Source organism: Gordonia sp. 11cp, assembly GCF_057767225.1.
The window spans coordinates 1,836,674-2,067,359 of record NZ_CM173437.1 but is presented as its reverse complement, the minus strand read 5'-3'; the positions used below and the strand labels follow the sequence as shown (position 1 = coordinate 2,067,359).

At 68.0% G+C, this 230,686-nt stretch carries 188 protein-coding genes and 1 pseudogene (2 of these 189 cut by a window edge); 85 read left to right on the top strand and 104 right to left on the bottom strand.

Annotated features, from left to right (window positions below; translation table 11 throughout):
• The 3 genes from AC3B6C_RS09070 to AC3B6C_RS09060 form a co-directional block, all read left to right on the top strand.
• Positions 1 to 748, top strand: the 3' portion of a protein-coding gene (locus tag AC3B6C_RS09070; protein WP_488375756.1) for an ABC transporter permease. 218 nt of this gene lie to the left of the window's left edge; 748 of the gene's 966 nt are visible here — the last part of the coding sequence; its start codon lies off the left edge, out of view; its stop codon occupies positions 746 to 748.
• Complete coding sequence (locus tag AC3B6C_RS09065) at positions 745 to 3,363, top strand: dipeptide ABC transporter ATP-binding protein (protein WP_488375754.1); 2,619 nt, start codon at positions 745 to 747, stop codon at positions 3,361 to 3,363. Before AC3B6C_RS09070 ends, AC3B6C_RS09065 begins: the two co-directional genes overlap by 4 nt.
• Before the next feature lie 148 nt (positions 3,364 to 3,511).
• Entirely contained in the window at positions 3,512 to 4,024 is a 513-nt protein-coding gene (locus tag AC3B6C_RS09060; RefSeq protein ID WP_488375753.1) for a GtrA family protein, read from the top strand.
• Positions 4,025 to 4,093: 69 nt separating this feature from the next.
• Here the strand turns inward: AC3B6C_RS09060 and AC3B6C_RS09055 are convergent, their stop codons facing one another.
• On the bottom strand, positions 4,094 to 4,924 hold the full coding sequence (locus tag AC3B6C_RS09055; protein WP_010843212.1) for an aldo/keto reductase: 831 nt from the start codon (positions 4,922 to 4,924) through the stop codon (positions 4,094 to 4,096).
• Positions 4,925 to 4,985: 61 nt separating this feature from the next.
• Here AC3B6C_RS09055 and AC3B6C_RS09050 point away from each other — a divergent pair, with 61 nt between their 5' ends.
• Positions 4,986 to 6,575 carry a phytoene desaturase family protein gene (locus AC3B6C_RS09050; RefSeq protein ID WP_488375752.1) on the top strand — a complete coding sequence of 530 codons (1,590 nt, stop codon included), beginning with the start codon at positions 4,986 to 4,988 and terminating at the stop codon, positions 6,573 to 6,575.
• A 33-nt stretch (positions 6,576 to 6,608) separates the two neighbouring features.
• Here the strand turns inward: AC3B6C_RS09050 and AC3B6C_RS09045 are convergent, their stop codons facing one another.
• From AC3B6C_RS09045 to AC3B6C_RS09005, 9 genes are all read right to left on the bottom strand, one after another.
• Positions 6,609 to 7,415, bottom strand: a complete 807-nt coding sequence (locus AC3B6C_RS09045) for an ABC transporter ATP-binding protein (RefSeq protein WP_488375750.1) — start codon at positions 7,413 to 7,415, stop codon at positions 6,609 to 6,611.
• Between the two features lie 34 nt (positions 7,416 to 7,449).
• A complete protein-coding gene (locus AC3B6C_RS09040; protein ID WP_488375749.1) occupies positions 7,450 to 8,322 on the bottom strand; it encodes an ABC transporter ATP-binding protein in 873 nt (290 codons plus the stop codon).
• A gap of 77 nt (positions 8,323 to 8,399) precedes the next feature.
• Complete coding sequence (locus AC3B6C_RS09035) at positions 8,400 to 9,281, bottom strand: ABC transporter permease (protein WP_488375748.1); 882 nt, start codon at positions 9,279 to 9,281, stop codon at positions 8,400 to 8,402.
• Between the two features lies 1 nt (position 9,282).
• Positions 9,283 to 10,338 (bottom strand): ABC transporter permease, encoded by a 1,056-nt coding sequence (locus AC3B6C_RS09030; protein ID WP_488375747.1) that lies wholly within the window; start codon positions 10,336 to 10,338, stop codon positions 9,283 to 9,285.
• 22 nt (positions 10,339 to 10,360) lie between these two features.
• Positions 10,361 to 11,398: an LLM class flavin-dependent oxidoreductase gene (locus tag AC3B6C_RS09025; protein ID WP_488375745.1), complete on the bottom strand. Its 1,038-nt coding sequence runs from the start codon at positions 11,396 to 11,398 to the stop codon at positions 10,361 to 10,363.
• A gap of 50 nt (positions 11,399 to 11,448) precedes the next feature.
• The gene (locus tag AC3B6C_RS09020) at positions 11,449 to 12,987 is read right to left on the bottom strand and encodes an ABC transporter substrate-binding protein (RefSeq protein WP_488375744.1); all 1,539 of its coding nucleotides are present in this window, start codon (positions 12,985 to 12,987) and stop codon (positions 11,449 to 11,451) included.
• Between the two features lie 58 nt (positions 12,988 to 13,045).
• Positions 13,046 to 14,431 (bottom strand): LLM class flavin-dependent oxidoreductase, encoded by a 1,386-nt coding sequence (locus tag AC3B6C_RS09015; protein ID WP_488375743.1) that lies wholly within the window; start codon positions 14,429 to 14,431, stop codon positions 13,046 to 13,048.
• A 147-nt stretch (positions 14,432 to 14,578) separates the two neighbouring features.
• Positions 14,579 to 15,943 carry an aminotransferase class I/II-fold pyridoxal phosphate-dependent enzyme gene (locus tag AC3B6C_RS09010; protein ID WP_488375742.1) on the bottom strand — a complete coding sequence of 455 codons (1,365 nt, stop codon included), beginning with the start codon at positions 15,941 to 15,943 and terminating at the stop codon, positions 14,579 to 14,581.
• 49 nt (positions 15,944 to 15,992) lie between these two features.
• A complete protein-coding gene (locus tag AC3B6C_RS09005) occupies positions 15,993 to 16,691 on the bottom strand; it encodes an alpha/beta hydrolase (protein ID WP_014925004.1) in 699 nt (232 codons plus the stop codon).
• A 175-nt stretch (positions 16,692 to 16,866) separates the two neighbouring features.
• On the opposite strand from AC3B6C_RS09005, the gene AC3B6C_RS09000 reads away from it, so the two are divergent.
• Both AC3B6C_RS09000 and AC3B6C_RS08995 read left to right on the top strand, forming a co-directional pair.
• Positions 16,867 to 18,165, top strand: a complete 1,299-nt coding sequence (locus AC3B6C_RS09000; protein ID WP_488375740.1) for an O-acetylhomoserine aminocarboxypropyltransferase/cysteine synthase family protein — start codon at positions 16,867 to 16,869, stop codon at positions 18,163 to 18,165.
• A 1-nt stretch (position 18,166) separates the two neighbouring features.
• Complete coding sequence (locus tag AC3B6C_RS08995; RefSeq protein WP_014925002.1) at positions 18,167 to 19,234, top strand: LLM class flavin-dependent oxidoreductase; 1,068 nt, start codon at positions 18,167 to 18,169, stop codon at positions 19,232 to 19,234.
• 30 nt (positions 19,235 to 19,264) lie between these two features.
• On the opposite strand, the gene AC3B6C_RS08990 is transcribed toward AC3B6C_RS08995, so the two are convergent.
• The 4 genes from AC3B6C_RS08990 to AC3B6C_RS08975 form a co-directional block, all read right to left on the bottom strand.
• On the bottom strand, positions 19,265 to 20,164 hold the full coding sequence (locus AC3B6C_RS08990) for an arginase family protein (RefSeq protein WP_488375739.1): 900 nt from the start codon (positions 20,162 to 20,164) through the stop codon (positions 19,265 to 19,267).
• 175 nt (positions 20,165 to 20,339) lie between these two features.
• A complete protein-coding gene (locus AC3B6C_RS08985; RefSeq protein WP_488376239.1) occupies positions 20,340 to 23,207 on the bottom strand; it encodes an MMPL/RND family transporter in 2,868 nt (955 codons plus the stop codon).
• Between the two features lie 108 nt (positions 23,208 to 23,315).
• Positions 23,316 to 23,759: an MmpS family transport accessory protein gene (locus AC3B6C_RS08980; RefSeq protein WP_488375738.1), complete on the bottom strand. Its 444-nt coding sequence runs from the start codon at positions 23,757 to 23,759 to the stop codon at positions 23,316 to 23,318.
• Positions 23,760 to 23,969: 210 nt separating this feature from the next.
• Positions 23,970 to 24,716, bottom strand: coding sequence for a glucose 1-dehydrogenase (locus AC3B6C_RS08975; RefSeq protein ID WP_010843208.1), 747 nt, complete (start codon positions 24,714 to 24,716; stop codon positions 23,970 to 23,972).
• Between the two features lie 178 nt (positions 24,717 to 24,894).
• Between AC3B6C_RS08975 and AC3B6C_RS08970 the strand changes: the two genes are divergently transcribed.
• Entirely contained in the window at positions 24,895 to 25,500 is a 606-nt protein-coding gene (locus tag AC3B6C_RS08970) for an acyl-CoA-like ligand-binding transcription factor (RefSeq protein WP_014924997.1), read from the top strand.
• 27 nt (positions 25,501 to 25,527) lie between these two features.
• Here AC3B6C_RS08970 and AC3B6C_RS08965 read toward each other — a convergent pair whose 3' ends face one another.
• Positions 25,528 to 25,845 carry a hypothetical protein gene (locus tag AC3B6C_RS08965; protein WP_488375737.1) on the bottom strand — a complete coding sequence of 106 codons (318 nt, stop codon included), beginning with the start codon at positions 25,843 to 25,845 and terminating at the stop codon, positions 25,528 to 25,530.
• Between the two features lie 855 nt (positions 25,846 to 26,700).
• Between AC3B6C_RS08965 and AC3B6C_RS08960 the strand changes: the two genes are divergently transcribed.
• Together AC3B6C_RS08960 and AC3B6C_RS08955 are read left to right on the top strand one after the other, a co-directional pair.
• Positions 26,701 to 27,132, top strand: a complete 432-nt coding sequence (locus AC3B6C_RS08960) for a hypothetical protein (RefSeq protein WP_488375736.1) — start codon at positions 26,701 to 26,703, stop codon at positions 27,130 to 27,132.
• A gap of 78 nt (positions 27,133 to 27,210) precedes the next feature.
• Positions 27,211 to 27,837 (top strand): TetR/AcrR family transcriptional regulator, encoded by a 627-nt coding sequence (locus tag AC3B6C_RS08955; RefSeq protein ID WP_488375735.1) that lies wholly within the window; start codon positions 27,211 to 27,213, stop codon positions 27,835 to 27,837.
• Between the two features lie 26 nt (positions 27,838 to 27,863).
• Here the strand turns inward: AC3B6C_RS08955 and AC3B6C_RS08950 are convergent, their stop codons facing one another.
• On the bottom strand, positions 27,864 to 28,775 hold the full coding sequence (locus AC3B6C_RS08950) for an AurF N-oxygenase family protein (protein ID WP_488375734.1): 912 nt from the start codon (positions 28,773 to 28,775) through the stop codon (positions 27,864 to 27,866).
• Positions 28,776 to 29,324: 549 nt separating this feature from the next.
• Between AC3B6C_RS08950 and AC3B6C_RS08945 the strand changes: the two genes are divergently transcribed.
• The 6 genes from AC3B6C_RS08945 (at position 29,325) to AC3B6C_RS08920 (ending at position 35,198) form a co-directional block, all read left to right on the top strand.
• The gene (locus AC3B6C_RS08945) at positions 29,325 to 29,447 is read left to right on the top strand and encodes a hypothetical protein (RefSeq protein ID WP_269432852.1); all 123 of its coding nucleotides are present in this window, start codon (positions 29,325 to 29,327) and stop codon (positions 29,445 to 29,447) included.
• 136 nt (positions 29,448 to 29,583) lie between these two features.
• Positions 29,584 to 31,008 (top strand): decaprenylphosphoryl-beta-D-ribose oxidase, encoded by a 1,425-nt coding sequence (gene dprE1, locus AC3B6C_RS08940; protein ID WP_488375733.1) that lies wholly within the window; start codon positions 29,584 to 29,586, stop codon positions 31,006 to 31,008.
• A gap of 81 nt (positions 31,009 to 31,089) precedes the next feature.
• Positions 31,090 to 31,851, top strand: a complete 762-nt coding sequence (gene dprE2 / locus AC3B6C_RS08935) for a decaprenylphospho-beta-D-erythro-pentofuranosid-2-ulose 2-reductase (RefSeq protein WP_010843197.1) — start codon at positions 31,090 to 31,092, stop codon at positions 31,849 to 31,851.
• Positions 31,852 to 31,864: 13 nt separating this feature from the next.
• Positions 31,865 to 33,871 (top strand): galactan 5-O-arabinofuranosyltransferase, encoded by a 2,007-nt coding sequence (locus tag AC3B6C_RS08930; protein WP_488375732.1) that lies wholly within the window; start codon positions 31,865 to 31,867, stop codon positions 33,869 to 33,871.
• Positions 33,872 to 33,876: 5 nt separating this feature from the next.
• The gene (locus tag AC3B6C_RS08925; protein WP_488375731.1) at positions 33,877 to 34,668 is read left to right on the top strand and encodes an MBL fold metallo-hydrolase; all 792 of its coding nucleotides are present in this window, start codon (positions 33,877 to 33,879) and stop codon (positions 34,666 to 34,668) included.
• A 74-nt stretch (positions 34,669 to 34,742) separates the two neighbouring features.
• Positions 34,743 to 35,198, top strand: a complete 456-nt coding sequence (locus tag AC3B6C_RS08920) for a TIGR03618 family F420-dependent PPOX class oxidoreductase (RefSeq protein ID WP_044507507.1) — start codon at positions 34,743 to 34,745, stop codon at positions 35,196 to 35,198.
• Positions 35,199 to 35,241: 43 nt separating this feature from the next.
• On the opposite strand, the gene AC3B6C_RS08915 is transcribed toward AC3B6C_RS08920, so the two are convergent.
• Positions 35,242 to 35,922: a nitroreductase gene (locus AC3B6C_RS08915; protein WP_488375730.1), complete on the bottom strand. Its 681-nt coding sequence runs from the start codon at positions 35,920 to 35,922 to the stop codon at positions 35,242 to 35,244.
• A gap of 295 nt (positions 35,923 to 36,217) precedes the next feature.
• Between AC3B6C_RS08915 and AC3B6C_RS08910 the strand changes: the two genes are divergently transcribed.
• A complete protein-coding gene (locus tag AC3B6C_RS08910; RefSeq protein ID WP_488375729.1) occupies positions 36,218 to 38,800 on the top strand; it encodes an alpha/beta fold hydrolase in 2,583 nt (860 codons plus the stop codon).
• A 30-nt stretch (positions 38,801 to 38,830) separates the two neighbouring features.
• Here the strand turns inward: AC3B6C_RS08910 and AC3B6C_RS08905 are convergent, their stop codons facing one another.
• The 3 genes from AC3B6C_RS08905 to aroQ all read right to left on the bottom strand — a co-directional run bounded on the left by AC3B6C_RS08905 (position 38,831) and on the right by aroQ (position 40,425).
• Positions 38,831 to 39,148 (bottom strand): ArsR/SmtB family transcription factor, encoded by a 318-nt coding sequence (locus AC3B6C_RS08905; RefSeq protein WP_488375728.1) that lies wholly within the window; start codon positions 39,146 to 39,148, stop codon positions 38,831 to 38,833.
• Complete coding sequence (locus AC3B6C_RS08900; protein WP_014924986.1) at positions 39,141 to 39,623, bottom strand: SRPBCC domain-containing protein; 483 nt, start codon at positions 39,621 to 39,623, stop codon at positions 39,141 to 39,143. Before AC3B6C_RS08900 ends, AC3B6C_RS08905 begins: the two co-directional genes overlap by 8 nt.
• Positions 39,624 to 39,966: 343 nt before the next feature.
• Positions 39,967 to 40,425, bottom strand: coding sequence for a type II 3-dehydroquinate dehydratase (aroQ, locus tag AC3B6C_RS08895; RefSeq protein WP_010843189.1), 459 nt, complete (start codon positions 40,423 to 40,425; stop codon positions 39,967 to 39,969).
• Positions 40,426 to 40,547: 122 nt separating this feature from the next.
• On the opposite strand from aroQ, the gene AC3B6C_RS08890 reads away from it, so the two are divergent.
• On the top strand, positions 40,548 to 43,976 hold the full coding sequence (locus AC3B6C_RS08890) for an arabinosyltransferase domain-containing protein (RefSeq protein WP_488375727.1): 3,429 nt from the start codon (positions 40,548 to 40,550) through the stop codon (positions 43,974 to 43,976).
• Between the two features lie 63 nt (positions 43,977 to 44,039).
• Here AC3B6C_RS08890 and AC3B6C_RS08885 read toward each other — a convergent pair whose 3' ends face one another.
• Positions 44,040 to 45,695, bottom strand: a complete 1,656-nt coding sequence (locus tag AC3B6C_RS08885; RefSeq protein ID WP_488375726.1) for an HNH endonuclease signature motif containing protein — start codon at positions 45,693 to 45,695, stop codon at positions 44,040 to 44,042.
• A gap of 606 nt (positions 45,696 to 46,301) precedes the next feature.
• Here AC3B6C_RS08885 and AC3B6C_RS08880 point away from each other — a divergent pair.
• The 6 genes and pseudogenes from AC3B6C_RS08880 to AC3B6C_RS08855 all read left to right on the top strand — a co-directional run bounded on the left by AC3B6C_RS08880 (position 46,302) and on the right by AC3B6C_RS08855 (position 62,121).
• Positions 46,302 to 49,667, top strand: a complete 3,366-nt coding sequence (locus AC3B6C_RS08880; RefSeq protein ID WP_488375725.1) for an arabinosyltransferase domain-containing protein — start codon at positions 46,302 to 46,304, stop codon at positions 49,665 to 49,667.
• Entirely contained in the window at positions 49,660 to 52,977 is a 3,318-nt protein-coding gene (locus AC3B6C_RS08875) for an arabinosyltransferase domain-containing protein (protein ID WP_488375724.1), read from the top strand. The genes AC3B6C_RS08880 and AC3B6C_RS08875 overlap by 8 nt, the downstream gene beginning before the upstream one ends.
• Positions 52,978 to 53,141: 164 nt before the next feature.
• On the top strand, positions 53,142 to 53,681 hold the full coding sequence (locus AC3B6C_RS08870) for a Dps family protein (RefSeq protein ID WP_010844834.1): 540 nt from the start codon (positions 53,142 to 53,144) through the stop codon (positions 53,679 to 53,681).
• Positions 53,682 to 54,006: 325 nt separating this feature from the next.
• Positions 54,007 to 55,215, top strand: coding sequence for a DICT sensory domain-containing protein (locus AC3B6C_RS08865; protein WP_014924981.1), 1,209 nt, complete (start codon positions 54,007 to 54,009; stop codon positions 55,213 to 55,215).
• Positions 55,216 to 55,308: 93 nt separating this feature from the next.
• Positions 55,309 to 58,679 (top strand): annotated as a pseudogene (locus AC3B6C_RS08860) (arabinosyltransferase domain-containing protein).
• Positions 58,672 to 62,121 (top strand): arabinosyltransferase domain-containing protein, encoded by a 3,450-nt coding sequence (locus tag AC3B6C_RS08855; RefSeq protein ID WP_488375723.1) that lies wholly within the window; start codon positions 58,672 to 58,674, stop codon positions 62,119 to 62,121. Before AC3B6C_RS08860 ends, AC3B6C_RS08855 begins: the two are co-directional and overlap by 8 nt.
• A 46-nt stretch (positions 62,122 to 62,167) precedes the next feature.
• On the opposite strand, the gene AC3B6C_RS08850 is transcribed toward AC3B6C_RS08855, so the two are convergent.
• Together AC3B6C_RS08850 and AC3B6C_RS08845 are read right to left on the bottom strand one after the other, a co-directional pair.
• Positions 62,168 to 62,911 (bottom strand): SDR family NAD(P)-dependent oxidoreductase, encoded by a 744-nt coding sequence (locus AC3B6C_RS08850; protein ID WP_014924978.1) that lies wholly within the window; start codon positions 62,909 to 62,911, stop codon positions 62,168 to 62,170.
• Between the two features lie 51 nt (positions 62,912 to 62,962).
• Positions 62,963 to 63,856, bottom strand: coding sequence for a helix-turn-helix domain-containing protein (locus tag AC3B6C_RS08845; protein ID WP_488375722.1), 894 nt, complete (start codon positions 63,854 to 63,856; stop codon positions 62,963 to 62,965).
• Positions 63,857 to 64,078: 222 nt separating this feature from the next.
• On the opposite strand from AC3B6C_RS08845, the gene AC3B6C_RS08840 reads away from it, so the two are divergent.
• From AC3B6C_RS08840 to AC3B6C_RS08795, 10 genes are all read left to right on the top strand, one after another.
• Positions 64,079 to 65,638 carry a flavin-containing monooxygenase gene (locus tag AC3B6C_RS08840; RefSeq protein ID WP_488375721.1) on the top strand — a complete coding sequence of 520 codons (1,560 nt, stop codon included), beginning with the start codon at positions 64,079 to 64,081 and terminating at the stop codon, positions 65,636 to 65,638.
• Positions 65,635 to 65,778: a hypothetical protein gene (locus AC3B6C_RS08835; RefSeq protein ID WP_488375720.1), complete on the top strand. Its 144-nt coding sequence runs from the start codon at positions 65,635 to 65,637 to the stop codon at positions 65,776 to 65,778. Before AC3B6C_RS08840 ends, AC3B6C_RS08835 begins: the two co-directional genes overlap by 4 nt.
• Before the next feature lie 50 nt (positions 65,779 to 65,828).
• Positions 65,829 to 67,640: a flavin-containing monooxygenase gene (locus AC3B6C_RS08830; protein ID WP_488375719.1), complete on the top strand. Its 1,812-nt coding sequence runs from the start codon at positions 65,829 to 65,831 to the stop codon at positions 67,638 to 67,640.
• Positions 67,641 to 67,645: 5 nt separating this feature from the next.
• Positions 67,646 to 68,629, top strand: a complete 984-nt coding sequence (locus AC3B6C_RS08825) for a cyclase family protein (protein ID WP_488375718.1) — start codon at positions 67,646 to 67,648, stop codon at positions 68,627 to 68,629.
• Positions 68,626 to 69,369: an SDR family NAD(P)-dependent oxidoreductase gene (locus tag AC3B6C_RS08820; RefSeq protein ID WP_488375717.1), complete on the top strand. Its 744-nt coding sequence runs from the start codon at positions 68,626 to 68,628 to the stop codon at positions 69,367 to 69,369. Before AC3B6C_RS08825 ends, AC3B6C_RS08820 begins: the two co-directional genes overlap by 4 nt.
• Before the next feature lie 44 nt (positions 69,370 to 69,413).
• On the top strand, positions 69,414 to 70,268 hold the full coding sequence (locus AC3B6C_RS08815) for an alpha/beta hydrolase fold domain-containing protein (protein WP_488375716.1): 855 nt from the start codon (positions 69,414 to 69,416) through the stop codon (positions 70,266 to 70,268).
• Positions 70,265 to 71,374, top strand: a complete 1,110-nt coding sequence (locus AC3B6C_RS08810; RefSeq protein WP_488375715.1) for a zinc-binding dehydrogenase — start codon at positions 70,265 to 70,267, stop codon at positions 71,372 to 71,374. Before AC3B6C_RS08815 ends, AC3B6C_RS08810 begins: the two co-directional genes overlap by 4 nt.
• A 51-nt stretch (positions 71,375 to 71,425) precedes the next feature.
• Positions 71,426 to 72,712: an MFS transporter gene (locus AC3B6C_RS08805; RefSeq protein WP_488375714.1), complete on the top strand. Its 1,287-nt coding sequence runs from the start codon at positions 71,426 to 71,428 to the stop codon at positions 72,710 to 72,712.
• A gap of 103 nt (positions 72,713 to 72,815) precedes the next feature.
• Positions 72,816 to 73,643, top strand: coding sequence for a mycofactocin-coupled SDR family oxidoreductase (locus AC3B6C_RS08800; protein WP_488375713.1), 828 nt, complete (start codon positions 72,816 to 72,818; stop codon positions 73,641 to 73,643).
• Positions 73,644 to 73,728: 85 nt separating this feature from the next.
• Positions 73,729 to 75,234: a class I adenylate-forming enzyme family protein gene (locus AC3B6C_RS08795; RefSeq protein ID WP_488375712.1), complete on the top strand. Its 1,506-nt coding sequence runs from the start codon at positions 73,729 to 73,731 to the stop codon at positions 75,232 to 75,234.
• A gap of 16 nt (positions 75,235 to 75,250) precedes the next feature.
• Here AC3B6C_RS08795 and AC3B6C_RS08790 read toward each other — a convergent pair whose 3' ends face one another.
• The 13 genes from AC3B6C_RS08790 to glf form a co-directional block, all read right to left on the bottom strand.
• On the bottom strand, positions 75,251 to 76,801 hold the full coding sequence (locus AC3B6C_RS08790; RefSeq protein WP_010844859.1) for an acyl-CoA carboxylase subunit beta: 1,551 nt from the start codon (positions 76,799 to 76,801) through the stop codon (positions 75,251 to 75,253).
• An 11-nt stretch (positions 76,802 to 76,812) separates the two neighbouring features.
• Complete coding sequence (gene pks13, locus AC3B6C_RS08785) at positions 76,813 to 82,143, bottom strand: polyketide synthase Pks13 (protein ID WP_488375711.1); 5,331 nt, start codon at positions 82,141 to 82,143, stop codon at positions 76,813 to 76,815.
• Between the two features lie 116 nt (positions 82,144 to 82,259).
• Positions 82,260 to 84,161, bottom strand: a complete 1,902-nt coding sequence (gene fadD32 / locus AC3B6C_RS08780; RefSeq protein WP_010844857.1) for a long-chain-fatty-acid--AMP ligase FadD32 — start codon at positions 84,159 to 84,161, stop codon at positions 82,260 to 82,262.
• A gap of 257 nt (positions 84,162 to 84,418) precedes the next feature.
• The gene (locus tag AC3B6C_RS08775) at positions 84,419 to 85,429 is read right to left on the bottom strand and encodes an LLM class F420-dependent oxidoreductase (protein WP_014924966.1); all 1,011 of its coding nucleotides are present in this window, start codon (positions 85,427 to 85,429) and stop codon (positions 84,419 to 84,421) included.
• A 235-nt stretch (positions 85,430 to 85,664) separates the two neighbouring features.
• On the bottom strand, positions 85,665 to 86,678 hold the full coding sequence (locus AC3B6C_RS08770) for a cutinase family protein (RefSeq protein ID WP_010844855.1): 1,014 nt from the start codon (positions 86,676 to 86,678) through the stop codon (positions 85,665 to 85,667).
• 1 nt (position 86,679) lies between these two features.
• On the bottom strand, positions 86,680 to 87,216 hold the full coding sequence (locus AC3B6C_RS08765) for a DUF732 domain-containing protein (RefSeq protein WP_014924965.1): 537 nt from the start codon (positions 87,214 to 87,216) through the stop codon (positions 86,680 to 86,682).
• A 299-nt stretch (positions 87,217 to 87,515) separates the two neighbouring features.
• Entirely contained in the window at positions 87,516 to 89,021 is a 1,506-nt protein-coding gene (locus tag AC3B6C_RS08760) for an alpha/beta hydrolase-fold protein (protein ID WP_488375710.1), read from the bottom strand.
• Between the two features lie 426 nt (positions 89,022 to 89,447).
• On the bottom strand, positions 89,448 to 90,437 hold the full coding sequence (locus tag AC3B6C_RS08755; RefSeq protein ID WP_004021369.1) for an alpha/beta hydrolase: 990 nt from the start codon (positions 90,435 to 90,437) through the stop codon (positions 89,448 to 89,450).
• A 370-nt stretch (positions 90,438 to 90,807) separates the two neighbouring features.
• Positions 90,808 to 92,937: an arabinofuranosyltransferase AftB family protein gene (locus AC3B6C_RS08750; protein WP_488375709.1), complete on the bottom strand. Its 2,130-nt coding sequence runs from the start codon at positions 92,935 to 92,937 to the stop codon at positions 90,808 to 90,810.
• Positions 92,924 to 93,844: a decaprenyl-phosphate phosphoribosyltransferase gene (locus tag AC3B6C_RS08745; protein ID WP_488375708.1), complete on the bottom strand. Its 921-nt coding sequence runs from the start codon at positions 93,842 to 93,844 to the stop codon at positions 92,924 to 92,926. Before AC3B6C_RS08745 ends, AC3B6C_RS08750 begins: the two co-directional genes overlap by 14 nt.
• Positions 93,841 to 94,599 (bottom strand): phosphatase PAP2 family protein, encoded by a 759-nt coding sequence (locus AC3B6C_RS08740; protein ID WP_035718150.1) that lies wholly within the window; start codon positions 94,597 to 94,599, stop codon positions 93,841 to 93,843. The genes AC3B6C_RS08745 and AC3B6C_RS08740 overlap by 4 nt, the downstream gene beginning before the upstream one ends.
• Positions 94,580 to 96,523 carry a glycosyltransferase gene (locus AC3B6C_RS08735; RefSeq protein ID WP_010844446.1) on the bottom strand — a complete coding sequence of 648 codons (1,944 nt, stop codon included), beginning with the start codon at positions 96,521 to 96,523 and terminating at the stop codon, positions 94,580 to 94,582. The genes AC3B6C_RS08740 and AC3B6C_RS08735 overlap by 20 nt, the downstream gene beginning before the upstream one ends.
• Positions 96,524 to 97,732 (bottom strand): UDP-galactopyranose mutase, encoded by a 1,209-nt coding sequence (glf, locus tag AC3B6C_RS08730; RefSeq protein ID WP_010844445.1) that lies wholly within the window; start codon positions 97,730 to 97,732, stop codon positions 96,524 to 96,526.
• Positions 97,733 to 97,867: 135 nt separating this feature from the next.
• On the opposite strand from glf, the gene AC3B6C_RS08725 reads away from it, so the two are divergent.
• The 5 genes from AC3B6C_RS08725 (at position 97,868) to AC3B6C_RS08705 (ending at position 101,886) form a co-directional block, all read left to right on the top strand.
• Entirely contained in the window at positions 97,868 to 98,650 is a 783-nt protein-coding gene (locus AC3B6C_RS08725; protein WP_488375707.1) for a glycosyltransferase family 2 protein, read from the top strand.
• Entirely contained in the window at positions 98,647 to 99,597 is a 951-nt protein-coding gene (locus AC3B6C_RS08720; protein WP_488375706.1) for an acyl-CoA dehydrogenase family protein, read from the top strand. The genes AC3B6C_RS08725 and AC3B6C_RS08720 overlap by 4 nt, the downstream gene beginning before the upstream one ends.
• The gene (locus tag AC3B6C_RS08715; protein ID WP_488375705.1) at positions 99,594 to 100,376 is read left to right on the top strand and encodes a PIG-L deacetylase family protein; all 783 of its coding nucleotides are present in this window, start codon (positions 99,594 to 99,596) and stop codon (positions 100,374 to 100,376) included. Before AC3B6C_RS08720 ends, AC3B6C_RS08715 begins: the two co-directional genes overlap by 4 nt.
• An 81-nt stretch (positions 100,377 to 100,457) precedes the next feature.
• Complete coding sequence (locus tag AC3B6C_RS08710; RefSeq protein WP_488375704.1) at positions 100,458 to 101,093, top strand: class I SAM-dependent DNA methyltransferase; 636 nt, start codon at positions 100,458 to 100,460, stop codon at positions 101,091 to 101,093.
• Positions 101,094 to 101,202: 109 nt separating this feature from the next.
• Positions 101,203 to 101,886 carry a GAF and ANTAR domain-containing protein gene (locus AC3B6C_RS08705; RefSeq protein WP_488375703.1) on the top strand — a complete coding sequence of 228 codons (684 nt, stop codon included), beginning with the start codon at positions 101,203 to 101,205 and terminating at the stop codon, positions 101,884 to 101,886.
• 30 nt (positions 101,887 to 101,916) lie between these two features.
• Here the strand turns inward: AC3B6C_RS08705 and AC3B6C_RS08700 are convergent, their stop codons facing one another.
• Positions 101,917 to 103,500: a SpoIID/LytB domain-containing protein gene (locus AC3B6C_RS08700; RefSeq protein ID WP_488375702.1), complete on the bottom strand. Its 1,584-nt coding sequence runs from the start codon at positions 103,498 to 103,500 to the stop codon at positions 101,917 to 101,919.
• Between the two features lie 505 nt (positions 103,501 to 104,005).
• Here AC3B6C_RS08700 and AC3B6C_RS08695 point away from each other — a divergent pair.
• Positions 104,006 to 105,724 carry a peptidoglycan recognition protein family protein gene (locus AC3B6C_RS08695; protein WP_488375701.1) on the top strand — a complete coding sequence of 573 codons (1,719 nt, stop codon included), beginning with the start codon at positions 104,006 to 104,008 and terminating at the stop codon, positions 105,722 to 105,724.
• Positions 105,725 to 105,731: 7 nt separating this feature from the next.
• On the opposite strand, the gene AC3B6C_RS08690 is transcribed toward AC3B6C_RS08695, so the two are convergent.
• The 3 genes from AC3B6C_RS08690 to AC3B6C_RS08680 all read right to left on the bottom strand — a co-directional run bounded on the left by AC3B6C_RS08690 (position 105,732) and on the right by AC3B6C_RS08680 (position 108,243).
• Positions 105,732 to 106,571 carry an HAD family hydrolase gene (locus AC3B6C_RS08690; RefSeq protein WP_488375700.1) on the bottom strand — a complete coding sequence of 280 codons (840 nt, stop codon included), beginning with the start codon at positions 106,569 to 106,571 and terminating at the stop codon, positions 105,732 to 105,734.
• Complete coding sequence (locus tag AC3B6C_RS08685; protein WP_488375699.1) at positions 106,571 to 107,383, bottom strand: lysophospholipid acyltransferase family protein; 813 nt, start codon at positions 107,381 to 107,383, stop codon at positions 106,571 to 106,573. Before AC3B6C_RS08685 ends, AC3B6C_RS08690 begins: the two co-directional genes overlap by 1 nt.
• Positions 107,384 to 107,472: 89 nt before the next feature.
• Positions 107,473 to 108,243 carry a lysophospholipid acyltransferase family protein gene (locus AC3B6C_RS08680; RefSeq protein WP_488375698.1) on the bottom strand — a complete coding sequence of 257 codons (771 nt, stop codon included), beginning with the start codon at positions 108,241 to 108,243 and terminating at the stop codon, positions 107,473 to 107,475.
• 370 nt (positions 108,244 to 108,613) lie between these two features.
• On the opposite strand from AC3B6C_RS08680, the gene AC3B6C_RS08675 reads away from it, so the two are divergent.
• The 4 genes from AC3B6C_RS08675 to AC3B6C_RS08660 all read left to right on the top strand — a co-directional run bounded on the left by AC3B6C_RS08675 (position 108,614) and on the right by AC3B6C_RS08660 (position 112,833).
• A complete protein-coding gene (locus AC3B6C_RS08675) occupies positions 108,614 to 110,218 on the top strand; it encodes a Rieske 2Fe-2S domain-containing protein (protein ID WP_014924948.1) in 1,605 nt (534 codons plus the stop codon).
• A gap of 23 nt (positions 110,219 to 110,241) precedes the next feature.
• Positions 110,242 to 110,856, top strand: coding sequence for a TetR/AcrR family transcriptional regulator (locus AC3B6C_RS08670; protein ID WP_014924947.1), 615 nt, complete (start codon positions 110,242 to 110,244; stop codon positions 110,854 to 110,856).
• A 92-nt stretch (positions 110,857 to 110,948) separates the two neighbouring features.
• On the top strand, positions 110,949 to 112,376 hold the full coding sequence (locus tag AC3B6C_RS08665) for a lipase family protein (protein ID WP_488375697.1): 1,428 nt from the start codon (positions 110,949 to 110,951) through the stop codon (positions 112,374 to 112,376).
• A gap of 244 nt (positions 112,377 to 112,620) precedes the next feature.
• Positions 112,621 to 112,833, top strand: a complete 213-nt coding sequence (locus tag AC3B6C_RS08660; protein ID WP_014924945.1) for a hypothetical protein — start codon at positions 112,621 to 112,623, stop codon at positions 112,831 to 112,833.
• Positions 112,834 to 112,911: 78 nt separating this feature from the next.
• Here AC3B6C_RS08660 and AC3B6C_RS08655 read toward each other — a convergent pair whose 3' ends face one another.
• The 7 genes from AC3B6C_RS08655 to AC3B6C_RS08625 form a co-directional block, all read right to left on the bottom strand.
• A complete protein-coding gene (locus tag AC3B6C_RS08655) occupies positions 112,912 to 113,418 on the bottom strand; it encodes a GNAT family N-acetyltransferase (protein ID WP_488375696.1) in 507 nt (168 codons plus the stop codon).
• Positions 113,419 to 113,458: 40 nt separating this feature from the next.
• Complete coding sequence (locus tag AC3B6C_RS08650) at positions 113,459 to 114,712, bottom strand: lipase family protein (protein WP_488375695.1); 1,254 nt, start codon at positions 114,710 to 114,712, stop codon at positions 113,459 to 113,461.
• A gap of 76 nt (positions 114,713 to 114,788) precedes the next feature.
• A complete protein-coding gene (locus AC3B6C_RS08645; protein WP_488375694.1) occupies positions 114,789 to 115,676 on the bottom strand; it encodes a hypothetical protein in 888 nt (295 codons plus the stop codon).
• Between the two features lie 97 nt (positions 115,677 to 115,773).
• A complete protein-coding gene (locus AC3B6C_RS08640; RefSeq protein WP_488375693.1) occupies positions 115,774 to 116,160 on the bottom strand; it encodes a VOC family protein in 387 nt (128 codons plus the stop codon).
• Between the two features lie 145 nt (positions 116,161 to 116,305).
• Entirely contained in the window at positions 116,306 to 117,241 is a 936-nt protein-coding gene (locus AC3B6C_RS08635) for an EamA/RhaT family transporter (protein ID WP_488375692.1), read from the bottom strand.
• Positions 117,242 to 117,255: 14 nt separating this feature from the next.
• Complete coding sequence (gene serS / locus AC3B6C_RS08630; protein ID WP_488375691.1) at positions 117,256 to 118,515, bottom strand: serine--tRNA ligase; 1,260 nt, start codon at positions 118,513 to 118,515, stop codon at positions 117,256 to 117,258.
• A gap of 66 nt (positions 118,516 to 118,581) precedes the next feature.
• A complete protein-coding gene (locus AC3B6C_RS08625; RefSeq protein ID WP_488375690.1) occupies positions 118,582 to 118,995 on the bottom strand; it encodes an ankyrin repeat domain-containing protein in 414 nt (137 codons plus the stop codon).
• Between the two features lie 81 nt (positions 118,996 to 119,076).
• On the opposite strand from AC3B6C_RS08625, the gene AC3B6C_RS08620 reads away from it, so the two are divergent.
• Complete coding sequence (locus tag AC3B6C_RS08620) at positions 119,077 to 120,048, top strand: cation diffusion facilitator family transporter (protein ID WP_488375689.1); 972 nt, start codon at positions 119,077 to 119,079, stop codon at positions 120,046 to 120,048.
• Between the two features lie 108 nt (positions 120,049 to 120,156).
• Here the strand turns inward: AC3B6C_RS08620 and AC3B6C_RS08615 are convergent, their stop codons facing one another.
• The 3 genes from AC3B6C_RS08615 to AC3B6C_RS08605 all read right to left on the bottom strand — a co-directional run bounded on the left by AC3B6C_RS08615 (position 120,157) and on the right by AC3B6C_RS08605 (position 124,298).
• A complete protein-coding gene (locus AC3B6C_RS08615; protein WP_488375688.1) occupies positions 120,157 to 121,401 on the bottom strand; it encodes an HNH endonuclease in 1,245 nt (414 codons plus the stop codon).
• 235 nt (positions 121,402 to 121,636) lie between these two features.
• A complete protein-coding gene (locus AC3B6C_RS08610) occupies positions 121,637 to 122,656 on the bottom strand; it encodes a crotonase/enoyl-CoA hydratase family protein (protein WP_010844417.1) in 1,020 nt (339 codons plus the stop codon).
• Positions 122,649 to 124,298 (bottom strand): acyl-CoA dehydrogenase family protein, encoded by a 1,650-nt coding sequence (locus tag AC3B6C_RS08605; protein ID WP_488375687.1) that lies wholly within the window; start codon positions 124,296 to 124,298, stop codon positions 122,649 to 122,651. Before AC3B6C_RS08605 ends, AC3B6C_RS08610 begins: the two co-directional genes overlap by 8 nt.
• A gap of 122 nt (positions 124,299 to 124,420) precedes the next feature.
• On the opposite strand from AC3B6C_RS08605, the gene AC3B6C_RS08600 reads away from it, so the two are divergent.
• The 4 genes from AC3B6C_RS08600 (at position 124,421) to AC3B6C_RS08585 (ending at position 127,402) form a co-directional block, all read left to right on the top strand.
• Complete coding sequence (locus tag AC3B6C_RS08600; protein ID WP_083888923.1) at positions 124,421 to 125,167, top strand: PaaX family transcriptional regulator C-terminal domain-containing protein; 747 nt, start codon at positions 124,421 to 124,423, stop codon at positions 125,165 to 125,167.
• A gap of 109 nt (positions 125,168 to 125,276) precedes the next feature.
• Positions 125,277 to 126,434: a septum formation family protein gene (locus AC3B6C_RS08595; protein ID WP_488375686.1), complete on the top strand. Its 1,158-nt coding sequence runs from the start codon at positions 125,277 to 125,279 to the stop codon at positions 126,432 to 126,434.
• A gap of 4 nt (positions 126,435 to 126,438) precedes the next feature.
• On the top strand, positions 126,439 to 126,789 hold the full coding sequence (locus AC3B6C_RS08590) for a metallopeptidase family protein (protein WP_010844413.1): 351 nt from the start codon (positions 126,439 to 126,441) through the stop codon (positions 126,787 to 126,789).
• A gap of 112 nt (positions 126,790 to 126,901) precedes the next feature.
• Positions 126,902 to 127,402, top strand: a complete 501-nt coding sequence (locus AC3B6C_RS08585) for a hemerythrin domain-containing protein (protein ID WP_010844412.1) — start codon at positions 126,902 to 126,904, stop codon at positions 127,400 to 127,402.
• 34 nt (positions 127,403 to 127,436) lie between these two features.
• Here AC3B6C_RS08585 and AC3B6C_RS08580 read toward each other — a convergent pair whose 3' ends face one another.
• A complete protein-coding gene (locus tag AC3B6C_RS08580; protein WP_488375685.1) occupies positions 127,437 to 127,622 on the bottom strand; it encodes a hypothetical protein in 186 nt (61 codons plus the stop codon).
• A 126-nt stretch (positions 127,623 to 127,748) separates the two neighbouring features.
• Between AC3B6C_RS08580 and AC3B6C_RS08575 the strand changes: the two genes are divergently transcribed.
• The gene (locus AC3B6C_RS08575; protein WP_488375684.1) at positions 127,749 to 128,381 is read left to right on the top strand and encodes a hypothetical protein; all 633 of its coding nucleotides are present in this window, start codon (positions 127,749 to 127,751) and stop codon (positions 128,379 to 128,381) included.
• A 113-nt stretch (positions 128,382 to 128,494) separates the two neighbouring features.
• On the opposite strand, the gene AC3B6C_RS08570 is transcribed toward AC3B6C_RS08575, so the two are convergent.
• From AC3B6C_RS08570 to AC3B6C_RS08545, 6 genes are all read right to left on the bottom strand, one after another.
• Positions 128,495 to 129,169, bottom strand: a complete 675-nt coding sequence (locus AC3B6C_RS08570; protein ID WP_488375683.1) for a HEPN domain-containing protein — start codon at positions 129,167 to 129,169, stop codon at positions 128,495 to 128,497.
• Positions 129,170 to 129,670: 501 nt separating this feature from the next.
• Entirely contained in the window at positions 129,671 to 130,825 is a 1,155-nt protein-coding gene (locus tag AC3B6C_RS08565) for an MFS transporter (protein WP_488375682.1), read from the bottom strand.
• Positions 130,822 to 131,157 (bottom strand): putative quinol monooxygenase, encoded by a 336-nt coding sequence (locus tag AC3B6C_RS08560; RefSeq protein WP_488375681.1) that lies wholly within the window; start codon positions 131,155 to 131,157, stop codon positions 130,822 to 130,824. Before AC3B6C_RS08560 ends, AC3B6C_RS08565 begins: the two co-directional genes overlap by 4 nt.
• Positions 131,154 to 131,609, bottom strand: coding sequence for a cupin domain-containing protein (locus AC3B6C_RS08555; RefSeq protein ID WP_488375680.1), 456 nt, complete (start codon positions 131,607 to 131,609; stop codon positions 131,154 to 131,156). The genes AC3B6C_RS08560 and AC3B6C_RS08555 overlap by 4 nt, the downstream gene beginning before the upstream one ends.
• 32 nt (positions 131,610 to 131,641) lie before the next feature.
• Positions 131,642 to 133,060 carry an NAD-dependent succinate-semialdehyde dehydrogenase gene (locus AC3B6C_RS08550; protein WP_488375679.1) on the bottom strand — a complete coding sequence of 473 codons (1,419 nt, stop codon included), beginning with the start codon at positions 133,058 to 133,060 and terminating at the stop codon, positions 131,642 to 131,644.
• 188 nt (positions 133,061 to 133,248) lie between these two features.
• Positions 133,249 to 134,142, bottom strand: a complete 894-nt coding sequence (locus AC3B6C_RS08545) for a GntR family transcriptional regulator (RefSeq protein ID WP_488375678.1) — start codon at positions 134,140 to 134,142, stop codon at positions 133,249 to 133,251.
• 213 nt (positions 134,143 to 134,355) lie between these two features.
• Between AC3B6C_RS08545 and AC3B6C_RS08540 the strand changes: the two genes are divergently transcribed.
• From AC3B6C_RS08540 to otnC, 6 genes are read left to right on the top strand one after another with little or no spacing between them, the layout of a single operon-like run.
• Complete coding sequence (locus AC3B6C_RS08540) at positions 134,356 to 135,654, top strand: CitMHS family transporter (RefSeq protein ID WP_488375677.1); 1,299 nt, start codon at positions 134,356 to 134,358, stop codon at positions 135,652 to 135,654.
• A 37-nt stretch (positions 135,655 to 135,691) separates the two neighbouring features.
• Positions 135,692 to 136,102 carry a universal stress protein gene (locus tag AC3B6C_RS08535; RefSeq protein ID WP_488375676.1) on the top strand — a complete coding sequence of 137 codons (411 nt, stop codon included), beginning with the start codon at positions 135,692 to 135,694 and terminating at the stop codon, positions 136,100 to 136,102.
• A gap of 54 nt (positions 136,103 to 136,156) precedes the next feature.
• Positions 136,157 to 137,245 (top strand): isocitrate/isopropylmalate dehydrogenase family protein, encoded by a 1,089-nt coding sequence (locus AC3B6C_RS08530; RefSeq protein ID WP_488375675.1) that lies wholly within the window; start codon positions 136,157 to 136,159, stop codon positions 137,243 to 137,245.
• Between the two features lie 22 nt (positions 137,246 to 137,267).
• Positions 137,268 to 137,954, top strand: a complete 687-nt coding sequence (locus AC3B6C_RS08525; protein WP_488375674.1) for a hypothetical protein — start codon at positions 137,268 to 137,270, stop codon at positions 137,952 to 137,954.
• Positions 137,951 to 139,219 (top strand): 3-oxo-tetronate kinase, encoded by a 1,269-nt coding sequence (gene otnK, locus AC3B6C_RS08520; protein WP_488375673.1) that lies wholly within the window; start codon positions 137,951 to 137,953, stop codon positions 139,217 to 139,219. The genes AC3B6C_RS08525 and otnK overlap by 4 nt, the downstream gene beginning before the upstream one ends.
• Positions 139,216 to 139,839 carry a 3-oxo-tetronate 4-phosphate decarboxylase gene (gene otnC, locus AC3B6C_RS08515; RefSeq protein ID WP_488375672.1) on the top strand — a complete coding sequence of 208 codons (624 nt, stop codon included), beginning with the start codon at positions 139,216 to 139,218 and terminating at the stop codon, positions 139,837 to 139,839. Before otnK ends, otnC begins: the two co-directional genes overlap by 4 nt.
• 670 nt (positions 139,840 to 140,509) lie before the next feature.
• Here otnC and AC3B6C_RS08510 read toward each other — a convergent pair.
• On the bottom strand, positions 140,510 to 140,959 hold the full coding sequence (locus tag AC3B6C_RS08510) for an NUDIX domain-containing protein (RefSeq protein ID WP_488375671.1): 450 nt from the start codon (positions 140,957 to 140,959) through the stop codon (positions 140,510 to 140,512).
• A 339-nt stretch (positions 140,960 to 141,298) separates the two neighbouring features.
• Here AC3B6C_RS08510 and AC3B6C_RS08505 point away from each other — a divergent pair, with 339 nt between their 5' ends.
• Entirely contained in the window at positions 141,299 to 141,889 is a 591-nt protein-coding gene (locus AC3B6C_RS08505; RefSeq protein WP_488375670.1) for a hypothetical protein, read from the top strand.
• 217 nt (positions 141,890 to 142,106) lie between these two features.
• On the opposite strand, the gene AC3B6C_RS08500 is transcribed toward AC3B6C_RS08505, so the two are convergent.
• The 5 genes from AC3B6C_RS08500 to pheA form a co-directional block, all read right to left on the bottom strand.
• A complete protein-coding gene (locus AC3B6C_RS08500; RefSeq protein WP_488375669.1) occupies positions 142,107 to 143,132 on the bottom strand; it encodes a methionine synthase in 1,026 nt (341 codons plus the stop codon).
• Positions 143,133 to 143,157: 25 nt separating this feature from the next.
• Positions 143,158 to 144,129 carry a putative oxygenase MesX gene (locus AC3B6C_RS08495; protein ID WP_488375668.1) on the bottom strand — a complete coding sequence of 324 codons (972 nt, stop codon included), beginning with the start codon at positions 144,127 to 144,129 and terminating at the stop codon, positions 143,158 to 143,160.
• A gap of 224 nt (positions 144,130 to 144,353) precedes the next feature.
• Complete coding sequence (locus tag AC3B6C_RS08490) at positions 144,354 to 145,307, bottom strand: LysR family transcriptional regulator (RefSeq protein ID WP_488358500.1); 954 nt, start codon at positions 145,305 to 145,307, stop codon at positions 144,354 to 144,356.
• Positions 145,308 to 145,543: 236 nt separating this feature from the next.
• The gene (locus AC3B6C_RS08485) at positions 145,544 to 146,203 is read right to left on the bottom strand and encodes a histidine phosphatase family protein (protein ID WP_488358499.1); all 660 of its coding nucleotides are present in this window, start codon (positions 146,201 to 146,203) and stop codon (positions 145,544 to 145,546) included.
• A complete protein-coding gene (pheA, locus tag AC3B6C_RS08480) occupies positions 146,203 to 147,171 on the bottom strand; it encodes a prephenate dehydratase (protein ID WP_014924924.1) in 969 nt (322 codons plus the stop codon). The genes AC3B6C_RS08485 and pheA overlap by 1 nt, the downstream gene beginning before the upstream one ends.
• 154 nt (positions 147,172 to 147,325) lie before the next feature.
• Here pheA and AC3B6C_RS08475 point away from each other — a divergent pair, with 154 nt between their 5' ends.
• From AC3B6C_RS08475 to AC3B6C_RS08460, 4 genes are all read left to right on the top strand, one after another.
• A complete protein-coding gene (locus AC3B6C_RS08475) occupies positions 147,326 to 148,078 on the top strand; it encodes a DUF2470 domain-containing protein (RefSeq protein WP_014924923.1) in 753 nt (250 codons plus the stop codon).
• Positions 148,079 to 148,151: 73 nt separating this feature from the next.
• On the top strand, positions 148,152 to 148,949 hold the full coding sequence (locus AC3B6C_RS08470; protein WP_488375667.1) for a CPBP family intramembrane glutamic endopeptidase: 798 nt from the start codon (positions 148,152 to 148,154) through the stop codon (positions 148,947 to 148,949).
• A gap of 118 nt (positions 148,950 to 149,067) precedes the next feature.
• Positions 149,068 to 150,315, top strand: a complete 1,248-nt coding sequence (locus AC3B6C_RS08465; RefSeq protein WP_488375666.1) for an oxygenase MpaB family protein — start codon at positions 149,068 to 149,070, stop codon at positions 150,313 to 150,315.
• 210 nt (positions 150,316 to 150,525) lie between these two features.
• On the top strand, positions 150,526 to 151,134 hold the full coding sequence (locus AC3B6C_RS08460) for a cold-shock protein (RefSeq protein WP_488375665.1): 609 nt from the start codon (positions 150,526 to 150,528) through the stop codon (positions 151,132 to 151,134).
• Here AC3B6C_RS08460 and AC3B6C_RS08455 read toward each other — a convergent pair.
• The gene (locus AC3B6C_RS08455; RefSeq protein WP_488375664.1) at positions 151,127 to 152,551 is read right to left on the bottom strand and encodes an APC family permease; all 1,425 of its coding nucleotides are present in this window, start codon (positions 152,549 to 152,551) and stop codon (positions 151,127 to 151,129) included. The genes AC3B6C_RS08460 and AC3B6C_RS08455 overlap by 8 nt on opposite strands.
• Before the next feature lie 288 nt (positions 152,552 to 152,839).
• Here AC3B6C_RS08455 and AC3B6C_RS08450 point away from each other — a divergent pair, with 288 nt between their 5' ends.
• A complete protein-coding gene (locus AC3B6C_RS08450; RefSeq protein ID WP_488375663.1) occupies positions 152,840 to 154,063 on the top strand; it encodes an LCP family protein in 1,224 nt (407 codons plus the stop codon).
• 95 nt (positions 154,064 to 154,158) lie between these two features.
• Entirely contained in the window at positions 154,159 to 154,695 is a 537-nt protein-coding gene (locus tag AC3B6C_RS08445) for a ferritin (RefSeq protein ID WP_010843972.1), read from the top strand.
• Positions 154,696 to 155,032: 337 nt separating this feature from the next.
• On the opposite strand, the gene AC3B6C_RS08440 is transcribed toward AC3B6C_RS08445, so the two are convergent.
• The 5 genes from AC3B6C_RS08440 to AC3B6C_RS08420 all read right to left on the bottom strand — a co-directional run bounded on the left by AC3B6C_RS08440 (position 155,033) and on the right by AC3B6C_RS08420 (position 159,465).
• Positions 155,033 to 155,956 (bottom strand): DUF5926 family protein, encoded by a 924-nt coding sequence (locus AC3B6C_RS08440; RefSeq protein ID WP_010843973.1) that lies wholly within the window; start codon positions 155,954 to 155,956, stop codon positions 155,033 to 155,035.
• A 55-nt stretch (positions 155,957 to 156,011) separates the two neighbouring features.
• Positions 156,012 to 156,821, bottom strand: a complete 810-nt coding sequence (locus tag AC3B6C_RS08435; RefSeq protein WP_014924915.1) for a glycerophosphodiester phosphodiesterase family protein — start codon at positions 156,819 to 156,821, stop codon at positions 156,012 to 156,014.
• On the bottom strand, positions 156,818 to 157,780 hold the full coding sequence (locus tag AC3B6C_RS08430; protein ID WP_488375662.1) for a DUF4328 domain-containing protein: 963 nt from the start codon (positions 157,778 to 157,780) through the stop codon (positions 156,818 to 156,820). Before AC3B6C_RS08430 ends, AC3B6C_RS08435 begins: the two co-directional genes overlap by 4 nt.
• Before the next feature lie 77 nt (positions 157,781 to 157,857).
• The gene (locus AC3B6C_RS08425; protein ID WP_010843976.1) at positions 157,858 to 158,208 is read right to left on the bottom strand and encodes a rhodanese-like domain-containing protein; all 351 of its coding nucleotides are present in this window, start codon (positions 158,206 to 158,208) and stop codon (positions 157,858 to 157,860) included.
• Between the two features lie 393 nt (positions 158,209 to 158,601).
• The gene (locus AC3B6C_RS08420) at positions 158,602 to 159,465 is read right to left on the bottom strand and encodes a S49 family peptidase (RefSeq protein WP_010843977.1); all 864 of its coding nucleotides are present in this window, start codon (positions 159,463 to 159,465) and stop codon (positions 158,602 to 158,604) included.
• Between the two features lie 96 nt (positions 159,466 to 159,561).
• Here AC3B6C_RS08420 and AC3B6C_RS08415 point away from each other — a divergent pair, with 96 nt between their 5' ends.
• Positions 159,562 to 160,311, top strand: coding sequence for a VOC family protein (locus AC3B6C_RS08415; RefSeq protein ID WP_010843978.1), 750 nt, complete (start codon positions 159,562 to 159,564; stop codon positions 160,309 to 160,311).
• A 55-nt stretch (positions 160,312 to 160,366) separates the two neighbouring features.
• Here the strand turns inward: AC3B6C_RS08415 and AC3B6C_RS08410 are convergent, their stop codons facing one another.
• Entirely contained in the window at positions 160,367 to 161,443 is a 1,077-nt protein-coding gene (locus AC3B6C_RS08410) for a winged helix DNA-binding domain-containing protein (protein WP_010843979.1), read from the bottom strand.
• Between the two features lie 51 nt (positions 161,444 to 161,494).
• Positions 161,495 to 162,205 carry a peptide-methionine (S)-S-oxide reductase MsrA gene (gene msrA / locus AC3B6C_RS08405; protein WP_488375661.1) on the bottom strand — a complete coding sequence of 237 codons (711 nt, stop codon included), beginning with the start codon at positions 162,203 to 162,205 and terminating at the stop codon, positions 161,495 to 161,497.
• A 145-nt stretch (positions 162,206 to 162,350) separates the two neighbouring features.
• On the opposite strand from msrA, the gene AC3B6C_RS08400 reads away from it, so the two are divergent.
• Both AC3B6C_RS08400 and AC3B6C_RS08395 read left to right on the top strand, forming a co-directional pair.
• Positions 162,351 to 162,533: a hypothetical protein gene (locus AC3B6C_RS08400; protein ID WP_055477220.1), complete on the top strand. Its 183-nt coding sequence runs from the start codon at positions 162,351 to 162,353 to the stop codon at positions 162,531 to 162,533.
• 217 nt (positions 162,534 to 162,750) lie between these two features.
• Positions 162,751 to 163,380 carry a superoxide dismutase gene (locus AC3B6C_RS08395; protein WP_010843982.1) on the top strand — a complete coding sequence of 210 codons (630 nt, stop codon included), beginning with the start codon at positions 162,751 to 162,753 and terminating at the stop codon, positions 163,378 to 163,380.
• Positions 163,381 to 163,666: 286 nt separating this feature from the next.
• On the opposite strand, the gene AC3B6C_RS08390 is transcribed toward AC3B6C_RS08395, so the two are convergent.
• Both AC3B6C_RS08390 and AC3B6C_RS08385 read right to left on the bottom strand, forming a co-directional pair.
• Positions 163,667 to 164,419, bottom strand: a complete 753-nt coding sequence (locus AC3B6C_RS08390; RefSeq protein ID WP_488375660.1) for an energy-coupling factor transporter transmembrane component T family protein — start codon at positions 164,417 to 164,419, stop codon at positions 163,667 to 163,669.
• The gene (locus AC3B6C_RS08385) at positions 164,416 to 166,563 is read right to left on the bottom strand and encodes an ABC transporter ATP-binding protein (RefSeq protein ID WP_010843984.1); all 2,148 of its coding nucleotides are present in this window, start codon (positions 166,561 to 166,563) and stop codon (positions 164,416 to 164,418) included. Before AC3B6C_RS08385 ends, AC3B6C_RS08390 begins: the two co-directional genes overlap by 4 nt.
• Positions 166,564 to 166,778: 215 nt before the next feature.
• Here AC3B6C_RS08385 and AC3B6C_RS08380 point away from each other — a divergent pair, with 215 nt between their 5' ends.
• The 3 genes from AC3B6C_RS08380 to AC3B6C_RS08370 all read left to right on the top strand — a co-directional run bounded on the left by AC3B6C_RS08380 (position 166,779) and on the right by AC3B6C_RS08370 (position 169,043).
• Positions 166,779 to 167,300: a hypothetical protein gene (locus AC3B6C_RS08380; protein ID WP_014924907.1), complete on the top strand. Its 522-nt coding sequence runs from the start codon at positions 166,779 to 166,781 to the stop codon at positions 167,298 to 167,300.
• Positions 167,301 to 167,449: 149 nt separating this feature from the next.
• A complete protein-coding gene (locus AC3B6C_RS08375; protein ID WP_488375659.1) occupies positions 167,450 to 168,145 on the top strand; it encodes a TMEM165/GDT1 family protein in 696 nt (231 codons plus the stop codon).
• 136 nt (positions 168,146 to 168,281) lie between these two features.
• Positions 168,282 to 169,043 carry an SDR family NAD(P)-dependent oxidoreductase gene (locus AC3B6C_RS08370; RefSeq protein WP_044507485.1) on the top strand — a complete coding sequence of 254 codons (762 nt, stop codon included), beginning with the start codon at positions 168,282 to 168,284 and terminating at the stop codon, positions 169,041 to 169,043.
• Positions 169,044 to 169,079: 36 nt separating this feature from the next.
• Here AC3B6C_RS08370 and AC3B6C_RS08365 read toward each other — a convergent pair whose 3' ends face one another.
• The 3 genes from AC3B6C_RS08365 to AC3B6C_RS08355 all read right to left on the bottom strand — a co-directional run bounded on the left by AC3B6C_RS08365 (position 169,080) and on the right by AC3B6C_RS08355 (position 171,559).
• A complete protein-coding gene (locus tag AC3B6C_RS08365; protein WP_488376238.1) occupies positions 169,080 to 170,258 on the bottom strand; it encodes an MAB_1171c family putative transporter in 1,179 nt (392 codons plus the stop codon).
• An 87-nt stretch (positions 170,259 to 170,345) separates the two neighbouring features.
• Positions 170,346 to 170,858 carry a hypothetical protein gene (locus tag AC3B6C_RS08360; RefSeq protein WP_035717958.1) on the bottom strand — a complete coding sequence of 171 codons (513 nt, stop codon included), beginning with the start codon at positions 170,856 to 170,858 and terminating at the stop codon, positions 170,346 to 170,348.
• A gap of 125 nt (positions 170,859 to 170,983) precedes the next feature.
• The gene (locus AC3B6C_RS08355; RefSeq protein ID WP_014924902.1) at positions 170,984 to 171,559 is read right to left on the bottom strand and encodes a helix-turn-helix transcriptional regulator; all 576 of its coding nucleotides are present in this window, start codon (positions 171,557 to 171,559) and stop codon (positions 170,984 to 170,986) included.
• A 291-nt stretch (positions 171,560 to 171,850) separates the two neighbouring features.
• Here AC3B6C_RS08355 and AC3B6C_RS08350 point away from each other — a divergent pair, with 291 nt between their 5' ends.
• Positions 171,851 to 172,861 (top strand): hypothetical protein, encoded by a 1,011-nt coding sequence (locus AC3B6C_RS08350; protein WP_488375658.1) that lies wholly within the window; start codon positions 171,851 to 171,853, stop codon positions 172,859 to 172,861.
• 27 nt (positions 172,862 to 172,888) lie between these two features.
• On the opposite strand, the gene AC3B6C_RS08345 is transcribed toward AC3B6C_RS08350, so the two are convergent.
• On the bottom strand, positions 172,889 to 174,589 hold the full coding sequence (locus AC3B6C_RS08345) for a TM0106 family RecB-like putative nuclease (protein WP_488375657.1): 1,701 nt from the start codon (positions 174,587 to 174,589) through the stop codon (positions 172,889 to 172,891).
• Between the two features lie 227 nt (positions 174,590 to 174,816).
• On the opposite strand from AC3B6C_RS08345, the gene AC3B6C_RS08340 reads away from it, so the two are divergent.
• Positions 174,817 to 175,509 carry a DUF6474 family protein gene (locus AC3B6C_RS08340; protein WP_010843993.1) on the top strand — a complete coding sequence of 231 codons (693 nt, stop codon included), beginning with the start codon at positions 174,817 to 174,819 and terminating at the stop codon, positions 175,507 to 175,509.
• A 147-nt stretch (positions 175,510 to 175,656) separates the two neighbouring features.
• Positions 175,657 to 176,355: a hypothetical protein gene (locus tag AC3B6C_RS08335; protein ID WP_488375656.1), complete on the top strand. Its 699-nt coding sequence runs from the start codon at positions 175,657 to 175,659 to the stop codon at positions 176,353 to 176,355.
• On the opposite strand, the gene AC3B6C_RS08330 is transcribed toward AC3B6C_RS08335, so the two are convergent.
• The 8 genes from AC3B6C_RS08330 to lysX all read right to left on the bottom strand — a co-directional run bounded on the left by AC3B6C_RS08330 (position 176,335) and on the right by lysX (position 186,854).
• Positions 176,335 to 177,270 (bottom strand): alpha/beta fold hydrolase, encoded by a 936-nt coding sequence (locus tag AC3B6C_RS08330; RefSeq protein ID WP_488375655.1) that lies wholly within the window; start codon positions 177,268 to 177,270, stop codon positions 176,335 to 176,337. The genes AC3B6C_RS08335 and AC3B6C_RS08330 overlap by 21 nt on opposite strands.
• 35 nt (positions 177,271 to 177,305) lie before the next feature.
• Positions 177,306 to 178,121, bottom strand: a complete 816-nt coding sequence (locus tag AC3B6C_RS08325; protein ID WP_488375654.1) for a cyclase family protein — start codon at positions 178,119 to 178,121, stop codon at positions 177,306 to 177,308.
• A 3-nt stretch (positions 178,122 to 178,124) separates the two neighbouring features.
• Complete coding sequence (locus AC3B6C_RS08320) at positions 178,125 to 179,333, bottom strand: PQQ-dependent sugar dehydrogenase (RefSeq protein WP_488375652.1); 1,209 nt, start codon at positions 179,331 to 179,333, stop codon at positions 178,125 to 178,127.
• Positions 179,334 to 179,427: 94 nt separating this feature from the next.
• Positions 179,428 to 180,981: a succinic semialdehyde dehydrogenase gene (locus AC3B6C_RS08315; RefSeq protein ID WP_488375651.1), complete on the bottom strand. Its 1,554-nt coding sequence runs from the start codon at positions 180,979 to 180,981 to the stop codon at positions 179,428 to 179,430.
• Between the two features lie 89 nt (positions 180,982 to 181,070).
• Positions 181,071 to 181,562, bottom strand: coding sequence for a ribonuclease E activity regulator RraA (gene rraA, locus AC3B6C_RS08310; protein ID WP_488375650.1), 492 nt, complete (start codon positions 181,560 to 181,562; stop codon positions 181,071 to 181,073).
• 34 nt (positions 181,563 to 181,596) lie between these two features.
• Complete coding sequence (locus AC3B6C_RS08305; protein WP_488376237.1) at positions 181,597 to 182,493, bottom strand: alpha/beta fold hydrolase; 897 nt, start codon at positions 182,491 to 182,493, stop codon at positions 181,597 to 181,599.
• Between the two features lie 83 nt (positions 182,494 to 182,576).
• Positions 182,577 to 183,191 (bottom strand): ECF RNA polymerase sigma factor SigK, encoded by a 615-nt coding sequence (gene sigK / locus AC3B6C_RS08300; protein WP_044505619.1) that lies wholly within the window; start codon positions 183,189 to 183,191, stop codon positions 182,577 to 182,579.
• A 249-nt stretch (positions 183,192 to 183,440) separates the two neighbouring features.
• Positions 183,441 to 186,854 carry a bifunctional lysylphosphatidylglycerol synthetase/lysine--tRNA ligase LysX gene (gene lysX, locus AC3B6C_RS08295; RefSeq protein WP_488375649.1) on the bottom strand — a complete coding sequence of 1,138 codons (3,414 nt, stop codon included), beginning with the start codon at positions 186,852 to 186,854 and terminating at the stop codon, positions 183,441 to 183,443.
• A 134-nt stretch (positions 186,855 to 186,988) separates the two neighbouring features.
• On the opposite strand from lysX, the gene AC3B6C_RS08290 reads away from it, so the two are divergent.
• Together AC3B6C_RS08290 and AC3B6C_RS08285 are read left to right on the top strand one after the other, a co-directional pair.
• Positions 186,989 to 187,234 carry an RNA-binding S4 domain-containing protein gene (locus tag AC3B6C_RS08290; protein WP_010844003.1) on the top strand — a complete coding sequence of 82 codons (246 nt, stop codon included), beginning with the start codon at positions 186,989 to 186,991 and terminating at the stop codon, positions 187,232 to 187,234.
• A 662-nt stretch (positions 187,235 to 187,896) separates the two neighbouring features.
• Entirely contained in the window at positions 187,897 to 188,331 is a 435-nt protein-coding gene (locus AC3B6C_RS08285; protein ID WP_488375648.1) for an SRPBCC family protein, read from the top strand.
• Positions 188,332 to 188,351: 20 nt separating this feature from the next.
• Here AC3B6C_RS08285 and AC3B6C_RS08280 read toward each other — a convergent pair whose 3' ends face one another.
• The 4 genes from AC3B6C_RS08280 to gltB all read right to left on the bottom strand — a co-directional run bounded on the left by AC3B6C_RS08280 (position 188,352) and on the right by gltB (position 196,229).
• Complete coding sequence (locus tag AC3B6C_RS08280; protein WP_010844005.1) at positions 188,352 to 189,023, bottom strand: DedA family protein; 672 nt, start codon at positions 189,021 to 189,023, stop codon at positions 188,352 to 188,354.
• A gap of 125 nt (positions 189,024 to 189,148) precedes the next feature.
• A complete protein-coding gene (locus tag AC3B6C_RS08275) occupies positions 189,149 to 190,036 on the bottom strand; it encodes a cutinase family protein (RefSeq protein ID WP_014924888.1) in 888 nt (295 codons plus the stop codon).
• 162 nt (positions 190,037 to 190,198) lie between these two features.
• Complete coding sequence (locus AC3B6C_RS08270) at positions 190,199 to 191,653, bottom strand: glutamate synthase subunit beta (protein ID WP_010844007.1); 1,455 nt, start codon at positions 191,651 to 191,653, stop codon at positions 190,199 to 190,201.
• The gene (gene gltB / locus AC3B6C_RS08265) at positions 191,646 to 196,229 is read right to left on the bottom strand and encodes a glutamate synthase large subunit (protein WP_010844008.1); all 4,584 of its coding nucleotides are present in this window, start codon (positions 196,227 to 196,229) and stop codon (positions 191,646 to 191,648) included. Before gltB ends, AC3B6C_RS08270 begins: the two co-directional genes overlap by 8 nt.
• A 515-nt stretch (positions 196,230 to 196,744) precedes the next feature.
• Here gltB and AC3B6C_RS08260 point away from each other — a divergent pair.
• Entirely contained in the window at positions 196,745 to 197,788 is a 1,044-nt protein-coding gene (locus AC3B6C_RS08260; RefSeq protein WP_488375647.1) for an alpha/beta hydrolase, read from the top strand.
• Between the two features lie 79 nt (positions 197,789 to 197,867).
• Here the strand turns inward: AC3B6C_RS08260 and AC3B6C_RS08255 are convergent, their stop codons facing one another.
• The 3 genes from AC3B6C_RS08255 to AC3B6C_RS08245 form a co-directional block, all read right to left on the bottom strand.
• Positions 197,868 to 199,277 carry a carotenoid oxygenase family protein gene (locus AC3B6C_RS08255; RefSeq protein WP_488375646.1) on the bottom strand — a complete coding sequence of 470 codons (1,410 nt, stop codon included), beginning with the start codon at positions 199,275 to 199,277 and terminating at the stop codon, positions 197,868 to 197,870.
• A gap of 196 nt (positions 199,278 to 199,473) precedes the next feature.
• Complete coding sequence (locus AC3B6C_RS08250; RefSeq protein WP_488375645.1) at positions 199,474 to 201,657, bottom strand: DUF2254 domain-containing protein; 2,184 nt, start codon at positions 201,655 to 201,657, stop codon at positions 199,474 to 199,476.
• Between the two features lie 96 nt (positions 201,658 to 201,753).
• Positions 201,754 to 202,746 (bottom strand): GGDEF domain-containing protein, encoded by a 993-nt coding sequence (locus AC3B6C_RS08245; protein ID WP_010844012.1) that lies wholly within the window; start codon positions 202,744 to 202,746, stop codon positions 201,754 to 201,756.
• 160 nt (positions 202,747 to 202,906) lie between these two features.
• On the opposite strand from AC3B6C_RS08245, the gene AC3B6C_RS08240 reads away from it, so the two are divergent.
• From AC3B6C_RS08240 to AC3B6C_RS08220, 5 genes are all read left to right on the top strand, one after another.
• Entirely contained in the window at positions 202,907 to 203,545 is a 639-nt protein-coding gene (locus AC3B6C_RS08240) for a response regulator (RefSeq protein ID WP_010844013.1), read from the top strand.
• A complete protein-coding gene (locus tag AC3B6C_RS08235; RefSeq protein ID WP_488375644.1) occupies positions 203,529 to 204,860 on the top strand; it encodes a sensor histidine kinase in 1,332 nt (443 codons plus the stop codon). Before AC3B6C_RS08240 ends, AC3B6C_RS08235 begins: the two co-directional genes overlap by 17 nt.
• Before the next feature lie 134 nt (positions 204,861 to 204,994).
• Positions 204,995 to 205,459 (top strand): hypothetical protein, encoded by a 465-nt coding sequence (locus AC3B6C_RS08230; RefSeq protein ID WP_488375624.1) that lies wholly within the window; start codon positions 204,995 to 204,997, stop codon positions 205,457 to 205,459.
• Between the two features lie 160 nt (positions 205,460 to 205,619).
• The gene (gene arr, locus AC3B6C_RS08225) at positions 205,620 to 206,048 is read left to right on the top strand and encodes an NAD(+)--rifampin ADP-ribosyltransferase (protein WP_488376236.1); all 429 of its coding nucleotides are present in this window, start codon (positions 205,620 to 205,622) and stop codon (positions 206,046 to 206,048) included.
• Positions 206,049 to 206,116: 68 nt separating this feature from the next.
• Entirely contained in the window at positions 206,117 to 206,452 is a 336-nt protein-coding gene (locus AC3B6C_RS08220) for an ArsR/SmtB family transcription factor (protein ID WP_055477060.1), read from the top strand.
• A gap of 31 nt (positions 206,453 to 206,483) precedes the next feature.
• Here AC3B6C_RS08220 and AC3B6C_RS08215 read toward each other — a convergent pair whose 3' ends face one another.
• The gene (locus AC3B6C_RS08215; RefSeq protein ID WP_488375643.1) at positions 206,484 to 207,698 is read right to left on the bottom strand and encodes a cytochrome P450; all 1,215 of its coding nucleotides are present in this window, start codon (positions 207,696 to 207,698) and stop codon (positions 206,484 to 206,486) included.
• Positions 207,695 to 209,053, bottom strand: a complete 1,359-nt coding sequence (locus AC3B6C_RS08210; RefSeq protein WP_488375642.1) for an MFS transporter — start codon at positions 209,051 to 209,053, stop codon at positions 207,695 to 207,697. The genes AC3B6C_RS08215 and AC3B6C_RS08210 overlap by 4 nt, the downstream gene beginning before the upstream one ends.
• Before the next feature lie 123 nt (positions 209,054 to 209,176).
• On the opposite strand from AC3B6C_RS08210, the gene AC3B6C_RS08205 reads away from it, so the two are divergent.
• Positions 209,177 to 210,649 (top strand): FAD-dependent monooxygenase, encoded by a 1,473-nt coding sequence (locus tag AC3B6C_RS08205; RefSeq protein ID WP_488375641.1) that lies wholly within the window; start codon positions 209,177 to 209,179, stop codon positions 210,647 to 210,649.
• Positions 210,650 to 210,651: 2 nt separating this feature from the next.
• Here AC3B6C_RS08205 and AC3B6C_RS08200 read toward each other — a convergent pair whose 3' ends face one another.
• From AC3B6C_RS08200 to AC3B6C_RS08170, 7 genes are read right to left on the bottom strand one after another with little or no spacing between them, the layout of a single operon-like run.
• The gene (locus tag AC3B6C_RS08200) at positions 210,652 to 211,341 is read right to left on the bottom strand and encodes an HAD family hydrolase (RefSeq protein ID WP_488375640.1); all 690 of its coding nucleotides are present in this window, start codon (positions 211,339 to 211,341) and stop codon (positions 210,652 to 210,654) included.
• A complete protein-coding gene (locus AC3B6C_RS08195) occupies positions 211,338 to 212,330 on the bottom strand; it encodes an AfsA-related hotdog domain-containing protein (RefSeq protein WP_488375639.1) in 993 nt (330 codons plus the stop codon). The genes AC3B6C_RS08200 and AC3B6C_RS08195 overlap by 4 nt, the downstream gene beginning before the upstream one ends.
• Positions 212,331 to 212,388: 58 nt before the next feature.
• Entirely contained in the window at positions 212,389 to 214,134 is a 1,746-nt protein-coding gene (locus AC3B6C_RS08190; protein WP_488375638.1) for an ABC transporter substrate-binding protein, read from the bottom strand.
• On the bottom strand, positions 214,127 to 215,797 hold the full coding sequence (locus AC3B6C_RS08185; protein ID WP_488375637.1) for an ATP-binding cassette domain-containing protein: 1,671 nt from the start codon (positions 215,795 to 215,797) through the stop codon (positions 214,127 to 214,129). The genes AC3B6C_RS08190 and AC3B6C_RS08185 overlap by 8 nt, the downstream gene beginning before the upstream one ends.
• The gene (locus AC3B6C_RS08180; protein ID WP_488375636.1) at positions 215,794 to 216,648 is read right to left on the bottom strand and encodes an ABC transporter permease; all 855 of its coding nucleotides are present in this window, start codon (positions 216,646 to 216,648) and stop codon (positions 215,794 to 215,796) included. Before AC3B6C_RS08180 ends, AC3B6C_RS08185 begins: the two co-directional genes overlap by 4 nt.
• Complete coding sequence (locus AC3B6C_RS08175) at positions 216,645 to 217,706, bottom strand: ABC transporter permease (protein ID WP_055477068.1); 1,062 nt, start codon at positions 217,704 to 217,706, stop codon at positions 216,645 to 216,647. The genes AC3B6C_RS08180 and AC3B6C_RS08175 overlap by 4 nt, the downstream gene beginning before the upstream one ends.
• Entirely contained in the window at positions 217,703 to 218,605 is a 903-nt protein-coding gene (locus AC3B6C_RS08170; RefSeq protein WP_055477069.1) for a sulfurtransferase, read from the bottom strand. The genes AC3B6C_RS08175 and AC3B6C_RS08170 overlap by 4 nt, the downstream gene beginning before the upstream one ends.
• Positions 218,606 to 218,787: 182 nt before the next feature.
• Here AC3B6C_RS08170 and AC3B6C_RS08165 point away from each other — a divergent pair, with 182 nt between their 5' ends.
• From AC3B6C_RS08165 to AC3B6C_RS08155, 3 genes are read left to right on the top strand one after another with little or no spacing between them, the layout of a single operon-like run.
• The gene (locus tag AC3B6C_RS08165) at positions 218,788 to 219,648 is read left to right on the top strand and encodes a sulfurtransferase (protein ID WP_055477070.1); all 861 of its coding nucleotides are present in this window, start codon (positions 218,788 to 218,790) and stop codon (positions 219,646 to 219,648) included.
• Positions 219,645 to 220,946, top strand: a complete 1,302-nt coding sequence (locus tag AC3B6C_RS08160) for an NtaA/DmoA family FMN-dependent monooxygenase (RefSeq protein WP_488375634.1) — start codon at positions 219,645 to 219,647, stop codon at positions 220,944 to 220,946. The genes AC3B6C_RS08165 and AC3B6C_RS08160 overlap by 4 nt, the downstream gene beginning before the upstream one ends.
• Before the next feature lie 10 nt (positions 220,947 to 220,956).
• Positions 220,957 to 221,970 (top strand): LLM class flavin-dependent oxidoreductase, encoded by a 1,014-nt coding sequence (locus AC3B6C_RS08155; RefSeq protein WP_488375632.1) that lies wholly within the window; start codon positions 220,957 to 220,959, stop codon positions 221,968 to 221,970.
• 33 nt (positions 221,971 to 222,003) lie between these two features.
• Here AC3B6C_RS08155 and AC3B6C_RS08150 read toward each other — a convergent pair whose 3' ends face one another.
• Positions 222,004 to 223,353 carry an aminotransferase class I/II-fold pyridoxal phosphate-dependent enzyme gene (locus AC3B6C_RS08150; RefSeq protein ID WP_488375631.1) on the bottom strand — a complete coding sequence of 450 codons (1,350 nt, stop codon included), beginning with the start codon at positions 223,351 to 223,353 and terminating at the stop codon, positions 222,004 to 222,006.
• A 155-nt stretch (positions 223,354 to 223,508) separates the two neighbouring features.
• On the opposite strand from AC3B6C_RS08150, the gene AC3B6C_RS08145 reads away from it, so the two are divergent.
• Positions 223,509 to 224,414 (top strand): NADP-dependent oxidoreductase, encoded by a 906-nt coding sequence (locus tag AC3B6C_RS08145; protein ID WP_488375630.1) that lies wholly within the window; start codon positions 223,509 to 223,511, stop codon positions 224,412 to 224,414.
• Positions 224,415 to 224,499: 85 nt separating this feature from the next.
• On the opposite strand, the gene AC3B6C_RS08140 is transcribed toward AC3B6C_RS08145, so the two are convergent.
• Together AC3B6C_RS08140 and AC3B6C_RS08135 are read right to left on the bottom strand one after the other, a co-directional pair.
• Positions 224,500 to 227,010: a LuxR C-terminal-related transcriptional regulator gene (locus AC3B6C_RS08140; RefSeq protein ID WP_488375629.1), complete on the bottom strand. Its 2,511-nt coding sequence runs from the start codon at positions 227,008 to 227,010 to the stop codon at positions 224,500 to 224,502.
• A 34-nt stretch (positions 227,011 to 227,044) separates the two neighbouring features.
• Positions 227,045 to 228,796 carry an Hsp70 family protein gene (locus AC3B6C_RS08135; RefSeq protein ID WP_488375628.1) on the bottom strand — a complete coding sequence of 584 codons (1,752 nt, stop codon included), beginning with the start codon at positions 228,794 to 228,796 and terminating at the stop codon, positions 227,045 to 227,047.
• Between the two features lie 350 nt (positions 228,797 to 229,146).
• Here AC3B6C_RS08135 and AC3B6C_RS08130 point away from each other — a divergent pair, with 350 nt between their 5' ends.
• Positions 229,147 to 230,686 carry the start of an IniB N-terminal domain-containing protein gene (locus tag AC3B6C_RS08130; RefSeq protein ID WP_488375627.1) on the top strand. Its footprint extends 1,778 nt past the window's final position, so only the first 1,540 of its 3,318 coding nucleotides appear in the window; its start codon is at positions 229,147 to 229,149; its stop codon lies beyond the right edge, outside the window.

The window sequence follows — 230,686 nt, the reverse complement described above, 5'->3', positions numbered from 1 at the left end:
CGACTACGTCGGAAGCGCCTTCACCGGCGACCTGGGAGTCAGTTTCCGCAACAGCGAGCCGGTGACCACCATGTTGTTCGACCGGCTGCCGGCAACCATCACGCTGGCGTCCGCCGCCATCGCCGTCGCGCTGCTCATCGCACTGCCACTCGGTTTCGTGGCCGCGTTGCGCGAGGGACGGCTCGCCGACAACGTGATTCGGGTCGTGAGCCAGTTCGGCATCTCCGTCCCGGACTTCTGGATGGGCATCCTGCTGATCGGCCTCTTCTCCACCGCGCTCGGCTGGTTGCCGTCGGCCGGATACCAACCCTTCGCCCATGACCCGCTCGGCTGGCTGGAACACCTGGTGCTGCCGGCGATCACGGTCGGGGTGGTCACCGGGGCGATCATGACCCGGTACGTGCGGTCGTCGGTGCTCGACGTGGTGAACGCACCGTTCGTGACAACCGCGAAGTCGAAAGGGTTGAACACCAAGCGGGTTCTGCTCGATCACGTCGGCCGCAACGCGCTCGTGCCGGTGCTGACGATCTCCGGTATCCAGTTCGCGGGTCTACTCGGCGGTGTCATCGTCGTCGAGGTCGTGTTCGCCTGGCCCGGACTGGGTCTGCTGGTCTACGACTCGGTCGCCGCCCGCGACTACCCGGTGCTGCAGGGCGCGATCCTGCTCATCGCGGTGATCTTCCTGGTCGTCAACCTCGTCGTCGACATCCTCTATGCCGTCATCGATCCCAGGATTCGCCTGTCATGACCCTCACCGCACCCGACCCTCCCGAGCCCGGCGCCGGCACCACCGCCGAGCCGAGCGGTGGCGCGTCGACCGATTCGGCGTGGCGATTGCTGCTGCGCAACCGCACGTCGGTGATCGGGTTGATCATCATCGCGGTCGTCCTCGTGTGCGCGGTGTTCGGTCCGCTCATCGCGCCCTACGGCGCCAACGAGATCGACGTCCCGAACGCGCTGCAGGCACCCAGCTGGTCGCACCTCTTCGGCACCGACGACCTGGGTCGCGACGTCTTCTCGCGAGTGGTGCTCGCCGCATCCGTGAGCATGCGCGTCGCCGTCATCGCGGTGGCGATCTCGCTCACCGTGGGCGTGATCATGGGGATGGTCGCCGGATTCGCCGGCGGGGTGCTCGACACCGCGCTGATGCGGATCGTCGACGTGGTGTTCTCGTTCCCGGTGCTGCTGCTCGCGCTCGCGATCGTGGCGATCCTGGGGCCGGGGGTGACCTCGGCCATGATCGCGATCGGCGTCGTGTACATCCCGATCTTCGCGAGGGTGGCGCGTGCCGACACCCTGCGGGTCCGGCAGACCCAGTACGTCCAGGCGTCACGAACCATCGGCGTGCGGACGCCGGCCATCCTGACACGCCATGTGCTCCCGAACATCTCGGGTCCGGTGATCGTCCAGACGTCGATCTCCCTCGCGTTCGCGATCCTGTCGGAGGCGGCACTGTCGTTCCTCGGTCTGGGCGTGCAACCACCGGATCCGTCGTGGGGCCGGATGCTCTTCGACGCACAGGGGTTCATCACCACCGCCTGGTGGATGGGCGTCTTCCCCGGTCTCGCGATCCTGGTGACGGTCTTCGCGTTCAACCTCATCGGCGACGGCGTCCGCGATGTGCTCGACCCGCGCCAGCGCACGCTGCTGCGCAACCGGGGGTACGAGCGCAGGTCGCCCACGGCGACAACACCGTCGGCCGGGAAGCGCGTCGACTCCGACGGCTCGGTACTGCGGGTGGAGGACCTCGTCGTCGGAGTCGGTCCGCGAGAGATCGTGCACGGCATCAGCTTTTCCGTCGCACCGGGCGAGACGCTCGGGATCGTCGGGGAGAGCGGGTCGGGCAAGTCGCTCAGCGTGCTGTCGGCCACCGGACTGTTCGACGCGCCGAGCGCCTACGTCCGCGGATCGGCGGTCCTCGGAGACACCGAGATCGTCGGCGCCACGCCAGCGAAACTTCGGGCTCTGCACGGTTCGCGCGTCGGTTTCGTCTTCCAGGACCCGTCGTCGAGCCTCAATCCCCTGCTCACCGTCGAGCAGCAGCTGACCGAGGGGCCGCGTCGGCATCTCGGGCTCACACGGGGCGAGGCACGCGAACGCGCCCTGACGCTGCTGCGCGATGTGAACCTGCCCGACCCCGAAAGCCGGTTGCGCGCTTACCCCCATCAGTTGTCCGGCGGCCAGCGACAGCGCGTCATGATCGCGATCGCACTGGCCTGCGATCCCGAACTGCTCATCGCCGATGAGGCCACCACCGCACTCGACGTGACCACGCAGGCACAGATCATCGACCTCGTCGCGAAGCTGCAGCGCGAGCGCGGGATGGCGGTCGTGTGGATCAGTCACGATCTCGGCGTGATCGGGCGGATCGCCGACCGTGTGATGGTCCTGCGTTCGGGGCGGATCGTCGAGAGCAGCGACGTCACCACACTCTTCGACGACCCGCAGGACGACTACAGCCGCACGCTGCTGGACTCCCGCCCCCTGTTGAGCAAGGTGTCCGAGCGCCGCGGAGCCCCGGCCCTCGCCAAGCGCATCGACGACGACCCGCTGCTCCGTGTCACCGGGCTCGGCGTCGACTATGTGGTCCGCGGCCCCTCGGGACGCCACGTGGTACACGCCGTCGACGGAGTGGACCTGCAGGTCTCCCGGGGCCGCACGCTCGGCATCGTCGGCGAATCGGGTTCGGGCAAGTCGACGATCGCGGGAGTCATCACCGGACTCATCACCTCCGGCCAGGGCACGACGGTGCGGGGCAGCGTGACGGTCGCTGTCGACGGCCGCGACGTGGAGGCCGTCGGAGTCGGCGGCGGCGACGAAGCCCTGCTCCGACGCCGGGTCGCGATGGTCTTCCAGGACCCGGCCGCCTCACTCGATCCGCGGATGACGGTCGCCGCGTCGATCGCGGAGCCGCTCCGGACGCACGGCCTCGCCGACGGCCGGGACGGAACGCGGAGTCGTGCCGAGGAGTTGCTCGCCGACGTCAGCCTCGACGCGTCGTTCCTCGACCGCTATCCCCACGAGATGTCCGGCGGCCAGCGGCAGCGTGTGAGTATCGCCCGTGCGTTGGCCTCCGACCCCGAGGTGCTGATCCTCGACGAGTCGACGGCGTCGCTCGACGTGTCGGTGCAGGCCAGCGTGCTCGACCTGCTCGCCGAGCTCCAGCGTCAGAAGGGGCTGACCTACCTGTTCATCGCCCACGATCTCGCCGTCGTGGAGCAGATCAGCGACACCGTCGCGGTGATGCAGGACGGGAAGGTCGTCGAAACCGGACCGGCATCGGAGATCCTGCACGACCCGGCGACCGACTACACACGCAAGCTGCTCGCGGCCATCCCGCCGGAGGTCCCGCAACGGGCGTGACCCGTCGACCGTGCGTCCGATCCCGTCGACTGGGCGTCGTTTTTCGTCGACTGGGCGTCGGATTCCGTCGACTGTGCGTCTCGAGCTCGCGTCCGGCTCCCCTCGCGCCCGTCGGCGCTCCGCGAACGTCGTCGGCTAGGGTGTCAGCGTGTCTCGACCCGACCCTGGTGACCACGTCCGCGATGACGACGAACCGAGCCACGACGACTTCGCCACGCGGCATGCGCCGATGCCGATCGAGCTGCCCTTCGACGACGAAGAGGCGTCGACGAACGTCGGCCTGAAGACCCAGCTCGTGCGCTTCGTCATCACCGGCGCGTTCTCCGGGCTCCTGGACTTCGGGCTGACGATCCTCTTGCAGTACGGCCTGGACATGCCGTTCTGGCCGGCCAAGTCCGCGGGTTTCATCCTCGGCACCACCGTCGCGTACCTGCTGAACCGTCGATGGACGTTCAGGGCCGAACCGAGCATGGCGAGGTTCGTGTCGGTCATCGCGCTCTATCTGGTGACCTACTTCGTCAACGTCGGCATCTACACCGCCCTGTCGCATGCGTGGCAGGAGACGCTGCTCTACAGCTTCGCGGCCTACGTCATCGCACAGGGCACCGCGACGGTCATCAACTTCGTCGTCCAGCGGATGGTCATCTTCAAGATTCGCTGACCCGGGAGCGCCCAGTCGACGGAAAACGACGCACGGTCGACGTGGAACGACGCCCGGTCGACGAGCGGGTCAGAACTCCTCGTCGACGTCGGAGTCGCGCGCGGCATGCTCGCCGCGATCGAGGGTGGCGAGTTCGGCCAGGTCGGCGGGGTCGAGAGCGAAATCGAAGAGGTCGGCGTTCTCGACCTGCCGGCCGGTGTGCGAAGACTTCGGGACGACACTGATGCCGTTCTGCACCGACCATCGAAGCGCGATCTGGGTAGGCGACTTGCCGTACTTGCGGGCGATCCGGAGGATGACCGGATCGGCGAGCAGCCCTTCCTTGCGGCCGGTCGGATGCCAGGCCTGGGCGTGAATGCCCTTGTCGGCCATGAACTCCCGAAGCTCGGTTCGCGCCAGGGCGGGTGAGCACTGGATCTGGTTGAGGACCGGCCACCGCCCCGTCTCGTCGAAGAGCATCTGCAGGTGATGTTCCTTGAAGTTCGACACCCCCGGGGTGCGGACATAGCCCTCGTCGGCGAGCGTCAGCAGCGCCTTCCACGAGTCGACGGTGCGTCCGAGGCTCGGGCAGGGCCAGTGGATGAGGTAGACGTCGATGTGCGCGACACCCAGGCGCCGTGCGCTCTCCTTCGCGGCGTTGATCGCCTCGTCGAAGCCCTGATCGCCGCCCCCGAGCTTGGTCTGCACCACGATCTCCTCGCGGGGGACACCGGTGCCGTGCAGGCCCATCCCCACGCTCAGCTCGTTGCTGTACCTGGGCGCGGTGTCGACGAGCCGGTACCCGGACTTGATCGCCGACCCGACGGCAGTGACACCCGGGCGGCCGAGCATGTTGTAGGTGCCGAGCCCCACCAGGGGGATCGAGGTTCCGTTGCTGAGCTCGACCGAGGGGATGTCCACCGAATCAGGATATGTCGACAACCACGTCCTGCGTCGTCTGTCGATCTGGAACCCTGGTCGGATGGGCACCGAAGACTCGTCGTACGACGACATCGTGGTCGGCGCCGGTCACAACGGGCTGACGGCGGCGGCGTACCTCGCCCGGGCCGGACGCCGCGTGCTGGTCGTGGAGAAGGCCGACCACGTCGGCGGCGCCACCGTGTCCGCGACGCCGTTCGCCGGTCTTCCCGCGCGGTTGTCGCGGTATTCGTACCTGGTCTCGCTGATGCCGCGCGAGATCATCGCCGACCTCGACCTCGACATCTCGCTCATCCGCCGGCGCTACTCGTCGTACACCCCGCTGCCGTCCGACCCGGCGCGCGCGATCCTGGTCGACAACCTCGACGACGTCGCGACGGCCGCATCGTTCCGGCAGGTGACCGGCTCCGACATCGGCTTCACCGCATGGCAGTCGTTCTACCGCAGGCTCGGCGTGATCGCCGACCGCGTGTTCCCGACCATGATCCAGCCGCTGCGCACCGCCGCCGAGATGCACGACCTCGTCGTCGGCCCAGACGGGTTCGCCACCGACACCTCGACCGCCGAACTGTGGGAGGCGCTCACCACGCTGCCGCTCGGCACGCTCCTGCGCCAGTACTTCGACGACGACCTGGTCCGCGGGATCGCCGCCACCGACGGACTCATCGGCACCTTCGCCGACCTCGACGATCCGACCCTGCGGCAGAACATCTGCTTCCTGTACCACGTCATCGGCGGCGGATCCGGGGACTGGGACGTCCCGGTCGGCGGGATGGGCGCGGTGTCCGGCGCTCTCTATCAGGCCGCTACCTCGGCAGGCGCCGACATCGTGACGGGAGTCGAGATCACGGGCGTCGATCCCGGAGACGGCACCGTCGAGACGACCGGCGGCACCTTCCGCGGCTCGATGCTCTACGCGGCGTGCGCGCCACAGGTGTTCAACACCTTCCTCGACGGGACGCCGATCCCCTGCGAGCCCGAGGTGCGCGGATCGCAGCTCAAGATCAACCTCCTGCTCGACCGGTTACCACGACTCCGCGACGGGTCGGTCCCGCCGGCGGCGGCGTTCGCCGGGACCTTCCACATCAACCAGACCGCCTCGCAACTGCACGATGCGTGGCGGCAGGCCGATCGCGGTGAGGTGCCCGCTCTCCCACCGTGCGAGATCTACTGCCACACACTCACCGACCCGTCGATCCTCGGTCCGGAGCTCGCGGGCAAACACACGCTCACCCTGTTCGGCCTGCACATGCCGCCCGAGGTGTTCGACGAACCCGGAGCCGTCGAGCACGCCGTCGGCGCAACCTTCGCTTCTCTCAATTCTGTACTCGGCGAACCGATTCAATCTGTCATCGCCCACGATCTGAACGGCCGGCCGTGCATCGAGGCGAAGACGCCGCAGGACCTGGAGGAGGCCGTCGGACTACCCGGCGGGCACATCTTCCACCGGCCGTTGCAGTGGCCGTGGGCCGAGACCGCGTCGGAGGTCGGCCGCTGGGGCGTGGAGACACCCCATCCGCGAGTGCTGTTGTGCGGCGCGGGCGCTCGTCGCGGCGGCGGGGTCAGCGGCATCCCGGGACGCAATGCCGCGGCCGCGGTCCTGGGTGCGGACGCACTCGGATTGCCCCGGTAGGCGACCCCGGCACGAGCTGCTCTTCGATCGGGGTCAGACGGCGCCGTCGTGCTCGGCGACCAGCTGCCGAAGCCGCTCGCGTTCCAGCCGATCGGTGGCCCCGCCACGCAGGGTCGGTGCGGACTTGACGAGGAGTCGGCTGTACGGGTGATCGGGCCGACGGAGCACTTCGTCGGTGGCTCCGTCTTCCACGATCGAACCGCGATAGAGAACGAGGAGACGGTCGGTCACGCCGGCCACCGATCCGAGATCGTGAGAGATGAACAGCAGTGTGGTGCCGCTGTCACGCAGCGAGGCGAGAATCTCGATCACATTGACCCGATTCGCCGAATCGAGAGCGCTGACCGGCTCGTCGAGGATGATCAACCGCGGATCGGTGATGAGCGCACGTGCGACCGCGACCCGTTGTCGCTGGCCGCCGGAGATCTCGGCGGGAAACCGGCCGAGGACATCGGAGTCGAGCGAGACGCTCGCGAGTCTTGCCGCGACCTTGGCCTCGATCTCGTCGCGGCGGTATCGGCCACTGATCTCGAGGGGTTCGGCGAGCGACTGGGCTATCGTCCGCTCCGGATCGAGGCTGCGGAGCGGGTCCTGGAACACGTACTGCACGATGCCTTCTCGGCGGAACGCCCGCCAGCGCGCCCGGTCGAAGGACGTCACCTCGTCTCCGTCGATGTGTATCTCCCCGGCGTCGACGTCGACGAGGCCGAGGACAGCTCGGGCGATGGTGGACTTGCCCGAACCGGTCTCGCCGACCAGACCGAGAGCCTCGCCCGGGGCGATCGTGAAGCTGACGTCGCGGAGCACCTGCTGGCGACGATGTCCGCGACCGTAGCTCACCCCCAGGTCCCTGACGTCGAGAAGCGGTGTCCGGTCAGACGACATGTGCGGCCCCCGTCTGTGCGATCTCCGTCGTGTACTTGCCGATGCCGTAGCGTTCGTGCTCGTCGACGAGCATCCGGGTGTAGTCGTGGCTCGGGCGATGGAGGACATCAGACGTGCGACCACGGTCGACGACGAGGCCGTCACGGAAGACGATCACCTGGCCGGCGACCTGGGACACCACCGCCAGGTCGTGCGATACGACGATGAGCGAGAGGTTGTGTCGTTCCACGAGATCGGCGATGAGGTCGAGGACCTCGGCCTGAACGGTCACATCGAGGGCTGTCGTCGCTTCGTCGGCGATCAGGATGCGAGGCTCGAGCGAGACCGCGATGGCGAGGGCGACCCGTTGCAGCATCCCGCCCGAGAGCTCATGCGGGTACTGACGAGATACCCACTCGGGCTCCCGGATTCGCACCTCGTCGAGCAATTCGAGCGCTCGACGGCCGGCGGCTCTACGTCCGAGTCCACGTTTGACCCGCAGGACTTCCGCGATCTGCTTCCCGATCGAGATGGACGGGTTCAGATACGACCCCGGGTCCTGGAAGACGGCGGTGATCCCGGTGCCGCGCAGACGGTTCCAGTCCGTCACGCTGTGACCGGAGATGTCCTCACCGAACAGTTCGATCGTTCCTCCGGTGATCGACAGGCCGTTCGGCAACAGACCGAGTACCGCTCGTAGGCTGATGGACTTTCCACTGCCGGACTCGCCGACGATGCCGAGAGTCTCACCCCGTCGGAGTTCGAAATCGACTCCGCCCACGAGCACGGAGCCACTCACCTCGTCGGTGATGCGGAGCCCGTCCACACGCAGGATGGTCTCCGGAGTGGTGGAATCGTTTGTCTCGGAACTTGTCTCGGACATCCGGACCGAAGTCGCCTGGGCCGCGGTTGTCTGGGGCAAAGTTGTCTGGGGCAAGGTTGTCTGGGTCGACATCGCGGTCAGGCTCCCTGTGTCGTGGCGGATGGCGCCGTGGTCGCGTCCCGGCGACGCGGACGAGTGAGTAGCTGACGGCCGGAGACGCCTCGGACATCGCGGATGACGTCGGCCAGAACGTTGAACGCCCAGACGACGATGATGATGGGAATCGCCGGGATCAACGGGGCGTAGGGACGGAAGGTGAGGTACCCCAGGTCCGAAGCGAGCATTCCGCCCCAGGTCGGGGCGGGCGGCTGGACACCGATGCCGAGGAAGCTCAGCGCCGCGACGGTGATGAGTCCGATCCCGAGGGTGCTCGCGAACACGACCGCGACCGCCGGGAGAACCTTCTTGGCCACATGTTTCCGCACGATCCAGGACACGTCGGCGCCGGCGATACGGGCTGCTTCGACGTACTGAGAATGTGCCACCGCGAGCGTCGCGGCGCGGGCGACACGGTAGAAGGCGGGCGCGGTGAGCACACCGACGACGATCATCGCCTGCGTGACAGCGTTACCGAGCAATGCGGTCACCGCAACGGCGAAGACGAGGAACGGTAGTGCGACGAGGGTGTCGACGAGGCGGAGCGTCGACCATTCGAACGCCCGGCCCGAGTAGACCGACAACACGCCGGGCACGGCGCCGATCACGAGTCCGATCACCGCGACCTGGACAGCGCTGAGCAGACTCAACGGGGTTCCGGCCAGCAGTCGGCTGAGGGTGTCGCGACCGAGGTAGTCGGTTCCGAACCAATGCTGGGCCGAGGGACCGGCGAGAATGTCCGGCGAGCCCTCCAACGGGTCGTACGGCGCCAGTAGCGGGCCGAAGACGACGAGGAAGAAGGCGATGCCGATGACGATCAGGGCAACGCGGCCGCTGCGGACCGCCCAGATGTCGCGAATCATGTCAGAGACCTCTCGTCGACGCGGGCACCAGTCGGTTCAGGAGGATGTTGACGATCAGGTTGAACCCGACCACCAACACGATCGAGATGACCAGGACGCCTTGGACCGCGGGCACGTCGCCCCGTTGTGCCGCGTCGGCCGCGAACCTGCCGTACCCCGCGATACCGAAGATGGCCTCGGTGACGACCGCGCCACCGAGCAGCGCGGGGAACTTGAGTCCGAGGAGCGCCAGAGTCGGGCCGATACCGTTCCGGAGGGCGTGGACGAAGAAGATGCGTCGGGATCCGAGCCCACGAACCTGTGCGCCGATGATGTAGTTCTGGTCATAGGCGTCGACGAGGCCGACTCGTGTCTGGCGTGCGACCTCGGCCACGGTGTCGACGCTGAGGGCGATCGCGGGCAGGGTGGCGAACCAGAGCCAGGACCCGAAGCCCTCGGACATCGGCGTGTATCCGGCTGCGGGGAACCATCCGAGACCGACGGCGAAGATCGACACGAGAAGGATGCCCACGATGAACGGCGGCATGGTGGAGATCAGGGTGGAGAAGGCGGTGATCGACCGGTCGAGGAGCGAGGTCGGTCGAGAGGCCGCCAATCCGCCGAGCAGCAGCCCCACCACCACTCCGATGACAAGTGCCAAGCCCGCGATGGACAGGCTGATGAGCGCGCGGTCGAAGAGGATCTCCGACACCGGGAACCCGTTGTGCCAGCTGTTGCCGAGATCTCCGCGCAGGACCGAACCGAACCAGTCGAAGTACTGGATCAGGAAGGGACGGTCGAGTCCCCACTCGCGTTCGATCTGGGCGACGAGTTCGGGCGTGGCATTGTCACCCGCCTGGAGATAGGCCGGACTGAGGCCGCTGATCGCCTGCAGCGAGAACGTGATGAAGGTGGCGATGATGAAGACCGGAATGAAGATCCCGATCGAACGCAGGACAGTGGCCCCGATACGTCGTGCGGTCGCCGTTCGCGAACTCCGACGCCGTGGCCGGACACTGCTCGGAGTCGGGGCTACGGGTTCTCGGTTGCGAGGCTCGCTCACCTGTGCGATGACCATGGCTTCTCCTCGGTGACCGGGTTCAGCCGACCGCGACCGGCGCGGCAGCGTGCGCCAGGCCGGCGTCGGAGTACGGCGCCGCCGGCAGCTGGGGATGAATCGCCTCGGCGATCACCGCCAGACTCTCGCGATAGTGGTGATCGGACAGGCCCAGCGGCACGCTGAAGAGGTAGTCGGTCGCCGCGTTCGCCGCCGAGTCCGCGGCGAGTTCGGCGACGATCTCCTCCGGGGTGCCGTGCAGGATGTAGAAGTCGCGCATGAGGTCTGCGGGCGACGAGCCGGGGGTGGCCCACGGCAGTGCCGTCGGGTAGCGCTCGAGGTAGTCGGCGAACAGGCGTCTCGCGTCCTCCTTGCTCTCCGCAGGAAGAACCGAACGGGACACCCCGATCCGGGGTGCGCGGTCGGACGGAAGCTCATTCACATACGCCTCGACGAGGAGCGCCTGCACCTCGCCGGTGGGTCCGCCCTGCGCAAATCGGTGGAGTTGCAGGCCATCTCCGGATCGCCCGATGTCACGCGCGGTGTCCGGCTTCGACGTCGCCTGCCACAGTCGTTGCGGTAGCTGCCCTGCGGGTGGATAGAAGCCGAAAGCCTGCCCCTCCGAGACGTGTTCGAGGTGGAAAGCGTCCCTCAGCCGCGTGAGCGCGTCGTGATACAGACTCTCGCGCTGCGCCTCGTCCAGGTCGTACACGTTGTACGCGGCGGTGGAGAACCCGCCTCCATTGCCCTTACCGACACCGAGTTCGAGCCGATCCCCACTCAGTGTGTTGACGACCGCGGCCGACTCGGCAAGTCGCAGTGGATGATCGAATGCCAACGGGATGACCGCGGTACCGAGGCGCAGCCGCTGTGTGCGCTGCGACAGAGCGCTGAGCAGGACCAGCGAAGAGGGAAGACCGATGTTGGAGAACCGGCCCTCGGCGACCCAGTACGTCTGGTAACCGAGCGATTCCGCTCTCACCGCGTTCGTGAGCAGCACGTCATAACCCGCGGCGGCGTCCGTCTCGGTGAGCGGCACCTCGAACAGGGCTAGTCCGGGGCGAACAGGAAGGAGAGACATGGGATGTCCTTGTCGGTGATGATCGTGCCGAGCGGTGGTGAGGGTCTCGATCAGCTGTTGGCGCCGACGGTGATTCCGCGCCAGTTCAGGAACCCCTCGCGATTGTCGAAGTCCGACGAGAGGTCCGCCGACGCCGCCCAGGTGATGGCTTGTGCGTAGAGCGGGATGGTGGAGCCCTCCAGGAATCCGGCGACCGATGTCTCCCGTGCCTTGTCCGGGTAGTCGGCAGCGTCGATCGGCGTCGCCCGCAACGCGGCCAGGGCGGACTGGAATGCGCCTGGGGAGTACGGGGAACTGAGATTGAGCACCCCGCCGACGTCATAGTGTTCGGTCAGCGTCTGCGCCTGGGAGTTCCGGCCGACGTACCCGTAGGTGGAGAACGCCTGGCTCTTGGCGAAGTACCCCTTCGACCAGTTCGGGTTCTTGTTGATGCTGACACGCACACCGATCGCGGCGAACTGCGACTGGATCAGCTCGAGCTGGGAATCGGGCACGAAAGGAGCGGAATCGAGCGTGATGTCCAGACCGTCTGGGTAACCGGCTGCGGCGAGGAGGCTCCTGGCCTTCGAAGGGTCATACGGGAACGCACCCTCGAGTTCTTCGGCATACAGCGGGTGTCCCTTGGGGAGTAGCTGATGCGCGACCTGACCTTCTCCCACGGTCACCTTGTCGACGAACTCCTGCGAGTTGACGGCGGCTCGGAATGCCTCGACCACGCGCGGGTCATCGAACGGTTCGAGGTTGCGATTGACACTGAGGAACTGCACCGACCAGTTCTTGGAGATGTCCCGGACGACGTTCAGGCCTGCGTCGCGCGCCCGCTGCACCTGGTTCTGGTCGAGGGTCACGAAGTTGTAGACACCGGTCTGGGCCGACGACACCAGACTCGTGGGATCGTTGCCGAATCTGATCTCCATCCGGTCGATCTTGATGTTGTCGGCGTCCCAATAACCCTGGAACTTCTCCAGGATGATGTGTGACTCGGGAACGAGTTCGACGACCTTGAACGGACCGGCGCCCACGGGATTGCGGGTGTTGAGCGCCTCGACGTCCTTCTCGCTCGCCGCCTTGCTCGTGATGAGTCCGGCGCGAATGCTGAACAGATAGGGGATCTGGTAGTCGACGCTCTTCAAGTTGACGGTGAAGTTCAGATCGTCGTCCACCACAACATCTTTGATGTTCCGGTACGACCCGATGAGCGCGCTGTTCTCCTGGTTGATCGCTCGGTCGATGTAGTACTTGAGCGCATCTGCGTTCACCGGACTGCCGTCGTGGAAGGTCAGTCCCGGGCGGAGGGTGAAGGTCACCGCGGTCCCGTCGGCGTTGTACTTCCAGCTCTCGGCCAGCGCCGGTGCGGGATTGCCGTTCTCGTCCTGGGTGAGCAGCGGCTCGTAGATCGGCGTGAGGTTGATGGTCGCACCTGTCGCGCCGGTGACGACCGGGTCCCAGTCCCCCGGCGGCGGGCCGGACTGGCCCCACTTGACGACGTTGCCGGCGGAGGAACCGCTCGGCGACCCGCAGCCCGCGAGCGCCAGTAAGGAGACGGCAACGAGTGCTACGAGTGCCTTGCGGCGGCGGGTGAGCTTCATCGGATGGCTTTCGTTGGGAGAGGTGTTCGTGGAGTGGGATGTTCGGGGAGTTCGCCGTTCAGACGGGCGCGGGAACGGCGGTGTCGATCGGCGTGGGCACCGCGCCGTTCTCGGACCGTGCACGGGTGTAACGGTTCTCGATGAACGGCAGGCCCAGGTTGCCGCGCAGGGTGTCGTGCTCGTACTCGTTCCGGACCACACCCCGCTCCCGGAGGATCGGCAGGACCTCGCCGACGAAGCGACGGAACTGAGCCGGATGACCGATGTGGATGTTGATGCCGTCCAGAGCACGACCGTCGAACCAACGCTGCAGTTCGTTTGTCACGGTCTCGGCGCTACCGGTGAACGGAGACTTCTTGGGCGCGTTCAGCGTCTCCACGGTCTGCCGCAGGGTGAAGCCGTTCGCCGACGCGAGCTCGGTGATCTTCTTCGCCTGTGTGTAGAAGCTTCGTTCGGCGTCGGCGAGGGCTTCTTGCGGGAAGGGAGCGTCGAGGTCGTACCGGCTGAAGTCGTGCCACCCGAAGGGCCGGCCCAGCTCTCGGAGTGAGCGCTGGAAATCGTTGTCTGCCAGCTGAGTCTCGCGCTCTATCTCCCGGGCTTCATCATCGGTGTCACCTACGGTGATGAACGCCCCGGGGAGGACGACAAGCTCCTCCGGCGACCGCCCGTACGCCGCTGCGCGCGACTTGATGTCGGAGTAGAACGCAACGCCCGCTTCGAAATTCGGTGCGTGCGTGAAGATACCTTCGCCGAACCGAGCACCCAGGTCACGTCCCTGATCGGAGTCTCCGGCCTGGAAGATCACCGGCTGTCCCTGGGCGGATCGGGAGATGTTGAGCGGACCCGTCACCGAGAAGTACTCACCGCGATGGTTGAGCGTGTGCTGCTTCGACGGATCGAGGAAACGCTTCGTGGCCCGGTCGCGGACGAACGCGTCGTCCTCGTACGAATCCCAGAGAGCCTGGACGACCTCGAGGTGTTCGGCGGCGCGGCCGTAGCGCGTGGCGTAGTCGTAGTGCTCGTCCAGCCCATAGTTTCCTGCCGTGCCACCGTCACCACTCGTCACCACATTCCAGCCGGCGCGTCCCCGGCTGATCAGGTCGAGTGATGCGAACCGGCGAGCCACGTTGAAGGGCTGATTGTACGAAGTGGTCAGAGTGCCGACGAGCCCGATGTTGTTGGTGGACACCGCGAGAGCGGAGAGAAGAGTCAGGGGCTCGAGCCGGTTCAGGTAGTGCGGTGGGGAATCGGCGGTGATGAACTGGCTGTCGACGATGAACACCAGATCGAACTTCGCCTCTTCGGCGAGGCGCGCGTATTCGATGTACCAATCGATGTCGACGCTCGCGTCGCCCGGGATCTCCGGGTCGAGCCAGGTGTACGGGTGGCCGGGACCGCCGGTCGGAGTGAGGACTGCGCCCAGCTTCAGCTGCCGTCTCGACATGATCGTGCTCCTTCAAATGGCTACGGGCGCGTGCACCCACAAGGTCTGTTTCACAGGATATTCAGAGAACCGACGGACGCCGAGTATTAAATTCCGCTTGCTCCGAACACATTTCGAATGTTGATCAGATGACCGAACAAAACAGTGTCAATCGAAGAACTCCCGCGACGACTCTGTGATGGCCACCGCCACGAGGTCCGCGAGTTGCCGGATACTCTCGGCGTCGTCGGGTAACTGGGTCGCCGAGATGCGCAGCATGTGGCGGTCGCGGACATCGACGAACGACCGGGATCCGGAACCGACCGAGATCCCCTGCCGGGCAAGAGCAACGAGCCCTGCCGTCTCGTCCTCCACAGGCACCCACACCACCAGACTCCGCGGTCCCGCGAAGGCCTCGATGCCCCGCTCGCGCAGCGCGGCCAGCAGTTGTGCACGCCGGGACGCGTATCGCTCGCGCGCTCGGGCGACGGCTCGCTCGGCGTCCTCACTCGCGATCAGATAGGCCAGCGTGTTCTGCAAGATCCTGCTGTTGGACCCTACGCCGTGACTGCGCTTCTTCATCGCGGCGTCGATCAGGTGCCGCGAACCTCCGAGCACCGAGGTTCGGACGTCGATGCCATAAGCCTTGCAGTAGCTCCGAATTCGGACGACCCGGTCCGGGAACACGCCACCGAGAGACGGGAGCGGTTCTGATTCCAGCGGCCCGATCGAATCGTCCTCGATGATCCAGACAGCAGGATGACGCTCCAGGACCCGCGCGAGCTCGCCGGCCCGCTCATCTGTGACGACGTGGTCGACGCCGAACGGGGCACCTGGCTGGAACACGAAGGCGGATGCTCCCGCCCGAAGTGCGGCGTCGAGTTCGTCCGCACGAGGCCCGTGCGCGTCGGTACCGATGCCGATTGCGTTCAGGCCCAGGTCACGGATCGTGTCCAGCACTCCCGGTCCGAGTGGTTCGTCCACGGCGATGGTGGATCCGGCGGGCGCCGCGGCCTCGATCGCGAGTAACAGCGCCTCGGTGCCGCCGCCGGCGGTGGCCCAGGCCTGCGGCTCGAAGGGCCAGGTCGGCGACGCCGCGGCTCGCAGACGTTCGGTCATGATCTCGCGGCCGAATACATTCAGGGTCTCGGCGCCGAGACTCGCGACCAGCGCGTCGGACAAGGACGGCTGCAGTGCCAGGTCCGGGGCATTCTGAGCGAGGTCGACGCCGCGCCACTCGCGAAGTCCCCGCTCGGGAACGCTGTCCTCCGGAGGGAGTACCACGGTGCCACCACGACGCCGGGTCTGAACGATCCCCTGTTCCTGGAGTTTCCCCCACGCCTGCAAGATCGAACCGACGCTGAGGTCACTGACCTTCGCCAACGTACGGACGGTCGGCAGTCTGGACCCCGGGGGGAGTTCGCCCGAGTGAACGAGATCAGCGACCGCATCCGCCAATTCACCACGGCGGTCGGCCACCCGCGCCAACAGCCATGACGGGTCGACGATCTCCGAGTCGGTGACTACCGTCACTCCACTTCTCCCCTCACCGCTGTCCGCGGACTCGGTCCTGACTTCGCGACTACGAGGCGAGGGTCCGGACGGGCTCACGACGGAGCAGGTCCTGGCCTCCGGGTTCGCGCAATCGCTCGAGGAACTGGACGATCTCCGCGGCGACGCTGCGGTGGGTCACGTCGTTGAGGATGTCGTGGCGACCACCGCGGACCAGCGTGAGACGTACGTCGGGCAGCGCGGTCGAGGCCGCGAGCACCGGGTCGACCGGGCTCACCGTGTCGGCGTCGCCGTGCACGAGCAGCACCGGGGACGTCACGCGCGCGAGCGACTCGGGGGTCGCGACGGACGTCGCCTCCTGCAGCGCCCCTCGGTCTATCGCATCGGGTTTCCCCAGTACGCCACGATGGACCGGACACGCGGACCGCGCGTCGAGCTCCGCGTCCCACTCGCTCGGGAGGGCCGGCGGACCGTCGACGAGTAGCCCTGCCAGGACGATCCCGGTGACAGCCGGATACTCGGGCGCGATGTCGAGCGCAGTCACCGCGCCACTGTCTGATCCGACGACGACCAGGGGGCCCGGGATCTGCGAAGACGAGAGCGCGCGGGCCACGGACTCACGGGCATTCTCCACGACCGTGACGCGGTACCCATCGAAAGCGATCCGCCGCGCGAACCGCCCATACACGTCGGCGTGCTCACCACGTCCGGCGATGACCACCACCGAACCTCGTGCGTTGGCGTCGGGTTCCAGCCACTCGGTACTCACGGTGTGTCCCTCGTTCCGGTCGATCTCGGACTGCTGATGACGCAACCCTGACCGATGCGGGGGCGAGCGAACAACAATATGGATCACGCCGAGCAGAACTGGTGTGTTCGTCGAACATTCAGTGTTTTGTTTCGAACAATCCCCACAGCGACGTAGAGAAGGATCGAGCACACTCATGCCCCAGTCCCCAGGGTTCGCGACCCGCCAGGTTCGCTCGGGATACACGCCGGGTACCGCACAGAACACGGTGATCCCGCCGATCTACCAGTCGGTCGCCTACGACTTCGGTGACTTCGCCCAGGCACGCGACATCTTCTCGCTGCGTCGGACGGGAAACCTGTACAGCCGCACCGGCAACCCGACCCAAACGGTCTTCGAACAGCGCATCGCCGATCTCGACGGAGGGGTTGCGGCGCTGGCGACCGCGTCCGGGCAGTCGGCGGTGGCGGTGGCCCTGCTCACGCTCGCCAAGACGGGTGAGCACATCGTCGCCGCGCGTCAGTTGTACGGCGGCACCGTCGATCTCCTCACCGACACCTTCGCGGACTTCGGCATCGAGGTGACCCTCGTCGACCAGGACGACCTCGACGGGTGGCGCGACGCCGCCCGGCCGGAGACCCGAGCCTTCTTCGCCGAGACCATCGGCAACCCGGTGGCTTCGGTGCTGGACGTCGACGCCGTGGCGCGGATCGCCCATGAGGTCGGGGTGCCGTTCGTGGTCGACAACACCATCGCTACTCCATATCTTCTTCGCCCCAAAGAGTTCGGCGCCGACATCGCCGTGTATTCGGCGACCAAGTTCATCGGGGGCCACGGGACCTCACTCGGGGGAGTGGTGGTCGACCTCGGGACTTTCGACTTCGGGGCGGAACCGCAGCGGTGGCCGCAGTTCACCGAACCCTATCCGCGGATCGGTGACCTCGTTCTGTGGGACACGTTCGGACGCGACCGCAGCGCACTCCTCGTCTACGCGAAGACGAAACTCGTCCACGACCTCGGACCCGCCCTCTCGCCGTTCAACTCCTTCCAGCTCCTGCAGGGTGTAGAGACGCTGGACCTCCGCCTCGAGAGGCAGGTGTCGACGGCACTGACCGTCGCGCGGTTCCTCGATTCACACCCCGCGGTCACTCAGGTCCACCACCCGGGCCTTGCCGGCAACCCGTGGCACGCTGCTGCGCAACGTTATCTGCCCCGAGGCGCCGGGTCGGTGTTCTCCTTCGACCTCGTCGGCGACGAGCGCGAAGTGGAGAAGTTCATCAATTCGCTGCAGGTGTTCTCGATCGTCGCGAACATCGGCGACGTCCGCTCGCTGGTGGTGCACCCGGCCACCACCACCCACAGCCACTTCGACGACGAGCGCCTGGCGTCGGCCGGGTTCAGCAGAAGCACGATTCGACTGTCGATAGGGCTGGAGAGTCCCGACAACCTGGTCGACGATCTGCGCTCATCTCTCGACACGATCACGAAGGACTGACATGCATTTCGGTTACTGGACTCCGATCTATGGCGGCTTCCTGCGCAACGTCGGCGACGAGGCCATGCCCGCCACGTGGGACTACGTGAAGCGACTGTCACAGCTCGCGGATCGTCTCGGCTATCACACGACGCTCGTCCCCGAGCTGTATCTCAACGACCGGAAGGGTATTCACGCGCCCAGCCTCGAAGCGTGGTCGTTGTCGTCGGCGATCCTCGCCGTCACCGAGCGCCTTCGGGTGATGACGGCGGTGCGGGCCGGATTCCACCTCCCGGCCGTCACCGCGAAGGAGTCCGCGACCATCACCGACATCGCAGGTGGTGCATCGTCGGATCCGGCACGCTTCGCCCTCAACGTCGTCGCGGCGTGGTGGGAGGAGGAGGCCAAGCAGTATGGTGGCGCTTTCACCCGGCATGACGAGCGTTACCGGCAGGCACAAGAGTTCGTCGACATCCTGCGTGGACTGTGGAATCACACTCCGTTCTCCTATGCGGGTGAACACTTCTCGGTCCACGACTCGATCCTGTCGCCGAAACCCGTCGCCCAGCCGCCGATCTTCGCCGGCGGGGAGAGCGAGGGCGGCCGCGAGTCGATTGCGACGTTCGCGGATTCCTATGTGCTACACGGCGGTACCGTCGACGAGGTCCGCGCCAAGATCGCCGACATGAACGACCGATCGCAGCGAATCCACCAGCGCGACATGGCCGAGTTCGGGATGTCGGCCTATGTGATCGTTCGCGACACCGAGGCGGAGGCACGGGCCGAACTCGACCGCATCACCACCATCGATCCTCGGTCACCGGGATACGCGTCATTCGAAGAGTTCGCGCGCAACTCCGAGCTCGACGTCGAGCTCACCAAGCGCGAGTACTCGGTCGGAACCCGCGGCCTCCGCCCGGAACTGGTGGGCACCCCCGAGGTGGTGGCCGAGAAGATCCGCGCCTACCAGGACGCCGGCCTCACACTCCTGCTGATCCAGTGTTCACCCGCCCACGACGAACTCGAACGCATTGCGCAGCAGGTGTTTCCCCTCGTCCCTGAGGTCAGGACCGAGGTGGTCTCGGTCTGATCGGCTGACGTTCTCGTGCGCCGGGGCTGCCTAGGTGAAGGTCAGTGCCGACACGAGCGCCGCAACGAGCCGGGGTACCGCGGTGTGATCCGCTGACGCGTGCGCGGGGTCCAGCTGCCCGATCGACATCCCCAGACAATCAGGGTCTCGCAGGAGCGTGACCAGGGCCTGTTCGAGGACCGCAATCGTCGGTCCACTGTTCCGTCCGTTCACGTTCTCGGCGATCGGCGCGTCCAGGAAATCGAGCACGTCGACGTCGAGGTGCACCACGAACGGTCCGGGGGCGAGCATGCTTCGCGCGCCGCGGGCCGCGTCTTCAGGGTCGTCGCAGAGCCTCGTCTGATCGACGATCGCAAGTCCCAGCGCAGTGGCCTGTTCGCGTTCCCACTCGGTTGTCTCCCGAGTCACATCCACCCCGAGATAGGCCAGGTCCGACGGGTGCAGTATCGGCGTGCGATTCGTGAGGCCGACCAATTCGGGCGCAGCCCCCTCGAGGGCCAACGCGTGCGCCATACCCATCCAGCTCAGCGAACCCTCCGCTGTCGAGCGTGGCGTATTGAGATCGAGATGCCGGTCCACGTAGACGATGCGGGGGCGCTCCCCGCACAATGCCATCGCGGCGCACATCCCGACCGCAACCGTGCAGCTTCCGCCGAGCACGAGCAGACGCTGCCCGGCTGCGAGCAGGTCGGCCGCAGCTGCGGAGAGCTCGATCAGTGCATCCGTCTCGTCGCTCAGGTTCTGCGCGAACGGACTCTCGCGGTCGGGAAACCACAACCGGGTTGTCAGATCCCCCGCATCGACGACCTCCGCGCCGGTGGCCGCCAACTGCTCGACGAGACCAGCATCTCGCAACGCAGCGGGCGCTCGCTCTACGCCCACACAGTAGGCACCAGCACTGCTCGGCGCGCCCAACACCGTGATCTTCACTGACCCTCCTCGGTCCTGTCGTCAGGCCTGTGCCCACCGCGTGCCCGTCGACGGGGACAGTGAAACCCGTCGCTGCACGCCGAGTCACGCGTCCAACGACGTTTCCGTCACCGGGCCTGTCGACCGATCCCGTGTTCGCTGACGTAGGCCGTCATCTCTGCGAAGGCGCACTTCGTCAGACCCGTTGCGCGACTGGAGGAATCCCTTCCGCGACGCTTTCGTTCCCAATCGAGCGTCGCGGGGCCAGCGACACGAACGGCGTCGGCCACCAGAACCACCGGCCGGACAGCCGCGCGATCGCCGGCATGACCAGGGTTCGGACGATGAGCGTGTCGATGAGGAGTCCGATGGCGACGGTCGTGCCGATCTGCGCGACGTTGTGCGCGTAGCTGGCGAGCATCGCCAGCATCGTGATCCCGAACGTCAGACCTGCTTGCGTGACAACACTTCCCGTTCCGACCATGGCACGTATCAGTCCGGTGCCACCGCCGGCGCCGTACTCTTCTCGAAAGCGGCTGACCAGCAACATGTTGTAGTCGGCACCCACGGCCACCAGGAAGGTGAACGCGATGGGCGCGACCGACCAGTGCAGCGGATTGCCGATGAGTCCCTGCCACAGGAACACCGACACCCCCATCGCGGACAGGTAGGAGAGCCCGACGGTTCCGATCACCGCGAGTGCGGCCACGAGGCTGCGCAGCAGGAACAGGACCACGCAGAACACGAATGCGAAGGCGGCGACGACGATCGCGATGAAGTCCTCGTGGGCGAACGACTCGATGTTGAGGAGCGTGCCGCCCGGTCCGCCGATGCTGACCGTGGCTCCGGCCAGCGACGTGTTCTTGATCGCCGCCAACGAGGTGGGTATCACCTCCGCGCTGACGTCCATCGCGTCGCGGCTGAAGCCCTCGCGCTGCGGGGTGACGATCATCCGTGTCGCCTTGCCGTCGTCGGAGAAGTAGTACGGGATGCCGCTCTGGAAGAGCGGGCTCTCCAATGCCTGGCTGGGCAGGAAGAATCCACCGGCGGCGGGACTGCCCGCCGAGTACGCGTCGCTCACCTCGTCGAGGAAGTCGGTGATCTCGCCGACCTGCGGGAGCAGTGCACCCAGGGTGGTCCGCAGCGGGCCGATGAGTTCACGGAGCTGCGTGACCGTGGCGCGCAGAATGGGGATCTGCCGCGCGGCGGTGGGCAGCGCTGCGCTCAGCGAACGGGTGCCGCCGGCGAGGTCGCGGACGGAATCTCTCAGGGCGGGAACGTCATCGAGGACCGAGAGACCGGTCAGCGCGGTGCGGCAGGCGGCGACATCCTGGCACTGCGGGATCGAGTTCACGATCCCGCGCACCGGGGCGATCCCGGCCGTCAGGTCGTCGACCTTCGCCAGCGTCGACTCGCTCGTCCGCTGCAATTGCGTGGTGGCGTCGGACAACGCCCCCGCACCGGCCGCCCCTTGCCGCAGCGCCGCGTCGACTCCGTCGATGGCGGTGTCGAGATCGTCGATCGTCGCACCGATCGCGTCGAGGTCGGTGATGCGATCCCGCAGAAGCGACGTCATCTGGCCGAACCTGTTGCCGACGTACCCCGCCTGGGAGGTGAGGGTGCCTTGATCGAGGGTCTGGCCGAGCGGGCGGGTGATCCCCTGGACCGCGCTCACACCGTCGATCGAGGCGACGGCATCGGTCAGCTGCGCGAGGGCGATCAGATCCGCCGAATTGCGCATGTCGTGGTCGGATTCGACGATCAGGACGCTCGGCGCCATGATGTTCGGCGGCAGATGCCGATCTGCGGCAGCGAATCCCACGTTCGCGGGCGAATCCGCCGGCTGGGCGCGGCGTTCGTTGTAGCTCGGCGCGTAGATCGAGAGCGGGATGATCATCACCGCGAGAACGGCGAGTGCGGCCGCGAGGACCGGGCCCGGCCAGCGCGCAACGGTGGTGCCGATCCGACGCCACCGTCGCGGTGACGCCGACTCCCGTGGCTCCACGAAACCCAGTCGCGTGGCCACCGCCAGAACCGCGGGTCCCAGGGTCAGCGCCGCTGCGAGCGTGATGAGAATGGCTATGGTGCACGGCAATCCCGACGTGCTGAACATGGCAAGGCGCGTCGCGACCAGGCAGGCCATCGCACCGGCGACCGTCAGCGCCGACGCCACGACGATGTGCTGGACCCCCGCCAGCGCGTCGTAGTACGCGTCTTCACGGTCGCGTCCCTTGCGTCTCGCTTCCTGATACCGGCCGACGAGGAAGATCCCGTAGTTGGTGCCGGCGCCGAGGACGATCACCGCCGACAGCGCCGCGGCGAAGATCGAGACCTTGATGACCTCGTTCTCGGCCAAGAACGAAATGGTGGCGCGGGCCACGGCCAGCGCCAGTCCCACCCCGAGCAGCGGGACCAAGGCGGTGACGACGGATCGGTAGACCAGCAGCAACACGGCGCCGACCAGCAACGCGCACACCGAGACCAGCAGGATGATGGAGTCGTTGATCGCGACCATCTCGTCGTTGACCACCGCGGACGGCCCGGTGATGTGTACGTCGATTCCGACTGGAGGCGTTGTCGCGGCGATGGTGTCGCGTGCGGACTGGGTCGACTCCATGGCCAGCGCGGTGCCCATGTTTCCGGCGAGGTTCACCAGGACGTAGGCGACGTGGCCGTCAGCACTCTGGGCCGCCGGAGCGAGGTCCGGGTTCGACCAGAGGTCCATCGCGGAGTTGACGTGTTCGGTGTCAGCGGTGAGCGTCGTCAGCAACTCGTTGTAGTACGTGCGAGCTTCCGGCCCCAAGGGGTCGTCGCCCTCCATCAGGACGTAGACGAAGTTGTTGCTGCCCCCGCCGCCGAAGTACTCCCCCATCTTGACCAGCGCCTGCACCGACGACGCCTCGTCCGGCAGGAACGACTGCGCGTGTTCGGTGACCGTTGACTCCAGTTGAGGCACAACGATGTTGAGACCGCCCGCGACGACGAGCCAGACGACGATGACCGGTAGGGAACAGGCGTACAGGAAACGGGCGAGGCGCGGACGTCCCGGACCGTGGTCACGCATCACGTCGAACCGAGCGGGACGCCTCACCTCTGCGGCGAGCCCCTTCCGCAGTTCGGTGATCCGCTCGCGCGTCGTGGCCATCTGTCGCTCCCCCGTCGTCCCGCGCACCTAGGCCACCGGGACCAGACAGTTGGCGACCGTGCTGCCATCGGCGCCCGAACCGTCCTGACGTACGCGCTCGAATCCGTTGACCCGCACCGCACATGACACCTCGCCGCGACCAGAGGACTGGGTCAGGACGCCGGCAGACGTCGTCAGTTCCCGCGTCCGGAGCACCACACGCCACGGAACCGTCACCTTGTCCTCGACGACGCGGCCCCCGGGCTCGATGTAGGACACCCGCGCGGACGACCCCTCCGGCCCGGTCACCACGTACTCGATCGACTTGTCCCGCACGACGCCGGCCTGCGGCGCGGGCGGCGAATGCCCGATCGCCCGGTCGGGGATCACGCTCAACCGCAGTTTGCCCACGTAGAACGCCGACACCGCCATCACCGCGACGACCACCAGAACAATCCACCACGCGACACCGCGCCCACCGGACTTCATCATCGGACCCCCATCGACATCAGGCGTCGAGTGCGTCGACCTGCTGGTTTCCAGGTCGACGCACCACTCAGCCTGCCAGTGGCAGGGACTCTATATGTGACATCGATCATTGGCAAGGTCTGGCGAGATCGGGCGCCCATGCAGGGGCCTCGAAACCAGCGGCGGCGCCGAACCCTCTCGAGAGAGCCGGCGCCGCGTCACAGATCGAACAGGTCAGGAGGCAGTCAATCCGCCGTCGATGACATGCTCCATGCCGCTGATGTACGAGGAGTCGTCAGAAGCGAGAAACAACACTAGGCTGGAGACCTCGTCGGGTTCGGCCATTCGACGAATGGGAACGGTAGCAGCGATACCGCCGCCTTCGGCGTCGGTGGCAGCCTCCATCATCGGCGTCTTGATGTATCCCGGATGCACCGAGTTGACGCGGATCTGTTCCGGCCCGAACTGGACGGCAACCTGCTTCGTCATGCCACGGGAGGCGAACTTGCTGCCCACGTAGCCGATGTTGGGCGCGCCGACGATCGAGACCATGCCGGCAGTGGAAGAGATGTTGACGATGGCACCGCCGCCCGCCTTGCGCATCGACGGGATCACGGTCTTCATGCCCCACACCTGCGAATGCTGATTCACAGCAATGACTTTCAGATACTCATCCGGGTCGATCTCGACGACGTCCTCGATGGGCCCCAAGATGCCCGCATTGTTCACCAGGATGTCCACCGGACCGAACGTGTCCTCCGCCTCGGCGACGACCGCGCGCCACTCGTCGAGCGAGGTGACGTCATGCTTGATGAAGTGCGCGCCGTCACCGAGTTCAGCCGCGAGCTTGCGGCCACCGTCATCGTTGATGTCGGTGAAAACGACCTTGGCACCCTCGGCAACGAACCGCCGTACATGAGCGGCCCCCATGCCCTGTGCAGCCCCGGTGATGATGGCGACCTTGCCATCCAACTTTCCCATTTCCAACACTCCTTCATCGCTCGGATGCATCGCGGACGCGATGCCGGGTCCCGCGTTGCAACGACCTGGGTGACATCTCGAGTGGTCGGTCGACGCAAGTAGTGGTACCGAGTACCACAATACGCCGGAGCCCAGCGCCGGAGCGAAGAATCGAGCGGTGACCGCATAAGTTGGAGCAATGGAGACCCGAAGACGCCCACCGGGACGCCCACCGGCGGCGTCGAAAGAAGATGTGGAGCAAGCAGCGGTCGCATTGATGATCGACCGTGGCTACGAGAACGTCAGCGTCGAGGACATCGCCGCTGCTGCAGGCATCGGGCGTACGACATTCTTCCGCTACTTCGGGTCGAAATCGGGGGTGATCTGGCTCGAGTTCGACGCGACGATCGAGCGACTGGCCGATGTCCTGGAAGCGTCGGCAGACGCGGACGACGTGCTCGGCTCCGTCCGTACCGCTGTCCTCGAATCGACGCGCCTTGCCGTTTTCAGCAGCGACGTGTGGTTGGAGCGCTTTCAGCTGTTGGACACCACTCCGGATCTCCACGCGGGCGCGCAGGCACGTTGGGAGCAATGGAGGTTGCCGATCGAGTCGTTTGTGGCGAACCGGGCCGGCGACCATGTGGACCACTACGTTCCGATGGTGGTTGCCGCCGCATGTCATGCCGTGTTCGTTGCGGAGCTCCGTCACTGGCGAAACCGGGACAGCGAGCGCATCGACCTCCTGACACGTTTGGATGCACACCTCGGGAACGTGCTCAGCCATCTAGACGGTTTGTTCGGCTGACCAGACCAGGGTGCACTGCCGTATCGCTCAATCCCCCTCGATCTTCTGCGAATTCGCCCACCGACGTCCGGGGTCGCCACCCCAGGCATCCCAGGCGACGCGTCCGGCCGTCGGGAAGCCGTCCTCGCCGTTCTTGAACCCGGTGGTGTCCCGGTCCACCTCATGGCGGGAGAAGTAGTTGCGCATCTTGCGGATCTGGTCGTCGTCGACATCCTTGCCCTCGGCCAGCTGGTGAGCCCGATGGCGGCCGGTGTCGGTGAACCCCTTGCCCGCCTTGCCGTCGTCGATCCACCGGACCGCGCGCTGGGCTGCTTCCTGGACATCCTTCGGTGGCTGGTGGCTCATCTGCGGCGCTCCTGTCGTGGGGTCTTGTCCGCCGCGTGCCCAGCAGAGCACCCGCCGAAACCCGGCATACATTGCAGCACCCCATGACTCCGGAACGGGTCGGCGCCTCCTGCCGCTACTATCTCGTTTTCTTCGAATCGTGCGAGGACCCGCTGGTCGCAATTGTTCATGAACCAACATCCAGCGCGGTGTATTCGTTTCAGACGAACGCCCAGCGTTCTGATGATCGTGGGCAGCGCCGTTCTCGCCGGAGGTGACGCCCGGCTGCGAACCCGACTGGGCTCGGCGACGAGGCCGACGTGAGTGCAGTAGTCGCGGTTGAGGTACCGCACGGGACCCACGCTTGCCTCTGAACCAGACTTCGGCCAGCCTGCTCGTGCATATGATTGCCGATTCGCCTGTCCGCCATAGGTGGAGGTTCAGCAGATTAGATAACTCCCCTAACTAAGAAATACTCCGTAAAATACCATTTCGCACGGTGTTCCCACAGCAGGTCACAATGTTTTCATACGTTCGGAATAGTTGATTCAAGTTCTCGCCTGCTTGACTCATAATTGTTAGCGGAACAAGAATGATCGATTTCCTGAATACCAACGCCGATCAAAGGATCGCTAAATGCGAGCAACTACCGCCCGAGCATTGACGGCACGAGATGACGAATTGTGGGACCGCTACGCCCTGGCGGCGGAAACCATCATCCGACACCATCAAGTTCTCGAGTTGCCAGCGTGGTGGGACAACTGGATCGACCCTGACGTAGTGGCGCGCCCCGTCATACCGCGCATTCCACCGCCGCCGGTTCCCATACCGTGGCCACGGCCTTGGCCTGGTCCACCCCCCTGGCCGAGGGGACCGGTGCCGGATCCGTGGATCACTGGGCCGACGCCCCAGCCATGGTTCGACGGCCTGGTGGCGCTGGAGGGCGCCACCATCGTCGGAAAGCTGCTGGACGCGGTCTCCGTCGCCTCGGCGACGGGCGGCGACGACTCCGGACTGGAACGAACTGTTGAACGTTGGGTCTCGCAGATCAGAGAGGCAGATTTCGACGGGGATGGAGACGGCACCGGCAAGCTCCCGGTGCGAATCGTTCTACCGCCCTGGTGGCGCCGATGGCGTCCGCCGGTCCCGAGGCCGAACGAGATCCTGGTAGATCCGGCGCTCATCTTGACCGTTGCCGCGGTCACCGTGCTCGAAGCTGACGTCGACTCCGAGCTACCGAGCAACGACGAGGCGGTGGCCCGCCTTCTCGACGCAGCTCAGCATGTCGTTCGGGAGCATTCCCGCTGACAGCGAGATGACGTAGTCCGAGCGCCACCGAAGTCAGCTCCGCGAAATCGGCCGGCGACGTAGGCCATAATCGCGAGCATGCAGAAGCCGGCTTGCCCGATCCGACGCCGGACCACACCCGAGGTCCGGGAGGCGCTGCTCGTCGCGGCCGTCGCCGAACTCGACGAGGCGGGTCCGGAGAAGGCGAGCCTGCGCGCCATCGCCCGCCGGGTGGGGATCACCCATCAGTCGGTTGCTCACCACTTCGCAGATCGTCGGGCACTGTTCACCGCGGTCGCGGTACGCGGATTCGACAGCCTCCATGCGGAACACACCCGCGCTCTCGGGGGACTGTCCGACGATGCGCCACTGGGCGAGGCTGTTGCCACGCTCGGGCAGGTCTATGTCCGGTTCGCGCGTGACAACCGCGCCACGGCCGCGCTGATGATGGGGTCCCGCCTGGTGGACAACAAGGCCGCTGAGCTGGTCGCGGCCCGGGCGCGGGCGTGGGAACTGCACACGAGCACGGTTTCCGACGCCGCAGACGACGGATGGGGCGGCGGAGTGCCGGGGAACCTCATCGCCATCGCGACCTTCGCCATGGCGCACGGCCTGGCCTCGCTGGAGACCGACTTCGCCGACCAGCTGCCCGACGGCACCGGAATCGAGGACCTGCTCTCACTGGTCAATGCCGCGATCATCACTCCCCCGCAACAGGATTCCTGAGCGACGGGCCCACCGACGCCGAGCCGTCAGAGCATGTGGACCTTGCGATAGATCCGCGCAGCGGGCCGGGTGAGCAGACCGACGTCGTCGAGAAAGCCCATCAGATGTGCACAACCAGAACGCACCATCGACTGGAAATGGTGGTTGCGGCGCATCTCGCCGACGGCGCGACGATGGTCCAATCCGGCGTCGGCATAGGCCTGCGGGCGGACGAGACTCACGAGGATGTACGACACCGCCATCGCGGTGATCACCGAACTGAGCTGCCGCCGAATCCAACTCGCCTCACGCATGGAGTGCCGGACCTCCTCGCGGGCGAACCGCATGTGCCGCGACTCTTCGAGAACATGGATCTCGTTGACGGTGCGCACGAGCGGCAGCACCCGGTCGTCGCGCATGCACCCGCGTTGCAACACGTCCAGGACCTCCTCGGCGGCAAGGATTCCGGCGTAAGCGATCTCACCGCCGGCCACCCGCATGAACAGCTTGCCGAAACGACCCAGACGTGGGTGCGGCGTGTAACTGGTACCCGTCAGCTTGTGTGAGGTCTTCGCGAACATGATCGAGTGCCGGCATTCATCGGCGACCTCGGTCAGGGCGAACTGGAACTCCGGGCGGTGATAGTCACCGAGGTACTGGTCGCGGATCACCATTTCCTGCAGCATCATCTCGAACCAGATACCGATGCTCATGATCGACGCGGTCTCGTGGCGGGTGAGGCGAATCCGCTGCTGCTCGGTCATCTCTTCCCAGTACGCGGTTCCATAGAGCGTCGACCATTCCGGACTGCAGCCGTACTTCTCCGGATCGAGCGGCCCGTCCCAGTCGATCTCGGTCATCGCGTTACGCGACAGCCGCGCCGCGGACGCCAGGAGGCGCGCAGCGACCTCATCGACCCCATCATCGGGGCGGGTCACATCGTTGAGTGCTGCTTCCATTCGGACTCCTCGTCGTACGCCGGGATTCAACCCTGTGATGCATGCCACCACGGATAGTGCCATCAGTCAATGGTTCGTTCGACGATGGCATGGACCCCGGCGGCCGAACCGACGACCGCTCTGACACCTGGACACCGCGAGCAACCCCGCACCGACCTCTGCGACCGTCCTCCGCACCCCATCTCCGAGTGCTGGACTGGCGCACCATGTCTCGGCAGAACAACCAGCCGGCAACAGGTGGCGAACCGCCCGCCGGCGGTGCTATCCATGAATCAGTCGCATTGTGCACACGCAGACACACCTCTCACCGAAAGGAGCTCCCCGTGCCCACTGCAGACGAGACGATCATCTGGCCCGACCCGAGCCCGCTCCAAAAGTGGTGGACACAGGTGATGACGGCATCCGACATCGCGCGCGCACGCCCCCCGGCCGGGCAATCGACCAGGCCCCTCGCCGGCCGAGCTCGAGTTCACCGAGCCGCTCCGGCCTCGTGAGATCACACCCAGCACCACGCACCCCGCCCGACACGAACTCGTCCACGCCCGAGACATGACCCAGCACTCCACCGTCCCTCATCCGCCGCAACCAACACCCGGCCGCGACCTCTGGTGGGCCGTGACCTACGTCATCGCGATGGCCGCGATCGTCGTGGCCCTGACGACGTGGGCATGACGCAAGACGGCGACGTCACCCTCGTCAGGGGACCACCGGTCGAACGGATCCACCGGGCCGCTGCGGCCACGGAGCGGCAGCTCGGCTCGGGACGGACGGTCCGTGCAGGTCGGTCACCCAGGTACCCTCTTTAGCGATGTCTACTGAAGAGTTGCTGCCGATCACGACCCGCAAGCTGGTGGGCTGGTCTCGCACCACCCCGATCGAGGGTCACGTCCTGTCCACGCCGTACCCCGAGGTCATCGCCGAGGCGGTCGCCCGGGTGGCCGACGACAACGCGGACAAGCCGGATTACCTCAAACGCGGCGTCATCGCCCGCGGGCTCGGACGCTCCTACAACGAGTCGGGCCAGAACAGCGGCGGACTCACGATCGACATGACCCCGCTGACCAGGATCTATGCGATCGACGACGAGTCGGCCACGGTCGACGTCGACGCCGGCGTATCGCTGGACACGCTCATGCAGGCAGCACTCCCGCACGGCCTGTGGGTCCCGGTGCTCCCGGGCACCCGGCAGGTGACGGTGGGCGGCGCGATCGCGCACGACATCCACGGCAAGAACCACCACAGCCAGGGCAGCTTCGGCAACCACGTCCTCGAGATGCAGCTCCTCGTCGCGGACGGCCGGATCCTCACCCTCACGCCGGGCGGGTCGGCCGATGACCCGGCCGGCGAGCTCTTCTGGGCGACCATCGGCGGCATCGGACTGACCGGCATCGTGCTGCGCGCGAAGATCCAGATGAAGCGCACCGAGAGCGCGTACTTCATCGCCGACACCGCCCGCACCGGCTCCCTGCAGGAAACCCTCGACCTGCACCTCCAGGACGGCTTCGAGGACGGGTACGAGTACGCCTCGGGCTGGTTCGACACGATCAGCGGACCGCCGAAGCTCGGCCGCGGCACCTTCTCGCGAGGCAACCTCGCCCGTGTCGACGAGCTGCCGGAGAAGTACCGGGACAACCCGCTGTCGTTCAACAACAAGCCGCTGGTCCGGTTCCCGGACATCTTCCCGCGCGGGCTCGCGAACAAGCTCTCGTTCTCCGCGGTCGGCGAGGCCTACTACCGGATCGGACCGCCCAGCGAGGGCAAGGTCAAGAATCTCGCGCAGTTCTACCACATGCTCGACGTGTTCGGTGACTGGAACAACGCCTATGGACGCGGGGGCGGCTTCTGCCAGTACCAGTTCATCGTGCCCACCGGTAACGAGGGCGAGTTCACCGCACTCATCGAGCACATCCAGGCGTCCGGCCACGTCAGCTTCCTCAACGTCATCAAACTCTTCGGCGAGGGCAACCGGGCACCGCTGAGCTTCCCGTTCAAGGGCTGGAACGTCTGCCTCGACTTCCCCGTCAAGGCCGGTCTCGCCGAGTTCCTCAACGACCTCGACCGCCGCGTCATGGCGATGGGCGGTCGCCTCTACACCGCCAAGGACTCGCGTACGTCGGCCGAGAGCTTCCACGCCATGTACCCGGAGATCGACGACTGGATCGCGACCCGTCGCCGCATCGACCCCAACCGGGTGTTCATGTCGGACATGGGCCGGCGACTCGAACTCGCCTGAGCGGCGGACATTCTCGACGCACCCAGTTTCCGACGCGCTCATGCGCAACCGACCTGTACGTCACCGAAAGCGAGTACACACATGATCAACGCCGTGGGCGTCCCACAGTCCATCCTGGTCCTGGGAGGCAGCTCCGAGATCGGGCTCGCCATCACCGCCGAATACCTCAGCAAGGGCCCGGCGCGGGTCATCCTCGCCACCCTTCCGGGTGACCCCACCGCCGCTGCCGCCGTCCAGAAGGCCAAGGACGCCGGCGCCACCGAGGTCACCCAGATCGACTTCGACGCCCGTGCCACCGACACCCACCGGGCGGTCATCGACAAGGCGTTCGCCGACGGTGACGTCGACGTCGCGATCGTCGCGTTCGGCATCCAGGGCGACGACGAACAGGCCTGGCAGGACCACGGCCTCGCCGTCGCCGAAGCCGAGATCAACTACACCGCCGCGGTTTCCGTCGGTGTGCTGCTCGGCGAGAAGATGAAGGCCCAGGGTCACGGTCAGATCATCGCGATGAGTTCGGTCGCCGGTGAGCGTGTCCGTCGCAGCAACTTCGTCTACGGGTCCACCAAGGCCGGACTCGACGGGTTCTACCTCGGACTCGGAGAAGCACTGCGCCCCTTCGGCGCTCGAGTCCTCGTCATCCGTCCGGGTCAGGTGCGCACCCGGTTGTCGGCGCACGTCAAGGAAGCGCCACTCACGGTCGACAAGGAGGATGTGGGTCGCCTGGCGGTGGCCGCGGCCACCAAGGGCAAGGAGATCGTCTGGGTGCCGGGACCGTTCCGCTACATCATGATGGTGCTCCGCCACATCCCGCGGCCGATCTTCCGCAAGCTGCCGATCTGATCGCTGTCGACCGATGACGCATCCCGCCACCACCGATCGCACCGACGCCACAGCAACAACCGACGACGACAACCAGAGCCGGCCCGGGACGACCGCCGACTACGGGCGGGCAGCACTGTCCCTGGTGATCGCCGTGGTGGTCGGCGGCGCGGTGTCGATGGCGGGGCTGACGGCCATCGGAACCGTCGAGTGGCCGGCGTTCAACTCGTCGAACGTCACCCGGTCGCTGACGACGGCCGGACAGGTGCTGGCCATCGCCATCCTGGTCGTGGCCGCGCTCCTCTACCGGTACGGCAAGGGGCGCCTGCTGGTGCCGGTGCTGTCCGCGGCCGCGATGTCGGGGTTCGTCACCGTGACCATCGGGATGCCGCTGGGCGCAACACGTCTCTACCTCTTCGGGTTGTCGGTCGATCAGGAGTTCCGCACCGAGTACCTGACGCGGATGACGTCGAGCCCCCACCTGGCGGACATGACCTATACCGAGCTGCCGCCGTATTACCCGGCCGGTTGGTTCTGGTGGGGTGGACGCTTCGCCAACCTGCTCGGTCAGCCCGGTTGGGAGGCCTACAAGACGTGGGCGATCGTGTCGATGGCGGTCGCGGCGGCCGTCGGCGTCATCCTGTTCATCCGGATGTTCGGCGCCGATCGCGGTGTCGCCCTTGGACTCGCGGTCACGACCGTCACACTGCTGTACGCCTCGCCGGAGCCCTACGCGGCGATCCTGGTGCTGATCGGCGTGCCGATGCTGATCACACTGACCTACGCCCTGCGCGGACGAACCCGAGCCGCCGACGGTCCGGTGGGCCCGCTCTTCGGCACGACGAGTTGGCCTGCGGTGGCGGCGTCCGGGGTGTTCCTGGGGATCTCGGCCGCGACCTACACCCTCTACACCGGACTGTTCGCTCTGACCGCCGTCCTCCTGGCCGGCTACTTCGCCGTGCAGGGGTGGCTGGGCGCGTCGAACAAGGCCACGTCGTCGGCAGCCATCCGGAGCCGACGGCGTGGTGTCGTGGTCGCGGTGACCGGGCGCCTCGTCGCCGTCGCGGTCATCTCCGGCCTTATCGCCCTGCTGGTCTGGGCGCCCTACCTGTGGGCACGCCTGACCAACACCCCGGCCAGCGGTGGGACCGCTGAACACTATCTGCCCGAACGCGGTTCGGTGTTGCCGCTGCCGATGTTCGGCCTGAACCTCGTCGGCGCCATCACGATGATCGGTCTCCTGTGGATCCTGCTGCGCTTCCGCACCCGCACCGTCGCCCTGGCGATGGGCGTCACCGTGCTGACGGTCTACGTGTTCTGCCTGCTGTCGATGCTGATGACCGCGTTGGGAACCACCCTGCTCTCGTTCCGTCTCGAACCCATCCTGGTGGCCACGTTGAGCGCGGCCGGCGTCTTCGGCGTCGTCGATCTCGCGCACTGGGCGGTGCGCCGATTCGGCGACGTTCGCGTGGTCGTGGGTGCGCTCGCCGTCCTCTCGGCCATCGCGATGGCACAGAGCATCCCGGGCCATCTGGCCACCGAGATCACCACCGCCTACACCGACACCGACGGGTACGGCGAACGCGCGGATGCTCGCCCGGCGGGAGCCGAATCGTATTTCGCGGAGCTGGACAAGCTGATCGGTGAGCAGACCGGCAGGCCGCGCACCGACAACGTGGTGCTCACCGCCGACTTCGGCTTCTTGTCGATCTACCCCTACTGGGGTTTCCAGGGACTCACCTCGCACTACGCGAACCCACTGGCCGAATTCGACAAGCGCGCAACCGCCATCGCGCAGTGGGCGGAGAGCGAGAACGCCGACCAGCTCGTCGATGCTCTCGACCGCTCGCCGTGGACCCCGCCGAATGTCTTTCTGTTCCGGTACAGCGCAGACGGTTACACGCTCCGCCTCGCCGAGGACGTCTATCCCAACGACCCGAACGTGAAGCGCTACACGGTCACCTTCGATCCGGCGGTCTTCGACGACCCGCGCTTCGAGGTCACCGAGCGCGGCCCGTTCGTCCTCGTCGTCCGGAAGTGACCGCGATGCGACCACCGTTCCGCACCTCGCGTCCGATGACGATCACCCAGGTCGACGGCGACTCGTCGACAACGCATTTCGTCTCCACCGATGTCGTGAACTGGATCCTCCTGGAAGAGGACGGCGAACTGACGCTCATCGACGGTGGCTACCCGGGCCAGGCCGGTCAGGTCGTCGAATCGATCGAACGGATCGGCCGCAAGCCCGAGGATGTGCGCGGTGCGTTGCTCACCCACGCCCACGTCGACCACCTCGGTGGCCTCGTGAAGCTGCAAGCGCGGTATGGGTTCGACGTCTACATGGACCCCGTCGAGGTGGATCACGCCCTGCGCCATCACCTCCAGCAGGCCAATGCACTCGATCTCGCCCCGCAGGTCGCGAATCCGCGACTGTGGGCGTGGCTGGCCAAGACCACACCGCTCGGCGTTCTCAGTCGTGCGGGCCTCGCGCAGGCGTCGGGGTTCCCCGTCGGCGGCGCCACCGATGAGCGGCGACCGCTCGATCTCCCGGGTGCGCCGGTCCCCGTCGCGAGTCCCGGTCACACCGACGGACACAGCGCCTACCTCGTCGCCGACGGCCGTGCCCTGGTGTCCGGTGACGCGCTGGTGAGCGGGCACGAGATCTCGCCGATCACCGGTCCGCAGTGCATCCCGTCGCTCTTCCAGCACGACGAACCGACCGCGCGACGCAGCGTCGAGCGATTCACCGAGCTCGACGCCGACATCCTGCTCCCGGGCCACGGCCCGATCCATCGCGGCGGAGTCGCCGCGGCCGCGCGTGAGGCACTGTCGCGCTGATTCCGGCAGCGCCGATATGAGCCGTCGCGGAGCTCGGGGGTATGAACTTCCGCGCGCACGGCGTTGCGATGCGCATGAACTCTCCCCGAGATGACCTCGACCCCGATCTCCTGCGCATCGTCGCCGACCACCAGGAGTCCATCCTCATCACGCTCCGGCGCGACGGCCGACCGCAGTCATCCAACGTCATTCATCTGTGGGAACCGGAGACGGCATCGGCCTTGATCTCGGTCACCGCGCCCCGGGCCAAATCGCGCAACGTCGAACGCGATCCCCGGGTCAGCCTCCACGTCCTCGGCGACGGATTCTTCTCGGCATACGCCGTGGCCGAGGGGACGGGCACGCTGAGCCCGGTCGCGGCGGCACCGGACGATCCGACCGTCGACCTCCTGGTCGACTGGTACCGGGCGTTTCGGAATGAGGACCACCCGGACTGGGACGACTATCGGGCCGCGATGGTGCGCGAACAGAGGCGGCTCCTGCGAGTGCGGGTCGAGCGGGTCTACGGAATGACCCGGTTGCCGCGCTGAGTACTGCGGCCGGCCGACGGGCCGACTCGAGGGACCGGAAAGGTCAGTGCCCGAACCCCACGAAGGTGGCGGCCTCCTCGACCGACTTCCGCTCGGAGATCACCGAGTTCGCCGGGAAGGTGTCATCCGGCCAGCCCAGCGCGATGCTCTTCATGATCACCTGATCGTCCGGGATCCCGGCATGTTCCCGGACCACCGGCGACTGCATGATGCCCTGACTGTTGATCACCGCGCCCAGACCGCGGGACCAGGCGGCGTTGACCAGGGCGGTCGAGACCGCACCGCAGTCGAACGGCGTGTCGTCGCTGCCGTCCAGGATGCGGTCGTAGGTCACGATCACGCAGACCGGGGCATCGAACTGACGGAATCCCCGCAGCACCCAGTCCTGCCGCATCTCCGTGTCCTCGCGGGCGATGCCCATCGCGCCGAACAGCTGCTTGGCAACCTGGACCTGGCGGTCACGATGTGTCCCCGTGAACTTCTCCGCGCCGGTCCGGAACTCTCGTGAGTGAGGCACGCCGGCGAGATTACGTTCGGTGTTTCCCGCACGGATGCGATCCAGGGGTTCCCCGGTGATCACGTGGAAGTTCCAGGGCTGCGTGTTCATCGACGACGGTGCCCGCATCGCGAGCGTGAGGATCTCCTCGATCAGCTCTCGGGGGACGGGATCGGGCGTGAATCCGCGGATGCTGCGACGCCCCATAACTACTTCGTCATACTGCATCGTCGATCTCTCCTTGCGCGCATCCGACAACCCGATCGCCGTCGTACGGGTCCGTCCTGCAGACCCTCCGGCGATCAGTGAACACGTTACATCCGAGCTTTCCGGTCACCTGCGACCGCGCTCGGGCGGCTCCGAGCGCGCACCGCAGCGTCGCGAAGGGTAGCTTTACCTGGCAAGCTGACGGGGCCGGAGGAGGGGCCGAGTCCCGCGCGGCGTGGCACCGTTGCCCGGGCTCGAGTTCCCGTGGCCCGTCCATGACCGTCGACGTCTCCCGCCTCCGCGGAAGTTTGAGGACATGAACAGCCAAGACGCTCTCGCAGCCCGTGAGACCCCCACCGATGGAGCGGGTGTGTCCGACCTTCCCGGTGTCGACGCAGCGCAGACCGCCGCAGCACGCTGGCGAGCCGTCGCCGCGGTGCGGGGCGACGCGATCGCCATTCAGACCCCGGAGAGGTCCATCACCTTCGCGGACGCGGCGACCCGCGTCGACGAACTCGCCCGCCGGATCGTGGCCACCACCGATCCCGACCGACCCGTCGCGGTGGAGATCGAATCCGACATCGAGTCGGTCCTCGCGATGCTCGCCGTCCTGTCGTCGGGGCGCCCCCTCGTGCTGCTCGACCCGTTCCTGCCGGCGGACCGGCTCGACGTCGTGCTGGAACGTTCCGGGGCGCAGCTCCTGAACGCCGCCGATGCCGGCGACCCTGGTCCGCAGGACGCCGTCGTTGCACCCCGCCCGGACGATCCGGCGGTCCTGTTGTTCACCTCAGGATCGACCGGCACCCCCAAAGGGGTTGTGCTCTCCCAGAAGATGCCGGTCAACCATGCCCGCGACGGTCGTCGCTTCCTCGGCATGCGACCCGAGGACCGTGCTGTCGTCCTGCTGCCCCTGAGTTTCGGCGGCGGCCTGGATGCGCTCGCGATGAGCCTGCTCAACGGTTCGACGATGCTGCTCTGGGATGTTCGCCGCCGTACCACGACCGGCCTGCGGGACTGGCTAGTCGCAGAGCAGGCGACCACCGCGCACTGCACCCCGTCGTTGCTGCGATCGTGGCTGGGCGAGTTGTCGGCCGCCGACGCCGTCGACTCCCTGCGTCTGCTGTCCACGTGTGGCGAGCCGGCCCACCGTGCCGATGTACAGCAGGCCCGCGACACGATCCTCGCGACCGGGGTGTTCTGTTGCTGGGCAGGCGCATCCGAGGTCGGCAACTTGGCCTTCAACCTGTTCCCGCCCACCCGTGAGGTCGAGCCGGGAGCCATCCCGGTGGGTGTTCCGGCCTCGGACAAGCACATCCGCATCGTCGACGCGGACGGCAATGACCTGCCCGTCGGCACCACCGGTGAGGTCATCGTCGAGTCCGCCCACATCTCGTCCGGCTACCACCGGAATCCCAAGATGACGGCAGCGCGTTTCAGCGGGCTTCCCGACGGCCGAACACGCTACCGCACCGGGGATCTGGGACGACTCGACGAGTCCGGTGAGCTCGCGCTCCTCGGGCGCAGTGACGACGCGATCAAGATCCGCGGCTACCTCGTCGAACCGCTCGAGGTCGAAGCCGCACTCCGCGCCCTGGCGTGGACCACCGACGCGGTCGTCACCGCCAACCGGGACGAGGCGCGACTCACCGCCCACGTCGCGGTGGACCCGGAAAAATGGTCACCGTCGCCGGCCGAGATCCGGCAGGAACTCGGGAAGACGTTGACCCCGTGGATGATCCCACGTGACATCGTCGTCCTCACCGAACTCCCGCGCAACGAACGCGGCAAGGTGGATCGGGCGGCACTGCCACCTCCGCCCGCCCGTCCCGACCACGAACCGCCCCGCGGAATGACCGAGATGGCGCTACACCGCTTCTGGTGTCAGATCCTCGGTCTCGAATCCATCGGCCGCAACGAGGATTTCGTCGAACTCGGGGGTGACTCGCTGGCCGCGGCGAAGATGCTGGCCGAGGTCCAGCATCACCTCCAGCTGGACGTGAACACCGCGATGCTCGCCGAGGCGCCGACGATCGCTCAGTTCGCCCAGCGCATCGAGTCCGCCGCGAGAGAACGGTCGGCGAACGCGTCGGGTGCCACCCTCATCCCGTTGCGCAAGGGCACCGGCCGACCGATCTTCCTGGTTGCCGGAGCCGGCAGCCTCGCGACGAGCCTCACCCCTGTCGTCCGCGCGCTGCAGACCGACCGGCCGGTCTACGCCATCCAGTCACGTGGCGTCGAAAAGCGTGGCCGCGCCGACCATTCCGTTCGGGCCGCGGCACGCCGGGCGATCGCCGACATCCGATCGGTACAACCGCACGGGCCGTACCAGGTCGGCGGTTACTCGCTGGGCGGTTTCGTCGCGATGGAGGTCGCGGCACGGTTGACCGACGCGGGCGAGAGATGCGATCCCGTCGTCGTCCTGGACTCGCTGTTCGACCCGGCACTGGCCCGCCGGGTCCGTGGCGAGAAGGTCGGAATCCTCGATCGCCTGCGTGCCCGGCGTGGTGACACCCAGGACACAGCTCTGCCCGACCGCACCGGGGACGATCCCGCTCCCGCGAGAGAACCACTCCCCCAGCGGGTGGTGAAGGAGGTCGTCCTGGCGGTCCTGGTCCGCACCGCGGGGATGGTGCAGCTTCCGACGCCCGTGCAATGGGTCGTGTTCTTCCGGTTGGGCACCCGGATGATCCGCCGCTACCGGCCCCGGGATTACGACGGCCCCGTCGGCGTGATCCGCGCCCGCACCAATCCCGACGACCCGGACCTGTGGCAGCGGATGTCGTCGGGGGAGGTGACCTTCCACGACGTCACGGGCGACCACATCTCGATGATCCGCGCGCCGCACGCCGCCGATACCGCGCGGGCGATCGACGACGTGCTCAACTCCTCCGCTCCCTGAGGTGCGCTCCGCACACGTCACGCCACTGACTCAATCCTGTTCGGCGCGGAGTTTGATGTCGGCGAGTCGGCGATCCCAGCCACGGCCGATCGTGTCGAGCCGATGCGCCACCCGGGACAGCTGCGCCCCCACGGTCTCGTAGCGGATCTCGCGGCCGACGCGTGACGACGTCACCAGCCCCGCCTCGGTGAGGACGCGAAGGTGTTTCGCGATCGCCTGCCTGCTGATCGGCAGCTCGGCCGCGAGACGAGAGGCGGACGCGGGTTCCGAACCCAGCCTGGTGAGGATCTGCCAGCGGCTCTCGTCCGAGAGCGCGGCGAAGACCTCCACCGGGACGACGTCAGGCATGCACGCCGCCGAGATGCGTTCGGGCCAGCTCGAGTTCGATGGTCCAACCCTCGTTGTTGCCGTCGAATCGAGCGCGTCGCTCGGCATCGGTTCCCGGCAGCGACGCGAATCCGGACTCCACGACCTTGAGGAGAACACCGGAATCCGATGGCGTGATCCAGAACTCGACGAGCGTCGAATCCGATTGCGGATCACCGGCATCGGCCAGCCAGCGGAATGCCGCGTACCGCGGCTCGTCGAGTTCGACGGTGCGGAACGTGAAGGCGCCGTGGACCGGGTCGTGGATGGTCGACAGGTCGCCGTCGCGTTCGATCCGGTGATCGGTGATCGCCTTGTCGTTGATGAACCACCCTGGTTCGCTGACCAGAGACCAGACCCGCTCGGCGGGTGCGTCGATCGCGATCTCGCGCTCGATTCGGTCGAATTCGCCTGCCGCCGAACCGGTCACGTCGTGTGTATCCGTGTTCTCACTCATCAGTGCTCCCTCGATGCGGATTTGTTTAGTGCAACCCTATGGTTGCACTAAAGCCGTCACGGCGCAATGGTTCGGAGCTGACATGGCGCCACACCCACCACAGATGGACACATCCACCCGTCATCCGGGTGAGGGCCTGTCCATCGATGGTGGGCGTGTGACGCGTGACCCGTAACGGCCGGCCCCCGCTAGCCCGCGATCAATTCGCGCACAGTCGACGGAAAACAACGCACAGTCGACGAAGAACGACGCCCGGTCAACGAGAAACGGCGCACAGTCGACGAGAAACGGCGCACGGTCGATGGAAAGAGGCGCCCAGTCGACGGGGCGCCGGGGTCAGTGGTCAGTCCACGAGCTCGGCAAGCCGGCGAATCGCGAACTCGTAGCCGCGGATGCCGTAACCGACGATCACCCCGGCCGCGATCGGCGACACATAGGAGTGATGCCGGAACGCTTCACGTCGGTGCACATTGCTGATGTGCACCTCCAGCACGGGGACATCGGGAATGACGAGTGCGTCGGCGAGCGCCACCGAGGTGTGTGTCCACCCGCCGGGGTTGATGACGATGCCGCTGATCTTGCCGACCGATTCGTGGATCCAGTCGAGCATCTGGCCCTCGTGGTTGGTCTGCGCGGCGCGCACCCCGAAGCCGAGCTCGGCGGCGGTGCGCTCGGCCAGATCGACCACGTCGGCGAGGGTGTCCGAGCCGTAGACGGCGGGCTCCCGGGTGCCGAGGGTGTTCAGATTGGGACCGTTGAGCAGCAGGATCGGCAAACGGTCTGGCTTCTCGGCGTCGGACATGGCGTTCACCTTACTGGCCCTGACCTGCCGGTCGGCGCCCCCCGGCGAGCCGATGGAGACGCGGTCGCGCCCGCACCGCCACCGGCCGGGGCGAGACGACCCAAGGTCTACCATCTCTCTTTGTGCCAGCGCAGACCGTTCGACGAGCGAGGATCGTCGCCATCGTCACCGGACTGCTCGGGTTCTTGCTCGCGCTCGCGACACCGCTCATGCCGGTGTCGCAGCGAACGGCCGAGATCGACTGGCCCCAGAACGGGCAGATCGGTTCGGTCGCCGCCCCACTGATCGGCTACACGCCCGTCGACCTCGACGTGTCGATCCCCTGCAGCGCGGTCGACGACCTGCCGCCCGGCGGCTCGGTGCTGCTCTCCACCACGCCCAAGCAGGCACCCAAGTCCGGTGAGCGCGGCCTGTTCATCCGCAAGACCGGCGCCCCTGACGCTCCCGCGGACCGGCAGGGCGTCGAGGTGGTGGTCCGCAACGTCTCGCTGGTGTCGGCGACGCTGCAGGACATGCGCGAGCAGGGTTGCCGCGAGATCGTCGTGCACGCGGACTCCGATGCGGTCACCGCCGAATTCGTCGGCATGACCAGCGGCACCCAGAACGAGGACGGCGAGGACGAACCGCTCGCGGGCACGACGGAGGACAAAGAAGCCTTCAAGTACTGGCCCGACCAGCGCCCCCAGGTGACCGGCCTCTTCACCGACCTGTCCGGACCCGCCGCCGACATCGCGGGGCTCGACGCCCACGTCACGATCGACTCTCGCTACAACACCGCTCCGACCATCTCGAAGTGGCTGGTCGTCATCGTCGGAGTGGCCTCGACGCTGCTCTCGCTTGCGGCACTGGCAGCGCTCGACTCCACCGACGGCCGCCGCCATCGCAGGATCTTCCCGGCCCGGTGGTGGCGGCTGAACGCGCGCGACTACGTGGTCATCGGCGCGCTGATCGTGTGGCACATGATCGGGCCCAACACCTCCGACGACGGCTACCTACTGACCATGTCGAGGGTGGCGCAGGACAGCGACTACACCGCCAACTACTTCCGGTGGTACGGCGCGCCCGAGGCACCCTTCGGCTGGTACTACCAGGTCTTCGGTCTGCTCAGCCACGTCTCGGTCGCCAGTCCGTGGATGCGGCTGCCTGCGCTCCTGTGCGGAATCCTGGTGTGGCTCATCGTCAGTCACGAAGTGCTTCCACGCCTCGGCCGCGCTGCGCTGACCCGGCCGATGGTCGCCTGGACGGCGGCCTTCGCCTTCCTCGCGTGCTGGTTCCCCTTCAACAACGGACTTCGTCCCGAACCGATCATCTGCCTCGGCGCGCTGCTGACCTGGTGCTCGGTCGAACGTGCCATCGCCACCGGTCGCATGCTGCCGGCCGCCGTCGCCTGTCTCATCGGCGCGTTCAGCCTCGCCGCCGGGCCGACCGGCCTGCTCGCCGTGGCCGCGCTGATCGCCGGCGCCCGCCCGATGATCATGGCGCTGATCAAGCGCGCCCGCGTCGTCGCCGAGCTGTCGTCCGCCGAGTCGATCTCCGCCGCATCGCCATCCGAGGAGCCGGCCGCCGGCGCCCGCGACGGCCGGCGCTCGCTCCGCTGGTCGTTCGTCGCGCTGATCGCGCCGATCCTGGCCGCCGGCACCTTCGTCGTCTTCGTCGTGTTCTCCAACCTGACCCTGCGGTCGTTCGCCGAGGCGTCGAGCATGAAGTCGGCGCTGGGGCCGTCGATGAGCTGGTACAACGAGATCGGCCGCTACTCGGCGCTGTTCGCCTTCTCCGCCGACGGTTCGATCGCGAGGCGTTTCGCGGTGCTGGCGATGATCCTGGGCCTGGTCGTCTCGGCCGCGGTGCTGATCCGCAAGAACCGTATTCCCGGCACCGCCATCGGCCCGACGCGCCGCATCGTCGCGATCACGTTCGCGTCGCTGGTCTTCCTCATGTTCACGCCCACCAAGTGGACCCATCATTTCGGTGTCTTCGCCGGTATCGCCGCCGCACTCGCCGCGATCGCGGCGATCGCCGCCAGTCAGCAGTCGATGCACTCGCGACGCAACCGCACCCTGTTCTGCGCACTCGTCCTCTTCATCGGCGGACTCGCGTTCACCGCCCCGAACTCCTATTACTACTACTCGGCATGGGGCATGCCGTGGGGCGTCGAACAGGTCACGATCGGCGGCGTCATGCTCGGCAGCGTGCTGCTCTACGCCGCGCTCGCGCTGCTGCTCGTCGCCCTGTGGTTCCACTTCCGTGAGCCGTTCACCGGGACCGATCCACACGTCGAGGAGTCCACTGCCGACGACACCTCGCACCAGCGCTGGTACCGGCGGCTGGGTGCCTCGATGGCGGCCGCTCCGCTGGCCTACCTCGCGTTGGCGGTCGTCGTCTTCCAGATCGTCACCGCGATCTTCGCCGGCATCCACCAGAGCTCGTCGTACTCTGTGCCCCGCTCCAACTTCGCCGCGGTCGCGGGCAACCCCTGCGGCATGGCCGACAAGGTCTGGGTGGAATCCGATCCCAACCGCGACATGCTGCGCCCGGTCGATCCCACCCTGCCGAATCCGCTCGGCGGACCGCCACCGGCACCCGGCACCTCACCGACCACGTCGGGGTTCTTCCCCAACGGCGTGCCGACGGCGCTGGAGTCGACGGCCAGCGAGGGTTCGCTCGGCGTGCTGTCTGGAGACGTCTGGCAGTCCCCCGACATCGTCAACTCCAATCCCGGCGGCACCGGCGGCGGCGAGATCGCCGAACCCGGGATCAACGGCAGCACCGCGGCGCTCCCCTTCTTCCTCGACCCGGCCGAGACCCCGGTCATGGGTAGCTACTCCAAACTCGACCAGGTCCCGGCCCGCCTCACCTCCGGCTGGTACGCACTGCCGCCGGACTGGCGGGACCGCCCGCTGCTCACGATGTCCGTGGCAGGCGAGTACGACAACCCGAACGTGATGCTCGAGTACACCGCCGAGCCCATCGGCCCCGACACCCGCGACGCCGACCTCGAGGCCGCCGGCGACACCGAGCTCATCGATCCCGGCCCGCGCCCGTCGTGGCGCAACCTCCGGTACAACACCGACGAGCTCCCGTCGGACACCACCGCGGTGCGGATCGTCGCGACCGACGACAACCTCGCCGAAGACCGATTCATCGTGCTGACCCCGCCGCGGATCCCGCAGATGGACACCCTCCAGGACGTCGTCGGCGACACCGACCCGGTCCACATCGACTGGACGTCGGGTCTGGCGTTCCCGTGCCAGCGTCCGTTCACCCACGACGTCGGGGTCGCGGAGATCCCGAAGTGGCGCATCAAGCCCGGATCCGACCTGGCAGCCGCGGTGTCCGCGTGGCAGAACAGCTTCGGCGGCGGCCCGCTCGGCTGGATCGAGGTCTCGCAGCAGGCGACGGCGCTGCCCACCTATCTGATGGCCGACATCGGACGGGACTGGGGCGCCCTCGAACGCTACGAGCCCTACGGCGACGTCGACACGCTCGCCGAGATCGAGACGGGAACGGCCACCCGCAGCGGGCTGTGGAGTCCCGCGCCGCTTCGGCACTGACGATTCGGCGGCGCCGACGACCGGTCGCCGTGGTGGTGGTCGGCCAGGCGAGCTGCTCTCCAGTCACCAGTGGTCGGCGAGTATGCGTGTGAGGGCTGCTTCGACCGGGGTCAGGGGTTGGGTGGTGAGGTGCTCCGGCGGTGCCGGTGGGTGGACGAGTTGTCGGTAGGCGAGTTCGAGGCGTCGGCCGCGGTCGCCGTGGCCGATGGCGTCGGGGCGCGACTGGTCTGGGCGCGCCTGTTCGCCGGGCCGGGGTGGTGGTCCGTGGATCTCGTCGCGCACGGTGTTCAGATGTTCTGCGAATCGCCGGGGTATGTCGGGCCGGCGGTTGAGGCGACCGGGGTTGGGTGGTGCGCCGGGTTCGGCGTTCAATCGCCAGACGCAGCGGCCTTCGTCGGGTCCGGACCGTGCGATCCGGGTGGTGTACTGGCCGGGCTGGTCACCGACCATGCGGTTGTGCCGTGGGCATGCGGGTGCGAGGTCGTCGATGTCGGTGAGACCGCCCTTGGCCCAGTCCTTGTGGGCGTGATGGAGTTCGACCTGGGTGGCGGGTTGATCGCACCCAGGTGCCGAGCACACCTCACCATCGGGGCGGGCGAAGGAGACGAGACGTTGTTCGCGGGTGGCCAGACGCTTGCCCCTACCGAAGTACAGCGGCACAGTGGTGGAGTTCTTGAAGATCGCCAACCACGGTTGAACGTCGGCGGCCATGGCGATGAGGTCGGGGATGGGCAGCAGGGTGCCGGTGGCGGTGGTGGCGAGTCCGGCTTCACGGACGAGGTCGCCGAGGTCGGCTTTGATGATCAGTCGCACGGGTAGTCCGCGGTGAGATCTCCCGAGCAGTCCGTCCTCGAGGACAGCCTTCAGTAGCGCGTTGAGCGCGTCGTGGTTGATCTGGGCCGGCGTGCGGTCGTCCCGGTCGGCTGCAGCGGCCAGTTGTTCGGGGTCGGCATCTTCGACCGAACCGGTCGGCGAATCTGGATCACCTGGGTTATTCATGCCGGGCTTGGCCCAGACGGCCAAGAGCATGGTGACGCGGGCGGCAAGTTCGGGGGTGAGGGTGCCGGTGAGTTTGGCGGTGCCGTCGGCGCGTTGGCGGTTGACCCACAGGTTGCGGCGTCGTTTGCGTTCGGTGTCGTCGGCCAGGGTGCCGTCGGGGTCGAGGTGGGCGAGGAGCCGTGCGCCGAGTTGGGTGATGTCGGCGGGGGTGTGGGCTTCGGCGATCTCGGCCATCTGTCGTTCGGCAGCGACTTTCACATCGTGGTCGGTGCCATGTGGGATCTGGTCGAGGACGTCGATGACGGCTCGGACGTGGGCGGTGCCGACCCGGCCGTCGGCCAACGCCTCGGCGAGGGTGGGGTGTTCGGGTGGCAGTGCTTCGCCGGTGTGGGTGAGGTGGGTGGCGGTCGCCTCACGCTGGTTGTTGCGGCGCATCGGGTCCGACACCCTCAGTCGGTGGGTGATGAACGCGGTGATGGAGCGGTATCCGGTGCGATGGGGTAGGTCGCGGTCGGCGATGGTGACCATCTGCCGGTCACCGGCGTAGGTGAGGCGGGCGATCGCTTTCTCGGTGTCGGCGGCGACGTCGACGAGTTCGGTATCCGAACACGCGCTCAGGTCGACGGTCTGTAGTTCACCGATCAGCCGGTGCAGTTCGGCGAGGAGTTCGGGCGCCCGCGACGTGGGCAGCGAACCGTCGATGTGCGTGGTGTCGGCCATGACGGTCACCCCCGAGAACCGTAGCTGCGAATGTACGTTCGACTGTACACGAAAGACGGGCAGTCGGCAGCTCGAAATATGCTGTCCAACAACTCTTTTCCTCCCTAGAGCGACCACTCTCGATTGTCGGTGGTTGCTGGTACCCTCCGCCTGCGGCCAAGAATCTGAGCGGTCCTGCGGTGCGGGACCCTTCGTGGCTCGTCGCTATCGCTCCTCGCACCTCACGGAGCAGGAGCACCGCCTGCGTTCCTCAGCCCAGGGAGCAGAGGGCCACCGCCCGCGCTCCTCAGCCCAGGGAGCAGAGGGCCACCGCCTGCGCTCCTCACCTCAAGGACCAGAGGGCCACCGCCCGCGCTCCTCAGCCCAGGGAGCAGAGGGCCACCGCCTGCGCTCCTCACCTCAAGGACCAGAGGGCCACCGCCCGCGCTCCTCAGCCCAGGGAGCAGAGGGCCACCGCCTGCGCTCCTCACCTCAAGGAGCAGAGGGGGCCACCGCCTGCGCTCCTCAGCTCAGGGAGCAGTGGTGCCGACGGTCACGCACCTTGTCGAGCAGGGCTGCGGGGTGGGCCCTAGGTGGCCCGGGGCACGTCGCTTACGATGAGGCACCGTGCCTGTGACAGCCCCGACCTCGCCAGAGGATCCCGCAGAAACGTCGTCGTCGGGGCCATCGACCAGGATCTCCGCGGGCACCGCCCGGTGGATCGCGACAGTGGCCGGGATCGCGGGCATCGTGTTGTGCGCCCTCACCCCACTACTGCCGGTCAAGGCCGTCGACGCCGGTTTCGCGTGGCCGGCCGGACAGGAGCTGGGTGCGGAGAGTTCGTCGGTGATGGCGCCACTCATCGCGCAGACCCCGCAGACCCTCGAGGCCCGCATCCCGTGCGCGACGCTGGCGTCCGCGGACGACGGCGTGGTCCTCGCGACGATGCCGACCAACGCGCCGAAGTCGAAGTCGTCGTCGTTGTGGGTCACCGCCACCGACGCCGCGATCACCGTGACCTTCCGGAACAGCCTCGCCGCCACCGCCGCACGCGCCGACCTGGACCGATGCCGGGAATTGCGCATCTTCTCCGCACCCACCGGTCCGGGCGCCCAGTTCGTCGGGCTCGGCGAGTCGACGACACTGCCGCCCGACCGCCGTCCGCAGGTCGACGGCATATTCAGCAACCTGAGCCCCGAGCAGGCACGCGCCGCCGCTGCCGACGGCCTGCGCGTGCAGGTGGACATCGACAACCGATACGAGTCGTCCCCGTCGATCCTCAAGATCGTCGTGACGGTGCTCGCCGTGCTGTCGGTTCTCGTCGCCGTCGTCGCACTCGGACTGCTCGACCGCATCGGCGGGTACCACCGGCGGATCGGCGCACGGACCCGGTCCTGGTGGCATTCGCTGAATCCCCGGGCCACCGACCTGATCGTCACCGCGATCCTGCTGGTCTGGAGCGTCCTCGGGGCCGGCTCGCCCGACGACGGTTACATCCTCAACATGGGCCGGACCGCCGACGGCTTCGGCTACCTCGCCAACTACTACCGCTTCTACGGCATCCCCGAGGCGCCCTTCGACTGGTACTACAGCTTCCTCGCGGTGTGGTCGTCGGTCTCGCCGTCGGTGCTGTGGATGCACATCCCGCAACTCGTCGCCGGGCTCGTGTCGTGGTTCGTCCTCAGCCGGGTGCTCCTGCCGCGCCTCGGTCCGGCGGTACGGCGGAGTTCATGGGCGATCTGGGCGGCCGCCATGACGTTCACCGCATTCTGGTTGCCGTTCTGCAGCGGGTTGCGCAGTGAGGGGATCATCGTCCTGGGTTCGCTGCTCACCTGGTGGGCCGCCGAACACGCCATCGCGACCCGACGACTCCTTCCGGCAGCACTCGCCGCGCTCGTCGCGGGTTTCACCCTCGCTCTGGCCCCGCACGGCGTCGTCGGCGTGGCCATCCTGCTGGTGGCGGCCCGCTCGCTGCTGCACATCCTCATCGATCGGCGAAAGCGACTCGACGGCTCGGTCTGGACGACGACGCTGACCCTCGTCGCGCCGATCGCGGCGGCCGGGATGCTCGTCCTGATCGTGGTGTTCCGGGATCAGACCCTGGCGACCGTCCTCGAGGCGATCAAGTTGCGCTACTCGGTCGGGCCGGTCATCTCCTGGCACCAGGAGTTCCTGAGGTACTACTTCATCTCCGTCGTGACCGACGACGGCGCGCTCACCCGTCGGGTGCCGCTGCTGCTCCTGCTCGCCGGCCTGTTCGTGACGGTCGCGGTCATGCTGCGCCGCACGAGAATTCGCGGAGTCGATCCGGGACCGGCATGGCGCCTCATCGGTGCCGTCGGCGTCACCCTGCTGCTGTTCGCGTTCACGCCCACCAAATGGACCATCCAGTTCGGCGTGCTCGCCGGGCTGGCGTCGGCGGTCGCGGCGGTGGCCACCGTGGCCGTGGCCCAGTCGGCAGCCCGGTCCGCACGGAACCTGACGGTGTTCGTCTCCGGGTTGCTGTTTGCGATGGCGGCGGCGATGGCGGGTTACAACTCGTGGCCGTTCCTCTACGAATACGGCATCTCCTGGTTCGACCGGGCGCCGGTCATCGCCGGTTTCCAGGCGTCGACCCTGTTCCTGATCCTCGCCGTGATCGCGGCCGGGGTCGCGGTGTGGCAGCACCTGCGGTTGGACTACGTCACCAATCGCGGTCTCGCCCACGCCGACACCGGCCCCGGCGAGACCCGGGCGGATCGTCGGCGACTCTTCCTCGCCTCCTCACCACTGGCGGTGATCGCCGGCCTGCTCGTGATCGTCGAGTTGCTGCTGTTCGCCAAGGCCGCGGTGACCCGGTATCCGGCGTCGACCGCCCTGGCCGAGAACCTGAACACCCTGCGCGGCAACAGCTGTGGGCTCGCCGACGACGTCCTCGTCGAACTCGATCCCAACGCCGGCATGCTGACCCCGGCGGCGGGCGCGACCGCGACGCAGGCACTTCGCGGCGAGAACCCGGCGGGCTTCTCGCCCAACGGGATCCCCGACGACCTCCAGCCCGAGCCGGGGAGCCAGCGCCCCGGGCAGATGAACGTGTCGGCGAGCATGGCCCGCCCGTTCGCGATCACCGGCGGCCTGGGCGCCGGGACGACCGGCGGACGCGGACCGGAAACCGTGAACGGTTCCACCGCCAAACTGCCCTACGGGCTCGACCCCGCCACCACACCGGTCCTGGGCAGCTACGGATATCCGGGCGAAGCCCGCCTCACGACCGGGTGGTACGACCTGCCCGCCGATCGCGCGGCGTCGCCGCTGCTGGTGTTCAGCACCGCGGGCGCCGTCTCGACCGTCGACACCTTCGGCGTCCGGAACTTCGGGCAGAAGATGGTGGTGCAGTTCGGCCGCCCGGGCGCGGACGGGACCTTCGAACAGGTCGGCCCCGACATCCTGCCCATCGATCCCGGACCCGTGATCCTCAACATGCCCTGGCGCAACATGCGCGTGCCGATGTCGGCGGCCCCACCGCGAGCCAACGTGATGCGATTGTCCCTGCAGGACAACAACCTCGGCGAGAAGCAGTTCATCGGGATCACCCCGCCGCGCGCACCACGGTTGCAGACGCTGCAGGAGGTCGTCGGATCGACGGCACCCACGCTCATCGACTTCGGGGTGGCCTCGCACTTCCCGTGCCAGCGGCCGATGGGCGTCTCCCACGGCGTCGCCCAGGTGCCGCAGTGGCGCATCCTGGGCGACTATCCGCTGACCAACTCCCAGTCCAAGACCTGGCAGGCCGGCGTCGACGGCGGGCTGCTGGGCATCTCCGAGGCCACCACCTCCGCGGCAGCGGTCTCGACGTACCTGCAGGACGACTGGGTGCGCGACTGGGGCGCACTGGAGAAGCTGACACCGCTCGTGTCCGACGCATCCGACGCGCGGATCGACACGGCACAGACGACGCAATGGGGCTGGTCGCGCACCGGCTCGATCAGGGTGGAGCCCCAATCCGATGAGTGAGTCCCGTTTCTCCCGTCTGGCGACGGTCAACCCGAAGATCACGGCCAACCCGAAGATCGTCGCGACCGTCACCGGTCTGCTCGGCTTCCTCCTCGCGGTGCTCACTCCCCTGTTGCCGGTCAATCAGTCGACCGCGGAACTGAAGTGGCCGCAGGGCGGCGAGGTCTCGAACGTCGCGGCGCCGCTGGTGTCCTTCGTGCCGATCGACATGGACATGTCGGTGCCGTGCTCACTTGCCACCCGGCTGCCCGAGCAGGGCGGAGTTCTGCTGTCGACGATCCCCGAGGGCGGCCAGGACGCCGGCGCCCGCGGATTGTTCGTCCGCGCGAGCGCCGATGCGCTGACGCTCACCGATCGCAACGTCGCGCTGCTGAACACCGATCGCGCCGCCGCACAGTCGAATCCGAACTGCCGCATCGTCATGCGCGCCGACGGCGAAGGCGTGAGCGGGCGATTCGAGGGACTGCCGGAACCGGCCGCAGACTCGGGCGCCTCACATGGCTTCACACTGGCCGACCACGAGATGCGTCCCCAGATCGTCGGCATCTACAGCGATCTGCCCGCCGACGCACCGCGCGACGGGTTGTCGCTGCGCGCCACCATCGACACGCGCTACGTCAGCACCCCCACCCCGCTGAAGCTCACCGCGATCGTGCTCGGCATCCTCATGACGATCGTCTCGCTGATCGCCCTCGGGGTTCTGGATCGGCGGGATGGCCGCAGCCACAAGCGTTTCCTGCCGTCGGGGTGGTTCACCATCCGGCCACCCGATGTCGCGGTGTTCGCGATTCTCGCCTTCTGGTGGTTCGCGGGCGCCAACACCTCCGACGACGGTTACAACTTCATCGTCGGCCGGATCGCCGGAGACGCCGGCTACGCCGACAACTACTTCCGCTACTTCGGTGTGCCGCAGGATCCGTTCGGCTGGCATTTCCAGGTGATCTCGGCCATGACGGATGTGAGTGTCGCGGCACCGTTCATGCGCCTCCCCGCGTTCCTTCTCGGTCTGCTCGGCTGGTGGTTGATCAGCCGAGAGGTGATCCCTCGTCTGGGCCGCGCGGTCCGGCACAGCACCCCCGCCGTCTGGTCGGCGGCGTTCGTCTTCCTCGCGATCTGGTTGCCGTTCAACAACGGCTTGCGGCCCGAGCCGGCCGAGGCCGTCGGCGCACTGCTCACCTGGTGCTGTGTGGAGCGCGCGATCGCGACCCGCCGACTGCTCCCCTACGCCGTGGCGGTGGTCACCGCCGCCTTCACGCTCGCCCTCGCCCCCGGCGGGCTCATGGCGGTCGCCGCGCTGCTCGCCGGAATCCGACCGATCGTCAAGACACTGGTGTCACGTCGCTCCCGCGACGGGCTGCTGCCGATGCTCGCGCCCATCCTGGCGGCCGGCACGGCCGTGCTGTTCCAGATCTTCGCCGATCAGCCGCTCGCACCGCTGATCGCGGGCAACAAGGTCGCCTCCGACGTGGGTCCGACGCTGGAGTGGTGGCAGGAACCGATCCGCTACTACTACCTGATCCTGCCGACCGCCGACGGCACGCTCGCACGACGTTTCGGCGTGCTCGCGATGATCCTGTGCCTCTTCGTCGTACTGCTCCGCCTCCTGCGGCGTGAGCATCCGAACGGTGTCGCGCGCGCGCCGATCTGGCGTCTGGTCGCGGTGACCCTCGGCACGATGTTCTTCATCGCCTTCACGCCGACCAAGTGGACCCACCACTTCGGTGTGTACGCGGGCATCGCCGCGGGTCTCGCCGCCGCAGCGGGCGCGATGATGGCGCCGGCGGTGCTGCGGTCACGACGCAATCGCAGCTTCTTCGCGGCCGCGGTGCTCGCGATCACGGGCATCTCCTTCGCCGGCACCAACGGCTGGTGGTTCGTCGGCAGTTACGGGGTCCCGTGGTGGGATCGCCCACCGACGGTGGGCGGCCTCAACATCGCCTGGTTCATCCTTCTCGCCGCGGTCGCCACCGCACTGGCGGGCCTGTGGTTCCACTTCCGCGACGACTTCGTCGACGAGACGACCCGTACGCGGGGCAGCGACAAGTGGTATTCGAAACTCAAGTTCTCACCGCTACCGGTCATCGCCGGGCTGATGGTGCTGTTCATGGTCGCCTCCTTCGCGAAAGGCGCCTACGAGCAACGTGATTCGTGGTCGTGGATGAAGTCCAACGCTCGTGCGCTCACCGGCGACCCGTGCGGCCTGGCGAACGACGTCCTCGTGGAGGCCGACCCCACCGCCGGGCTCCTGCGGCCCGCGGCCGTGGACGGCCGTCCGGCCCCTGACATCGCTGCCGCACTGGCAGGTCCGGACGCCTCCGGCTTCACCCCCAACGGCGTACCCGACCGGTTGTCGGTCGATGCGACCGAGAGCACCGAGTCGTCGAGTACCTCCGGTTCGCAGAACAGCGCCCAAACCGGTGCGGGCTCGGACGAATCCGGCGACAGCTCGTCCGCACAGGGCGGTACCGAAGGCGGCCAGGGCGTCCGGGGCGTCAACGGGTCGACCGTGCGTCTGCCGTTCGGACTGAACCCTGCCGAGACGCCGGTACTCGGCAGCTACGGCTCGCCGTCGGGCACCGGATCGTTGACCTCGGACTGGTACCAGTTGCCCGAACGCTCCGACGACGCCCCGCTGCTGACGATGGCGGTCGCCGGCTCGGTCGAAGCGGTCGACGGGATCGGGGTGATCCACGCCGGGCAGAAGGTCACGATGCAGTTCGGCCGCGTGGAGGCCGACGGCCGGGTGAGCACCCTGGGCCGGATGTTCCCGATCGACATCGGCGAGACCCCGACGTGGCGCAACCTGCGGTTCCCGCTCGCCGACTCGCCACCCCGGGCGACCGTCGTCCGGGTCGAGGTCGCCGACACCGCGGCCGCACCGTCGGAATGGGTGGCGGTGACACCGCCGCGGGTCAGCACGCTGGCGACGCTCAACGACGTCGTGGGTCAGACCGACCCGGTCTTCATCGACTGGCTGCCCGGCATGGTCTTCCCATGTCAGCAGCCGATGAAGGTGCGCAACGGCGTCCTCGAGGTACCTCAGTGGCGGATCATGCCCGACGCCGAGGCCACCCGGAAGAACAGCCAGACCTGGATGTCGGGAACCGCGGGCGGCCCGCTCGGGATCACCGAGGCGATGCTGCGACCGACCCTGCTACCGACGTACCTGCGCAACAACTGGGGTCGCGACTGGGGCGGTCTGCAGAAGTTCGCCGAGATCATCCCGGCGCCGGCCGCGGAACTCGACCTCGGCACCGCTCGGCGCTCCGGGCTGTACGACCCCGCGCCGATGCGCTCCAGCGGCTACTGACCATTCGTCGAGCACCGCGTCGACCTGGGGTTTCTGCTTCCCCCGGGTCGACGCGGCAAACACGTGGACACGCTTCGTTATCTCACTGTGATGTGCCGTCTCGGTTCCGTCACTCATGGCCGTGAGCCCTCGTCACACGTCCGATCCCGGCCTAATTTCGAGTCATGCCTTCATTCACCGCACCTGGACTCAGCAACGAAGCCGCCAACGAGGTCGTGGGCATCCTGCAGGAGCGCCTCAGCGCGTTGAACGACCTGCACCTCACCCTCAAGCACATCCACTGGAACGTGGTCGGCGCGAACTTCATCGGCGTGCACGAGATGATCGACCCGCAGGTCGAACTCGTCCGCGGATACGCCGACACCATCGCCGAGCGGATCGCGACCCTCGGCGCGTCGCCCAAGGGCACCGCCAAGGCCATCGAAGCCGACCGGTCATGGAGCGACTACTCCATCGGCCGCGACACCGCGCAGGCCCACCTCGGCGCCCTCGACCTCGTCTATGACGGGTTCATCACCTCGCATCGCGACGGCATCGCCAAGATCGGCGACATCGACCCGATCACCGAGGACATCCTCATCGGACAGACGGCCGAACTCGAGAAGTTCCAGTGGTTCGTCCGCGCACACCTGGAGAGCTACACCGGCGAGCTCACTCACGCCGGCGCCAGCGGCGAGAAGGAAGCGGCCGACGCCGCCCGCTGACCTCGCCCACAAGACCGAGTAGCGGGTCACCACACCCCCGGACCCGCCCCCGGAGCCGCGGTCGCGACCTCCCGCCCCGTTGGTCGCGACCGCGGTAACACCCTTTTCTGTACCGACAAGCACGAACAGGCACTGACACAGCACGAGGACTCACAGCCGAATACGTTGCGCCGCTTGGAACCACGGGTACCAAGGGCCGCTTCATCATGTTCGTGGACCGACGGTTTGTTACGCTGGCCACAGGCTTTTGCCGCGAACAGGATGTGAAGCAATCCGCGTCCACCAGATCGATCGGGGCGCTTCTCGCTCTGACGGGGAGGCACGTGTGTCCGAAACGCGATCATTCACCCTGTTCGATGATCTGGAGCTCCACATGCAGTTCGCGCCGGTCTGCCGGCTGTCCGACGGCGCCCTCGCCGCCGTCGAACTGCAGCTCCGGGGTCCGGCCGGGACCCGCCTCGCCACCGCCGCCGCCCTCAAACGCGCCGCCCGTCTGGTCGAAGAACATCCCGTCCTCGACGAGCGCAAGCGCAAGATGGCCGCCTCCCAGCGCGCGCAGTCGCTGGCCAAGATCCTGCCGCTGCTGGTGTCCCTCGATCTCGACCTCATCGACAATCTCGACGACGACACCGCGCGCAGCCTCGAACGCCACGTCATGGTCATCCTGCCCGACGCCGTCGAGCGCAGTCCGCAACGCACACTCGCCCGCGTCGCCCGCGCCCGGGCGGCCGGCAAGATCATCTGCGTCGACGGCCTCGTCCGCAGCGAGCACGCGGCCACGCTGCTCTCCCTCGTCGAACCCGACATCATCGTCACCGGCGCCGAGTTGCTCACGTCGCGGACCAGCTCCGACGCCGCCCACCTCGCGCACGCGCTCGCCGCGCACACCGAACGCAGCCATGCCGTCGTCATCGCCGAGGGCGTCGACGACGAGGCCAGCCGGATCACGGCGCAGACCATGGGCGCCGTTTTCGGAATCGGCGACCTCTATCCGGCCGTGACCGATCCTGCCGTGCTCGCCAGCCGTACCGTCGTGCCGCTGCCCGAGATGCCGGTCTGGACCACGCCCGGCCCGGAGAAGTCGACTCCGTATCGCATCGCATCGACCTCCATCTCGCCGCGCATGGGCAACAAGCGCCTGCTCATCGAGATGAGCAAGGCGCTGGAGGAACAGGCGGCCATCGGCGGTGCCGCGATCGTCCTCGGCACGTTCCAGTTCGCCGAGCACTTCACCTCGCGGACCGCGAAGCGGTGGCGGGAGATGTCGGAGAAGACCGGCCTGGCCGGGGTCTACGGTGTCGGACTTCCCGACATCCGGGACGGGAACGTGCACCGCGCGCCCCTCGACGCCGACGACGACCTCATCAACGAGTGGAACGTCGCCGTCCTCGGACCGCACTTCGCCGCCCTGCTGTCGGCGCGCGACCAGCACGACGCCGGTCCCGATCTCGAGCGCACCTTCGAATTCGTGCAGACCTACGACCGCATGACCGTCACCCAGGCAGTGCACTCGATCCTCATGCGGTTCTCCTGATCCGGATCGCGCGCAGCGACTCGTAGCGTCAATGCGCACATAGCGCGCATTGACGCTACGAGATCCGGTCAGGGGATTTGGGTTTGTCACAGCATGGCTGACTACGATGCGCCTGTGCCGAAGTCGCCTGAAGTGTCCGCTGGCAGCGCCGACACCACCGCCGAAACCGCTGCGCAGCGCACGTCCGGCGAACCCCGATCCCGCACCGTCGCCCTCGTGGCCGCGGTCGCCGGTGTCGTCGCCGTCGTCGCCGGGGTCCTGACGCCCTTCCTCCCGGTCAGCACGTCCACGGCGTCGATCACGTGGCCGCAGCAGACGGGCGAGTCGGCGTCGGTCACCGCTCCGCTGGTCGCGCAGACCGCTCGTGACCTCGCGATCTCGATCCCCTGCCGCGTCCTGGCGACGACCCCCGATGACGCGTCCACCGTCGTGTTGTCGACGATGCCCGCGGCCGCGGCCACAGCACGCGACGACGGATTGTTCGTCGTCGCCGGCGCCGACGGCGTCACCGTGTCCAACCGCAACAAGACACTTGCGTCGGCACCGCGAGACGCCCTCGCCGGCTGCGCCGAGCTCCGCATCTTCGCCGACGCCACGACGACCGGCGCGCAGTTCGCCGGCCTCCCCCGGGGCCGGCCACCGCGGGCGGCGGCGATGTCGGCCTCGCCGGGCCGTCGGCGAACCCACAGATCGCCGGCGTTTTCACCGACCTCACCGCCGAACAGGTCCGGTCCGCCCCGGGATTCGACGTCCGCATCGAGATCGACGACCGGTTCGACTCGTCGCCGTCGATCCTGAAGTGGGTGGTGATGGTCGTCGGCGTCGGAGCGGCGGTCGTCGCTCTCGTGGCCGTGGGACGTCTCGACCGCATCCACGGTTACCACCGCCGCGTCGGTCGCCGTCTCCGGTGGCGCGCCGTGCTCCGGCCCGGGCCCACCGACATCGGTGTGACGCTGACGCTCGTGATCTGGCACTTCCTCGGCGCGGGATCACCCGATGACGGCTACATCCTCAACATGGGTCGCAACGCCGCCGACGCCGGATACCTCGCGAACTACTACCGCTTCTACGGCATTCCCGAAGCGCCGTTCGACTGGTATTACAGCTTCCTCGCCTATTGGTCGACCATCTCGACGACCGGCCTGTGGATGCGGTTGCCGTCGCTGTTGGCGGGCTTGGCCGCCTGGTTCATCCTGAGCCGGGTCCTGCTGCCCCGCCTGGGCGGCGCCGTCCGCCGGTCCCAGTGGGCGATGCTCACCGGGGCCGCGGTGTTCCTCGCGTTCTGGCTGCCGATGTGTTCGGGCCTGCGCACCGAGGGCATCATCGTGCTCGGCACCCTCGCGACGTGGTGGGCGGTAGAGGTCACGGTCTCCACCCGGCGGATGCTGCCGGCAGTCATCGCGGCGTTCACCGCCGCGATGACCCTCGCCCTGGCCCCGCACGGTCTCGTCGCGCTCGCACTTCTCATCGCGAGTGCCCGGCCCATGCTCCGCATCCTGGTCCGACGCCGCGCCGAAGACGGTCTCCTGCCCCTGCTGGCCCCCCTCCTGGCCGGGGTCGCAGTGGTCGTCATCCTCGTCTTCCGGGACCAGACCCTCGCGACCGTCTTCGAAGCACTGCGGATTCGCTACTCGGTCGGTCCGACGCTGGCCTGGTACCAGGAACTGCTCCGCTACTACTTCCTCGCGGTGAACACGACCGACGGCGCACTGGCCCGGCGCGTCCCGGTCCTGCTGTTCGCCGTCTCCATGTTCGTGGTTCTGGCGATCATGCTGCGGCGCAAGCGGATCGACGGGATCGATCCGGGCGCGGTGTGGCGGGCGCTGGGTGCCTCCCTGCTCACGATCCTGTTCTTGTCGTTCACCCCGACCAAATGGACCATCCAGTTCGGCGTCCTCGCCGGACTCGGTGCGGCGCTCGCCGCTGTCGCCTGCGTGGCGATCGGTCAGGCGGCACGCCGCACGCTGCGCAACCTGTCCGTCCTGGTCGCCGGGCTCCTGGTGGCCTGCGCGGCGGCCGCGGCGGGAAAGAACGCGTGGCCGTGGCCCGCCGACTTCGGGATCGCCTGGTTCGACAAGGCACCGGTCGTCGCGGGCATCCAGGTCTCGACCGTGCTGCTCGCCCTGGCGGTGCTGGCGCTGTTGTTCGCGATCTGGCAGCACCTCCGGATGGACTTCGTCGACGAGACCGGGCTCGCCCATGATCGCGGGGCGGCACCGGCCGGTTGGCGCATCGGTGTCGCCTCCGCGCCGATCGCGGTGATCGCCGTCCTCATCGTCGTGAGTGAACTCGCGGTGTTCGCCAAGGCCGCGGCCACCCGCGCGGACACCTTCACCATGCTGTCCGCGAACCTGGACTCGGCACGCGGAAACACTTGTGCGATGGCTGATTCCGTCCTCGTCGAACCCGATCCGAATCAGGGCATGCTGGCACCCGCGGGCGGTGGCACGGCGTCGTCGACCCTGCAGGGGCAGTCCGAGGGCTTCCGTCCCGACGGAGTGAAGCCGGATCTGACGCCGCAGGCCGGGGCCCAGAAGCCCGGCGCGATGAACACCTCGGCGGACCTGTCGAAGACCTTCATCGTCTACGGCAGCAATCCGGGCACCACCGGCGGAGTGGGTCCTCGTGGGGTCAACGGCAGTACCGCCGCACTCCCCTTCGGCCTCGACCCGGCGACCACCCCGGTGCTGGGAAGTCACGAAACCACCAGCGGCCAGGCCACTCTGACAACCGGCTGGTACCGGTTGCCCGCGCGCGACTCCTCACCGCTGATCGTCATCACCGCCGCCGGCGCGGTCTTCACACTCGACCGGGACGGCGTCCCGAACTTCGGGCAGTCGCTGGAGGTGCAGTTCGGCAGGCCGAATGTCGCCGATGGGAGGTTCGAGGAGGTCGGTGCTCCCGCGATCCCGATCGACCCCGAGCGGACGAACCGTCCGTGGCGGAACCTGCGTATCCCGATGGACCGCGTACCCGCCGAAGCGTCCGTGATGCGGATCGTCGCCCGGGACAACAACCTCGATCCAGATCAGTGGCTCGCCGTCACACCTCCTCGTGCGCCCGTCCTGCGGACCCTGCAGGACGTCGTCGGCTCCACCGATCCCGTGCTCATCGACTTCGCCGCCGGCGCGGTGTTCCCGTGCCAGCGACCGATGACCGCCCGCCACGGCGTCTTCGACCTCCCGCAGTGGCGGATCCTGCCCGAGTCGTGGATTGCCAACTCACAGTCCAAGACCTGGATGGCCGCCGAGGACGGCGGGTTGCTCGCACCGGTCGAGGCACTGACGCGACCGGCGACCCTCGCCACCTACCTCGACAACGACTGGTATCGCGAGTGGGGCAACCTGCAGCGCCTGACTCCGCTGGCACCGCAGGCACGACCCGCGGACGTGCAGACGGGAACGGCGACGACGTGGGGATGGTCCCGACCGGGGCCGATCAGGGTGGTGCCCGAAGATGACTGACCGCAGCGACCCGCACGCCGGCCCGGCGAACCCCGACACCGGAGAAGAGCGAGCAGACGTGGCGACCACCGAGACTTCCTCCGCCGAGAATCCCTCCGCGACCGCATCCTCCGGGGATGACCACCGGGACGGCTTCGCGGAACGCCACGCCGGCACCGCGCGCGTCGTCGCGATGGCCGCGGGAGTCGTCGGCATCCTCCTCGCGCTGCTCAGCCCGTTCCTTCCGGTCGACTACACCAAGGCCGAACTGACCTGGCCGCAGCAGGGTTCGGTGGGCAACGTGGCGGCCCCGAACGTGTCCTTCGTCCCGGTCTCCATGGACGTCGCGGTACCGTGCGCACTCGGCGCATCGTTGCCCGCGTCGGGTGGTGTGTTGCTGTCGACGGTGCCCGAAGGCGGCGCCGAGGCGGGCAAGGTCGGCCTCTTCGTCCGGGCCACCGCCGACTCGCTCCAGGTGGTGCAGCGAAATGTCGTTCTGCTCAACACCTCTCGGGCAGCCGCGCAGAGCACACCCGACTGTCGCATCGTCGTCGCAGCCGACACGAACGGTACCCGGGGCTCGATCGAAGGCCTGCCGGATGCTGCTTCGGAGACGGGTGCGGTCCGCTCCTTCGACCTGCGGGATCCCAACGCCCGCCCGCAGATCATCGGCGTGTACTCGGGCCTGCCGGCCGATGTCAGCACCGAGGGCCTGTCGTTCCGGTCCACCATCGACACCCGATTCGTCTCCACGCCCACGACGCTGAAGTTCTGGCTGCTGGTGATCGGGATCGCGTCGACGATCCTCTCCCTCGCCGCACTGGCCGTCCTCGACGCCCGGGATGCGCGCGGACATCACAAGCTCTTCCCGGCAGGCTGGTGGCGGGTGCGCCCGGTCGACGGTGTCGTCGCCCTCGTCTTGCTGATCTGGTTGTTCGTCGGCGGCAACACGGCTGACGACGGTTACCAGGTGACCGTCGGCCGGATCGCGAGCGAGGCCGGTTATCTCGACAACTACTACCGCTACTTCGGTGTCCCGCAGGACCCGTTCGGCTGGCATTACCACTACCTGTCGGCGTGGATGGAGGTCAGCACCGCGACACCTTGGCTGCGCCTGCTGCCGTTCCTGTTCGCGATGGCGTCGTGGTGGCTGATCAGCCGCGCCGCGATTCCCCGTCTCGGACGTGCGGTCCGTGAGTCGACCCCGGCGATCTGGGCTGCGGCACTGGTCTTCCTGGCGGTGTGGATGCCGTACAACAACGGTCTGCGCGTGGAGCCGCTGATCGCGCTGGGCACTCTCTTCACCTGGGTGTGCGTCGAGCGCGCGATCGCGACCGGGCGCTTCTTCCCGCTCACGATCGGGATCATCGCGGCGGCGTTCACCCTCACCATCCATCCGACCGGCGTGATCGCATCGGTGGCGCTGATCGCCGGGATTCGGCCGTTGCTCAAGCGTTTCTCGCTGCGCCGCAAGCGGGATGGATTCTGGCCGCTGGCCGTGCCGATCCTCGCCGCCGGTCTCGCGGTGATGTTCGAGATCTTCGCCGACCAGCCGCTCGCGGCGATCCTGGAGGCGGTCTCGGTCAACGGGCAGGTCGGCCCCACCAACAAATGGTGGGAGGAGCCGATGCGCTACTACATGCTGATGAACCCCACCGCCGACGGCGGCATCGCCCGTCGCTTCGGGATTCTGATCGTGTTCACCAGCTTCATCCTGGTCGTGGTGATGCTGCTCAACCGGCGCCGGCTGCCCGGAATCGCAACCGGCCCCACGTGGCGTCTGGTCGCCATGGTCGCCGGTTCGGCGGTACTCATGGCGTTCCTGCCGACGAAATGGACCCACCAGCTGGGCGTCTATGCCGCGATCGGCGGCGCGCTCGCCGCGGTGGCGGCCGCATGCGCGGATCGCACCATCATGCGCCGTCGGCGCAATCGCACACTGTTCGCCGCGGCCTGCGCGTATGTCCTCGCGCTCGCGTTCTCCGGACGCAACCAGTGGTGGTACGTCGGCAGCTACGGAATTCCCTGGCGCGACGCGGTTCCCGATGTCCGTGGGATCCCGCTGTGGACCGGCATCCTGGCGGTCGCGGTGGCCCTCACCGTCCTCGGCCTGTGGCAGCACTTCCGCGACGACTACGTCGACGAGGTGGCCAGGGCCGGACGGCCGCGGTCGGTGTTCACGCGATTGCGCAGCCCGTCGATCATCGTCGTGTCCACCATCATGCTGCTGTTCACCCTCGTCTCGTTCGCCAAGGCGGACTGGACGCAACGCAATTCGTGGTCGTGGCTGAGTTCCAATGTCAGTGCTCTGCAGGGACGACCCTGCGCTCTGGCCGACGCCGTGCTGGTCGAGGACGATCCGAACGCCGGCCTGCTGGCGCCCGCCCGGGTCGCCGGGCAGAACAATCCCTCCCCGGGCGCGGCTCTCGCCGGCACCGGAATGGAGGGTTTCGACCCCGACGGGGTGGCGTCGGACCTGTCCGAGGAGACCGAGGAGGAAGCCGAGGGTTCCTCCTCGGGGACCTCGACCGCCGAGGTCGATCGCACGCAGACCGATCCGACCGACGACGGCAGCAGCGCCGAGGCCGAGACGACGACCGGTTCCAGCGACACCAGCGGCGGGCGGACCGCGCAGGCAGGGGTCAATGGGTCGACGGTGAAGTTGCCGTTCGGTCTGTCGCCGAGTGAGACACCGGTCCTCGGTACGTACAACTCCCCCAATGGCACCGGACGACTCACGTCCGACTGGTATCAGCTGCCGCAGAACAGGTCCGACGAGCGCCCGCTCGTCACCATGTCGGTGGCCGGGCAGGTCGAGTACATCGACGATCTCGCGGTCACCCGGCCCGGACAGCGCGTGCGGTTGCAGTTCGGGCGGGTGGCGCCCGACGGCACGGTGGCGCCCGCCGGACAGATGGTGCCACTCGACATCGGTGGTGCACCCGAATGGCGCAACCTGCGCTTCCCGATGGACCAGGCACCCCGCGGAGCGACCGTGGTCCGTGTCCTCGCCGAGGACACCTCGACCCTGCGCGACCAGTGGCTGGCCGTCACACCCCCGCGCGTGTCGTCGATGGTGACGCTCGATTCGCTGGTGGCCAGCGAGGATCCGGTGCTCATCGACTGGGAGACCGCGCTGGCGTTTCCGTGCCAACGGCCCGCCCAGGTCAAGTACGGGGTCCTGGAGACACCGCAGTGGCGTATCTCGCCGGACCGGGAAGGCGAACGGGTCAACTCGCAGCGTTGGATGGCCGGCGACTCCGGCGGTCCGCTGGGCATCGTCGAGAACGAACTGCGCCCCCGCGTCTACCCGTCGTACCTGCGCAACGACTGGGCGAAGGACTGGGGCATGCTCCAGAGCCTGACCCCGATCCTCCCGCAGACCGACGCCGAGCTCACCATCACCACCGACACCCACAACGGGCTCTGGACACCGGGACCCATGCGGGCGGTGAAGAACTAGTCAGACGAGTGCATCTGGTGGCATCGACGTGCCTGCCGCGCCCACATCACACTGCTTGCAGCGGGTGTTTCACACTGGCCCCGCCGTCGACGACGAGGACCTGGCCGGTGATGTAACTCGCGGCTGGGGACGCCAAGAACGCGGCGACGGAACCGATCTCGCTCGGGTCGCCACGCCGGCCCATCGGAATCCGGTCGACGAGCCCCTCGTCGTCAGTACGGGCCGCGGTGGCGATCGAGCCCGGAGCGATGGCGTTGACCGTGATCCCGCGGGCAGCGTTCTCGAGGGCCAGGGTCTTCACGAGGGCGATGAGACCGGCCTTCGCCGCGCCGTAGGCGCCGTGGTGCGGAGCGGCGGACAACCCACTGACCGAGGCGATGGCGACGATCGACCCGCCCGAAGGCAGGATGCCCAGGACTTCCTGTGCCACAACCCATTGCTGGCGCAGGTTGAGTTGCATGGACCTGTCCCAGTCGTCATCGGTGAACTCGTCCACCAGCGCCCAGGTCGACCCACCCACCACGTTCACGACGATGTCGATCCGCCCGTGGTGAGCGACGACCTCGCGCAGGGCGACTCGGACGGACTCCCGGTCGGTCACGTCGACAGTGGCGGCCGAGGCCTCACATCCGACGTGGTGCAGCGCCTGCGCCGATGCCTCGGCGGCCGCGAGATCGCGATCGAGGCATACGACGTGGTTCCCATCACGAGCGAGCTGTTCGGCGCACGCCCGTCCGATGTCGGGGCCGCATCCGAGCACGACCGCCACTCTGTTCTCGCCGTCGACCATCGGACGACACCTCCATAGCTGATTGGTTGCTCCCCGAGTGGGGAGTCAGGTTCACGTACGAACGCGGGGCGGAGACAAGGTGATCCCGCTGATGCGTGACATCCGGTCGCGCAGGTCGTTGCCGACGTCGAGCACATCGTGCCCGGTGAGTGCCCCGGGGAAGTTGACCACGCACAGGGCGACGTCCACTCGTTCCTGACGATTCATGAGCGGGATGCCTACCCACTCGATCTCACGGGCGTCGGGGTAGTCGAAATCCGTGATGAGATACTGCGTTTCACGTAGCTGTTGCACGAAGTCGCTGACCACGGACTCGTCGTCCCGCGTCGAACCAGGCGCGGTCGGACCCAGCATCAGCCGCTCCGCCCGCGCTTTGGCGTCGGTCCGTGCCGCCGCCGCGACACCCTGCGATCGCAGGAAGTCCAGCGCGCTCATCACCGCATCCACCTCTCGAGGTGACGGGTCGGATGTGCTGTGCGAGAACCAGTCCTGGATCTCACCCATTCGACGCCCGGGCAGGAACAGCACTCCCAGCGGTGGTGCGAACGGCTGGGTCCGCGCACCGATCCGGAACAGTGTGGTCACACGCGAGGGGTCGCCCGACGCCGCGATGGGGACGATCCAGCCACCGAGCTCGGCGGTGAGTACACAGTGTGCGTCGTAGTGGCGCGCGATCTCGGCCATCTCGGATCTCAGGACGTCGACCAGCTCTCCTCGATGCCCGAGAGCAGCCTGCCCCACACCGGTGAGCACCGGCCCCAGATGCAGCAGCTTCTCACTGTCGCGCAGGAGATATCCCGATTCCACAAGCGTTTCCACCAGGGGATGGAGCGTCGATTTGCTGATGTCCAGTTCTCGCGCGAGCTCCGACAGCGAGTAGCTCCGTTCGGACCTCCTGGCGAGAAAGTTCAGCACGTCGACGACCCGGCGCGTCGGATTGGACATTCCCGAGGACCTCCTGATCCCTTGACACTCAACCTGTATCGACAACGTACCGGTCGATCAGGGCGACCGGCTCCGCAGTGCGCGAGGTGATGTGAACCAAACGTCGCCGGGGGTTGACCTGTGACACACATCATGGCAGCATTCGAACTATAAGACAAGCCGTTCGAGTATACGAACACTTCCGAGCCGGCGGCTCACTCAATCGATTCAGCAGGAGGACCCGTGCGCTTTCGACCTCGACCATCACCGCAACCCACCATCGCGATCGTCGGTGGTGGATTCGGCGGCATCGGCGCACTGGCGAAGCTGAAGGAGGCCGGCTTCACCCGGGTGACCCTGTTGGAGCAGGCACCCGGCCCCGGTGGAACCTGGTGGCACAACCGGTATCCCGGGGCCGAGGTCGATACGCCCTCGGTGTTGTACTCGTACTCGTGGATGCCGTGGAAGTGGTCGCGGACCCACGTGCGTCAGGCCGAATTGCAGGAGTACCTCGAGGCTGTGCTGAGCAAGTACGACCTGCGCGGTCACATCCGATTCGGGGTGAAGGTGGAGCGGGTCGTCTGGAACGAGGCGCGCCAGGAGTACACCATCTGGTCCGACGGGAAGCCGATCACGACTGCTCAACACGTCATCAGCGCGGTCGGGTTGCTCGGTGATCCCAAATTCCCCGATTGGGAGGGGCTGGCGGACTTCCGCGGCCCGGTGTTCCATTCGGCGCAGTGGGACAACTCGATCGATCTGACCGGTCGCACGGTCGGCGTCGTGGGTTCCGGCTCCACGGCCGCCCAGCTGGTCCCGGCACTCTCCGACATCGCCGGCGACGTCGTCGTCTTCCAGCGCGAGCCGGGGTGGGTGGTCCCCAAGAACTCCCGCGAGTACACCGCCGCCGAACGGAAAGCGCTCGAATCCCGCTTCGCACAACGCTTTCTACGCACCAAGTTCCTGCTGCTGCGCGAACGTGACCAGGTCGGTGGAGCGCTCTGGCGAGAGGGCACCGCGGTCAACACGGCAGCGCGGGCGGGCGCACTCGCCCACATCCACCGCGTACTCGACGGCCGGCCCGACCTGATCGAGGCGGTGACACCCACGCACCCGTTCGCCGGCAAGCGGCCGGTCATCTCCGACGACTTCTATCCCGCGCTGCGCAAGCCCAACGTCAGCCTGATCCCCCGCGGAGTCAAAGGGGTCGACGCCGATGGGGTCATCGACGCGAACGGCGAGCATCACGCCCTTGACGCACTCGTCCTCGCCACCGGCTTCAAGGCCGACTTCCTGACGACCTACGACGTGGTCACCCAGGGCGGTAAGACGTTGCACGCCAGATGGAACGGCGACGAAACCGCGTTCCTCGGAGTGATGGCCGCCGAGGTCCCCAACTTCTTCATCCTCTACGGGCCGAACACCAACGGCGGCACGATCGTGTCGAACCTCGAGCTCCAGATCGACTACACGGTTGCCGCCATCGCCTCCGCCGCGCGTCGTCGGGCATCGACTGTCGAGATCCGGCCCTGGGCACTCGCCCTGTACGACCGGCTTCTGCAGCAGAGACTGCGAGGCACCACGTTCGAGTTCGAGAACAACTACTACCGCAGCGCGTCCGGGCGCATCAGCACGCAGTGGCCGGAAGGCGTGATCAGCTACGCGATTCTGACCAAGCTCCTGCGCTGGCCGCTGTGGCGCTACGGCTTTCATCTCAGTTCATCGACGACCGGCACCGTCGCAGCTCATTCCGGCTCCGATTTCGACCACACAGGCCGCGAACGCGAGGAGACACACTCATGAGAACAACGCTCGTCCTGGTCGCCGCAGCAGTGCTGGCGCGACCCGTCAGCCAGGCGACCTATGACGCCGTCCGAGCCGTCCGGGCGACGCTCACGCTGCACCGAATGGACCTCAAAGCCAACCCCACCTCCGGCCTCTGACCATGTCCGCCACTCAATCCACCACCCCACCCGAGAAGTGAGTCACTCCCATGACCATTGAACAGACCATCGACCAGTCAACAACGGCGACCCTCGCCGACACCGACGCGGCGCGCGACGCCGGCGCCGTGTTCGCAGAATGGCTGGCGACCTTCACCACCGCTGTCGTCGGCCGCGACACCGCAACGCTGCGAACGATTCTCACCCCGCATGTGTGGTGGCGGGACATGGTCGCCCTCGACTGGCAGCTGTCCAGTCACAACGGACCGTCCGACGTGTCCGCGTTCGTCGAGTCGAGTCCGGAGGTCATCACCTCGGTGCAGCCGGACGACGGGATCGCCCCGGCGCTCACCACGCCGGCACCGGGGTCGACGTGGATCGAGGGTTTCTTCGGTTTCACGACGAACACGGTGAGGGGTCGTGGTCACGCACGCCTCGTCGAGCAGCCCGACGGCCAGTGGCGGGCCTGGACCGTCCTCACCGAGGGCGCCGAGTTGCTCGATCGACCTCTCGCCGTGCGCCATCGGCGACCACGGCCCAGCGGCCACGCGACCGAGACCCCCTGGCATCACAGCCGGGCACAGTCGACCGCACACGACCGTGAGGATCCCGAGGTCCTCGTCATCGGCGGTGCGCAGAACGGGCTCGGGCTCGCGTCCACACTGAGCCTGATGGGTGTCGACACCCTGGTCGTCGAGAAGACGCCTCGGGTCGGTGACGTCTGGCGTGACCGATATGAGTCTCTGGTACTCCATGCTCCGGTGTACAGCGATCACCTGCCGCACTTTCCCTTCCCGGACAGCTGGCCGGTGTACACACCGGCGCGAAAGTTCGCCAACTGGCTGGAGAACTACGCAGAGTCGCTGGAGCTGAACGTCTGGACCGGCACCGAGGTCCTCTCCGCCGACTTCGACGCGGCCGCCCAGAGCTGGACCGTGGTGACGCGATCCGACGCGGGTGAACGCACGCTGCGGCCGAAGCACCTGGTGGTCGCCACCGGAACCTCCTCCGTGCCGTGGGTTCCCGAGGTACCCGGCCGAGAGGAGTTCAAGGGCACGGTCATCCACTCCAGCGAGCACAGGACGGGCCAGGGCTGGGAGGGGCGCAACGTCGTGGTGATCGGCGCGGGCACGAGTGCGCACGACGTCGTCGAGGACTTCCACTACGGCGGGGCCCACGTGACGATGGTGCAGCGAGGGCCGACCTACGTTTTGAGCCGGGACTACGGGAACAAGATCCTGTTCGAGTCGGCCTACAGCGAGGATTCGCCTCCGCTGGACTATGCGGATCTGCAATCGGATTCGATTCCGTGGCCGCTCCTGCTCGAGATGGCGGTAGCCCAGACCGAGGCGATCGCCGAAGGGGACCGTGAGTTGCTCGACGGGCTCGAGGCCGCCGGATTCGCGGTGTGCATGGGTGATCCGCGTATGGGCGAGCGCGCCGGCCTGATGTCCTTCGGGTGTCGCCCCGGCGGACCGGGCGGTTACTACGTCAACGTCGGCGCGTCCGAGCTGATCATCGAAGGCAAGGTCGCCGTCCGGTCAGGGGTCGGCCTCGACCACTTCACCGCCGACGAGGTGGTGCTGACCGACGGGACACGACTCGCAGCCGACCTCGTGGTACTCGCCACCGGCTTCCTCGACATGCGGGAGAGCTCGCGGAAGTACCTGGGCAACGAGGTCGTGGACAGTACCGACGCGTTCTACGGCATCGACTCCACACGCAACGAGCGCGGGCTCATCTTCCAGCCGTCCGGGTATCCGCACCTCTGGTACGCGGGCGGCGGGGTCATCGAGGTCCGCCGCTACGGTCGATTCCTCGCCCTCCAGATCGCGGCACACCTCAACGGATTGGTCGGGTGACGGACATGTCGATGGACGAATTCCACGAGATGGCCGCCCAGGTACGCAATTGGGGGGTCTGGGGCCCCGACGACGAGATCGGCACGCTCAACTACATCACTCCCGATGTCGTCCGCGAGAGTGCGAACCTCGTCCGGAAGGGAGCCGTGTTCCAGCTGGGCATGGACTTCGCGCCGACGGGCCCCCAGGGTGACAACCTGTTCCGTCGCAACCCCTTACACGTGATGACCATCACCGGCGGTGATCGTCACGCGATGGCCGAGACCTTCCCGTCGTGGGAGACCAACGGTCTGGCACAGGAATTCAGCGCTTTCATGTCGTCGGACATCCTGCGGTTCACCGACGACATGATCATCATGCACACCCAGTCCGCGACCCAGTGGGACGCGCTCTCCCACGCGTACTACGACGACCAGCTCTACAACGGTTTCTCGGCGGACACGGTCACCAGCGTCGGGGCGTACCGCTGCGGCATCGACAAGGTGGCGGCGCGAGGGGTCACCTCACGGGGCGTACTCCTCGACATCGTCCGGCTCCGCGGGGAGGACACGTTCCTCCCGCACGGGACACCGATCACCGCAGACGAACTCAGCCGGGCCGCGGAGGCGCAGGGTGTCGAGGTCAGAGAAGGCGATGTCGTGCTCATCCACACCGGGTGGGTCTCGAAGTTCGTGGGCACCGGCGACCGGTCCCCCTGCGCGGGACTCGACTGGCGCACCGCGTCATGGTTCCGGGAACGTCACGTCGCCGCGGTTGCGGCCGACAACAGTGCCATCGAGGACGCCGCCTCCGGGATTCCCGGCAACATGCTGCCGATGCACCTTCTCTGTCTGCGGGAGATGGGCTTGTCTTTCGGTGAGTTCTGGGACCTCACGGCGCTCGCCGCCGATTGTGCCGCCGATGGGCGCTACGAGTTCCAGGTCGTCGCACCGCCTCTGAAGATCTCCGGCGGCGTCGGTTCGCCGATCAATCCGGTCGCCATCAAATGAGCGGCGCGAGAGGGAAGTCCGCGATCGTCACCGGTGCCGGATCCGGGATCGGTCTCGCGGTCAGCCGACTGCTCGCCGAGCAAGGGTGGCGGGTGGCGCTGGTCGACGTCAACGAGATCCCACCGGAGTCCATGCCCCCGTCCCGCGAGGGAGGCGAGCACCTGTCGATCCGGGCGAACGTGGCGGATGAATCCGACGTCGACGAGGCGGTCACACGGGCCGTCGACGAGTTCGGCGGCCTCGACGCGCTCATCAACAGCGCCGCGGTCACTTCCGCGGACGATGTCGGCATTCTCGATTCATCGGTGGAGACGTTCGACCGGGTGATCGCGGTGAACCTCCGCGGCACGTTCCTGATGTGCCGCCGGGCGATGCCGAGCCTGGTCGACACCGCCGGCGCGGTCGTCAACGTCTCGTCGGCCGCAGCGGTGATGGGCCTGTCGAGTACGGCCTACCCGGTCAGCAAGGGAGGGGTGAACGCACTCACCCGCGCCATCGCCCACCAGGTTGCCGAATCCGGTGTCCGGTGCACCTCGGTGATGCCCGGGATGGTCGACACCCCCATGCTCGCGGTCGCCGCGGGCAAGGAGGGCTCCTCGGTACGAACGACTCCCGGAGTCTTCGACAGACGCGCCCACCCCGACGAGATCGCCCACCTCATCGCATTCCTGGTATCCGACAATGCGCGGTTCATCACCGGCGGCGCCATCGCCGCCGACGGCGGACTCACCAAGTACTGACCGACACACGATCCCTCGGACAGGCGCCGAGGAAAGGCCGAAACATGACATCCCCCGCAGGAACTGCCCTCGACCGCCGCCGTGGCGAGATCGAGGCGGCAATGGGTTCCCAGCCGCCCCACCCCGATGCGACGGTGACCTCGGTGGCCGAACCCGGTTTCGCCGGCCTCCGGATCGATCCCGCGCAGTTCGCCGACGGCCCGACCCTCATCCACCTGCACGGCGGAGGCTTCCGGCTGGGGTCCGCGGCCGCGTGGGCGCCGTTCCTCAGTCATGTTGCGGTACAGACCCGATCGCGTGTGCTCGCGGTCGACTACCCCCTCGCCCCGGAGCATCCGTACCCGGCGGCCGCCCAGGCGTGTCATGCCGCCGCGGAATGGGTCGCGGCGACCTCGGGGAGCTTCGTGCTGTCCGGCGATTCCGCGGGTGCGGGGCTCGCCGCGGCGACAGCGCTGTCGCTGCGTGCCGAGGTCCGGCCCCTGCACCGAGCGACGATGCTCCTGTCACCCTGGGTCGACCTACGAGTGGTCAACGACAGCTTCACCGAATGCGGGCCCACCGACTCCCTGTTCTCCGCTCGGGACGCACGGGAGGCCGCCGCCGGTTACAGCGCCGGGCACGATGTCGCGAATCCGTCGCTGTCGCCGGCGCTGGGCGACTGGACGGGGCAACCACCGGTTCTCATCGAGACGAGCAGCACCGAGGTACTCCGGGACGACGCACGGCATCTCGCGGCTCGACTACTGGCATCGGGCGTCACCGTCTGGTTCCGAGAGGTCCTCGACCAACCGCACGATTGGCACATCACCGGGCCACAGTCGCCGGCCGTACGTTCGTCGTTGGATCTGATGCGCGACTTCGTCGGCATGACGTCGGCGCGGGATCGGGTGCAGGCATGAGGCGGGGACGATCGATCGTGTTCCGCGGCCAGCAGGCCGGACTCGACTGCGTCGAACGCGACGTTCCACCCCCCGGTTCCGCCGAGCTCGTGGTGCAGGTGACACACGCCGGGGTCTGTGGCTCCGACGGACACCATCTCACCGGCGAGGTCGCCGCGACCGGTACCGACCGCGGATACACCGCCATCAGTGCCTACCACTTCGGTCACGAGGGAATCGGGACGATCGTGGAACTCGGGAGCGGCGTGTCGGCGGACCGCGCCGGTGCACCATTGTCTGTGGGCGACAGGGTCTTCTGGTCACCCCCGACCCCGTGCGGGGTCTGCGAGAGCTGCACCGCGGACTGGCCGACGGCCCTGTGCGCGAACCTCGACTGGCCCCAGGGAGTCGGCAGACCGTCGTCGGCCTCGTATCAGGACTTCGCGACGATCTCCACGCGCGCAGCGTATTTCCGCATCCCCGATTCGGCGGCGTCGGACGCGGTGATCGCGTTCGGTTGCGCGATGCCCACAGCTCTCGGCGGGCTCCGACGACTGGGCGGCGTGTCTGCCGGCGCAACCGTGGTGATCCAGGGCAACGGGCCGGTCGGTCTGGCGGCGACGATGCTCTTCGGGCTCGGCCCGGCCTCGCGGATCGTCGTGATCGGCGAGCCCGGCCAGCGGATGACCGCAGCCGAGAACCTGGGTGCGACGCATACGGTTTCGCTGCCCGACACCGACGAGACGCAACGGCTGCAGTACATCCGCGACCTGACGGCCGGCCGCGGGGCCGATGTCGTCGTGGAAGCAGCCGGGCACATCAGTGCATTCGACGAAGCCGTGCCGATGCTCGGCCTGCGAGGGCGCCTCCTGGTCCTGGGCCTGTTCTCCGGTGGCTCCACGGTCCCGTTCAATCCGGTGCCGGTGAACAACCGGGAGATATCGATCATCGGTTCGCTCGGCTGCCCGATCGACGATTACGGCCGGTCCGTGGAGCTGGCTGATCGTCACGGCGCCGCGCTCGGCCTGCACAACCTGGTCACCCATCGGTTCCCGCTCGAACAGGTGACGGAGGCCATCACCGCGGCGACCTCCGGGGTGGCCGTCAAAGCCGTGGTGAATCCCTGACCGACCGCCACGCGCGCGAGCGCAGCGGATCACGACAAGCATCGAGAGACAATGACTCAGAGACTCACTCGCACGAGATCGACCATCGGAATCGGCCGACCGCTGAATCGCTGGTGGTACGTGGCGACCGGTGCGCTGTCACTGGTGTTCGGATCGAACACGGTGAACGCGCTGTTCAACGTGCTGGGCGAGCCGATGTCCGACGAATTCGGTTGGGAGCGTGGCGTCATCGCGACCGGGTTCTCGATCGAGACCGTGATGGTCGGGATCAGCGTCGTGGTCCTGGGCGTACTCATCGACCGGTTCGGGCCGAGAATCCCCAGCATCCCGATGTCTGTCGGTTTCGGCGTCGGGCTGATGGCCATGGCTGCATTGCCCGACAACCGCGCGGTCTTCTACCTCCTCTGTGTCCTCATCGGTTCGTGCGCAGGGGCTCTCGCGCCCATCGCCCACGCGGCCGTCGTGAGCGCGTGGTTCTCCGATCGTCGTGGATTCGCCCTCGGGATCCTGATGGCGGGTCTGGGCCTGTGCGGGGTGGTGATGCCGCCGTTGGCGAGCTGGACCCTCGACCTGGTCGGTTGGCGGGGAACCTTTTTCATCATCGGCGCCGTCTGCGCGACGGTGCCCGCGGCGGTCTATCTGCTGATCACCCGGATGCCCGAGGAGGGCGAGAGTGACGTGGCTTCCGCGTCTTCCGCGCAAGACGCCGGTGAGTCGCTCCTGCGCCTCGCGAGGAAGCACCGGCAGCTCTGGTTGCTGGGCGCAGTCAGCTTCCTGATCTCGGCGGCGAGCTTCGGCCTGATGTCGCAGGTCATCCCCATGACGACCGACAAGGGCGTCGACCTCGGACTCGCGGTTGTCGTGCTCTCGACCATCAACTTCTCGTCGATCTTCGCGCGGTTGCTGTCCGGGTACCTGTTCGATCGGATCTTCGCGCCTCTCGTCGGGTCCGTGGTCTTCGTGCTGGGCGCCGTCGGTGTCACGCTGGTGATCTCGTCGACCGCCTCGGGCATGCTGCTGATCGGTGCCGTGCTGATCGGGCTGGTCCTCGGTGCCGAGACCGATCTCAACGCCTACCTGACGAGCAGGTACTTCCCCAAGCACTCGTTCGGGCGCGTGTTCGGGTTCGTCACCCTCCTCTACGCTCTGGGGTCCGCAGCCGGAGTGACACTCCTCGCCCAGATCTTCACGCTGACCGGCTCCTACACCGCGGGAATCGTGCCGCTGGTCGGAATGGTGATCATCGCGATCGGTTGTCTGCTCGGCATGGGGTCGTACCGCTACTCGGTCGACGCGGTCCACATCGACGAGCCGGAGGGCGATCTCGTCGCGAAGTGACCGTGCCTCGTCATGACGCGACCGCATCGGCCACGACTTCATGGCGTCGGGTGGACCCATCGCCCGCCGTTCTTCGTCTGAACACCACCAAGAAGGAGGAACTGTGAGTTCATCAGCACGTCTACTGGACGGCAAGGTCGCCGTGATCACCGGTGCCGCACGTGGGCAGGGGCGGAGCCATGCCCTGACCCTCGCACGGCACGGTGCTTCGATCCTGGCCCTCGATGTCTGCCGCCGGGTGAGCTCTGCCTCGTACGAGCCTGCCACCTCGGCAGACCTCGAACAGACCGCCCACCTGGTCCAGGAGCTCGGCGGCCGCATCATCACCGGAGAGGTCGACGTCCGTGACCAGCAGGCGCTCGCCGATGTCGTCCGTTCCGGTACCCAGACGCTGGGCGGCCTCGACATCGCGATCGCCAATGCCGGAGTGAATGTATGGACGAGCCTGCTCGACGCGGACGACGACGACCCCTGGGACGACACGATCGGCACCAATCTGACCGGCGCGTACAACACCCTCCGGGCGGTCGCACCGATCATGGTCGACGGCGGAAGGGGCGGTTCGATCATTCTCACCAGCTCGGCGGGCGGCCTGAAGGCGATCCCCGGCATGATCGCCTATGCCGCTTCCAAATTCGGAGTCACCGGCCTCATGCGCGCCGCTGCGCTCGAGCTCGGGCAGTACAACATCCGGGTCAACACCGTGCACCCGTGGGCCGTCGACACCCCGATGGGCGGGATGCCCGCCTACGGCGAGAAACTGCTCGCCGACAATCCGTCGTACGCCGACAGCTTCAAACAGATCTTGCACGATCCCGAAGTCGCCTCGGCGCAGGACATCTCCGACGCGGTCCTCTTCCTCGCCTCGCCGATGTCGCGGACGATCACCGGCGTCGCGCTGCCTGTCGATCAAGGCAACACCATCGTGTGACGGGCACCCCGGTGCACGTCCAGAATCATTCTGCTGCAGCGGCTTGCGTCGACACCGCAGACGACCCTTCGAAAGGACCCGAACAATGACCACCTCGCAGCAGGGCAGGCACGAGGGCGATCAGGCGGAGGGCACGAGTATTTCGTCGGCCCTGTCCGCCGGCGCTCGACGACGCCCGCACCGCGTGGCGATCGAGGCGGAGGGAGTCGAGTGGACCTACCGCGATCTCGACACCGCGGTCGACAACGCCGCAATCAGCCTGCATCGAGCGGGGATCGAGGCCGGTGACCGGGTCGGGATCGTTCTCGACAGCACACCCGCCTATGTCATCCACCAGATCGCCCTCGCCCGGCTCGGTGCCGCCTTCGTCGCGCCGAATCCCAGCTGGACCCCACACGAGGTCCGGACGGCGCTCCGGACGGCCGGTGCGACCGCGGCGATCGTCGACGACGCTCATCGCGACCACCCCGGGAACGAGATCACGCTGCTGCCGGTCGACGACACCATTGTTCCGGGAGCAACACCCGGCGACGAAGCCGGACCGCCGAAGGTCGTCGTGAATTCTTCTGGGGAACTGTTCATCCCGTTCTCGTCTGGGACCACCGGCTTTCCCAAAGGAGTTGTCCACACCGTCGGCAGCGTGAGTGGAGCAGTCGAGCAGCTCGTGCAGCACACCGGACTCGGGCCCGACGATCGCATGCAGATCTCGATCCCGCTGTGCCACATCTTCGGCACGACGATGATGTTCGCCGCCCTCTCGGTCGGTGCGCGAGTGACGCTGTTCAGACGCTTCGACTTCGACGAATGCCTCGCCCAGTTGCGAACGGGTGCGGTCACCGTCTGGCCGCTCGCCGGAACGGTCGCCCATCGGCTCGCCCGACAGCCCGATCTCGGACCCGACCAGTTCCCTGCGCTCAGGTTCTTCATGTGGGGCGGCAGCCCGGTACCCGCGGATCTGGCCGCGACGATCACCTCGAAGACGGGGGTCGGTTTCCTGTGTTCGTACGGTATGACCGAGGCGATGATGGTCGCCTTCAACCCGGTCGACGACCCGGGACAATGGCGGCTGGACTCGCCGGGCTTCCCGACTGCCGGGACCGAGGTCCGTCTCGGCGAGGACGGTGAGCTGGAGGTCCGGGGACCCAGTGTCGCCGTTGCCTATACACACCTCGACGCCGGGAGCGACTCACCGTTCACCGACGACGGGTGGTTCCGGACCGGTGACGTCGCCCGCATCGACCAGACGAACAGGATCTGGATCGTCGACCGCAAGAAGGACATGATCAAGGTGTCCGGATTCCAGGTGGCCCCTGCGGAAGTCGAATCCGAGCTCCTGCGACATCCGGAGATCACCGACGCCGCGGTGGTCGCCGAGCCCGACGATCGCACGGGACAGAGAATCGTCGCGTACGTGGTCGCCGCGGGAGCCCTCGACACCGATCGGCTGCGACAGTCGATGTCGACCCGCCTGGCCACCTACAAGATGCCGTCCGAGGTACGGACGATCACCGCGATCCCGCGACACAGCTCCGGGAAACTCCAGCGCGGCCGGCTGCGCGACGCGGGCGTTCGCTCCGCCACCAGCCGGTAGCGCCTCGTGGTGCGCGCTAGATCGGCATCAGGAAGTGCTTGCGCGGGGTCTTGAGGACCTCCTTGTCGCGCAACTGCGCCAACGCCTTCCGGAGCTGCAGACGGGTCTCGGCAGGTTCGATGACCGCGTCGACGTAGCCGCGCTCGGCGGCGAGATACGGGGTGGCCATCATCGTGTTGTAGAAATCGATGAACTCACGACGGATCTTGTCCGCCTCGGCGGCCGACAGCCCCTCGGTCTGGCGTCGGGTCAGCACGGCAGCAGCCGATTCAGCGCCCATGACCGCGATCTTCGCCGTGGGCCAGGCGAAGTTGACGTCGGCACCGAGGTGCTTGCTGCCCATCACCGCGTAGGCGCCGCCGTAGGCCTTGCGCAGCACCACCGTCACCTTGGGCACGTCGGCCTCGACGTAGGCGTACAGGAATCGCCCCGAGCGCCGGATCGTGCCCTTCTGTTCCTCTGCGAGACCCGGCAGGATGCCCGGCGTGTCCACCAGGAAGACGAGCGGGATGCTGAAGGCGTTGCAGATGCGGACGAAGCGGGTCGCCTTCTCCGACGAGTCGGTGTCGAGTACACCCGACATCACGCTCGGCTGATTGGCGACCACACCCACCGACCGGCCGTCCACGCGGGCGTACCCGGTGATGATGTTGGGCGCGAACAACTCCCCAACCTCGTGGAAAGCGCCGTCGTCGAACAGCTTGATGATGATGTCGTGCATGTCGTACCCGGCGTTGTCGTTGTCGGGCATGAAGTCGTTGAGCGACAGGTCGGACTCGGTGATCTCCGGTTCCAGACCCGGGTTGATCACCGGCGGCCGCTCGTAGGCACTCGACGGCATGTACTGCAGGTACTCACGGACCCAGTCGAACGCGGCCTTCTCGTCGGTGGCGACGTGATGGATGTTGCCCCACCGCGCCTGATTGTGTGCGCTGCCGAGGTCTTCGGCCGAGATCTCCTCGCCGTTCACCTGTTTCAGCACATCGGGGCCGGTGACGAACATGTACGACTTGTCCTCCACGGCCACCAGGATGTCGGTGTTCGCCGGGGTGTACACCGCGCCGCCGGCGCACTTGCCGAGGATCACCGACACCTGCGGCGCGAGACCCGACAGCAGGTCGTTGCGACGACCCATCTCGGCGTACCACGCGAGCGAGGTGACCGCGTCCTGGATGCGCGCACCGGCGGAGTCGTTGATACCCACCATCGGACAACCGATCTTGCCGGCCCATTCCATCAGCGAGGCGACCTTGCGGCCGAACATCTCGCCGACGGTCCCGCCGAAGACCGACTGGTCGTGGGAGAACGCCGCGACCGGACGACCGTGCACCAGTCCGTGTCCGGTGACCACGCCGTCGCCGTAACCGCTCTCGGCCGCACCCGGCATCTTGGCCAGCGCGCCGATCTCGACGAAGGTCCCCGGATCGAAGAGCATGCTCAGACGCTCACGCGGAGAACAGATCCCCTTCGCGGCGCGTTTCGCGAGCGCCTTCTCGCCTCCCGGTTCGCGGGCGGCCTCCAGTTTCTGACGGAGGTCGGCGAGCTTGCCTGCGGTGGTGTCAGTCACGGTCCTTCTTCCTACTTACCAAGCCGGGCGACCCGATCGGCGAGATCAGCACCGATCTTGCCGATGTACGGCTCGTCGACGATCGACAGGTGGTCACCGCCGACGTGGATGATCTCCAGGTCGTCGACCACCTCGCCCCAGCGTCCGTCCTCGTCGATCTCGGCCCACTGCGGCTCGAGTTCGATTGCGCCTGCGTGCATCTTGTCGGCCCGGTACAGGACGACCTTGCCGTCATACGGTTGCGGCGCGATGCTGCTCAGCACGCGGTTCTCGATGAACGAGGTCCGCTGGTGCTCGATGATGCCGCCGGGGATCTTGGTGCCCGACATCGACATCATCTCCATGATGATCGCGAACTGGCCCTCGTCGTCGGCCTCGACGAGTCGATCCATCGGGATCGGCACCTCGGGGTCGAGATCGTAGTTGCGGATCGCGAAATCCTTCCAGCGCTCGAGTCGGGCCCGCTTGCTGTCGGGGGTCTCGGTCATGTCCGCGCGCGGACGCACCACGTCGATGAGCCCGACGAAGGCGACCTCTTCTCCGGCCTCGCGCAGCAGTTGCGCGACGCCGTAGGCCAGGGCTCCGCCGAAGGACCAGCCGACCAGCACGTACGGCCCATGGGGCTGCAGTTCGCGGAGCCGCGGAAGGTACTCGCGCACACGCTCTTCGATCGTCCCTTCGATCCCGCGGTCGAAGCCGATGACGGGCCGGTCCTCGGGAAGACGCTTGAGGAGGGCCTCGTATGCCGACGTGTTGCCGCCCGCGGGATGGAACAGCAGGATCGGTGTCGGGTCGCCCGCAGACGGGTCGTAGACCTTCTTGCCGTCCGGGACCAGGCGCAGATACCGCAGGAAACCATCGGTCGACGCACCGGCGTCGAGGTGGTCGCGAACGTAGTTCGCCATCTCCTCGATCGTCTCCGAGTCCAGGATGTCCTCGACGTCGATGTCCCCGCCGGTGCGCTCGTTGAGCCGGTCGGTGAGCTGCTGTGCGACGTCCTCCGACAGGACCGGCAGCTTGTTGAAGATGCCACCGGCCGAGGCCTTGGTCACGACCGCGTAGGTGCCGAACGTCAGGCGTTCGGCCGCATCGCGTGGTGGCACATCCGAACCCGCGGCCTCGGCGACCGCGCGCTGCGAGGTGATGTCGGTGGCCGGTGCGGGCGAGTCGGCCTGTACCGGCCGGCTCGGCACCTCGGGCGCCGGCGAGTTCGCCACCGCCTCCTCGACGTCGGCGACGTCTTCGGCGACATGCCGCTTCGGCTCCGGCGACTCCTCGGTCGGTTCCACGGACTCGGCCGCGGTGGCGGGAGCCGGTGCGTCCGCACCCTTGGCGTTCTGCTCGTCGATGTAGGCGTTGAGCGCGGCAGTGTCGAGTTCGCCTCCGCCGGCGGCGTTCTGGGCGAGATCGTCGAGCTGGTCGCGATGCTCGACCGCGAACTCGACGAACTTCTGCACGTCGGCCAGATTGGCCTGCCGCATCGCCTGCAGCTGCAGCTGGGGGATGTCGAACTCGTACTCCACCCGGTTCTTGATGCGGACCGCCATCAGCGAATCCAGACCGAGCTCGATCAGCGGGATCTCGCGCGGCAGGTCCTCGGGGTCGTATCCCATGGACTCACCGACGATGACCGCCAGACGATCTCCGACCGACTCACCCGATTCGGGACTCCACCGGTTGCCGATGTCGTCGACGACCTCGTCCTCGACGATCACGGTGTCATCGGCGAACACCTCGGCGCCCGACGGCTTCTCCGCCGCGGGTGCCTGAGTGACCGCACCCGCTGCGTCGTCGAGATCACCCGTGACCGCGGCCTCGAACAGCAACTGGAAGTTCTTGTCCGCCTTCGCATGCACACTCACCGCAGCACCACCGGGGTGCGGACTGAGCGTCGTCGTCAGGGTTCCCGAGGTGGGGATGTCGCCATGGGCGACCGACGCCCCGACGCCGGCATTCGTCAGCACCTGCGCCGCCGCGGCCCGTACCAGTTCGCGAGGATCGGTCACGGCCGAGGCATTGACCTCCCAGGCATGCCGGCCGTCGGGCAGCGCGACGTGCGAACCGGGGACGGTCCCCGCCGATCCGCCCGAGCTGATGCTGGCGGTGAGCCAGAAGTCCTTGCGTTCGAAGCGGGTTCGCGGGATGGCCGCGAAGCCGCCGCCGCCGAACAGAGATGCGACGTCTACCCGGTGCCCGTGCACGTACAGCTTCATCAGGGCGTTGACGAGACCGTAGCTCTCGTCCTCCTTGCGGCGCAGCGTCTCGATGAGCTCCGCATCGTGCAGACCAGCCGAGAACGTCACGGCCGCAACGGAGATCAGGACGGCCGGGTTGGGCGAGAGTTCGAGGAAGGTGCGGTGGCCGTTCTCCACCGACTTCGAGATCGCCTGGCTGAACCACACACTGTGGCGAAGCCCCTTGGTGAAGTAGTCGATGGTGTGCACCGGCTCATGGCCGGCGCGGTAGAACGCCTCACGGTCGACCGAGCTGTAGAAGCCGATGGTCGGACGCAGCGGTTCGATCCCGGTCAGCTCGTAGGCGAGTTCGCCCAGCAGCGGGTCCGTCTGCGAGGTGTGGCTGGCGCCCTTGGTCGCGAGCTTGCGACCGAGTTTGCCCTCTTTCTCGGCACGTTCGACGATGGCATCGACCTGCGGCTCCGGTCCGCCGATGACCGTGTGGGTCGGCGCGGCGTAGACGCAGATCTCCAGGTCCGGAAAATCGACGAGGACGTCGTTGATGTCGTCGGCGCTGTACTCCACGAGTGCCATCCGGCGGATGTCGTCGCCCTCCAGCATCGCCTCGCCCTCACCCATCAGCCGCGAACGCTGGCAGATGACGCGCGTCGCATCCTCCAGGGACAGACCGCCGCTGATGTAGGCGGCCGAGGCCTCACCCATCGAATGAGGCACGAGCACACCGGGTTCCGCACCGTGGTGGCGGAGCGTGTCGGCGAGCGCGACCTGGATCGTGTAGATGCCGACCTGGCTCTGCTCGGTTCCGTAGGTCTGTTCGTCGTCGACGAACATCTCGGCGATCGAGTATCCGAGTTCGTTCTGCACCAGCTCGTCGACACGGTCGACGTACTTCGCGAAGATCGGGTTCTCGGTGTAGAGCTGCTTGGCCATCTTGCGGTGCTGGGACCCGAAGCCCGACAGCAACCACACGGCGGACGCCGCATCGGGCGAATCCGACGAGTAGACGAGCGGATTGCTCTTGCCCTCGGCCACCGCCCGGACACCGGTGATCGCGTCGTCCAGGGTCCGGGCCATCACGACCGCACGCGACCGCCCGTGATTGCGGTGCGCCAGTGCCCGGCCGATGTCGGCCAGCGGGGTCGCCCGCCCCTCGTCGGAGTCGAGCCACTCGAGCAGATCCGCTGCGGTCTTGCGGCGGCGAGACGGCAGGAAGCCCGAGATGACCAGCGGCACAACCGAACCCTCGACCGCACAGGGGGCGAAACCGGCGGCCGGATCCGGCGCGGTCTCCACCACGGCGGTTTCCACGTTCTTCGCCTGCGCGGCGAGCACGGCCCGCTCGGCCTCGGTCAGGTACACGTCCTCGTCGTCGATTTCGACAGGCTCAACCGGCTGGGAAGGTTCGTCGGCCAGCGACGCCGACGCCGGGAGTTCGGCCGCGGCGGCACCTCCTGCCGCCGACGACTCCGGTGCGAGATCCTCGGGCAGCACCTCGCGCACCACGACGTGAGCATTGGTGCCGCCGAAGCCGAAGCCGGAGACACCGGCGATGGCGTGGCCCGAATACCGCGGCCAGGCGGTGGCCTCCGGGATCACCTTCAGCCCGTTGGTGTCGAACTGGATGTAGGGGTTGGGGCCGTTGTAGTTCAGCGACGCCGGGATCGTGCCGTGCTGCATCGACAGCACGACCTTCGCCAGCGCACCGGCACCGGCCGCGGACTCCATGTGTCCGTAGTTGGTCTTGACCGAACCCAGCAGCATCGGTGCGTCGGCGGGGCGGCCGCGCCCGACGACACGTCCCAGCGCGTCGGCCTCGATCGGGTCGCCGAGGATGGTGCCGGTGCCGTGTGCCTCCACATAGTCGACGGTGCGTGGGTCGACGGCGGCGTCGGTGTACGCGTCGCGGAGCACGTCGACCTGGGCCTCCGGATTCGGGGCGGGCAGACCGTTGGACCGACCGTCGGAGTTGATCGCCGAACCCGCGATCACCGCGAGGACCTGGTCGCCGTCGCGCCTGGCGTCCGACATCCGTTTGAGGACGAACAACCCGCCGCCCTCGGCGCGGATCATGCCGTCGGCGTCGGCGGAGAAGGCCTTGATGTGCCCGTCCTTGGCCTGCGCGCCGATCCGGTCGAAGCCGAGGGTCGCAGCAGGCGTGATGAGCATGTTGACACCGCCGGCCAGAGCGAGGTCGGACTCGCCGGTGCGCAGACTGCGCACCGCCTGGTGGACAGCCACCAGCGACGACGAGCACGCGGTGTCCATCGCGATCGACGGGCCGCGGAAGTCGTAGAAGTAAGACACCCGGTTCGCCACGATGGCGGTCGAGGTGCCGGTCAACGCGTAGGCGGCCGTGTCCTCGGCGCCCTCGCTCAGCCCGAGGGTCGCCAGCAGCTGGTAGTCGTTGGTGGAGGTGCCGATGAACACGCCGACGGGCGCGCCCTTGAGATCACTCGGCGGGATGTGCGCGTGCTCCAGCGCCTCCCAGGTCAGCTCGAGCGCGAGTCGCTGCTGCGGGTCGACCATCTCGACCTCGCGCGGACTCATCTGGAAGAAATCGGCGTCGAACGAACGGACATCGTCGAGATAGCCGCCGCGGGTGTTCGCCGACTCCAGGACCTCGAGGAGACGTGGATCCGACTTGAACTCCGTCCACCGGTCCTCGGGCAGATCCGAGATCCCGTCGACACCGGCGATGAGCGCCTGCCACGTGGACTCCGGCGTCGTGCCGGACTTCGGGAAACGAGTCGACAGGCCGACGATCGCGATGTCGTCGTCGGCGCTCCGTTCACGCTGCCAGAAGGTGTCCGAGTCGTCGTCGAGACCCTCGTCGGGATCGCCCTCGATGATCCGCTGCGCGAGCGTCGCGATCGTCGGGTGGTTGTAGACCACCGTCGCGGTGAGGATCACCCCGGTCTTGTCCTCGACGTCGGCGGCGAGTGCCACCGCGTCACGGGACGAGAGACCGAGTTCTTCCATGGGGCGGTCGACGGCGATCTGTTCGACCGGGAGCCCGGTGGCCTGGGACACCCACTCGCGCAGCCAATCACGAAGCTGGTCGACAGTGAGGTCACCGGCGGTCTCACCGTCGGTGCCGGCCACGGCCGGATCGATGGTGCGGACCTCGTCGGTATTCAGTTCAGACATCGCTTCCAGACTACTGATCTCGGGGCACCTGAACTGGTGCCGGGTGCATTATGAGCCCGCAGGGTGTCCGGGCGCGGCATCTCGACGCACTCACCCCGCCCGGGTCCGCAGGATCGCTACTCGGCGTCCGGGAACGCCGTCTGCTTGTAGCCGCCTCGGAGGCTGCCGTCGATGTAGGCCGCACGTGTCGCACGGCGCGCGATCTTGCCCGACGACGTGCGCGGGATCGAGCCGGCCGGCACCAACAGGACGTCGCGAACCATCACGCCATGGCGCTGTGCGACCGCGGCGCGCACGGTGTCGGCGACCTCCTGCGGGTCGGCCTTGCGGCCGGGTCCGCGCTCGGCGACGATGACCAGCTGCTCGGACGCGTCGTCGGCGTCGGGCTTCAAGCCGCTGCCCGCGAACTCGAAGACCTCGCCGGGCAACTGGTTGGCCGGTACCGAGAACGCGGCGACGAAGCCGGGGCGCAGCGCGTCGCTGGCTTCCTGCGCGCTGTACTCGAGGTCCTGCGGGTAATGGTTACGGCCGTCGACGATCACCAGGTCCTTGACACGCCCGGTGATGTACAGCTCGCCGTCGAGCCAGACCCCGAAGTCGCCGGTCCGCATCCAGATCGCGTCCGCGGGCGCACCCTCGGCGTGGCTGTTCTCCGGGAGCGGGGTGACCAGCTTGTTGTGGAAGGTCTCCTCGGTCTCCTCCGGCTTGTTCCAGTAGCCGGCGCCGATGTTGAGGCCGTGGAGCCAGATCTCCCCGACGTGACCGTCGGGCTGTTCGGTCGCGGTCTCGGAGTCGACGATGGTCGCCCACTGGCTCACCGCGACCTGTCCGCAGGAGACCTGCGCGACCGCGTTGGGGGCGTCGGCGTCGACGAGGGTGAAGCTGCCGGCGTTGAGGTCGTCGCGGTCGACGTAGACGATCTTCGCCTCGTTCTCGCGCTGGGTCGCGGACACGAACAGCGTCGCCTCGGCCATGCCGTAGCACGGCTTGATCGCCGTCTTCGGCAGCCCGTACGGCGCGAACGCCTCGTTGAACTTCTTCATCGAACTGACGGTCACCGGCTCGGAACCGTTGATGAGCCCGATGACATTCGAGAGATCCAGCTCTTCGCCCTCCTTCGGCAGACCGCGCGCGGCGGCGTGTTCGAAGGCGAAGTTGGGAGCGGCGGCAAAGGTCTCGGCGCCGTCGGCGGCCGCGGCGAGCTCCTTGATCCAGCGGCCCGGACGGCGCACGAACGCCTGCGGGCTCATGATCGTGATGTAGCGGCCACCGAGGGCGGGCAGGATCACGGTGAGCAGACCCATGTCGTGGAACATCGGCAGCCAGGTGACGCCGCGGGCCTTCTTGTCGATGCCGATGGTGTCGGAGATCTGCAGCACGTTCGCGGCCACAGCCTGGTAGGTGATCTCCACACCGGCGGGGACCCGCGTCGAACCCGAGGTGTACTGCAGGTAGGCCACGGTGTCCTTGTTGTGGTCCCGACCGGCGACCGGCGCGACCCAGCTGGACCCCACCGAATCCGGCACGGCGTCGACGGCGATGACGCGCGGACGCTCCTTGGCCGGCAGCGGCGCGAAGAAATCGCGCACCGCCTCGGCGGACTTCGTCGACGTCAGGATGGCCGTGGGCTTGCAGTCCTCGAGGACCGCGTGCAGCCGATCGGTGTGGCCGGGCTCGTCGGGGGAGAACAGCGGCACGGCGACGTTGCTGGCATAGAGCGCCGCGAAGAACCCGATCACGTACTCCAGCGACTGGGGCGCGAGGATCGCCACACGGTCGCCCGGCTTCGTGACCTGCTGCAGACGTGCCGCAACCGCACGCAACCGCTTACCGAACTGCGCCCACGTCAGGTCCTGGGGCTCGCCGTCGCGCTCGCGGCTGTAATCGATGAACCGGTAGGCCAGCGTGTCGGCCTGCTCACGGACGTTCTGCTCGACGTAGTCGACCAGCGTCGCTTCCTCGGTGAAAGAGATGTTCCCGGTCTCGTCGATGAAGTCTTCGAGTTCAGTACTCAGCATTCATTACTCCTGTGCCCCCTCGTGGACTCCCCCACGCGGGCGCAGATCTCCGGCGAGGTGTTGGCGACGCCACCACGCAGTCCTGCCGTCCACGCCCTGTGCCGACCGCGGGATACGGTAGCGCACGTCCAGTTACCCAACGAAAAACTCGCGTTCGTCATGCTCGGTTTCGCATGGGTGCGCGTCGCCCCTCGACGCACACCCCCGGGTTCACCGACCCGTCACCTCGCTGTTGACTCGCGAGACCGTCGGCCATCCTACTCCCCCTTCAATTGCGCGAGCACAGGCGCAAAAGCATCCATCTGCGTCGGGAACACCCCGACGTAGGACATGGTGGTGCGGCGTCGCACCTCCCGGATCTGGTCCGCGATCTCCTCGAAGCTGCCGATCGCGATGTACGGCGAGGTCAGCACGTCCTCGACGGTGAACTCGGTGTCGTGCGCGATGTTGGGCGGATAGCCCTGTTCCAGAGCCTTGAGCGCCATCTCGGCGGTGGCGACCCGATCGTCGGTGATGACGATTACAGCGATCGTCCAGTTCAGCTCCAGATCGTCGAACCGGTCGCCGGCGGCCTCACGGATCCGGTCGACGCGCTCGGCGGTCTTCTCGATCGTCATGTCCGACAGCTTCATCTTGCCGTCGGTGGTCGTACCCGGAGCGACGGAGATGATGTCGGCGTGCTTGGCGGCCAGGGCCAGCATCTTGGGGCCACCGCCGCCGACGGCGATCGGCGGACGCGGCCCCTGCCGCGGTCGCGGACTGCCCTCGAGGCCGTTGATCTGGTAGAACTCGCCGTCGAAGTTCACCGTCTCGCCGCGCATCAGACCGTCGAGGACCGTCAGCGCCTCGTCGAGACGCCGGATACGCACGCCGGGTGATTCGAACTCGATGCCGGCCTTGTCGAACTCCTCTTTCATCCAGCCCGCGCCGATGCCCAACTCGAGCCGCCCCTTGCTCAGGACGTCGATCGTGTTGGCCTCCTTGGCGAGCAGGGCCGGGTGGCGCCAGCCGTTGGCGAGCACCGAGGTCGCCAGGCGGATCGTGCTCGTCGCCTGCGTCAGGGCGCCCAGCGCCGCGATCGGACCGACCTGGTTGCCCAGATGGTCGGGCACCGCGAAGGTGTCGTAGCCGTACTCCTCGGCGGTCTGCGCGAGCTTGACGAACTTACGGGCACCGCCCTCGTCCTTGTTGCCCTCACCACCCGCGCCGAAGCGGAACTTCCGCAGGCCGGACGAGGCACCACCGGCATCGCTCGGGGGTTGCGTCATCGCTGTCCTCTCATCGTGATCGCCGGCTGCGTGAGGTCGCGTGCGGCGTCCGCCGGTTCCGCGATGTTCCTCGGCCAGCCCAACACGTTAATGCAGCGTGACGGCACCGCCAAACGAATCGGTCGCCGCCGTCAGACGAGGCTACCGGCCGGTCAGTTCGACGGCCGGACCGGACTCGCCCGGCGGCACCCGGCCGGACATGTCCGATCGGCGCGGCCGGCCTCGCGTGAGGAGGTCAGTTGTGCTCGGGTGCGGGCGCGTCCTGGATGAGGCCCTTGGACCAGTCGTACATCCACTGGGTCGCGGTCTGGCCGTCGTTCTCCCAGTAGCGCGTCGTCGCATACATCGCGTGGATGGGGTTCGACGCCGCGTTCGCCAGCTTCGACACCGCGGCCAGCGGATTGACGATCGTCGGCGAATCACAGATGAGATCGCCGGGCGCGCAGATGGATTGGACCCGGTCACGAAGGTCGCCGAATCCGCCGGTGCGCGGACCGGTCATCGAGATGCCGGGGACGAGGTTGCCCATCCCGCCGAGCGCGATCTCGGCACCTACGCCGTTCGGACTCGGCGCGATGTCGTTCTGTTCACCCGGCTGGCGACGGCCGTCGGCGATGAGTCCGACACCGAGCACCAGATCTTGTTCACCCTCGTCGAGCACACCCCGGCCGTTGCCGATGTTGCTCGCGAGATCACCCGCGATGACCGCGCCCTGGCTGAAGCCCATGATCACGTAACCCGTCAGGGGGCAGCGCTCGTTGGTGGAGATGATCTTGCCCGCCGCGCGCTTGTAACCCTGGGTGCGTGACACGTTGTAGTCGACCTGACGGTCGGCCAGATTCGTCGGATTCCGGAACTGCGCCGTGTAGGGGACGGTGTAGATCTCGCTGCGCGAGGAGTCGAAGTCGTTCGCCAGGGCTCGGGACACGCGCAGCATCAGCGAGTTCGGATTCGCCGACGGCTTGTAGGGATCGTCGTCGGCGCTGGACTCCCAGGTCCCGGGGATGACGACCGTCAGGACGTCGGGGCAGTCCGCGGGCTGGGCGTCGGGTCGTTCGCTGGAGGGCGGGGCGGTCGACGGCCCGCCGGGCCCGATCGGCGCGGGTCCGGGAGCGAGCCACACCAAGACGAGCACGACGATGAGAACGATCGCGATGACCGCGAGCGCGAGGAGCAGCAGGGCGAACTTCCCCAGCCTGCGGACCGGACCCTTCCGGGTGCGGCCCGCGGCGTTTCGACGGGCGGCCACGTCAGCAGTAGTGCTGTTCTGCTGCGCGAATGACCTTGTCGGCCTTCACGTTCGCTTCTTCTACGTTGTCCGCTCCGGGCCCCACGGACGCGGTGACGAAGGCCTTCACCATGCTCGGGTCGGTGCCCTTCTGTTTGGCGCCGCAGACATACTTCGCCATGGTCAGGGCGACCGAGTTGTCGTTGTCCCCCATGAACGTGACGTCCTGCTGCTTCAGTGCGGCGAGGTAGGCCCGGGCCTTGTCGTCGAGCGGCTGGCCGCTGGGTCCGGGGAAACTGGCCGGGACCTTCGTGCTGGGGTTCGGCGCGGTCGCCGGCAGCTCCGAGGTGCCACCGGGCGTGGAGGGAGCGGTCTCCTCGGATGTGGAACCCGGCGTACTGGTCGAGGACTCCGCCGCCGAGTAGAGCGACGTCGTCGTGACCGGGTTGTTGGTGATCGGCGCACTGGCCGTCGAGTCGTCGGCGCAGGCCGACACGGACCCGAGCGCGAGAGCGAGGCCCGTCACGGCCAGCACCAGCCGCACACACTTCGTTGTCATCGCCACTTCCTGCCGAACCTTTCGGGTCTTGATTGCGCACCGCCGGGCAGTACTGTCCGGCGACACCTCACGCGTCCGGCCTGAGGCCGATCGCGACACAGGGGGTACCCTGCATCGCACACCACGTCAGGCTACCGCCCGTACGAGGGCCTTCCGTCCGCCGCACTCGCACCACCTGCACAAACGGTCCGATTCCTCAGCGAAGTTTCAGGCCGTACACACGTGGGGTCGAGGTTGGGGCACCGACGGGTACCCCCGTCGGCACGCTCCGTGGATCCCGGTTCGCTCCGCCGGCCTCCTCACTTCAGGACCTTGGTGCCGTCCTTCGCGGTCCAGGTGATCCGGCCGTGCTCGAAGTAGCTCACGCGGCCCTTGCCGTCGCGGGTGGGGAGTTCGTCGGTCGTCGGCTTGCCGAGGCGTCCGGCCGGACCGCCCGCGGCGACGTAGGCGCCGCCGATCGCACCGGTGACGATCTTGGGTCCCTTCGGGCCGGTGAACATGCGTCCCCCGGCGAAGTCCTGGGCCTTGCCACCGGCCACCGGGTACGACGGGGTGAGGCAGCCACCGAGGTCCGCCTTCCTGGCGTCCCAGACCTTGCGGAAGGCACCGTCGACCCGGCACGCGACCTGATCTCGCGAGAGTCCGAGTGCGGCGGCGGCCTGCGGCCAGGCCTGGATCATCTCGAACTCCCAGTACGGCCAGGTATGGGTGCCCGACGGTCGGTAGTTCGCCTGACCGGGAATTCCCTTGCGGTTCAGCTGGATCGCGAACTGCTGTGAGGTGACGCGGCTCAGCATCTCGAGTCCGACACCGGAGTAGTTGGTCGCGAGCATCGGGATGTCCGACGGCTTGTCGTGGGGACCCACCATGCCGTTGCCCGACGAGACATAGAGACTCGTCCCCTGCAGCTTGTCGACCAGCAGGTACGGATCGTGTTCCTTCCAGGCCGGATCCGAGGGCGGCCCGAACATCTTCATCGAGTCGTAGCCGCCGCCGTCGCGCACCGCGAACTGGATCGCCTGCGGCATGCCGAACGAACTCAGCTGCAGGATTCCCGAGAACGACGCCGCGAACTTGTAGAAGCCGGGATTGCGTGCGGCCAGCATCATCGCCGCGGAGCCGCCCATCGACAGCCCCTCGATGCCGCGGACGTCGGTGGAGCGCCAGTCGTTCTCCAGGATGGGCGGCAGTTCCCGCATGAGGAACGTCTCCCACTTGTAGTTCTTGCCGCGGTCTGGTTCCTTCCAGTCGGTGTAGAAACTCGACTCGCCACCGATGGGCAGGATGACGTTGACGTTCTTGTCCTTGTAGAAGTCGACGATCTTGGTGTTGATGATCCAGCCGCTCTGATCGTCCTGCGCGCGCAGTCCGTCGAGCATCGTCAGCTGCGGGAACTTCTCCTTCGGCTTCGCGTGCCAGTCGCGTGCCAGCAGGATCTGCACCTGGATGTTCGTGTTCATCGCCGGGGAGTAGACCCACAGGGCCACACGCCGGTCGGTGTACCAGTAGGTGTTGGTCACCTTCGCCGGCTGGGCGGCCGGCACCGAGGCCGGTGCGGGCGACGGCGCGCTCGGCGAGGCGGGTGGCGCGGGCGCGGCCGGCGGTGCTGCGGGGGCCGGCGGGGCCGGCGCGGGTTCGGCACCGGCGAGACCGTTTCCGACCACGAGCACGGCCGCCGTCACCAGCGCGACCACGGCGGCCTTCACCGGACGAAGGGTCGACCGACGACGGGCCGAACGCACGTCGGCCTGCCCCGCCTCGGCCGGTCGCGCGTCGACCTTGTCTGTACCACTGTTTCGCCGCATCACTCTCCAGAACTCCTTCGCCCCTGTGCGCCGGCAGCGTCGCAACTGATTCCCCTCAGTCACACGCGCCTCTCCAGAATCAAACGCCTCAGGAGTTTCTTACACGTCCGAACGCACCCCTGTCCGCACGCCACGCTGTGACACGTGGGATTTGTGTGACAGTTGATATCTCGCCCTGCTCCCTGAGGAGCGCCCGGAGCTTGCGGAGGGCGCGTCACGAAGGGGGCCGGCGCGTGGCAGCCGCCGCTGCCCGCAAAGCGGCCCTGGAAACCACCCTCCAGCGGGGGAGCAGCGACCATGTGATGCCGGGACTCCCCTGGAGGGTCGTTTTCAGGGGCGGGTTCAGGCAGGACCCCACAACACGACGACGCCCCGCCCGGAAACCCGGGCGGGGCGTCGTACAGCCGGAGGACCGGCGATGTCAGATCAGCGGAAGAATCCGCGGTTCTTGGCGTTCCAGATCATGTCCTGCCAGTAGCCCCAGGCGTGGGTGCCGTTGGCGTAGTAGGTCATCAGCGGGACGCCCTGCACGAAGGCCGCGGCCTCGAAGGCCTTGGACTGCGTGAACGCGAGCAACTCGAGGGTCGAACCCTTGAACAGATCGTCGAACACGTTGGGCAGTGCGTTGTAGCGGCCGAACAGACCGTTACCGGAACCGACGAAGACCTTCATGCCGCGCATCAGGCCGATGTTCCAGAAGGGATCGTTCTGGAACCAGCGGATGCTCCACGGCGGGCCCCACATCGCGTCGATGTTCCACGGCTTCGGGTCGACGTCGAGCATCGCCAGACGCAGCGCGGTACGCATGCCGGGTGCACTCAGGAAGTTGTAGCCCGAGAGCGAGCCGGCGCGGTCGAAGTGCTGGCGGTTCTGGGCGCCGAGGACGAGCGCGGCGTTACCGCCCATCGACAGGCCCATGATGGCGTAGCGCTTCGACGGTCCGACGCGGAAGCCGCGGGCGTCGAGCGCGCTGATCAGGGTCCGGCTGATGACGCAGTTCCAGCGGTACCGGTAGGGCTGCCGGTTGAAGTTGCTGGGCGCATCCCAGTCCGTGTAGAAGCTCGCGGGTCCACCGATGGGCTCGACGACGTTGACGCCGGACTTCACCATCTCCTGGACGTTGGTGTTGATCTCCCAGCCGCTGTAGTCGTACTGGGCGCGCATGCCGTCGAGAAGGATGACGGTCTTGTAGTTGCCGGGCTTCTTCCAGGCGCGGACCTTGACGTTCGGCATCCCGCAGCCGTTGACCCAGAACTCCTGCTTGCCGACCTGCGTTCCGCCGATCCGGGCGTTGGCCTGGCCGGCGACGACACCGGTCAGTCCCACGACTGTCAGGATGGCGACGAATGCGGCGATCAACCGGTTGCTCATCCGGTTGCGCGCAGGCCTCGGCGCCTCGGTGGCAGCTTCACGCATGTACAGAATCTCCCTCTTCAGCCGATCGACCGGAACTCGTAGTCCCTAGCGGCCGACCGATCCTTGTGCGTCACACATTTGTCGTCCCCCGGCTCATTGCGCGGCGCGACGTCGTTCACGAGTCGTTCTCGCATGCGATTCACCGTCGGCGAGCCTATTCGATGCCCCCGAACGTGACAAACCATGTGATAGCGATCACAACCCCCGTCACTTCGGCGTCCCAGCAGTTCAGAACGCCTCCGTCACGACCTTTCTATCGGCCGCGCCCACGGGGACGTTACCGATCCGAGATGTTCCGCGGCAACTCCACAGGTTCGACCCCGCGTTTTCTATACGTTCTCTTGGTGTCGTGTACTGGGGTGGGCGACGCTCAGCGCGGGTTCACCGGCGGGGGCATCTCCAGGCCGCAGCGCTGGATCTCGTACTCCGGCTCGCGCTGGATTCGATAACTGTTGAAGGTGAACGCCTGACGCAGGTTGTGCTTGAAGCGATCGAAGGACCACGGGGCCTCGAACGAGGCGAACCGGTCCTTGGTCTCCGGGCACTGCAGGGCGACCTGGGCCTGTCGGACCAGGTCCTCGTCGAGATACCCGGGCAGCACCGGACGCCGCGGGAACGCGCCGGCCTCGGCGACGACCCATTCGCTCGGCAGGATCTTGTCGTGCCCGATGCGGCCGTCCTCGAGGCGCTCGGTGTGCGCGGCGAGCGGGTACGCCAGACCCATCTGATCGATGACGCGCACATCCAGCGGTGCGTTCATGCTCGTCATTCCCAGATTGAGGAAATAGACGGTCACCTGCCGCTCGGCGCCCTTCGGCATGACCGGAGGCAGCTGCGCCACGTACCACTCGTCGTAGTTGAACGACGGCAGGATGACGCCGCCGTCCTCGCGGTACTCGTCGATCTTCTCGACCATCGCGCTCATCCGCGGATAGTCGAGGTAGTCCTCGGCGGTCACCGGATTCTCGTTGCCCATGTTGGTGACGTAGAAGCGACGCTCGTCGACGATGCCGCTGCGGCCGATGTCGATGCCGGCGTTCGGCAGGACGTTGGCGTGCGTGGCGACCGCCCACACGACGACGGTGATCCACATGCCGCTCATCGCCACCGCGCCGACGAGCTGGGCCCGCGCGCGACGACGATCCGCCGGCCCGGGTGCGGCCGGCTCAGGGACGGGGCCGAGGTCCGGATCGTCGCCGACGGGATCGGAGATCACCGAGTCGGAGTCCTTCAGCGACCGACGACGGAACGCCGCGCCGACGTGCGCGGGAATCGTCACCGGCACGACCATCAGCGGAAGCAGGGTGACGAAGACCGGAACCAGCAGCACCCGCCCGTGCATGAAGTCGCCGCCCTGACGCGTCCAGTAGACGATCAGCACGATGCCGGCGAGCACCACGACGGTCACCACCGCGGTCGAGGACTGCAGCCGCCGCGACCATCCGGCGAGACGCGACGACCACGACGGCGTCGCGTCGGCATCAGCGGCGTCGGCCCTGTCCGTGGTCGCCTCGGCGACCGGGGCGTCGGAGCTCGTGGTCCGCATCCGGCCGCCGACGACCAGCACCACGCCCGCCAGCGCCACGAGCACGGCAGGCAGCACCAGCACGTAGGGGCCGAAGAGGTTGGTCAGATACGCGAAGCCCTGATCCCACTTGGCGCCGCTGGCGTCTTTCGCGACCGCGGGATTGGGAACCAGCAGGGCGTAGTAGCCCATGCGGAAGATCTGGTAACCGACCGGCAGGGCGCCCGCGAGCACGACGACACCCAGTCGCATCTTCCAGCCGAGCGGCGCAAAGAACACCAGCAACAGGACCAGGCCGCCGAGTACCGCCAGTTCGGGTCGGATCAAGGGGGCGAGTCCCGCGGTGAAGGCCAGCGCGAGAGTGGCCGCCGCGCTCCTGCGGCTCGTCTGCACCGCACCGCCCCCACGGCTGGTGTGCGGGCCGCGCCGGGCCCACGCGACGAGCTGACACCACAGCAGCGCCGCCCAGAAGATGCAGAGGCCGTTCTCCAGTCCGCTGGTCGCGAAGTCGCGGGCGGGCGGGATGGCGATGTAGATGACCGCTCCGAACGGCAGCAGCAGGGTCCAGCCGTCGCCGGTGAGCCCGCCGACGCGAGTCCCGAACAGACGCGCGCTGCCGTACATCGCGATCGGGATCGCGGCGACCGAGCACACCAGCGCCACCCAGAGCGCGACGTACTCGAGCTGCCCGTCGGTGATCCACCCCCAGAACCAGAGCAGGTAGGTCCAGGCGGTCGAGGTGTTGGCCTCGACGCGCTCGCCGACGTTGAAGACCGGACCGTTGCCGGCGAAGAGGTTGCGGAGCGTGCGCAGGACGATGAGCCCGTCGTCGGCGATCCATCGGCGCTGCCACGCGCCGATCGCGAAGAAGGTGGTGACGACGACTGCCCCCACGACGAAACTGACGGCCGCAACCTTGTTGCGGCCGGTGCTCAGCGCCCGGAAACCGGTTGGCGATCCATCAACTGACTGCATAGACCGCGACACCCACACACACCAGCCACGCCAGGGCGAGCAGCTGCAGGACACGATCGCCCAGTGCGATCTCCTCGGGCTCACCCGCGGCGCCGCCGTCGACATCGACGGCGTAGCGCAGGATGGCCACCGTGAACGGCACCATCGAGATGGCGTACGCGACGTTGGTGTCGTGGTCGGAGCCTTTGTCGAAAGCCCAGAGGCCGTAGAAGATCACGACCGCGGTCGCCGACAGCGTCCAGACGAACCGCAGGTAAGTGGTCGTGTAGTACTCGAGCGCCTTGCGGATCTTGGCGCCGGTGCGTTCGGCGAGCTGGAGTTCGGCGTAGCGCTTGCCGGCCGCCATGAACAGCGAGCCGAAGGCCATGACGAGCAGGAACCACTGCGACAGCACGATCTCGGCCGCGACGCCGCCGGCGATCGCGCGCAGCAGGAAGCCCGACGACACGATGCAGATGTCGATGACGGCCTGGTTCTTCAGGCCGAAGCAGTAGCCGAGCTGGATGACCAGGTAGATCGCGATGACCACGGCTGTCTGCCAGTTCGCCAGGAAGGCGATGCCGATCGAGCCGGCGAGCAGGACGACGGCCAGGACGTAGGCGAGCCGCACCGGGACGACTCCGGCGGCGATCGGCCGGAACCGCTTGGTCGGGTGGTTACGGTCGGATTCGACGTCCATCGCGTCGTTGACCAGGTAGATGCTCGACGCCGCGAGGCAGAACGCGACGAAGGCGATACCGGCGGAGGCCAGCACCGAGGCGTCGGTGATGTTGCCCGCGGCGAGCGGAGCGGCGAGCACCAGGACGTTCTTGACCCACTGCCGCGGCCGGACGGCCTTGATCAGCCCGGACGTCAGGTTCTTCGGCGGTCCGAGAACCTTCCCGTGCTCGATCGGCTCCTCGCTCATGCACTCTCCCTGTGTCGTGTCACCCGCGCGATGACGGGGGACGCGGCAAGACGCAGCGGCCCGCCGGGTACCGCGGCCGTGAGGCCGAGGCGGGCCAGAAGGCGCGCCGCGCGGCGGGCACGCCCGTGGTCCGGGTCGTTCCGGGTGGGTTCGAGCAGCACCTTATCGCCCGCGATGACCGCCGCTGCGCTCGCGGCACCGATCGCGGCACCCGCGGTCACATCACTCGGGTAGTGGACACCCAGCACCAGTCGGGACACGAGCATCGGCGGCACCAGGACGGCGGGCAGCACCTTCGGGTCCCAGCCGGCGGCACGGCCGATGAGGATCGCCGCCGCGGTCGTCGAGGTGGCGTGCGAGGACGGGAAACTCAGCTTGCTCGGCGTCGACACCCCGATCGCGATGGCCGGATGGGCGGGCCGCGGACGCCGCACGATCCGCTTGATGATCACCGACGCGGCGTGCGCGCCGAAGGCACCCACCCCCGCCTCGAGCCAGAGCTGTTGCGCACGGACGTCACCGCGGCGGCGGGCCAGCGCCCAGCCGGTACCCGAGATCGCGAGCCAGCCCAGCGCGTGCTCGCCGACGTGCGACAGGCCGCGCGCCGCCGGACGGACGCCGGGGCGGGCGCCGATCCCGGCCTGGATGGCGACGAGTGCCTTTTCCTCCCCGCTCAGGGGACGCGGGATGTCGTCGGCCGGGACCCGGCCCGTCTCCGCGACATCGTCCAACGGATTACTCAATTCCGAAGACACCCGCCCAGCTCTCCTTCGATGTCAGATCGCGGTGCGCAGACCTGTACTGCTGCTTCATCTCCGGGAACTTCTCTTGCAGTTCCTTCACGAGGGCGAAGTGTTCGCGCGCGAGCTCGATCATCTTGTCGCGATCGCGCTGCCGATAGACGACGCCGCGGCCGTCGGCGGTCGTGACGGTGACGCCGTCGACACGCCCGAGCGAGAACCACCGCGCCTCGATCGGCGGGAAGTTGGCCTGCGGCACCTCGTGATGCCGGGGGTCGGCCGGACGCACGTTGTTCACCACGGCGCCGGCCAGCGCCTTGATCTTGCTGATGGGGTTCAGCGGGATCGAAGTGCCCAGATGTGTTGCCTCGCCCGAGGTCCGGGGCAACTCGGTCGCCGATGGCAGGACCACCGCATCCGGATACTGCTTGCGCATCTGCGCGACCTTCGGCAGCGCGGTCGGCAGCAGGCTGCGGATGTGATCCGGCCCGGCCAGGAAGTCGCGGATCGCCTCGTTCTGGATCGCGACGGTGGAGTACTCCAGGCACAGAAGATGTTTGGCGGTCGCCTTGGTCATCGACCGGACGATGCCCTTGATCGGGCCGTCATGGTGGATCGACGCGACGACGAGCCGGTTGCGCAGGTGGAAGTACGCCTGCCAGTCGATGGCGTCGTCTTTGTCGCTCCAGGCCATGTGCCAGATGGCGATTCCCGGCACGGTGGCGGTGGGGTAACCGGCCTTGGCCGCGCGCAGCGCGAACTCCCAGTCGTCCCACTTGATGAACAGCGGCATCGGCAGACCGATCTGCTCCGCACACTCGCGCGGGATCATGCACATCCACCAGCCGTTGCCCTCGACGTCGATGCGCCGGTGCAGGTTCTTCGAGTTCTCGCGGTCACGCAGCGGGTACTTGGAGAAGTTGTGGTCGTATTCGACGAAGGGCGCCGCGGTCCACATGAAGGTGTCGCGGCGGATCACCTCACCCATGCAGTGCAGGTGACTGCGGTCCTGCAGGTTGAGCATCTGGCCGCCGACGAGCATGGGCGCCTTGGCGAATCGCGACATGGCCAGCGCGCGCAGGATCGAGTCGGGCTCGATCGCGATGTCGTCGTCCATGTAGAGCACGTAGGGCGAGTCGGTGAGCCGCAGCGCCTCGTACATGATGCGCGCGTACCCGCCCGAACCGCCGAGGTTGCCCTGGTCGAAGATGTGCAGGCGGTCGCCGAGAGCCGCGGCGGCCTCGGTGTAACCGGGTTCGTCGACGACCTTCTTCGTACCCTGGTCGGGCATCATCACCGCGTCGATCACCTCGTCGACCATCGGGTCGGAGGTCAACGCGGCCAACGCGTTCACCGCGTCGGTGGGGCGATTGAACGTCGGGATCCCGACCGTGACGCGCTTGGTCTCCGCGTCCGGGGTCGGCGCCTCGACGGACGCATACCAACCGGCGGAGACGATCTCGGTCTCGGTGTCGGTGGTGACGTCGAACCAGATCCAGCCGCCGTCCTCGAAGGGACCGAGATCGAGTTCGAATTCGACCACGCCGCGGCCGGTTTCGTCGGTGTCGACGAGGTCACCGCCGATCCCGATCCGCGACCCGTCGATCTTCGACCGGTACAGGTCGACACGGCAGGTGCCGATCACCTCGACCCGCAGCACCACCGAGTCGAGGATGCTCCAGCGACGCCAGTAGGCCGCGGCGAACGCGTTGAAGTAGGTTTCGAAGCTCACCTCGGACTCGGCGCCGAGGAGCACCGAGGTCCGGCTCGGCGCGTGCGCCCGGCGGTTGTTGCTGTCGGACTCGACGACATAGAGCGAACGGACGTCGAGCGGCTCCCCGGCACGCGGGAAGATCACCCGCTGCAGAAGGGATTTCGCTTTCGACGGTCCGACGCCCGCGTCGGGGATGTCGGACTGGTTCACGGGAGTCACCGTCATCTATTCGGCTCCTGCGGGATCGGCCACCAGCGGCGCACCATCACGCAGATGCGGTGCCAGGGTGTTGTCGAACATGGTGAGCGCGCTCGCGATCGCCATGTGCATGTCGAGGTACTGATAGGTTCCGAGGCGGCCGCCGAACAGCACGCCGGCGCTGGCGGTCTCGGTGCGCGCGAGTTCCCGGTAGGCGGTCAGCATCGCCCGGTCCTCCGGGGTGTTGATCGGGTAGTACGGCTCGTCGTCGTTCTCGGCGAATCTACTGAATTCCCGCATGATGACCGTCTTGTCATCGGGGTAGGAATCCCGTTCGGGGTGGAAATGCCGGAACTCGTGGATACGGGTGAACGGGACATCGGCGTCGTTGTAGTTCATCACCGGGGTGCCCTGGAAGTCGCCGGTGTCGAGCACCTCGGTCTCGAAATCGAGTGTGCGCCAGCCGAGTCGGCCCGCCGAGTACTCGAAGTAGCGGTCCACGGGGCCGGTGTAGACGATCGGGGCGTCGGGACTGTCGGCGCGCAACTGATCACGCACATCGAACCAGTCGGTGGACAGGCGCACCTCGATGCGGTCGTCGGACGCCATGTTCTCGAGCCATGCGGTGTAACCGTCGACCGGGAGACCTTCGTACGTGTCGTTGAAGTACCGGTTGTCGAAGGTGTAGCGGACCGGCAGTCGAGTGATGTTGCCCGCGGGCAACTCCTTGGGGTCGGTCTGCCACTGCTTGGCGGTGTAGTGCTTGATGAAGGCCTCGTACAGCGGGCGGCCGATCAGGCTGATCGCCTTCTCCTCGAGGTTGCGCGCCTCAGCGGTGTCGATCTCGCTGGCCTGCTCGGCGATCAGCTTCCGCGCCTCGTCGGGGCTGAAGTACCGGCCGAAGAACTGGCTGACCAGTCCCAGACCCATCGGGAACTGATAGGCCTGTCCGTTGTGCAGTGCGAACACGCGGTGCTGGTAGTTCGTGAAGTCGGTGAACTGGTTGACGTACTCCCACACCCGCTCGTTGGACGTGTGGAACAGGTGCGCCCCGTACTTGTGGATCTCGATACCGGTCGTAGGTTCGGGTTCGGAGTACGCGTTGCCGCCGAGATGCTCGCGTCGGTCCAGCACGAGGACCCGTTTGCCCAGCTGCGTCGCGGCCCGTTCGGCGACGGTGAGGCCGAAGAATCCGGAGCCGACGACGATCAGGTCATAAGTGCTACTGGTTGCCACGGGTCCTCAGGGTAACGGACCCTTCCTGAGGAATCTCCGAGCCACGTGGCCTGGCACGGAAGCCGGGTAATGTTTCGATCATCGGCCTGTAGCCCCCGGGCCCGTACCTTCTCCTGTGAGTAGTTCGGGGTATGAGTGACGCCGCTGTTCGTTCGACCGCCCGACGACGGGGCGCCCGCCGCCCTCTCGCGGCCCCCCGGGGAACAGACCGACGCCCCTCCGCACGCGGTCGAGCGCATCGTCGTCGTGGTGCCCGTCCACAACGAGGCCGAACGTCTTCCCGCGTGCCTCGACGCTCTCGAGGGCGCGGCGACGGCGGTGGAGATCCCGGTGGAGGTGGTCGTGGTGCTCGACGCCTGCGACGACGACTCCGCGACGCTGCTCACGGCAGGTGTGTCGATCGTCATCGTCGACGTGCGGAGTGTCGGGGCGGCTCGTCGAGCCGGCTTCGCGGCGGCGGACTCCCCGGCGACCCGGTCGCACACCACCTGGTTCGCCACCACCGATGCCGATTCGACGGTTCCACGCGATTGGCTCGTCGAACACCTCGCCGCAGCGGATGCCGGTGCGGACGCATATGTGGGCACCGTGGTCCCCGACGGTTTCGACGGGTGGCCGGCGGGGACCGGCGCGAGGTACCTGCGGGAGTACGACGCCAATCGCGGACACGGCCACGTCCACGGCGCCAATCTCGGCGTCCGGGCCTCGGTGTACGACGAAGTCGGCGGGTTCTCGGCGCTCGACGCCGACGAGGACGTCGATCTCGTCGACCGGTTGCACGCAGCGGGGGCGGTCATCGAACGGGGCGCTCACGCCCCGGTCCGCACGTCGACGCGGTGCGACGGTCGGGCACGCCACGGATTCGCCGGCTACCTGCGGCACCTCGCCGGGAACCAGGCCGACGAGGTGGCCGGGTGACGCCCGCACGGGCACGGGCACTCCTCGACGATCCGTCCGTCGCGCTCCCCCGCCCGGGTGAGGGACGCACCCTCGACCGGTTCGCCACCCTGGTCCGTGCCTGCTCCGACGACATCAGCACGGGCCGGCTCCTGGAGGCGCACGCCGACGCCGACGCCATCCTCGCGGAGATCTGCGGCGGTGGAACCGCTCCGGGCGAGTTCTGGGGTGTGTGGGCCGCCGAGCCGCGCGGCACCCGCGTCGACGCCCGGCCCGGCGCACCGGGCTGGGAACTGAGCGGGGTCAAGGAGTGGTGCTCCGGAGCCACCTCCTGCACCCACGCGCTGGTCACCGCACACACCGAGGCCGGCAATCGGCTGTTCGCCGTCGACCTCGGCCGCCCGGGGGTGTCCGCGGACAGCTCGGGGTGGGCCAACACGGGTATGCGCGACACCGACACCGGGACCGTGACCTTCGACGCAGTGCCCGCCGACGCCATCGGCGAACCCGGCGACTATCTCGATCGGCCCGGATTCTGGCACGGCGGGATCGGGGTCGCCGCATGCTGGTTCGGCGGGGCCCGCAAGGTCGCGGCACCGCTCTACCGCGCCGGTTCCCGCACCGACGACCCGCTGCTCCGCATGCACGTCGGCGCCGTCGACGCCCTTCTCGCATCCGGGTGGGCGCATCTCCAGACCGCGGCTCGCGAGATCGACGCCGCCCCGACCGGGCCGTCGAAGCGACTCGCCTTCGCCGTGCGCTGGTCCGTCGAACAGATCGCGACCGCGGTGATCGACCGGGTGGGTCGCGCGCTGGGCCCCGGCCCGCTCGCCGCCGACCCCGACCACGCGCAGGCGGTCGCCGATCTCGTCGTCTACATCAGGCAGTCCCACGCGGACCGTGACCTCGCGGTACTCGGCGGACTGACCAGGGGACGCATCCCCGGTCCGGGACCGGAGCCGTCGTGACGACCGACGATCCCATGTCGACCCGACGCTTCGGATCCACCCCGACGTCGGCAGACGGCACCCCGGAATCGGAGTGGCAGGAGTGGTTCGCCGCGCGTGGACCGTGGCCCGACTTCGAGCCGGACGTCCGTCGGCTCGTCGTCCTGGCGGCCCACCCCGACGACGAGATCCTCGGCGTCGGCGGCGTGATGGCGTCCGCCCACCGGCGGGGTGTCGAGGTCGTCGCGGTCTGTCTCTCCGACGGCTCTGCGTCGCACCCGGGTTCGCCCACCCTGTCCCCCGCCGAGCTGGCAGTACGTCGTCACGCCGAGGTGGACGCCGCGACCGCGATCCTGGGACTCGGTCCGACGCGATGGTGCGGGCTCGGCGACGGCACCCTCGCGAGCCGTGAGGACGAGATCGAGGCGATCGTCGACGCGACGCTCACGGAGACCCCCGACATCCCGACAGCACTGCTGGCCGTGTGGGCGCACGACGGTCATCCCGACCACGAGGCCGTCGGGCGATGCGCCCGACGCGTCGGCGCTCGGCTCGGTGTCCCGGTCTGGATGTACCCGATCTGGATGTGGCACTGGGCGAAACCCGACGACCCGGAGATCCCGTGGGAGCGGCTGCGGACCCTTGTCCTCGACGACGACGTTGCGGCCGCCAAACGCGCGGCCGTGCAGGCCTTCGAGACCCAGATCCATCCGCTGTCACCGGCGCCCGAGGACGCCGCCGTACTCGGACCGCACATCCTGGACCGGCTGCTCCGCGACCGGGAGTTCGTCTTCGGGTGACCGGGACATCGCCGAACAGGCGCGGGCCCGGCAGCGCGACCGGGCGAGAACAGAACGGGCGAGAAACAGGACGGCGAGGGCATGACCGACGACATCACCGAGGGCGACCGAAACGGATTGCCCGCCAGCTATTTCCACGAGATGTATCAGGACAGCGATGATCCGTGGGGCTTCTCGTCGCGATGGTACGAGCAGCGCAAGTACGCCCTGACCCTCGCGGCGCTGAGTTCCCCCCGATACGGGACGGTGTTCGAGCCCGGTTGTTCGATCGGTGTGCTGAGCGCCGAGTTGGCCAGGCGCGCCGACCGTCTGCTGTGCACCGACGTCAGCCCGCGCGCGGTGGAACTCGCCCGTCGCCGGCTCGACGGTCACGCCTCGGTCGAGGTGCGCGTCGGCGACATCGTCTCCGATTGGCCGCCCGGCCGTTTCGACCTGATCGTCCTCAGCGAAGTCCTCTATTACCCCGACGACACGGACCTCGACGACCTCATCGCACGTCTCCCGGACGCGCTGACACCGACCGGCGAAGTTCTCGCCGTGCATTGGCGGTGGCCGGTCGAGGAATATCCGCGGACCGGGGACGAGGTCCACGACGCGCTGCGGAGGTCGTCGTTGACCACGTCGGCGGAGTACGAGGACGCGGACTTCCGGCTTTATGTGATGACACCGTCACCTGGCACTTCAGTTGCGCAACGAGAAGGGATAGTCGGCGTCTGACCCGCACGGGGTACGGCATAATGGTCTTTTCGACATCGGGTGTGTTCGAAGCCGCGCTCAGCTGTCGGCCCCAGCTGAGGCGCGCGGATGATGTCTCAGAGGAGGCAGGGTGACTGAGTTGGCGGACTTCGGCGCGCAGATGACGCGCATCGCCGGTGAGATGCGCAAAGAGAGCGACGACACCGAGGCGGCGTTGCGTTCCATGACCAAGTTCGCGGTCGACGCGATCCCCGGAGCAGAGTATGCAACCGTGACCCTGGTCTCCGAGGACAAGGTCGAGACACCGGTCATGGTGGGTGATCTCGGTGGCGAGGCGGACAGGCTGCAGCGTGAGCTCGGCGAAGGACCGTGTCTGCGCGCGGCGGTCGGCGTCCTCACCGTCTGCATCCACGACATGCGCACCGAGCCGAGATGGCCCGCCTTCGCCTCGGCTGCAGCCGAACTCGGTATCCGGTCGATGGCCTGTTTCTACCTGTACATAGACGGTGACAACTCGGGCGCCCTGAACCTGCACAGCACCGTCGCGAACGCGTTCACCATGGAATCGCTGCAGCTGGGTGAGCTGTTCGCGGCCCACGCCGCGACGGCGTTGGGGGCGGTGCAGGAGAAGGAGCAGCTCAGGACAGCCCTGAGCTCGCGAGACATCATCGGTCAGGCCAAGGGCATGATCATGGAACGGTACCGGCTCGACGCGAACGCGGCGTTCGCGCTGCTCGCACGGCTCTCCCAGGACACCAACACCAAGCTCGTCGACGTCGCCGTCCAGATCGTGGAGGCCGGACCGGAGAGCTGAGGTGAAGCAGGGCTCCCCGAGGTCCCCCGATCAGCGAAACGCGTCGCGCTTCGGGAAGCCCAGCGCGGGGATGCCACCGCGATCCTGGTAGCGCTCGAGCCCCTTGCCGACGAGTACCCGCGGTCCGGTGGCCGGGGTGAAGAACATCATCCCCTTCTCGAAGAGCTGGGTGACGCCCGCGGCGTCCGGCGTGAGGGTCGGTACGCCCAGCGCCTGACCCAGCGGTCCGGTGATCCCGCCGAGGTCCGCGAAACGTCCGTTCATCGCCGATGTCGCCATGTCGAGGAACTTCGACGAGCCGGGCAGGAACTGCTCGGCGAGCTGATTGAGGCTGCCGAAGTCGATACCACCGCCACCGGGCGACGCCGGACCGGTGGGCGGTTTGACGATCCGGGGCGGTGCGGGCTGACCCTGTACGGCGAACCACGACGACTTCAGCTGCAGCTTGGTACGCGCTTCCTCACCGCTCACCTCGGCGGTTCCGCCGGAACCGACCGCGCGCACCTTGATCGCACGACCGTGCTCGGCGCCCAGACCGTTGGCCTCGATGACCTCGAAGCTCCGCAGGGCACCGACACCGAAGGCCGATCCGATGCTGCCCGCACTGACGGTGGCGGTCCAATTGTGGTTGGGCGACACCGTGTCCCCCTCGTCGACGACCGCCGGGAAACGGCCACCCGCGGTGTATCCGCCGGTCGACGCGGAGAACTCGGTGAAGGCCGGCTGCCCGTTCTGCAACAGGATCTGGCCCGCGGTGGCGTCGGCGGCCGCGTTGGTCCGCCGGTCCTCGCCCGCGACGCCGCCGTAGACCTGCGAATTCTGGGTGTCGTCGATCTTCTTGCCGCCCGCGATCGCCGCGAGCGCGTAGGTACGGGCGGCCACGGCTTGCGCCTGCAGCGCCGCCGCGCCACCGGAGTCGCCCCATGCGGGCAGGCTCTCGCGTGGGATGACGCCCTTGACGTAGTCGTCGACGTGGATGCGGTTGACCACGCGCCCACCTTCGAGACCCATGGCCCCGCGATAGGCCTTGTTGGATCCGCAGAACTTGAGGAACTCACCGGCGGGCCGGTTGGGGGCCATGCTGAGAGGTTCGACGAATGTGGCCGGTACCGACCGCACCGGTCCACCGCCGCATCCGCTGAGGATGGTGGCCGTGCCCCCGGACAGGCTGACCGCCTGCCCGGGAGCCACCGTCTGACCACCGACTCGCATGCCGGCGTCCGCGTGCACATTCACCGAGCCCTGACCCGTGAGGGCCACCAGGATCTCGGGCCTGTCCACCTTCCCCGCGGTGGTGCCACCGTAGTAGTGGCGCAGGATCTGCTGTGCGGTCCAGCCCTTACGGGCGTAGCCGTACGCTCCCCATTGCCCCATTCCGCGGCCGTGGCCATGACCGTGCCCGATCAGCGTCACCGTCGACCCGACCGAAAGCTCGACCTGATCGGCCGATTCCGATGAACCCGCGACAGCGAGGCCACCGGCGAGCAGTGCGGGCGCCAGCCCCGCCGCGGCCCAGGTCAACGCTCGGTTACGGGCCCGTCGGGGCCGCGCACCGCTCGCCGTCCATCTCGGCAGAAGCCGTGTAGGTCGGGCTTTGGTCACTGCTGAACACATCCTTCGGTCGCGACGACACCAGCCGCGGGCGCCGCAACGTCGCGGCCCCCGTAACGCCTGTGACTGATGTGACGATTGGGACTTAAGTGACCCTAGTGAACGAAGATGCGGATCACCAACCCGAGGGGATCACAACCGGATCACGAGTTGTCCGGTCCGCCGTGACCTCTGGCAGGGACCTGAAGGCGGCCCGGGATCGGAGAGGCGGCTCGGATTCGTATGTCGTTGTGCTCGGATTCCGGGGCTCGATGCCATAAGGGTGAACCCGGCATCGACACATTGATCACTTGTGTCACACAGATAACAAGAGCATCACGAGTTACCGGCTCGCGGCGTGTGCCGCCGTCGCGATCGCTGGCCGACAGCGACGATGACCGCCGTACCGAGCACAGTCGATGACGCTTCGGCGACTTCGGCTGCGCTGATGTCGACGGCTGACCGGACCCGACCACACACCCAAGACCACGGGCGTGCCGCGGTCCGACCAACCTGCGAGGAGACCTGAGTGCGTTACCCCAGACCGAAACCCTCGATCGCGCTCGCCGCGATCGCCGCCGCGGTCGTCGCGACTCCGTTCGTGGTGATCGCGAGCGAGTCCGAGCCCCGGCTCGTGGACAACAAGCAGACGGTCTCCAACACCGAGATCGAGCAGGTCCCGCTGCGGGAACTGCCTGCCGCCATCGTCGACGTCGCGACATCCGGACTCGCCGCGGCGGGTGTCGAACTGCCGCCGATCGATCCGGACGCGTTCCCGCTGCCGGATCTGACCGTCCCGTTGCCGAAGGGGCTCGTCCCGGGCGCAGGAGGGGCGTCGACGAGTGCCGACCCGTCCGCGTCGCCGGAGTCGTCGACGCCGGAATCATCAACGTCGGAATCGTCGGTGCCGGAGACATCGTCGTCGGAGACGCCCGAATCCTCGGCAACCCCCACCACCGACGCGCCCACCGGCGAGCGTCGGGCACCGTCGACGAATCGGGAGGCCCCCGACGACCCGACGGTCCCGGTTCCGCGCGGTGAGCGGACGCCCGGCAGCCCGACCGGTTCGCCCTCGGCGAGTACGAGACCCACGATGGCCGACGGGCGCGAGGTCGGGGCGGCGGTGACGCACATCGTGCGCGACGCGCCGATCAAGATGGTGGCTTTCACCTGGGACCGCCCGGTCGACGTCGATCTGAAACTGCGAGCCAAGAACCCCGACGGCAAGTGGGAACCGTGGACCGTCCTGGAACAGATCTCGCGCGGACAGGCGCCCAGCGCGAAGAATCCGGTCGGTACCGAGCCGGTCTGGGTCGGCGACGCGCGTGAGGTCCAGGTGGCCGCGAGCAAAGACGGACTCGCGATCCCGGCCGCCGAGACCCAGGGCGGCGATCTCGCCCAGCTGGCCGTCGGCACCGCGAGCACGGTGGTGACGAAGCTGGCCACGACCGCCCTGAACACGCTGAAGGCGACGCTCATCAGCCCGGAGAGCCTGCTGGGCCTGGGCTCGTCGCTGCTGACACCGTTGACCGGCGGACCGCAGGTCGTGGCCCGCCAGGCCTGGGGCGCCGACGAGTCAATCCGCTGTTCGCAGCCGGTGTACTCGCCGCAGATGCGCGGCGCGATCGTGCACCACACAGCCGGCAGCAATGACTACACCCCGCAGCAGTCCGCCGAGATCGTTCGGGGCATCTACGCCTACCACGCACGCAGCCTGAACTGGTGCGACATCGGCTACAACGTGCTCATCGACAAGTACGGCCAGATCTTCGAGGGCGCGTTCGGCGGGCTCGACCGTAACGTCGAGGGCACCCACACCGGCGGATTCAACAAGGAGACCGTCGGGGTGTCGATGATCGGCAACCTCGAAGAGGTGCCGCCGACCGCGGCGATGGTGTCGGCGACCGGCAAGTTCCTGCGCTGGCGCCTCGGCAAGGCCGGCCTCAATCCCGCCGGTACGGCGACCTTGACCTCAGAGGGCTTCTCCGGCACCAAGTTCGCGGCGGGGACGCAGTCGAACCTGCCCGTGATCTCCGGGCACCGGGACTACAACAGCACCAGCTGCCCGGGCGTGCACGGCTACGCCGCTCTGACCGCGATCCGGGCGCTCGCCGGGGGTGCCGCACCGGCACCGGAACCGGCGCCGCCCGCGGATCCCGCCGCCCCTGCGCCCCCGCCCGGCGAACCCGGTGCGCCCGCGCCGCCGGCTGATCCGGGTGCGCCCGCGCCGGTACCGCCGGCGGCCTGAGCCGGGTTCAGCGCTCGGCGAACCAGCGCTCGAGCACCTTGGCGACGCCGTCGTCGTTGTTGCCGACGGTGACCTCGTCGGCGGCATCGAGCGCTGCCGGGTGGCCGTGGCCCATCGCGACGCCGTGCCCTGCCCAGGTGAGCATCTCGGCGTCGTTCGGCATGTCGCCGAACGCGATCACGGCGTCGACGGGCAGTCCGGTGAGGTCGGCGAGGCGCGCGAGCCCCGATGCCTTGTGGGTTCCCGGCACCGACAGTTCGATGAGTCCGTTGTCGGTGGAGAACGTGACCTGGGCGAGGTCGCCGACCACGGGCCGCAGACGACGGGCCATCTCATCAGAGGCCATATCCGGTTTGCGGACAAGGAGTTTCACCGCCGGATCACCGAACACCTCGTCGTCACCGACCTCGACGTGGTCGGGGTTGAGCCAGGCGTGTTCGTAACCCGAACTGGCCACGAACGGCGCGGTCGCCGCGTCGTGCGCGGACCGGCCCGCCCGTTCGGCCGCGATCCCGCATCCCGGGATCTGTTGGTAGGCAATCTCTCCGAGCTTGACGAGCGCGTCGGGTTCGAGGTTTGCCGACCACAGCACGCGGTCGTTTTCGGCGTCGTAGATGATGGCGCCGTTGGCGCACACCGCGTACCGGACGAGCGCCTCCGTGCCGGCGAACTGATCGGTGATCTCCGCGATCCATCGCGGGGGCCGTCCGGTGGCAAGCACGAACTCCACTCCGGCGGCGCGGGCGGCTGCCAGCACGGACACCGTGCGCGGGGAGACCCGGTTCTCGTCGTCGATGAGGGTTCCGTCCACGTCGCTGGCGATGAGTGTGGGTGGACCGAATGTCATCAGCGTCTGCTTCCTCTCGACCGAGCTCTCTCGGCGGCTCGTTTCGCCCGCGCCTCGGCTTTGCGCAGCGCCTCGTCGGCTTCGATCACGGCGGCCTCCTGGGGTGTCGGTGCCGAACCGCCCAGTCGCGACGGGACCCAGAACTCACCCCGTGGATGCGGTCCGTAGGAGTCCTGGACCTCGTGGAGCATCGAGTTCATGGTTTCGCGGAGCCTCAGCGTCTCACGCTCCGGTGTCTCGTCGAGTCGTGGGGTGAACGGCAGGCCGTACCGGACGTGTACCGGGAGACGGCTGCGCCCGATGTTCCGCACTCCCCCCTTGGTCCACTGGCGATGGGCGCCCCACACGATCGCCGGGATGATCGGGACGCCGGCCTCGGTGGCCATCCGGACGGCCCCGCTCTTGAACTCCTTGAGCTCGAAGCTGCGGCTGATCGTCGCTTCCGGGTAGACGGCGACGATGTAGCCGTCCCGCAGGCGACCGAGCGCGGCGCGATAGGCCTCGGCGCCGCGCGACCTGTCGACGGGGACGGTCCTGGTGTGGTTGACCAGGAACCGCATGATCCCGATGTCCATCACCTCGGACTTGATCATGAAGCGGGTGCGGCGGCCGGCGCGCTGGACGCCGAGCGCGAGCGGGAGGAAGTCGACGTAACCGGTGTGGTTGACACACAGGACGGCGCCGCCCGAGTCAGGGATGTTCTCGATGCCGGCGAAGTGCAGGTCGAGGTCCTGCGCCCGGACGAGTCCGTTGGCGATGAGTTCCAGGGTGCGATACACCGGCTCGCGGTGTCCGTGCCTCCCTGCGCTCATGCGTCCAGGTTAACGGGGCGCCGCGACACCCCGGCGACGTCGGACACCGGCACCCCCGCCGGTCGCCGGCCAGACGGCCAGACGGCCGGTCAGACCACTCCGGGATCGTCTTTTCGCGGCTCGCGCTTGGCGGCGCGTTCGGCCTGCTCCTGGGCATCCATGCGGTTGGCTTCCTCGAGCGTCGGCGCGGAACCGCCGAGCCGGGCGGGAACCCAGAACTCGCCCTTCGGGTGCTCGCCGTAGGCGTCCTGGAGTTCCAGGAGTTTTGCGCTCATCACGTTGTGCAGCTCGGCGGTGAGGGCGTCGGCGCTGCCCGTGGCCTCGAGGGGCTCGCACACACCGATCGAGATCTTGTACCCGGTTCGACCCAGTTGCTTGGGATGGCCCTTGGTCCAGACGCGCTGGGCACCCCAGATGACGGTGGGGACGATCGGCGCGCCGGATTCGAGGGCCATCCGAGCGGCGCCCGACTTGAAGGCCTTCAGCTCGAAGCTCCGACTGATCGTCGCCTCGGGGTAGACCCCGACGAGTTCGCCGCGCCTGAGGTAGTCCACCGCATTGCGATAGCTGTCCGCCCCCTGGGCGCGATCGACGGGAATGTGCTTCAGCGAACGCATGATCGGACCGGAGATCTTGTTGTCGAAGACCTCCTTCTTCGCCATGAAGCGGACCTTGCGGCGCCCCTGCAGGAAGGCCGGGATACCCGCATAGGTGAAGTCGAGGTAGCCGGTGTGATTGATGGCGACGACGCCGGGGCCCTCGGCCGGCACGTGCTCGACACCCGACACCGTGAACTTCAGACCCTCGGCCAGCCACAGCAGCCGGGCGGCGGTGATCACGGAGTCGTAGACGGGTTCCATGCGAGAGAGCTTAGCCACTCGCCCCGGAACCCTCGCCGACGTCGCCGCCGGCGATCATCACCAAGCACGGTGAGTGCGGGGGCGAGTTCGGGGTCGAGCTGAGGGAACGTCGTCATTCACTCAGCATGCTTCGTGGTGTGTACTGCGTCACCAGCCACCCGTAGGGAGTTGCAGAACACGATTCCGACGCCCGTCGGACGGGATGCGACGTCACACCCTGCAGAGGACGGCGGCCTGCCGCCGCCGCACGCGTTCCCTCCCTGCCACCATGAGGACTCATGGCCCACGCACCCGCCCGGCACGGCTGGATATCCTGGACGTTTGTAGTGCCCTGCCGCGCAGCCCCGCGCACACCATGAAAGGCCCCTTCGTGCAGATCACCAGCATCGGTCATGCCGGTTTCCACATCCAGACCACCGCCGGATCGATCCTCTGCGACCCCTGGGTCAACCCGACGTACTTCGCCTCCTGGGTGCCCTTCCCGGACAACTCCGAACTCGACTGGCAGACGCTCGGCGATTGCGACTACCTGTACGTCTCGCATCTGCACCGGGATCACTTCGACGAACGCAACCTGCGGGAGAACGTCAACAAGGACGCCACGGTTCTGCTGCCCGACTACCCGGTGCCGGATCTGCGCCGCGAACTGGAGAAGCTCGGGTTCACCAAGTTCGTCGAGACCACCGACTCGGTCAAGACCACGGTCACGAACGACAAGGGTTCGCTCGACGTCATGATCATCGCGCTGCGCGCGCCCGCCGACGGCCCGATCGGCGACAGCGGGCTCATCGTCTCCGACGGTGAGACGGTGTGCTTCAACATGAACGACGCACGACCGATCGACCTCGACGTCGTCGGCGAGGCGTTCGGGCCCGTCGACGTCCATCTGCTGCAGTACTCGGGCGCGATCTGGTACCCGATGGTCTACGACATCCCGCGGAAGTCCAAGGCCAACTTCGCCTCTCAGAAACGCCAGCGCGGAATGGACCGCGCGCGTTCGTACATCGAACAGGTCGGGGCGACCTGGGTGGTCCCGTCGGCCGGACCGCCCATGTTCCTCGACGAGGACCTCTTCTACCTCAACGACTTCGGGTCGGGTGAGACCGCGGACGTCACCTCGATCTTCCCCGACCAGGAGACGTTCCTGGAGCAGATGCGCATCCACGGAACCGACGACGGCGAGAAGCACCGCGGCCTGATGATGGTGTCCGGTTCGGTCGCCGAGTTCTCGGGTCCGGTGCTGAACGAGGTCACGCATCCGTACGCTCCCGCCGACGTCTTCGGCGAGAACAAGCGCGCCTACCTCGAGCGGATGAAGGAGAAGTTCGCTCCGGTCATCGCCGCGGACAAGGCCACGTGGGCGCCGGCCGACGGCGAGCCGCTGATCGGCGCGCTCCGCGAACTGTTCGAACCGATCATGGCGCAGTCGGATCTGATCTGCGACGGCATCGGATACCCGGTCGGACTGGTGATGACGCCGGGCGGTGGCGCGGCCAACGAGGCCACCGAGACCGTCGTCCTCGACTTCCCCAACCGCATCGTGCGCGAGCCCAAAGAGGGAGAGGGCAAGTACCGCTACGGATTCCGGATCGCCACCGAGCTCGTGCGGACCGTCCTGCGCGACAACGAACCCGACTGGGTCAACACCATCTTCCTGTCGACCCGGTTCACCACCTGGCGGATCGGTGGCTACAACGAGTTCCTCTACACGTTCTTCAAATGCCTGACCGATGAGCGGATCGCCTATGCCGACGGCTGGTTCGCCGAGGCTCACGATGACTCGGCGTCGATCACCAAGGACGGCTGGGAGATCCAGCGGCGGTGCCCGCACCTCAAGGCCGACCTCGGCAAGTTCGGGGTCATCGAAGGCGAGAAACTGACCTGCAATCTGCACGGATGGCAGTGGGATCTGCCCACGGGACGCTGCCTGACGTCGAAGGGCCACGACCTCCGCGCCTCCAGGCTCGACTCCTAGTCGCCGGCGGATCACGACCAGAGATGACATCCGAGCGCACGTACGGCGGCCGCGCGGTGAGCGACCGCGCCGCCGAACGCCGGCAGCGCTTCCTCGATGCCGCGCTGGTCGAGTTCACCGACACCGGCTATGCGAAATCGTCGGTCACGTCGATCTGCCGGGTGGCGGGACTGTCCCGCCGGCAGTTCTATGCGGAATTCACCGACCGCGAGGAACTGTTGGTCGCCCTGTACGACACCGTTCAGGGCGCCGCGCGCGTCGCGGTGGCAGAAGCCCTGGCCGCGTGTCCTTCTCGCGACCTCCGCGACCTGAGCACCGCGGCGATGCGCGCCTACATGGAATCGGTGGGCACCGATCCCCGGCGCGCGGCGGTCTCGTTCGTGCAGATCGTCGGGGTGAGCTCACGCGTCGAGCAGCACCGCCTCGACGGCCGCGAGGAGTGGGCGGACTTCTTCGTCGCCGCCATGGCCGATTTCGCCGGCCGTCCGGCAACCGAGAGACAGCGCCATCTGGCCATCGCCTTCGTCGGCGCACTGACCGGACTCGTCCACCGATGGAGCGAGACCGCAGATCCCGCCGCCCTCGATGACATCGTCACCGTGCTGGCCGACATCCTGCTCGCCTTCGCGCGTCTCTGACGCCCGGGTCGTCCATTGTGTTCTGCGACACATCGGGTGTATGTTCTGCCGCAGTGTGAGACACGGTCGTCTCACTTATTGAGGAGGAATCCATGCGGGGATGGGTACAGCGCGGGCTCGCGCGACTGCTGATCGCGATGATGACGGTCGCGACCACGGCCGTCGCGGTGGTGGGAGGCACGATCAGCGCCGGCGCCGCGAGTGCCGTACCGGTCGCCCCGCCGCTGCCGTTCCCGGTTCCGCCCGCGATTCCGGAGTTCGACAAGGCCTTCTACCTACCCGACCGGTCGGTGGTCGCGGCCAAGAAGCCCGGTGAGCTCATCGCGGCGCGTCGAGTGCATGTGGCGGCCCTGTCGGTGATCCCGGTCAACGTCGACGCCTGGCAGATCTCGTACCGTTCGACGAACACGCGAGGTGAGCCGATTCCGGCCGTGGCAACGCTGCTCAAACCCAAGGGACCGGCCGAACCCGGACCATCGAAACTCGTGTCCTGGCAGTCCGCGGAGGACTCCACCGCGATGTACTGCGCGCCTTCCTACGCACTCCAGCAGGGGTCGATCCCGGGCCAGCTCACCGGGTCGGTGGACTCGAGCTACGAGGTCCTGCAGATCACCTCGCTGGTCGGTGCCGGCTGGTCGGTCGTCATCCCCGATCACCAGGGTCCCGAATCCGCCTTCGCGGCAGGGCCTCTCGCGGGTCGCATCACCCTCGACGGCATCCGGGGCGCGCGGGACTTCGCCCCGCTGGGACTCAAGAACGACCTGCGTGTGGGTCTGATGGGTTACTCGGGCGGGGCGATCGCCACGGGCTGGGCGGCCGAGCTGCATGAGGCATACGCCCCGGAGCTGCCGATCGTGGGAGCCGCCGAAGGCGGTGTGCCCGCGGACATCCGCGCGCTGGTCGACCTCGCCGACAGAAACGCGGCGTCCGGGCTGATCATGGCCGGGATCATCGGGGTCAGCCGTGAGTATCCGGAGCTGGAACGCTTTCTCCGACGCCACATGAATCCGCTGGGCACAGCGTTGCTGGCGAGCAAGAACCCCCTGTGCCTCACCTACCAGGCGGCGCTTGCACCCTTCGTGAACATCAAGGGCCTGGTGAACCTGCCCGGCGATCCACTCGACCATCCGGTTCCGCGAAAGGTGCTGGGAAAGCTCAGAATGGGAGAAACGACGCCCGACTTCCCGATGTTCATCTATCAGTCGAACCCCGACTGGATCGCCCCCGTGGGGCCGGTCAACGAGCTGGTCCGCACCTACTGTGGCGATGGCGCGAGTGTGCGGTATGTGCGCGACCATTTCAGCGAGCACATCACGCTCGCCGTCGAGGGTTTCGCCCCCGCCATCGTCTGGCTACGGGACCGTCTCGACGGCAAGCCGGCGCAGAGCGGCTGCACCACAAGCGATCAGGGATCGATGGCTCTCGACCCCGCCACCTGGCGCGCGTTCGTCAACCTCGTGGGCAACAACCTCGCCCTGGCGATCAACCAGCAGTTGGGCAATCCGCCGCGGGTGCCGTGACCCTCCCCCGGCCGGCTCCAGAGTGGGCGGCGTGTTTGCCGACCACGGATGTGGGTAGACCTCCAGCACGGCAGAGAGCCGCCCGAGTCGATCGTTACCGAGCCGTTGCATGCAGACACGATCCGACGTCGACGAACGCGCATCGAGACGACGGAGGCAAGTCGATTCATACGATGGCGTCAGGGCTTTCGGCCCGCGAGGACGTTAGGTCCGGACGTCGAACTTCGACCGTGAGGAGAACATCATGGCCCAATACCGCGTAGTGGACGCCAGCGAGAACGTCGTCGAGGAGAAAGAGTTCGACGACGCCACCAGCGCATACGACTGGTTCAAGACCGTCGCCGCCCCGGACGACAGCCTGGGCACCGTCATGCAGGTACACGATGCCGGTGAGTGGAAGAACTTCGAGGTGTCCGATGGTGGCACCAACGCCAGTCCGTCGGCCGACGCGGACTGAACCTCCCCCTCGGCGGGGGTCCCGTCGACATCGGTTTTCGCGCCCCAGGGATCGTTCCCTGGGGCGCGCGATGCGTCTTCAGACCCTGAACGCCGCCGGATAGGCGATGGTCCCGCGCGGGACGGGGCCGTCGTCGAGCGGCAGTGCCATCATCGCCTCGTCCGGGACGTCGAACGGGGCACGAATCCCGAAGCGCGAGGCGGGAACGAAGCCGAATCGCGGGTAGTACCCGGCATGACCGAGGACCAGGACCAGGTGCTCGCCGAGGTCGCGGGCGGTGGCGAGACCGGCGACGATGGTGGCCGACCCCGCCCCGGTCCGCTGCCGCGACGGCAGGACCGAACACGGTCCGAGCGTGAGTGCGGGCGCGCCGTCGATGTGGCACCTGGAAAACAGTGAATGCCCGACGACGATGTCCACGGCGTCGGTCGCGACGATCGACAGACCCTCGATCCAGGCGTCCGGGTCGGCGCGCAACTCGTCGACGATCCGCGCCTCGTCAGCGGTCGGGAAGGCCGCGATCACCACTTCCCGGATCGCGTCGGCGTCCCCGGCGCGCTCGGCGCGGGTCGTCCACCGGCTCACCGCGTGGCCCGACTCCGGCGCAGGTCCGCGAGAGATGCCGTCACCGGCCGCACCCGCCGGCAGGCTGGCCGGAGAATCGACGGTCGAGGAAACCGAGCGCTTCGGCGCTCCACGGGATGAACGCGCGGGTGTGATTCGAACCGCGGTACTCGGTGAACGTCGTCGGCACCCCTCGGCTGCAGAACGTGCCGGCGAGCCGGGCGACGTCGGCGGTGATCATCACACCGTCGCCGGTGCCGTCGACATTGCCGACCCCGAGCATCATCGGACTGCGCGGGGTGCCGAGCGTGCCCATCACGTTCTGCGCGACGGCCTGTCGCACGCCGGGGACGTCCAGCAGGCCGCCGACCGTCGGCACGAGGAGCTGATGATCGGTCAGAGCCGGGTACTTGTCGGCGAATGCCTCGATGCACTCCCCCGCCACCTGTCCGAGTACCCGCTTGCCTTTCGGGGAGAGGTAGGGCTGCAGGTCGATGCCGTACGTCTCGCCGTACACCGCCATCAGTGCCGGGATCACCCCGGCCCAGTCCTCGCTGCCGTTGACATACCCCAGGTTGTTGGCCGGGTTCACCACCACGCCACCCGCCGCGGCGCCGACGATGTTCAGGTCCGGCGCGTACCGCGGAGCCAACTCCGCGCCGAAGCCGGTGGGGACCGAACCGCCGGAGTAGCCGAACAGTCCGACGGGTGTCCGGGCCGGTGCACGCAGGTGGGCCAGCGCAGTGCGGACGCCATCCAGTGCCGCGTACCCCGACTCACGCGCCATCGTCCAGCGCAGCCCGCGGCCCTCGTAGTCGGGAGCGACGACGGTGTAACCGGCGGCGAGCAGTCCGGAGATGAGGGTGATGTCGATCGGTGCCTGCTTCGCGTTCCCACCACGCAGCGTGTAGGACGGGTCGCACTGCGAGCCGAGTGCGTCGTAGAACGAGTGGTAGGAGACGACGCGCCGCGGGGTTCCCGCACCGGCGCCCGGGGGCGAGATGACCGTGGTGACCGTCGCCGTCGGTCGGCCGAACTGGCTCGTCGTCCGGTACAGGATCTGGGTCGCCGAGATCGGGACACTGGTTCCGCGCCAACCCAATTCGACCTGACGCGTCCGCAGGGCCGCACCCGGTGAACGCGATTCGTAACCGGCAGGCGGGTCGTAGAACGGGTCCTGGGACGGCAACTGCGCCGGCGCTCCCACAGGTGCGGGGACGGGCGCGGCCGACACCGTGGGTGCGAGGACGGACAGGGTCGTCGTCAGCCCGAGGATCGCGGTCAGCGCTCCGAGGCTGCGGGAGAGAAGCCGCATGGGTGGTAATCATGCCCGATATGCGCCGTCTACAACGCCTTTCGTTCCGACTCCGCGGCAGGCCGGGCTCGCCGCGTCACCCGGTGGTGGCGTCCGGCACCGGACTCTCTCCGGCCCGCTCGACCGCCTCGACCACCGGCGACATCGCGACCACCACCGCACCGACCACCGCGGCGACGAAGGCGATCACCGCGACGACGCCCCAGCCGGCGCGCGTGGTGTCACCGAGCACCACGATGCCGATGACACCGGGCACGACCGTCTCGCCGACGACCAGGGCGGCCGACGCCGCGCTGACCGCCCCCTTCTGCAGCGCGACGGTGAACATGTAGAAGCCACCCGGTCCACACAGGACGATCGCGTACAGCGCCGGATCGGTGAGCAATTCGCCGAGATCGAAGGGATCGAGGCCGCCGAGGATGCGCACGGCGACGGCGAGGATACCGAACAGCACGCCGCCGGAGAGGCCCGCGAGTACCGCCACACGACGGTGCATCCGCGGCAGGATCGCGGCGCCGAGACCCAGGATCGCCGCTCCCACGACGAGTACCGCCCAGTGCAGCCACCACTCGTGCTCGTGCCCCTCGTCGCCGGCCGAGAAGCCGAGCAGGACCAGCGAGACCACCACGACCGCGATCGCCGTCCAGTCGCGAACCGACAACCGCGCGTTCAGGAACAGGGTGGCGAGCACGACGGTCACCACGAGGTTCGCGCTGACGATCGGTTGCGCCAGGAACAGCGGGATCATGCGGGCGGCGACCATGTTGCCCAGGAATCCGATCCCGTCGAGCGCCATCCCCGCGAGGAACGACACCGTCAGCATCGCGGTGATCGTCGACCGCAGCGACGGCGCCTCGCCCGGCCCGCCGGCGTCCTCGACACTCTGCGCGCCGCGCGCCTGCAACACCGAAGCGGTGCCGTACGCCAGCGCCGCGAACACCGCCGCGAGGATCCCGATCAGCATGGTCGAACAGTAGCCACCGCCGGGCGGTCATGCGGGCCGATGCCGATGTCGCCGCGTGCGCGCGTCGGGGCAGCCGGATGCGGCGAGCGGGGTGAGGTCAGTCCGACGCCCCGGTGACGTATGCATCGGCGAACTCGCCGACCGCGGGAATCGGCTGGATGCAGTCGAGGAGCACCCCATCGGGGCCTTCGACGATGAAGTGCCGCTGACCGAAGTCCTCGTCGCGCAGATCGAGCACCGGGCGCAACCCGCGTTCGTCCGTCAACCGTCGGTGCAGGCCGTCGACATCGTCGACCTCGATGTTGACCAGCAGTCCGGCGGCGGGTCGGCGGTGGCCGTCGGGGATCGTCGGATGGTTCGCGTCCACGAGCGCCAACTCGAACACGCCGGTGCGCATGCTGACGTACCAGTCGGCTGAGAAAGTGACGTCGAAGCCGAGAACTTGCTGGTAGAAGGCCGACGCCGACCCTACGTCCGCGGACATGAGGACCGGGTACACGCTGGTGACGGCCGCGCGTTGGATCGGATCCTCGCCGCCGTCATGTGACGCGCAGGCGGGAGATCACGTTGCGATCTGTCCCGGGATCCGGGATATGACGCAACCGGATCCCGCGGACCCTGTCGGCCTCTTATCGATGATCGAGCTCGCGAGGCGGATGTCCGTATCCGGCGGGCGCATTCGCGGCATCGGCAGTCTCGACCGCGGTGACCGCGCCCGACGACGCCAGGACCACCCCGCCGAGAACGGCTGCGACGAATGCCACGATCGCGACCGGACCCCATCCGGCACGGGTGACGTCGCCGAGGAACGCGATGCCCACCGCGCCGGGCAGGACCGTCTGACCGACGACGAGTGCAGCGGCCGCCGCGTTGACCGAACCGGTCTGCAGCGCCACCGTGAACAGGTAGAAGCCGCCGATTCCGCTGAGCAGCAGGGCATACAGCGCGGGATCGGTGAACAGCACCGACAGATCGAGTGGGTCGAGTCCGTCGAGGATGCGCGAAGCGACCGCCATCACGCCGAAGACGGCCCCGGCGATGAGACCGGTCACCGCCGCGATGTGCGTGCGCAGCCGGCGCATCATGATCACGCCCAACGCGATCAGTGCCGGCCCGGCGACGAGCACCGCCCAGTGCATCCACGCGGTGTGCTCCACACCTTCGCGACCCGCCGAGACCGCGAGCAGCACCAGCGACACCACGATCACCGACCCGGAGATCCAATCCCGCAGCGTCAGTCCGACTTTGAGGAACACCATCGCGAGCAGCGCGGTGGCCAGGAGCCGGGCCGAGATGATCGTCTGCGACAGGAACAACGGGATCAGTCGCGCCGAGGCGATCGTCGCGACGAAACCGATGATGTCGAAGACGAATCCGATCAGGAACGGCACCGTGAGCATCGTGGCCGCCGTCGAGCGCAACGACGGATGCGCGGCCGCGGATCGCCGGCGCTCCTCACGGATCGCCGCCCGCTGCGCGACCTGCTCGGCGCCCAGCGCCTGCAGAACGGCTGCGGCGGCGAACGCCAGCGAGCCGATCACCGCGATGACGATGCCGGCGGTCACGACACGAGCTCAGCTCAGCGCGGTGCGAGCACGTCGGTACCGACGAACTTCGCGAGTTCGGCGGGAAGCCGGACCGAACCGTCGGGCTGCTGGTGGTTCTCGAGGATGGCGACCAGCCAGCGGGTCGTCGCCAACGTGCCGTTGAGTGTGGCGGCGGTCTGCGGTTTGCCGTTCTCGTCGCGGTAGCGGATGGAGAGGCGTCGCGCCTGGAACGTCGTGCAGTTCGACGTCGAGGTCAGCTCGCGATAGGTGCCCTGCGTCGGGATCCAGGCCTCGCAGTCGTACTTCCGCGAGGCCGACGAGCCGAGGTCACCGCCGGCGACGTCGATCACCCGATAGGGCACGTCGATGGCGGCGAGCATGTCCTTCTCCCAGCCCAGCAGACGCTGGTGCTCGGCCGCGGCGTCCTCGGGCCGGCAGTAGACGAAGCCCTCGACCTTGTCGAACTGGTGGACCCGGATGATGCCGCGGGTGTCCTTGCCGTAGCTCCCCGCCTCCCGGCGGAAGCAGGTGGACCATCCGGCGTAGCGCTTCGGACCGTCGGACAGGTCGAGGATCTCGTCCATGTGATACCCCGCGAGCGGCACCTCCGACGTACCCACCAGGTAGAGGTCGTCGTCCTTGTCCAGGTGGTAGACCTCGTCGGCGTGAGCGCCGAGGAACCCCGTCCCCTCCATGACCTCCGGCCGCACCAGCACCGGCGGGATCATCAGGGTGAACCCGTTCGCGGTGGCCTTCTGCGCGGCCATGTTCAGCAACGCGAGCTGCAGGTGCGCCCCCTGGCCGGTGAGGAAGTAGAACCGCGACCCCGACACCTTGGCACCGCGCTCCATGTCGAGGAGTCCGAGCGACTCCCCGATCTCGAGGTGATCCTTCGGGTTCTCGATGTCGCGCGGCTCGCCGACGTGCTCGAGGACCACATAGTCGTCCTCGCCGCCCGCCGGTGCGCCATCGGCGACGATGTTGGAGATCGCCCGGTGGGCCTTCGTCGCCGCCGCATCGGCCTCGGACTGGCGCGACACCGCCGCCTTGACCTGCTCGGCGAGTTCCTTGCCCTTGGCGAGCAGCGCCTGCTTCTCCTCGCCCTGCGCCTTGCCGACCTGCTTGCCGAGGGATTTCTGTTCGGACCGCAACGCATCCGCTTCGACGATGGCCGCCCGTCGCTCCGCATCGGCGGCGAGCAGCGCGTCCACCAGGCCCGGGTCCTCGCCGCGGGAGCGCTGTGAGGTGCGGACGAGGTCGGGGTTGTCGCGAACAGTCTTCAGGTCGATCACGACTTCAAACCCTACTTGAGAGCGCGGTGCGAACCCGATCACGCCGCCTCGGTCCGGCCGGCGGACTCAGGTCCACAGACGGCGAAGATCCTCACGGCCGAACATCGACGCCGCGGTGTCGGCGGTCGGGGTTCCGCCGTGCGGGTCGGCCCCGGCGGCGACGAGGACGCGCACCACGTCGTCGAAACCCTTGAACACCGCGCCGGCGAGCGGCGTCTGCCCCTTGTCGTTCGGGAGGTCGGCGTCGGCGCCGCGGTCGAGGAGAGCCGACACCGTCGACGCGTGCCCGTGGTAGGCCGCGAGCATGAGCAGCGAGTCACCGGCTTGGTTCCGCAGATCTGCCGGGACGCCGGCGTCCAGATAACCGCTCAGCGTCTCGGTGTCCCCGTCGCGGGCCATGTCGAAGAGCCGGGTTGCCAGCTCCACGACCTCAGGGCTCGGGGCGCCGTCGGCGGGTCGATCGTCGGGATGGTTTGCCACCCCACGGAGTGTAGGCCCGCTCCCGCACGCCTCCGCCCGGATGGGACCGCTGGGGACCCCTCGTGTGGGAGACTGGGCGCGGTGTCTCCCCGTCCCGAAACACAGCACGAATCCGCAGGCCCCAGCGAGAGTTTCCTGACGGTCGTCATCGCGTTCGTCTCGAACCTGCTGATCGCCGTTGCCAAGACCGGCGCGGCGATGATCACCGGGTCGGCGTCGCTCGTCGCCGAGGCGGCGCACTCGTGGGCCGACACCGGGAACGAGATCCTGCTGCTGATCGCGGAACGTCGCGCCCATCGGCCTCGGGACTCCCGCCATCCGCAGGGATACGGACGCGAGGCCTACATCTGGTCGATGTTCGCCGCGTTCGGACTGTTCGCCGTCGGCGCGGCGGTGTCGGTCCAGCACGGCATCTCCGAACTGCTGTCGCCGGAACCGGCCACGGATTATGGCATCGCCTACGCGGTTCTGGCGATCGCCGCGGTGCTCGAGGGCATCTCCTTCGTCCGGTCCTACCAGCAGGCGAAGCGCGGCGCGGTCAAGCGCCGGATCAGCCTGCTCCGTAAGGTGTTCGCCACATCCGACCCGACCCTGCGCGCCGTCTTCGCCGAGGACGCGGCGGCGCTCATCGGCCTGGCGATCGCCTTCGTCGGCGTGCTCCTGCACCAGGTCACCGGGTCGGCCACGTACGACGCGATCGGGTCCATCCTGGTGGGCCTGCTCCTCGGCGTCGTCGCGATCGTCCTGATCAACCAGAACCGACGGTTCCTTCTCGGGCAGGCGGTCGACGACGCGGTCCAGCAACGGGTTCTCCGGGACCTGCTCGCTCACAGCAACATCGATCGCGTGACCTACCTACATGTCGAGTACACCGGGCCCGTTCAGCTGGTCCTGGTCGCCGCAGTCGATTTCGCGGGCGACGACGTGGAGTCCTCGGTCGCCGTCGCCCTACGGCAACTGGAGAACGAGCTGGAGCGCGACCCGCGGATAGCCGAAGCGGTGCTCACCCTGTCCGCGCCGGGGGATGTCGACCTCGTGCCCGACGCCCCCTGACCTCGGGGGATCCCACCGGGGGGGAGCAGGGACTGGTTACACACTGTGGAGTTGTCAAAGGTCGTGTGGCGCCGGATCGACGCCGGAGGGTCTGTGGGGTCGGGGTCGTTACACGAGGGCGTCGTCGAGTCGCATGGTGCGCCGGTTATACGCCGGCCGGGGTAGGCGTCGTGGGTCGATGTCCGCCGGCGGGATCAGCCATGGATGCCGGTCGGGCCCCATCACCACCTGCCAGCCGTGGTGATGGACCTGGGTGTGACACCGCTGGCAGAGCAGGCACCCGTTGTCGAGATCGGTAGGACCACCATCGGCCCAGTGCACCAGATGATGCACTTGCGTATGGGCCGCGGGGGCACCGCATTTCACGCAGCAGACGTCCCGCACGACGATCGCCTGACGCAGATGATGCGGGAACAACCGCTTCGTGGTGCCCATCCGCAACGGCACCCCCTCGCCGTCGAGCACGATCTCGGCCACCGCACCGTCGCAGGACAACCGCCGCGCCGACGACTCTGACACCGCCCCCACCCACGGCAACCGTGCCGGATCCGCGCCGTCGGCGGGAATGGTCACCAGCACCTGCGTCCGCGGGGCTCCCGCGGTGATCATCGCCGCGCCGATCGCCGCCTGATCCAGCAGCAGTTCCAGCCCGTCGGCGCGACGCTGCCCCACGCCGCGGCGATCGTCGGCGCCGTCGGGTTCGGGACGCGGACCGGATCGTTCGTCGATCATCGACAGAAACTTCTCCCCGATCACCGCCGTCACATCGGCGCTGATCCCCACCCGGCCTTCCTCGGTCACCCGAGCATGCACCATGTTGAGTGACGCATCATCAGCCGCCGCCACAGCGTTCGGGTCCTCGTCGGCGACACGCACGGCGATACTCCGGGCGTGCGAGTCGATCTCGGCGGGAGTGGCACCGGAGAACGCCTGGCTGAGCAACTCGGTCTCGAACACCTGCCGGTCGTCCTCGGAAAGCCCAGCCGCTGACCGTTTGTCGATCAAGCCGATACCTCGGACCACCGCATCGACACACTCCGCAGACAGATACCCTTCGGCGGCGCAGTCGGCGACCTTCGGCAACGACGCCATGCTGCTGGCGATCCGCACACCACGGTGGGCGACAGTCGGCGGCATCCCCATCTCGATCAGCCACGACCGCGTTGTCGACCCCGCGCGCGCCGCCGCACCCGACGCGTCCAAAAGGGCCACGTGCACAGCGATCTGGTGTTCCAGCACGTTGCGCAACACCCGGAGTTCGTCGAGTCGGTCGAACACCGCGCGACCACTCGGATCGCCGGGTGGTGGTTGCAAGACGATGAGGGTGTCGCGGAGTTCGGTGATCGAGGGCATGACACCAAGGTACTCGCCAAAACGTTCGACGGCGAGATTTCTCCACAGCCCGGGTTCGTCGAATACCCGTGCCCTGCAGTCAATGTCACTCATACACCAGCGGTGAACCGTGGTGGACTGTGGTGAACAGAAAACCCATCAGCCACACGGGCGGATTATTCCGAAGAAGGAACTGTGGATCTTTCGGACTCGGGAGCAGTGCCCCAGCAGGTCTCTCGGATCAGGAACCAGCGAATCACTCCGGCGGCGAACGGAACTGGTCCCGCTTCCAGTCGCCGTTGATCTCGTCGCGCTCGCGGACGGCCTCGCGGAAACCGGCGGTCGCGGCGCGCTGCTGGAAGGCGTATCCCTCCCGGGTGTGACGGGAGATCCCGTCGAACACCGTGCTGATCATCCCCGAGTTGGCCACTCCCTGTGCCAGGAGCGCACTGTTGAGTGCGAGTTTGGCCATCACCAGCTGGTTGACCGGCATTCGCGCGATCCGCTCGAGGAGTTCCTCGGTGCGGGCGTCGAGCTCGTCCGCCGGCGGCGCCTCGACGGCCAGCCCCCACTCGTGCGCCTGCCGGCCCGACAGGCAGTCGCCGGTGAACAGCAACCGTTTGGCGCGCTGATCGCCGAGCCGGTGCGCCCACATCCCGGCGGCGGGGATGCCCCACACCCGGGTCGGTGGGTACCCGATCTTCGTGTCGTCGGCGCAGATGATCTGGTCGGCGTAGAGGGCGATGTCCGTGCCGCCCGCGACCGCGAACCCGTGCAGCTTGGCGACCGTCGGCTTGTTCGCGTGCAGCAGGCTGGCGAACCCGCGGTTGAACCTGCTCATCATCGCGTAGTCGATCATGGGATCCCAGGTGCGGTTCGGGTCGTGATTGCGCGCCTGCACAACGGGATCGAGGACGGTGCCGGTCCGGGGATCGACAGAGTGCGACGGGTCGCCCCCGTTCTCCGCGAAGATCGACAGGTCGTATCCGCCGCAGAAACCCTTGCCCCGCCCGGACACGACGATCACGTGGACGCCGGGGTCGAGATCGGCGCGTTCCACCGCGTGCGACAGTTCGACGGGGGTGTCGATTGTGATCGCGTTGCCCTGATCGGGCCGGTTGAAGGTGATGCGGGCGATCCGGCCGGTGACATCGTAGGTGAGAGTGCGGTATTCGATGTCCGGTCCGCTCGCCGCCCGGCCGGCGAACAACGAATCCTCGCCGTCGCGGAGGCCGTCGCGCCACCCGGCCGGCCGCGACCCGTTCGACTCAGCCATGAGTGTTGCCCTGCACCGTCTTCGGGACCACCCGCTCGATGATCGACGCCGTGTCGACCCTCGACGGCAACGTGCCGAACACGTCGCCCCGGTCGTTGCCGAGTCGGCTCGCGACGAACGCGTCGGCGACCGCCGGGTGCCCGTACCGCACCAGCAAGGACGCCTGCAAGAGCTGGGCCATCCGGCCGACGACCCGGCGAGCCCGGTACTGCATCGCATCGCGGTCACCGAACTCTCGCCGGAGTTCGGCCGCTGCGGCGTCGAGTCTCCGGTCCGCCCCTGTCGCGCAATCGATCTCGTCGAGGAACGCGGTCACCGTGGCCGGTTGCTTGGCCATCGCGCGCAGTACGTCCAGGGCGGCGACGTTGCCCGAGCCCTCCCAGATGGACATGAGGGGCGCCTCCCGATAGAGCCGGGGCATCCGCGACTCCTCCACATACCCGTTGCCGCCGAGGCACTCCAGCGATTCGGCTGCATGGATCGGGGCGCGTTTGCAGACGTAGTACTTGCTGACCGCGAGGGAGATCCGTCGGAGGGCGTCGGCCGGTTCGTCACCGGCGCCGGCCTTGTCGGTCAGCTCGGCGAGCCAGAGCGCCGTCATCGTCGCGCCCTCCGACTCGACCGCCAGATCGGCGAGAACGTTGCGCATCAACGGCTGATCGACGAGCGCGGCGCCGAATGCCCTGCGATGGGTGGCGTGATGCGCGGCCTGCGCGACGCCGACCCGCATACCGGTCGCCGAGCCGAGAGTGCAGTCCAGGCGGGTCATGTTCACCATCTCGATGATCGTCGCCACCCCGCGGCCCTCCTCGCCGACGAGCCACCCGACCGTGCCGTCGTACTCCACTTCGCTGCTCGCGTTGGAGTGGTTGCCCAGCTTGGCTTTCAACCGCTGGAGCAGAAAGGTGTTGCGCGTCCCGTCGGGAAGGACCCGCGGGACGAAGAAACACGACAACCCGCCCGGCGCTCGGGCGAGCACCAGGAACACGTCGCACATGGGCGCCGAAGTAAACCACTTGTGACCGGTGATGCGGTACGTCCCGTCCGGTTGCGCGACGGCGGTCGTCGTGTTCGCCCGGACATCGGAGCCGCCCTGCTTCTCGGTCATCGACATCCCGGCCGTCAATCCCGCTTTCGACAGCGGGGTGCGCAGTCCCGGGTCGTAGGTCGTGGAGACGAGCAGCGGCTCGTACATGCCCGCGAGTTCGGGGTTGGCCCGCAGTGCCGGGACGACCCCGTAGGTCATCGACATCGGACAGCCGTGCCCGGCATCCACCTGCCCCCACACGCTCGACTTCACGGCGCGCTCGAAATGGGCCGTCGGGCTCGGGTCCGACCATGCGGTTCCGCCCAGGCCCAGGCCGATGCCCGTCTGCATGAGGTGGTGGTACGCGGGGTCGTAGACGACCTCGTCCACCCGATTGCCGTACCGGTCATGGGTCCGCAGCTCCGGCGGATGGGATTCGGCGAGATCGCCCCACCCGAGCGCCTCGGCGCCGCCGGCCAGGCGGCCGATCCGGTGCAGTTCCTCGAGCATGTGGTCGGCGCCCGCGCGGTGGACCGCCTCGGAGATGGCCGGATTGTCCGCGGCGTCGAAGTCGACGAGCTCGGGGACCTGATTGGTGACGGCATGGGTGGACATGGCGGGCCCGCCTTCCTGATCGGAGTCGCGACCCACGCTATTACACTTTTCACACGACCGACAGAGCTCTGTAATATCCCTGCGTGCCGCTGTCCCGGACCTCGCGGACTAGCATCGACGGCGTGCCCGAACGCGTGAACATTCCCAAGCTCACGGCGCGTTCGGTCATCCTCAGCGCCCTTCTCGGCCTCGACTCGCCCGACGCCTCGATCAACGGAATCCTGGCGATGACGACTGATCTCGGGCTCCGCGAATCGACGGTCCGGGTGGCCCTCACACGGCTGGTCGCCGCAGGAGATCTGGAACGCACGAACGGCCGGTGCCGGCTCTCGCCACGACTCGTCGAACGGCAGCGACGACAGGACCGCGCGCTGCATCCGGCGCGCCGCGACTGGGACGGCATGTGGGATCTCGCCGTCGTGACCGTCGGTTCCGAGAGTTCGACCGACCGCGCCCTCCTCCGTGACGCGCTGCAGAAGGCGCGGCTCGGCGAGATCCGGGAGGGAGTCTGGGCGCGTCCCGCCAACCTCGACATCGAGTTCCCGTCATCGGACCTGCGCCGTCGGCTGAACCTCTTCCGAGCCGTTCCCGAAGAGGCATCGGCAGACCTGGCAGCGCGACTGTTCGCGCCGTCGACCTGGGCGGAATCCGCGGTCGACTTGCTCGACGCCCTGGCAACCGCACCCACCGTCGCGGAGCGGTTCGAGGTCGCCGCCGCGTGCGTGCGCCACATCCTGCGCGACCCGCTCCTGCCCGTCGAGCTGCTCCCCGAGCCGTGGCCGGGAGACCGTCTCCGCGACGGCTACGAGCGCTTTCGGAACGAGCTCACCGGACTCGCCGCACGGCACCTCACGCCCGACGACGCGTGAACAACCGGCGCCCCACCGACCGTCGACCTCGATCGAGGGGCATCGGCCGGGTCGGGCATCCACGCACGAGGGTGTGCCCGGTCGGGTCCGTTAGGCATGATGGAACCCGATGAACGCGCCCGACCCCGACCGCAGCCGCCCCGCCGACGCCGACGCACCGCACGCGTCGGCATCCGGCCGACCGGCCGGCGGAGCCCGCCGACCAGGCAACATCGCCCGCAATCCGGTCTTCGTGATCCTCGGCGCGATCGTCGTCGGCGCGATCGTGGCGGGCGGGATCGCCTTCACCATGGGCGTCTTCGACGACAGCGGCAGCGTCGGCGGCAGCAACATCGGCGAAGGCGAACGGCTCACCGAGAACGCCTTCACGAAGTCGGTCGCGGGCGACTGCCTCGACTGGCCGGCCGGAAACCCGGGGCAGCCGGTCGACGTGCCGTGCGAACAGAAGCACCGCTTCGAGGTCGCGGGCGCCATCGACACCGCACTGATCCCGGGTGCCGAGTTCGGCGAGGACGCACTCTGGCCGGGCGCCGAGCGCTTCGCCACGATCCGCGACGAACAGTGTCCGGTGATGGTGGACCAGTATCTCGACGGACGTCTCGACCCGCAGGGCCGCTTCGCGGTGGGCATGATGTACCCCTCGCAGGCGCAGTGGGACAAGGGCGCGCGTCAGCTGCGCTGCGGGGTCCAGGAGAACGGCGCCGACGGTGCGCCGGTCCAGTTCTCCGGTCGGGTCGCCGACCAGAACCAGTCGTACGTCTGGCCCGAGGGAACCTGCGTCGGGATCAACACCGAAACCCGTGCCCCGACCGGGTTCGCGGTGAGCTGCGCTGAGCCGCATGCCTTCCAGACCACCGGGATCGTCGACCTGTCGGTCCGGTTCGGTGACCGGATGTCGAACAAGCCGTGGCCGCCGACGGGTGCGCAGAACAACTACCTCGGTTCGATCTGCCCGGTCCAGGCCGAGCGGTTCGTGGGCGGGCGAAAGCCGCTCGACGCGACCACGCTCAACGTTCAGTGGTCGGTGCTCAGCGAGCCGAGCTGGCTCGCCGGGAGCCGCAAAGTCGTCTGCTACCTGGGCCTCCCGGACAAGCGCGGCGGGTTCGCGACGCTGGTGGGCGACGCCAAGGGCGGGGCCTTGCTGATCAACGGCCGCGCGCCGGTCGCGCCGCCCGAAGCACCCCCGGGACGTGCCCTGCCGACACCGGTACCGCTGCCTCCGGGGATCGCGCCCAACCCCGACGAAGCACCGGCCCCGGCGGGCTGACGCGATGTCCGTCATGATGTCCGACGACGAGTTCGACGGACTGGTCTCCGACGCCCTGGACACCATCCCGACCGATCTGACCGACGCGATGAACAACGTGGTCATCCTCGTCGAGCCGTTCAATCCCGAGGAGCCGGGCATTCTCGGGCTCTACCACGGTGTCGCGCTCACGATGCGGACCAGCGACTACGGCGGCTTCCTGCCGGACACGATCACCATCTACCGCGACCCCATCCTCGCGATGTGCCACTCGCGGGAGGAGGTCGTCCACGAGGTCGCGGTCACCGTCGTCCACGAGATCGCCCACCACTTCGGCATCGACGACGAGTGGCTGCACGCCAACGGCTGGGGATAGTGGTGCGCGGACCCCTACCGGGTCCGTCCGATCGATCTCGATGTTTGACCTGCGGCGGAACGCGGTACGAGGGGTAGCAGATCGAGCAGCCCTCTATCGCAGGAGTCAGCCCATGTCCTCAGACGCCATCGTCATCCTCCGGGACGACCACAAAGAGATCCGCAAACTGTTCCGCGACTTCAAGTCGCAGGGCGACAACGCCGTCAAGACCAAGGGCAAGATCGTCGACAAGATCATCGAGGCCCTCACCGTGCACACCTACATCGAGAACGAGGTGATGTACCCGGAGATCCGCAAGCGGGTCCCCGATCTGGAGGACGACATCCTGGAATCGTACGAGGAGCACCATGTCGCGGACGTCCTCGTCGTCGAACTCGCGGCACTCTCGCCGGACGCCGAGCGATTCGACGCCAAGACCACCGTCCTCATCGAGAACGTCGAGCACCACATCGAAGAGGAAGAGGACGAGTGGTTCCCGAAGGTCCGAGAAGCCCTGAGCCGCAAGGAGCTCCGGGAGATCGGTGAGGAGATGATGCGTCGCCGGGAGAAGGCCCCCCGCCGGCCGTCGCAACCCTCCGCCCTGAAGAAGACGGTCGACGCCATCATCAAATAGCCCCTGCCCCCTGAGGTGCGAGCCTGGCTCTGGCCTATGGGATTTGAACGTAGTAGGACACGCCCTTGTTGAGGTTCGGGTGGGTGGTGAAGGACATGAGGTTGATGCCTTGTCCGACTCCGCGGAGCTTCACGCGGACCGGCGCCTCTGGTCGTGGTCCGAGGTCCATCGGCACCACTCGTTCGCGGTACTGGATGCCGGACCAGTAGCCGATACCCATCGGCCATCCAGTAGCTCTACCTCCAGTAAGAAACATGTGACGCTGCACCTAAATGCATTTCGGGGAGAACCAGCTATCACGGAGTTTGATTGGCCTTTCACCACCCGAACCCGCATCATGACTGTGATGGTTGCGGGAGCACGGATCAGTTACGGAGGTCCCGTCGAGGCCGGCAACAGCGGCGGACGCATCCGCGCGGTAACGGTCGCCGTCGAAGCGCTGCCAATCGGCACGAACCTCTGGGCAGTGAAGGTAAACAACGGCACCTCCGGGCCCATCACCGACCTCGAAGTCGACGTGTACACGGTTGACGGAGATGGCGAGCGCTCGCCATCAAAATGCCTACCTGCGAAGGGCAACATCTCCTTCCGACAGCTAATCAGCGACGTGCTGTCAGAGGGCTTGAGCGGTGGCCTTGACGCTATCGGTCAGCGGGCCCAGTCCATGTACTCAGGATTGCCGCCGGGATTCGGCTTCGGTCCCCAGGTGTCGCAACTGGGCCAATTGGGAGACTTCGGCCCGATGTTGTCCGGCCAGTTCATGAACTCACCCCAGGGAGCTCAAGTACTCCAGCAGATTCAACAACAGATGGTCGACACCTTCCCGCGGGTTGTCCCGGCCGGACAATCGGCGAGCGTCGTCTACGTCGTAGACGGTGACGCCGAGGTTCGCGCCGACATGCAGTTCGCCGATGAGGTGGGAGCGCTCTGGCGTCGACCGTTCGGGGAGTCGCCGGAACCACTACTCGAGGACCGATAACCGGGCACTGCCACTCGGCACGTGATCAAAACTATGTCGGGGAGACCACTGAAAGCTCCTGTCCGTAGGAGTTTTTCAGTGACCATGGCAGATACTTAGATTGAGTCAGGAAGCTACCACAGAGCTACACCTGTCGCCTTTTTCACATGCGTGTTCACTCGTCCACCAGTCTTGCCGACGATCCGCTCAACCAACTTGTAATAGTCGTGGACCTGTTGATAAGTCACATCAGCGCCGGCGTCCCCGCGGTGGGCAATTGCCCCGCGGAGTTCCACAAAGCCGGTGAGTTGCGCGCGTGCCTCGTCCGATGTCATGAGTTCTTTCGCGGGACGACGCGGTTTGCGGACCTTCCACGTGTCGGAGATTCGTTCGATTCCTAACGCCTTGTCGAAGAGCTCGTCGATTTGCGAGGGCTTGGGGGTGTTGAACTGCCTGTTCCGTGACTTGGTGTAAGCCGCCAGGCGCGCGGTGAGAGCTGTACGCCATCCGTCGCCAGCGAGATCCCATACCGCCAAGTCGTTCTTGTCGTCCTTGAGGTCGTGCGCGAGCGCTTGGCGCAGCTTCTTCGGTAGAGCTTGAAAGTCACCGACGTGCGACACGAGGTGTTCCAGTCCCTCGGCGGCGATGTCTTCGCAGTACGCCTCCCAGAACGCCGTTATCAACACAATGGCGGCCTTGTGCACCGCCTGCTCGGCGTCAGGACCAGCGGCATTCTCTCGCGCGATCTCCAGTAGCCGCTCGACATCTTTACTGTTGCCACGGAACGCCTGTGACGATTGCGACGGCATGGGGCGATCCTAGTCGCCTGGCCTTGAGGTCGCCTGCGCATCACCGTCTCGTTTCTGGGCAGTGCAGCGTTCAGGACTGCAATAGCTCTATCGCCAGCTGTGAAGCCTCGCGACGGCGTCCCACGCCCCCTGTGGTGGTTGCTCCGAGTGGTGGGCATTCCCTTCCGATCCCGCATACTTTCGTCACTGGTGACAAAAGATGTTGACGCTCAACCACTTTCGCCGATAGCGTATCTTATGTCGCACTCGATCTTCTGTAGCTCGTGCGCGGGTTGGGTCCGGAGCCCACGGCGTACCGCGGCGGCGGTCGATGTCGATCGTCGGTTGGCCTAAGTCGTCAACTCGTCCCCCGGGTGCTCCGTCCAGGGCCCAGCAGTCACGGACCTAGAACCGCTGAGAAACAACGCACCGGTTATTGGCCCACCACCCGAGTCGTGCCGCCGCCGCAACGGCATATTCGTTTGGCCAGGCCGGTCGACTCTCCTCCGGCTTCCGCATTCTCTATTGGATTACCGCTCGCCAGGTCGACACGGCCGCCCCGGCCAGCAGGCCGGCGGTGAGGACGAAGACGGTGCCGGTTCCGGCCGGGCCGGAGGCGACGGCGGCAGCCAGGGGTATCGCGACCTGTCCAATGCGGTTGCCGGTGATACGCAGCGACAGTGCGGAGGCACGATCGGTCGGGGCGACCAGACCGGTGACCCAGGTCATGGTGAGTGGTTGCGCGAGGCCCCAGAAGAAGCCTGCGGCGGCCATCAGAGACCCTGTGACGACGGGGTGGGGGAAGGCGGGGACGAGGGCGATGGGCACCGCGGAGCACAGGGTTCCGGACACCAGCAACCACGGGCGTGGGACGACGCCGAGCATGCGTGTCAGCAGAACCCGCGACACCATGGCGGCCGCCGCGCGTGCGGTGAGGATCGCTGTCACCGTCATGACTGAGAACCCGTGTTGTTCTCCCAAGACGGGGAGGTAGGCGGTGGTGACATCGAGCGAGGCCAGTACGACGAGGCTGCTGTAGATCGCCGGGCGCATCCCGGTCGTCGACAGCATGGATCGCGTGCTCTGGACCGGTGGTCTAGGCGCGGCCGTCGGTTGAACACGGCACCGTAGGGCTGGGGCTGTGCAGACGCCGGCGGCGAGTACGGCGAGGGCCGCCGCGGCGGTCAGTGCGAGGGAGGTGTCGACATGTCCGGTGGAGTCTCGCGTGGACAGGAGCCCGACGAGGGGAATCCCGGCGAATTGACCCACCGAGACCCACAGGGTCAGCCCGGCGAACTGTCGATCATACTGTCCTGGAGGTGATTTGAGAGGTATGTAGCCCTGTCCGGAGACGATGGTGAGCATGTGTCCGGTCCCGAGCAGGACGCTCCCGGCAGCCAGGAGGGCGATTGAGTCCCCGAGCAGGACGAGACCCACTGCGACGACAGTCACGACAGCTCCGACACGCAGAACGGCGCTCGCGTGGGCACCGTCGACCATCCGCCCGATCGGAATGGCTACCAGCAACGGAATCAGTGAGTATGCGGCCGTGAGGATTCCGACGACGGTACTGTCGGCGAGTTCGAGTGCGTTGTAGGAGATGATGACCCGGACCGCTGCGTAGACAGCCTGCAGAAGGGCCGTGGCCAGACACAGGACCGCGAACCACGACCTCACGTCTGCAGGGGCGCCCCGGGTCCGAAACCGTCACCGACCCGACGGGAGTGGCGTACGACGGGGTTCGCTGCGAAGAAAGGGCTGGCCAGCTGACGCCACCGTGCGAAGTCCTCCGAGGCGCGGAAGCGGACCATGTGGTCGTCGACGGAGTCCCAGTTGACCACCAGGAGATACAGTGTCGGGTCCTCGACGGTGGCGCGCAGATGCATGGCACGGCACCCGGGCGCGCGGCGGAACAAGTCGGTGGCCTCGGGGAGGATCGCTTCGAAGGCGGCGGTGCTCTCCGGTGCGATGCGCAGTTCGGCGATCTCCCATACCTGCTCGTCGGTCACTCCGGTGCCGTTCCGTGTTCCTCGTCGATTCGTGTCGTCACACCGGTGGCGAGGACGGTGCGTGTCGCGTCGATCGAGGCGTAGGTCCAGAAGATGTGCAGCTCGTCGGTCTCGGAGGTGTTGTGGAAGAAGTGGGCGATGCCGGCGGGAATGAAGGAGTTGTCGCCGACCGAGACCGGATACTGCTTGCCGTCGATGTGCGCGACCGCCGATCCTTTGAGGATCAGTACCGATTCGTCGCAGTTGTGGATGTGTTCGGGGATCGCTGAACCGGGGCCGAACATGGTGATTCCGTTCAAGAAGTCCCGTGCGCCCACCCGTTGCGAGACCAGCGGGACGGTGCGGGCCCCGCCTCCGCGCTGGCGCGGTTCGATGTCGTCGGAGCGCAGTATGACGGCAGGGCGGCCGTCGTCGCTGGCGGTGTCGGTGTGACCGGGAGTGTCCGCGTTCATCGCTTCTCAGTTTCTCTTGTTGCCGAAGTTCGCTATTCGGATACGGGTGCGGTGGCGGCGGGTGCAGTCATCGACCACCAGGTGCGGACGTTGACGAACTCCCGGATGCCGGCGGAGGCGAGTTCGCGGCCGTAGCCCGAGCGCTTGGTTCCACCGAACGGCATGCGTGCGTCGGAGGCGACGACGGAGTTGATGAAGCAGGCGCCGGAGGTGATGCGTCGGCCGACGCTGATCGCGGCATCGATGTCCGAGCTCCACACACTGGCGCCGAGACCGAAGCGGGTGTCGTTGGCGACAAAAACCGCCTCGTCGGCGTCGGCGACGGGGATGATCGTGGCGACGGGCCCGAACATCTCGTCGTGGTAGGCATCCATTCCGGGGCGAACATCACCGAGGACGGTGGGGGAGTAGAAGTTTCCCGGCCCGTCAACTCGTTCACCGCCCGTCAGGAGCATGGCGCCGGCGCGCACCGATCGGTCGACCTGCGCGGCGACGCCGTCGAGCAGATCGGCCCGGGCCAGCGGGCCGACCTCGGTGCCCTCGGCTTCCGGATTACCCACCACCAGTGCGTCGACGGCCTCAACCACGCGACGTGTGAAGGGTTCCACGACAGCAGCTTCGACGATGAACCGCTTGGGTGAGATGCAGGACTGACCGGCGTTGAGGAAGCGGCCCTTGACGGCGAGACGGGCGACCTGGGCGAGATCGGCGTCGGCAAGGACAACGAACGGGTCCGACCCACCGAGTTCGAGGACGGACTTCTTGATCTCGCGTCCGGCGACGGCGCCGACGGCGCTCCCCGCGCGTTCGGAACCGGTGATGGTGACCGCGCCGATGCGGGGATCGGCGATCAGACGCTCGGTCGCCTCGGGGACGTTGGCCTCGGCGACTAACAGCGCAGTGAACAGGCCGGCCGGAAGACCAGCTGCTTCGAGGAGCTCCTGCGCACGCAGAGCAGTACCGGTGGTGTTGGGCGAGTGCTTCAACAGTGCGGCGTTTCCCGCCATCAGCGCTGGTGCCGCGAACCGGAACACCTGCCACAGGGGGAAGTTCCACGGCATGATCGCGAGTACAACACCAACAGGCTCATAGGAGACCCAGCTCGCATCCGCGGACGTCTCGTAGCGTTCGTCGGCTAGGAAGCGCTCTGCATTGTCCGCGTAATACTCCAGTCCGACGGCGCATTTCTCGACCTCCGCGCGTGACTCGGGGAGCGGCTTTCCCATCTCACGCGTCACCAGGAGCGCAAGTTCGTCGGACTGCGAACGCACGGTCTGCGCCGCACGGTGCATAATCTCCGACCTGTGAGCGAACGTGGTGCCCGACCACTGCCGTTGCGCGGCAGCAGCGGTGTCCAGGGCGGAGTCGATCTCGACATCCGACATGGCCGGGTACGACGCGAGCTCGATGCTGGTCGCGGGATTGACGGTGGTGATGTTCGAAGCAGTCACAGGTTCTCGTCCTCGTGGTCGTGTCACCGACACACGCCGAACGGCTTGTCGGTGATGTCGCGCGACAGGCTGCCAGGCGCGTGACAGCGACGGTAGCGACCAGAGCGGTATTTTACAATCCCGTAGTACCAGAACTTGTGAGCCGATTGCTGTGGGGAGTGCTGAGCAGAGGGTTCGATCGGGTTCGATCAGCCTCGGTGCGGCGACGTCACGGTGAGCTTCTCTGGATAAATGGTCGCGAGATGCCGGTGCATCAGTGAGCTCGCCCGTGCGTTGTCTCCTTCGAGGAGCAGGTCCGCGATATGGACGTGCTCACGGCATCGGGCCAACGATCGTTCCGGATCGAGGGTGTGCCGGTAGGCGATAAGTCGCCTGGTCCTGTCGATACGTCGCAATGCGTCGACGAAGTACATGTTCTGGCTGCAGGCGATGAGGACTTCATGGTGGTGGGAGTTCAGGTCGAACAACTCGGCGTTCGATACCGTGCTCAACCCGCCATCGACCAGCCACTTCTGTCGGTCACGTGATTGCTGCACCGCCTCACGGTCCAGCTCAAAGGTCGGCTCGAGCATGGCGGCCGGCTCGATCACTAGACGGAAATTGTAACTGTCCTCGTAGGCTTTCATTGAGGTCAGCATGGGTGCGAACTCCCACCCGTAGCCGGGCAGGCGCTCGATCCACCCCTCGTTGCTCATCCGGCGCAACAGCTCGGCGAGCTCAGATCGGGTCAGCCCATAACGACGGGCCAGCTCATTCTCGGTGATCTTGTCCTCGAGTCGACCGTCCAGACGGTCCTCAGCGACCCGCAGATATGTCTGATCCCGGCTCGCGCCCGAATCGACAGGGGCGACCATGGCCGGCGGTTCTGCCAGGACGACGTAGCCGCCGCGCTCGGCGGGCGCAATCACGCCCTGATCGGCCAAGAGCTTGAGTGCTCCACGCACCGGCGACCGAGACACCTTGAGTTCCTCGGCCAGGCGCCTTTCGACAAGACGCGCCCCTGGCTCGACATGGCCTGCCCTGATGAGGTCGGCGATCTGGCTCGCGATCCGCGTCATCAGGGGCGTAGCGGTGATCGTCACGAAGTCCACCTCCCGGGGGTCGACCGATCGTAGCAACGATCAGCCATGTTGGTATCAAGTGGTTGCAAAATACCTACAGCGCAGTTAGTGTCTTGCCTCACAGCAACGCGTGCCGCCCGACATTACCTCCAGCGGCGAGGGTCCGGATCACGCCGAGGCGTGCAGACCGACCCGCGCCGCCGCCCCCTCCGACCACCCGATCTAGGAGCATTCATGCTCGCAGTACTCGGCTTCGCCACACTCGGCTCGTTCATGCTCCTGGTCATGCGCCGGTGGGCGACGGCGTTCGTGGCCATCATCGTCACCCCCATCGCCTTTGCCACCGTCGCGGGGTTCGGCCCGCAACTCGGTGACATGATCCTCACCGGACTCGAAACCGTCGCTCCCACAGGTGTTCTGCTGCTGTTCGCCGTTCTCTACTTCGGACTGATGATGGACGCGAACTTGTTCGATCCGGTCTCGAACGCGATCCTGCGCGTCTCCAAGGGCGACCCGGTGCGGATCTGCGTGGGAACAGCAGTCATGTCGTTGACCGTCGCCCTCGACGGTGACGGAACCACCAGCTACATGATCATCTGCTCGGCGTTCCTGCCCATCTACCGCAGACTCGGCATCAATCCGCTGGTCATCGCCACCGTCGCCACCATGTCGTTGGGTCTCATCTCCGGGTCCACACCATGGGGCGGTGCTGCCACCCGTGCGATCAGCGTGCTCAACCTCGATGCAGCCGACTACTTCGTGCACATGATTCCCGCGCTCGGACTCACATCGCTGGTCATCATCGCCGTCGCCTATGTCCTCGGCCGTCGCCAGCGCCGCAACGTCGACCCGGATGCGGTGAAGACCCTGGCCGCCGAGATCCAGGCTGCGCGAAAGGAACGCAAGGAACGCGCAGGCTGGCGCATGTGGTTCAACGCAGCACTGACCGCCCTGCTGCTGGTACTACTCGTCCTGGGAGTCGCACCACTGGTCGTCTTGTTCATCTGCGCGTTCATCATCGCGCTGGTGGTCAACTACCCGGAACTGTCGACCCAGAACGAAGTGATCAAGCGACACGCCTCCAGCGCGGTCCCCGTCGTCATGCTCGTGCTAGGTGCCGGAGTCTTCACAGGCATTCTGTCCGAGTCCGGCATGATCTCCGCCATGGCCGACACCATGCTCAGAGTCGTGCCCGAATCGCTCGGCGGGTTCATCCCACTTTTCACCGCGATCATCGGAATCCCGTTGAGCTTCTTCATGAGTAACGACGCCTACTTCTTCGGCATCCTCCCCGTCTTGGCCGAGTCGGCGGCCCAGTACGGCATCCACGCCAATGAGATCGCCCGCGCAGGCGTGATCGGCCAGATGGCGCACTCCATCGGCCCCGCCTCCGCGCCCCTGTGGGTGCTGCTCGGGCTCCTCAAGACCGACCTCGGGTCCTTCCAGAGATTCGCCCTGCTCTGGGTACTCGGAGTGTCCCTCGCATTCGTAGCCATGGCAGTGCTCACCGGCGCCATCACCATCCCAATCTGACTCCGCCCCAACCACACCCGCCCCACAGGAGCCCTACATGGACATCGCCGTTCTCTACTCCTCGACCCCGGAAGGGCACGCGGCCCTCGCCGCGGCAGCCGAGAACGCCCGCGGCAGCAACGCATCACTGGCGGTGCTCGTCCTACAGCACGAGGTACCAAGCACGGACGAAGCCGCCACCGCACTGCGCGCCGCACTAACTGAGGACGTGCGCGAGACGATCGGCACCGACCTGCCGGTCACCATGACCGAGATCGTGCCGACCAACGGAGCCGACGCCGTCTCCTCTCTCATCGACTACGTCGCCGAGCAGAACCCGCGCCTGCTGGTGGTGGGCTCACGCCGACGGTCGGCCGTCGGCAAACTCCTGCTCGGGCGCGAGCTGCAGCGCATCGTCCTGGACGTGACATCACCCATCCTGCTGATCAAACCGCCTGCCGCCACCTGACACCCATCGCCTCATACCGACCCTGCCCCACACAACAACGAAAGTAGACACACCATGACCTCGACTTCACTGCGACTCGGACTCCTCAACGGCGACGGAATCGGCCCGGAGATCGTGCCCGCAGCGGTCTCCGCAGTCGACGCCGCTTTGTCCGCGGCGAACGCGCCTGCGGCCGAGTGGATCACTCTCCCGCTGGGCCGCTCGGCCATCGACACCCACGGCAGCGCCACCCCTCAGGAGACGCTCGACCAGCTTGCCGACACCGACGGGTGGCTGCTCGGACCCCATGACAGCGCTGCCTACCCCGAGCCGTTCAGGTCCGAACTCAACCCCAGCGGCACCATCCGCAAACACTTTGGGCTCTTCGCCAACATCCGGCCCGCCAAGTCCTTCGACGGAACACGCGCGATCGTGCCGGGAACCGATCTGGTGATCGTGCGCGAGAACACCCAGGGCTTCTACGCCGACCGCAACACCTTCGCCGGGACCGGCGAGTACATGCCCGACGAGAACACCGCCATCGCCATGGGCATCATCACCCGCTCCGCGGTGGAGAAGATCGCCGAGGTGGCCTTTGAGCTTGCCCGCACTCGCTCCGGGCGCCTGACCATCGTGCATAAGGCCAACGTGCTGCGCCTGACCACCGGGCTGTTCCGGGACGTATGTCGAGAAGTCGGCCAGCGCTACCCCGAGGTGACAATCGACGACTACCACATCGACGCGATGACCGTGCACCTGGTGCGCAACGCGGACAAGTTCGACGTCGTCGTCACCGAGAACATGTTCGGAGACATCCTCTCTGACCTCGCCGGCGAGATCGCGGGCTCACTCGGAATCGCCCCGTCCATCAACGCCTCACTCGACCGCGCCATGGCACAGGCATCCCACGGCTCCGCACCGGACATCGCCGGCCGCAACATCGCCAACCCGATCGCCATGATCAACTCCACCGCGATGCTGCTCCAGTGGCTCGGCACGAGGCACGACGACCCGGCACTGACCAAGGCCGCAGCGTTCATCGAGCAAGGCGTCGAAAAGACCGTCGCCGCGGGAACCGTCACCGCCGACATGGGCGGCACCAGCGGAACCCGCGAGTTCGGTGATGCCGTCGCCGCCACCATCGCCACTCTCGAATCCGCCTGAGACGACAGGGGGGATCCCCACCATGACCGACGGACCACTGATCGTCGTCGTGCACTCGACGACGGCTTCAATCGCGCCCGCGGCCGCGGCAGTGACCGCCGAGTTGCCCACCGCTCGAGTGTGGAATCTGCTCGACGATCGTCTCGGATCGGACGCCGAGGACGCTGGAACTGTCACCCCGGCGCTGGGCGACCGCATGAGCACCTTGATCGGCCACGGGCTGCGCGGCGGTGCCGATGCCGCGCTCGTCGTCTGTTCGATGTATGGAGCGGTCACGGCCGAGGTCGCAACCGCTACCGGTGTCCCTGTCGTCAGCTCCGACGCGCACATGATCGACGAGATCCTCCATCGCGCACCCCGCCGGGTCGCAGTGCTGGCGTCACTGCGCACCTCGGCGGCGGACTCCTCGGAGCGGATCTCGCATCGATTGCGAGACATCGGATCACCCACTGAAGTTGTGCCGATCTACTGTTCCGGCGCCGCGGCGGCGGCCTCGGCGGGCGACGAGGCCGCTCTCGCCGCGGCCTTGACGACCGGGATCGAGGAGGCGGGCGGGACGTTCGACCTGATATGCATCGCGCAGTACTCCCTTGCCCCGGCACACGCGGCGCTGGCGCGGCGCGTCGATGCACCCGTGATCAGTGCGCCGGTCCACGCCGCACGCGCCATCGCCGCTGCGATAGCGCCCCGGAAGGAGAATCGGCCATGACCGCTCCCCTCATCGGATGCATCGCTGACGACCACACCGGCGGGACGGACATAGCTGCGGCTCTGCGACGCAACGGCCTGCGAACCGTCCTGCTGTTCGGATCACCCGACATCGGTACCGAACTCGCCCCGTGCGATGCGGTGGTCGTCGCGTTGAAATCTCGGGCGTTGCCGGTCCGTGAGGCGATCAGCGCGACACTCGCCGCGCACGCTTGGTTGACCCGTGACATCGGCGTCGGGACGATATATCTGAAGTATTGCTCGACGTTCGACTCTACCGATGACGGCAACATCGGCCCGGTCTGCGACGCCGTAACCGAGGCCGACGGGCAGCGCGTCGTGGTGCACTGCCCGTCCGCACCCGACCACGGGCGCACCATGTATCAGGGGCACCTCTTCGTTGGTGACCGTTTGCTGTCGGCATCGTCGATGCGGCGACACCCGCTGACACCAATGACGGACTCGAACATCGTCGCAGTCCTCGGCCGTCAAACCCCCTACGCGGTAGGCCTCATTCCGTCCGCCGTCGTCCGCACCGGATCGGCCGCCATCCGCACCGCTATCGCGGGCATCGCCGACCGAGACGTGCGGCATGTGCTCATCGACGCAACCGACAACAGCGACCTCGCCACAATCGCTGCCGCCGTGCTTCCCGCCCGCGGGGTGCTCGCCGGGTCCGCCGGACTCGCCGGGGCTCTCGGGAGGGTTCTGCACGACAGCATGCCGCCGACCACCGACACCAACGCGGCCGCGCCCGCAACGTCTGGACCGGTCCTCGTTCTGGCCGGCAGTTGTTCAGACGTCACACTCGGCCAGGTCGCCCTCGCCCGCACCAGATTTCGGCACCACAGACTCGACCCGCGCGCCGGCGACGTCGACGAGCTGTACACAACGGCGCTGCAGTGGCTCACCGACAACCTCCGGAGTGAGCCGATCATGATCTATTCCTCCGCCCCTGCAGAGGAACGCGGCCCGTTCGACCCTGCACTCGCCGACCACCTCGAAACTGCCATGGGCGAGCTCGCTCGCGCTGCCGTCGCGCTCGGCGCAGCCACGATCGTCGTCGCGGGGGGAGAGACCTCGGGCGCCGTGGTGACCGCGCTGAACATCGGCAGCGTCACCGTCGAGTCCGAACTCGATCCCGGAGTCCCTTGGTGCCGTACGACTTTCGACGACCGCCCGCTCGCCCTCGTCCTCAAATCCGGCAACTTCGGCCGCCCCGATCTACTCCTGCGCGCCGCGACGACAGAAAGTTCTCAGAGATGACCATCGCGGACGACATTGTCGCTCTTGGGGCATCGTTCTTCTCGCGTGGACTGACCTTCGGGCGGACCGGAAACCTCAGTGCCGTCGACGAGGACGGCACCATCCTCATGACACCGACCGGTGTCTCACTCGGTCAACTGAACGCCCGAGCACTCTCGCGGATCGACCACGACGGGCGACTCCTCGACGGCCCCCCTCCGACGAAAGAACAGTTCCTGCACCTGTCCATGTACGCTGCGCGACCGGAAGCGCGCGCGGTCGTCCACACCCACAGCACCTACTCCGTCGCCGTGTCCTGCCTCGCCGACACCGACCCCCGCGACGCGCTTCCACCTCTGACGGCGTACTACGCGATGCGGGTCGGAACTCTGCCGCTGCTCCCGTATCACGCACCTGGCGATGACACTCTCGGACCGCTGGCACGATCACTCGCCGTCGACCATCACGCACTCCTGCTGGCCAACCACGGCCCGGTTGTGGCCGGCACCGACCTCGACACCGCCGCCGACGCGCTCGAAGAACTCGAGGAAACCGCCAGACTCCACCTCATCCTCCACGGCCGAGCCACCTCGCCCGTGACTTCAAGCGAGGCCACGCGCCTACAAAAAACACATCGCTGAGAAGGTGAAACACCCCAACGGCTCGGCAGTTTCGAGGACGGGGCCTACGCCGACTTTCCTCGTCAGTACGGGACCACGCCACGCTGGATTGAGCAGAGTAGCGACGGTCACACCATGCTTAGCGATCTGCAATGGAGCGCGTTCCGATGCAATATGGGTGAGGATGGCGCCCGGCCGCCGGGGAGGACGACTCGGGTGCCATCCTCGTCTGCCGCCCGGAAGGTGTTCCTGATGCGCGACAGCGCCTAGGACAGTTATCGTTACGTCACGTGACGAATAACTCAAGTTATCGCGGACTGGAATCCGTTATGCGGCAGCTGATTTCGTATGCCGATAATAGATATTATGTCGCGTAAACCACTGCTTATTGCATCAGGTGCATCAGGCCAGCCACTCCTTGTTCGATGACGACGTACTTGGGACTTTTACACCCTAGTTGAAACTCGATGACTCCTACCCGCGACTCCGAGGTCGCTTACCTGCACGAGCCCGGACCGGAACTTCTACATCGGTTGTCACCGAGGCTCTTTGACGACCGCCAACCCGCGAAGTCTCACATCCAATGACAGCATTGGCAACGCATCAAGTACCGCAAACCCAGGTCAGGGACCCCCAAGTGCCTGTCACCGCTACCGACGTGCTGTCACCAGACGGTCGCCGTCTGTTGGTGTCAATGACGTGCGCCGGCACCTGCCGACGCCACAGCCTCGAAAGTCCGCCGCACATGCCACACAAGGTCCAGGCGCAACGCCTCGGTTGACAGTAGCCATCGATACTCATCGTGCTCCGCGGGGCTGAGCACCACCGGCGCCAGCGGCGCAGGCTCAATCCCCAGAAAGGTCACCGTGTGGAAACAGATCGGCCGACCGCCAGTGTCGGCGTTGGTGAAATGTGTGATCTCGTCCGCGATCCGAACGTCCAGCGCCACTTCCTCGGAAGTCTCGCGAAAAGCAGCGTCGCGCGCAGTCTCGCCAGGTTCGACGCTCCCGCCCGGGATGTCCCACTGGCCGCCGAGGTAGCGGCCGGCGCCGCGCTTAAGCAGGAGGTAGCGGCCGTCGCGCGCGACAAGGGTGTGCGCAACCCACCGGTGGTCGGAGAACCGCAGTCCGTCGTCGTACATTGCCATCTTCCTCCCTTGTCGAGCTCTCATGCCGGAAAGCTCCCGAACCCCGATACGTGGCATCGAGCCTCAACTAGAGTGGCAGTGTCTCAACTACGTTGTCATCCGACACTCCTACTGATTCCAGAGCATGGTCGCGAATGCCGCTGCTGAACAGCGGCATTCGAGGGTTCGCTAACAGCGACGGCGCGGGCTCACGCTTGATGGTCTGGTGCAGACTACTGCCGGTTTCAACGCGACGACCTGCGAAGTTGGTGTCCATGATGCATCGGATGAGATGCTCCAGGAGCGTCCTACGTCGTCTGTAGCGCGCACCGGCGACCTGGGACACTCGGTCACGTGGACGAGATCAGCGACGTTGGTGAGAAAGCGGCGGTCATCCTTCGAACTGCGGGAGTCGAACTCGCCCCTGGCCTCACCGACGCCGAGTTCGATGCAGTCACAGAGCAGCATGGGTTCAGGTTCAACCCCGACCATCACAGTCTGCTTGCGACCGCTTTGCCCGTCGGAGACCGTTGGCCCGACTGGCGCAATGGCGATGAGACGTATCTGCGTCAGATGCTCGACTGGCCGGCCCGCGGAATGGTCTTCGACGCACTTCGCCAGGACCCGCCATTCTGGGGCGCCTCATGGGGCCACCGGCCTGCAGCAGAAAGTGACGTCGAGGCGGTCACGCGGCGTGAGTTGGCAAAGTGGCCACGGCTCATACCGATCTTCTGCCATCGCATGACACCTGCAGCTCCCTCACCGTCTGGGTCGCCGGTGTTCTCTGTCTGGCAGACCGACGTCATCTTCTACGGGGCCGATCTCCTCGAGTACCTCGAGAACGAGATGGCCGGGTACGGAATTCGGCACCTCTCCCCTAGAAGAGTCGACGTTCCTTACTGGACCAAGTTTGTCGAGGCAGCTAACAGCGCCGATGTGATCTGATGTCGCCGACGGAAGGACCATCACGCAGGGCGGTGTTCGGCCGCTCAGCGCACCCGATCTTGCCAGTGTCCTCATCGACCTCGATCTCTCGACGACGCTCTGCCTAGGAACACGCAGTGAACGAATATGCGGTGATACCAGCAAGGCACTGATGGTGTCACGCCCGACTCGTTCCGGGGCGGAATGCTCAACGGCCATGGCGTGTGCCGCTTGAAGTTCAGGAGAGCTCTTTGCGAAGCAGGGCAGCGCCCTGGGCGAGCGCGACCATCTTCTGCCGTGCGACGCCACGAGCGAGCGGCGCCATTCCGCAGTTCCCGCTCGCGTAGAGCTTGTCCTTGTCGACGAACGGGAGTGCGCTGCGCAACGTCGCTGCGACGTCCTCCGGCGTCTCGATGGCGTCGCTGGCCACGTCAATGGCGCCCAGCATGACCGTCTTTCCGCGAAGCAGTTCGATCACCTCGACAGGAACCCGCGAGTTGTGACTCTCCAGCGACACAATGTCGATCGATGACTGCTGCAACAGCGGGAACGACTCCTCGTATTGGCGCCACTCAGCCCCCAGCGTCGCCTTCCAGTCGGTGTTGGCCTTGATGCCGTAGCCATAACAGACGTGAACGGCGGTCGTGCAGCTCAGCCCTTCGGTCGCACGCTCGAGCGCTGCGACACCCCAGTCCTTCAGTTCGTCGAAGAACACGTTGAACGCGGGCTCGTCGATCTGGATGATGTCGACGCCGGCCGCCTGCAGGTCCTTCGCTTCCTGGTTCAGGATGGTCGCGAACTCCCACGCGAGCTGCTCGCGACTCCGGTAGTGGTCGTCGAAGAGCGTGTCGACCATCGTCATCGGACCGGGCAGAGCCCACTTGATCGGCTGATCGGTCTCGGCGCGAAGCCGCTTCGCGTCACCTGCGAAGACGGACTTCTCGCGAGTTACCGCACCGACAACCGTCGGGACGCTCGCGTCGTAGCGGTCGCGGATGCGCACGGTTTCGCGACGGTCGAAATCGACGCCACTGAGGTGCTCGATGAACGTCGTCACGAAGTGCTGGCGCGTCTGTTCACCATCGCTGATGATGTCGAGCCCGGCGCGACTCTGATCGTGTGCCGCGAGCGTCTGGGCGTCGAGCTTCCCTTGCCGCAGTTCGTCGTCGGCCAACTTCCACGGGGACCAGAGCTTCTCTGGCTCGGACAGCCACGAGGGCTTGGGCAGGCTGCCGACGATCGTGGCAGGCAGGAGCGTGTTCATCTCGGGTACCTCATTTCTCGCGTGATCAGGCCGATTGCTTTGTCGCCCAGCGCTCTAGGACATCGCCGTACGGTTTCATGAGACTCACCTCGGTGAGCTTTCCCTGGATGGACGCGAGCTGAGTGCGCTCGACACGGTCGTAGGTCACCTGCGGAAGCGAGTAGTTGCTGTAGTCGAGACTCGGCCGGTACACCTCTCCCGCCGCCGCGTTCGCGTTGTAGATCTCCGGACGGTAGATCTTCTGGAACGTCTCCATCGTCGCGACCGTTCCCGCGAGCGCTATGAACGAATAGTCGTTGAGCAGATCGCCGCGGTGGTAGAAGGCGAGCGGGGCAACGGAACCCGGAGGCATGAAGTAGCGGACCGTGAGCCCCATCTTGCCGAAGTACTCATCGGTGAGCGACAGCGCGTCCGCCACATACTCCACCCCGAGAATCGGGTGGTGGTTCGTGAGCCGGGTGTAGGTTCGCGACGTCGAGACGCTGATGCAGATGACCGGCGACTGGGAGAACCGTTTGCGGTACTCGTCCGATTCGAGGAAACGCTGAAAGACCTGTCCGTGCAGATCGCCGAAGTCGCTGGGAACACCTGTCGCCTGGTGCTCAGGGAGCCTAACGCTGAAATCGTAGTCGCGAATGTAGGAAGAGAGGTTGTTTCCGACGATGCCCTCGGTGCGGGTGCCCGTGGCGGTATCGACGACGTCCACGTCGAGCACCTCGATCACCGGAAACGCGGCGTCGTCCCCGGCCGATGTCAGATGCAGGTCCACCGAGACGATGTCGAGTTCGAGTTCGTAACGGTCGCCGCGCGGATTGTCCCAGTGGAGCAGCTCGTTGACCCGGGTGTTCATCATCGTCACCGCATTGCGCAGGTTCTGCTGACGGTCGTCGCCGCGTGCGAGATTCGCGAAGTTCGTCGTCCCGCGAGAGCGGCTCGACGGGGTGTAATCCTCGTCGAAGCGCGTCGTACCGATGCTGAAGACACATTCGTCCGTCATGTTGATCAAATTCCCCATCCACTTTCGCCGCGCTCGACGACGGGCGCGACCGCACGATTCACTGTCCGAGTTTCGAGGCACTTCGATGTCGGTCCCGACGGCCGAGCGCCAGTCGGCAAGGCCGACAACCAGAGTCGGCGGACCGAAGCGGCGTTGACAGCAGTCTATATAGAGGCGTGCCCATAGCCTAATTAGGCTGTGCGATAGCTGGATATAGGAATCAGCTATGTCAGTAGATCGACTCCGAAGCTCGAGACCACGTCGCGCATCTCCGCCACGAACCGCTCCGCCTGGGCGGTCAATGAGACCGACCCATGCCTGATCCAACCGATCTCGATGCGTTCGTCCACGTCGAGTGGGACAGCGACAATCGACGGATCCAGATCGTCGGAGATGATGCCGGTCGAGATGGTGTAACCGCCGAGACCGATCATCAGGTTGAAGATGGTCGCTCGGTCGCTCACGCGGATGTCTTGCTTCGATGAACGCGTGGAGAGGATCTCTTCGGCGAGATAGAACGAGTTGTTCACGCCCTGGTCGAACGTGAGCCGCGGCAGGTCTTCGAGATCCTCCAGCGTGACACTCTCTTTCCCGGCTAGGGGGTTCGTGCGGGCGATGAAGATGTGCGGTGTCGTGAAGAACAGCGGCGTAAAGGTCAGACCCGCTTCGCGGAGCAGCTTATTGATCACGTTCGCGTTGAAACTGTTGCGATAGAGCACGCCGACCTCACTCCGCAGAGTGCGGACATCTTCAATGATGTCCCACGTCCGGGTCTCCCGAAGACTGAACGCGTACTCCGCGGCGTCAGAGGCTTTCACCATGCGAGCAAAGGCGTCAACGACGAACGAATAATGCTGAGTGGATACGGCAAGGAGCCGGCGCGAGGGTCCGCGCCCGAGATAGCGCTGTTCCAGCAGCTCCGCTTGCTCGACGACCTGGCGCGCGTAGCCGAGAAACTCCGCCCCGTCGTCGGTGAGGGTGACTCCCCGGTTCGAACGGACGAACAATGAACGTCCAAGCCGACTTTCGAGGTCCTTGAGCGCCGCGGACATGGTCGGTTGAGCCACGTAGAGCGTGTCCGCAGCGGCACTGATCGAGCCCTCCGCTGCCACCTCCACGAAGTAGCGCAATTGCTGCAGGGTGATTCCACGTAGCGCGCCCTCAGCCTGCCGTGCCATCCCAGAAGACTAACGAAGCCACCGCCGTCACCAGTGCCGGGCACGCGAGATACGAGGCAGTCCTCAATCCGACGGTGCGATTCCCACCACGACCGTGCTGGCCCCCACCTGCGAGGCGGGTCGTTCGAACACCCGCACCGCGAGCCACCGTCGTCGCTCGCCGTCATCGTCACGGGCCGGGTAGAGCTCCACCGAGAACTGCAACGCGTCGCTACCTGGGCATTTGAGGCGTGCCCTCAGCCCATCGGTTCGTCGACGAGCGGCTCGTCGACGATCTCGAACGGAGCCGTCGCGGCACCCCATCGCCGGCACACCCACACCCCGTCGGAGTACTCCAGTTCGATGGAACCGGTGTTGCCCAGGTGGGTCGCGGCGGCGAACCGGGAGTCGATGCCGGCCAGACGTGCGGCGACCAGGCGAATGGCCGCACCGTGACTCACCAGGAACACATCGCGCTGGTCCGGTCCGGAGAGGTACATGTCGGCGAGGTCCTCGACCGTCGGCAGGTACCGGTCGTAGACCATCGCGAGCGACTCGCCGCCCGGGATGCGTGCGTCGAGGTCGCCGTCGTGCCAGCGATGCATGATGTCCTGGAAGACCTCGTACGACTCGCGGTCGGTGCGGTCCTCGAGGTCACCGGCCTGCACCTCGTGCACTCCGTCGACGGCCGCGGTCTCCACATCCCACACCGATCCGATTAGCTCGGCGGTCTGACGTGCACGGAGTGCGCGCGAGCTGAGCAGCACCGCGTGGTGTTCCGGAGTGTTCTCCAGGCCGAACCGAACACCTTGGCGCGCACCGAAATCGGTGAGTGCGGCACCGGGCAGGGCGGTGTCCAGTCGGCGCATGACGTTCGACGTGGTCTCGCCGTGTCGGACCAGATGCAGGCGTGCCATCACTTGCCCCCTCGTCGCATCGATTCGACCCAGGCGAGCGACTCCGTGTGATCGGGTGGTGCCGAGCCGGTGGTGCGCACCGCGGGCCACGACCCGAGGAACACCACGCGCTCGCACCGGCGCTGGAGGGCGGCAAGCGCTTCGGCGACCGCCGCGTCGTCGATGTGCCCGACGGCGTCGAGGAAGAATCGGTACCGTCCGGCGATGCTGCGGCCCTGGGCCTCGTCGCGCTGCGGGCGCGACTCGATACGCGTGAGGTCGATTCCGCGCGAGGCGAATTCGTTCATCGCCGCCATCAGGCTGCCCGGTTCGTTCGACAGGTCGAGTATGACCGAGGTCCGGTCGGTGCCGGTGCGGGGCAACGGGATACCCGGACGGCCCAGGAAGAGGAATCGGGTGGTCGCCTCCCGCGCATCGGCGACACCGTCGGCCAGCACGACGAGCCCGGACAGTCGCGCCGCGAGCCCGGTGGTGACCGCGGCGTCCGCCTTCCCGGCCGCAACATCCTGCGCGGCAGCGGCATTCGAACTCGAGATGACGAACTGCGCATTCGGGAACAGCTCACCCACCCGACGACGCACCTGCGCGGACGCAACCGGGTAGGCGGCGATGGTACGGACCTCGGCCGCGGGCAACGGCGAGACCGCGGCGATCGTGAAGGAGATGTCGAGCACGGTCTCCGCGAACGCCTGCACGCGCCCATCGGCGTCATCGGAGGTCGAGGGCACCAGCGCATCCATCGTCGCGGGCACCGAACCCTCCATCGAGCTCTCGATCGGCACACAGCCGTAGTCGGCCTCACCGCTGCGGACCATCGCAATCGTGGCGGCGGGACTCGACGCGGCCACCCGGTCGATCCCGCCCGACAGGTCGAGGCCGGCACTGGACTGATGCGCGGCGAGGACCGCGTCGAGTGCCATCTCGGTGAAGGTTCCGGGCGGGCCGAAGTAGGCGATCACAGGCACCACACGAGCCTAGTGGAAGCCGGTCCGGCGGGACCGTTCGCGCTCGACCGACATCGACGCATCCGCACCGAAACCATTGACGCGTGCGCTCTGGGAATTTAGGTTAGGGTTACCTTTCAAGCCCGCCGCCCCCGCGACGCCGACCGGAGAGACAGTCATGACGAGAACGACGACCGACCGCCCGACGGATGCCGAGATGATCCAGACGGCCTGTCGTCGGGTCGGTTCCGCCATCCTGGCCATCGAGGGTGCCGACGCCACCCCGATCGAGGTCGTCCACCTCTTCGAGTCCCAGGCGTTCGTCCTCGTCCCGACCACCGGTGATGCCATGCGGGCAGTCGACGAGGCCGAGGGCGTGCCCGCGATGCTCGAGGTGACCGACTGGGCGCCCATCGACCTGCGCGAACGCGTGCGGTCGGTGATCTGGCTGAACGGCACCCTGCACGAGGTGCCGCGCGACCTGGAACGTGACCTGGCGATCGAGATCGCCGCCGAACACCCCGACGACGGGCTGCTCGACATCGGGCACGGCGCATCGATGTTGCGACTGCAGGTCGACACCGCGGTGATCGCCTCGTCGGACGGTGCGGCCTCGGTGCCTGCCACCGAACTCGCCGACGCCGACCCCGACCCGTTCTGGGAGCACGAGGGCAGCTGGCTCGAGCACCTCGACACCGACCACGCCGACATCGTCGGCCAGCTCGTCCGCAAACTCCCCGCCGACCTGCGCACCGGACGGGTGCGGCCGCTCGGGCTCGATCGATTCGGCATCCGGTTCCGCATCGAGGGACTCGACGGCGACTCCGACGTCCGGCTCCCCTTCGCCCGCCCGGTCTCCGACGTGTTCGAACTCTCGCGCGCGCTGCGCAACCTCGCGGGTTGCCCCTTCCTGAACTCGATGCCCGACTGAGTCGCGTCGCGCGGTGACAACGCGCGCCGTCTGCCGATGTCGCCGCCCACCGCGGGGTTTTAGGCTGACCGGCATGGCCCTGCGCGAGTACCTGAAGCCGTCCCCGCACGGCATCCCGGTGGTCACCGACCGGATCGAACGACGCGGCATCATCGTCGAGCTGGTCATCGTCGGCGTCCTGACGTTCGCGTTCTCGGCACTCTCCGCGGCGCTGGCACTACTCGAGGCCCAGCTCGCCGGTGGGATCGGCGAGACGACGGTCGCCCTCAATCCCAGTCGCTCCGACCTCGGACCCATCGACGCCGTCCGGCAGATCATGAGCGGGCTCCGTCTGTTCGCCATCGCCGCCCTGGGCGTGTATCTGTTGTGGCGCAGTGGGATCGGACTCTCGCGAGTCGGACTGGGCCGGTGGACTCCACGCCGCGACGTCCCCGCCGGGCTGGTTCTCGCCGCCGTCATCGGCCTCCCCGGGCTGGCCCTCGTCGCCGTGGCCCGCGCCCTCGGCCTCAACGCGAGCCTCGTGCCCAGCCAGGCCGACACCTGGTGGGAGTGGCCGGTTCTCGTGCTGATCGCCATCGGCAACGCCGCCGCCGAGGAGATCGTCGTGGTCGCCTACTTCATCACCCGGTTGCGTCAGCTCGGCGCGTCCGACGGCGCGTCGCTCGCGGCCAGCGCGCTCCTCCGCGGCGGGTATCACCTGTATCAAGGCTTCGGTGCCGGCGTCGGCAACCTGGTCATGGGAGTTGTCTATGGCCGCTTCTACCAGGTCAGCGGTCGCGTCTGGCCGCTCGTCATCGCCCATGCGGTCATCGACGTGGTGGCCTTCGTCGGATACGGGCTGCTGCGCGATCATCTGTCCTGGGTCGGATGACGACCCCGACCCCCGTCGAATGCGCTGTTTTCCGGCGAACCTGCACTCTTTCCCGTCGACCGTGCGCGTCTACCGGACCGGTGTTGAACACGGTGAGATGATTCTATAGATTCGTCTCATGACCGTCGATGTGCCGCCCGGCCCGACCGCCGCGCCGGCCGACCTCCCGTTTCCGCGACGCCATCGAGCCGCCGAGTCCCGCGGCCGACGCATCGGCAAACTCCTGAAGGTCTACAACCATCTCCGCGAACCCACCGACGACGAGCTCGCTCGGCTCGGGCGCCGGCTGCGCGCCCGGGACGAACCCGCTGCGGCGCTGGTCCGGGCCATGCGTCTCCCGAGGGATGCCGACGGCCGGGTGTCGATGCGCCAGTTCGAGCAGGCGCTCGCCGGCGACATGCCGTCCGACGCCCCGGCCGCCCTCCGCGACTTCTTCGCCCTCGTCGAAGACACCCCGGACTGGGTCGGTCCCGATCTCTGCGACCGCGGCGCCGCGGTCTACCGACGGTTCGGCCAGAACGCCAACGACGTCCTGTTACAGCTCTCGCTGATCGGCGGCTACCGCTTCGGCGGGCCCGCCGATCTGCTGGTCGCAACCGGCGGCCTCACCGGGAACACCGTCATCCGACGGCTCGGCGAGACACAGACCTGGGCCATCGCGGTCGGCGAACCGGGCGGCATGGCACGCGACGGCGCGGGCTGGCGGCTCACCGTCCACGTGCGCCTCATGCACGCGCTCGTGAACGAGAGGTACGAGCACAACGGCCGCTGGGACATCGACCAGTGGGGTCTGCCGATCAACCAGTCCGATCTCGCCGCAACGCTGAACCTCTTCAGCGGCGCACTGATGATGGGGGTCCGCGCCCTCGGCGTCCCGGTGAGCCGCGACGACTCCCGCGCGCTGATGCATCTCTGGAAGTACGTCGGCTGGCTGATCGGGGTCGACGACGACTGGCTCTTCGACTCCGAACGTGAGCAGCACCAGCTGAGCTACGCGGTCCTGCTGGCACAGCACGACGTGACCGACGCCGGCGCGGCGCTCACCACGGCGATCGTCGACGCCCAGGATCGCCTGCACTACCGGCTGTTCCCCCGGCTGGCCGCGCGCTACACCCGGGCCCGCCTGGTCAGCATGCTGCAGGGTTTCCTCGGTGTCCGCGGCATGCGCGACCTCGGATTGCGGCCCGCCCTGCCCTGGGCCTTCGGTCTCGCGTGGATACGCAACACGCTCACCTACCAGGTCATCGCGCGAACGCCGGCCGGCCCGCGCTATCTGGAATGGACCGGTGCCCGCGCCCGACGCCGAGCCCTCTTCCGCCACTTCGGCCCCGACACTCCCGACATCGGTTCGCTCGCGGAGCGCTGACGGCCCGGTCCGGTCCGGTCGTCGAAATCGGTTCGTCCCCATCGTTGTCGCACGCGACATCGACCGGGAGCCCAATCGGGTTCGCGGGCAGGCGTTTTGCAGCGTGCGGGGACCGATCATGGCAGCACGATTCGGAGCTGCTCGGTCGAAAGACGCTCCCGCAACGGAAATCGACTGTCGCGGCACCGGCCCGGCGCCTACGGTGAACCGATGTCGATGACCGGGACGATCCGAGAATGGAACCACGACGAGGGCTGGGGTGTCATCACGTCACCGGCGCTGTCCGGCGCCATTCATGTAACCACTTTCGTCGTTCGTGTTCGGGCCGTTCAGAATCTCGACCAGCTGTCCCTGCCCGGCTTGCGTCCGGGGACCGTCGTCGACTTCGACCATGCGATAGCTGTTCCGCCGGAACGCGGATGTCGATATGTGGCGCTGTCGGTCTGGCCGTCCGATGTCGCCCAGCCGGACCGCACTCGCAGCGGCGCGTTCCGAACAGCGCTGTGGCACAGCGTGGGTGTTGCCGGCCCGGACGGTCTCACGACCATCGAAGAGACGGCGCTCACGGGGACACCGGCGCCGCCACCTCCAACCTCCCTCATGCCGAACACCTCTGGAACCGTGCGTTTCTGGAACGACGAGGAGGGCTGGGGCGTTCTCGACTCGGACGCCACCCCGGGCGGGGCATGGGCGTTCTACAGCGAGATCACCGGCACCGGCTTCCGGAACCTGTCGCCGGGACAGAGCGTCGAGTTCCAGTACGAGCACCCCGGTCAGGAGGGTTACGCCTACCGCGCGAACAACATTCGCGTCACGTGAGTCGCTCGTCGGCGTCGTCGTCGTCGTCGACACGATCATCGTCGACGTCCGGTCGTCCACCCGACCCGGTGACCCGCGCTAGGAGGTAGAGCCCGAGCCCGACGACGATCAGGATGCCCGCACGCAACCAGGTCGATGCGCTCTGCTGCGTCATGAGGACGACGCAGGAGATCACCGCGAGTACCGGCAGGATCGTCGGCGCCCGGAAGTGGTCGGTGTCCGTCCGGTCGCGGCGCAGCACCAGAACCGCGACGTTGGTGCTGACGAACACGAACAGCAGCAGGAGCACCACGGTTTCGGCGAGTGCCGCGACCGTGCCCGTCGCCGCGAGGACCATCGCGACGGCGGTGGTGGCCACGATCGCCGTCCAGGGCGTGCGACGACGGGGCAAGACCTTCGCGAGCGCGCCGGGGAGCAATCCGTCACGAGCCATGCCGAAGGTCAGGCGCGACGCCATGATCATCGTGAGCAACGCGCCGTTCGCGACGGCGATCAGCGCTATCAGGGAGAACACCCGGTCGGGTATCCCGACATCGGCGATGGAGACGACCTCCAGCAACGGACCCGACGACTCCACGAGCCGCTCGGGTGGTGCGACCACCGACACCGCCAGACCGACGAGCACGTACACCACGCCGGCGGCGAGTAGCGCGCCGAACAGCGCCTTCGGGTACACCCGTCGCACGTCGCGGACCTCCTCGGCCATGTTCGCCGAGGTCTCGAACCCGACGAACGAGTAGTAGGCGAGCAATGCGGCGCCGAGTACGGCGAGCGCCGGTGTGGTCTCGTCGGTGAACTCCAGCACCCGCCGCGGCTCGCCATCACCACGACCCAGCACGATGCCGGCCAGCACGACGACGAGGACGAGTCCGGAGACCTCCACGACGGTCATCACCACGTTGGCTCGCAGGGACTCGGTGATCCCGCGGGCGTTCAGTGCCGCGACCGCGACGAGAAACACCAGCGCCGCGACCGTGGTGGGCACATCGAGAAAGACCTGTAGGTAGTCACCGGCGAAAGCCAGCGCAAGTCCGGCGGCGCTAGTCACACCGGCGGCCAGCATGCAGAACCCGACGAGGAAGGAGACCAGCGGATGGCGGTAGGCGTGTCGCGCGAAGACCGCGGCGCCACCGGCCCGCGGGTACTTGGTGACGAGCTCTGCGTACGACGCCGCGGTCAGCATCGCCAGCGCGAGGGCCAGCGCTAGCGGCACCCAGATCGCTCCGCCGACCTCCCCGGCGACCTCGCCGACCAGCGCATATATTCCCGCGCCGAGGACGTCGCCCAGGATGAACAGGAACAGCAACTTGCCGGTGATGGCGCGACGCAGCGGGGTGTGGCCACCGTCGGTTCCGGTATCGCCGCTCCCGGTGTCATCGGAGGTGGCGCCGGCCTCGGCGACGTGTTTCTCGGTCATGGCCGGTCCTGTACCCCGTTCGGGCCGGAACAAGACCTCCGCGGCAGATCTCTCCGGGGAGTCGACGCCCACATCGGCACACCAACCGACCGACATCGGATACGGCGGCCCATGCGTACATTTGATGGGATGAACGAGCAGGACCCGCCGATCCTCCGGCGAGGTCGCCCCGGACCGCCGATGCCGTCCGGGCGGCCAGCGGGCCCGCCCCCGCGCCCGGGGCCGCCTCCCGGCCAAGGCCACCGCCCACCTCCCGGCGCCGGTGTTCCGTCCGCTCATCCGCAGGCCATGCCGCGAATCCCCGCGCACGGTCCCGACCCGCGCCGTGCTCCGGGCCCCGGTCCCAGCGGCCGACCACCGCATCCCTCCCCTGCCGACCGGCCGTCCCCGTCGGCGCGGCCCGGTCCCGCCGGGTATGCCCCCACCCAGAAGCCCGAACCGATTCCGGACCATCGGTCCCGCGGCCCCCGGCCGCCGCACGCGGACCGTCGCGACCGTGACCGGTCCGCAGGCCGGCCACCCGCGCCGCCACGACCGGTCACTCCGCCTCGTCCCCGACGCACCGGCCGCCGCGCGGTCCGCGTCGGCAGGATCCTGCTGATCCTGCTGCTCGTCGTCGTCCTCGGTTCCGTCGGACTGCTGTTCTACTACGACTCGAGACTCGACCGCATCGACGCGCTGCGCGCCTACGCGGGACGCCCGTCGGACACACCCGGCACCAACTGGCTCATCGTCGGCACCGACTCCCGAGCCGATCTCACCGAAGAACAGCGCCGGGCGCTGGCCACGGGTGATGCCGCCGGTTCCCGCACCGACACGATCATGCTCGTCCACAACCCCCCGGGCGGCGGCAAGGCGATCGTGGTGAGCATTCCGCGCGACCTGTACGTGGAGGTTCCGGGTCACGGCAGCCTGAAGCTCAATGCCTCGTTCGGCATCGGCGGTCCGGCACTGCTCGTGCAGACCGTCGAGAACCTCACCGGAATCCACATCGACCACTACGCCGAAATCGGTTTCGGCGGATTCGACACCCTCGTCGACTCGGTCGGCGGCGTCGACATGTGTATCGACCAGCCGCTGAACGATCCGAAAGCGGGCCTGCGCCTTGCGAAGGGCTGCCATCGGCTCGACGGGCGCCAGGCGCTGGGACTGGTCCGAACGCGCGCCTTCCCGCGAGCCGACCTCGAGCGTGTGGTCAACCAGCGAAAATTCCTCGCGGCACTGGTCTCTCGCGCCACCAGTCCGACGGTGCTGCTCAATCCGTTCCGGCTCTTCGGTTTCGTCGGCGGCGCCATCGACGCACTGACGGTCGATGAGCGAGATCACATCTGGAACCTCGCGTCGCTCATGTTCGCACTTCGCGACCCCATCACGACCACGACACCCGCCGGCGAGAGCACCTTCACCGACGAGGGGCTGGCGCTACCGGTCAACGAGCAGACCGAGGAGTTCTTCGGCCTCCTCCGCGCAGGTCAACCCATCCCCGACGAGCTCCTCGTCGACGCCGGATGACCGTCGTGGAAAGGGTCCCCAAACGCAGGCGAGACTAGCCTTACTTAGCCTGAACTTGCTGGTGAGAGCCATTTTTCGGCTCTACGATGGGCCACATGACCGAACACACCAAATTCCACCAACTGCTGCACGACCAGATCAGCAACGAGTTCTACGCCTCCCAGCAGTACATCGCGGTCGCCACCTACTTCGACAACCACGACATGCCGCAACTCGCCAAGCTCTTCTACCGTCAGGCAGTCGAAGAGCGCAATCACGCGATGATGATCGTGCAGTACTTCCTCGACCGGGACATGGAGATCGAGATCCCCGGCATCCCGGCACCCAACAACCGCTTCGACGATTACCGCGCACCCATCGATCTCGCTCTCGCACAGGAGAAGACGGTCACGCAACAGGTCGTCGACCTCGCCAAGTCGGCCCGCGACACCGGCGACTACCTGGGTGAGCAGTTCGTGCAGTGGTTCCTCAAGGAGCAGGTCGAAGAGGTCGCGACCATGACGACCCTGCAGACCATCGCCGAGCGCTGCAACGGGAACCTCTTCGACCTCGAGAACTTCGTCGAGCGAGAGTTCAACGGCGAGAAGACATCCGACGCAACCGCACCCCTCGCGGCCGGCGGAAACATCTGACGCAGAAGCACTTTCGTGCAGAGGTGCGAGCGAAGCGCGCCTCCTGCTCCCTGAGGTGCGAGCGCAGCGACCGTCCTGCTCCCTGAGGTGCGAGCGAAGCGACCGTCCTGCTCCCTGAGGTGCGAGCGAAGCGAGCCTCGAAGGGCTGGTGACCAGAACTCACCAGCCCTTCGAGGCTCGTCGCTTTCGCCCCTCGCACCTCAGGGGGCAGAGGGGCAACGTCGACACTCCTCACACCTCAGGGAGCAGAGGGGACGACGTCGACACTCCTCACACCTCAGGGAGCGGAGGCGGCGACGTCGACACTCCTCACACCTCAGGGAGCAGAGGGGGGGTGTCAGCGCAAGGTGACCTGACGACCGCGGATGCCGTCGCGCGAGCTGCGCTGCTCGATCGTCAGCGGTGAGGTGTCGGCGAGTGCCTCGCCGAGCCACTGGTCGAACTGGTTCAGACCGGCGTACCACTCCTCGTGGTGCATCTCGTTGTCGAGGTCGAAGACCGGTACGAGCAGTCCGTGGGTGCGGAACGACCCGGCGAACCGCGACCCCTCGCCGACCGTCAGCCGTCCGGCGGCGTGCAGCCGTGCCATCGCCGACATCAGGTCGTCCTCCGGCTCGGGCCGAATCCAGCGCAGGTGGGCCCGCTCGCCGGCGTCGACCCACCAGGGTGCACCCGCGCCGCTGTCGACCACGAGCCGCGCGGTCGGCAGCACCGACTCGTTGGCGCGCTCGAACATCGCGGTGATCTCGGCGGGGACATCGGTACCCTCCACGAACCACCAGCCGAAATCCTGGTGGACCGTGATGTCCAGGGTGGCATCGGGTTTCACGACCTCGTCGAGGGTCGGGGCCTCGTCGGCGGACTCCAGATCGAACTCGCTGCCCGCGTCGGCGTGCGCCGCCCACGCGATGGCGGCGGCCAGTTCGACCGTCAGCGCCGTTCGATCCGGGTCGGTCTGCAGACCGACGAAACCTTCTGTGGCGCCGTCGACGTCGCGCGCGAGGGCGGGCACCGCACCCGGCAGGATCGTCACTATCGAGACGTCGTTGCGCGAACCGGCCGGTTCGACGAGTTCCAGTCGCGCGGTCGCCGAGGCGACGAAGGTCCGCAGCGCGACGAAGTCGCACTCGGACGCGAACCCGGCGAACGGCCGGGGCGGCGGCGCCAGAGCTGCCGCCTGCCGCGCCTTACGTGCCGCTACGCGCTCCGCACGATTGCTTCCCGGACGTGGTCCACTGCCCCGTTTGCTCTTCTTGCCCATCGGTCCACTCTCTCACGCGGCCCGCGGCGCCCGACACGGTCGTGCACGCCGCAGCTCAGTCGACCGTGACCAGCCAGTCGCGCACCTTCGCCGGATGATTGGTGGCCAGCCACCGCACACCCAGATCGGCGCAGAGCTGGACGTCGACCTGTTCGTCGACCGTCCAGCAGTAGGTGACCCGACCGGCTGCGGCGGCGCGGTCGACGAGATCGGGGTACTGCCGCAGGGTCATCACCGACGGCCCGATGCCCGTCGCTCCGACCGCGGTCGCGGCACCGCCGCCGAGAACCCGGGCGGTGTCGCCGAGCAGGATCGTCGGCAGCATGGGGGCGTGGCGTCGGATACGCCAGACCCCCGCGGAGGAGAACGAGATGACCACGGCTCGGCTGTGATCGGCCGAGGGTGGGGTCGCCACCCCGAACTCGTGCAGCATCTCGAGGAGCTTCTGCTCGACGAGACTGCCGAAACGCACCGGATGCTTGGTCTCGATGAACAGCCGGACGGGACGACGCCAGTCCAGGGTCAGGGTCAGCAACTCGCGCAGCGTCAGGATCGACGCCGGCCCGCCCGACGCGTGCCAGCTGCCGAAGTCGAGTTCGCGCAGCTCGGCGAGCGTCATCTCGCTGACGATGCCCGTGCCGTTCGACGTGCGGTCGACGGTCCGGTCGTGCACGCACACGAGCTCGTGATCGGCGGTCAGCCGGACGTCGCATTCGAGTCCGTCCGCTCCCTGCGCAAGGGCGAGTTCGTACGCGGCCAGGGTGTGCTCCGGGCAGTCACCCGACGCTCCGCGGTGCGCCACCACCGCCGGCTTGCCCGAGCGCGAGACCTTCTCGGCCGCGCCCACATTCACCCCTGAGTTCATCCGACCGCCACCCACCGTCTCGTCGGGACCGGGGCCGCCTCGGCGGCTTCGAACAGTGTCCGCACCCGGCGTGCCATCCAGAAGGCGAAGGCCGCGGAGATCGCCGCGCTGACGATCACCATCGCCAGCGCATTCGCTCCGGTCTGCAGGGAGTCCGAACGCCACGCGACGAGCCTGGCGACGATCGCCGCCGCGGCCGCCACGTTGACAAGCACCCAGGCGACCCAGAGCTTGCGCAGTCGTCGGCCCACGAGATCGGCGTCGAGCGAGGGATCCTGGCCGACGCGGTGCGTGGCGACTTCCTGCAACACCAGTGGGGCGCCGATCAGGTTGATCAACGGCAGTCCGGACAGCGCCGCGGCCCAGCCGGGGCGGCGCGGGTCCGCAAGACCCGCCGACGCATAGGTGTCGGCGCGCAGTTCCAGGACCCACCGCATGAAAGCCAGCGTGGCGAGCACGAATCCGAGAAATGCCACGACCCCGACGAAGACGGTGAGCCAGTCCGACGCCACGATGAAAAACTCGGGAAGCGGACGGTCGCGGTTGACCACCAGCAGGATGTAGCGGACGAGATGGACCAGCGCCGACGCGGTCAGCGCGGAACCGGTGAGCACCAGCGCGAGTCCCAGCCGGGCCCGGGAACTCTCGAGCTTGCGGTGCGCGGTGTCGGTCTCGGCCGGTTCGTCGTGCAGACCCCAGGTGGGTATGTAGACGTAGCGAGGGATCAGTCGGGGACCGCGGCGGCCCGACGCGCCGCGGCGGGCGGGTATGGCCTCGGGTGGGCGGCGGGCCACCCATCGCACGTTGCGGCTGCGGTAGAGCCGCCCGGCGGGCATCGGGGCCGAGCCGGCACGAGGCGGGATCGGTGAGGGGCGCATCGCGACACCGGGGGCCGAGGATCGCGCCGACGACCCCTGGCGGACGGCCATCGCGCGAGCGGCATCGTCGACGACGCTCAACGGTCCACCACAACGTGGACAGTGTTCACGTCCGGGACGATGCGGCGCCTGGATTCGACACCGCGGGCACAGGTCGATCATCGGCCGGCGTCGCCCTCGGATCGCGTATCGCCGAACTCGACGGGCTTGCCGTGCTCCTGCCAGGCGAGCATGCCACCGCGGACGCAGATGCCGTCGTAACCCACCTGGGCGAGGTACTGCAGGACGCGCATCGACCGGCCGCTGGAATGACAGACCACGTAGAGGTCGTGATCGGGGTCGAGTTCGTCGAGGCGCCCCGGGACCTCGGCCAGCGGGATGTGCACGGCGCCCCGGATATGGCCGGACGCCCATTCGTCGTCCTCGCGGACGTCGAGCATGACCGCGTCGGTCCGCCCGGTGAAGTCGTCCGGAAGATCGGTCACCGGAACCTGAGTGATGTCGCCCATGGTCACTTTTCCATGGTGGCACAGAGACGGCCAGGTGCGACGCCAGCTGTCCACCAGGGCGCCCGCGCGCCGCCGCCACCACCCCTCGGTTCGGCGTCGCACGGTCACTATGTTGACCTACATAAACTTATCCACATGCACGTTCTGGACGTTTGTCCCCGGGTCGCAGACTGACCGTCTAGTTGGGGATGAGACTGTGGAATTGTGGAAAAACGCAGGCCAACGGTTATCTACTTGTGACAGCGGTCACTTGATTGATCGAATGTGCGCGTAGGAAATTCACGTCAGTGCAGCGGTCGAGACGACCTGAAGTTCCACTTCACTGAACAGCCCTGTGGATAACTTGGGGACAATACACAAGTAAAACCGTGTGAAAACCCTCGCCGGCAGGTTTCAGTCCCGGTGCAGGAGCGACATACGCAGCGACGGTGCGCGATCGAACGCCGCCAGAACTCCGGTCGTCACACTCTCCGCGAATCCGGCGACCGACGTCTGGCTTCCCACCAACCGCATCAGGAGCGGCTTGGGGGTCTCCACGACGGTGATCTCGGCATCGGGATACCGCTCGGCCACGACCGAGCGCATCACGCCGATGCCGTCGACGACGCCGAGTTCGGCGGCACGGCTGCCGATCCACACGTCGCCGTTGAAGAGTTCCTCGTCGGACGCGATCAGCTTCTTGCCGCGACGCTGCCTCACCCACGCGATGAACGCCTCGTGCAACTGCCCCTGGAGCCCCTTGAGCCATTCGACGTCCTCGGCCTGCTCGGGCGAGAAGGTGTCGAGCCGGGCCTTGTTCTCACCGGTCGTGTAGAGCCTGCGCTGGACACCGAACCGGTCGAGCACCGCCGAGAAACCGAAACCCGACGACACGACGCCGATCGATCCCACGAGGGAGGTGTGCGCGGCGAAGATCTCGTCGGCGGCACACGCGATCCAGTACCCGCCGGAGGCCGCGACGTCCTCGCAGAATGCGAGCACCGGCACGCCCTTCTCCGCGGAGAGCTGACGGATGCGCTCGGCGATGTACTCCGACTGCGCCGGTGAGCCGCCCGGTGAATTGACGACGACCACGACGGCCCGCAGACGCTCGGTGGCGAAGGCCTTCTTCAGGACCGGCTCGACCGATTCGGTGTTGACGCCGTGCTTGCCCATGCCGGTGATCCCGATCGGGCCGTCGAGACGGACGACCGCGACCTGTTCGGTCCGCGCTTTCGAGAATTTCTTCCCCACCGCTCCCAGCGGTCCGACAGTCATCTGCCCGAGTCTAACGATCTGGGCGGTCGAGCGTCCGTACCCGTTCGCACGCGCCGCGACACTCTGCGGCGTCCGGCGCACCGTACAATCTGCCGGGTGCAGGTGCGGTGGCTCAGCGCATTCCTCGATTTCCCCGCCGGGGTGTTCGGCAGCGAGGTGACCTTCTGGCGCGCGATCTCGGGCAGTACCGTCTCCCCGCCACGGGGTGAGCATCGAGAGTTCGCGTCGCTGGAACCGTTCTACGGCGACCCGCACCTGCGGGTCCAGCGGATCGACGACGGCCCGGGCGGAGTCCATCTCGACATCCACACCGACGACCCGCACACCGCCACCGCGGAGGCCCTCGCACTCGGCGCCACGCTCGTCAACGACGCCGGCACCCACCTCACACTTCGATCGCCCGCTGGGTTCGTGTTCTGCCTCGTCCCGTGGGAAGGCGAGACGAAGCGGTCGCGCCCCATCCGATGGCCCGGTGATGCGATCAGCATCATCGACCAGCTGTGCATCGACATCCCCGCCGACATGTTCGACGCCGAGGTCGGGTTCTGGACCCGATTGACCGGCTGGCCGACCAGATCGCGGAATCGACCCGAACTGATCGCGCTGCGGCGCGACCCGGCGGTGACCCTCGGAATCCTGTTGCAGCGCAGGCAGGATGAGCCGCAGGACGACGGGCCGGCGACCGCCCACCTCGACATCGCCACCAACTCCGTCGCCGACGAGGTCGCCCGGCACGAGGACTGGGGCGCCCGCGTGATCGAGCACTATCCGCACTGGACGACGATGGCGGATCCGGTCGGTCGCCCCTACTGCATCACCTCACGGAACCCGCGCACCGGTGACTGAGTCGCGGACCCGCTTCGGTTCGCAGTCGGCATCCGCAGGTGACCCGGCGTCCCGGTCACCGGGTACCGGCCGTGAACTCGCGGAGCCGGTCGACCTCGACGTCGACCTCGCCGCGTTCAGCGGCGGTCACCGGACGCAAGAACTCCACGACCGGAATCTCTTCTGCGTCGAGAGACCATGTGCCGGCGAGGAATCCGTCGACGAAGAGGAAACCGGGCGACCGGCCGTTGGCGGTCACCGTGCGCCGGAACATCTCCGGCTCGGCGACCCGGGCCCGGTCGGCCTGAACGCCGATCACGTGATCGAACGGGGCGATGAGCCGGACAGGTGCCGGCGTGTCCGGGTCGGCGAGTGCCAGACCGTCGAGGTCGTAGAGCACCTCACCGTTCGGCCCGGCGAGCCGGACGAGTTCCCAATCGGCTTCCAGCTTTTCGACGAGGGGGCGCAGCCGGGTGAGCCCGGACCAGGTCTGGATGGACTTCACGGTCGCCGGTCCGAACCCGCGCAGATACAACCGGATCAGGTCGGCCCGGGCATCGTCGTCGACGACGGCCGGCTCGCCGGGCCCGGCCCACTCGGCGAAGATCCGGTAGGTCGGTCCGCCCCGACCCCGCCACAGCCCGCGCGGGGGAACCTGGACCAGCGGCAGGCCGCAGCGGGCGATGGCGGTGAGTGTCGACGGGTTCTCGGCGGGATGGCGGGTGGCCAGTTCTCTCCCGAGTTCGGCGCCGGTGAGTTCCCGGCCGGCGAGGAGCTCCTCGGCGGACGCGAGAACTCCCGCCGGATCGGCATCCACCAGTTTCGGCGCGTGGATGTCGGTCAGCTCGCGTCGCAGCGTCGGATCGGCGAGCGGGCGAATCCAGCGTGCGTCCTCGGCGTCGATGAGGAAGATCGTCGACCGCAGCAACGCCATCCGCACGACCTCACGGTCGGTGAGCAGCTCGTCCAGCTCGAGGGGATCGAAATCCTCGATGCGCGACCACAATCCGAAGAACGCCGCACGCGGGTCCTGCGACTGCAGGCCGACGCAGCGGTCCAGTACCTCGATCGCGTCCTCGGCGACCCGGTCGAGCAGGTGCTGGCGTTGCAGCAGGGTGCGATTCCACTGGCGCAACGAGATCTCTTCGGTCACCGCACGTCTCGTCGAGCATGGAGTCGGACGACTCGGCCGGGCACCGCGGTGTCAGCCCGGGTAGACGACGCCGGTCGCGGCGTGGCAGCGGTACCCGTGGGGATTCTTGGCGAGGTACTGCTGGTGGTGATCCTCGGCGTAGTAGAACTGCCCGTCGCCTGCCTCCGCGAGCGGTTTGATCTCGGTGGCGATCGCGCCCTCGCCGGCGGCATCGAGTGCGGTCTGGAACGTCGCGGCGGTCTTCCGGACGGTGGCCAGGTCCTCGTCGGTCAGGGCGTACACCGCCGACCGGTACTGCGTTCCGATGTCGTTGCCCTGACGCATCTCCTGCGTCGGGTCGTGCGACTCCCAGAAGATCTTCAGCAGGCCCTCGAGATCGGTGACGGCCGGATCGAAGACCACCAGCGTGGACTCGGTGTGTCCGGTCCGGGCGGTGCACGTCTCCTCGTAGGTCGGGTTGGGCGTGTACCCGCCCGCGTAGCCGACCGCGGTGGTGTGGACGCCGGGGACCTGCCAGAAGATCTCCTCGATGCCCCAGAAACAGCCACCGGCCAGCACGATCGCGGCAAGACCGTCGTCGAATCCCCCGATGCCGTGCACGTACGTGCCGTCGGACTCGGGCCGGCCACGCATCGGGGTGCCGAGGATCAGGTGCTCGCCGGGGACCGTGATCTCGGAGCTGCGGCCGGGCAGGGCGGCGTCTGCGGCGACGAGATCCTGTTTGCGTGAGCCGGCGGCGAAGAGCTGGTCGAGCCAAGACATGCGCCAAGTCTACGCGCGGGAGAGGCCGCATCAACGAGACGACGAGTTGAGCTGATCGTCCGAGTCTGCCTATGATGGCGATCACATCCGTGACATTGTGATACCGATCACGTCCACGTCATCCCGGTTTCTCGACGGGAGGGATGTGCAGCCGATCACGGAACGAAAGGCGACGATGGCGACGCACGCGACCGGAGATCTCCGACGCGCCCCAGGGGTCGGGCGTACCGCTCCGCGCGCCAACTACGACGTGGCGAGGAGTTGCCGCACAAGCGCCCTGACCATCCTCGCGCTCGTAGCGGTCTTCGTTCTGCTCATCCTGATCTGAGCGCCGCGGACTCGACGCGGCCCAGACGCCGCTGCTCCCTTCGCTCGTCGTCACCGATTCGCGTTGAAATCTCAACCGCACTTGATGTTTCTTGGGTCGCGCTTGTTGCAATCACCCATGCTCTGCGGAAGGGTGGAACCATCCGCGTGGCGCCCGGCCGAGTCGTCGGACCCATGCGTGGACAGGGAAAACGAGTAGCACCTCAGAGAGGAACATCGTGGCTGATTACACCTTGCCGGATCTCGATTACGACTACGCGGCACTGGAACCGCACATCTCCGGCAGGATCATGGAGCTCCACCACAGCAAGCACCACGCCACCTACGTCAAGGGCGCCAACGACACCCTGGAGAAGCTGGCCGCGGCCCGCGACGACGACAGCATCGCCGGCAAGGTCTACGGACTGTCCGCCACGCTGTCGTTCCACCTGGGCGGTCACACCAACCACTCCATCTTCTGGAAGAACCTGTCGCCCAACGGCGGCGGCGAGCCCGACGGCGACCTCGCGGCCGCCCTCACCGAGCAGTTCGGTGGCTTCGACAAGTTCAAGGCACACTTCACCGCCGCGGCCACCACCCTGCAGGGGTCGGGCTGGGCGATCCTGGGCTACGACACCATCGGCGGCAAGCTCGTCATCCTGCAGCTGACCGACCAGAGCGGCAACATCCCCGCCGCCATCATCCCGGTCGTCATGCTCGACATGTGGGAGCACGCCTTCTACCTCGACTACCAGAACGTCAAGCCGGACTACGTCAAGGCGTGGTGGAACGTCGTGAACTGGGCCGACGCCAACGAGCGTCTCGCTCGGGCGAAGAGCCAGGGCAGCGGCCTGGTCGTCCCGGCCTGATCCCCGGTTCGCCGAACATCAACGGCGCCGGTCACCTTCGGGTGACCGGCGCCGTTGTTCGTCTGATCTACCGCAGACCAACTGGCCCGCCCTGCTCCCTGAGGAGCGTCCGGAGCTTGCGGAGGGCGCGTCACGAAGGGTCTCGCAAGGCAACTCACCAGACCCTTCGTGGCTCGTCGCTAGCGCTCCTCGCACCTCAGGGACCAGGGGTTATGCGGTTCTTTCGGATTAGGGCGCAGTGGATGTGTGATTCTTTCGGATCAGGGAGCGGAGGGGCCGGTACCGATCACAGGATGAGCGTCACCACTATCGCCACGGCGCATGCCACCACGATGATGCTGAGCGCCAGCACATCTGCGCGTCCGGGACCGGCGTGGTGGGCGGTAAGCCGGCCGGTGCCGCCGCGGGCGGTGATCGCCTCGGACATCTCGGCGCTGCGTCGGAGCGCCGAGGACATCGCCGCCGTGATCAGGTCCATGATCCCCATCTCCGCCGACGGATGATCGCTGCGTCCCCTGGTGGTGGGACGCAGGCGATGCGCCGCGCGCAACATGCGCAACTCCTCGATCAGCAGCGGAAGACCCCTGAGGCACAACGCGATCGCCACCGCCCACTCGTCGACGGGCAGCCGGAGCCACCGCAGCGGGCGCATCAGCCGCGCCAGCGCGGGCGCCACATCTGCCATCGGGGTGGTCCAGATGACGAGGATCGAACTGGCGACGAGGACGAGGGCAAGCGTGATCGCACGCAGGAACACCAGGGCACCGGGAATGCCGGCGAACGACACATTGAACGCGACGCCGATCCCGATCAGTCCCCAGAACCACCACGGCGGACGCGGTATGGCGCCCAACGGGATTCCCGCCACGAGCGCGGTGATCACGACCACCGCGGCGACCATCCCGAGCGCCGGCCACGACGGCAGCACCCAGGTCATGATCCCGAGGATCAGCACGATCACGAGCTTGGTCCCCGCCCACAGCCGGTGCACGAACGAGTTGCCCGGCACCTGCCGCAGGGGGACGGTACGCATCGTCATCGGATTCCTCCGTCCCAGCCGGTCGCCTGGTCGATCATGTGCTGCGAATCGGGTAGCAGCCGGCCGTCGACGAGCCGGACCCGTCGCGTACACACCGACTCCAGGGATTCGAAGTCGTGGGAGATGATCACGATCGTCATGCCCTCGGCCCGCAATCGGGCCAGCAGGGCGACGATCTCCTCGCGGGCCGGCGGATCGAGACCGGCCAGCGGCTCGTCCAGGACGAGGAGATCGGGGTGACGCGCGATGAGGCCCGCGAGCACGACACGTCGCATCTGCCCGCCCGACAGCGCGTCGACCTTGGTGATCGCCATCTGACGTGGCAGCCCGACGAGTTCGAGCACGCGGGCAACCTCGGCGGTGCCCACCTTCTCGCCGCCGGCCGCCATGATCTCGTCGGCGACGGTGACCTTCTGCAGCTGCAGTCGTGCGTGCTGGAAACCTAGCCCAACCGCGCCGACACGCTCGGTCATCGGCGTTCCGGCGTCGAAACCTGTTCCGGGATTGATCTTTTCGTGGGTATCCAGCAGACGGCACGTTCCGGTCCCCGGTGGGAGCAGTCCGGCCATGATCCACGCGAGGGTCGTCTTGCCCGACCCGTTGCCGCCGACGATCAGCAACCCCTCGCCGCGGTAGACGGTCAGCGAGATGTCCTGCAGCGCGACGACCTCCCACGGCGAGCCCGGCAGATGGGCGTACCCCACCTGGTCGAGAACGAGTAGCGGCCCACCGATCCGCGAGGTCGGCGCGGGCGGCAGCGACGGGCGCATCGCCTGCGCCGGCGCAGCCAGGTCGGCGTCGGGACTCGGCATCCAGTCCGGCGCGTGCGGCACCAGGCGCCCGGAGTCCAGATGGATCACCCGATCGGCCGCCGCGGCCTCGCTGCCGCGATGGGTGACCAGGACGACGGCGATCCCACGGCGCGCCGGCAGACCGGCGAGCAACGCCAGCAGTTGTCCCCGACCCTCCGGGTCGACCATCGAGGTCACCTCGTCGGCGATGAGGAGTTGCGGGTCCCGCGCGAGCGCGCCGGCGATCGCCAGCCGCTGCTGCTGGCCGCCCGACAGGTCCGTGGTCTCCCGGTCACCGAGGCCGGCGAGTCCGACCTCGGCGAGCAGCGCCTCGACATCGACGTCGACGCCGGGCGGCAGACCCCACACGACGTCGTCGGCGACGCGAGAACCCAGCATCTGGATCTCGGGACGCTGCAGGACGAGAGCGGTCCCGCCCTGCGCACCCAGACCCGGCAGGCCCGGCCGGTGGACCGTACCCGTCGTCGCGGGCCGGCCGGCGATGATCTTGGCCAGCGTCGACTTCCCGGACCCATTGGCGCCGACGACGGCGACGAACTCACCGGGATCGATCCGCAGGTCGATACCGTGCAGCACCGGGCGGGCCTCGGGCGAGTACGCGAATCCGACGTGGTCGAAGACCACGGGGAGCGGCGCGATGCCCGAATCGTGGGGCGCACCGGCGGACGCGGCCGGAGCAGACCCCGACGGGACGGCGTCGAGAGTGTCCTCACTCGGCACATCTCGCAACCGCCCGATGACGGAACCGAGAATCCACCACGCGACGACGAGCGAGATCGCGGTGCCCACGGTCCCCGACACCCAGACCCACACCCACCAATGGTCGGCGATGCTCCGGCTCATGGTGTCGAGCCCATCGGCGACGCCCCCGGTCGGGCCCCATCCGTGCAGCCACTTCGCGACACCGTGGATGGAGTTGGTCATGGCCTCGATCGTCAGCTCGCGCAGGGGCACCAGCACGAGCAGGATCAGCACGGAGATCCCGCCGAGCAACGGCGACGCCACGAGTGTCGCGACACCCAGGACGCCGATCCCCCGGCCCCGGCGCTTGATGTCTCCGACGAGCCCTCCGACCAGCGCGGAACCCAGGACGGTCGCCATCGCGCCGGTCCCCGCCATCGCGAACGCGACCGCGGTGGTGGCCACGGTGGCGGTGACGAGGGCCCGCGGCCGGGTGCGCGCCGCGATGAGTGCGAGCGGCACCGGGGCGAGCAGTCCGGCCGCCTGGGCCAGCGGGATGACCGACGCGATGACAACCGCCGCGACGGTCAGTCCGCCGAAGATCGCGACGGACGCGAACTCCATCGGACGCAGCGGGGGCGAGTTCTTCACCGGTCCAGTGTGCCTGGTGTCGTCGTCCCGACCGGCGGGGACAGCGCCCCCGAGCCGGGGCTGTCGGTCGTTCGCATGTTAAAGATCCATCACAACACGGTGATTCGAGTTGTCGGCGTCTCGCTGCGGGTGGATGGTCTTTTCACCCGGGTCGGTCATCGGTCCCCAGTCCGTGGATCATCGGCGAGGTCTCGCCCGGGCCGGAGGAGGACATGATGCAGTCGATTCCGATCGGTCTCACCCCGTTCCAGCAGGAGGGCACCCTGAACGGGATTCTCATCTCCGGCCGCTGGCCGGAGTCGACGCTCGAGTGGACGCAGACACTCGTGGCCTCGGTCCGGATCGCCTGCCGGCCGGGTTTCCTGTCGACGACGACGATCTTCGGCGTGGTCGAGCAGCGTCCCGAACAGGGTGAGGCGGACGCCGTCGGCATGATGGTCGCGATCGGCAACGTCGTCGACGACAGCTTCGTCGAGGCGGGCAGGTTCCTGAACAATCCGCCGGCTCTGGTCATGCTGCATCCGCCCTCGCAGACGCGCCCGTCGCTGCCCGAGTGCTCACAGGTCGCCTCCGGGTGCGTGCTGCTGCCCGGTCTCCCCGAACTCGGGCTCGAGCACCGGGCGGGCTGGGCCGAGGCGGAAGCCGACGGGACCGTGGTGAACCTCCGCAATCAGGTGGGGATCGACCCCAACGCCGACCCCGACACCGCGGTGCTCGCGATGCTTCTCGCAGCGTAGGGCGCCGAGGCTCCCCGAAGGCGTTTCGACGGGCCGCCAGAGCGTTCGATCACGGGCACCCGAACATTTGATTTTGATGCCCCTACCTGCGGAAATACGGGCATTCGACGAGTTGCACCGGCGAGTTCGGGCTGACTAACCTGGCGTCCGTGATTGCTGCCCTGCTCCTGAGCTTCGGCGTGATCTTCGTCGCCGAACTCGGGGACAAGTCACAGCTGATGGCGATGACCTATGCCCTGCGCTACCGCTGGTGGGTCGTCCTCCTCGCGATCACCGTGGCCACCACCGCGGTGCACGCGGTCTCGGTCTTCTTCGGCCATTTCCTCGGACTGTCCATCCCCACCGCACTCCTGACGATCCTCGCCGGACTCGCCATGCTGATCTTCGGCCTGTGGACCCTGCGGGGCGACCGGCTCGACGACGAGGAGTCCAGCCGGGCGACCCGCGTCGGCGCCTCGGTGTTCTTCGCGGTCATGTCGGCGTTCTTCCTCGCCGAACTCGGCGACAAGACCATGCTCGCGACCATCACACTCGCCACCGACAACGACTGGCTGGGGGTCTGGATCGGGTCCACGCTCGGCATGGTCGCCGCCGACGCCCTCGCCATCGGGGTGGGCGTCCTGCTGGGTCGCCACCTCCCCGAGCGCGTCATCGCCATCGGAGCGGCCGTACTGTTCTTCGCCTTCGCGACATGGCTGATCGCGGACGGGCTGATCGGTGCGTCGGTACCCGTGATCGCCGGCACCCTCAGCGCTGTCGTGGTCATCACCGGAGTGGGCGTGGTGTTGATCCGCCGCGAGAACCGCCTCCGCGTCCAGGAACGCGCCCGAGCGCTCGTTCGGTAGAACCGAGGGCTGATCGAGGGTCCTTCACGGCACCTGACTATCGTGAAACTGCAGCATGAGCCGGAGCGGCGTCGCCGACGACGGTGACGCGGCCGGCAGGAGAACGGGTCGGGTACCGCGAAAGGATCACTCACACATGGACGTTTCAGGCGCTTCCGTACTGGTCACCGGCGGGGCTTCGGGCCTCGGCGCCGCCACCGCACGGCGTTTCGCCGCGGCCGGCGCCCAGGTCTTCGGTCTCGACCTGCAGGCCTCTATCGACAAGGCCGCGCCCACCGACGGTGTCACGCTGATCGCCGCCGACGTCACCGACGAGGCTCAGGTCCAGGCCGCCATCGACACCATCGCCGAATCCGGGGCGCCGTTGCGCGTCGCGGTGAACTGTGCGGGCGTCGGCTGGGCCGCACGGATTCTCGGCAAGAACGGCCCCCACGAACTCGACCTCTTCCGCAAGGTCATCGACATCAACCTGATCGGCACCTTCAACGTCATGCGGCTGGCCGCCAACCGCATGCAGGAGGAATCCACCATCGACGGCGACGGCCAGCGCGGCGTCATCATCAACACCGCATCGGTGGCGGCGTTCGAGGGTCAGATCGGCCAGATCGCCTACGCGGCGTCGAAGGGCGGCGTGCATGCGATGACCATCTCGGCAGCACGCGACCTCGCGCGCATCGGTGTGCGCGTCTGCACCATCGCCCCCGGGACCATCAGCACCCCCATGCTGGCGGGCGTGACCCCCGAGTTCCAGAAGACCCTGGCCGAGGCCATCCCGTTCCCGCAGCGTCTCGGGGAGCCCGACGAGTACGCACAGCTCGCCGAGTTCATCGTCACGCACAACTACCTCAACGGCGAGACCATCCGCATGGACGGTGCCATCCGCATGGCCCCGAGGTGACCTGGCGACCCCGTCGCGCAGGAGCCGGCCGGCCGATCACCGGTCGGCCGGTTCCTCGACATCCCGCTGCGCCACCACTGCGCGGGCCAGCCTGACCAGTGGAGCGGCGTCGGCCTCGAGTCCGTCGCCCTCTGCCGGGGCCAGGTCTCGGACGGCGCCGCCGGTGCCGTCCCGCGGATCGTGCTCGGCGACGGCAGCGCGCAACAGCCGCGCCTGCACCTCCGGTTCGGCATAGGAGAACACCGCCGGAATCCGAGGACTCAACTGGGTCAACGCGTCCCGGGTCTCGACGACGCGCCGATGCAGACGTGTGGTCGGCGCCAGTCGCCCGGCGTCGGGTAGCACCACTTCCGGGACCGCGTCGGTCACCAGTCGCCACAGGGGCAGCAGTTCGGTGTCGAGCCGTCGACGGCGCCGGTTGGCGGCGACCGTCTGTATCCGCGCGTAGACCATCGGGTAGCTGATCCCCATCAGGAACGCGACGACACCGACGACGGCGACGACCCGGTTCGTCGTCAGAAGCCACGGGGACCGAACGACATTCGTCGCGGACACGACCACGAACACGACCTGGCAGACGGCGCCGATCGCAAGACACGTCAGGCCGGTCATCAAAAGACCAAGAGACACACGGAGATAGCCGTCCGCCGTGGCGTAGAACTTGCGGACACTGTTGACGCACGCGATGAAACCGTAGGTCAGGTAGCCGCTGGCGATCAGCATGAAGAGCGCGAAACCCCAGTTCTGAACGGTCCATTCGTCGATCGTCGCGGTGCGGATCTCCACCGGGATGACCAGCATGGTCACCTGCAGACCGACGAGGGCCATCACGAGCGGCAACGCCTCCCACCCGGCCCGACGTTCGCGCGTGACCTGTCCGGGGAAGAAGAACACCACCACGAGCGCCGCGACCCCGATCGCGAGGAGTGCGTAGAACGCCACCCTGGACAGGCCGGCGAACCCGACCTCGTTCAGCACGTCGGCAACCGAGTCGTCGACGACGACGAACGCAAGGGTCAGCGCCGCGACGGCAACCATCATCGCCAACGGCTGCAGCCCCCACCCGGCGCGCCGGATCTGATCGAGACGCCAGCAGAACGCGAAGGCGAAGACGACCGCGGCGACCGCATTGACCGCGCCGATCCCTACGTCCACACCCGACGCCAGATCGACCGACGACGCCTGGACCTCGGATGCAGGGACGTCCCACGACACCGGATGGACCGTCGGGCCCCCGCCCGCGACAGTGATCACGCCCAACAGGGACTCACATTCTCACCGCGGTCGCAACCGGCCGGCATGTCACAACCATCCCCGGTGGCCGCCGAGCAGTCGCTGCAGGCCGCGCAGTTCGTCGTGCGCGGCGGTGCTCCCGACGCCGGTGCTGGCGTCCTCGGCCCAGCCGAGGATCAACGACGCCAGCATCTCGGCTTCCCACTCGGCGTCGTCGGAATAGCACGTGCGCCGGAGCGCGGCCGAGGACTCGTCCTGGCTCAGAGCGGCGATGCCCTGGGCCGAAGCCTCCCCCAGGACCTGGTGGCCGGCGACCAGATGTCCGAACTCGTGGATGACGATCTGGTCGCGGTGCAGCCGGGACGTCTCGGCCTGGTGGAAGAAGTAGTCCGCGTCGGAGGCAGCCAACCAGATGCCGTTGGGCACACCGGCGGGCAAGGGATGCGCGATCAGCCGGATCGGCCGGCCGCGACGCTCGCCGTATCGGTCGCACAGTTGAGTGACGTCGAGGGGCAGATCGAGATCCAGCCCCTTCAACGTGGTGCGGCACAATGCACGCAATGCGCGCTCTGATCGACGCATGGCCTCATCGAAGCACGAGCGCCGTCGGCGCCGCGACCCACCCACGGCGATCGACCTCTCGGGCCTGTCCGGGCCGACACCCCTCGGTCCGGACTGATCAGGCTCCGCGAACGCCTCGGTCGCGGTCAGTCGTCGCTGTTGTCCCCGACGACGCGCAGGCGCGAATCGGCCGACGGCTTGCTGTCACTCAGGCCGGCCGCGATGACGTCCGGCGGGTCCTTGGGCAGGCCCTGCTGCTCACGCAGCACCTTGATCAGCTCGTTGACCACCGTGACCGAGTCACTCGACAGCCCGGCCAGACGGAATGCCGCCAGTTGGACGTTCGTGTCGGCCTGCAACCGCATCAGGTCGATCTCGTCGCGGGTGCGCTGCGCCGCCCGATCCTCGAGGAAATAGTGCACGTCGACCCCGAAAGCGGCCGCGATGCCCTCGACCGTGCGGAACGACGGGGACTTGGCCTTCCCCGATCGCAACTGGCTCAGATACGACTCGCCCAGCCGGAATCCCCGTTCGGTCGATCGTGCCGCGATCGCTTTCGCGCTGTACGCCCGGCCGTTCGGCCCCGGAACAGTGCGGAACAGCTCTTCGAGCCGCCGGGCGAAGAGCCCGGGGTCGAGAGCATCCGTGTCCGTGGTCTTCGAACGATCGGTGTCAGTGCGTCCGGTGTCGCCCATAGGCTTCTCCGCCCCTCCTGAAGTCATGACACTCTTCTCCGAAATGCAAAATTTGAATTTGCAAGCATTAAAGCCCGCTGTACACGGCCATTGCAACGATCGGTACGATCAGAAAGTACCGGACCGCCGCACTCGGCGCGTATCACCTGTGAAGATGGTGTAACGATCGATAGTGTGGCGTTCTTCACATTCTTGGGGGTCATGGGTTGCCGACACGGATCCGGCGGGTGAACATCTGGCTCCGACCCGGAGCGGGCGGCGGTCTGCCCCGCGGTGTCGGCGGCGTTCTCTGTCCCCATCGACTGTACGCCTGACGCCATGACCCACCGTCTCCCTTCCGGCCCCAATGCCGGCAGCAGGCCACGCGGCCTCGCCGTCCTCTTGGTCGTCATCGCCGCGATCGCCTTCATCGCTCTGGCGCCCGGTGTCGCGTCGCCCGCGCCATCGGACCCCGGCGCGTCCGGCTCCGACTCGGCCGGTTCCGCCGACACGGATGCCGACACCGACACGGACACCGATGCGGACACCGACGTCGACGCCACCGACGACGAGGACTCCACCGACACCGACGAACCCGGCGGCTCGGCGACCACGGATGATCCCGAGACCACCGATCCCGAAGACACCGACGAGCCCTCGTTGCCGTCGTTCCCCTCGGGATGCGAGTGCGGACCGACGCCGACGACCGGCACATCGGACCCGACGACGGAGACCACCGAGACGACCGAGACGACCGAGACGACCGAGACCAGCGAGACGACCGAGACCAGCGAGACCAGCGAAACGACCGAGACCAGCGACACGACGACAACAACGACGACCGACGATCCGGACCCCACGAGCACCGAGCCGCAGACCTCGTCCGGGAGCGACGGCGAGGGCGGCGTCACCGTCAGCCGCACCCGCGAGCCGGAGGCCGCCACGCCGACCTCCGACGACGACGAGGGCGGGTCCGATCCAGCAGGGGCACCCGCGGAATCCGGGCCCGCGAGCGGCGACGTGCCGTCGGTTGCGCCACCGAGCGGCGGCGGGTCCGCGGGGTCGTCCGGAACGCCTCCGTCCTCGGGTCCGGCGGGCGAGTCGAGGGCCGACCGCCCTTCTCCCGACGCGGAATCCGACGACACCGACGATTCGCAGACGGTCGCCGGTGCGCAGGAACCGCCGGCGGGTCCACCTCAGGCGTCGACCGGCACTTCGGATGGTTCGACGTTGACGTCGGTGCGGAAGTTCGTCCTCGGGGTGGCGCCGGGCGCGCTGCTCCTGCTGGGTGCCGTCGCCCTGTTCGGCAGCGGGTCGTTCCTCGACTCGTTACGGTCGATGCGTCCCTGAGTCGTTCCCGGCCGGTTCGTTCTCGGTTCAGCCCCGGTGGTGTCCGCCGGTGTCGACGGCATCCCGGGCCGGAGCCGGCGCAACGGGCGACCATTCGAGTAGATCCCGCTCGTGGGGCACCTGCGCGGCCGCGCCGTCGGACATCCACTCGCGCAGGACCTTGGTGGCGCGCACATCGTCTTCGTTGTACTCGAGAAGGCGCTGACGCTGGCCATCGTCGGGACGTCCACCGCCGAGCGCAACGGCCGCCCGGTACCACTCCATCGACGCCTCCCCGCTCGCGTCGTCGTCGCGCCAGGAGAATCCTGCCACCGGCGCCACCCGTTTCAGTCCTTTGCCGCGGGGACAGATGAAGTTCTCGCCGACGGCCTCGTAGATGTCCACCCATTCCGACGATCCGATGAAGGCCTCGACCTCGGCACGAGCGGGGATGCCCGGTTCACCCGCGAAGCGGTCGGCCGACCCCAGAAGCCACCGGTTCTCCGCCTGTTGGGAGTAGCAGTAGGCCGCGAACGTCTTGCCGGCGTCTCGCGCAGCATCCCGTTGCTCCATCAGCCAACCCCAGAACTCGGCGAAGGACCGTGCCTCGTCGCGGGTGGGCAGCGGATCCCAGGTGACGAACGGGCGATACTCGACGGGCACCGACTCATCGGTGGTGTCCGTGAGCAGGGTTCCCCACAGATACGCGCCGTGCTCGCCGTAGCTCTCCATGTCGACGTCGACCTCGACATCCGCGCGGTGGACCCGGGGCGAGTCGACGCGACGCACGAGCTCGGTGCCCGTGAGCCAGGCGATCGCATTGATGACCGCGTCCCCGAACCGGGCTCCGCCCGGCCATCCCTCCGGCGGTGCCCCGCGCTGCGCGGCGAGCTGATCGATCGTCGTGATCCCCGCGTCGATCAGCACCGCTCCCTGGTTGCCGGTCGCCACGAGACTGACGTCACGCTTCCCCTCCAACTCGGGTCCGCAGCGAACCCACCACGGACACGAGCGGCATTCGCTGATCCGCCGGGGCTCGGTCGGGATCTCCCCCGCCGCGACCGCGAGCCGGCGCTCGAGGATCGCCGAGTAGTCCTCGAGCATGGCTCCGGTGTCCAGGACGACGATGCAGTCGGCGTCCACGCCGATCACCCCGCCGCGCAGATCCGCCGTGTCGGTCGACGACGCCCTGCCGAGCTCGACGAGCATGGCGGTCAACTGTGCCAGCCGGAGGTTGTCCCGACGATTCGGCCGGCCGGTCCGATAGGGATCGGGACTCGGCGCCCACGTCCAGAACGGACTGGTCACCAGGGTGGCCGGACGTCCGTCCGGGTCCGGAGCCGACTTCGCCGGCTGGCTGACGCGGTGGTTGACGACGATGACCGGGACGTATCCCTCGCCGACCCGGACCAGCAGCTCGGAGTGGCCGCGCCGCCCGTGCACCTCGTCGACGGGGAGCGTCGCGTTCCAGATCCACTCGGCACCGTCATCGCAGGCTCGAAGCGTCGCCGCGACGCGGTCCGATGCGCTCGCGTCGGGGTCGACGACCACGAACACGCCGGGCTGGTCGCTGTGCACGCCGCGAAGCAGTTCGCGGACCGCGGCGCGGTGATCGGCGGCGGCCTCCTTACGACGCTGCACACCCGGCGGGTCGGGCTCCTCGGCAGGACGTCTGCTGTGGGCGAAGTCGAGAGCCACTCGGTGCTCGCAACCAGCGAGGTCGCGCGGTGACAACACGACAGGGGCCACGCCATCCCTTTCTGGGCTCGAGCGGAGGAGACACGTGGTCGGATACAACCACATGTCATGCTTGTACTTGTTATCACGCGCACCTGACGCCGGGAGCGAAGCGAGCGGGGCCACAGAAGTGCGGCGCCGTGGGCGGGCAAGCCAGCCGGTCGACCGGCGCCGGGAGCGGAACGGGAGCGGGCCGGGGGTCGACTGCGGTCTACTCGGCAGCAGCGAAAGGGCATTCGATGGGATTGTTCTCCTCCGACGGTACGACTCGTGCGCAGCGCAAGGCAGAGGCCAAGGCTCTCAAGGCGAAAGCCAAGCTGGAGGCGAAGTTCGACGCCAAGTCGCGGCGCAAGGAGCAGAAGGCTCGACGCAAGAACGAGCACAAGTACTTCAAGAAGGAGATGAAGGCCGAGCGCAAGACCGCCAAGCAGCTCGCCAAGTCCCAGACGAAGGTGAGCAAGGCCGAGGCGAAGAAGTTCGCCGTCGAGGCGCAAGCAGCTGCCGACGCGAAGGCGCTCAGCCCGGCCAGCGTGAAGCGCTACCTCACCGTCGCGCGGCTCGTGGCACCGATCGCCGCACCGGTCGTCTATCGGGCCGCAGTCGCCGGACGTGAGCAGCTCTCGACGCTGCAGGCCAACCGCGCGGGGGTCTCACCGGAAGTGTTGCGCCAGTTCAGCGGTCACGGCGCCAGCCTGTCCGCACGGATCGCCACCACCCGCACTGCCCTCGAGAAGGTCGTCGCGCAGGACACCAGTGCCGATGCCAAGGACTTCGTCGCGGCGATGACCAAGCGCCTCGACAACCTCGACATCGCGGTGCAGACCGCCGAGACGATGTCGGCCGGTCAGCGCCGCACCGCCCACAAGTCCATCGCCGACGAGCTCGAAGCGGTCGACGCCGACATCCTCGCCCGGCTCGGCGTCCGTTCCTGACGCGAGTCCCCTGCCTGCTCTGCAGGCACCGCCCAGGGACCACGACCCTCGTCGGGTGAGGGTGCCGACCCACTAGGATGGGCCCGAACGGGCCGCGCGGCGGAGCAGTCGCCGAGCGCATGCCGGACACTTGCGAGGGAGCACCGTATGACCGAGCCGGATCCGAATGTCACGCCGTCCGGCGGTGACCCGAACCGCGACGAGCAGGCACTGTTCCCGATCGCCACACCTGGCGATCCGAACGCCGACGCGTCGGCCTCGGCACCCGCACCCGCACCCGAGAAGCCGGTAGCGAAGAAGGCGGCCGAGAAGGCGCCGGCGAAGAAGGCCACGCCGGAGACAGCGGCCGCGGAGTCCGGCGGCGACAAGCTCCCGCCGAAGAAGGCCGCGAAGAAGACATCCCCGACCAAGGCGCCGGCCAAGAAGAGCCCGGCGAAGAAGGCAGCCGGCGTCGCACCGGCGAAGAAGTCGACGGCCAAGAAGGCGCCGGCGAAAAAGGCACCACCGAAGTCGGCCCCGCCCGTGCCGGAAACGCAGGCGCCGACTCCCGAACCCGAGGCGCCGCAGGTGTCGGCCCCGGTGTCATCGTCGAGTCCGCCGGTGACCCGCTCCCCGGAGCCGGCCTCCACGGCTCCGGCCGCCACGCCGCCCGCACCGACGTCTGAGCCCGCACACCCGCCGGTCGACGTGGTCGCCGAATCCGACGCCGCCCGTGCGACTTTCGCTCAGTTGCGCTCGGGCTCCCCGACCGAACCCCCGACCACCAATCTGACGCCCGCATTCGCGGGGCTGGCGGCCGCGGTCGCCCTGATCGTCTTCGTCGTGTTACGCCGAATCCTGCGCTGACGGACCGCCGGCCGGTGACGCGGTGTCCGTACCGTGGGCCGGGGTGGAATCCGTTGCGTCCGAGCCGGTTCGCGTCCGATGGTCGGTGACGCGGGCGAGGATCGCCGCCGCGACGTCGTCGGGGTGGGCCTCCGGTAACCAGTGGTCGGCGCCGGGCAGCACGATGAACTCGTAGTTCGCCTCGACCCAGCCCGAGCACAACCGGGCCGCGGCCGGGCCGATCGCGATGTCGGCGTCGCCCCACACGAACGTGGTCGGGACCCGCACCGGTCGTGGCGTGCTTCGCTTGTCCGGCAAGAACATCGCGCGGTACCACCCCAGCGCGCCGGGAAGTGCGCCGGAGTCGCCGATCTCGGTCGCGACCCGCGACGCGAACGGTTGCGGGAGTCCCATCCGCTCACCGAAATCCGGCTGCGTCCGCATCGCCGCGCCGAGGAGTTTCTCGGGCAGCACCGGGACCTGGAATGCGGCCATGTACCAGGAGCGGAAGATCTGGCCGTGGGGCATGGCGCGCAGGAACGCCCCGGGGTGCGGCACGGACAACGCGGTGAGCGTTGCGACCCGGTCGGGATGGTTCGCCGCGACCGTCCACCCGACGATCGCACCCCAGTCATGGCCGACGATGTGAGCTCGTCCGATGCCGGCGGCGTCGAGCAGGGTGACCACGTCGGCCGCGAGCTCCCCCTGGACGTAGTCTCGTCTCCGCGTGGGTCGGGCGCCGGGCGAATAGCCGCGCTGGTCCGGTGCCAGCGTTCGAAACCCGTTGTGGTGCAATGTCGGCGCGACCAGCTCCCAGCACGAGGCCCGCTGGGGGAACCCGTGCAGCAGTACGATCGGTTCACCGTCGACCGGCCCCGCATCGGTGACATCGAAGGTGAAGGGCCCGCGATCGAACCGGGTGAGGCGTGTCGTCATCGATGACCTTTCGTATCCGTTCACACGTGGACCGTTCACACCATTGCGAGTACGCGCGCCGGACCGCCGGTTCCGCCGGCGAACCTCGGGGCGCCGACGATCACGGTCGAGCCCTGCGGCGGAACCGCTTCCAGGTTCGCCATCGCCTCGACGGCGTACCGCCCGCTGCCGAGGATCGCCGTGTGGGCACCGGTGGCGCCGCGGACGTCGACGCTGAGCGTGTCGGTCCCGATGGCCACGACTCCCCGCTCGGTCACGAGCATGCCGACCGCGGCGGATGAGTAACCGGCGGCGTCCGCGCCACCGGTTCGCGGCTGCCACCCGGTGTGCAGCGCGACCAGCGCGCCGCGGGGAATCCGCCCATGTCTCGACTCCCAGTCCTCGACATCGCGTTCGGTCAACTCGGCCCGCCGGTCTCGGCGTGCCCTGGACGCGATACTGATCACCGCGAGAGGCGCGACGAGGTCGGCCGGATCGATGCGGTCGACGGTGATCCCGCCCCCGATCTTGTGGGCGGGCGCATCGACATGGGTGCCGGTGTGCTCGGCGAACGAGACCCAGTTGGTTGCGAAGCCCGAATTCCCCGCCCGTACACGGGATGTCGGCACGGTGACCATCGGCGGGTTGCCCGGCCACACCGGGAACGTCGGTGAGAGTGTGTGGGTGAGGTCGACGATCCGCCCGGCCGATGCGTCACCCGGCGCTGCGCGAGAGGGAGCTGCCAGTCCGGCTCCCGCGACCACCGAGGCCGAAATCCCCGTCGCCACCCCGGCAGCCACCCGCAGTGCCGTACGACGAGACATCCGGCGCGCTTCCTCGTGTGCGTGCTCGACGATCGCGTCGTCGCACATGCCTCAGCCGTTCCAGCGCACACGCAGGATGCGATCCGAACCTTCGCCGTCGCTGGTCGTCAGGACGAGTGAGCCGTCGGGCGCGACGGCCACCCCGCGCAGGCGGCCGTGCGCGTCCTTCAAGGCCTCGGTCTCCGAGACCACGCGTCGCCCGTCGTCGGAGAGCTTCATGAACACCAGTCGCTTGCCCTTGAGTGCCGTGAGCACGAGACCGCCGCTGTACGCGCCCCAGCCGGTCTCGGGCAGGAAGGCGATGCCCGGCAGGGCTATCGTCGTGTCGCCCGAGCTCCACACCGGGCCGATCGCACCCGGGACCCGGACCGGATCGGTCATCGGCACCGATTCGTCGTAGATCACCGGCAGACGATCGGGTTTGTACCCGTAGTTGCCCCCGGCGACGATGCGGTTGAGCTCGTCGTCGCGGGTCGTCCCCTGCTCGATGGCGTACACGCGGCCCGTGCCGGGCTGGACGGCAACGCCCTGGACGTTGCGGTGCCCGAGGCTGTAGATCGGACTCCGCGGGTTCGGATTGCCCGGAGCCGGGGTGCCGTCGAGCCTGATGTGCAACACCTTGCCGCCCAGCGAGGTACGAGACTGCGGAATCCACGGAGTGGCGTTGTCGCCGGTTCCGATCCACAGACCGTCGGCGGTCGCCGCCAGCCCGCAACCGCCGTGGCGTCCCGACGAGTTGACCGGAATCCCGCTCAGCACCGTGCGTTCGCGGGCCATCTGGGTCCAGTCGGAGCCGACCCGCCAGGACACGACCTTGATGGTCTGCCCGGTCTGCGGGAACTCGATCGGGATGTTCGACAACGACCCTGGCGCACCCGGCGCACCGGGCACGGTCGCCTCCGCCTGGCAGGAGTACACGCGGCGGGTCTGTTCGAAACGCGGATCGATGGCGAGTCCCATCAGCCCCGACTCGCCTTCGGCGAAGATGCGCGACAGGTCGGCGCGGACGTTCACGCGTTGTCCTCCCGGGCGCACCGCGACGAACCGTCCCGACCGCTCGCCGGTCAACACGGTCCCGTCGGGAGCGACCACGACGCCCCACGGGATGCTCAGCCCGCCGGCGACGGTCGTCACCTGGAGGGGAGGTGCCGCGTCGGCGGCGGGCGCGGACACCAGTGCGCCGACGACCGCTGCCGAGACTGCCGCGGTCAGCACCCCCAGACGCGTCCGGCGGGATCGGGTCACGGGGTCTCTGCGCATGCGGGGGCTCCGGGTCACGGGGCTACCGTAACCACGCTCACACCGATCGGGCAGGACAATCGGCTCACTCGGGGGCGGGAGGCGCCGCCGGGCGCTAACGGCCGGGCAGGTACTTCAGCGCGCGGACAGCGGCCGGGGTGATGGCGCGGTAGATGTTCGTCGGGACCACCGGCATGCGGTCGATGCCGATGAAACGCTGTTCGGCGATGGTCTGCGGCTCGGTGTACTTCAGCAGGCCCTCGTCGCCGTGGCGGCGCCCCACCCCGGAGATGCCCATGCCACCCATCGGGGCCGCCGTCGACGCCCACGCCGCCGCATAGCCCTCGTTGATGTTCACCGTCCCGGCCCGGAGCTGCTCGGCGACCTCCTGCGCCTCAGCGCTGCTACCGGCGAAGACGCTCGCGTTGAGGCCGTAGTCGGTGTCGTTGGCGAGCTTGATCGCCTCGTCGGTGGAGTCGACGGGGTAGATGGAGACGACGGGTCCGAAGGTCTCGTTCCCGAAACACACCATGTCGTCGGTGACGTCGGTGAGGACCGTCGGCTCGAAGAATAAGGGGCCCAGGTCGGCTCGTCGTTTCCCGCCGGCCAGCACCTTCGCGCCCTTGGCGACCGCATCCTCGACGTGCGCCTCGGCGGTGTCGATCTGGGCGGCCGAGGCCAGCGAGCCCATGTCGGCGGTGAAATCGTAGGAGGCCGACAGCTTCATCGTCGACACATGGGCGGCGAACCGCTCGGCGAAGTCGTCGGCGATCTTCTTGTCGACGTAGATCCGTTCGATCGAGATGCACAGCTGCCCGGAGTTCGAGAACGACGCGCGCGCCGCACCCCGGACGGCGTTGGCGATGTCCGCGCTCGCGGTGACGACCATCGGGTTCTTGCCGCCGAGCTCCGCCGAGAAACCGATGAGCCGACGCCCGGCCTGCTCGGCGAGGGTCGCCCCGGTCTCCGAGGAGCCGGTGAACATCACATAGTCGGTGGTGGCCATGATGGCCTGTCCGACAACCCCGCCCGGGCCGGGCACCACGGCGTACAGCTCGCGCGGCAGGCCCGCCTCGTACAGCAGCTCGGCCAGGGCCAGTGCGCAGTACGGGGTCTGGCTGTCCGGCTTGATGACCACGCCGTTGCCGGCGATGAGCGCCGCCACCGCGTCGGACACGGCCAGTGTCAGCGGGTAGTTCCACGGGCTGATGATGCCGACCACGCCCTTGGGCAGGTAGCGCACACGGACGCTGGTCGCACCCGGCAGCATGCCCTTGACCTTGCGGTCGGAGAGCAGCTTGGGTCCGTTCGTCGCGTAGTGCCGCGCGGTGATCGCGACGTCGATGACCTCTTCTTGCGCGTAGATGCGCGCCTTGCCGGTCTCGGCCTGCGCGATGTCCATCAGCGACGCCGCGTTGCGGTGGACCAGCTCGGAGAACCGATCGATGATCGCGGCGCGGTCGGCCGGCGTGCGGGCCGCCCACCCCTGCTGTGCCTGGCGGGCACGGGCGACCGCCACCTCGAGATCCTCGGCGGTGGCGACGGGAATGGTCGCCATCTCCGTCCCGCTGAACGCCTCGAGGACGGGGCGCGTGGGACGACTCGCGGCGTCGTCGATGGCGACGAGCGCACCCAGGCGGGCGAAATAGTCGGCGGTGGGCTTCGGCATGGCGGTGCTCCCTAGCGCTGTCGGGTGTCCGGTGTTCTCTTCGATGGCGATCGCCGGTCCCGGCGATCGGGGTTCTGCCCGGTGTCGGCCTACTGTGGTTCCGGCGCGACGAGCACGATGCCGTCGTCGTCGGAGTAGACGATGTCGCCGGGGGTGAACGTCTCACCGCCGATGGTCAGCGGGACGTCGCGCTCACCGGCGCCGGTCTTGGTCGATTTGCGCGGGTTGGTGCCCAGGGCCTTGACCCCGATCTCCATCCCACCGATGGTCTTGGCGTCGCGGATGGCGCCGTTGACGATGATCCCCACCCAGCCGTTGGACCGGCCGAGTTCGGCGATCAGGTCGCCCACCAGCGCGGTGTGTACCGACGCGTCGCCGTCGACGACGAGCACCCCGCCGGGGTTGGACTCACCGAGAACCGACTTCAGCAGGGCGTTGTCCTGGAAGCATCTGACCGTCGACACCCGTCCGACGAACTCCCGGTTGCCGCCGTACTGCGTGAACTGGGTGTCACAGCTACGGACATCGGCACCGATCTCGTCGACGAGGTCGGCCGTCGGGGTGAAGGTCAGCTCGCTCATGCCGAACAGTTTAGGTGTAACCGCAAGTAGCTGGTTACTCGCGGGTAGGGATCGATCGGACCCCACCGATGATCTCGGCGACGTCATCCGGGCGCTCGGAGACCAGGAAATGCCTCGCCCGCGGGAGAACGGCGATCTCGCGGGCGCCGAGCACCTCGGCGTATCGCCGTTGCTTCCATTCCCACAACTCGCGCCACCCCGGAAGCCTCGACGACGCCACGACGACGATCACCGGGGCGTCGGGCATCGGCGCGGACCGTCGCAGACTCCGCAGTGTCTGGTTCATCGACCCGAAGGCGGCGTTCTCGACGAGGAGCGCGAGCAGATACGGCGGCTGCCCGAACACGTGGGTGCTCCACCGGCGCTGCTGCTCCCCGCGGCCCTCCGGGGGCGCCGGCACCACGCGGCTCCACACCTGGAAACTCGGCCAGCGACGGATACCGACGCGACTCGTCACCGCACGCGCCGCACCGACCACCCGATGAGCGTTGCCGACCCGGAACGAGAGAGGGACGAGCCGCCATGGGAGCAACACGAACGACCCGTCGAGCACGACCACACCCGCCGTCCGTTCGGGATACCGCCGCGCGAACGCCTCCACGTACAGCGACGCCAGCGAATGACCCACGACCACAACCGGTTCGTCGACACCACGCGCATCGAGGACGGCGGCCATCCGTTCCACCTCGCCCAGCAGCGAGGGATGGTGGCCACGGCCGATGGGATCGGAGAGCCCGTAGCCCGGGCGGTCGTAGCGAAGGACCCGCCACGACGAGGACAGCCGCGCGACCAGCGGATCGAGGTCGAACCAGTTGCTCCCGAGCGCCGCCATCAGCAGCAGCGGCGGCCCCGAACCCTCGTCGAGCACGTGGAGATGATGCTCCCCGACCGTCACGAACGTGCCGGGTGTGTCCGGGCCCTCGTCGGGCATCCTCTCGCGCACTCGTCCAGTGTGCCCGGAGGGACCCGGCAGCGTCGGCGGACGATGCGACCGGACGCCACCGACGAGCCTGGTCAGCGATCGTCGTGCGAGTCCAGGCAGATCCGCAGCCGACGCAACCCGTCCCGGATCCGGGACTTCGTGGTGGGCAGCGGTGTGTCGGTGCGCGCCGCCACCTCCGGATAGGTGAGCCCGCCGAAGTACGACATCTCGAGGCTCCCGCGCTGCAGGTCGGTGAGGTGTCCGAGGCAGGTGCGCACCGCGCTCACCTCCGCCGCCCGGACGACTTCTTCGAGCGGAATGTTCTGCGCACCTTCGGGTTCCGCGTTCCGAGCGCCGTACTCCGACATCCGCTCGGTCTGCATGTTCTCGGAGCGGACCCGGTCGACGGCGCGGCGGTGCGCGATCGTCATCATCCAGGTGATGACCGACCCGCGAGCGGGTTCGTAGTCGGCGGCCCGCTGCCAGTACTGCAGGTAGGCCTCCTGGACCACCTCTTCGGCGTAGTGCCGGTCACGGACCACCCGGACGGCGAGCCCGTAGATGCGGGAACTGGTCAGATCATAGAGACGCGTGAACGATGCGCGGTCTCCTCCGGCGACGGACACCAGAAGATCGCGCAAGAGCTGCGATTCACCCCCGCCCCCGTGGTCCGCTCTCGCGGTTGCGTCGCTCTCCCTCGGCGCCACGGGTTCAGGTGCTGCGCAGCTCTTCGACGACCATTCCGGGCACCTCTCGTCAGACGTAGGGGGTTGATTACTAGGTCGTTCGACCCGATCCCACCGTTACAGATCGTGACCACGTGTAGCTCAAGCGGATGACAGGCGGTACCCCGGACTGGCTGTTGTCCGGCAAGTGCACACGGCGTGACTGTACAGTGCGTATGCACACAATGTCTTGTCGATGTACGCCCGTGAGACAGCCGGGTTTGCCTCCGGTCAGGCGTCCTGCGGTTTCGCGAGCGGGAACGCCAGCGACTCACGGATCGACTGTCCGGTGATGAGCATGACGACCCGGTCGACGCCGACGCCGAGACCGCCCGTCGGGGGCATCGCGTACTCGAGCGCCTGCAGGAAGTCCTCGTCGAGTTCCATGGCCTCAGGGTCGCCGTCGGCCGCCAAGATCGACTGCTCGGTGAGGCGCTTGCGCTGCTCCACCGGATCGGTGAGCTCGGTGTAGGCAGTGCCCAGTTCGACGCCCCAGGCCACGAGATCCCACCGCTCGGCGACGCCCGGCTTGCTCCGGTGCGCGCGCGTGAGGGGAGATGTCGACGTCGGGAAGTCGATGTAGAAGGTCGGGAACGTCGTGCGGTCCTCGCCGAGGTGCTCGTAGAGTTCCAGCACGATCTGCCCGGCATCCCAGTCCGGCCGGTGGTTGATCTCGAGGCGATCGCACACGGCGCGCAGGACCTCGACGGGGGTCTCGGGGGTGATCTCCTCCCCCGCCCCTTCCGAAACCACCTGGTGGACGGTCTTGACCGGCCACTCCCCCGAGATGTCCACGCGCTCTTCGTTTCCGTCGACGTCGGTCCGCACGATGACCGGCTCCCCGTAGGCGGCGGTCGCCGCGTGCTGGATCATCTCGCGGGTGAGGTCGAGCATCTTGAGGTAATCACTGTGCGCCTCATAGGCTTCGAGGCTGGTGAACTCCGGGTTGTGACTGAAGTCCACGCCCTCGTTGCGGAAGTTGCGGCCGATCTCGAAGACCTTCTCCACACCGCCGACGCAGAGCCGTTTGAGGTAGAGCTCCGGCGCGATGCGCAGGTACAGGTCGAGGTTGTAGGCGTTGATGTGCGTCTGGAACGGGGTTGCGTTGGCACCGCCGTGGATCTGTTGGAGGATCGGTGTCTCGACCTCCAGATACCCACGCGCGGAGAGAAAGTCGCGCAACGACTTCACGACGAGGCTGCGTGTCGCGAGTGATGCCCGGGTCTGCTCGTTGATGGCCAGGTCGACATAGCGCTGGCGGACACGCGCTTCCGGATCGGTGAGACCGGCCCACTTGTCGGGCAGCGGACGCAGGCACTTGCCGTTGATCCGCCAGGCGTCGATCAGGATCGACAGCTCGCCCTTGCGGCTGGTGCCCACGACGCCGCGCGCCTGGATCAGGTCACCGAGGTCGACGTCGGTGCCGAAGTCGGGAGTTCCCGGGATCACGCGGGAATCCTCGACGAGGACCTGGACCTCGCCGGACCAGTCGTGCACGTCGGCGAACACCACCTTGCCGAAGTCCCGAAGCCGCGTGACGCGGCCGGCGACGGTGACGACGGTCCCTTCGGGTTCGGCCTTGGCCTGCGCGATCGTGTGCGTGGGCCGGTCGGCCGGCGGGTACGGATCGAAGCCCCGTTCGACGAGCCGGTCCATCTTCTCGAGCCGGACGCGGACCTGCTCCGGACGATGGACGACCGCACCCTCCGGGGTGGCCGCCTCGGCGTCGAGTTCGGCGATGAGGGCGGGGGCGTCGACACCGGGCGGGATCGACGGCTGGCCTTGCGTGTAGTGCTTGGCCCGGCCGAAACGCGGCAGCGTGATGAAGCCCTCGGTCACGATCGCGGCCAGGCCCACCCGGGGCAGGATTCGGCTGTCCTCGAAGCACAGATAGCGCGACTGCCAGTCCGGCAGATACTTCGCATTCGACTTGTACAGCGACTCCATCTGGAAGAACCGCGAGCCGAACATCAGCACCGAGTAACCCATCCGCATCACGGGCCCGGCACCGATCTGGGGCCCCTGCTCGAAGAACGCCCGGAATGCGGCGAAGTTCAGGGATACCTCGGTGATGCCCAACTGTTCGGAGTCGCGGCACAATTCGGCGACCATCGTCTCCACGACGCCGTTGGGCCCGTGCCGGTCGCGACGCATCAGGTCGAGCGAGACCCCACGGCGCCCCCACGGCACGAAGGACAGCATCCCGACGACCCTCTCGTCGGGAGCGCCTTCGTCCACCACCGCCTCGACCAGCAGGCAGTCGCCGTCCGCGGGATCGCCGATGCGCGAGAGCGCCATAGCGAAGCCGCGTTCCTCGTCGGTGTCGCGCCAGTCATCGGCCCGCGCGACGATCTGCGCCATCTCGGCGTCACCGATCTCGGAGTGCCGCCTGATGCGGACATCGACCCCGGCACGCCGCGTGCGTGTCACGGCCTGGCGCACCGCCTTCATCGCGGGTCCGCTGAGGCTGAACTCACGCGTGTGGAGGATGGCCTCGTCGCCGATGTTGAGGGAGACGAAACCGGCGGCGTCGAATGCGGCCGCGCCACGTGGGCTCGACCCCATCGACGCCGGATGCCATCCGTATTTCTCGCAGAGCGTGAGGAATTCGGCGATGGCGTCGGGCCACGACTCGGGGTCGCCGATCGGGTCACCGCCCGCCAGTCCGACGCCGACCTCCACCCGGTAGGTGATGGCCGCGCGGCCGTCGGGCGAGAACACTACGGCCTTGTCGCGACGGGTCGAGAAGTAGGCGAGCGAATCGTCGTCGTTGAACCGCGCGATCAGAGCGCGGATGAGTGCCTCGTCCTCGGCGGTGATGAGCCAGCGCAGCCGCTGCGAACGGAACAACACGATCGCCGCGGCGATCAGCGCCAGCGCCCCGAACAATCCCAGCAACCCGTTGACGAAGAGATGCGTGTGCCGGCCGTCGAACGACGCGTCTTGGTCGATGGCGCCGAAGGCGACCACCCGGTTGAACGCATAGGGCAACCGGTCGCCACGGGTGAGCGTGTGCGGGAACGCCCATACGAGCGCCCAGCCCAGCAACGTCGCGATGACCAGGCCGGCGACGAGGGTGCCGAACGCCGCGGGGATCGCTCCCCTGCGGACCCGCGTGTAGAACTGCCGGTACGTGGACAGCAGGAACATCAGCGCGAGAGCGTCGATGAACAGGCCGAGGTAGATGTTGGTGCGGTCCCAGGTCGTGACGCCGAGGTCGTCCTCGAGCGCCGGCACCAGATAGAGAACGTTGGCCGTCATGAACAGCACGAGGTAGACCACACTGATCCACCAGGCGATCCGCTTGCGTGCGGAGAGCGCGACGGCGATGAGCGCCAGCACGAACGCCCAGGCGAAGCTGGTGTCGGGCAGGGTGATGATGTAGTCGTCGACGTAGCGTCGCGGGTCGTGGATCAGATGCCGGATCGCCGGAAAGAGACTGGACAGCAACGCGATGGCGGCGAGGACACCGACCACGGTGCCGGCGATGTGCGGAGCGCGGGTACCGAACCCGGTCGGTCGCCTGATCTTGTCGAGGAGCGCCAGGGATCGACGATCGGCGGCGGTGGGTGCGCGCGACGTGCCGATGTGACGCTCATCGGGGTTCTCGGGGTCGACCGGCGCGAGGGGGGTGTCGGTGGCCATGCGTAAACGGTAGTCGGGAACATGAGTATGTCCGGGCAGTCCACGCGGATCGGCCATGTCCGGCTCAGATCGTCTCCACGGACCGTTCTCCGGTGCGCGCCCGGCCGAGGTGGCCCCGCCCGCCCGGTACCGGCATGATCGAAGCCGTGTACGACGTGACGATCCGGGACGAGTCCATCCGCCTCGGCCAATTCCTCAAACTCGCCAACCTGATCGAGTCCGGCGCGGAGGCCAAAGAGGTGATCGCCGACGGTCTGGTCAGCGTCAACGACGAGGTGGAGACCAGGCGGGGCCGGCAGCTGGCGATCGGCGACGTGGTGTCCGTCGGCGGGATGAGCGTACGAGTGGTCTCCGGGACCGACGACCTACCCGCTCCTTGATCCGATAGTGCGCAAACCATTGGCCCACCCGCTCCGTGAGGAGCGAGCCTCCTGCTCCCTGAGGTGCGAGGAGCGAAAGCCGCCGGGCCGAGCAAGCGACGAAGGAGCGCGTCGAGGTCGACGAGCCTCGAACGGCGCTACGTGCGGACGCCGAATCGTCGGAGTTCGGCAGGGGTGATCAGACGTTCCGCTTCAGCGGGGAACATCGTCGTGGAACCGCGGCGGCCCCCGAGTCGCCCGCCGGTCAGCGAGTTCAGCAGGGAACCCCGGCGGGGTGGGTGAAATGGGTCAGCCAACTTCATGACCAATCACTTCCTGATACTTCACATTCGTTACAACGGACTCGAACTTTGTTCTACTGTAGCGGCTGTTCCGGATCGTGTCGCCGGACTATTGCGTGGCCTACGCCACGTCCCCCGCGACTGCCGACACGTGTGAATCCCGCACCTCCGGATCCCGAAGTGGCGAGTGCCGCACACGACGGCTAGATCGATCATTCCACGCGAAGCGTTACGTCGCGGTCAGCGACGCGCCCCTCACCTGCATGAATGACTCGGCACGCGTCTCGGCGAGCGCCCGGGGCAATCCGTCGGGTGCGGCTCGACGAATCCCTGTCAGCCCGCGGCGCGTGGGCGGGCACGGTATTGAGTGGAGGATATCGCATGGTCGAGGTGTCACGGACCTTCCCGGTGAGACAGCCCATCGAGACAGTGGTCGCGTACATGCGCGACTTCGCCAACGCCGTCGAGTGGGATCCGGGAACGCAGAAGTGCGAGCAGATCGGCACCGACCCCATCGCGCTGGGCACCCGCTGGCACAACGAGACGAAGCTGTACGGGATCTCGACGACGCTGACCTACGAACTCACCCGCGACGACCCGGACCACGTCGTGTTCACCGGTCGCAACAAGACCGCGACCAGCGTCGACGACCTGTCGTTCGCGCCGGACGGACCCACGCGCACCTCGTTCACGTACCGGTCCCACATCACCTTCAACGGCCGTGCCCGGCTCGCCGACCCGCTCGCGCAGCTCGCCTTCAACCGGCTCGCGGGTTCGGTGGAGGATCAGATCACCAGGGTGCTCAACACACTCTGAACGACCGAAGCCGGCCGCGCCTATCCGGCGGTGCTCGCTCGCCGGCGACGCACCCGCTTCACGACGAACCAGGCGACCATGAGGACGAGAAGCGCGATCACGATGTTGGACAGCGCCCCGCTCCAGCGTTCGAGCGCCGGGGCGATCGCCGGACCGAAACCGAAGCCGATCCCGATCCACAAGGCGTTCCACACCCCCGACCCCAGCGCGGTGTAGGCGGTGAAGCGCCAGAACGGCATCTTCTCGATGCCCGCGGGGATCGAGACGAACGATCGCACGAGCGGCACGCACCGGCCGAGGAGAACCGCCATGCCGCCCCAGCGGACGAAATACTCCTCCGCCTTGTCGAAGTCGTCGTAGTCGAGCAACGGCAGCCGGCCGACGAGCCGCCGGGTGCGGTCGCGACCCAGGGCGGCACCGATCCAGTACCAGAGCCAGGCGCCGACGAGCGACCCGACGGTCGCGGCCACCCAGGCGAGCCAGACGTTCATGCGGCCCTCGTAGGCGAGGAACCCGGCGCCGGGAAGGACCGCTTCGGAGGGGATGGGCGGCAGGAAGGTCTCGAGGAGGATCGCGACCCCCACACCCAACTCGCCGAGTGTGTCCATCAGGTCGAGGATCCAGCCGATGAAACCGCTGTGACCCTGAGACGGGTCGGTCTGGGCGAGTACGGCGGCGAGCTGCGTTGGCAAAGAATCAGTCCGTTTGTCCGAGGGGCGGTCGGCTGGTCCCCGGCAACGGTGACCGCCTCGGCAGCCACTCTAGTCGGAAGTCCGATTCATCCGGTTTCCGCGCAGGTCGACCGACCGGCATCGGCTCAGGCGAGTCCGGCGAGGAACCTGTTGGCCCACTGCACCGCGGTCACCCCGGGACGAACCTCGAAGTCCCGGTAGGTGCCGTGGGACCCGGACTGCAGGAACCGGTTGAACGATCTGATCTGTTCGCGGGCCCGGTCGTCGCCGAGTTCCTGCACGATCTCCCCGGGTCCGCCGAGGGTGAGCAGTTCGGCGAGGATCGCGCCCGCCTCCGCCTGATACTGGACGATCTGGCTCGGCGTCGGATCACTGGTCTCGGCGAGGTAGCCGACGATCCGCGTCACGTAGTAGTCGCGAGGCACGTTGCAGTAGACATCCCCGGGTTCACAGATCGTGAACGCTCTCGGCAGGACCCAGCCCATGCCGTCGAGGCGAGGGCCGCCGCTTCCCTCCCCGCGCAGCGGCGGACCGACGAGATTGTCGCGCTCGGACCGCCGCGGATCGGCGATCAGGACGACGCCCGCCACCTGACCCGGCCTGATGGCGGCACGTCCGGTGCCGATCTCGGAGGCCAGGTCCCCGGCGGCGTCGGCGCCCTGGCTGTAGCCGACCAGTGCGATCCGGGTACCCGGGCATCGACGCAGCATCTGCAGGGCCAGTCCCGTGGTGTTGGCCACGGCCTGCCCCTTCGACTTGCCGTAGATCGCCTTCTCCCAGGGGAACGCGGTGGCGTCGTATCCGACGTACTGCACGCGGGTCTCCGGTCCGAGCCCGGCGGTGACCTCACCGAGCAGGCCCGGGCTGGCGCCGTTGGACCACGTTCCGGGCACGGCGAGCACGTAGATCTCGGGGCATCCTCGCGGCGCGGCGTCGGCTTTCGGGACGGCGAGGCCTCCTCCGGCCAGGACGGCACACAACAGCGCGCACATGGTCGCGACGATCCGACGCATGGTCCGTTCCCTTCGTACTGGCCGGTGAGGGCCGACAGCGATGAGGCGAGTGTAGGGCGGGAGATACCTACCCAGCACGGTCACCGTTCACACGCAGAACTCCCGCCCACCCCCAAACGGGCGAGCGGGAGTTCTGTGTTCTGCTCTGTGCGAGGCGCGCGGTCAGCGCTGCGCGACCTGCGTCGGCACGATCGGCGCGGGCAGCTCCGACGCCCCGGTGAGGAACTTGTCGGCGGCCGCTGCGGCCGACCGGCCCTCGGCGATGGCCCACACGATGAGCGACTGTCCGCGACCGGCGTCACCGGCGACGAAGACGCCCGGCTGCCCGACGGCGGCGAAGTTGTTGTCGCGCTTCACGTTCCCACGGGGATCGTAGTCGACGCCCATCTTGTCGAGGAGATCCTCGCGTTCGGGACCGACGAAGCCCATGGCGAGCAGCACGAGGTCGGCCTCGAGCTCGAAGTCCGAACCCTCGACCTTCTCGAAGCGTCCGTCGCGCATGACGACCTCGTGGGCCCTGAGACCGGTGACCTTGCCGTCCTCACCGAGGAACTGTTCGGTGTTGACCGAGAAGACGCGCTCGCCGCCCTCTTCGTGAGCCGACGACACGCGGTACATCAGCGGGTAGGTCGGCCAGGGGGTCGACTCGGCACGCTCGATCGGCGGCTTCGGCATGATCTCGAACTGGTGGACGATCTCGGCCCCCTGGCGCAGTGAGGTGCCCAGGCAGTCGGCGCCGGTGTCGCCACCGCCGATGATGATGACCTTCTTGCCCTTCGCCGAGATCTGGCCTTCGACGGTGTCGCCGAGCTGCACCCGGTTGGCCTGCGGCAGGAACTCCATGGCCTGGTGGATGCCGTCGAGTTCGCGGCCGGGGATCGGCAGATCGCGGCCGATGGTCGATCCGTTGGCGAGGATCACCGCGTCGAAATCGGCGCGGAGCTGCTCGACGGTGATGTCGACGCCCACGTTGACGCCGGTGCGGAAGACGGTGCCCTCGGCCTCCATCTGCGCCAGACGTCGGTCGATGTGGCGCTTCTCCATCTTGAACTCGGGGATGCCGTAGCGGAGCAGACCACCGATGCGGTCGGCCCGCTCGAACAGCGTCACGTCGTGTCCGGCACGCGTGAGTTGCTGCGCCGCAGCCAGTCCCGCAGGTCCGGAGCCGACGACGGCGACCGCCTTGCCGGTCTTCGCCGACGGCAGGACGGGGGTGACCCATCCGTTGTCGAAGGCGTTGTCGATGATCTCGACCTCGACCTGCTTGATGGTGACCGGCGGCTGGTTGATCCCCAGCACACACGACGCCTCGCACGGAGCCGGGCAGAGACGGCCGGTGAACTCCGGGAAGTTGTTCGTCGCGTGCAGACGCTCGATGCCGTCGCGCCACTGGTCCTTGTAGACCAGGTCGTTCCACTCGGGAATGAGGTTCCCGAGCGGGCAACCGTTGTGGCAGAACGGGATACCGCAGTCCATGCAGCGGCTCGCCTGCGTCTTCAGGTGGCCCTTGTCGAAGTCGGTGTAGACCTCTTTCCAGTCCAGCAGACGCAGATCCACCGGGCGGCGGTCGGGCAGCTCCCGCTCGGGGTGCTTGAGGAATCCTCTGGGGTCAGCCACGTGCGGCCTCCATGATCGCTTCGTTCACGTCTCGCCCGGTCTTCTCCGCCTCGGAGATGGCCAGCAACACGCGCTTGAAGTCGCGTGGCATGACCTTGGCGAACTTGGTCTGGGCGGTGTCCCAGTCGTCGAGAAGTGCCGCGGCGACCGGGGAATCGGTCTCGGCACGGTGCTCGTCGATGATCGCCGAGAGGAACTCGACGTCCTCGTCGACGAGCGGCTCGAGGTCGACGAGCTCGGTGTTGAGATTGTCGGCCAGCTTGCCCTCGGGGTCGTAGACGAAGGCCATACCGCCGGACATGCCCGCCGCGAAGTTGCGGCCGGTCTCTCCGAGGACGACGACGCGCCCGCCGGTCATGTACTCGCAGCCGTGGTCGCCCACGCCCTCGACGACCGCCGTGACCCCCGAGTTGCGGACGCAGAAGCGCTCGCCCACGATGCCGCGCAGGAAGATCTTGCCCGCGGTGGCACCGAACCCGATCACGTTGCCTGCGATGATGTTCCGCTCGGCGACGAAGTCGTCCGGCGCGTTGCGCGCCGGGCGAACCACCAGACGGCCACCCGACAGTCCCTTGCCGACGAAGTCGTTGGCATCACCCTCCAGGCGCAGCGTCACACCCTTCGGCACGAAGGCGCCGAAGCTGTTGCCCGCCGAGCCGGTGAAGTCGACGATGATCGTCCCGTCGGGAAGACCCTGTGCGCCATAGGCCTTGGTCACCTCGTGGCCCAGCATCGTGCCGACGGTGCGGTTGACGTTGGTGATCTTCGAGGTGAAGGACACCCGGGTACCGTGGTCGATCGCCTCGCGGCTCTGCGCGATCAGCTGCTGATCGAGCGCCTTCTCCAGCCCGTGATCCTGCACGCCCGAGCAGTACAGATCCTGGTTCATGAACGGCGATTCCGGCATCGTCAGGATCGACGACAGGTCGAGCTTGCCGGCCTTCTCCGACTTCCAGTGCGCCAGCGCCTTGGTGGTGTCGAGTGCCTCGACGTGACCGACGGCTTCCTGCAGGGTGCGGAAGCCGAGGCGCGCCAGCAGTTCCCGGACCTCTTCGGCGATGAACATGAAGAAGTTCTCGACGAACTCCGGCTTGCCCGCGAAACGCTCACGCAGGAGCGGGTTCTGGGTCGCCACGCCCACGGGGCAGGTGTCCAGGTGGCACACGCGCATCATGATGCAGCCGGAGACCACCAGCGGCGCGGTTGCGAAACCGAATTCCTCACCACCGAGCAGGGCGGCGACGACGACGTCCCGGCCGGTCTTGAGCTGGCCGTCGACCTGCACCACGATGCGGTCGCGCAAACCGTTGAGCAGCAGGGTCTGCTGGGTCTCGGCGAGGCCGATCTCCCAGGGCGCTCCCGCGTGCTTCATCGAGGTCAGCGGGGTGGCGCCGGTGCCGCCGTCGTGACCGGAGATGAGGACCACGTCGGCGTGCGCCTTCGACACACCGGCCGCGACGGTGCCCACGCCGACCTCGCTGACGAGCTTGACGTGGATGCGCGCCTTGGGGTTTGCGTTCTTCAGGTCGTGGATCAGCTGAGCGAGATCCTCGATCGAGTAGATGTCGTGGTGCGGGGGCGGGGAGATCAGACCGACACCCGGCGTCGAACCACGGACTTCGGCGACCCAGGGGTACACCTTGTGCGGCGGGAGCTGGCCGCCCTCACCGGGCTTGGCGCCCTGCGCCATCTTGATCTGGATGTCGGTGCAGTTCGACAGGTAGTGCGAGGTGACACCGAAGCGTCCCGAGGCGACCTGCTTGATCGCGCTGCGCCGCCAGTCGCCGTTCTCGTCGTGATGGAAGCGACGCGGATCCTCGCCGCCCTCACCGGAATTCGACCGGCCGCCCAGACGGTTCATGGCGATCGCCAGGGTCTCGTGGGCCTCGGCGGAGATGGAGCCGAAGCTCATCGCACCGGTCGAGAACCGCTTGACGATCTCGCTCGCCGGCTCGACCTTCTCGATCGGGATCGGGTCGCGATCGCCGAAGTTGAAGTCGAACAGGCCACGCAGCGAGGCCATCTGCCGGGACTGGTCGTCGACCAGCTTGGTGTACTCCTTGAACACCTTGTACTGGCCGGTGCGCGTGGAGTGCTGGAGCTTGAACACCGTGTCCGGGTTGAACAGGTGGTACTCGCCCTCACGACGCCACTGGTACTCGCCGCCCACCTCGAGCTCGCGGTGCGCGCGCTCGGAGGGACGATCGGAGAACGCCAGGGCGTGACGCACCGCGACGTCGTCGGCGATCTCGTCGAGGCCGATGCCGTCGAGCTGGCTGTTGAGTCCGGTGAAGAACTCGTCGACCGTCTCCTGCGACAGACCGATCACCTGGAAGAGCTGCGCGCCGGTGTAGGAGGCGATGGTCGAGATGCCCATCTTGCTCATCACCTTGAGCACACCCTTGCCGGCGGCCTTGATGTAGTTCTTCTGCGCCGTGGCCAGGTCGAGGTCGCCGAGCACGCCGCGCTCGATCATGTCCTCGATCGATTCGAAGGCCATGTACGGGTTCACCGCTGCCGCACCGAAACCGACGAGCGCGGCGACGTGGTGGACCTCACGGCAATCGCCGGACTCGACGATCAGGCCGGCCTGGGTGCGCTTGCGCTCACGCACCAGGTGGTGGTGCACCGCAGCCGTGAGGAGCAGCGACGGGATCGGTGCGTAGGTCTCGTCGGACTCGCGGTCGGACAGGATGACCAGGTTCGCGCCGTCGTCGATCGCGGCGCTGACCTTGGCGCGCACCTCGTCGAGCGCCTTGCGGAGTCCGGCACCGCCGTCGGCGACCGGGTAGAGGCCGTGGATGTGCACGCTGCGGAAGCCGGGCAGCGCGTCGTTGGAGTTGATCTCCACCAGCTTGGCGAGAGTGTCGTTGTCCAGGACCGGCGACGTCAGCTCGATCTGCCGGCACGACTCCGGGCCGGGGTTCAGCAGGTCGGCCTCGGTGCCGATGGTGCCGCCGACGCTGGTCACGATCTCCTCGCGGATCGCGTCGAGCGGCGGGTTGGTCACCTGCGCGAACAGCTGCTGGAAGTAGTCGAACAGCATGCGCGGACGCTTGGAGAGCACCGCGATCGGGGTGTCGGTGCCCATCGAGCCGAGGGCCTCGGCGCCGGTCTTCGCCATCGGCGCGACCAGGAGGTCGAGTTCCTCGCGGGTGTAGCCGAAGACCTGCTGGCGCAAGGCGACACGGTCGTGCGGCATGTGCTGGTGCGGCGGCGCCTCGATGTCGTCGACCGGCACGAGTCCCTGCTCGAGCCACTCCCCGTAGGGGTGCTCACCGGCGAGCTCGTCCTTGATCTCCTCGTCGTCGACGATGCGGCCGGCCGCGGTGTCCACGAGGAACATCCGGCCGGGCTGCAGACGCATCTTCTGCACGACGTCGGAGTGGTCGATGTCGAGTACGCCGACCTCGGAGGCCATCACCACGAGGCCGTCCTTGGTGACCCAGACCCGGCTGGGGCGCAGTCCGTTTCGGTCGAGCACGGCGCCCACGACGGTGCCGTCGGTGAAGCACACCGACGCCGGGCCGTCCCAGGGCTCCATCAGAGCGGAGTGGTAGCGGTAGAAGTCCCGGTGCTCGGGCTTCATCGACTCGTGACGCTCCCAGGCCTCCGGGATCATCATGAGCACGGCGTGCGGGAGCGAGCGTCCACCGAGGTGGAGCAGCTCGAGAACCTCGTCGAAGCGCGCGGTGTCCGACGCGCCGGGGGTGCAGATCGGGAAGATCTTCGACGCCGCGTCGGCCCCGAAGGCCTCGGTGTCGATGAGCGCCTCGCGGGCCCGCATCCAGTTCTCGTTACCGGTGACGGTGTTGATCTCGCCGTTGTGGGCGACGCGGCGGAACGGATGTGCCAGCGGCCACGACGGGAAGGTGTTGGTGGAGAAGCGCGAATGCACCAGACCGAGCGAGCTCTCGACACGCGAGTCCTGCAGGTCGACGTAGAACTCCCGCAGCTGCGGGGTCGTCAGCATGCCCTTGTAGACGAAGGTTCGTCCGGACAGGCTGGGGAAATAGACGGTCTCGCGGCCCGGGCCGTCGGCGCCGGCGCCCTTGTTGCCCAGCTCGTACTGCACGCGCTTGCGCACGACGTAGGCACGACGCTCGAGTTCCATGCCCTCGGCGCCGCCGACGAACACCTGACGGAAGGTCGGCATGGCGTCGCGGGCGAGCGCACCGAGCGAACTCTCGTTGGTGGGCACCTCGCGCCACCCGAGCAGGGTCAGACCCTCGGCCTCGATGACCTTCTCCACACCCTCGCAGGCGAGGCGGGCGTCCTCCGACCCCTGGGGCAGGAATGCGATACCGGTCGCGTAGCTGCCTTCCGCGGGCAGCTCGAAGTCGACGGTCTCCCGCAGGAAACGGTCCGGGACCTGGATCATGATGCCGGCACCGTCGCCGGTGTTCGGCTCGGCGCCCGCGGCGCCGCGGTGCTCGAGATTCACCAGCGCCATGATCGCCTTGTCGACGATGCTGCGACTGCGCCGTCCGTGCATGTCCACGACAAACGCCACGCCACACGAGTCGTGCTCGTTGCGTGGGTCGTAGAGACCCACCGGTCCCGGAGCCTGCTTCATAGTTCGCCTCACTTTGCGCGCGAGGGGTGCACGCACTACCCGTCGTCAATGTCTGGGGCCACACCCGGCCGTGTCGGGCCGCGGACCACGATGTCCCCGGCGTCGTCGTCATCCGCCCGCATCGGGGCTGACCTGGGCGGAGCCGACGATCACAGCGGCGGTGAGTCCCGGTCAGCGCCGTTGCTGACGGTCCCTTCGAGCCGCGTCGTCGGGGCCCGAACCACCCTGCTCATCGCAACTACCGCGCGCAGCACGCCAGAGCGCCCCCGGGCAGCCGTATGAGCATTGTGAGCCATTTTTCCACGCGGAGGGCCGAGTCAAGAAATCCGGATACCACAACAGCACCTCAGGTGCACGTCAGACGGGGATCTGGCGTTTCGGGGCCACCCCGGCCACGGTCTCGGCAGCGCTCGCGGCGAGGGGTTGCGGGCTTCGTCGGTCGCGATCGGATTGCGGCCGGATCTCGCCCGCGGAATCTCACCCCGCGGGAAACGCCGAACATCTACCGTCAGGTGATGAGTGTCACTGTGCCGGCGGATGAACCCGCCTTCGACCCAGCGGTCGAGCATCCGTTCGGTCACCTCGGCGTCGCACCCCATGGTTCGCGCCGCTCCCGGGCGGTCAACGCCTACCTGGCCCGCGTCGCCTGGCCGATGATGGCCGCAGCCGGGGTCAGCCATCCCCGGGTGACGGCACAGATGATCCAGCGGACCCGTCCGGCCCTCAACCGGACGATCGAGCGGATGAACCCGCCACCGGCCAACACCCGGGTGGATCTCGTGCGCGAGACGTTTCGCGGCGGGCAGGTCCGCGGCGAATGGGTCATCGGCCGGCACGCCGCCGCCCCGGCCCCCGGCACGCGGATCGTCTACTACCTGCACGGGAGCGGGTACGTCGTGTGCTCGCCGCGAACGCACCGCGGCCTGGTCGGCCGGCTCGGCAACAAGACCGGTCTGCCCGCGTTCAGCCTCGACTACCGGCTCGCCCCCGAACACGCGTGGCCGTGCGCGGGCAACGACACCATCCGCGGCTATCGCTGGCTCCTGTCACAGGGGTACCGCGCCGAGGACATCGTGGTCGCGGGCGACTCCGCCGGCGGTCACCTCGCGCTCGACCTGCTCGCCGTCAACCACGCGACCGGAACCCCGCAGCCGGGGTCGATGGTGCTGTTCTCGCCGCTCTACGACCCCACATTCGACCTGGCCGTACGCAACCAGCGCACCGGAGTGCGCGACCCGATCATCGACGCGATGTCCGCGCGGAAGATCCTGCGGCTCTACACCAGGGCCGCAGACCCCGATCACCCTCGGATGCGCGTCCGGCTGACCCGGGACATGGGTCTACCCAAGACCCTCATCCAGTACGGGGCACGCGAGGTGATGGGCGCCGACGCCCGGGCCACCCACGATGAGATCGTCGGCGCCGGCGGGGTTTCGGTGATCCAGGCGTGGCCGGATCAGGGGCACGTCTTCCAGCTGATCCCAAGACTGTCGGCCGAAGCGCGGTCGGCGATCGACACCGCGGCCCGGTTCATCGCGGTGACGGCGCCGGCTTCCTGAGGCCCGCAAATCCACCCCTTTTCCGCAAACCCACCACGCTCGGACGGGGTGGGTTTGCGGAAATAGGGTGGGTTTGTCGTCAGGCCGGGTCCGCGAGCCAGGCGCCGTGGAGCCCGGCGGGGACGCGGATCGGCAGTTCGACGGTGGCCACCGGCCCGGCTGCGGGGTCGTCGGCGGCGAGAAGGTAGAAGTACGAACGCATGTCGGCGGGATCCGTGCCGATCGCGCCCCAGTGGTCGCGTTCGGTACCCGGGATGTAGATCGGCTCGCCGATGGCGGTTCCGGGGCTCCAGAAGGTCTCGGTACCGGCGGAGAGATCGTGGAACCAGAGGCTGTCGCTGGCACCACTGTCGCGCGGACCCTTGGCCACCGAGGCGATCCGGTGGTGGTCCCGGGTGAGCAGGCGGTCGTCGACCCGTGGGAATTCCATGTTGAAGGCGTTGTCGCTGACCGTATTCCGGGTGATCGTCCCATCCGGGCGGATGATCGCGCGGGTGAGCGCCGAGGTCGCCGGCCGCGGTTCGTCGGCGAAACCGCCCGGGTAGCTCCATTCGACGTAGTCGACGGTCACGCCGTCCTCGGGTCCCGGGCCGTCGAAGGCGTTGGCGAAGTGCCACACCCAGAACGGGTCGGTGTGCACCCAGCGCACCGGACCACCGTCGCGCGGGATGAGCGCGATGCGCGTGCCGTCGTCGGGCTGCCACGACAGCAGGGACCCACCGGTCATCACGCCTTCGAGGTCGAAGATCAACGGGCACACGAAGAGAACGAGGTATCGAGACGTCAGCGCCATGTCGTGGATCATCACCGGCTTGTCGAGTCCGTCGACCGGAGTGGGGCCGGTGGTCGTCGTCCCGTCCGCGGCGACCACCGACCACGTCAGATACGGCGCCTCGAGCCCGTAGTTGAACAAGACCATCTCGCCGGTGGCCGGGTCGATCTTCGGGTGGGCGGTGCTACCCACCCGCATCGCACCGTCGCAGTCGGTCTTGGCCAGGGTCGCCAGCGACGACGGTTCGAGCAGATAGGGACGGTCGGATTCGGCCATCGCCATCAGGCGTCCGCCGTGCCGGACGATGTTGATGTCGGGCAGTTCGCGATACGTGCCGGCGAGTTCGTCGCCCACCATACTCGCCGGCGGCGTGTATCCGTCGGTGAGTCCTGACCAGAGGGCATGTCCGGCAGCCTCTTCCGCGAGGACCATCGGGGTCCGGACAAAACGGTTGGTGTACCCGACCCGACCGTCGTCGATGCTGATCCGGTGCACCATGCCGTCGCCGTCGAGGGGGTAGACGAAGGATCCGATCGGGTCGAAGCGCGGATTGGGGCCGTTGCGGAGATAGCTGCCCCGCAGATCCGCGGGGATCTCTCCGGAGACGGGCAGGTCGGCGACATCGACCTCTTCGCGCTGCGGGGCGAACACGCCGGTGAGGTGGGCGTGGTGCGCCATGTCGACGGGGGCGGGGGTGGGGGGCGTGGTGAGGGTCATCGGACCACCTTCGGGCTGATCGGCGACGGGCTGGTCGGGCGGCGGGCCGTCAACCGGCGGTCCGGGCAGTGGCGGTGCGCAGGGCGCCGAACTCGCGCATCTCGTCGACCACCGCGCGACGATCGGCGGACCGGGACGCGAGCACGAAACCCAGGGTATCGGCTGTGTCCGATTCGCGTGATCTATCCGCGCACCCTCACCGGCCGAATTCGGAACCGTAACCCTGCCGGTCCGCCGCCGCGGCGAGTCGCCGGTCGAGGTCGTCGGACCAGTCGCGCGCGACCTGAGCGTCGAGCACGGCCAGCCGCTCGGTCACCGGGACGCGCTGCGCCGGGCCGCATCCGTCGAGGAGGGACTCGAACAGCGCGCGCAACCGGCGTTGCACTTGCACCTGGCCGGTGCTGTGCCGGCGGATCTCGTCGGTCCCGATCGCGACGTAGTCCGCCCAACTGCGGCGGATGCCGCGCACCGAGGTGCCCGGTGCAGTCGGTTCGCCGCACAGCCGCGGTGCCAGCAGCAGCAGTAGATCCTCGGTGTGGTCGAGTGCCTGCACCACGACGCTCGGGTCGTTGCTGCCCGCGGACATCGCCTTGAGCGCGATGTCCGAGATCGCCTGCAGCGCCGCGGCGGGACTCACCGACGGCTGGTGGGTGTCACCGAACAGCAGGCAGGCCAGCACCCGGCGCGTCTCCACCCGTGCCGGGTCGCCGACGATCTCGACGACCGGGAGATCGTGCGGGACATGGTCGCCGACGGCGACCAGCAGGTTGATCCGCACGTCCCAGGAAGCCGCATATCGCCGCAGGCGGTCACCGTTGACCGCCAGGAGCACCCGACCGCGCGCGGTCACCTCCCCCAGCCTGATCTGTGTGCGCTCCGCCTCGATCTCCGCGCCCGGATCTGTTCCCCCATCGCCCCGGTCGGGTGTGGTCTCGACGACGACCTGGTCGTCGAAAGCGGTTGGGGCCGTGGTCTCGTCGTGCGCTGTCGGCGGCGGTAGCTGCCGGACGATCGCCGACCGGCCGTCGTCGGCGATCCACTGCAGCAGGCGCGCGGTGTTCAGGATCGTCCCGACCTTGCCGACGAGCGCGATGAAGAGGTACGCGCTGATCGTCGTGAGCATGAACGCGATCGCCGTGGACAGACCCGGAGTCGGCTCGTCGGGGCCACCCACCGACAGGTCGATCGCGATGATCACGCTGTAGACGAAGGTCGCGAGGAAGAAGCCGGTGGACCACCGCATGACGGGTTCCTGCTGCAGCATAGGGATCACCCGCACCGAGATCGACGACGCCCCGAACTGCATCGCGAGGGTGACAGCGGTGAACACGAGACCGGTCAGCGTCGCCATCGAACCGGCGATCACGCTGAGCAGCGTGGCCAGTGTTCCGGGGTCGACCTCGAGTTCGAGCAGTTCGTCGAAACCCACCGTCGTCCACGCCGCGACGATCGCGAACGTCACGAGCACGACCGGCAGCCGCCAGATCGGGACGGTGCGCAACGCCCGCCGCGTACGCCGCCACCGGATCGCGGTCGCCAGGGCGCTCGGTACCGCTTCCGTCACCACGCCGACCGCGGTCGGGGCCGGCGTCGGGTCGGGGACGGGCGCGAGGGTGTCGGGCACCCCGAATCGGCCTGCCACCGCCTCCTGCACGACGATCTTCCATCGCATCAGCGGTTCTCGATACCGCTGCTCTCGCCCGATCGCCCGAGCGATCTTGCGGGGACGGTTCTTGTACCGCCACCGGGCCCACGGTGATCGCGGGCGTGCCAGCCGGGCGGCACCGAACCACAACAGAACCGGGACGAACATGCCCACGAGGCCCGTCCACACCTTGCCCTTGAGGAGGGTGACGACTGCCAGGAGCACGTTGAGCACGACGACACCCGCCGCCACGAGCCGCGCCACCAGCCCGTCCTCCTTCCGGATGTCCCCGACGACCTCGAACGCCCCGAACGGCTGCAAGCCCAGGAGGAAGAGCAGGCCGATGGCGATCGCGACGAACACCGCGTCGATCGACGTCCGGCCCTCCTCCGCCCAGTAGACGTCGCGGAGGTGGAGGATGAGCGCGAACTCGTCGAGCACCAGGGCCGCGCCGATGCCGAACGCGACCGCCAGCACACAGTCGATGACCGGCGTGCGCAGCGGGTCGACCGCGACGAAACCGAAGCCGGACAGGAGCATCGCCATCATGCCGAAGAAGGCGTGATGGACGTGCACCCCGCCGGGTGTCACGTTCCCGGGCCACCAGCTGACCTCCGCGCGGATCATCCGCACGCTGAACCGGATGAACAGGAAGGTCAGGACGAAGGCGAGCAGAAGGAAGAACAACGGCAGACGACCGGTCTCGACGATCCGCTCATCGAACCATCCGGCCATCCCCCGACCCTAGCGGTATGTCCCGGAAACCTACGGGGTTCGATCGACGTCGGGAGGTCGAGTCGATCTCATTCGGTCATGTCGCCGTCGACGATGTCATTGCGGGTCCGGCTGATCGGACCGTCGGGCCCTGTTGCGTCGGACCGACGCCAGCCGCGACGACGCCTGCGCATGGAGGGCGGTGATGTTCGCCGCCGGCGCGGGCGCCGTCGCGGCGCCCAGCGACGAGGCCGGTAGTCGGCGGCGTAGCTCGGCGATCAGGTCCGCTGCCTGTCCGGGCGGGCCGTCGTCATCGTGGACGAGGCAGATCGCGAAGTCGGAATCACCCAGGCGTGCCATGGCGGTCTCGGTGGGAAGCAGATCGACGCAGGTCTGGGCCAGGTGCACGAGCTGTTGATCCGCCGCCTCGCGACCGAGCGTGTCGGTGGCCGTCGCGTCGTGGTCGATCGATAGTGAGATCACCGTGATCGCCGCGGCCGACCGACGCCCGTCGACAAGCCCGCTGGTGGCGAGTTCCCAACCCGCCCGGTTGAACACACCGGTGACCGGATCCGTACAGACCGCGGTGAGCAGCGTCCGCGTCAGCAGTCCGAACGACTCGGCGGCCGCCGGGATGGCGACGGCGACGACGATGTACGTGCTGAGGTACTTGGGCGCAGGTGCCACTGCCAATGCGACGACGCACGCGACGGTCAGCAGACCGATGAGCGCCCACGCCTGCCGGCGCGGAAAGGTGGCGCGCAGGTACATCGCCAGGAACATCGCCGCGACCATGCACAGGAACTCAGCACTGATCAGCTCGTGGAACGCCATCACCGCGGGGGTCGCCGCACAGGCCGCGATCACGGCCGGGAGCGGGCGCTGCGGACGCACGGACAGCCAGCCGAGCGCCGCGATGCCCAGCGCCACGGCGACGAATCCCCCGGTCGGGTCGGACAGCGTCGCCGAGTCGTCGACCGGGAACAGCGTGAGGGCCACCCCGATCGCGTACAGCAGCGATGTCACCGCGAGATAGGTTCGCAGCACGTGCAGCGGCGATCGCGGGAGCGGGCCCCGCAGCGCTCCCAGGTGCAAGTCCGGTCGGTACATCCCCCACTCCGATCCTCGGTATCGGTCCCCCGTCCCCGGTCCGAGGTTGCCAAACCGCGCCGCGATGCGCGACCGGCGGCGGACAGTGTGGTCGGGGCACCCCCTCGCTCGAAGCGCCGTTCGACCCGGTTCCAGCCGTTCCTCCACATATCCTGGGCCGATGGACAGCCTCGTCACCGTCGTCGTCGTCGACGACCACCCGTTCTTCCGCGACGGGGTGTCCCGCGGCCTGACGGCAAGTGGGCGGGTGCGGGTCGTCGGCGAGGCCGCCGACGGCATGGCGGGGCTCGAGCTGATCCGGCAGGAGAAACCCGACGTCGCGGTCGTCGACCATCAGATGCCGCTCATGACCGGCGTCGAGGTCGCGCATGCCGTCTCGCGCGACGGGCTGCCGACGCGGGTGTTGCTGCTCTCCGCGGTCACCGACGGGCCGATCGTCTTCCGGGCGCTCCAGGAGGGTGCGGCCGGTTATCTGTCGAAGGATGCCGATCGCGACGACATCGTCGGCGCGGTGACCCGGGTGGCCAAGGGCGAGACGGTGGTGCCACCGGAGCTCGCCGCCGGACTGGCCGGCGAGATCCGGGCGCAGACCCAGCGCGATGCGCCCGCGCTGAGTGAACGGGAACGACAGGTCCTCACCGGGTTCGCACGGGGGCAATCGATTCCGCAGGTGGCCGCCGAGCTCTACATCGGTGCGTCGACGGTCAAGACGCACACGCAGCGTCTGTACGAGAAGCTCGGGGTGTCCGACCGTGCGGCGGCGGTGGCCGAAGCGATGCGCCGTGGCCTCCTCGAGTAGCGCGGCCTCCTCGAGTCGAGGGGTCGACGTCGGCGGTGACGACAAGATCGCCGGGGCCACTCGGTATCTCGGCCTCGACGAGTTCGCCGACGAGCCGAGGATCCACGACATCCTGATCGATCACGCGATCCGCGGTATTCGGATTCAGGTGGTCCTGCGGCTGTTCCTGTCGGTGTTCGTGTTGCTGACCGTCAGTCTCGATCCACCCGCGCACGCGGAGACGTTCAGCGTCGTGACCGCAATCCTGTACGCGGCGTGGTGTATCGGTGGAGCGGTCGTCGTGGTCCGCCACGAGTCGGCGATGATCCGTTACTCGTGGATCGCGTTGCCCATCGACCTTCTCCTGCTCACCGCACTCGCCGTCGCGGCGAGCCGGTCCAACGAATTGAGTTGGACCACCGACGTTCTCCTCAGTGGTTTCGTCCTCGTGCCGATGATCGCGGCGATCGCCCTGCAGCCCAGGACATGTGCCGCGGTGGTGGTCGTCACGACCGCGGTGTACGCCGTCTCCTCCGCGTTGGCCCGCACGTCGAACGGCGAACCGTGGTCGGTGATCGTGCTGCGCATCCTCGTCGTCGCGGCGCTGGCCGTCGGCGCGATCCTGCTGTCCCGCTTGCAGCGATCCCGGGTGCGGACGATCGGGGCGCTCGCCGCCGAACGCGCCCGACTGCTCGATGCGACGATGGAGATCGAGGAGCGCGAACGGCGCGATCTCGCCGACAATCTCCACGACGGCGCCCTGCAGTACGTGCTGGCCGCGCGTCAGGAACTCGCCACGCTCCGTGATTCTGCCGACCCCGTGACCCTCGACCGCGTCGACGGTGCGCTGCGCGACGCGGCCCAACTCCTGCGTTCGACGCTGAGCGAGTTGCACCCGGCGGTGCTCGAGCAAGCCGGGCTGGCGGTCGCCCTGACCGATCTCGCGTCGTCGTTCGGCAGCCGCGCCGGAGCACCCACGGTCTCCGTCGACACCGCCGGATGGCCACCGGGGCTTCGTACCTCGGTCGATCCGCTGATATTCGCCACCGCTCGCGAACTGCTGGCCAACGTCGCCAAACACGCCTCCGCCACAACCGTCGAGGTCACCGCCGAGTTCGACGACGGGCGAGCGCGACTCGTCGTGGTCGACGACGGTGTCGGCCTGCCCGCCGACGTCGACGTCGAGGAGCTGATGCGGCAGCGACAGGCCAAGGGCCACATCGGACTTGCCTCGCGACGAGTGCGGATCGAGGGGGCCGGCGGCACGATGTCGCTCGCCGACCACCCCCGCGGCGGCACGGTCGCCATCGTGGAGGTACCCGCCCGCGAACAGTGAGGGCGTGTCCCCCGATCGGTGGAGGTGCGATTCAACCCCTCCATCACCCGGTCAGCGGAAACCACACACCGCCCCCGGCGAGCAAAGTCATTGGTGTCACCGAAACAACCCCACCACCACACCGGGAGCACACCATGAAGACCACCACCCGCATCGCCACCGCCACCCTCGGACTCGCCGCCGCCACCGGCATCGCCCTCGGCGCCGCCGGAGCAGCCCACGCCGGCACCCTGCCCATCACCCGCCCCGGCGAACCCACCGTCGCCATGACCATCACCAACCACACCGACAAGCCCGAATACCTCCAAGGCGCCAACGCCGACGGCGGCCAATGGGTCAACGCACCCCAACACATCCTCTACCCCGGCGCCACCGAAACCATCACCGCCACAGCCCCCTACAACAACCACCTCGACGTCAACGCCATCTACCGCATCGGACTGTTCGGCCCCACCGCCAACTACCAACTCACCAACCACCCCCACAACGTCAACACCGACATGACCACCATCTGGGGACCACACGCCCAGAACTACTGGATCAACCCACACATCGACACCGGCTACCCCCAGGTCAACGTCGGCTTCGACCAGTGGTGAGGATTCTCGAAAGGAGGATGAGGGAACGGTTCGGGGGTGGTGCTCCGCCCCCGAACCCCGCCCCTTTCACCATAAGCGAGGAGTAGGGGCTTGCGGCAAGGCCCCCGCGACCGTGCACAATCGCTCGACGACCGACACCGGGAGGCGATCGATGGCAGATATGGCGGACACACCGGAACGTTTCCGGGTCCACGAGTCCGGGGCGTACTTTCACGGCACGAAGGCCGACCTTCGCGTCGGCGACTTCCTGACACCGGGCCACCGGTCGAACTACCGTCCGGAACACGTCTCGAACTACGTCTACATGACCAAGGTGCTGGACGGCGCGGTCCTCGCAGCCGAGATGGCGGTGGGCGACGGTCGCCCCCGGGTCTACGTCGTCGAACCACAGGACGACGTACATGACGATCCGAACGTCACCGACAAAAAGTTCCCCGGCAACCCGACCCACTCGTACCGGAGTGCACAACCGGTGCGGATCGTCGGCGAGATGACCGACTGGGTAGGCCATTCGACGGATTACCTCCGGCAATTCCGCGCGGGGTTGGAGGCGCTTCGGCAGCGCGGCGACGCGGTCCTCTACGACTAGGTACGATAGCTCTCGTATGTTCCGCACGGAGGCACGCCGGGCGGTGTGAATGTGGAGAGAGGTGCGCGATGGCCGATGCCGACGGACATCCCGACGTCGACGAGTTCGACCTGTCCGCGGTGCTCCATGCACTGTCGGACACCAACCGACGGAGTGTGATCGCGCAGCTGGCCGCCGAACCCCAGGGGGCCGAACAGTTCTGCAGCGTGTTCGGGCTCCCCTGGGCGCCGTCCACGCGGACCCACCACTTCCGCGTCCTCCGCAAGGCCGGGCTGATCTGGCAGCGTGACGTCGGCAACGGCCGGATGACCAGACTGCGTCGCGACGACATGGACCGGGTCTTCCCGGGCCTGCTCGACGCGATCCTCGCCGCCGATACCGCGGACCGCGCGCCGGCCGGCTGAGGTTGCGGCACCTCCCCGGCCGCGCGTCAGGTCACCACGTGACCGGCAACGACACCGGACGGTGCACCAGCACCCCGGTCTCGAACTCGACCTCGGCGGGATCGACGGCGAGCCGCAATCCGGGGAACTCCGACGTCAGCCGGCGGAGCACCTCCACGATCTCCATCCGCGCCAGTGCCGCACCCATGCAGTGGTGCATGCCGTACCCGAACTGGAGGTGCCGCCGCCCCGAGCGCCGCACGTCGACCGTCCACGGATCCGGATACACCGCGGCATCCCGATTCGCCTCGTGCGCATCGGCATACACCACGTCACCCGGATACAGGACGCCGTGCTCGAGCCTCACCTCCGTGGTCGTCACCCGCGGGAAGGTCGAGATCCGGCCGAGCGGCAGCAGCCGCAACAGTTCCTCGGTGGCGGCCGGGATCTCGTCCGGGTTGTCGACCAGGTGGTTCCACAGCTCCGGGCGCGCCAGTGCCACGTAGGCGATCTTCGTCACCACCGACAGGATGTTCTGATCACCACCGACCAGCGATCCGAGCAGGATCGCCGCGTACTCACCGTCGGTGACCGGCGGCGACACCGTGTCACGCGCGGCGAGCAGGTCGCTGATCAGACCGGGCTCGACCGGCCGGCGTCCGGCGACCAGGTCGCCGATGTAGGTGTAGAGGGTCCAGAAGTCCTCCAGCAGCTGCGGTACGTCGGTGTCGTGCGCGAGCTGCATCTCCCGCGAGAGGTGGCGGAAGTAGGCGATGTCGGAGGCCGGGATGCCGAGGTAGTCGACGTTGACGCCGATGGTGAGCGGATCGAGCAGCGTGCCCACCAGGTCGGCCCCACCCGCCGCATGCTGCGTCCGCAGGTCGGCGACCGCTGCGTCGAGCACTCGCTGGACACTCGGGATGCGGCGGGCGATGGTGGCAGCGCTGTACGCCGACGCCACGAAACCCTTCAGCCGGCCGTGATCGGGATGATCGAGGTTCAGCAACATCTCGGTCGGCATGATCGTCGGCAGGAAGGTCGGGCCGTCGTCGACGTTGGTCTCCGCCCGCGCGAAGGTGAGGTCGGTGAGGACCTTGTGGACGTCCGCGTAGGACGTCAGGTGTGCGGCCGCGTGCCCGCTCGGCAGACGAATCTGTTCGAGTCCGCCCGCCGTCCGTTCGTCGATGGCGGTGTACATCTGCGGCGGCGAGATGTTCGGGATCGCACGCAGGTCGAACCGGACGGATGTGTCTGTGGCGCTGGTCATCTCAGATCTCCTTGTTCGGCGGGACGGTCGGTGGTGGCGGTCTCGGCGGTGCGGCTATCCCGGCTGCGCACCACCACGATGGCGATGGTGACGACGACGAGCAACGCGATCAGCACACCGACGGTGGTGACTAAGGCCGCGCGATAGACGTCCGGATGCCCGAACTGGCCGGCGGCGGTGTCGTCGGCCGCCGCCCCGGTGAGATGCGCGCCGACCACGGTGGAGAGGACCAGTGCATAGCCGGCGACGAACACCGCCTCGCTGCCGATCCGGAAGAAGTTCAGCAGGCCCGCCGCGGTTCCCGACCTCTGCGCCGGCACGACGGAGAGGGCGTGACCGTCGACCAGTCCGATCGGGAGACCGAAACCGAAGCCCAGCAGGATCATCGGGACGATGAGCCACGCGATCGATCGCTCCTCGGTGAGCAGCAGGACACCCACGTTGCCCAGCAGGAGGGCACCGAGGCTGAGGTAGACGACCACCCCGACGGTGAGCGCGCGGACGCGGGTGATCAACTGTGCCACCGCGAGCGGAGCCACCAGTACCGGGATCGTCATCGCCAGCATCACGAGACCCGAGGCGCCCGCGGACAGGTCTTTGATACCGCTGAACGCGGACGGCAGGTAGGTCAGGAGCGTCACGAACCCGATGGACCCGGCGACGGGAACAAGGCACATCGCCAGGAACTCCCGGTTGCGGAGCAACGACAAGTCCAGGATCGGTGCCTTGTCACCGGCGACCGGTCGCGCGGCCGGGAGCACCCGGGAGCCGACGGCGGCCGCCGCCAGGATCACCGCGTGCACGATGAACACCCCGCGCCAGCCCGCGAACGACACGAGCACACCCGAGATGGTCGGTCCGAGAGCGAGACCCAGGCCGTTCACCGTGCCGAAGATGGCGAATGCATGCGTGCGTCGGTCGCCCTCGAAGGCATTGGACAGCATCGAACTCGACCCCGTCAGGATCGCGGCAGCGCCGATGCCGGCGACCACCCGGGCGGCATCGAGGACGAGGAGTGTGGGGGCGGCGGCACTGAGGACGCTGCCGACGGTCACGAGAACCGCTCCCGCGGCGAATGTTGTGCGGTGGCCGATCCGGTCGCTCAGCGCGCCCCAGACAAGCGTCGCGAGTGCGAAGGCTACGTTGAACCCGTTGACGACCCATTGCAGTGCAGTGGGATTCGAGCCCAGATCACGTGAGATCAGCGGTAATGCGATCGCGGTGCCGGCGATCGCGGTCGGGGTGACGAACTGCGCCGCGAGGACGATCGGCAGCGTCCATCTACTGGGCGCCTCGGACTGCCCTTCGGCCGATGTGGCGGTGGCTGATGCGGTCTCGTCGGTGGTGGCCGACATGGGATCTCCCTTCGTTCGGTCATGTGGATCGATCGGGCGGAGTACGACTAGCGGCATCGTAGCTACGATGTTATTAGTAGGTACCATCGCTGTCGTACGGGTGCAACAGGAGGACTCATCGAGATGGCCAGTTCCCAGAGTCGGACCGACGTCGTGATCGTCGGGGGTGGGCCGGTCGGAATGCTGCTGGCCGCCGAACTCGCACAGCAGGGCACCGCGGTGACGGTGTTCGAGACACGGACCGAGGTCGACGAACGGCCGCGGGCGGGTACGGTGCACGCGCGCTCGATCTCGCATCTCACGCGGCGCGGGTATCTGCCGTCTGTGCGCGCCGACGACATCGTCCGGAACGCATGCATGACGCGACGCACCCCATTCCAGTTCGCCGCCCAGCCGGTGCTCTCGATCACCGCACCGGCCGTCGAGGCCGCGCCGATCGCCGGCATCCCCCAGGCCCGCCTCGAAGCCGCGTTCGAGCACAGGGCCCGGATCAGCGGTGCGCGAATCCTGCGTGGCCACACCGTGACCGCCATCCGACACGGGGACGCGTCGGTGACGGTCGACGCCGTGGCCGAGCAGGCCGGCGACACGGTCACGATCGACGCGAACTGGGTGGTCGGGGCCGACGGCGCGCGTGGGCCGGTAGCCGCGGCCGGCGACTTCCCCACCCGCACCTACCCCGCCACGATGAGCGCGATCGCCGGGCTGGCGATCGCCCCGGGGGCCGACGCACCACCGCCCGGATGGCACCCGACCCCGTCCGGGTGGACACTGCACAACCCCGATCCCGGTGGGCCCACCCGGATCATCGCGATGGACTTCTCGGGACCCGCGACCGTCCGGGACGTCCCCGGGACCGATGAGTATGTCGATCGCCTCGGTGCAGTTCTCGGCAGAACTGTTGAACTGCAGAAGATCTCGCACCTGACCCGGTTCAGTGACCACGGCCGGCTCCGGACCCGGATGCGTGACGGCCGGCTGTTGCTCGTCGGTGATGCCGCCCATGTCCATTACCCGCTCGGTGGACAGGGACTCAACACGGGGATGCAGGACGCCTTCACCCTCGGGTGGCGTCTCGCCTGGGTGAGCAGCGGTGCCGCAGACGACTCGATGCTCGACGACTGGTCGCGTTCGCGGGTCGGGGTGGCCGAGGCGGTCGTCGCCAACACCGTCCTGCAGTCGCGGATGATGGACCCGGCGAAGACCGACCTCCGCGATGCGGTGGTGACCATGCTGGCCGTGCCGGCGATCCACGACGCGGTCGCGGAGCTCATCAGCGGACAGTTCCAAGCCGGATTCCAGCACGACCTGGTGGTGACCGAGGACGACGGCACGGTCCACACGCTGGCCGAACTGCTCTCCGCGGGGCGGTATGTGGCGATTCGGCCGGACGTGAGTGCCCCGGTACCGGGAGCGGAGCGAGCGGGCCGGATCAGCACGGTGCCGGGAGCGGAGCGAGCGGGCCGGATCAGCACGGTGCCGGGAGCGGAGCGAGCGGTACCCGGGCCGGTGGTGGTCACGGGCAAGGTGACCCCCGAGCAGCCCTGGGTGAGTGCGCTGATCCGACCCGACGGTTACCTCGAGGCCGTCGGGTAGGTTCACGCCACCAGGCGTGCCGCGACCGCCGACCGGACATCCCGGACCGCCTGGGCCGCGTCCACGAAGCGGATCGCGGTCCAGCCGGCTTCCCGTGCGGCCGCACAGTTCTCCTCGAGGTCGTCGAGGAGGATGCAGTCCGCGGGGTCGATGCCGTTGCGGCGGGCAGCGAGATCGAAGATCTCCGGATCCGGTTTGCGGACACCGACCTTGCAGGAGTCGACGAGGTCGGTGACCACATCGTCGAGCCCGACCATCGGCCGCCAGTACGCCTCCCACTCGACGACGTTGTTGCTGAGGATTCCGACTCGCAGACCCTCGTCGGCGAGTTCGATCGCGAGGTCGCGCACCGGCTCGTTGACGACGTGCCCGGTGAACCACTGTCTGCCGAAGTCGGGTTCGCTGCGGGACAGGTCGAGGTCCGGGTCCTCGGCCCGTAACGCCCGGTGCAACCGGGCGACCCAGTCGCGTTCGTCGAGCAGAGCCAACTCGATGGGCGCCAGCGGGGGCAGCCCGTATTCCTGCCCCACGACCGCGATCGCCCGCTTCAGCGCGTCCGATGGGATGCCGGTGTTCTGCTCGTAGAGACCGAACAGGTCGTCGAGCGCCGGCGAGAGGACACCGCCGAAGTCGAACCACACGAACGGTCCCCGACGGGCGGCCGTCTCCGTGTTTCTCGATGCTGCGGTCACTGGACCATCGTCCAGACGTCGACCGGGAGGAGTTTGAGATGCACCCAGCCGGTGGCGATCACGTCGCTGTCCTGGGTCAGTTCGATGTCGGCGAGTGCACCGCGACCGTCGTCGTCGGCTTCCACGGTGGACCGTGCGACGGTGTCGCGTTCGAACTCGCCGAACTTCGTGAACTCGATGCGCAACCGATGCATCACCATGCGGCTGGTGTCCAGGCCGAGCGTCGCGTTGGCCGCTGCCATCGCGACCTGTCGGGCGGCCTCGAACTGCAGCATGCCGGGCACGTGGTCCAGCGCATGATCGAACAACGACGGGTGGTTGGTGTCGATGATGGTGAGGGCGTTGAGTTGTGGGCCGGCCAGTTCGGGATTGGCGAGGATCGCGTTGCGCGGGTTGTGGCGCCCGACCGAGTTCGGGCGCATCCGGGCGACGTGACTCACCGGCGGGATGGTGTGCTCCGGCGGGAGGCCCAGGCTCTCACGTCCGCGTTTGCGGATCTTCTTCCACGCCGCCGACGGCATCCACTGGTAGGTCATCGCCTCGCGGGCGGCGACCCGTCCTTCGATGGAGGCGACCATCTCCAGTGTGAGACCGATGATCTGGCCTTCACGCAGCTTCTCGTGGACCACGCGCGCCTCGATCACGCAGTGTCCGGGGCAGGCACCGATCCGCAGGGTCTCCTCGTCGAGGATCTCGAAGTCGGCGGCCCCGAAGATGAACTTCTCTGATCGGTCGGCCCCCACGAAGGTGTGGGCGTAGTAGATCGCCACCTGGCGGAACACCTCGATCAGAAGGAGCGGGTCGTAGGTGGTCGCGGTGCCTCGGTGATCGCTGAAGTACGAGTGGTTGCGCGGTAGTTGCGCTGCGAAGGTCGCCCCGTCCGGTGTCTGTTGGGCGTCGGTAAGGAAGACCTCGGCGATGGATTCGCGATGGACGATGCCGCGCGGGATGTTGCGGTCGAACGACAGTTCTTCGAGTGTGATGGACACGTCGTGCCTTTCTGTTGTCGGACTGCTGGTTTCGGACGTCGTACTCGTGGTGGATCGGCTAGCCGGTGCGGACGGCGATGTCGTACGCCCAGCCGTTCACCGAGTTGCGGGGTGGATCGAACAGTGAGGTGAGCCCGTGGACCTCGGACGTCGCGGCGACGCTGTTGCGATCCGTGTAGAGCGGGATCGCGACGGCGTTGTCGAGGATGTATCCGGTGACCTTGTCGAACAACTCCTTTCGCGTGTTCTGATCGGTCGCGCGGGTGGCATCGAGCAGCCAGCGGTCGACCTGTGGATCGGCGAGCTTGGAGCCGCCGACGATGGAGCCGAGGGTGATCCCGTCGATCTGGCCGTAGGTCAGATCGGGTTTGGTGGACCCGAAGGCCCGGTTCAACTGCAGCGACAGGTCGAGACCGCCGACCTGCCGGGGGAACGCCTGATAATCGTTCTGCGCGAGGAGGTCATAGACCTGGGCGTTCTCGACGTACTTGAGTTCGACGTCCACGCCGAGGTTCTGACGGAGTTCGGCCTGCCATGCCTTGAGGACATCGTCCTGCGGGTAGGTCGGCGTCGTCGCGACGAGGCGGATGGTCAGCCGCTGCCCGGCGTCGTTGGTCCGGATGTCCCCGTCCTGGCCCGAGGTCCGCCATCCGGCTTCGTCGAGCAGCTTCTTCGCGAGAGGCAGATCGGCGGGTGCCGCGTCGTCGTACTTGGCGTCGAAGTACTTGCTGTCCGGGGAGATCAGGCTCCACGCACGCTCCTGACTACCCTTTGTGACCGACTCGACGAGCGACTCGAGGTCGACGCCACGACTGATCGCCCGCCGCACCCGCACGTCCCGGGTCGCGCCGTCGGTGACGTTGAGCATGATGACGGTCGTCGATGCGGCGGAACCGGTCTGGGCGTACTGGAAGCCGGACACGTCCTTGAACAGCGGGATGTCGGTGGCCTTCACCGTCCCGATCGCGTCGACCTCACCGCTGCGCAGCAGGCCGGCCCGCGTCGAGGCCTCCGGGACGTACTTGACCACGACGTCGTCGACGTGAGCCGGTCCCGTGTGACGCGCGGTCGCCGGACCCCATCGGTAGCCGGGGTTCTTGCGGAAGTGGATCTCCTGGCCCTGCACGACCCGGTCCAGGATGAACGGTCCCGAGCCGATCATGTCCGCTCCGCTGGTCAGCGTGGCCTTGTCACCGCGCAGAGTGCTCGGCGCGACGATCGCGCCGCTCAGCCCGGCCAGGGTCGACAGCAGGTCGGCCCGCGGTTGGGACAAGGTGAGTCGCACCGTGGTGGGATCGACGACCACGACGTCGGACACGCTCGAGTACTGGAGGAGACCGTTGGTCGTCCACGACGGATAGTTCGGATCGCGCAGGGCGTCGAGATTCGCCTTGACGGCTGCGGCGTCGAGCTTCTCGCCGTTGGAGAAGGTGACTCCGTCGCGGAGGCGGAACTCGTAGGTTCGACCGTCCGGGGAGATCGTCCACGACGACGCCAGCCAGGGGTGGAAGTTCTCGTCGGCATCCTCGGAGATGAGGCTGTCGTAGGTGTTGCGCAGCACCTGCGACGCGTCGAACGCCGACCCGTAGTGCGGATTCAGGCCGCGTTCGGGGTACTTGTCGAGGGCGATGGTGAAGGTGCCGCCCGGTGCGGGCTCGCCCGACGGCGCCCCGCCGCCGCTGCCGGGTTCGGGGTCGGCCGCACAGGCGCCGACCACCAGCAGGCCGACGACCGTGCCAACTGTGACGATGAGTCGACGGAGTCTGTTGTGTATGAGGCTGTTTCGTGTCTGTCTGCTACGCACGGTCGGAACTCTTTCGGGCAGGGGCCGGATCGGCCGGGTCGGTGCGGTCGGCGGCCGACCGCAGGGTGGGGATGGAGTCGAGAAGCGCTCGGGTATGGGGGGAGGACGGTGACGCGAACACGTCGCGGGCAGGTCCCTGCTCGACGACGCGGCCGCGGTGCAGCACGAGCAGGCTGTGACACAGCTGCCGGACGACGGCGAGGTCGTGGGAGATGAACACCAGGGCCAGATCGCCGGTCTCGGCCAGTTCCCGCAGGAGTTCGAGGATCTGCGCCTGAACCGAGATGTCCAGTGCCGAGACCGGTTCGTCGCAGACGATCAGTCGTGGCCGGGCACCCACCGCGCGGGCGATGTTGACCCGCTGGCGTTGCCCGCCCGACAGCTCGCGCGGATGGCGTCCGGCGACGTCCGCGGGCAGGTGAACCGCGTCGAGCAGCCTTCGGACCTCGGCGGCACGGGATGCGGAGCCGGACCGCCCGGACGGGAGGCCGGCGGCATCGAGCGCCTCGGCGATGACCTCACCGACCAGGTACCGCGGATCGAATGACGCCACCGAATCCTGGGCCACCAGACCGATCTGGCCGATATGAGCCGCTGCGGGGTGCGGTGCATCGAGGAATCGGAGTTCCCCGGCGTCCGGACGGGTGAGACCGGTGAGCATCGACGCGATGGTCGACTTCCCGGACCCGGACTCGCCGACGACGCCGAGGACCTCCCCGGGCCGGACGTCGAACGAGACGTCCCCGACCGCCGTCACCGGCCGTCCGAGGACGCGGTAGGACTTGGTGAGCCCGGCCGCGGACACCACCGGGGTGCGATCGTCGGCCACGACCGGCGGTCTCGCCGAACCCCGTGGCACCGCGTCGATCAGGGCTCGTGTGTAGGGGTCACGCGGATCGTCGATGACCTGGCGGACGGGACCCGATTCGACGATGCGGCCCTCACGCATGACGAGCACCCGGTGGGCGACCGCCGACACCACGGCGAGATCGTGGCTGACGAGGATCACCGCGCGACCCGCCCGCGCCTGCGCCACGATCAGGTCGAGGACCTGTGCCTGGACGGTGACGTCGAGCGCTGTGGTGGGCTCGTCGGCGATCACGAGGTCGGGGTCGCCGGCGAGGGCGGCGGCGATCAGCGCACGCTGGCGCTGCCCGCCCGACAGCTGGAAGGACCGCTGCCTCCGCCTGACCTCCGGGACGTCGAGACCGACGGACCGGAGGAGATCGTCGACGCGGGCCGCGCGTTCGCGCCGGGACACCCTGGGACCGCTGGTCAGACCCTCGGCGACCTCACGCCCGATCGTCCGCAACGGGTCCAGCGCGGTCAGTGCGTCCTGCAGGATGAGGCCGACACCCACCCCGCGCAGGCGTCGCCAGTCCTTCTCGCCATGACCGGACACGTCCTCGCCGAGGACCTCGAAGCGGTCGGCGCGGACGTGTGCCGTGTCGCCGGCCAGACCGACGAGACTGCGTGTGGTGACCGACTTCCCGGAACCGGACTCACCGACGATGGCGAGGACCTCACCGCGGCGGATCTCGAGATCCACCCCGGTGACCACTTCGGGTCCGGCACCGAATGCGATGCGCAGGTTGGTGACCCGGACGAGCGCGTCGGTGACGACACCCTCGCTTGCCTCGGACCGGGCCACGGTGAGCGTCATCGCGCGACCCTCCGCTCGAACCGGCGTTGTGCCGCGCGGCCGAGCACCGTCGTCGCGATGACGGTCGCGGTGACGGCCACACCGGGGAACAGCACCGACCACCACGCGATCCGGAGATCATCACGAGCCTCGGCCAGCAGCGCTCCCCACTCCGGCGTCGGGGGCTGGGGTCCGAAGCCGAGGAAACTCAGCGCCGCCGCTCCCAGGATCGAGGTACCGAGCCCCAGGGTGACGAGGACGGGCAGTGTGCCGATCGCGTTGGGCAGCGTGTGTCGCAGCACGATTCGCCACCGCGATGGGGTGAGGAGACCGGCCTGGGCGACGAAGGCCGAGCGGTGCACGAGCGAGGTCTCGGCGCGCATCACGCGTGCATAGCGCGGTGCCGAGGCGATCCCGATGGCGACGATCAGGTTCGCGGTCCCCGATCCGGTCAGCGCGATCAGGACCAGGGCCAGCAGGATCTCCGGGAAGGCGCCGAGCAGGTCGAAGAACCGGGAGAGCACGGTGTCGACGACGCGGTTGCCGAGACCGGCGAGCAATCCGGCGGGCACGCCGATGGCCACGGCGAGCAGCGTCGCGGCGACACCGATGAAGAGCGAGAGTCGCGCGCCGTGGACCACACGGGTCCAGACGTCGCGGCCGAGTTGATCGGTGCCGAACGGGTGGGTGAGCGACGGAGCCTGGTGAGAGATCGCCAGATCCGTGTGCAGGGGGTCGCCCGCCGCGAACACCGAGGGGACGGCAACCGCGAGGGCCAGCGCGACGAGAAAGCCTCCGGCCGCCCACGTCCCGGCCGTGCCCGGCAGGGTCAGCGCGGGCCACCGTCGTTGCGACAGCGACAGACTCGTCATCGGACACCCTCCTTCAGTCGCGGGTCGATCCACACGTAGGTGAGGTCGATGAGGATGGTGACCGTCAGATAGATCACCGCGGTCAGCAGGGCGACGCCGAGGACGACCGGGAGGTCGGAGTAGGTGACCGCCTCGACGGTGACGGTGCCGAGTCCGGTACGCCCGAAGACCTCCTCGACGACGACGGTGCCGGTCAGGAGTCCGCTGACGGCCCAGCCCGCCAAGGTTGCGGCAGGCAGCAGCGAGTGCCGCAGTCCATGGGTCAGTCGCAGGCGGGTCGCAGAGATCCCGCGGGCGCGGGCCGTCACCGCGAACGGTTGCTCCAGCGCGCGTTCCACGCCGCCCCGCATCACCTGCGACAGCACGGCCGCGATGGGGAGTGCCAGGGTCAGCGCGGGCAGGATCAGGCGCTGGAGCTCGGTGCCCGAGGTGACCGGCAGTACTCGCAGGGTGAAGGCGAACACCCAGATGAGGATGAGACCGACCCAGAAGGCCGGCGCCGACGCGACGGCGAGCTCCACGCCGCTGATCGTGCGCGAGAACCAGTTTCGCCGACCCGCGGTGAGTACCGCGAGCGTCGGGGCGATGAGCACGACGAACAGGAGGGCGAGGCCGGCGAGCTGCGCGGTCGCCGCGAGCTGTTCGCCGAACAGGACGTCGGTGACGGCCTCGCCGCGGACGTAGGAGTAGCCGAGGTCGCCGTGCAGCACGTCGCCGAGGTAATCGACGTACTGCACAGCCAGGGGTCGGTCGAGACCCCATTCCTGCTCGACCTGAGCCCGGAGGTCGGGGTTGCTCGATTCACCCATCACCGCGGTGACCGGATCACCGGGCGCGAGGTGAATGGCGAGGAAGGCGAGAGTGGCGGCGGCCCAGATGGTTACGAGTGCGGACACCGCGATCGCGAGCACCCGCCGCGGGGCCGAGCGTCGTCCCGGTGCAGTGATCGGGACCGGTGCGGCGCCTGCCGAGCCGGTCGGGGCCGTAAGGGTGGGCGCGTCGGTGACGAGCCTCCCCGCCGTGTTGTCGGCGTCGGAGAGGCCCCGCGTCGCGGTCATCGCTCGATCGGGGTGCCCACGATGCTCCCCCACTCGGTCCACGACCCGTCGTACACACGCACACGGGGGTCGGAGAGGATGTCGGTCACCACGAGCCACCCCAGCGCTGCGCGATGCGAGAGTCGGCAGTAGAAAACGAGTTCCGTGGCGTCGGCGGCGTCGAGGCCGGCGACCCGGCGGCGCAGTGCGTCGGCGGGCAGCACCCGGCCGGCGTCGTCGAGCAGTTCGTTCACGTGCAACGGACGCGCACCGGGGATGTGACCGTGCCGCTGCGCCCCGTGATCGATCGGCTCGGTGTCCGGCGCGACCCGCTCGCCCGCGTACTCCTCGGGCGTGCGCAGGTCGACGATCACGGACTCGGAGTCGATCGCCCGCCGTACCCCGTCCCGGTCGATCACCGCGGACGACAACGGCGTCACCAGCGGGAGCGCCGACGCGGGCGTTCGCCGCTCGACGGTCGGGGAGGTGCCCGTCGGTGACCCGTGTCCGAGTTCCCACGCGGGAAGGCCCCCGTCGAGGTAGCGCAGCTCACCGCCGACACCGACGACGCGCGCCACCCAGATGGCGTAGGCCGCGAATTGCGCTGGGCGCCCTGCGAAGACCACGATCCGGTCCTCGCCCGCACCCAGCACTCGCAGCCGCTCCGCGAGGTCCGCGGGGTCGGCGAACCGACGGCTGGTCTCGTGCCACAGGAGGCGCTTCCAGAACACGGAACGCGCGCCGGGGATGACTCCCGGGCCGTCTACATGATCTGGATCGTCGGTGACCTCGATGACGACGACGTCCGGGTCCGGCAGACGACGCGCGAGCCAGTCGACGCCGACGAAGGCGGAGGCCTCCGGGTGGGGCGACTCCGAGGCGACAGCGCTCGGATCGACGGTGTCCACAACGTTGGTCACAGGACCTCCTTCCTCAGTTCGGGGCCCGGGAAGTCGGGCAGATGAAACATAAGCAGCCGACCCGGCATTGGTGAATACAAAAATCACGTCGGTCCGAAGTATGTTCTCAACCCGGCTTGATCACATAACTTCTCCCAATCCGATCCACCGACTCCCGCCCCTGATGCGAAGGACAGCCACCGATGCCCGACCGCCGCGACGATCTCGTGTGTTCCGCCTCCGAACTGGTGCGCCGACGCCCACCCGGGCTCGTGCTGCTCGACGTCCGTGTCGATGCCGGCGGCCTCTCGGACCGCGAGAACTACTTGCGCGGCCACCTCCCGCACGCCCACTTCGTCGACATCGACGCGGACCTCGCCGGGGAGGTCACGGCGGCGTCCGGTGCGCGGCCGTTGCCCGAGCCCGCGGCGCTGACGCACTCCCTGCGCCGGTGGGGGCTGACCGACGACAGCCCCGTCGTCGTCTACGACGACTCGAGATCCACCGCGGCGGCACGCGCCTGGTGGGTGCTGCGCTGGGCCGGGTTGTCCGACGTCCGGGTCCTCGACGGCGGCCTCCGTGCGTGGATCGCTGCCCACGGTCCGATCGCGATCGGTGAGGAACCACAAGGCAACGGGGACATCGAGGTCACCGGTGGTTCGATGCCGGTGGTGGACACCGACGACGTGGCCCGGTTGGTACGCTCCGGTGTCGTCCTCGACGCCCGCCCCGAGGCCGACCACCTCGGTCACGGCCACATCCCGGGTGCTGTCGCCGCCCCCGTCTTCGACGACCTCGACGCCCACGGCCGACTCCGCGACCACGCCGACCTGGAGGCGCGCTACCGCGCGTTCGGGGTCACCGATCCCGGGATCGAATCCGCCTCCTACTGCGGCAGTGGCGTCGCCGCCGCCCTGCAGGTCCTGGTCCTCGAGTCCCTGGGTGTCCGGGCTGCGCTCTATCCGGGCTCGTTCTCGCAGTGGTCCGCCGATCCGGCGCGCCTCGTGATCCGTGGGGCGCTCGCCGGGGCCCCGACCTCGGTCCGTCTCGGAGGTATCGCGTGAGTGCGGACCGTCAGGTCATCCTGAACGCCAACCTGATTCCGGGGGGGACCATCGGCAGTCCGTGGCGGCGGGCCGCACCCGACGGCGGGCACTTCGTCACCATCGAGCACTACGTCGACGTCACACGGGTGGCCGAAGCCGGCCTGCTGGACGCGGTCTTCTTGGCCGACTCTCCCGACCTGCAGGCCAAGGACTGGAACTCCCCCAGCCGTCTGCTCGACCCGTTCATCGCGCAGGCGGTCCTGGCGGCGCACACCGAACGGATCGGGCTCGTCGTCACCGCGACGACGTCGTACAGCGACCCGTACAACCTTGCCCGCCAGTTCGCCTCACTCGACGCGGTCTCCCACGGGCGCACCGGTTGGAACGTCGTCGTGACCGGCGGCGATGCGGCTGCCCGGAACCACTCGCTCGACGCGGCCCTGCCCAAGGAGCAGCGGTACGAGCGGGCTGCGGAGTTCCTCGAGGTCGTCACCGCACTGTGGGATTCGTGGGAACCGGGTGCACTGGTCGCCGATCGGGGTTCCGGCCGATATCTCGACCCCGCGCGGATCCACCCGATCGACCACAAGGGCGCGCACTTCCGGGTCGAGGGGCCGTTCAAGGCACCACCGCTGAGCGACGGCCGGCCGGTGCTGATCCAGGCCGGCGCGTCCACACACGGCGTCGAACTGGGTGCCCGCACCGCGGACGCGATCTACTCGGCGCACACCGATCTCGAGTCGGCGCAGCGCCGGCGCGGGGAGATCCGGCGACTCGCCGCCGACGCCGGGCGTGACCCCGACACCGTCAAGCTGCTGCCCGGTCTGATCATCGTGCTGGCCGACACCGAGGAGGGTGCGCGCCGACGGGAGCGCGAACTCACCGATCTGATCCCCGACCACGTGCAGATCGCGAATCTGGCCGCCCGTCTGGACATGCACGCCGATGATCTCGATCTCGACGCGCCGATCCCATGGGACAAGATCCCGACCGAGGCCGAGGTTCCCGGGTCACGAGGCCAGCGGGCGGTCTTCCTGGAGTTCGTCCGGCGCCGTGGTCTCGACACCCGCGGCGCCGCCCGCCTCCTCGCCGCCGGCGGCGTACACGTGACGGTGGTCGGGACACCGGAGCAGGTGGCCGATCACATCGAGACCTGGTTCCGCTCCGGTGCCTGCGACGGATTCAACGTCATGATGGACGAATTGCCGTCCGGACTGGAACTGTTCGTCGACACGGTGGTACCGATACTGCAGCGGCGCGGGCTCTTCCGCACCGAGTACGCGACCACCACGCTTCGAGGACACTACGGCCTGTGAGTACCCACCCGTGACAGCCAGGACGGTCATCGCGCCTCGTTCCTCGCTGTTCGTCCAGGTCCGTACGGGCCCGCCGACCGGCTCGGTCTACCGGTCGGCCATCGACCTGGCCGTCGAGGCCGAGCGCCTGGGATTCCACACGATCTGGTTCGCCACGCGCCATTTCGGCGCCCACTCGGCGGCACTTCCGACGCCGTTTCCCCTGCTCGCCGCAGTGGCCCAGCGCACCAGCCGGATCCGGGTGGGCAGTGGCGTCGTCGCATTGCCCTTCGAGAACCCGGTGCGGCTCGTCGAGGACGCGGCGGTCACCGACGAGTTGAGCGACGGCCGTCTCGAACTCGGCGTCGGCAAGGGCCTCGGCTTCGGCCTGTCGGCGACCACGTATGCCGGTTTCGGTCTCGCACAGGATGATCGGGAGGCGCTCTACGCCTCGCGGCGAGAGGCGCTGCACCGGCTGCTCGAGACCGGCCAGGTGGCGCCCGGGGTGCCCGTACATCCGGACCCCCGGTCGCTGCGAGCGCGGGTATGGCAGTCCACGGGTGACCAGGAGACCGCACGGCACGCCGCACGCTCCGGCGACGGCCTGCTGGCACACACCGCTTCCGAATCGGCCGGCCCCGGCGGCGCCGACGAGTTGATCGACGCCTACCTCGACGCGTTCCGGCCCGACGGCCCGGGGCACCCGTCACCGCGGGTCGGTGGCACGATCGCCGTTGTTCCCGGGGAGACCGACACCGATGCTCGGGACATCTTCGACCTCGACATCGCCACGAGTCCGGCCTATTACGCCGACAAACTCGACGATCGTGATGCGGCGACCTACCGCGCCGATCTCGCCATCCACTGCGGGGACGTCAGCACGGTGGTCGACGCGGTACGCGACAGTCCGCTGGTCACGCGATCCACGGACTGGCTGTTCCATGTCCCGCTCGCACTCGACCACGACCGATACCGGGAGTGCATGGCGCGGATCGCCACGCAGATCGTCCCGGCACTGTCGGTCCTGCGCGCCCAATACATCTGAGATCGCCTCGCCGACAGTCGTTTCGAGGGACTTTCAGTCAAGGAATTCGCGGTGCACGGCGCCCGCGACGGCCGCGACGGCATCCGCGAGCTCCGCGATCGCGCCCGGATCGTCGGGCAGTTGCGGCACCGCGATCCGCAACAGGCCATGACCCAACGGGTCGACGAAGGATCGCGCTCCGGAACCGACGTGAATCCCGCGGCGCGCCAACTCGATCTGGGCGCCGGTCTCGTCGCGCACCTCGGCCCACAACACCAGGCTGTTCGGACCCGAGCGGGCACGAACCCCGCGTGCGGTCAACTCGGCGAGCAGCGACTCGCGACGGTTCCGATAGCGCGTGCGTGCGGTCTCGATGACGGTGTCGGTCTCCGGATCGGCGATCAGATGCGCGAGGGCGTTCTGCAGGATGCGGCTGTTGGCCGCGATGCCGTGGACGCGGAGCCGGATCGCCCGGTTGATCAGTTCATCGCTGCCGCCGATGACGCAGGTCTTGATGTCCATGCCGAAAGCCTTGCAATAGCTGCGGACACGCACGGTCCGCTCGGGGAAGTGCTCACCGAGTGATGGCGCCTGGGCGTCGGCGAGCGGACCCACGGCGTCGTCCTCGACGATCCACGGGCTGCGGTCCGTGTCGGCCATGATCGCGACCAGTTCCGACCGACGGGCCGCGGTGAGGGTCCCGCCCGCCGCATAACCGCCCTCGGGTTGCAGGACGATCACGGCGGGGTCGGTGTCCAGCGCGGCGGAGAAGGACTCTGGGCGAGCACCGGACTCGTCCGACGCGATCCCGACCACGCGGTATCCCACCTCGGCGAGCGTGTCGAGGAAGCCGGGCATCACCGGCTCCTCGACGGCGACCACCGAGCCCGGCGGTGCCGCCGCCTCGACCGCCAGCAACAGACCCTCCGACCCGCCGCCCGCAGCGACGAACGATGCCGCCTCGAATGGCCAGTCCCCCACCACCGCATCGTGGAGTCGGCTCGTGATGTATTCGCGCCCCGGATGATTGAGATGATCGGATCGAAGTCCGGCCGACAGCGCACGCGCGAGATCGGGCTGCAGTGCGTAGTCGGGGCTACCGGTGAGCAGATCACGGTCGGCCCAGGACGGAGTCGCCGCGGCGGAGTTCACGACCACCGTGCCACCTCGGCGGTTCGTCTCGATCAGCCCCTCCCGCCGCAATTCACCCCAGGCCGACACGATCGATCGTGTGCTCAACCCCGATCGGTGTGTCAGTTCACGGATGGTCGGGAGGCGGGTGCCGACGGCCAGCTTGCCGTCCCGGATCAGGCGTGAGGTGACGTCGCGGACCTGGTCGGACGTCCGGGAGCCGTTCGCCGACAGTGAGGACACCAACAGATCCGTGCCATCAGTCACCGTCATCGGTCCACCGCGGAGCTCACGAGGACAGTATGCCCGTTATGTGATCATTGGTCGAGAGTTTGGTTGCATCGGGACGAAAACATAGCGAACCGGAATGCCGTGTCCCTCGTACCGGGGTTTGACTTCAGCCGCACTTGAAGTTGCAGCCTGTCCTCGTGATCGCAACAGTCTTCGACCGCCACGGCCCACCCGACGTCTTACGTCTCGCCGAACTGCCCGACCCCGAACCCGACGTCGGGGAGGTCCGCGTCCGCGTTCGGGCAGCGGGGGTGCAGCCGTTCGATCTCGCGGTGCGCAAGGGCACGATGCCCTGGGTGACCCCGGTGTTTCCCCAGCAGATCGGCCAGGAGTTCTCGGGGGTCGTCGACCTCGTCGGAGATGGGGTCACCTCGGTGGCACCTGGAGACGCGGTGCTCGGCTCGACGATGCTGCGTGGTCAGGCATCGATGGTGGTCACGTCGGCCGACACGCTGGTCCCCAAGCCCGCCGACCTGGACTTCGCCACCGCCGCGGGGCTGGTGGCCGCCGGGCAGACGGCGACCGGGGCCTTGGAAGAGCTCGGCGTCGAGCCGGGCGACGTGCTCCTGATACATGCTGCCGCGGGTTCGGTGGGAACCCTTGCGGTGCAACTCGCACGACTACTCGACGCCACCGTCATCGGGACCGCGAGCGCGGGCAATCACGAGTACCTCCGCGACCTCGGTGCGATCCCCGTGGCCTACGGGCCCGGACTCGTCGACGAGATCCGGGCCACCGGCCTCATACCGTCGGTGGCGCTCGACGCCGCGGGACGCGGGGCAGTCTCCGCGTCCGTGGAACTCGGAATCGATCGAGCCCGGATCGGCACCATCGTCGACGACGAGTCCGCGGCAGCGCTCGGCACGCGGGTGGTTCGGGCGCCGCGAGATCCGGCGCGCCTGGCCCGGGTGGTGGATCTGGCGGGGCAGGGCCTTCTGACGATGCCGATCAGGACCTATTCGTTGTCCGACGTCGTCGCGGCGCATGCTGCGGTCGAGACCGGCCACGGACGAGGGAAAGTGGTGGTGACGATCGACGACTGAGCGCGGCCACACGCACCTCCGGACCGCGCTGTTCTGCACGTCTCGGCTGAGACCGCTCCCGCGCCCGTCGGACCTACAGCCGAGGTCACCGATATCCGGCCGCACGCAGGGCGGCGAGCAGTTCCGACCGGGATCCGGCGTCGAGGCGGCGCCGGATCCGGGCGACGTGATGCTCGACGGTCTTCGCCGAGATGTACAGTCGCTCACCGATTTCCCGGTGGGTCAATCCTTGCAGCAGTTCGTGCGCGACCTCTGCCTCGCGCTCGGTGAGCGGCCCGCCGGCCGACGGAGTGCGGTGCCGGTCCTCGCCGGCCGATCGCGCGGTGTCAAGGAGGCCGGCCGCGGTCGACGGATCGTCGGCACGCAGAGCGGCCATACCCGCCAACCGGGCTGCCTCCCAGTGCAACCCGACACTTCGCAGCGCGTCGACGGACCCGGGGACCTCGTCCGCGGCGGTCTCGGCGCCGGCGTCGGTGCCATCGAGGGTCAGAGACACCCAGGCGTGGGCACTCCTCGCCAGCAGTCGGGCCGTCCGGTCCTGCGCAGCCGCGCGGTCCAGACGCGCCAACCGGTGCGCCACGGCGGAGTCATCACGTGCGATGGCCGCGGCCTGTACCCCCGCGAAGTCCCAAGACGCCGACCACGCCGGGGGGTTGTCGAGAGCCGCGAGCAACCTGTCGGCCGCGTCGACATATCGGGTGATCGCCGGCACCTGCTCGAGACACGCTGCGCCGATCCAGAACTCGCCGAGCGAACGCAGCAGATAGAGGTCCGCCTCCGTGGCGGCGAGCAGCGGCAATCCGTGCTGCCACGCCGCGGTCAGCGCCGGGATGTCACCCTGGCGTCGGGCCAGTCCCACTCGGATCGCCTGCCACCGAAGCCGATCGGACATCGCCACCGGATCGTCCGACGGCAACAGACGTGCGGTTGCCTCGAGATCACCGGCCGTCAGCGCGATCTCGGCGTCGATGAGAGCTCGCCCCGACTCCGGTGCCGCCGTCCGGATCGTCTGCGCGGCAGCGATGTCACCGTGGTTGAGCATCATCGCGACGGCCGCCTGCAGGATCCGGATCGCGTACGGCCCCCGTGACGCGGAGCCCCCGGCGGAGAGGCCACGGATCACGGAGTCCACCGCATCACCGGCGATCGTGTCACCCGCTTCTCCTACGGTGGCCAGCAAGCCGCGGACCACCATCGACCGAGCGGCCCGACTCGCCACCGGCGCGCGGCCGCGGTCCGCCTCGGCGATGGCGGTGACCGCCGCACGGTCGCCGACTGCGAGCAGCGAGACCGCGGCCGAAAGGGACTGCGTACTCGTCGAATTCGATCCGAGCCAGCGATACAGGTCGGCGGCGTGTGAGGCGAGACCGCGATGCGCGGCGACAGTGGCGGCGAGCTCTACCCACTCCTGCACCCCGGGGTCGGTCGGGCCGGCCGCCTCCAGCCGCTGATCGGCGACGGCGCCCGCACCGTCGAGGTCACCCGACGACAGGGCACGCTGCGCCATCAGCAGCCGGACGTCATCGCGTCCCGGCTCCACCCGATCGGCGGCCCGGAGGAGGACCACCGCCCGCGCAGCGGTCGCGTCGGCAGCACCGGCCAGTAACGCGTCGACGATGCGTGGGTCGTCGACGCCCGCCTCGGCCGCGAGCAGGGCGGTGTCGGGGGTGAGTTCGGCCGCGCGTAGACCGGCTGCCACGGAGTTGTGCCGGAGCTCGTCGATCCGCCGGTCGCCCAGCACATCCCGCAGCGGCCCGGCGGCCGCCGAGACGAAGACGTCCGATCCGCGCAGCAGACCACACCCTCGTGCCCGATCGATGGCCCCGGCCGCGTCGGCCCGGTCGACGCCGGTCGCATCGGCGACGCTGTCGGGGTCGAGTGGTGCCCGGACCGAGGCGAGGGCCAGCACCGCCAGCGTCAGCGGATCGAGCCCGCGCAGCAGCCGGTGATGCCATTCGCGGGCAACCTGATCGACGATCGCGATCACGTCGGCCGCAGGCTCGCCGACGATCTGCGGGACGCCGCCCGCCGCGTTCCGGATCGCCGCGAGCGCGGTGTCGACGAGTACTTGCGCACCACCACAGCGTCGACGGATCTGCGACGCCATGGTCGGTTCGAGCGTGATTCCCGCGCGGGCCGCGCGGGTCAGGACATCAGCGGTGCCCACCGCCTCCAGTTCGAGGACGGCGCCGTACGGCCGGGCGCGGTCGCGGAGTAGGCGGACGTTCGGGTCCAGTTCCCGCGGTTCGGTCGTGGCGATCAGCCCGATCGTCCCGGCGTCGAGCATGCTCAACGTGGTCGCGATCACGGGAGCGGGCCACAAGTGCATGTCGTCGGCGAGGACGAACACGGGGCCGGTCTCGCCGCCCGCGGGCAGGCCGACACTCACCGGCAGGCCCCGCCGCCGAAGCTGCTCGTGCACGGCGCCCAGCAGCGCCGACCGGCCGCTGCCCGGGGTGCCGACGGCGACGGCACACAGCGGATGGCCCCGGTGCGCACGGTCGACGACGCTCGTCACCCACGACGTGGTGCGCGACACGGGGGGCGAGGGGTCCGGTCGGTCGCCGATCGTCGAGACCGATGTCGTCGGCGTCATCGAACAGTCCACACCAGACCGGGAGTCAACGGGCTCAGCAGTCGACGCCGACGACGCCGGTCACGCCGCACACGATCCGACCGGTGCCGTCGAGGACCCGGCCGGGCACCTCCAGGACCTCGCCGGCCGTCCCGCCGCCGCCGGTGTTGCCACCGGTGCCGGGCTCGGGGAGTTCCGGCTCGGGCTGGCTGGGCGCCGGCGGGCCGCCCGGTGCCGACGGGACCGACGGCACAGCAGGTGCCGGCGCGGGTGCCGGCGCCGGTGCCTGACGCCCGGGGGTCGTTCCGGGGGCAGGCGCGCCACCCGTCGGCGCGTTGGTGGCGGCCCGTCCCGGTGTGCCGGTTCCGGCGCCGGGAGCCCGGGTGCCGGCACCGGTCGCCGGCGCCGCAGTGGTGCCGGGCCGTGCACCCGCCACGGTGGTGTTCCGGCCGCCGCCGGGGTTCTGCGTCGAGCTGGCCGTTGTGGTCGCCGCACCCGCTGGTGGGGGTGTGGCCTCGCCGACGGAGCCTACGAGTCCGGTACCGACGGAGAGTCCGGTGGCCGTGACCAGGGCCAATGCGGCGGCCCCGAGCGTGATCAGCGTCCCGCGCTTGCGCCGCGACAACCGTGGGGCGGGCTCGGTCAGCGGAGTGCTCGGAGCCGGGACGATCTCGCGGAGCGGCCGGTCTTCGGGTGAGGCCGGGACGATCGATGCGGTCGTCGCGACGGCCGCGGGAGTGATCGCCGACCGCTGCGCGGCGAGCGCCGCGCCCGCCAGGAGCGCGCCACCGGCTGCCGATGCGGAGGCCGGATCGGAGTCGAGGACGACCGGCAGGCGCAGGGTCGAGGACAGCATCTCGGTCACGAGTGGGATCGCGGCACCGCCGCCACCGAGGACAACCGCGCTCACCCCCGCCGGCTTCAGTCCTGCGGCAGCCGTTCCGGAGTCGACATCGCCCGCGGAGGCGGCAAGAGCTTCGCGGACGAGGGCAACCGATTCCATGACGGGCGCGCGGAGCAGATCCTCGATGTCGTCGCGGACCAATCGCGCCTCGGTGTGGACGGCTCCGATCCGCACTCCGACGACGGTGTCGGTGTCGACCGACAACGACTCCTTGGCCCGTCGGCAGTCGGCGCGCAACCGATTGACGTCGTCGAGGATCGCATCACTGCGCTGCGGATCGGCCAGACCCGAGTCGACCTCGGCGTCGGCACCGGTCACCCGAAGCGTGTGCGCGAGCACCAGGCGATCGAACTCGTTGCCGCTCACGGTGTCCAGGTGCACTGGCCGGCCGAGGCGGACCGGGTCGGAGCCGGTGGCCAGGACGGAGACGGTGAGGCCGGCGGCGCCGAGATCGCAGACGACGGCGGTGCCCTCGCCGAAGGCGCCCTCGGCGTGTTCGGCGGCGGCCAGGATCGCCTGCGATTCGGGCACCCAGGTGGTCGACTCCGCCGGCACCGTGTCGGGGTGGGCCGCGAGCGCCGCCCGGGCCTCGTCGACGGCTTGATCGGTCCAGTTGTCCGGAAACACGACACTCATGTGCAGATCGTCGAACGACGTCGAGTCCGCGCCGAGGTCGAGCCGGGTGATCAGCGCCGCGACCGCGTCGGCGTAGATGTCGGCGGCCGCGATCGTGCGTCCGTGCTCGTCGAGCATCGGTACCGGGTCGCCGACCCGTCCGAGGAAGTCGTCGGCATCGACCAGAGCGGACGTCTCGACCGAGACCGCACCCTCCCAGGACTGTTCCGAAGCAGCTACCGCGACGCTGTTCGCGGTTCCGATCTTCACACCGATCCCGATGGCCATGACGGTCACTCCTGTTCGCACCTGCAGACGGTGGTCGGTGACGGTCGCTCATCTCGTGAGCTCACCGTCGATGTCACGTGCCCCGGCCCCGGCGGTGCACTTCACTCAGTGTGTCGCGTACCGGTCCCCGGGTGTTAGCCCTGGCCGGAGATTAGGGGGAAAGTCCCGACACCCCCACCCGTGCGGCGGGACGAGCACCGATCCCCCGGTCGGATCCCCTATGCCGCCGACCAGACCCCCCTCCGCCACAGGACTGGGGATTTGCCCCGATGTCGTCGCGCGCCGAAGTCCATACGGTCGAACTCGACACGGGATCGAACTCCGATCTCCCCGACGCAAGGAACGACGCCATGCCGACCAACGCGGTACTCGACTTCATCCTCGGTCTGCTTCGCGACGAGGAATCCTTCAACGCCTACTGCGGCAACCCCCAGGCCGCCATCGACCGTGCCGGACTCACCGGCATCACCCCGGCCGACGTCTCCGCGGCGGCCCCGCTGGTGGCGGATGCCGGTCTGGCCGGCGGAGCCGCCGGTGGACTCGGCGCGATCATCGGTGCCGGCGGTGGAGCAGTCGGCGGCGCAGTCGGCGGCGGCGTGGTCGGCGGAGGCGTGGCCGGCGGCGGTATCGGTCTGGGCGGCCTGAACCTCGGCGACATCAACCTCGGCGGTGGCGACGTCGACTTCGGTGATGTGAACATCGGCGGGCTCGATCTCGGCGGCCTCGGCGTGGGTGGACTCGACCTGGGCGGAATCGCTCTGGGCGACATCGACTTCGGCGGCCTCCTCGGAGGCATCGGGCTGGGAGACATCGACCTCTCCGGTCTGTCCCTGGCCGATCTCGACCTCGGCGGTATCGCATTCGGTGACCTCGACCTCGCCGGCCAGCTGGCCGTCGCACTGGGTGCGGCGCTGGCGGCCGGTGTCGGCGCCGGCGGCGCGATCGCAGCACAGTTCGGTGCGGCACTCGGAGCCGCACTCGAGACGATCGTCGACGGCGGACTCGAGCTCGGCGCGGGCATCGGCCCGGTCATCGCCGGATCGCTGGCCGGTGCGATCGGCGCCGAAGGCGCTCTGGTCGCGCAGCTCGGTGCGTCGCTCGACGCGCTCCTCGCCGCAGGTGCCGACCTCGGCCTGGGACTCGGCGGCGGCCTCGCCGCACAGCTGTCCGCGGCACTCGGCGTGGGTGGCGAACTCGCCGGCTCCTTCGGTGCGACGCTGGGCGGTCTGCTCGGTGCCACGATCGGCGCGGGCGGCGCACTCGGTGCCGACCTCGCAGCCGCGCTCGGTGCCGGCCTCGGGGCCGGCGGCGCACTCTCGGCGGTCCTCACCGGCGCACTCGGCCTCGGTGCCGAGCTGTCCGGAGATCTGACCGCGGCTCTCACCTCCACTCTCGACGTCGCCGGCGACCTCTCCGCGACGCTGTCGGGTCTGCTCGACGCGCAGGCCATCGCCGATCTGTCCGGCGAACTCGGCGCCACGCTCAGCGGCGCCCTCAGCTCGACCCTGGCCGCGGGCGGTACGGCCGCCGCGTCCCTCGGCACCGCACTGGGTGTCGCCCTGACCTCGACGGCAGCAGCGACCGGCGGCCTGGTCCTGACCGGCGCGGCCGGTGCGAACGCCGTGCTCGGTGGCGCCTTGACCGCCGCACTCGGTGTCGGCGGCGGCGCTCAGGCCGGTCTCGCCGCGGCGCTCGAATCCGTTCTCGAAGCCGGCGGGATCGTCGACGTCGAGGCACTGCTCGAAGCGGGCGGCGACCTCGGCACGACGCTCGCGGGCGCCCTGGCCGCCGGCCTCGAGGTCGGTGGCGAGGCTGCTGCCGATCTCGGAGCGGCACTGGGCGGCACCCTGGCCGCGGCCCTCGAAGGTGGCCTGGCAGCCGACCTGACCG

Bases quoted from the DNA above. Each gene is read 5' to 3' on its own strand.
- AC3B6C_RS09065 (WP_488375754.1), top strand. From the start codon at position 745: ATGACCCTCACCGCACCCGACCCTCCCGAGCCCGGCGCCGGCACCACC.
- AC3B6C_RS09050 (WP_488375752.1), top strand. From the start codon at position 4,986: ATGGGCACCGAAGACTCGTCGTACGACGACATCGTGGTCGGCGCCGGT.
- AC3B6C_RS09040 (WP_488375749.1), bottom strand. From the start codon at position 8,322: ATGTCCGAGACAAGTTCCGAGACAAACGATTCCACCACTCCGGAGACC.
- AC3B6C_RS09035 (WP_488375748.1), bottom strand. From the start codon at position 9,281: ATGATTCGCGACATCTGGGCGGTCCGCAGCGGCCGCGTTGCCCTGATC.
- AC3B6C_RS09030 (WP_488375747.1), bottom strand. From the start codon at position 10,338: ATGGTCATCGCACAGGTGAGCGAGCCTCGCAACCGAGAACCCGTAGCC.
- AC3B6C_RS09025 (WP_488375745.1), bottom strand. From the start codon at position 11,398: ATGTCTCTCCTTCCTGTTCGCCCCGGACTAGCCCTGTTCGAGGTGCCG.
- AC3B6C_RS09020 (WP_488375744.1), bottom strand. From the start codon at position 12,987: ATGAAGCTCACCCGCCGCCGCAAGGCACTCGTAGCACTCGTTGCCGTC.
- AC3B6C_RS09015 (WP_488375743.1), bottom strand. From the start codon at position 14,431: ATGTCGAGACGGCAGCTGAAGCTGGGCGCAGTCCTCACTCCGACCGGC.
- AC3B6C_RS09000 (WP_488375740.1), top strand. From the start codon at position 16,867: ATGCCCCAGTCCCCAGGGTTCGCGACCCGCCAGGTTCGCTCGGGATAC.
- AC3B6C_RS08995 (WP_014925002.1), top strand. From the start codon at position 18,167: ATGCATTTCGGTTACTGGACTCCGATCTATGGCGGCTTCCTGCGCAAC.
- AC3B6C_RS08985 (WP_488376239.1), bottom strand. From the start codon at position 23,207: ATGCGTGACCACGGTCCGGGACGTCCGCGCCTCGCCCGTTTCCTGTAC.
- AC3B6C_RS08980 (WP_488375738.1), bottom strand. From the start codon at position 23,759: ATGATGAAGTCCGGTGGGCGCGGTGTCGCGTGGTGGATTGTTCTGGTG.
- AC3B6C_RS08975 (WP_010843208.1), bottom strand. From the start codon at position 24,716: ATGGGAAAGTTGGATGGCAAGGTCGCCATCATCACCGGGGCTGCACAG.
- AC3B6C_RS08970 (WP_014924997.1), top strand. From the start codon at position 24,895: ATGGAGACCCGAAGACGCCCACCGGGACGCCCACCGGCGGCGTCGAAA.
- AC3B6C_RS08965 (WP_488375737.1), bottom strand. From the start codon at position 25,845: ATGAGCCACCAGCCACCGAAGGATGTCCAGGAAGCAGCCCAGCGCGCG.
- AC3B6C_RS08955 (WP_488375735.1), top strand. From the start codon at position 27,211: ATGCAGAAGCCGGCTTGCCCGATCCGACGCCGGACCACACCCGAGGTC.
- AC3B6C_RS08950 (WP_488375734.1), bottom strand. From the start codon at position 28,775: ATGGAAGCAGCACTCAACGATGTGACCCGCCCCGATGATGGGGTCGAT.
- AC3B6C_RS08945 (WP_269432852.1), top strand. From the start codon at position 29,325: ATGACCCAGCACTCCACCGTCCCTCATCCGCCGCAACCAACACCCGGC.
- dprE1 (WP_488375733.1), top strand. From the start codon at position 29,584: ATGTCTACTGAAGAGTTGCTGCCGATCACGACCCGCAAGCTGGTGGGC.
- dprE2 (WP_010843197.1), top strand. From the start codon at position 31,090: ATGATCAACGCCGTGGGCGTCCCACAGTCCATCCTGGTCCTGGGAGGC.
- AC3B6C_RS08930 (WP_488375732.1), top strand. From the start codon at position 31,865: ATGACGCATCCCGCCACCACCGATCGCACCGACGCCACAGCAACAACC.
- AC3B6C_RS08925 (WP_488375731.1), top strand. From the start codon at position 33,877: ATGCGACCACCGTTCCGCACCTCGCGTCCGATGACGATCACCCAGGTC.
- AC3B6C_RS08920 (WP_044507507.1), top strand. From the start codon at position 34,743: ATGAACTCTCCCCGAGATGACCTCGACCCCGATCTCCTGCGCATCGTC.
- AC3B6C_RS08915 (WP_488375730.1), bottom strand. From the start codon at position 35,922: ATGCAGTATGACGAAGTAGTTATGGGGCGTCGCAGCATCCGCGGATTC.
- AC3B6C_RS08910 (WP_488375729.1), top strand. From the start codon at position 36,218: ATGAACAGCCAAGACGCTCTCGCAGCCCGTGAGACCCCCACCGATGGA.
- AC3B6C_RS08905 (WP_488375728.1), bottom strand. From the start codon at position 39,148: ATGCCTGACGTCGTCCCGGTGGAGGTCTTCGCCGCGCTCTCGGACGAG.
- AC3B6C_RS08900 (WP_014924986.1), bottom strand. From the start codon at position 39,623: ATGAGTGAGAACACGGATACACACGACGTGACCGGTTCGGCGGCAGGC.
- aroQ (WP_010843189.1), bottom strand. From the start codon at position 40,425: ATGTCCGACGCCGAGAAGCCAGACCGTTTGCCGATCCTGCTGCTCAAC.
- AC3B6C_RS08885 (WP_488375726.1), bottom strand. From the start codon at position 45,695: ATGGCCGACACCACGCACATCGACGGTTCGCTGCCCACGTCGCGGGCG.
- AC3B6C_RS08875 (WP_488375724.1), top strand. From the start codon at position 49,660: ATGAGTGAGTCCCGTTTCTCCCGTCTGGCGACGGTCAACCCGAAGATC.
- AC3B6C_RS08870 (WP_010844834.1), top strand. From the start codon at position 53,142: ATGCCTTCATTCACCGCACCTGGACTCAGCAACGAAGCCGCCAACGAG.
- AC3B6C_RS08855 (WP_488375723.1), top strand. From the start codon at position 58,672: ATGACTGACCGCAGCGACCCGCACGCCGGCCCGGCGAACCCCGACACC.
- AC3B6C_RS08850 (WP_014924978.1), bottom strand. From the start codon at position 62,911: ATGGTCGACGGCGAGAACAGAGTGGCGGTCGTGCTCGGATGCGGCCCC.
- AC3B6C_RS08845 (WP_488375722.1), bottom strand. From the start codon at position 63,856: ATGTCCAATCCGACGCGCCGGGTCGTCGACGTGCTGAACTTTCTCGCC.
- AC3B6C_RS08835 (WP_488375720.1), top strand. From the start codon at position 65,635: ATGAGAACAACGCTCGTCCTGGTCGCCGCAGCAGTGCTGGCGCGACCC.
- AC3B6C_RS08830 (WP_488375719.1), top strand. From the start codon at position 65,829: ATGACCATTGAACAGACCATCGACCAGTCAACAACGGCGACCCTCGCC.
- AC3B6C_RS08825 (WP_488375718.1), top strand. From the start codon at position 67,646: ATGTCGATGGACGAATTCCACGAGATGGCCGCCCAGGTACGCAATTGG.
- AC3B6C_RS08820 (WP_488375717.1), top strand. From the start codon at position 68,626: ATGAGCGGCGCGAGAGGGAAGTCCGCGATCGTCACCGGTGCCGGATCC.
- AC3B6C_RS08815 (WP_488375716.1), top strand. From the start codon at position 69,414: ATGACATCCCCCGCAGGAACTGCCCTCGACCGCCGCCGTGGCGAGATC.
- AC3B6C_RS08810 (WP_488375715.1), top strand. From the start codon at position 70,265: ATGAGGCGGGGACGATCGATCGTGTTCCGCGGCCAGCAGGCCGGACTC.
- AC3B6C_RS08805 (WP_488375714.1), top strand. From the start codon at position 71,426: ATGACTCAGAGACTCACTCGCACGAGATCGACCATCGGAATCGGCCGA.
- AC3B6C_RS08795 (WP_488375712.1), top strand. From the start codon at position 73,729: ATGACCACCTCGCAGCAGGGCAGGCACGAGGGCGATCAGGCGGAGGGC.
- pks13 (WP_488375711.1), bottom strand. From the start codon at position 82,143: ATGTCTGAACTGAATACCGACGAGGTCCGCACCATCGATCCGGCCGTG.
- fadD32 (WP_010844857.1), bottom strand. From the start codon at position 84,161: ATGCTGAGTACTGAACTCGAAGACTTCATCGACGAGACCGGGAACATC.
- AC3B6C_RS08775 (WP_014924966.1), bottom strand. From the start codon at position 85,429: ATGACGCAACCCCCGAGCGATGCCGGTGGTGCCTCGTCCGGCCTGCGG.
- AC3B6C_RS08765 (WP_014924965.1), bottom strand. From the start codon at position 87,216: ATGACAACGAAGTGTGTGCGGCTGGTGCTGGCCGTGACGGGCCTCGCT.
- AC3B6C_RS08760 (WP_488375710.1), bottom strand. From the start codon at position 89,021: ATGCGGCGAAACAGTGGTACAGACAAGGTCGACGCGCGACCGGCCGAG.
- AC3B6C_RS08755 (WP_004021369.1), bottom strand. From the start codon at position 90,437: ATGCGTGAAGCTGCCACCGAGGCGCCGAGGCCTGCGCGCAACCGGATG.
- AC3B6C_RS08750 (WP_488375709.1), bottom strand. From the start codon at position 92,937: ATGCAGTCAGTTGATGGATCGCCAACCGGTTTCCGGGCGCTGAGCACC.
- AC3B6C_RS08745 (WP_488375708.1), bottom strand. From the start codon at position 93,844: ATGAGCGAGGAGCCGATCGAGCACGGGAAGGTTCTCGGACCGCCGAAG.
- AC3B6C_RS08735 (WP_010844446.1), bottom strand. From the start codon at position 96,523: ATGACGGTGACTCCCGTGAACCAGTCCGACATCCCCGACGCGGGCGTC.
- AC3B6C_RS08710 (WP_488375704.1), top strand. From the start codon at position 100,458: ATGACCGACGACATCACCGAGGGCGACCGAAACGGATTGCCCGCCAGC.
- AC3B6C_RS08700 (WP_488375702.1), bottom strand. From the start codon at position 103,500: ATGTGTTCAGCAGTGACCAAAGCCCGACCTACACGGCTTCTGCCGAGA.
- AC3B6C_RS08690 (WP_488375700.1), bottom strand. From the start codon at position 106,571: ATGACATTCGGTCCACCCACACTCATCGCCAGCGACGTGGACGGAACC.
- AC3B6C_RS08685 (WP_488375699.1), bottom strand. From the start codon at position 107,383: ATGAGCGCAGGGAGGCACGGACACCGCGAGCCGGTGTATCGCACCCTG.
- AC3B6C_RS08680 (WP_488375698.1), bottom strand. From the start codon at position 108,243: ATGGAACCCGTCTACGACTCCGTGATCACCGCCGCCCGGCTGCTGTGG.
- AC3B6C_RS08670 (WP_014924947.1), top strand. From the start codon at position 110,242: ATGACATCCGAGCGCACGTACGGCGGCCGCGCGGTGAGCGACCGCGCC.
- AC3B6C_RS08665 (WP_488375697.1), top strand. From the start codon at position 110,949: ATGCGGGGATGGGTACAGCGCGGGCTCGCGCGACTGCTGATCGCGATG.
- AC3B6C_RS08660 (WP_014924945.1), top strand. From the start codon at position 112,621: ATGGCCCAATACCGCGTAGTGGACGCCAGCGAGAACGTCGTCGAGGAG.
- AC3B6C_RS08650 (WP_488375695.1), bottom strand. From the start codon at position 114,712: ATGCGGCTTCTCTCCCGCAGCCTCGGAGCGCTGACCGCGATCCTCGGG.
- AC3B6C_RS08645 (WP_488375694.1), bottom strand. From the start codon at position 115,676: ATGCTGATCGGGATCCTCGCGGCGGTGTTCGCGGCGCTGGCGTACGGC.
- AC3B6C_RS08640 (WP_488375693.1), bottom strand. From the start codon at position 116,160: ATGTCCGCGGACGTAGGGTCGGCGTCGGCCTTCTACCAGCAAGTTCTC.
- AC3B6C_RS08615 (WP_488375688.1), bottom strand. From the start codon at position 121,401: ATGCCCTCGATCACCGAACTCCGCGACACCCTCATCGTCTTGCAACCA.
- AC3B6C_RS08610 (WP_010844417.1), bottom strand. From the start codon at position 122,656: ATGGCTGAGTCGAACGGGTCGCGGCCGGCCGGGTGGCGCGACGGCCTC.
- AC3B6C_RS08605 (WP_488375687.1), bottom strand. From the start codon at position 124,298: ATGTCCACCCATGCCGTCACCAATCAGGTCCCCGAGCTCGTCGACTTC.
- AC3B6C_RS08595 (WP_488375686.1), top strand. From the start codon at position 125,277: ATGAACGCGCCCGACCCCGACCGCAGCCGCCCCGCCGACGCCGACGCA.
- AC3B6C_RS08590 (WP_010844413.1), top strand. From the start codon at position 126,439: ATGTCCGTCATGATGTCCGACGACGAGTTCGACGGACTGGTCTCCGAC.
- AC3B6C_RS08585 (WP_010844412.1), top strand. From the start codon at position 126,902: ATGTCCTCAGACGCCATCGTCATCCTCCGGGACGACCACAAAGAGATC.
- AC3B6C_RS08580 (WP_488375685.1), bottom strand. From the start codon at position 127,622: ATGGGTATCGGCTACTGGTCCGGCATCCAGTACCGCGAACGAGTGGTG.
- AC3B6C_RS08575 (WP_488375684.1), top strand. From the start codon at position 127,749: ATGGTTGCGGGAGCACGGATCAGTTACGGAGGTCCCGTCGAGGCCGGC.
- AC3B6C_RS08570 (WP_488375683.1), bottom strand. From the start codon at position 129,169: ATGCCGTCGCAATCGTCACAGGCGTTCCGTGGCAACAGTAAAGATGTC.
- AC3B6C_RS08555 (WP_488375680.1), bottom strand. From the start codon at position 131,609: ATGAACGCGGACACTCCCGGTCACACCGACACCGCCAGCGACGACGGC.
- AC3B6C_RS08540 (WP_488375677.1), top strand. From the start codon at position 134,356: ATGCTCGCAGTACTCGGCTTCGCCACACTCGGCTCGTTCATGCTCCTG.
- AC3B6C_RS08535 (WP_488375676.1), top strand. From the start codon at position 135,692: ATGGACATCGCCGTTCTCTACTCCTCGACCCCGGAAGGGCACGCGGCC.
- AC3B6C_RS08530 (WP_488375675.1), top strand. From the start codon at position 136,157: ATGACCTCGACTTCACTGCGACTCGGACTCCTCAACGGCGACGGAATC.
- AC3B6C_RS08525 (WP_488375674.1), top strand. From the start codon at position 137,268: ATGACCGACGGACCACTGATCGTCGTCGTGCACTCGACGACGGCTTCA.
- otnK (WP_488375673.1), top strand. From the start codon at position 137,951: ATGACCGCTCCCCTCATCGGATGCATCGCTGACGACCACACCGGCGGG.
- otnC (WP_488375672.1), top strand. From the start codon at position 139,216: ATGACCATCGCGGACGACATTGTCGCTCTTGGGGCATCGTTCTTCTCG.
- AC3B6C_RS08510 (WP_488375671.1), bottom strand. From the start codon at position 140,959: ATGTACGACGACGGACTGCGGTTCTCCGACCACCGGTGGGTTGCGCAC.
- AC3B6C_RS08500 (WP_488375669.1), bottom strand. From the start codon at position 143,132: ATGAACACGCTCCTGCCTGCCACGATCGTCGGCAGCCTGCCCAAGCCC.
- AC3B6C_RS08495 (WP_488375668.1), bottom strand. From the start codon at position 144,129: ATGACGGACGAATGTGTCTTCAGCATCGGTACGACGCGCTTCGACGAG.
- AC3B6C_RS08490 (WP_488358500.1), bottom strand. From the start codon at position 145,307: ATGGCACGGCAGGCTGAGGGCGCGCTACGTGGAATCACCCTGCAGCAA.
- AC3B6C_RS08485 (WP_488358499.1), bottom strand. From the start codon at position 146,203: ATGGCACGCCTGCATCTGGTCCGACACGGCGAGACCACGTCGAACGTC.
- AC3B6C_RS08475 (WP_014924923.1), top strand. From the start codon at position 147,326: ATGACGAGAACGACGACCGACCGCCCGACGGATGCCGAGATGATCCAG.
- AC3B6C_RS08470 (WP_488375667.1), top strand. From the start codon at position 148,152: ATGGCCCTGCGCGAGTACCTGAAGCCGTCCCCGCACGGCATCCCGGTG.
- AC3B6C_RS08465 (WP_488375666.1), top strand. From the start codon at position 149,068: ATGACCGTCGATGTGCCGCCCGGCCCGACCGCCGCGCCGGCCGACCTC.
- AC3B6C_RS08460 (WP_488375665.1), top strand. From the start codon at position 150,526: ATGTCGATGACCGGGACGATCCGAGAATGGAACCACGACGAGGGCTGG.
- AC3B6C_RS08455 (WP_488375664.1), bottom strand. From the start codon at position 152,551: ATGACCGAGAAACACGTCGCCGAGGCCGGCGCCACCTCCGATGACACC.
- AC3B6C_RS08450 (WP_488375663.1), top strand. From the start codon at position 152,840: ATGCCGCGAATCCCCGCGCACGGTCCCGACCCGCGCCGTGCTCCGGGC.
- AC3B6C_RS08445 (WP_010843972.1), top strand. From the start codon at position 154,159: ATGACCGAACACACCAAATTCCACCAACTGCTGCACGACCAGATCAGC.
- AC3B6C_RS08440 (WP_010843973.1), bottom strand. From the start codon at position 155,956: ATGGGCAAGAAGAGCAAACGGGGCAGTGGACCACGTCCGGGAAGCAAT.
- AC3B6C_RS08435 (WP_014924915.1), bottom strand. From the start codon at position 156,821: ATGAACTCAGGGGTGAATGTGGGCGCGGCCGAGAAGGTCTCGCGCTCG.
- AC3B6C_RS08425 (WP_010843976.1), bottom strand. From the start codon at position 158,208: ATGGGCGACATCACTCAGGTTCCGGTGACCGATCTTCCGGACGACTTC.
- AC3B6C_RS08420 (WP_010843977.1), bottom strand. From the start codon at position 159,465: ATGACTGTCGGACCGCTGGGAGCGGTGGGGAAGAAATTCTCGAAAGCG.
- msrA (WP_488375661.1), bottom strand. From the start codon at position 162,205: ATGTCTTGGCTCGACCAGCTCTTCGCCGCCGGCTCACGCAAACAGGAT.
- AC3B6C_RS08390 (WP_488375660.1), bottom strand. From the start codon at position 164,419: ATGACGATGCGTACCGTCCCCCTGCGGCAGGTGCCGGGCAACTCGTTC.
- AC3B6C_RS08380 (WP_014924907.1), top strand. From the start codon at position 166,779: ATGCAGTCGATTCCGATCGGTCTCACCCCGTTCCAGCAGGAGGGCACC.
- AC3B6C_RS08370 (WP_044507485.1), top strand. From the start codon at position 168,282: ATGGACGTTTCAGGCGCTTCCGTACTGGTCACCGGCGGGGCTTCGGGC.
- AC3B6C_RS08360 (WP_035717958.1), bottom strand. From the start codon at position 170,858: ATGCGTCGATCAGAGCGCGCATTGCGTGCATTGTGCCGCACCACGTTG.
- AC3B6C_RS08355 (WP_014924902.1), bottom strand. From the start codon at position 171,559: ATGACTTCAGGAGGGGCGGAGAAGCCTATGGGCGACACCGGACGCACT.
- AC3B6C_RS08350 (WP_488375658.1), top strand. From the start codon at position 171,851: ATGACCCACCGTCTCCCTTCCGGCCCCAATGCCGGCAGCAGGCCACGC.
- AC3B6C_RS08340 (WP_010843993.1), top strand. From the start codon at position 174,817: ATGGGATTGTTCTCCTCCGACGGTACGACTCGTGCGCAGCGCAAGGCA.
- AC3B6C_RS08335 (WP_488375656.1), top strand. From the start codon at position 175,657: ATGACCGAGCCGGATCCGAATGTCACGCCGTCCGGCGGTGACCCGAAC.
- AC3B6C_RS08330 (WP_488375655.1), bottom strand. From the start codon at position 177,270: ATGACGACACGCCTCACCCGGTTCGATCGCGGGCCCTTCACCTTCGAT.
- AC3B6C_RS08325 (WP_488375654.1), bottom strand. From the start codon at position 178,121: ATGTGCGACGACGCGATCGTCGAGCACGCACACGAGGAAGCGCGCCGG.
- AC3B6C_RS08320 (WP_488375652.1), bottom strand. From the start codon at position 179,333: ATGCGCAGAGACCCCGTGACCCGATCCCGCCGGACGCGTCTGGGGGTG.
- AC3B6C_RS08315 (WP_488375651.1), bottom strand. From the start codon at position 180,981: ATGCCGAAGCCCACCGCCGACTATTTCGCCCGCCTGGGTGCGCTCGTC.
- rraA (WP_488375650.1), bottom strand. From the start codon at position 181,562: ATGAGCGAGCTGACCTTCACCCCGACGGCCGACCTCGTCGACGAGATC.
- AC3B6C_RS08305 (WP_488376237.1), bottom strand. From the start codon at position 182,493: ATGCCCGACGAGGGCCCGGACACACCCGGCACGTTCGTGACGGTCGGG.
- lysX (WP_488375649.1), bottom strand. From the start codon at position 186,854: ATGGCCACCGACACCCCCCTCGCGCCGGTCGACCCCGAGAACCCCGAT.
- AC3B6C_RS08290 (WP_010844003.1), top strand. From the start codon at position 186,989: ATGATCGAAGCCGTGTACGACGTGACGATCCGGGACGAGTCCATCCGC.
- AC3B6C_RS08285 (WP_488375648.1), top strand. From the start codon at position 187,897: ATGGTCGAGGTGTCACGGACCTTCCCGGTGAGACAGCCCATCGAGACA.
- AC3B6C_RS08275 (WP_014924888.1), bottom strand. From the start codon at position 190,036: ATGCGTCGGATCGTCGCGACCATGTGCGCGCTGTTGTGTGCCGTCCTG.
- gltB (WP_010844008.1), bottom strand. From the start codon at position 196,229: ATGAAGCAGGCTCCGGGACCGGTGGGTCTCTACGACCCACGCAACGAG.
- AC3B6C_RS08260 (WP_488375647.1), top strand. From the start codon at position 196,745: ATGAGTGTCACTGTGCCGGCGGATGAACCCGCCTTCGACCCAGCGGTC.
- AC3B6C_RS08255 (WP_488375646.1), bottom strand. From the start codon at position 199,277: ATGACCCTCACCACGCCCCCCACCCCCGCCCCCGTCGACATGGCGCAC.
- AC3B6C_RS08250 (WP_488375645.1), bottom strand. From the start codon at position 201,657: ATGGCCGGATGGTTCGATGAGCGGATCGTCGAGACCGGTCGTCTGCCG.
- AC3B6C_RS08245 (WP_010844012.1), bottom strand. From the start codon at position 202,746: ATGTACCGACCGGACTTGCACCTGGGAGCGCTGCGGGGCCCGCTCCCG.
- AC3B6C_RS08240 (WP_010844013.1), top strand. From the start codon at position 202,907: ATGGACAGCCTCGTCACCGTCGTCGTCGTCGACGACCACCCGTTCTTC.
- AC3B6C_RS08230 (WP_488375624.1), top strand. From the start codon at position 204,995: ATGAAGACCACCACCCGCATCGCCACCGCCACCCTCGGACTCGCCGCC.
- arr (WP_488376236.1), top strand. From the start codon at position 205,620: ATGGCGGACACACCGGAACGTTTCCGGGTCCACGAGTCCGGGGCGTAC.
- AC3B6C_RS08220 (WP_055477060.1), top strand. From the start codon at position 206,117: ATGGCCGATGCCGACGGACATCCCGACGTCGACGAGTTCGACCTGTCC.
- AC3B6C_RS08215 (WP_488375643.1), bottom strand. From the start codon at position 207,698: ATGACCAGCGCCACAGACACATCCGTCCGGTTCGACCTGCGTGCGATC.
- AC3B6C_RS08210 (WP_488375642.1), bottom strand. From the start codon at position 209,053: ATGTCGGCCACCACCGACGAGACCGCATCAGCCACCGCCACATCGGCC.
- AC3B6C_RS08205 (WP_488375641.1), top strand. From the start codon at position 209,177: ATGGCCAGTTCCCAGAGTCGGACCGACGTCGTGATCGTCGGGGGTGGG.
- AC3B6C_RS08185 (WP_488375637.1), bottom strand. From the start codon at position 215,797: ATGACGCTCACCGTGGCCCGGTCCGAGGCAAGCGAGGGTGTCGTCACC.
- AC3B6C_RS08180 (WP_488375636.1), bottom strand. From the start codon at position 216,648: ATGACGAGTCTGTCGCTGTCGCAACGACGGTGGCCCGCGCTGACCCTG.
- AC3B6C_RS08175 (WP_055477068.1), bottom strand. From the start codon at position 217,706: ATGACCGCGACGCGGGGCCTCTCCGACGCCGACAACACGGCGGGGAGG.
- AC3B6C_RS08165 (WP_055477070.1), top strand. From the start codon at position 218,788: ATGCCCGACCGCCGCGACGATCTCGTGTGTTCCGCCTCCGAACTGGTG.
- AC3B6C_RS08150 (WP_488375631.1), bottom strand. From the start codon at position 223,353: ATGACGGTGACTGATGGCACGGATCTGTTGGTGTCCTCACTGTCGGCG.
- AC3B6C_RS08140 (WP_488375629.1), bottom strand. From the start codon at position 227,010: ATGACGCCGACGACATCGGTCTCGACGATCGGCGACCGACCGGACCCC.
- AC3B6C_RS08135 (WP_488375628.1), bottom strand. From the start codon at position 228,796: ATGGCCATCGGGATCGGTGTGAAGATCGGAACCGCGAACAGCGTCGCG.